Genomic DNA, 230,686 nt, shown 5'->3' on the forward strand with positions numbered 1-230,686 from the left:
CATTGCATTCTCCTGGAACTTAGTTAACAGTGCCAACATCATAGCGGACAGATGCCGTCTTGGAAAATGCCATACCGGCAAAAGTTTACGGAACCTTCTTGGCAAGTTACGTTCCTATCACTTGTGTTTCGTCAGGGCTGGCATTACCATTGGAGCCCCAATTTAGGACTTGGAGAATGTATGCTTAAGGGCAGTATTGTCGCTTTAGTTACCCCTTTTACAAAATATGGCAATGTTGATTACAGTGAACTTGAGTTTCTGGTCAACAAACATTGCGAAGCGGGTACCGACGCTATTGTAGCGGTTGGCACGACAGGGGAGTCAACAACCTTAACGCATGAAGAACATATCGCTGTCGTTAATGCCATGGTCGAACTCAGTGCCGGGCGCATCGATATTATTGCTGGAAACGGTTCAAACTCGACCAGCGAAGCCGTGCAACTGACAGAAAAAATGACCCAGGCGGGTGTAAGTGGCTTTTTAAATGTTACGCCATATTACAATAAACCTTCTTTAGCAGGCTTAATTGCACATTATCAGGCCTGTGCCGATGCTACGGATAAACCCCAAATTCTATATAATGTTCCGGGGCGTACCAGTCTTGATATGACACCGGACATGGTCGAACAGCTGGCAAAAATTGATAACGTTATTGGTATAAAAGAAGCTACCGGCGACGTGAGTCGGGTTCAGGAACTTAAAGAGCGCTGCGGCGATGACTTTATCTTATTAAGCGGTGATGACCCTACTGCACGCGAATTTATGTTTGCGGGTGGTCATGGTGTTATCAGTGTTACCGCTAATATTGTTCCGGCAAAAATGAAAGAACTGGTAACGGCGGCACTTGCTGGTGATAAAGAAAGTGCGAATCAGATCGATGCTGAGCTGGCACCTTTGCATAATATGTTATTTGTTGAATCCAACCCCATTCCGGTAAAATGGTCGCTCGCTTTAATGGGTTGGGTCAGCGCAAATTATCGTCTGCCACTGACACCTCCGGAAGAGAGTAATCAACAATTGATTGAGTCAGTGTTACAGAAAGCAAACCTACTGAATATTCAGGAGTCGTAATGAAATTGTCTCGCCTTGCGTGGATGGGCGTAGCTGCCGTAGTTGTAACAGGTTGTTCGTCGGTAGAGAAAGAACGTGCCAGCGGCGGGTTTGAATACGTGAACATTCAACCTACTGCCTCACTGAATATTCCGGATGGTCTGGAGAAGCCGGAAAAAGGAACGCAGTATCAAATTCCGGACACGAACATAGCACCGGCTCCTGTTGGTTATAAAGTCAATATAATGGCTCCGCAGCAGGTTCGTCCTATTGGACTGGGCAGCCGGGTGTTAGAAACTGAAACCGAAACCCGGGTGTACTTTGATATTGTCGATGGCATGGGAGACTCAGTAACCGAGTTTGTTCGTCAGGCGGCATTTGATGTACTGGAAAGACGCGACATTCAATGGGAAAACGTGGGTGATAACCGTTGGCTTACCGAGCAAATGACGGTACAGCAAACCATTGAGGGCGACAGCGGCTTTTTCGGATTTGGCGGAGAGAGCGACAGTGATCTGGAAAGAACTTTCCGCTATGAACTAACTCAGGAAACCGAATCGCATCAGCGCAGCACCGCACTACGAGTCGATGTTAACGACTTTACTCAGGTGATTGGTGGTGAAGAGCAAGAGGTTGCTCCTTTGGTTGTTCGTAATTTGGAAGCTGATTTACTTAATGCGATTATTTCTGAAGTTAACCGGAAACAACAACTGGCTGTAGCTCGTGAAAAAGCGGCCGGTATTGAAACTAGCTTGTCAAAAGCCGCAGAAGGGCATTCAGTTTTCATTGTTGAAGACAATTTTGAGCAAGCATGGCCATTAGTTAATTTGGCTCTTCAGAATATTGGTTTTGAGGTTGAAGATTTAAACCGCGAGACAGGAACCTATTTTGTTGAGTACAGCGAACCCGGCAGCGGCTTCCTGTTCATTGGTGGCGATGACTACGAAGACCTGGGCATAGCCGAAGGTGAGTACGAATTCCGATTACTGGAAGACGGTGAAAATACCTCGGTTACGGTTTACCAGGGTGAGGAAATTGTTTCCGACGAATGGATTAATCAAGTATTTGAAGCCTTTAAAAACGCTGTTAAACAGCAAAGCCAACTTTAACTTAAGCGCGAGTGGAAAGATTCATGGAAAAACGCAGTGAACTGTATCGGGGAAAAGCAAAGACGGTCTATCATACCGACGATCCTAACCGCCTAGTGCTGGAGTTTCGTAATGACACTTCGGCGTTCGACGGCGAGAAGGTCGAGCAGCTTGATGACAAAGGCATGGTGAATAATAAGTTTAACCATTTTATTATGTCGAAGCTGGAAGAAGCGGGTATTCCGACGCAGTTAGATGAGCGTTTGAGCGATACCGAGTCTTTGGTTAAAAAGCTGGATATGATACCGGTAGAATGTGTTGTTCGTAACGTGGCAGCAGGTTCTCTGGTGCGCCGTTTAGGCGTTGAAGAAGGTAAAGAGCTTAACCCTCCGACATTCGAGTTTTTCTTAAAGAACGATGCGCTGCACGACCCTATGGTTAACGAGTATCATATTCAGGCCTTTGGATGGGCAACAGCAGAGCAAATTGAGAAAATGAAAGAACTCACCTTTAAAGTGAACGACGTTTTAAAAGCTTTGTTTGCTGATGCCGGTCTGTTGTTAGTGGATTACAAGCTTGAGTTTGGTGTGTTTGACGGCGAAATTATGCTGGGTGATGAGTTTACTCCAGATGGCTGCCGTCTTTGGGACGCAGAGACTCGCGAGAAACTCGATAAAGACCGCTTTCGCCAGGGCTTAGGTGGTGTTGTTGAAGCCTACCGTGAAGTTGCTAAGCGCCTTGGCGTAACGCTGGATTAATCTTTATTTTTAGTGTCCTGGTCGGAGTCATCTTCAGTTTTAGATGATTTCGTACCAGGCCATTTAAACTTAGCGGTATACTTCAGTACCATGAGATTACTCACGACCACACCTACTACCAGTAATATTATTAGCCACACCAAATAGTTGTCCATCCGTCATCCTCCGTTATCGTATCAATGTACTGATTTTTTATTTGAGCCAGGTTATCCAGAATAATGGGTTTTCCCTCTATGGCTAATGAGTCTATGGTTTCGGCTAGCAGCTCAAGATTCAATTGCTTATGGCATGGCTGTGAAACGGCGCGGAAGCTCAAGTGCCAGGGCTCCTGTGCAACACCGCCCTGATAGCGTGCATAAGGAAAGAAAAAGCCACTTTCATGGGCATGCCGAGTCAGCCATTGCCACAGTTCATGACAGGGGCCGGATTGGTCAATATACTCGCCGGGCACTAATTGCAATTTTAGTTCACTGTCCTGAAAAGGGCGGGGGTCGTAAATATCGAAATCACTTCCCCAGTGGTGACGGCTACTTCCCGGTAACGCAGACCAATGCAAAATTGCGTGCATTTTCTCAACGTCGCTTAAGTTTGATGCATCCAGTAGCTCACCCTCTTTGGAGCGAAGGGGCAGCTTTCCTCGCCATTTTCTATTCCAGATAGACAGTTGCCTGTCCAGTGAGCGGAAACCACTGGCTATGGCCAGTTCAATACCCTCAGCCGCTGCTGCTTTTTGCATGGCGAGATAAGCTTCTGCTGCATCAGGATGCAGTTTATGCCCATCTACTGACGTTAAGTGTGTTTCGCAGGCACCTGTCAGTTCTGTGCTGCTTAACATAAAAGCTTCTCCAGACAGCGGTAATAAACATCACTGAGTTTATCCAAATCACTGACTTTAACGCATTCGTTCACTTTGTGAATGGTAGCATTTACGGGTCCCAGCTCAATGACCTGAGCACCGGTTGGTGCAATAAAGCGCCCGTCGGATGTGCCGCCCGCGGTAGAGAGGGTAGTTGAAAACCCACATTCGTGTTCAATGGCCGCCTGAACGGCTTCAACTAATGCGCCTGATTCAGTTAAAAAAGGCGGTCCGTTAAGCTTCCATTGCAAGTGGTATTTTAGCGAGTGCTTATCGAGAATGGCCTCAACTCGTTGCTTAATTTTCTCGGCTGTGAGTTCTGTCGAGAAGCGGAAGTTAAACTGGGTATTAATACGCCCGGGTATCACATTGCCGGCACCAGTTCCTGCCTGAATGTTAGATACCTGAAACGTGGTTGGCGGAAAACTGGCGTTGCCTTGGTCCCATTCTTCGTTAATTAGCTCGCTGAGGGCTGGTGCAAGATCATGTACCGGGTTTTTTGCTAAATGTGGATAAGCAACGTGACCCTGTATACCCAGTACGGTCAAGTCTCCGGTTAAGCTGCCTCTGCGCCCGTTTTTAACGATGTCCCCCAGGGTATCAGTACTGGATGGCTCCCCGACAATACACCAGTCTATGTTTTCGTTACGCTCCTGCAGTGTTTCAATGACACGTTTGGTGCCATTAATAAAGGGGCCTTCTTCGTCACTGGTTATAAGAAAGCCAATGTCAGTATCCACATTCGGGTAGTCTTTAAGAAACCGCTCCGTCGCGGTTATCATCGCTGCCAGGCTGCCTTTCATATCAGCGGCTCCGCGCCCGTATAGATACCCTTCGTGCGTTGTAGGTTCAAATGGCGGGAACTGCCAATCGTTGATGTCACCGGGCGGAACAACGTCGGTATGGCCGGCAAAGCAAAACAATTTACGGCCTTGCCCGCGTCGCGCCCATAAGTTGGTGGTATCTTCAAATATCATAGACTCAAGGTTGAAACCCTGAGCCGCAAGCCGTTCACCTATGAGTTGCTGACAACCTTCGTCTTCCGGCGTAATGGACGGGCGGGAAATGAGCTCACGGGCAAGCTTTAATGTCTCTGAACTCATAAGTAGCGTTCACTCCAGAGTTTCTCATTAAAACCGCAATGAACAGCCTGGCCGGACTCAACTAACGGACGCTTAAACAATGTTGGTTGTTCGGCAACTAATTCAGCTATGGCGTTGGCGTCTACAACAGATTTTTGCTCATCTGACAGGTTGCGCCAGCTGGTGCTGCGCTTGTTCAATAAAGATTCCGCCGGCAGTTTTTGTAACCAGCCGCTAACGGTTTCTTTTTGTAGTGGTTGCTGGCGAACATCAATAAATTCGTAGGCGACTTCGTTTTTATCTAACCATTTAAGTGATTTTTTAACGGTGTCGCAGTTTTTAATGCCATAAACGCGCAACATAGGTACAGCTCCTGAAGGTGTTAATAAGTAATAAGTGGACTGTCTTTCGCAGTAATAAGCCCCGGGTTTAGCCATTCGGGCGATTCGCTATCGTGCCCGGAATTCAATGAACAAAGCAAAACAGCAAGACGCTGCTGCGAGGGTTTAAGGCTGCGCAGTAATGACTGGTTAATCTTAACCAGAGGATCACCACACTTAACCTCTGTCTGTTCGCGACAAAGCACAGTTAAAGCGTCGTGGTTGCCGAACGCATCGCCGGAACCTATGACTAATTGTAAGGAATAGGTGTCGTTTAAGCGTAACGACAAGTAATCGCCACTACTGCTGATATGGCTCAGTGAGCCATCAGCCGGGGCGTATAGCGTACTGCCGGTCATTTCTATGACAATGCCTTTGCCAAGCAGGCCATGCTGGCATACTGCGGCCGAAGGTTGTGCTGCTATGATGCGACCGGTAACCGGCGCATAAAGAGAAGGAAGCTGACTTGTTGTCACTGCTGACACCATGCGACTGACTAATTCAGGTAGTATAGTGGCAAAGCTAAAGCTCCGGTGCAACTGTATCCACATTAACTGTGGATATCTTTGTGAACTACACGGTTGTAACAGTGTAACTTTATGAAAAATAAAGATAATATTAAAAGTGCGAATATCGTACAATAGCTCAGTAATCGATTATAATTACAGCAGGTTTGTCTAAGAGGTCACCATGAGTCGTTCATTTTTTGCGGTTTTAAGAGATGGAAAGAGGTATGCCGATAAATGGCCTCATCATTCAGTTGTTGCCGCTATGGCAGAGTCGCGAATTATCCCTATAACTCGCAAAGCCATTAGCTGGACTCCGGGAATAGCAGTACTCAATGCTGCGCTGACCTGGCAGTTTATGCCGCAGGAGCAGTTAGCCCCGGGGCTGATGTTGTCACTTATTATGTTGAGCTTACCCTTGCAGGGTTTGTACTGGCTCGGCTGGCGTTCCAGACAACCTTTAAAGCCAATGTTACGGAACTGGTATAAAGAGCTGAGAGATAAGCTGAGAAAGCAGGGCGTTGAGTGTCAGCCACAGGGTGAGAAAGGCCCTGAATACATGGATTTGGCGATTATTTTGCGTAAAGCACTGGAAACATTGCCGCCGGAAGAGCACTAAGGCCAACCGACGGCAAAATGACTATCAGTCTTTAAATGTAGACCAGACGGGGGCATGATCCGAAGGTTTTTCTATGCCTCTGAGCTCATAGTCTATACCGCTGTCTTCGCATTGCTTGGCGAGAGCTTTAGTGGCAAGGATAAGGTCGATGCGTAAACCTCTGTTGTCATCAAAGCCACGTGAGCGGTAATCAAACCAGCTGAACTGGTTATCCACATCCGGGTTTAGCTGACGATAAGTGTCAGTAAAACCCCAGTCCATTAATCTTTGTATCCATTCCCGTTCTTCCGGAAGGAAGCTGCATTTCCCGGTTTTAAGCCAGCGTTTGGCGTTGTTTTCGCCAATACCAATATCTAAATCGATACGGGATATATTTACATCGCCCATAACAATCACTGGCTGTTCCGGCGAAAGATCGTTATCCAGATAGCTCATTAAGTCCTGATAAAACTTTTCTTTAGCTGGAAATTTCGTAGGGTGGTCACGACTTTCGCCCTGCGGGAAGTAGCCATTTAGAATACGTACATGGCCACCATCTGCCAGTGGATAATCACCCATTATCATGCGGCGCTGTGCTTCATCATCGTCAGTAGGGAAGCCAAACTGCGGGTTTTCCAGTGGCTTTTTACTGAGCATGGCCACGCCGTAATGACCTTTCTGGCCGTGGTAAATAACGTGATAACCCATGGCTTCCACGTCTTTTAGCGGAAACTGGTCGTCGTGCACTTTGGTTTCCTGCAGACCGATAACATCGGGCTGATGTTTATCAATTACTGCCTGTAACTGATGCAGTCGCGCTCGTATACCATTGATATTGAATGAAATGATTTTCATGGAATGTCCTGTAAATAAGCTTCTTTATGAGCTTAGGATAACACAGCAAAGCGTAAACTTGGGATGCGAAAACGACAGAAAATTCGTATACTCGGACGATGCTTTTCAGAGGGGTACTAGCGTGCAGAATGTGTTGAATAATTTGGGCATGATGATCCGCCCACATTTTTATGAACTGGCTATGGCTATCATTGCCACACTATTGGTGATTTATGGCGCAGAAGTGAACCGCATGGTGCAAAGGCAAGTGGCGCACTGGCATTTTGTATTCAGGACTTTGGTCTTCATCGTGGTTTGTGCATTTGGTTACGGTTGGCTGACCGTCTGGTTTACGCCAGTTTTAGCCGGCTGGTTAAGCCTTATTCCTTTGCACTTGCTGGCAGTCAGTACCATTGGAATATTGTTTTTCTTAGGTTTTCTCGCAGAAAGAAAACGGCAACTGTAAAACAGGGAAGTTGTATGACGGATTGGATTAACATAAAAGCAGGCTCGTCGGCTTATCAACATATTCAGGAGCAGGGACTGAAAGCCGATGATATCGGTTTGCTGCTAGGTGCTTCAGGCGGGCCGAAGTGGTTTGTGCTTCAGGGGCTTGATAAATGGATGTTCGGTGAATTCTTTAAAGACAAGAAAGCGCCGCTGAATACCCTGGGGACTTCCGCAGGTGCCTGGCGTTTCGCAGCATTGGGGCAGCAAGACCCTGTTGCCGCCAGTGATTTATTTTGTCGTTTATACAGAACCCAGACTTACAGCGCGAAACCCGACCGGAATGAAATTACCAGTGAAGCTAAAGCCTTGCTGGCCAAGTACGTTCCTGATCAGGCGGTAACAGAAATACTGGGACAGTCGGCGGTTCGACATCATTTTATTGTTGCACGTTGCCGGGGCTGGACAGCAGCTGAAACGAAAAAGCAGATGCTGGGATTGTTAAGTTCGGCTTTTGCTAACAGTATGAACCGTCGCTGGCTGGGCCGGTTTTATGAGCGCGTTATCTTTCATCATCCACAGTCCGACTTAAGCTTTGCAAAAGGCTGGAACGACTTACCGACACATCATGTTGAATTAACTCAAAATAACTTTCAGCAGGCGTTACTGGCGACTGGTTCAATTCCTTTAGTACTGGATGGCGTGGTTGATATTCCCGGAGCACCTAAAGGCATTTATCGTGATGGCGGTGTTACCGACTATCACTTTGACCTGGACTTCTCTGACGTGAATGGCTTGGTGCTTTACCCTCACTTTCATAAAGAAGCGATTCCGGGCTGGTTTGACAAGCGTTTGAGTTGGCGCAGAACTACCGGTAAGAAATGGCCAGGCGTGGTATTTATTACGCCGTCGGAAGACTTTATTCAATCACTGCCTTACGGGAAAATTCCTGATCGCACTGACTTCGCCAAGCTGGACGCTGCGACTCGTATTGATTACTGGGAAAAAGCGGTGGATGCAGGAAAACGTATGGCGGATCAGCTTCAGGATTGGGTTGCTACAGGAAAAATAAGAGAAAAAACAAAGCTGTGGTTACCTTAAACTACAAACCATGAACATCGAAACTGGCATCACAAATTTGTTCAAAGCGCTCGGCGGCAAGCTGACGGGCGCTGTTTAATTGCCTTGCCGTAAGCTGGTGTAGAAAACCATCAATGATTTTAGCCGCTTCGCTTTCACCGGCGCGATCCGCTAGCGTTAGCCAGCAACAAGCGTGAAATATACTTTCTGGTAAATCCTTGCCTTGCAAAAACATTTGTCCTAAATACAACATGGCCTTGCTGTGGCCAAATAACGCGGCGCGCCGAAAGTGCTTGGCGGCTTCAAACCCTTGCCCGGTTTTAAGTAAGTCTGCGGCTCGCACATAATGATGTTTTGCAAAACGTTGCCAGTATTCAGGCCCCCGGATAGTTGGCTTCTGTCGACCAGGCAAACGGGTTTGCGCCAACTCTATGAGTTGATCAACTTGTGTCAGTAGAGCTGTTTGCCATTCATTGACGTTTGCCTGGGTCATCCGGATGTCGTTGTTTTTATGTTATTGTTTTTGCCAGTGTACACCAAGTTGCTACTGCGGCAAACTGGTTGCAAGAAAGCCTTTAAAGTGAGTCCGAATAAATGCCAACACGTATTTCCAATGAAAACCTCGCAGCTCTGCTGAATGTGGGAAGTCATTTAAGTCTGTTTATTTGGGAGGATGCTCCGGGGTGGCCAGTACGTTTTGTTTCAGACAACATACAAGACCTTTTAGGCTATAAAAAAACGCGCTTAGAAAGCCATGAAATTCAGTACCGGGATCTCATTAATCAGGACGATTTGCCCCGTGTCATGAAGGAGGTCAATTCACTTCTTAGCAAGGAATCCGGATCTTCATTGACTCATCAGGATTATCGGGTAAAGCATGCTAAAGGACACGATGTATGGGTATCTGATACAACGGTACTATTACGATACGAAGATGGTAAGAACCATCTTTATGGTTACTTGATTGATGTGACTGAACGTAAACAGTTGCAAATTGCGCTCGAGATGGAGCGCAATCGATTACAGCTTATTTTAGATGCGACCCGTTTAGGTACCTGGGAATGGAACCCGCAAACCGGCGTTACCATTTTTAACCAACGCTGGGCTAGTATGTTTGGCTGGGACGTCTGCGAGTTGGAAACGAATGTAGAAAGCTGGTCTAGTCGTTTGCACCCTGAAGATTACGACGACGTATGGCAGGCGATTAAGAATCACCTGGACGGAGTGACTCCTTTCTATGAAAGCCTTCATCGCATAAGGCATCGTGACGGTCATTGGGTTTATGTACTGGACAGAGGAAAGATTATAGAGCGGGACAACCAAGGCCGGGCCATTCGCTACACCGGAACGGTTACCGATGTCACAGAACAGAAAAAAGCCGAGTTGAATGCGTTAAAAGCCGCTCATGCAAAAAATGTGTTTCTGGCGAATATGTCACACGAAATCCGAACCCCTCTACACGGTATACTGGGTATCGCCTCTGTGTTGGAGTCAACAGACCTCAATCCATATCAGCAGCAATTACTGGGTACAATAAAGAACAGCGGCGACTATCTGCTGACAACGTTGAATGATGTGCTCGATTTAACCCAGGCCGAAGAAGGGCAGCTAAAAGTCAAAAGAGGTGTTCACTCGCCGGCAAAAGTGTTGGGCCATGTTATTCAGCTGTTTGAACAGCCTGTAAAAGATAAAGGTCTGGAATTTATTATCGATATTGATGCTGATATCCCGGAGCGAACATTAATGGATCGGGCTCGTATTGCCCAGGTGATCAGTAATTTAGTCAGTAACGCTTTAAAGTTTACCGAGCGAGGCTCTATAGCGATTAAAGCAAACTGGGAAGTTGATAGCGAAAAACAAAGCGAAGGCGACCTTATCGTAAAAGTACAGGATACCGGAGTTGGTATTTATGATACTCAGCGTATTTGGCAACTTTTTGAGCAAGAGCAGGATGGGTTAAACCGTCCGGAAGGCGGCAGCGGACTGGGGCTTGCCATAGTACGTAACCTGGTGCAGTTATTAAGCGGTACTATTCAGGTGGATAGCGAACCTGAACAGGGTTCCTGCTTCACGCTTTGCATACCAATGAGCGTTCAGTCTGAAAGCGTACACCAACCGGAGCAAAATGTTCTGCCTAAGCTATCGAAAAAACAGGTTCTGGTCGTTGATGATAATAAAATCAACCAATTGATAATAAAAGAAATGCTGCTGTCTCTTAACCAATATGTTGATTTGGTAAGTGATGCCCATAATGCATTAAAAATGATGCAGGCCAGAGACTACGACGTACTCTTTATGGATCTTCATATGCCGCATATGGATGGTATGGAGGCAACTAGGGCGCTGCGGGATATGCACATTCACCAACCTTATGTGATTGCGCTTACCGCGGACGCTTACCCTGAGACACGCACTCAGGCGTTGCGTTCCGGCATGGACGATTACGTGACAAAACCTTTTGTCAAAGCCGATATAGCCAGAGTGCTTGAGCGTTTTGATATGCTGTTATCCAGAAAGCCCACTGATTAGCACCGCCAGAGTGTCTGTTGTACCATAGGCTCAGTTTTAAGCTTAATGTAAGGGATATGGAATGGATTTTAGCAGTAGCTCTCAGTATGTCGTGTCGCAAGAACTGGCGACAGCCGTTAACGCCGCCGTAACACTGGAGAAACCTTTATTACTAAAAGGTGAGCCGGGCACGGGTAAAACTCGTCTTGCCGAGGAACTGGCAAATGCTTTAGATACCGAGTTGCTGCAATGGTCAATTAAATCCACTACGAAAGCGCAGCAGGGTTTGTATGAGTACGATGCAGTCTCTCGTTTACGTGATAGTCAGCTGGGCAGTGAAAAAGTACACGATATTAGTAATTACATTCGGCCCGGTAAATTGTGGCAGGCGTTTACCGCGGAAAAACGTCCTGTTCTGCTCATTGATGAAATTGATAAAGCGGATGTTGAGTTTCCGAATGACTTATTGCACGAGCTGGATCAAATGGCGTTTCACGTTTATGAAACCGGTGAGCAGATTAAAGCCGAGCAGCGTCCCATTGTGCTGATTACCTCGAACAATGAAAAAGCCTTGCCCGATGCGTTTTTACGCCGCTGCTTTTTCCACTACATTCAGTTTCCTGACAGCGACACATTAAAAGCCATTGTCGATGTACACTTCCCTGATTTACATCGTGATTTACTGGATACCGCGCTAGCGTTGTTTTTTGAGTTGAGAGATGTGCCCGGGCTGAAGAAAAAACCATCGACATCGGAGTTACTGGACTGGTTACGCTTGTTATTGGTCGAAGATATTGATGCCAATGAATTGCGTAAAAGCCGTGAACAGGGCGGTTTGCTGCCTTTATCAGGTGCTTTACTCAAGCACGAACAAGATGTGGAGCGCTTAGCTGAATACGCTCGCATTCAACGGCGCTAGTTTTCGCATTATGTTTATAGATTTTTTTCAAACCCTGCGACGGCATGGGCTAAAAACCAGTATTACCGAATGGCTGGATTTACTTAGTGCCATGAAAGCCAACTTAGCGTTTGCCGATGTCGAGCAATTTTATTATTTATCGCGGCTTATTCTGGTAAAAGATGAGTCCCAGTATGACAAGTTCGACCGTGCCTTCAGCGAATATGTGGATAAAGTTGCTAAAGTTGATGTGACTGAGAAAATTCCGCATGACTGGTTAGAGAATGCTTTGAAGCGCAACTTGAGCGATGAAGAAAAAAGCAAAGTTCAGCAGTTGGGCAGTCTGGATGAGCTCATGAAAACTTTTCAGGAGCGCTTAAAAGAACAGCAAAAGCGTCATCAGGGGGGCTCGAAGTGGATAGGCACAGGTGGAACTTCGCCTTTTGGAGCGTATGGTTATCACCCCGGTGGTATCCGCATTGGGCAGGACGGTAACCGTAATCGCAGTGCGGCGAAAGTATGGGACAAGCGCGAATTCCGTGATCTGGATGACAATGCCCGGCTTGAGCAGCGCGGTTTTCAGGTGGCGCTCAGAAAGCTACGTCAGTTCGCCCGCACCGGTGCCGCGACTGAACTTGATTTAAACAGCACCATTGAAGCCACTTCAAAAAAAGGTGGTCTACTTGATTTGAAGTGGCAGTCCGAGCGTCATAATGCGGTTAAAATTATTCTACTGTTAGACGTTGGCGGTTCAATGGACGACTATGTTTACCAGTGCGAGCAATTGTTCACCGCGTTAAAAAACGAGTTCAAGCATCTGGAGTTGTTTTACTTTCATAACTGCGTATATGAAGGCGTGTGGCGGGAGAATTCACGCCGGCGCGAGGAGCAAATTCCGACTAAACAGTTAATCCAGACTTACGGCGAGGACTATAAGCTGTTGTTTGTCGGCGATGCTACTATGGGGCCGTACGAGATAGCGTATCCGGGGGGCAGTGTAGAACACTGGAATGAAGAGCCCGGCGAAGCCTGGATGAACCGTTTAACCCGTCACTTTGACAAAGTGGCCTGGCTTAACCCGCAGCCAGAAAAACATTGGCGTTATTATATGTCGGTTAGAATGATACATGACTTAGTGGATGGAAGAATGTACCCATTGACTCTCGAAGGGCTTGAAAGGGCGATGAGTGGATTGCGATGACACCTTTACTGCCCGCGTGCCCGGACAATCAGTTTCAATTGCTGGAAAATGCTCACCGGGCGTTGATTGAACGGGTGAGGTTAATACGTCAGGCCAGGCATCATATTGCGTTACAATACTATTTGTGGCGCCCCGACAGCAGTGGCCTTACCCTGCTTAAGGAATTACTGGATGCCGTCGAGCGTGGCGTGCGGGTCGACCTTCTGCTGGATGATTTGCACAGCAAACCTTTAGAACCTTTATTGCGAGATTTATCCTCCCGCGCTAATTTCAATATTAGGCTTTTTAATCCTTTTAAGCACAGACGCTGGCGCTGGCTAAACTGGTTAACCGACTTTAAGCGCATGAATCGACGAATGCATAATAAATCGATGCTGGTCGATGCGGAAGTGGGGATTGTCGGTGGGCGAAATGTTGGTAATGAGTATTTTGGTACACATGCCGGACAACTGTTTTCCGATCTTGATGTAATAGCGAAAGGCAAAATCGTTAAGACGTTACTTGATGACTGGCGGCAATACTGGAACTGCACTTTATCGGTTGCGGTTAACGCAATAAGCTCGTCGGATAAACCGAGATTGTTTAACGATATTTGGAAAGGTTATCAAAAACAACCGGAACTTCGAGATTTACACCAGTTTGTTCTTTCTGACGAACACTTGACAGACACTCCCCAGAGCGACGCTGAAACCTGGTATCAGGCAACCGCAACGGTTGTCAGTGATGATCCTTTAAAGGCTCTGCCTGATAGTAAGCCGAGCCGGTTGGTGACGCAGCAGTTAACGCAAACTCTTGGCTTGGCAAAGCAATCTATTGTTTTGGTTTCTCCTTATTTTGTGCCGACGCCTACAGGTGTTAAAGAGCTGGAGAATTTGTCGGAGCAGGGAGTAAAAGTTCGCGTGCTGACTAATTCACTGGCAGTGACAGATGTCCCGGCCGTACATGCGGGCTACCAGCGACACCGACGAAGGCTGTTGTTGTCAGGTGTAAAACTGTTTGAGCTGAAACGAACCGAGGAAAAGCCTTTACGTAAAGATGTGCGTCCTTATTTCAGACGCTCGGCGTCTAGCCTGCATGCTAAAACCGTGACAGTGGACAGTGAGAAAGTCTTTGTTGGATCATTTAATTTTGACCCGCGTTCTGCGCAAATTAACACAGAGTCGGGGCTTTTAATTGAGTCAGCGGAGATGGCGGAGAGAATTAACGCGATGTTTGAGCACGAACTACCGCTGCGATCGTATGAGGCTCGACTCAACCGTTTTTATAAACTGTATTGGCTGGATAAAAGTAAAATACCGGCGTTACGGCTCTACAAAGAGCCGGGAGCCGGTATTTGGCGACGGTTGGCGGTTTGGTTAACCGCCAGGTTGCCGGTTGATCATTTGTTGTAGATCTTCAACTCATTATAAGCGATTCAGTGGAACCTTCAGATAAACAGTGCCGTTATCTTCTGCCGGTGGAAGCTGTCCGGCGCGAATGTTTACCTGAATTGACGGGATAATGAGTCGGGGCATATTTAGCGTCGCGTCACGTTCTTCACGCCATTTCACAAACTGTTCTTCAGTGGCTTTGCCGCCGACATGAATGTTATTTTGCTTTTGATCCGCTATCGACGTTTTACATTGATGCTGACGTTCTTCCGGCGGGTAGTCGTGGCAAATATACACTTCGGTGGTGTCTTCCAGTTCAAATAATTTCTGAATAGAACGATAGAGGGTATTAGCACTGCCACCCGGAAAATCACATCGGGCAGTGCCAACATCGGGGTTAAAAAGTGTGTCGCCGACAAACACTTTGTTTTCATTAATTACGTAGGCGATATCTGCGGGTGTGTGTCCCGGTGTATGTATCACCCGAATTGTCATTGACCCAAGGTGAAAGGTTTCACCGTCTTGCAGAAGTTTGTCAAAATGCTCGCCGTTAGGGAGAAACTCTTTATCCAGGTTATAAACCTGCTTAAACGTTTTCTGTACTTCTGTAATGTGTTCACCAATAGCAATAGGTGCCTGAAGATGTTCTTTTAAATAAGGCGCCGAGCTTAAGTGATCAGCATGAGCGTGAGTTTCTAATAACCAAGCAACATTAAGCTTATTGTTTTTTACAAACTCGATAATACGGTTAGCACCTTCGGTATAGGTTTTCCCGGAGGCATAGTCAAAGTCGAGTACTGGATCAATAACAATGGCGTCTTTACTTTCTGAATCGTAAACTACATAGCTGAAAGTTTCGCTGTCGTTATCTAAAAACGCCTTAACCTGAATTTTCTCTACTTCTTCACTCATGGTTTTGACTCCACACGGTTGCGGCCTTCACTCTTGGCCTGGTACAGAGCTTTATCTGCAGCAACTAGTAAACTTGAATGGTCAGCATAGTCGTAGCTGCTGGCTACGCCAATACTAACGGTAATCTTCATATCTTCAACCAAGTCATCAAAGAGGGTTGTAGCAATGCGTTCGCGCATTCTCTCACTGGCTTCTCTGGCAATTTCCAGTTCAGAGTTGGTAATGAGAACCGCAAATTCTTCGCCACCCCAGCGGGCAACGTAGTCTATGTCGCGTATTTCATCATTTAAAATTTCGGCCAGACGAATAAGCACTTTATCACCGATAGTATGCAAATAGCGGTCATTAACCTCTTTAAAATAATCGACATCAATAATAACCAGGCTTAAATAGGTTCCGTCGCGGCGACAACGATTAAGTTCATGCTGCAACCGCTCATCAAAGGCTCGGCGGTTCCCCAGGTTAGTTAAGGGATCTTGTCGAGCCATGGTTTCCAGGTCGGCGGTTTTCTCTTTGACCATTTGTTCGAGTTGCAAACGGGTTCTGTTGTATTGATTAAGGCGCGCTCGAACGACAACCAGAACCAGCAGGGCAGTGATTAAAGAGGCAATAATCCAGAACCAGGGTTGCATCCAAAAATGAGCGGACTGCCGAAATGAAAAATAGTCGGGCTGACTCCACTGGCCTCCGGGGTATCTTGCCCTTACCTGAAAAACATAGTCTTTGGCCGGCAAAGTCGTGTATTCAACTGAATTGAATGAGTTTTTATCGACCCAGTCTTCGTCAAAACCTTCTAAGCGTACCTGATAATCAATGTGTTCAGCCATAAGGTAACCGGGAGCAACAAACTCAAATACAATACGATCAGTATCTGCGCTCAACTCTTCGCCAAAAATGACCGGTTCATTGTCTGCTTTTACCGATTCAATATTGACTTCCGGAGGGAGGTTACCAATTTCGGTGATGGTATTTGGATCGACGACCGAAATACCTTTGCTTGTCGCCAGCCAGATGCGTCCATCGGAACTTTCGAGAATTGAAGGGCCGCCCGTATTAATTTGAGCACTTTCAAGACCATCAACTTCGGTATAGCGCTGAAAGTCGAGCGTGTCTGCTTGCCCGTTTAAAACCTCTGTAAATGAGTCGTGTTCCACCATGATAGGCCCCCGGCTTGAACCAAGCCAAAGGTTCCCATCGCCGTCAAAAGCAACGGACATAAAATTATCGAAAGGAAGCCCTGTGTCACGATTAAAAATTTGCCAACTATTCTTATTGATATTGTGAACAATAAGTCCACGGTCGGTTGCAAGCCAGAGGTAGTCGCCCCGTTCCGTAATATGAAAAGCGAGTTGCGCATTATTAAGGTGAGTTAAGTCAATGGGGGTTATTTGATAATTAAAACCCTCTTCTTTGGCGACAATTTCTATTTGAGCGACACCGGCGCCGGAGCTGACCCAAAGTTTTTCGTTCTTATCCAAATACAGTGCCATGACAAAGTCATTAGACAGTACATCTTCTAAAGGGATATGCTGCGATACCCAAGTGCTTTGCGTATTTTGATACAAATGGGTGACGCCATTTGGTGTGGCTAGAAAAATTCCGAGTTGCTCATCGACTGCAATTTGCCGCACTTCATTTGATTGGAGCAAGCCATCACTAGTGAAATGTCTGGTAATGTTTTCCCCATCCCAGATATAAAGACCGTCGGTGTAACTGCCAATGTAGAGTTTTTGCTCATCGTCATAAGCCAGAGACAATACGGACAAATTGCTTAATAGGGTGTCTGCAGCCAGCGGAGAGATATCGAATTCATCAATAACAGATACTCCAACACTGGAGCCTACAATAATTGCGCCATCCTTATTTTCAGCTATTGCTCTGACGTAGTCTCCTGTAAGGCCATTTTTAGTCGTATAAGAGGCAAATAAGGAGTCTCTGAACTGCACTAGACCGCCGTGTGTTGCTACCCAAAAGCTGCCTTCTTTGTCTTGAATAATGTCGAGTACGTGGTTATTAGGTAAGCCCTGTTTAGTGCTAAGTCTTTCGATACCCGATTGATTTATTCTTAGCAGTCCATCCTGATAGGTTCCTAACCAAATTTGGTCGTCGGCAGTCTGGAAAATAGTGCTTATTCTGCTGTCAATTTCAGGTTTAAAAGGTTCAAACTCGGTATCATTAACCTGTTTATAAAGGCCTTTCTCTGTACCGACGAGTAAACGGTTATCGTTTAGCTCGAATAAAGTGATGATAACGTCCTCTGGAATCGTTGTTATATCGATAAACCTCGATTTACCCGCCTTTTTAACCTGCAAACCTTTATTCGTTGCGGCCCATAGGTTTCCATCGGAATCAACAAAAGAGTCAAAAATGAACATAGAATCTAAACCATGTTCGGTGGTGAACTGAGCAATACGTTCATTATTTTTATAAACAAGTATGCCAAGCGTTGAGGTGGAGACCCAGAGATTACAGTTTCTATCAATGGCTAAATCGTTGACAAAAGGAGGAGCTGACTGAAGCGTTTGCCAGTGGCCATCATAAAAACGGGCAATACCGCCGCGGTTACCGGCAACATAAACGCTGCCATCGCAAGGGCTATAGGCTAAGGTGTACATACCTATATCGGGTAATCCGGTCTCGCGTAAATTATCATAGATGTCAAAACGACGGCCGTTAAAGCGGGTCGGCCCCTGCCAGGTAGCAAACCATAAATAGCCTTTATCATCTTGAATAATTTCGTTGATAGAGTTGTGAGGCAAACCATCGCGGGTTTCCCAGTGTCGAATCAAATAGTCGCTCAGTGGACGTATTTCATTTTCTGCACTATTTTCATCAACAAAAGCTGCCGCCACTGATACCTTCAGAGACAGAAACAGGGTAACCAGCAGTAAGGAAAATTGATACTTCATAGGTCTTCAATTATTGAACAGCATTTTTGAATGGTATGTTGTCCCTGACTGGGTTGCAATAACTCAAAAGGACTACAATCTAAAAAATGAATTGATGAGTACATTAGTGTGATAAATCAAATGAAAGGAGCAACAAATGACCAAAGCCTATGCCGCACAATCGGAAACTTCTGAGTTAGCGCCTCACCCAATAGAACGTCGTGAGTTGCGTAGCGACGATGTTGCTATTGATATCACTTACTGTGGCGTATGCCATACCGATATTCATTATGCAGAGAACGACTGGGGTGGAACCATTTACCCGGTTGTGCCGGGGCACGAGATTATCGGCAAAGTCACGGCTGTCGGTGACAACGTGAAGGGGTTTAAAGTAGGAGACTCGGTTGGGGTTGGTTGCATGGTTGACTCTTGTCGCGAGTGCTCTTCATGTGAGCAGGGGCTGGAGCAGTACTGTCTGAATGGAATGGTTCCAACCTACAACGGTGAAGATCTACATGATAAAAGCGTAACTTACGGCGGCTACTCAGAAAAAATAGTGGTCAGTGACCGTTTTGTTGTGCGAGTGCCGGAAAAACTCGATCCGGCAAAAGCGGCACCGTTATTGTGTGCGGGCATTACCACTTACTCTCCACTGCGTCACTTTGGTGTAAAAGAAGGGCATAAAGTGGGCGTTATTGGCATGGGTGGCCTGGGTCACATGGGCGTCAAGTTCGCCAAAGCCATGGGTGCCGAAGTCACTATCTTCACCCGTTCGGAAAGCAAAGTTGCTGAAGCAAAACGGCAGGGCGCAGACAATGTCATCATCTCAACCGACGATGAGCAAATGGAAGCGGCCGCTGAGACTTTTGATTTCTTGTTGGATACCGTACCGGTGCAACATGATTTAAACCCTTATATTAACTGTCTTAAAGTTGATGGCACTCATATTCTGGTCGGTTTACTGGAACCTGTAGACCCAGCGTTGCAAGCAGGAGCTCTGGTCATGAAACGCCGGGTGTTGGCAGGATCTTTAATTGGCGGTATTCCTGAAACTCAGGAAATGCTGGATTTTTGTGCGGAGCACAACATTCACTGTGACGTGGAAATGCTTGATATCCAGAATATTAATGAAGCCTTTGTGCGGATGAAAAAAGGTGATGTTAAATACCGTTTCGTTATTGATATGGACACGTTAAAACAGTCTTAAATCGCAAATGAATTGACCACGCTTTATTGGGCGTGGTCTAATTCAGGCCGAGAAGAGGTGCGTACATCAGGGACTTTTGAGCTTAGGCCGCCAAAGCCAGAGTTAAGTCGAAAGAGAGGGGATGTGACGCCGAGGTAATATTGTCATTTTGGCGCAATGTTGCCGGTTGCAGGGTTTGAACACCCGCAACTGTCACCTTTAAGGTGGAGAGCTTCTGGTGTTTGCATCCCCTTTAGTGGCTAAATCCAGCTACTGTTATTTTTTTTCTGCAAAGCCTAAGTTCTCCGAACACTTTTGTTGTCTTGTTCGGGAGAAAACTGTGACTTTTACCGTTGCAAAGTTCGGAGGTACAAGTGTCGCTGATTACGCTTCAATGCTCCGTTGTGCTGAAATTATTCAAAGTAATTCATCTATCCGTCTGGTAGTTGTTAGTGCCTGTGCGGGGGTGACTAATCGATTAGTCGCGATAGCAGACCTGCAGGGAAGGCAGATAGAAAAGCTATTAAATGAGATATACGAGATTCATTTCGCTATTCAGAAAAGGCTCAAAAATGCCAGCCAGGTGCAAAAATCATTAGAGCAACTGCACCATAAACTCGCGCTTCATTGCCAAAAAATTACAGAAGACCAAGCTTCATGGCGAGATGAGTTGCTGAGCTTCGGTGAACGATGCTCCAGTCTGCTATTTTCCTCATTACTTGTTGAGCAGGGGCTGTGTTCCAGTACTCTTGATGCCCGGCAGCTACTTAAAACCAACAGTGATTTTGGTCGTGCTCAGCCAGATGAAGTGACTACAAAATCTCATTGTCTGGAGCAGAAACAAAAGCTTGAGTCCGGATGTGTGCGGGTAACTCAGGGATTTATTGGTTCTGATGAAAATAACCAGACAACGACTCTGGGCCGCGGTGGAAGTGACTACAGTGCGGCGCTTTTAGCGGCAGGCTTTAATGCAACGGATTTACAAATTTGGACCGATGTTGCGGGCATTTATACTACCGATCCCCGAATCTGCCCCAGTGCACGTGCTATAGCGGAAATGAGCTTTTCTGAAGCAGCGGAGCTGGCCACCTTTGGGGCAAAAATATTGCACCCATCAAGCCTGGCTCCGGCAATAAAAAACGACATTCGCGTATTTATCGGTAACAGTCAGGATGCGCTTTCTGGTGGGACCTATATTTCTGCCAGTCCGACAAGCCGGCCCGATGTTCGCGCTATTGCGCTGCGCCGTGACCAGACTTTAGTGACTGTTCATAGCCTGAATATGTTGCATGCAAGCGGCTTCCTCGCAAGGCTTTTTGAAATACTGGCTCGGTATAACGTGAGTGTTGATTTGGTTACCACCTCAGAAGTTAGCATTGCGTTAACTCTGGATGAAGGCGGCAGTGCAGCGAATGGGCAGGCTTTATTACCGGCAGCAGCCCTGGAAGAACTGGAGCAATTTTGTCGGGTTGAAGTGGAAACAGGTCTATCTCTTGTTGCTATTATTGGTAACGGTATTGGGCGAGATGCACACATTAGTCAGCTGACTTTTAACACCGTTAATGATTATGCGGTGAGGCTAATATGTCAGGGAGCCAGCGAACATAACTTATGCTTTCTTGTCGCAGACAATGAAGGCGAGAATGTGATTCGCACTTTGCACGACAGAATATTGCGTTAATAATGTGTAAATAATTGTCTATTTATTGTAAATATAAACTACAGTTAAAGAGATTCTGGCAACCAAATTCAGGTGACTATTATGAAACAACTGACATCGAAAACTCTGGCAATTACATCGGCTCTTTCCGTCGCTTCAGCAATGAGTATAGGGGCTGCTCAGGCAAATCCCTTTGAAGCCACCGAACTGTCGTCTGGCTACGAAATGTCTCAACCACAGGAAATGAAGTGCGGCGAAGGCAAATGTGGCGAGGAGAAGAAAGAAAAATCTGAAGAGATGAAAGATAAAAGAGATATGAAAGACAAAGCTAAGGAAGGCAAGTGTGGAGAAGGCAAATGCGGCGAAGGAAAGCGTGGTGACGAAATGAAACATGAAAAGTCTGAGAAAAAAGGTGAAAAGTCAGAAGAAGGTAAATGTGGCGCCTAATCGCTTAATGTTACTTTCGTTCTAAGGACGAAACTGACTATAATGCTCGCTTTCTATTTGAGCAGAATGAAGGCGAGCTTTTTTAATGGATTTCTTACAATCGATCATCCTGGGTATTATCCAGGGAATAACCGAATTTCTTCCAATATCCAGCTCTGCTCACTTAATTTTAATGCCTATACTTACCGGCTGGGACGATCAGGGTGTCGGCTTTGATCTTGCGGTTCACGTCGGTACTTTACTCGCCGTAATTCTGTATTTTCGCAAAGATGTCAGTGAACTCTTTGTCGACGGGCTTCGTTCGATTGTTGCACGCCAGCATGTTGGACAAAGCCGATTGGGCTGGGCCGTTGTTGTCGGAACTATACCTGCCTGCATTGCCGGAATACTGTTGCTGGATTACATAGATACTGCGCTAAGGGCTGTAGGAGTTATCATAACCACTACGGTTGTGTTTGCTCTACTTTTGGCCGTTGCAGATAGATTCGCCCGGGGCAGCAGAACTTTGCAGGATATTGGTTTCAAAGACGCTATTATTGTTGGTCTTGCTCAGGCTGTAGCGCTTATTCCGGGAACCTCTCGCTCTGGAGCAACCATAACCGCAGGGTTGTTTTTAGGTCTAAATCGGGAATCAGCTTCAAAGTTTTCATTTTTTATGGCCATTCCAATTACGGCGGCGGCGGCTTTGGTAAAGTTATTAACCATAGCTTCAGAGTCTATAGCCGTAGATTGGTTAGGTTTTTTAGTTGGCGGTATTGTGTCTTTTTTAACCGCGATTACGGCTATTCACTTTTTCCTTAAGTGGCTTAATGCGTTTGGTATGTGGCCTTATGTTATCTACCGGCTGGTGCTGGCGGTTGTGTTGTATTTTCTATTTTTCTGAGTCGATAATTTATGTACGAAAACCTCAAAAAGCAGTTATTTCGGCTTAAAAGCAACAAAACATTTGAAGCGTTAGTGGTCGCCGTAATCATTATATCGGCGTTGGAAATTGGAGCAAAAACCTACGAATTACCGGCTTTTGCTAATAGCCTGACGTACGGTTTAGATCTCTTTATCACGCTGTTCTTCTTAATTGAGATTAGCATTCGCTTCATCGCTGAAGACAATAAGAAAGCGTTTTTCAAAGACGGTTGGAATGTGTTTGATACTCTGGTTGTAATCATGAGTCTCATACCTATAAATGATTCTGAACTGGCTCTGCTGGCGCGATTGGTTCGGATATTCCGGGTACTGAGGATGATATCAATTATTCCGGAGCTGCGAACCTTAATAAACTCCTTGCTCAAAGCGCTTCCGCAGATGGGATATGTCGTCCTGCTGATGTTTATTATCTTTTATATCTATGCGGCTGTTGGCAGTTACTTATTCGCCGATATCAATCCGTTCTTATGGGACAACATCGCCACTTCAATGCTCACGCTGTTCAGGGTGATGACTTTTGAGGACTGGACAGACATTCAGTACGAAACCATGGAAGTGTACGGCTGGAGCTGGATTTACTATATGACCTTTATTTTCCTGACCGCTTTTGCGTTCTTGAATATGGTTATTGGTATTGTGATTAACGTCATGGATAAAGAGAGCCGGAAAATTGAACTTACTGAGGACGGCTTGGGTGAGGGCTTCGTGGACAAAGAACCTACTATAAGCGATCTGCAACAGGAAATTCGCGAATTGAAACAACTGATCGTGGCTCAGCAAGATGTCGAAAGAAAGTAAAAGCTTATACAGCGCAAAACTTCTTATTAACGATATTCCTGTTACGGTTAAAAGTAAGCGCATAAAAAATATGTATTTAAGGGTGCGTGCGCCTTCAGGCGATGTTGAAGTCTCAGCTCCTAAGCAGTGCTCGCTAAATGAAATTGAACGCTGGCTGTTTGAACGCCATGACTGGCTGATAAAGCAACGCCAACGAATTGCTAAACAACCAAGCCGGCCAGAACTTCAGTTTGTATCAGGAGAGGAACACAAGCTTTGGGGTAAAAGTCACACACTGGATGTTGCAGTTAAAAAGCGCGGAGCCTCAGTGAAATGTGAGGGTGAGCAGTTACAACTGGTTTCTCTGCCACATTACAATGCTGATAAACGTAAAAAGATTATGGATCGCTGGTATCGTGAGCAAATTACCCGGGAAGTTGAAGCTTTACTGGATATCTGGCAACCGCGAATGGGAGCATATAGTAATAGCTTTGGCATCAGGGCAATGAAAACCCGTTGGGGTAGCTGCAACATACGCAGCAAAAAAATATGGCTAAATTTAGAACTGGTTAAAAAACCGGTCGAATGCCTGGAATACGTGCTAGTTCACGAACTTACACACCTGTTTGAGCGTTATCACAACGCGCGCTTCTACGCCTTGATGGATGAATTTCTCCCGGACTGGCGTGACCGAAAGAAGCTGACCAACCAGTTTATCTAAGCTCTTCACCTATTTGATAGTTATGAACCATTGCAGGTGTCTTAGCCGTACTGTGAAGGGATAGATGAGCGTGGTGCAAAAGCTCTAATTGAAAAAATAGGAGATTAGCGGTGCAATATTTACATACGATGGTACGTGTACATGATTTGGAACAATCTTTAAATTTCTATTGTGATTTACTCGGCTTGCAGGAAGTCAGCCGCAAGGACGTGGAAAAAGGGCGTTTCACCCTGGTTTTTTTAGCAGCACCAGACGATATTGAAAGAGCGAAGAAAGATCAGGCTCCCATGCTGGAACTTACCTATAACTGGGATCCGCAAACTTACCGCGGTGGTCGTAACTTTGGCCATTTAGCCTTTCGGGTTGAGAATATTTACGAGCTTTGCCAAAAGCTGATGGATAACGGTGTCATTATCAACCGGCCACCGCGAGACGGTCATATGGCGTTTGTACGTTCACCGGACAATATCTCCATTGAGCTATTACAGAAGGGTGATAGCTTGCCGCCGGAAGAGCCGTGGACATCCATGGAAAACATTGGCGAATGGTAATTAAAGGGCAGATCCTCTATAATCTGCGCCACAAAACTATGTAAGTAAATGAAGCAATTTTTACTTTGGTCCAATAAATAGGAATGACTATGTCGACTGATAAAGCAAAGATTATTTATACTGAAACGGACGAGGCCCCGCGCCTTGCTACCTATTCGTTTCTGCCTTTTATTGAAGCATTTACTAAAGCTGCAGGTGTTTCAGTTGAGACTCGTGATATTTCTTTGGCTGGTCGTATTATTTCGCAGTTTCCAGAGTACCTGACCGAAGAACAACGTCAGTCAGATGCTTTAGCTGAACTGGGCGAAATGGCGAAAACCGCAGAAGCCAATATTATTAAGCTGCCAAACATCAGCGCGTCTATTCCGCAAATGACAGCCTGTATTAAAGAACTGCAAAAACAGGGCTATAAACTGCCGGATTACCCGTTTGACCCGCAAACCGACGAAGAGAAAGACGTTCGTTCACGTTACGACAAAGTGAAAGGCAGTGCGGTTAACCCGGTATTACGTGAAGGTAACTCTGATCGTCGCGCACCAAGCGCTGTAAAAAATTACGCGAAGAAGCACCCGCACCGTATGGGTGAGTGGTCTAAGGACTCCAAATCACACGTTGCTCACATGAATGAAGGTGATTTTTACGGTAGCGAAAAGTCTGTGACGTCTGCCAGCGAAGATACCTTCAAGATTGTTTTTGAAAGTAATGGTGAGCAAAAAGTACTGAAAGAATCTGTACCAGTATTGGCTGGTGAAGTAGTTGACGCGGCGACTATGAGCAAAAAGCAACTACAGGCCTTCTTTGAAAAAGAAACGGTAGCGGCAAAAGAGCAGGGCGTATTGCTGTCATTGCATTTGAAAGCCACCATGATGAAAGTTTCTGATCCAATCATGTTTGGTCATGCGGTACGTGTTTTTTATAAAGATGTTTTAGAAAAACACGCCGATTTAATGAAAGAGATTGAGTTTGACCCAAGCAACGGTATTGGTGACCTTTATGGCAAGCTGGACAAACTGACAGCAGAGCAGCGCGATGCTATTGAAGCAGACATGAACGCGGTTTACGCTAAGCAGCCTGAACTGGCTATGGTCAACTCGCATAAAGGCATCACTAACCTGCACGTTCCAAGCGACATTATTATCGACGCATCTATGCCGGCGATGATCCGTGACTCTGGTAAAATGTGGGATACCAACGATAGCCAGCAAGACGCAAAAGCAATGATCCCGGATCGTAGCTACGCTGGCGTTTATCAGGAAACCATCGACTTCTGTCGTGAAAACGGTGCCTTTGATCCGGCAACTATGGGCACAGTGCCTAACGTTGGCTTAATGGCGCAAAAAGCAGAAGAGTATGGTTCGCACGATAAGACCTTTGAAATTCCAGCCGACGGAGTCGTGAAAGTTTTCAATAAAGCCGGTGATGTCGTTTTCGAACACAAAGTAGAAGAAGGTGATATCTGGCGCATGTGTCAGGTGAAAGACGCACCTATCCGCGACTGGGTTAAGCTGGCGGTTAACCGTTCACGCTTAAGCGGTATGCCGGCGGTATTCTGGTTAGACAGCAACCGTGCTCACGATGCTCAATTGATTAAGAAAGTGGAAGAGTACTTAAAAGAGCACGACACTGACGGTCTGGACATTCAGATTATGGCACCGGTTGAAGCGACTCGCCACACGTTACAGCGTGTGAAAGAAGGCAAAGACACCATTTCTGTTACCGGTAACGTATTGCGTGACTACCTGACTGACTTGTTCCCAATTCTGGAACTGGGCACCTCAGCGAAAATGCTGTCAATTGTTCCGTTAATGAACGGCGGTGGTTTGTTTGAAACCGGTGCCGGCGGTTCAGCGCCTAAACACGTACAGCAGTTTGTTGAAGAGAACCACTTACGCTGGGACTCTTTAGGTGAATTTTTGGCGTTAGCGGCTTCTCTCGAGCACTTAAGCCGTACTTTTGATAACAAACGTGCTTTAGTGTTGGCCGACAGCTTAGATCTGGCAACAGCTAAGTTCCTGGAAGAAAACAAATCGCCATCGCGTAAAGTTGGCGAAATTGATAACCGTGGTTCACACTTCTACCTGGCTATGTACTGGGCAGAAGCACTGGCTAACCAGAACGAAGATGCCGAGCTGAAAGAACGTTTCAGTAAGTTGTTTGAAAAACTGTCTGGTAACGAGCAGGCGATTATCAATGAGCTGAACGAAATTCAGGGCGTTAAAGTGGACATTGGTGGTTACTATCAGCCAAACACAGATAAAGTATCTGCAGCAATGCGTCCATGTTCAGTACTAAATGAAACACTTAGCAGCTTATAATTTACATAGTGTAAGCTAAGCTCTAACTATAAGAAGCAGGCTGCGGCCTGCTTTTTTTATATCTGTATTTTTTGTCTGTACATTAGTACATTCTGAAACAAGGTTTTTATTAACAAAGGTCTGGAGTAACGATTTTGGCAACTGGCAACTACCTAATTAATTTATACGAACGCTGCTTAAAACTGCCTTTTGGGCGTAAGATTTTCTCTGCAATGTTTGCCCGAAAAGCTCCTTACTTTAAAACAATTAAGCCGCTTATTACCGAATTAAAACCGAACTTCTGCCAGCTGACGTTTAAGAAGCGAAAGGCTGTACAGAACCACATTGGCACTGTGCACGCTATTGCTGTGTGCAACGGCATGGAAATGGCGATGGGGGCATTAGCCGAGGCGTCGATTCCTAAACATCTGCGTTGGTTACCGAAAGGCATGAATGTGCAGTATCTGGCGAAAACTGACAGCGATGTGACCATAGAAGCAGTCAGCTCAGAGTCAACCTGGCAACCGGGCGATCAGCCTATATCCGTAGAAGCCAAGCGTAGCGACGGCACGGTTGTAGCCGCCGGGCACATTACTATTTATGTTTCAGAAAAGCCTAATCGATAAGATGAAAGGACTGTTGTCTGCCGTTTAAGTAGCTAACTCCGTCACCATCAAAAAATGCATCCTCTTCCAGCATGATGGTGACGGCTTTATCCTTGAATGTGGTTTTGTTATTTAGTTCTATAGAATAAGCCGTATTAGAAAATAACGGGTATTCTCCTCCACCTGGTATTGCGTGCTGTTTGTCCCACATACCAATGGTTGGCCCTGATCCATGGCCGTAATAACCAATAGGGTGAGTATAAATCATGGGCTCCAGACCTTCGCTTCTCGCTTCTTCTAATGCGGCGAGCAAAATGTCATTGCCTGAACGTGTCTCTTCAAACTGTTTGGTCAAAATATCCTGTAGCTGATTAGCATTGATTAGTGCTTGTTTTAGGGCTTCAGGAGCGTCTGACTCACCTTCTTTTAAAACATAGGCATGTTGCTGAGTATCGGTATTTAAGCGCAGGTAGGTAATGCCAAAGTCCACGTGCAATAAGTCGCCCGGTTGTATGACGATTCCGGTTGAACGCGGATGCCCGGGTTGAGGGTCATCGATACGCTGCACACTCACGGAAGGATGGAACCAAACGGGCAGGTTCTCTTGTGCAGCACGCTCACGGAACCACCATTGAAGGTCTTCTGTGGTGGTCTCACCAACCGAGATTACTTTGTTTGAAAACCCCTCGGCGATAATCTGGTGCGCAAGCTTAACGGCATTACGATAATAGGGCAGTTCTGCTTCTATCCGTTTTTCAAGCCAGGAGACGGCGAGCGGTTCAGCACTGACAATTTTATTTTTTAAATTGTCGGGTAAAGCGGCCATGAAAAGCTCTTTATCCGTTGCTGTAATCCCGTCGGCCTGAGCGAAGTCTTTCGATTGACTAATTGCAATAGAACCGGGGTTACGCTCGGTAATGACTTCCGTCAGGCGTTGCCATTGATTAGGTTGTTGCTCTGGGTTCCAGGCGCTTTTAAACACCTCACCAACGTTATAACGAGCTATTGCTAAGGTTTCCAGATTCTCACCATTGCCCGGGTTATGGATAACTAAGATGGTTCTTCGTCTTGCAGATAACCAGTCGCTGGGCAGAAAGGTTTTAAGAATTGGATCTTCGTTGTACTCGCGACTTATTAATACCCACATATCAATGTCAGCTTGTCGCATCAGATCCGGAAGCAGTTGCTGCACACGTTGCTGAAGAAGGTCATCAACAACTGCTGCACGTTGTTTAAGAGGTAGGGGGCTTATATTTTTTGCAAGCACGTTAGCGGAAAAGATAGTGCTGCAAGTTAGGCTGGTCAGGAGGATGATTTGTTTTAGCATAAGTGCTACCGATATTAAAAAAGGGACCCGAAGGTCCCTTTCTAGCAGTTTTTCACAAAGAAGTGAATTATGGTTTTCCGACAGGCTCGTTAGCGTCGATTACGGCACCCGGGTGCTCGTCTTCACCATCGTCCGGAGCCAGTTTCTCCCATTTACGAGTAAACAGAGCCAGCACGAACACAACCGCACCAACGCTGATACCAAATAAGAAAATGGTCCAGTAAAGCTCAGGCATGGCCTGTGGGTCGTCTGGGTTAAGACCACCCGCGATTCGGCCTGCAACAACGTTACCGATTGAGTAGGTCAATACGAAGATACCCATCATTTGGCCTGCCATACGTTTTGGCGACAATTTACTGACCGCACTTAGTGCGACCGGGCTTAAGCAAAGCTCACCTACAGTATGGATAAAGTAAACCGCAACTAACCAGTATGGAGCTACTTTCATGCCACTTGCCGCTGCTTGCGACGCAAAGAACATGACAATAAAACCTGTTGCCATAATGATAAGACCAATCGCACTTTTGAAGCCATAGGATGGATTAATCATGCGCTTGCTAAGATTAATCCAAAGTGCTGCGAAGAAGGGTGACAAGGCAACCAAAAAGAAAGAGTTTAGTGACTGAAACCAGGTAGTTGGAATTTGAAAGTCGCCAACCATACGGTCAGTTAGGTCTCGCGCAAACAAGTTGAATGAAGAACCTGCTTGTTCGAAGCCTGCCCAGAACATGGTTGAGGCAATACAGACTAAGAATAAGGCGCCCAGCCGTTTCATTTCATCCCGGGTTAACTTACCGAAAAGGAAAACCGATAGGTAAAATAGGAAAAAGATGACGGTGAAGATAATGGAAACGCTTTCAGCAGCAGCGACCGGATTAATACTGACATCGCCATTTAGCGCCAGAAAAGTGTAAACAGCCAAACTTGCCAGTAAAAGCCAGATGATTCCCCAACTGCGCTTTGCCGCTTTCGGGCCTAAAGGCTTCGGTGGTTTTTCACCAACGCCCTTCAGTTTAGGTAGAGTTAGTCTGTACTGAATAAGACCAAATGCCATACCAACAGCCGCTGCGCCGAAGCCCCAGTGGTAACCAGCATTTTCCATAAGATAACCAGTAACGATGTAACCGATGATCGAACCGATGTTAATACCCATATAATAAAGGGTATAACCACCGTCGCGACGGTCATCGTCGGAGCTATATAACTGGCCAACCATGGCGGTGATGTTTGGCTTTAATAAACCTGTGCCAAGTACCACCAAAATCATACCAATGAAGAAACCAGCTTTACTTGGTATGGCTAAGACTATGTGGCCAAGCATAATAATGATGCCGCCGTACCAGGTGGCGCGCTGTCCGCCTAATAATCGGTCAGCTATCCAACCGCCAGGTAGACCCATAAAGTATACGGCACCGGTGTACAAACCGTAGATGGCTGTTGCAGAGGCGACGGTGAATGCTATACCGCCTTCTTGTAAGCTTGCGGTCATAAAAAGAACCAGCAATGCGCGCATACCGTAGTAACTCATGCGCTCCCACATTTCGGTAAAAAACAGGGTTTGTAAGCCCCCTGGTTGTCCGAAAAAACTTGCGTCTTTGTCGACTATTTTTGTTGGATCCATTGTTATTATCCGTTTAGTTATTGAAACTTTGGTCCTGTTCGACTTTGGTATAAGTCAAAAAAAGTGGCGTTACTTTACTAGCGACCGCCGTGAAATAAAACCGAAAACGATGAAATACTCAATTTTTAGGATGTTTATCTCCGGGTATACCCTTGCGCAACTCCACTGGTTCCGGCTTTTTGCGGTTAGATCGTATTTTAAGATTGAGCATTTCAACTGCAAGAGAGAACGCCATAGCGAAATAGACATAGCCTTTAGGTACGTGAAATCCGAATCCTTCGCCAACTAAGGTCATGCCTATTAAAATTAAAAAGCTAAGAGCCAACATTTTAATGGTCGGGTGTTTGTCGACAAAATCGCTGACCGATTTTGCTGCCACCAACATGACACCTACCGAAATAATTACGGCAATGACCATAACACTTAACTGTTCAGCCAGGCCAACAGCTGTAATGACTGAATCCAGCGAAAAAACAACATCCAGAATGGCTATCTGTATAAGAATGCCGATAAAAGAAGCGGCGACAGGGGATTTTTCTGTTTGCGAATCACCTTCCAGTGCATGGTGAATTTCTAAAGTGCTTTTTCCAAGAAGAAATAAACCACCTAACAGCAAGATTAGATCGCGCCCTGAAATTTCCTCTGCAAAGATACTGAATAGCGGATCGGTAAGAGTCATTACCCAGGTTAGAGAAAAGAGCAGGAGTAACCGCGTGCCCATAGCCAGACCTAAGCCTATGGTGCGGGCTTTGTCTCGTTGATGCTCAGGTAGGCGCCCAACTAAAATGGAAATAAAAATGATGTTATCAATACCCAGCACAATTTCTAACGCGGTTAAGGTTGCCAGCGCAATCCAGGCTTCTGGCATGGTAATCCATTCGAACATGTTGATCTCTGTAGTCCTGACAAAGTGATAGTTGCTATATTGAAAGGTATTAGTGATAAAAACAATCGATTTTAGATTGTCGACAATTTAATTTAGTCCGCCTTGCAAATATCGGTTTTTTCGTGGAAAATAGCTAAATCAATAATTACTGTCGACAATTAATGCAAATAGTCAGCCCTTTAGAACGTTCCGCCATTACTTCATCAGATCGCGTTTTGTTTGAAATACAGCGCGCTATTGTCGAAGGAGATATTGCGGCGGGTTGCAAAATTAGCGAACCGGAGCTTGCCCGGCGTTTCAATGTCAGCAGAGCGCCATTGCGTGAAGCTTTAGCCAGACTTGAGCGTTGCCATCTTATTGAACGAATTCCGAATGCGGGTGCCAGAGTGGTTACCCTGTCTCTGGAAGGATTAATTTCGTTATATCAAATACGGGAAGAGCTTGAAGGCCTGGCCTGTCGTTTAGCGGCAGAGCAAATGCCCGACAATGAAATTGACGAGTTAAGGCAGCTTTTAGATAAGCATCTGCAAACTCAGCGGGTTCGTGAAGGTGAGAGTTACTATCAGGAAGCCGGTGATTTAGATTTTCACTATCGCATTATACTCGGCAGTAAAAATCAGTATTTAATTAATATGCTTTGCGACGAACTCTACTATCTTGTCCGTATGTATCGAGTACAGATGGGTATGAATGGCCCGAGAGTTTCGCGCGCCTTCGATGAACATAAAGCCATTATTAATGCTATTGCTAATCGCGATGGTGAATTGGCCGATCTGCTAATGCGCCGCCATATTGGCGCGTCTCGTAAAAACATTGAATTACGGTTACAAACAGAAAAGGAAACATCATGACTCATATGACAAGCCCGGGTGCTAAGTTGCGCCAAGCTATTGCCGACGAAAATCCTTTACAGATTGTTGGCACCATTAACGCCTACACAGCAATGATGGCAGAAAAGGTTGGGCACAAAGCGCTATACCTGTCTGGTGCTGGGGTAGCGAATGCGTCTTTCGGTTTACCTGACTTAGGCATGACCTCGTTAAATGATGTTTGTGAAGACATTCGCCGTATTACCGCAGCAACCGATCTCCCTCTGTTAGTTGATGCTGACACAGGCTGGGGCGGCGCTTTTAATATTGCCCGTACCGTTCAGGAAATGACACGTGCCGGTGCAGCCGGAATGCATATTGAAGACCAGGTGGCTCAAAAGCGCTGTGGCCACCGCCCAAATAAAGAAATTGTGACGCAAGAAGAGATGGTTGACCGAGTGAAAGCAGCCGTAGATGCACGTATTGACGACCAGTTCCTTATTATGGCGCGTACTGATGCACTACAACAACAAGGTCTGGAGGCCGCTATTGAACGTGCACAGGCTTGTGTGGATGCCGGCGCTGATGCCATTTTTGCAGAAGCTGTTCATACGCTTGATCAATATAAAGCCTTCACCGAAGCCTTGAATGTACCGGTTCTGGCCAATATCACTGAATTTGGCGCTACGCCATTGTTTAATAAACAGGAATTAGCTGACGTTGGGGTGGAAATTGTTCTTTACCCTTTAAGTGCTTTCCGGGCAATGAACAAAGCCGCACTTAACGTCTACAATAGTATTTTAGAGAACGGCGATCAGAAAGCCGTCATTGATGACATGCAGACTCGCGCAGAGTTGTATGACTTTTTGAACTATCACGATTTTGAAGAAAAACTCGATCAATTATTTAAAAAGTAGCCTGACATTTATGTCAGGTGAGATATCGTTCCTGACGTAAACGTCAGGCTACGAGCGATGGCAGATATCAAATACAAAAATTAAGAAGGGAACAACATTATGGCAGAGAAGAAACTAAGTGGCGCAGGTTTGCGCGGACAGTCAGCCGGCGAGACGGCACTATGTACTGTTGGTAAAAGCGGTTCAGGTTTAACCTACCGTGGCTATGACATTTCTGAACTGGCGGAAAAAGTCAGTTTTGAAGAAGTGGCTTACCTTTTAGCGAAAGGCGAGTTGCCGAATAAGCAACAGCTAACAGACTACAAAAAGCGCTTGAAGTCACTGCGTACTTTACCTCAGGAAGTTAAAGACGTACTTGAGCGTATTCCAAAATCAGCGCATCCAATGGATGTTATGCGTACCGGTTGTTCTATGCTGGGTAACCTGGAAACGGAAGAAAGCTTTGATGAAGCTGACGATCACATCGAACGTCTGCTGGCGACTTTCCCGGGTATCGTACTGTACTGGTACCGCTATACTCACGACGGCGTGCGTATTGATACCGATTCTGAAGAAGAGTCTATCGGTGCACACTTCCTGCGCTTGTTACACGACAAAGCACCTTCAGAGCTGCACGCAGCAGTAATGAACACTTCGTTAATTCTGTATGCTGAGCATGAGTTTAACGCATCAACCTTTACGGCTCGTGTTTGTGCTTCAACCTTGTCAGATATTCACTCTTGTGTGACCGGTGCCATTGGTTCATTACGCGGGCCACTTCATGGTGGTGCAAACGAAGCGGCAATGGAGCTGATTGAGGGCATGAAAGACGCTGACGATGCCGAGCAGAAACTGAAAGGCATGCTGGAACGCAAAGAGAAAATCATGGGTTTTGGTCATGCCATTTACCGTGATTTTGATCCGCGTAACGACGTGATTAAAGCCTGGTCTAAGAAGCTATCTGAAGAAGTGGGTGATAGCCGCTTGTACGACGTGTCTGTGCGTTGTGAAAAAGTCATGTGGGACGAGAAGAAATTGTTCCCGAATGCGGATTTCTTCCATGCATCGGCTTATCACTACATGGGTATTCCAACCAAATTGTTTACACCAATCTTTGTTATGTCGCGTGTGACCGGCTGGACCGCTCATGTGAAAGAGCAGCGTGCAAACAACCGTATTATCCGCCCAAGTGCCGATTATACAGGCCCAGAGCCGCGTAAAGTTCCGGCTTTAGAAGAGCGTTAATCTGTTCTTCGACTGATAAATAGTACAGGAGCAGTCATCTACTGCTCCTTTTTTCGTTTAACCATGACGATAAGTGGTAACTCATGACTTCATACCGTAAAAAACTCGCTGGTACTACGCTCGAGTACTTTGATACTCAAGCCGCTGTAGATGCGATTGAACCGGGTGCCTATGCGCGCCTGCCTTATACTTCCCGTGTATTAGCTGAAAACTTAGTCCGTCGCTGCCCGGCGGATATTCTGACGCAATCGTTAGAACAGTTGATTTACCGCAAAAAAGAACACGATTTCCCATGGTTCCCGGCACGCGTTGTCTGTCATGATATTTTAGGTCAGACAGCCTTAGTGGATTTAGCCGGATTGCGTGACGCCATTGCTGAAAAAGGCGGGGACCCCGCCAAAGTGAACCCTGTGGTACCAACCCAGTTGATTGTTGATCATTCACTGGCCGTTGAGCATGCAGGTTTTGATAAAGACGCTTTTGAAAAAAACCGGGCTATTGAAGACCGTCGTAACGATGACCGTTTTCACTTTATTAACTGGACCAAAACGGCGTTTAAAAACGTTGATGTCATTCCTCCCGGCAACGGCATTATGCACCAGATCAACCTGGAGAAAATGTCCCCGGTAGTTCAGGTACGCGACAATGTCGCTTTTGTCGATACCTGTGTAGGTACTGACAGCCATACGCCAATGGTTGATGCCTTAGGTGTTATCTCTGTCGGTGTTGGTGGCCTGGAAGCGGAAAGCGTTATGCTGGGGCGTGCATCTTATATGCGCTTGCCTGACATTATTGGCGTTGAGCTGAGCGGTAAACTGCAACCGGGTATTACCAGCACGGATTTAGTGTTGGAAATGACCGAGTTCTTGCGTAAAGAGCGTGTCGTTGGCGCCTACCTGGAGTTTTACGGCGAAGGTGCAGAAGCCCTAACCGTTGGCGACCGTGCAACCATTTCTAATATGACACCGGAATACGGCGCGACTGCGGCCATGTTCTATATTGATGATCAAACTATTGATTACCTGAAACTGACCGGTCGTGACGATGACCAGGTAGAATTGGTTGAGCATTTTGCCAAAGAAACCGGATTGTGGGCCGACAGCTTAAAGTCTGCCGAATATGGCCGAGTACTTAAGTTCGATTTATCGAAAGTTAAGCGTAACCTGGCCGGGCCTTCGAACCCGCATTCGCTGCTACCGGCATCGGAACTGTCGGAGCGTGGTGTTGCGAAGCACATTGAGAACCCGGAAGAGGGCAAAATGCCTGACGGAGCGGTGATTATTGCGGCTATTACCAGCTGTACTAATACCAGTAACCCACGCAATATGATTGCGGCTGGCCTTATTGCCCGTAACGCGAACAAGTTGGGGTTAACCCGTAAGCCATGGGTGAAATCATCGCTGGCACCGGGATCTAAGACGGTCAAAATGTATCTGGAAGAAGCTGAATTGTTGCCTGAGTTGGAAGATTTAGGCTTTGGCGTGGTGGCGTTTGCCTGTACCACCTGTAACGGCATGAGTGGTTCGTTGGATCCGAAGATACAGCAGGAAATCATTGACCGCGACTTGTTCTCTACGGCGGTATTGTCTGGTAACCGTAACTTTGACGGTCGTATTCACCCTTATGCTAAGCAGGCGTTCCTGGCGTCTCCACCATTGGTCGTAGCCTACGCCATAGCGGGTACCATTCGCTTTGATATTGAGAAAGACGTATTGGGCATTGACCCGGACGGTAATCCGGTAACGCTGAAAGACATTTGGCCAAGCGACGAAGAAATTGATGCCATTGTGAAACAGAGTGTTAAGCCTGAGCAATTCCGTAAGGTGTATGACCCGATGTTTGACCTGTCGGTGGATTACGGCGAGAAAAACAATCCGCTATATGACTGGCGCCCGCAAACCACTTATATTCGTCGTCCGCCATATTGGGAAGGCGCATTAGCTGCAGAACGTACCATGAAGGGCATGCGCCCGTTAGCCGTGCTGGGTGATAACATCACCACCGACCATTTGTCACCGTCAAACGCCATTATGGCTGACAGTGCGGCGGGTGAGTATCTGGCGAAAATGGGGGTTCCGGAAGAGGACTTTAACTCTTACGCAACGCACCGTGGTGATCATTTAACTGCGCAGCGCGCGACCTTTGCTAACCCGAAACTGTTTAATGAAATGGTGAAAGGCGAAGACGGTAAAGTCATTCAGGGCTCGCTGGCACGCATTGAGCCGGAAGGTAAAACCGTGCGCATGTGGGAAGCCATTGAACACTATATGGAAAACAAACAGCCGCTGATTATTGTCGCTGGTGCAGACTACGGTCAGGGCTCGTCACGCGACTGGGCGGCAAAAGGTGTGCGCTTAGCGGGTGTTGAAGTCATTGTTGCCGAAGGTTTTGAGCGTATTCACCGTACCAACTTAATTGGTATGGGCGTATTGCCGCTGCAGTTTGAAGAGGGCACTACACGTAAAACGCTGAATATTGACGGCACTGAAACCTTTGATGTGAAAGGTACACCTGAGGCCGGGTCTAAGCTAACGCTGGTGATTCATCGTGCCAATGGTGACAGTGAAGAAGTGCCGGTACAGTGCCGCTTAGACACCAAAGAAGAAGTGTCAATTTATGAAGCCGGCGGTGTGCTGCAACGTTTTGCTCAGGACTTTTTAGAAGCAGAAGCAAGCTAAGGAGTTCTAATAATGAAGCAGAAACCACAAATTAAAATTCCCGCCACCTATATGCGTGGCGGGACCTCGAAAGGCGTATTTTTCCGTTTGCAGGACTTACCCGAACCGGCACAACAGCCGGGTGCTGTGCGTGATGCCATGCTGATGCGTGTAATCGGCAGCCCGGATCCTTATGCCAAGCATACCGACGGTATGGGAGGTGCGACCTCGAGTACCAGCAAAACGGTTATCGTCTCTAAAAGTGAGCAACCAGGCCATGACGTAGACTACCTGTTCGGTCAGGTGTCTATTGATAAGCCTTTTGTCGACTGGAGCGGAAACTGCGGGAATTTATCTTCGGCAGTAGGACCATTTGCTATTGCTAACGGTCTTGTCGATGCTGAGCGTTTACCTGAAAACGGTGTGTGCGAAGTGCGCATCTGGCAAGCCAATATTGGCAAAACCATTGTCAATAAAGTGCCTATGGTTAATGGCGAAGTGCAGGAAACCGGTGACTTTATTCTGGACGGTGTCACCTTCCCGGCGGCTGAAGTTCCGGTGGAGTTTATGGACCCGTCTGCCGACGGCGAATCCATGTTTCCGACCGGTAACTTAATCGATGATTTAGAGGTTCCTGGCATTGGTACATTAAAAGCTACGATGATTAATGCGGGCATCCCGACCATTTTCCTCAATGCGGAGGAAATTGGATACGACGGTACTGAGTTGCAGGAAGTCATTAACGGCAGTCCGGAAGCTCTGGAGCGCTTTGAAACCATACGTGCCTATGGCGCGGTGAAGATGGGCTTGATTGATGATATTGCCGAAGCGGCTAACCGTCAGCACACCCCAAAAGTGGCTTTTGTGGCAACGCCAAAAGACTACACCGCATCCAGTGGCAAGGTCATTAAGGCCAACGGCATTGACTTGCTGGTAAGGGCGATGTCGATGGGAAAATTGCATCACGCCATGATGGGCACTGCTGCTGTTGCTATCGGCACTGCTGCAGCTATTCCAGGTACAACCGTTAATTTAGCCGCGGGCGGTAAAGACCGTACTATGGTGAATTTTGGCCATCCTTCAGGTACCTTGCAAGTAGGCGCTGAATGTAAACAGGTGAATGGTCAATGGACAGCCATTAAAGCCATTATGAGTCGCAGTGCCCGAGTGTTAATGGAAGGGCAGGTGCGTATTCCGGGGGACGTTCTTTAAGTGGAAAAAGCTACGCAAGTCAAGTTACTTAAAATTGCCATGGTCACCGGCATTACCCTAATTTTGTTAGGGCATGTTGTGCTGGCTGTGACTATTGGCAACGATGATATTGATTTTCGTGGTTACATTTTGGGGGCGGCGATGAATGCTGTTGGCGTTATTCTGTCGCTGCCCACCAAAATTTATCTCACTCTGGTGCTAATGGAAAAGGAAGAAAAAAGTAATAAAAATACGCACTGGAGCGATATTAATTAGTTTTACTCGGTAAACCTTAGTCCGCGTATCCCCATGGAGTAGCTGGTGTTTCAACCGGCTCCGTTAAGTCAAAGTCCACCCGAAACTCGCGACCTTCTCTAACCAAACGATAAGTAAAGGTTTCGTCGTGAATGTACATTTCCCAGGTGTTGGTATTTGATTGCGGGACGCCAAGTTCAATAAATAACTCTTTAGAATAGGCATCAACAGGAAAGGATTGTGCGGTTGCATAACCTTTGTCTGTTGTGTGTCCGCCATACATAGTTAACGGGTCATAGTTGCCGTCAGGCTTACGGTGATCGTGTTTTAGGCTAATACCTGAGCCTGTTTGCGTTAGTATCCAGGTGCGAGAGTGGTTGTCTCCAACATGAAAAGGGATTTCGATTCGTTGCTCACCACACTTACGAACGTGCATTACTAAGTCACCTTCGAACCCTTCTGACTTTGGTGTATCGACTGTTACCTCGCCTGCATAAGAATTACCGCAAAGCTTGTTTATAGCAGCAAAAAATTCAGCCTGAGCCTGAGTTGAAACCCTGGGAGCCGGTTTAATAACTTGATCCTGAGCGATCGATGTATGAGATAATGCTGTTCCTAAAAGTAAAGTAAGAATGGAAAGCCTGATTTTCATTGTTGTTACCTTTTTGCTTTTTATAAAACCAATTTCTGATGCGGTTCTTCCTGAAACTAATAGAACAAGGGTGATATTAATTGGTGCCAGAGTCCAGACTTTTTACTTAACTTCACACCTATGGAGTGAAGCACGAAGCGATTCGAATGCTCTTTGTTGTGGGCGACTGAGAAAAGAAGGCCTGACAATATGAAAGTCAGACCTTATAGTCGCTAAGATCGTAATTAAGCTGTTTTAAACTCCATCGCTAAATCTTGTAATTCCCGAGCGGATTTAGCCTGTTCCTCGGTTACACTCTTAATTTCCTGCGAGCCAGTCAGAATAAGAAGCGACGCTTCATTAACTGACTCCATATTGTTGGCAATATCTTTTGCTACAGCAACTTGCTCTTCTGATGCAGTCGCTATTTGAGTCGACATTTCGGAGATACTATTTATGTCCTCAGATATGACTGCAAAAGCCTGTTCTAGCTCTCTGGCTTGCTCCTCTGTTGCTGTGGCTATAGATTTACTCTCATTCACATCTTTATAGGCGGCATCTGATAGCTGCTGAAAACCGGTCAGCATTTCAGAAATTTCATTGGTTGAATTATGAGTCTGGCTTGCTAATTTTCGCACCTCGTCAGCCACAACTGAAAACCCACGACCATGTTCGCCTGCGCGAGCGGCTTCGATTGCAGCATTTAGCGCAAGTAAATTAGTCTGGTCGGCGACATTTTGAATAACGTCAATAACGCGATTAATGTTAACGCTGCGTTCCTGCAATTGACTAATTACTTCGCCTACATTTCCTATCGCAGAAGCTAAGGCTCTGACACTGTTGATACTTTCGCGAACAGCGGCTTCACCTTTGTTTTTGCTGTTGATGGAACTATCGGCAGCATCGGCAACGCGTTGAATATTCTCGCTAATTTCTGATGCGGTAGCGCTCATTTCTTCAGTGGCAGTAGCGACCTGTTCGGTTTGTTTTTGCTGACGGGTTATTTGCTCCGAGTTTTGCGAAGCAGTAGAGCTTGTTTCTTCGGTTGCCGTGGCAAGCTGAACACTCATTTGATCAATTTTATTCAAAGAAGCGTTAAACTTCTCCAGCAACTGGTTAAAAGCCGAACCAATATTCCCCAGTTCATCCGTTGTTTTACTTGAAACTTTCCGGCGTAAATCTTTGTTTTTCATTACAAAGTCTATGCCTTCGAGGAGCTCTCTTACCTGGCTGTATATTCCTTTCAGAATAAAGAACGTGAGTACTACAATCGCCAGGATAAAAGCAGAAATCAGAATAACTAACAGCCACAACTGGCTTAACGTTTCGCTTGCTGTTGCTATAGAGGATTCACTAACGACTTCGAGCACCGCCTGATTCGCTTTATTGATTCTGGCGATATACTGAGTACTGAGTTGGAACCATTCCATACCACTCAGTTGAGAAAAAACATCGCTTTCCAGAAGCTGCTCGCGTGTGGCTTTTACTTTAGCCAACTGAGACGAATTTATCAGTTCTTCTATCAGCGGTTTTAACGACTTATTCGCGGCATAGAAGGCGTTATCCAATAGCGCATGCTGTTGTCCGGACAAACTTTGCAGTTTAGCCAGTTCTTTCGTATTGGCTTGTCCGGAGGCTAAATAAGCAGCGACAGACGCTCGTTCTTTTCCTGCCGCTTCGGCTGTATTTGCCATTAAAGAATAGGTGCTGAGTTCCCGCGTAATTTGCGAATTTGAGGACTCAGCAATGACATCGTCGACAACACTAAGTAATGAGCTTATGGCTTGAGTATAAAGGTTCACCATTTGCTGGCGATCCATTTGGCGGCTGTCTATTTTACCGCGCCACTCATCCAGTTTATTGTTTTGTACAGCTTCAATTTTCTGCTGAATTTTCTTTGAAAAAGTTATTTCAGCTGCAATATTTTGTGTTTTAGTTAAGAACTGGTTAATAAATTGATCCAGCTCATCGCGCTGCCGCTGTAAATTGTCTACATTATTCTGACTGAAGCCAGAGGCCATAGTCAGTGCTGAAAGACCACGTTCACGTTGTAAGGCCCCAACCACGGGAGCACTGGCAACGGTTAAATCAGTTAATAATTCAATATGGTGTGCTTCTGAGTAACGCTGATATGTCGAAACTAAGTTCGTTACCGCAAGAAATATCATCATAAATAAGGGGGGAAGCACCAACAACAGTAGTTTGTTGCGCATTGATAAATTGCCCAGCCAGTTCATATTTGCCCTCGATTCGCCTAAGCCGAAATTGACTATTATATTTGTCATCGGCGCGACAATCGCTCACCTTTAAGGCGTACCTCCCAACGAGTAGATCAAGGCAGCCAAATCTCACCAAGTGGGGTATCTGGCTCAAAGTGATAGGCTATCTGAGCCTGCAGAAGTTCCGCACATGCCAGTGCGTCAGTTAACGCATTATGCGGCGGATAAAAAGGTAGGTTATAGCGGGTACGACTGTCCGCAAGGCGAATTGATTCCGGTTTTTTTCCAAGTAGTTTTTGCCAGAAGGATAACGGTTTACGGTGGAATCGAGCTTCAATTTCCATTGTATCAATAAGCGGAAACTGGATGTTTTCGTGCAGGCGTTCTTTAATTCCCCGTTGCAGGAAAGGGCGTTCAATGCCGTGGTAATGAACAACCCAGACTTTTCCGGCGACAAGCTCCAGTAGCTCATCAATAATACTTTCTAAATCGGGGGCGTGTTCAATTTCGCTATGAGTAATACCATGTATAACGACGGATTCATCCGTAAGACTGCGTCGTGGTTTAACAACCCAGCTTTTTGCCTCTGAAAATAAAATCCGCTCTGTGGTCATAGGTATTGCGGCGATGCTGACTATGCCATGCTGTTCAGGATCTAAGCCCGTGGTTTCAAAGTCGACGGCAACCATGGGCGTTTTATTAATGGGCGTATCCGGCGAACTGATGCCCTGACTGTAATACCGTTTAAGCGCCTGAGAGTGGCTCAGCTGTTCTAAGGTTTCAAATTGTTTGGGCCAGTCAATGTTCTTAGATTTTCTGGGCTTTTGTTTTTGTTTGTTTTCCGGAGCAAGATAAAGCATTGCCTAGCCTCCCGAGTAACGGTAACGCAAATATTTTTGTGCGTTACTTAGAATTTGAAAGGCGTCTTTTAAGTTTTTACGCTCAAAATGAGATAAGTCTTCCGGAGCAACGTTATTGTCAGGCACTTCACCCGCCGAAATGGCTAACGCCTGATGTCGAATTCTCACCATAGAAATTAATTCCAGAGCATCACGTAAATCTGGTCCGCGACCTTGTGGCAAAATTTGTGAATCAATAATGTCTTCAAGACGAGTAAAGGAATTGCGCTGTGATGAACCAATGGCCAGAGCATGAACACGGATCAAATCTGCAACAGGGCCGGTGCCGCGACGTTTGGTATTGATGCTGTCACGGTGTTTGCCATCTTTTTCCATGACAAAGTCTTTAAAAAAGCCCAGAGGGGGCGTGCGGTTTAGCGCATTACGTGCCATAGAGCCTAAAAACCGTTTATTGCCTTTGGCTTTTTTTCGTATCAGTGAATTGAGCTCATCGGCGAATTTTTGTTGCCCCCAGACACCGTCCAAATCAAAAAATATGGAGGAGTGCAGCAGCTTTTCCGGTGACGGGTTTTCAATCCAGTCGGTAAAGTAGTTTTTCCACACTTTTAACGGTTGTCGCCAGGCATCGGTGGTGGCCATAATGCCGCCCGTACAATAGGTATAGCCGCAGGCATTTAAGCCGTCGGCCACAAAGCCCGCTAACTCTTTAAAGTAGGCATCGTGCTGTTTGGGATCAAAATCGTCGTGTAAAACCATAGCGTTGTCCTGATCCGTGACAATACTTTGCTCGTCACGTGCCATTGAACCCAAAGCCAGGAAACAGTAGGGCACCGGCGGCGGTCCGAATTTCTCCTCGCCAAGCTCTAAAAGCCGCTGTTTGAACGAACGACCAATGGTAGCCATTGCCGAACCTATCATCCGCGAGTTTGCATCTTCGTTAACCATGCGGACAAAACTGGCGCGGACACTTTCTGCAAGTTCGGTTAGCTCTTCAATAGAGTTTTGCTTAAAAATACCACTGACAATAAACAGAGTACTTTTTGACTCATGCTGTGCCACATCCGATAAAGCTATGACGCCTACAACCTGACCTTTTTTCAGTACCGGCAAATGGTGAAGGTTGGTTCGCATCATTATCAACAAAGCTTCGAACACGCGGTTATTATGCTGAACAAATGTCAGGTTCTCGGTCATTATAGAAGAAACGGGGTGGGTACTGGACCGGTTTACCGCCAGAACACGCTTGCGTAGGTCTTTGTCCGTTATAATACCCACAGGAAGATGCTGTGTTTCATCGATAATAAGTAATGATGATACTTTTTCATCTGTCATTTTTGCGGCAGCATCGTGAATACTGGCGTTTAAATCAATAGAAACCGGCTCGCGCGTAATGATTGTATCAACGGTCGCAGAAAGCGATTCATTACGGTTTTCCTGCTTTTTTACGGCTTGATTTACGCGCCTGTGCCCTTCGACTTCCACTGCGTCGGCAAAGCTGTCGTATTCATCGAACAAGCGATTAAACAAACTGCCGGGAATAAAGTAGATAAGCGTATCTTCTAATGCTTTGACAGGGTAACGAACCTTGCCTTTACGCAGTAGACCCGCTTCACCAAAAAAACCACCTTCGCTTAAACGATTAAACAGGTCGCCGTTACGGTTGTAGGTTTCTACTGAACCGTTCCTAATGACGTATAAATCAGAAATTGACTCATTATATTCAAGTACTTGAGAGCCGGCTTTGAAATAGCTGATTGCAGTGTTTTTGGCAAGCTCAACAAGTTCGTCTTCAGGTAACTCATTGAAAGGAGGGAAACGACGTAAAAAATTCAGAATTTCCAGATGTTCGGCTTCCATAATTGTACCTGTTATAGCAAAAGCGGCGCTTCAGCGCCGCTTTTAAATGGGTAAGGAGCTTTCGCTAATAGCTACTTAGCAGGTTTACCAACTCTTGGCTCGGAACGCAATCCCTGAACGACTGCAAAACAGGAAGCCAATAAAACAATGGTAAACGGTAAGCCTAAAGATAAGGACATTGCCTGCAGGGCAACGAGACCACCGCCAAGTATCAGCGCAATTGCGACTAACCCTTCAAACGTACACCAGAATATACGCTGAGGTACCGGTGCTTCAACTTTACCGCCAGCGCTTATGGTATCGATAACCAGCGAGCCTGAGTCAGACGAGGTAATGAAAAATACCATAACCAGAATAATACCCACAAACGAGGTTACTTCTGTCCAGGGCAAGCCTCCCAGCATAATAAACAGTTTGAGTGAAAGCTTTTCACTGGCTATTTGTTCGGCTCCCGCAACGAATTGCTCTATTGCAGCGGTACCGAATACTGTCATCCAGAATACGCAGGCCAGAGAAGGTATCAATAGTACCGAAATTAAGAATTCACGTACGGTACGGCCTCTTGAAACGCGGGCAATAAACATACCTACAAAAGGTGACCATGCAATCCACCATGCCCAGTAAAACGATGTCCAGCCTTGAGAGTAACCCAGGTCTTCTCGTCCAACCGGATTTGACAGGGCTGGGAGGTTAACAATGTAATTGTAAAGGTTTTCCGCGAAACCGGTGAAAATAGCTACCGTCGGGCCGACAATAATGACAAACAGCATCAGAATAGCCGCCAGTGACATATTCACTTGCGATAGTCGCTGTACACCTTTTTCCAGGCCTGCAAGAACTGAAATTAATGCGATAGCGGTTATCCCCATAACCAGCAGCACATCGGTGGTATCACCTTCAGCCCAGCCGAATAGAAAGTTTAGTCCTGCTGCCGCCTGAGAAGCACCCAGTCCAAGTGATGTTGCAAGACCGAATAAGGTTGCCAGTATTGCGATAATATCAATGATATGTCCTGGCCAGCCCCATACGCGCTCGCCCAGAATTGGGTAAAAAATAGAGCGTATTGTTAATGGTAAGCCTTTGTTGAAAGAAAATAAGGCTAAACCTAAAGCAAGAACGGCGTAAATAGCCCATGGGTGCAGAGCCCAGTGAAAAATGGTTGCAGCCATGCCTAATTTTATTGCCGCAGCCTGGTCACCGCCAGCACCCCCAAGAGGTGCTGAGTCGGTACGAATACCATCCGCGTTAAACTCAGTTCCACCAAATGCAGCACTAAAATGAGTAATCGGCTCAGAGACACCGTAAAACATGAGTCCAATACCCATGCCTGCGGCAAACAGCATTGAAAACCAGCCCAGGTAAGAAAAGTCCGGGCTTGCTTCAGTGCCGCCTAAACGCACGTTCCCTAATGGTGAAACAATTAAGAATAGACACAGAAGCACAAAAATATTAGCTGCACCAATAAAGAACCAGTCTAAATTAGCCGTTAACCAATTTTTTGTACTTGTGAATACCGGCTCCGCCTGATTCTGGAACATTAAAGTAATAACCACAAAGGCGACGATCGCAAGTCCGGAGATAGCGAATACGCGGTTATGGAAATCCAGACCAAAAGGTCCTACTTTCATAACAACGTTATCTTGTCCTACTTGGTAATCCGTATCGATTGGGTTGACTTCACCGTCAGGAATCATTGGGTCGTCGGCTTTGCGCTCGCGCTCGAGGTCTTTGTCCCCGCGGAGCACTTCCTCTTCTTTTTTATTCATTTGCTCTCCCCTGTATAAAAATAGGTGTTTTTACGCTTTGAATTTAAGCGTTTATTCTAAATTTACTAATAGAGTATAGAGAGCTACGGACGTTTCTTAAAGTTAGATCGGTTTTTTGCAGTAAAAATAATGAATTAGAGAGGTTAGAAATGTTGTAGAGGTGTGCTGACGTGTCTCTATATAAGGTGACACGCCAGCGTTTAAGCATTCAGGCTAAGAGTTAGAAACTGTACCGAACTGTTGCGGCGACAGTATCGACGTCCTGATCGATTTCGTCTAAATCGTAGAGTTTATAACCAACACCTAGAGAAAGGTTGTTAGTTAAATGAAAGAAAGCTGAAGCGTCATAACGAATACCATTTTCGTCATCAATGTCCAGATAATCAGCTTTCACCGATAGCTCAAAAAAGTCGGTGATCATTGAACGAATGCCAACGCCTGCTCCGTATCCTGATTCATCGAAAGACTCTGAACCAAGGTCGTCTACTGAGCCAACAAGTTCAAGCTTTTCATAAGTAACTGTAGCGAAAACGTCAGTTGACTCTGTGATACCGTGATTAAAGCCGATACCTGCGTTAAGTGAGTCTAAATCAACGTCACCGAAATCCGATTCGTCACCAACGGAGTCGAAATTGGCCAGCACAAAAATTGAGTCAGTTAGTGAAAGCGAGCCGGCTACGGCATAACCATCCATTGTAATATCATCGTCGATAGGTGTTTCAATATCGGTTTCTATGTAGGACGCCTGAATTTTATCCCAGTTAGGAGAGTCGGCAAAGGCGCTAGTTGAAGTTCCAATCAATGCAATTGCAATTAATGTTTTCTTCATAATTCTTCCTTAAGTTGAGAGTAACTATTCAAAAGTAACCAAGCGGTTATCTCTATTTAAAGCTAGCTACACCCGTGGCAGTCAGCAATGCCCTTTACGAAACCTTTAATCTAAGCGGTTAATTAAAGAGATGAGGGCGGCTTCCGCAACTTTTTTAATGTTATTGCGTTCTTCGTTGTCACTTACTTCATAGGTCACGGCGTGCGCGGCAAATTCATCAGCGATGAACTGCTTAAAAACACCACTTTCAGGATGAGCTCCAGGCTGATAATCAAGTTCTACTGAACCGACAAGTTCTTCAATTTCCTCAATCCAGTTGTAGACTCTTTGAGGGTTTCTCAAAGGCACGCCGCTGAGGGGTTCGTAGTCTTTAGGCATGGTGTAAAAGACATTTTTTCGGGTAGAATGGAAGTCAATTGCAAATTCAATTTCCCCGCCGTCTTTAACCAGCTTTTTAAGATAATTAGCCATGGCCTGAGTTTCCGGTAGGGTCAGATTTTTCCAGTCTCTGTTCATATCGATGCCTGCCGCGGTTAAGCGCCAGTTCCCATGGTAGACCCCATCTGGATTCATATTGGGCACCAATAGAATGTTGTACTTTTGTCGAAATTTAACGACGTAAGGCTCGTCGCTAAACAGCAACTCACCAAAATGTAGTAGTGCTAACGCGCCGGTAACTTCGGGAGGGTGTTGACGGCCAATTAAAATTATCCATTTATCGCTGGACTCAACTCTATGCTCCAGAGCCGCCAGGTTACGTCCTTCACTGGAGACTCCGAGAGAAATAACTTCGGTCTGTTGCGGCTCTTTAATAAGACTACTGAGCCACTCAATGTAATGAACGTTGTCAATAATCTCCTGTCCGGCAATATACTCTTTGGTTTGGCCTGAAAGGGTTAATTCAAACTGAAGCGTGCCGTCGCCTTCAGAAAATGGAATTGCGTGCCAAATATCATCGCCTTCGCTGCGTTTGGGTTTATATCGCGAAACCCCTTCACTGGCGACCAAAGTAATATCGATTGTTTGGCTTGTTTCAGCTTTATTTTTTACCGCAAAAGCATACCAGGGACTTGGGTTAATTTTCTCTCGTTCAGGCTCCAGAAAAAGCCTGTATTGATTATCACCTGTTTTCTCACAATGGTTCAGGCGTCCCACAGCAAAATTGATAGTGAACTCGATCTGCTCAAAAGAGCAGTCCTTCGGTTTTTTATCCGTCTCTTCAGGCTGCTGAAGTGCTAACTGGCTTAATAACGCAACATTAGCTAGTGTGAGCATTTATACTCCTAAAATGCCCACGACAAAGTGGCGTATGTATAACGTCCACGGTTTGAGTGAACATCGGAAAAGTAACCGAAGCTTTCATCTGCAATGGGCGGTTTTTTATCAGCCAGATTGCGGGCACCTATTCGCAGACTTAAGCCGTCGAGTGACTCCTGACTAAAGTAGTAGTCGAGATAGATATCGGTTGTGATCCAGCTATCAATTGGCATCATGTCTCCATCAGACGTTGTTACGCTAGTTTCGTAAAAGTCATCAACATAGTTGACTCGTATACCAGCGCCCCAGTTCCCGAGATCCCAGTCTAGACGAGCAAACGAACGCCATTTAGGGTTCCCGTCCATTTGCCGTAAATCACCTGCGCCAACCACCGGAATGTCAATAGGGACAGCGGGGTTACCATTTTCCTGAGCTTCCAGAACAATGGCACTTATAGGGTCCGGGGTTTGCATAAATTTACGCAAGTGAGCTGCGTTGATCGAAAAGTTGAATAAACCAAAGGCTTCACTGTTAACTTCATAATTAATACTGATATCGGTACCGGAAATTTCACGAACTTCAAGGTTGTCGTATTGATTATTTACGTAAACAACCTCCAGATCATCGTTACGTATAACGGCAGGATTTGAGCTGCCTTGTGAGCGTAGCAGTGAATCATAAAGTAAGTGGGTTTGGCTGTTTAAAATTCCGACTACGTTTTCCTGCTCAATTGTCCAGCGGTCGACAGTAATAAGAAAGTTTTCAAAAGGGGTAATGGCAAAACCAACGTTATAAATTTCGTCGTCTTCTGGTGTGAGTTTGCTATTGCCGCCTCTGATCTCGGTTATGCTGTAACGATCATCAATAACAGGATCGGTTCTGGAATTGGTCCGGGAAACACTTTCCTCAACCACCTGAGGTAAGTTAGGTGCGCGGAAACCGCCGGAGTACGATGCTCTTAATTGCAGCCAGTCAACCGGTAACCAGCTCAGGGCGACTTTCGGCTTGGTTACGCTGCCGACGTCACTGAATCTTTCGTAACGAAGCGCCAGTTGCATATCAATGGTTTGGTGCAGCGGTACCAGGAGCTCAGTATAAGCGGAAAAAACATTGCGACTGCCTTCTGAGTCAGGTGTAAAGCTGCTTCCTAAAACATCGGAGTTGGTCATCAGTTCGCCAGTGACTTGATCGTAGAAAGGGGTAGAGCCATCCAGCAAATAATGTCGGTCATCGGCGTAGGCTTCGTAACGATACTCGACCCCCGCGGCAATACCAATGTCGCCTGCGTACCAGTTTGCCAATGCCGGGTTGGATAGTTTGAAATCCCATTGCGCCAGCTCACTAGTGCTATCCCGGGTTATGTCTTCAGTCAGTCCGGCTATAACAGCGGCTGAGTTATAGACAGATGTTCCGTTATTTACGTTCTCCGGGTTACCGCCAATAAATGGGTTATAAGCTTCTTCAATATTGGTTGAGTTAATCGCCTGTTGCAGCGCACTTACGCGGATGCGGTTATAGCCTGTATCCAGCGTGTCAGCTCTGGAATAGAGTAGGGCGGATTCCCATTCCCACTGTTTTGAATAACCTTTTATGCCTCCCAGTAGACGGTAACTGGAGTCTTCAACTTCTATTCTTCTTGGGCCGACATCCATTGGCCGTATGTTGCGTAATGTTACGGTTTCGCCAAATGGGTTGTAAGCGGCATCCTCGCTAATAGTGAAGCGCTGCGCAGTAAGATTGGCATTTTGTTCGCGACGACGCTTAGATAGCGCCTCGTAGTACAAGGCCTCGCCAAAAAGCTCTAAGTTAGGCGCAAGAGAATGTGTGTAATAAGCAAATAGGTTTACCCGGTCTATTGCCGACGTCATGCTCTGATCCTGAGCTGAGTCGTAACGCATATCTCTGGGAATGGAACCTTCGGCAGCACAGACTCCATCAGACAAAGTTTGAAAGCAATCACCCATAGATTCTGGGCGAATATGGAAACGGCCAATATTTTCACCATCGTATATTGCCCAGGGGCTGGATAACGAACGGTTGTCTAATTGGGTATCACCAACAAAAGCCTCTGGTATTCTGTCGTTAAAACGACGGTCTTCGCTGGCTGAATATGAGCGCTCATTGGCGCCGATTTCATCACGGGTGTAATAAGCGAAAGACAGACTTAAATGGCTTTTATTGTCGTTAAAAAATACGCCGGTTGAACCGCTGGCAAGGTACTGTTGCATTGAAGTTCCTTCAGCGTTGCCGGCGCTCAGGTTTAACTGAGTTTGAGTGACTTCTTTTTTCAGAACATAGTTAACGACACCAGCTACGGCATCGGTTCCATAAAGTGCTGAGGCACCATCACGAAGTACTTCAAGCCGTCTTAAGCCGGTTACCGGAAGCGTGTTTGAGTTTACCGTGGTAACAGGAACAAAGTTCTCGGTCTGGGTTCCCGGGTGCAGAACCAAACGACGACCGTTCAGCAGAGTTAAGGTATTGCCTGTGCCGATACCTCTTAAGTTAATGGAAGCGACATCGCCACGAGCATCATTAACGCCACCAATAGATCGCTCGTTGTTAAAACTGATATCGCCCACTTGAGGAATTGAGCGAAGCAGTTCATCTCCAGTAACAGCGCCTGTATTAATGATGTCATCTGAGTCGAGGATAGTCACCGGGAGTCGTCCGGCAGCCTGCGCCTCTCTAATATTACTGCCTACCACAGTAATTTTTTCCATTGCCTCTTCATCATCTTCACTGCGATCTTGCTGCATAGCAAGTGCCTGAGGGGGGAGAGTAAATGAACTTAAAGCGGCAAGAGTACAGAGTGACAAGTAGCTTTTTCTGTGTTTATTCATAATAAAACCTACACTGTTTTAACAATTAACTTAGTTGTAGGTATATACCCAGATCGTTATTTTTACCTCAATTTTTAAACATTCTTAACATATTTATGACTCAAATTTTTTGGTCAAGACAGACAATCCGATTATGGCAATCTATTTTTCGAGCCTATCTGAGCCCCCTAAAACACTGCGTTTGTTTTATATTACTGACGCACTTATTGTGTCTAACGAAAAGGGTAATTAATCATGTTTAAGAAAACAGTACCTTTACTTTCTGCTGTAGCGATTGCGATATCGTTTTCAGCCGGAACTGGTGTTGCAAGTGCTCAGGAAAACTCATCTTATGAGGTGAATTCTCCAGAGCCTAAGTCGAACGATTTCTGGTGGCCAAATAAGCTCAATTTAGAGCCATTGCGTCAGCATAGTCCTGAATCAGACCCCTACGGCGACGATTTTGATTATGCTGAAGCCTTCAGTCAGCTTGACCTTGAGCAGGTTAAAAAAGACATTGAAGAGCTGATGACCTCGGATCAGGACTGGTGGCCAGCCGACTACGGTCATTATGGTCCATTCTTTATTCGTATGGCCTGGCACGGTGCAGGAACCTACCGGGTCCAAGACGGTCGCGGCGGTGCTGCTGGCGCTCAACAACGTTTTGAGCCACTAAATAGCTGGCCGGATAACGTCAGTCTGGATAAAGCGCGTCGACTGTTGTGGCCGGTTAAGCAAAAGTACGGCAGAGATATCTCATGGGCTGATTTGATGGTGCTAACCGGTAACGTTGCGCTTGAGTCTATGGGTTTTGAAACCTTTGGTTTTGCCGGCGGACGTGAAGATGCATGGGAACCTGATATTGTTTATTGGGGCCCTGAGAAAGAATGGTTAAAGGGTGACGAGCGCTACTCTGGTGATCGTGAACTTGAAAACCCTCTGGCCGCTGTTCAGATGGGTCTGATTTACGTTAACCCTGAGGGACCTAACGGCAAGCCTGATCCTTTATTGGCCGCGAAAGACATTCGTGACACCTTTGGCCGCATGGCAATGAACGACGAAGAAACCGTTGCTCTGATTGCCGGTGGACATACCTTTGGTAAGGCACATGGTGCGCACAAGCCAGAAGAATGTTTAGGCGCTGAACCGGCTGCTGCAGGTGTTGAAGAGCAAGGTCTGGGCTGGAAAAATAAATGTGGTAAAGGTAACGCCGAAGATACCATTACCAGTGGTTTAGAGGGGGCGTGGTCAGTGAACCCGACAGCCTGGACAACTCAGTATCTGGATAACCTGTTTGGTTTTGAGTGGGAACAGACTAAGAGTCCAGCCGGTGCTATTCAGTGGATCCCTGTTGACGGTCAGGCGTCTAATTTAGTTCCTGATGCTCACGTTGAAGGCAAGCGCCATGCTCCTATTATGTTTACGACGGATCTTTCGCTGAAAGAAGACCCTGAGTATCGCAAAATTGCTAAACGCTTCCATGAAGACCCTGAAGAGTTTGAACTGGCATTTGCAAAAGCCTGGTTCAAATTGACTCACCGCGATATGGGCCCTAAACAGCGTTATCTTGGTGATATGGCTCCGCAGGAAGATTTGCTTTGGCAGGATCCGATTCCCGAAGTTGATTTTGAATTGATTAACGGCAATGACGTTGAGCAGCTCAAGGTTGCTATTCTGGACTCAGGCCTTAGCGTGCCTCAGTTAGTTCGTACGGCCTGGGCTTCGGCATCAAGCTTCCGCGGTACTGACATGCGTGGCGGTGCTAACGGCGCTCGTATTGCATTAGAGCCTCAGATGAACTGGGAAGCGAACAACCCGGCTGAGCTTAAGAAAGTGCTGGATACGCTGAAAGGCGTTCAGGAAGACTTTAATGATGAGCTGTCCGGCGACAAGTACGTGTCTTTGGCTGATGTTATCGTTTTAGGCGGCGCTGCGGCTATTGAAAAAGCGGGGAAAGATGCCGGTTACGATGTGACGGTACCTTTTGAGCCGGGTCGTACTGATGCCTCTCAGGAAATGACGGACGTTAACTCGTTCTCGTTCCTTGAGCCTAAAGCTGACGCATTCCGCAACTACTATGCTGAAGGCAACCGTGTTTCACCAGCTCAGCATATGGTAGATAAAGCTGACCAGCTAACCTTAACGGTACCGGAAATGACGGTATTAGTGGGTGGCTTACGTTCGCTGGACGCTAATTATAATGACAGTGATCATGGTGTTTTCACAGACCAGCCGGGCACGTTGAATAATGACTTTTTCGTTAACCTGCTAAGCATGGATAACGAATGGAAAAAGTCATCGGACAACGAAGCGATATACGAAGGCTTTGATCGTAAAACTGGAGAACAGAAATATACTGCAACGACGGTTGATCTGATTTTCGGTTCAAACTCTGAATTGCGTGCTGTTGCAGAAGTGTATGCAATGAGTGATGCAGACCAGAAGTTTGTTAACGACTTTGTTCAGGCATGGACGAAAGTCATGCAGTTAGACCGCTTTGATCTGAAATAATAGTTAAGCGTGTGAGCGGTGGTATTCTCTTCAGAACCAAGAGAGTATCACCGCTTTTTATATTGTCATTTAAGAGCGCAGGCTGAGGCACCGCAAATTAAAGTACTTTCGCCCGAAACTTCTTACCTTTTATTTTATTGTTATTAATAAGCCCTAAAGCGTGCTTAGCCAAACGGGAGTTTACGGCAACAAAACCAAAGGTACTTTCCAGCTTTATCTTTCCAATGTCGTCAGCACTCAGCACCTTGTCCTTTGTGAGGGCGCCAACAATGTCACCCGGTCTCAACTTGTCCTTTTTCCCGCCACTGACTTGTATGGTCGACATATTAGCTTTCAGCGGTGTGCTGTTAGACAGCGCTGGCGCAGGCTTTACCTGAATGGGTTCTGCGAAAGTATCCTCAAGCAAACGCATTTTATAATCATCTTTTTCAGCAATTAAGGTTATTGCGACGCCTTCTTTGCCCGCGCGGCCAGTACGACCTATGCGGTGGGTATGGGTGTCTAAATCATGAGCCATATTAACGCTAATCACTAAATCAAGTTCAGCAATATCCAACCCACGGGAAGCGACATCGGTTGCAATGAGTACGCGAGCACTGCCATTACTAAATTGTATAATCGCCTGATCTCTATCTTTCTGTTCGAGCTCACCATGCAAAGCCAATACGCTGAATTTATTGGCATGAAGTGTGTTAAAAATGTCTTTTACTTCGTTCTTGGTATTGCAGAAAACCAGACAGTTTTCAGGTTGATGCTCGCCCAGTAAATTCATTACCAGCTGTGCGCTGTCTTCATTATTCATGGCATAAAAGAGCTGTTCGATTTGTGGCTTTGCCTGCTCTTGAATAGCCTCAATATTTTTTGCCTTAGTTGTCACCTGTTCTGCTAACGCGGCGATATTTTTAGGGTAGGTGGCACTGAATAATAGTGTCTGTCGTGTTTTTGGAATGTGTTTGACGATGGCGTTCAGGCTGTCCTGAAATCCCATTTCTAACATTCGGTCGGCTTCATCAAGAACCAGAGTCGTCAACATGGACAAATCAACATTGCGCTGCTCAAGATGATCAAGTACCCGCCCGGGTGTGCCAACTAAAACATGAGCGCCATGCTCAAGCGAGTTGGTCTGAATACGTGATGGCTCGCCACCGCACAGGGTCAGTATTTTGATATTAAGCATTGATTTAGCCAGCTTACGAACCTCGTCAGCAACCTGATGGGCGAGTTCACGAGTAGGGCACAATACCAACGCCTGTGGCGAAAAGCTTTTTGCCTCCAGCTTTGCCAGCAAAGTCAGCGCAAAAGCGGTGGTTTTTCCTGAACCGGTATCAGCGCGAACAACGGCGTCGGTGTTATTTAAAATGACCGGCAAGCTTAAGGACTGCACCGGTGTCATTTGTTGGTAACCAATTTCATCAAGCCGTGTCAGTAAAGCTGGCGGCAGGTTAAGTTGATTAAAGTGAAGGAGTTCAGGTGAAGTCTCAGAAGTGTTATCCGAGATATTTTCAGGCGTATTTATAGGCATTAAAGGGGCCACTTTCTGTGTCAGGTTTCTGTGGTTATTGTAACAGGGTTCTGGACAAATATGCTGAGGTAATCTGAGCAAAAGCTTACTGTTTGCTGGAATAAACACCCAGGGCAGTGACCGTAGCCAGTATTATCAGCATTCCGAGTACCTGCGTGTAAGCCAGTACCTCACCTAAAATAATCACGCCGAATAGCGCAGCCGTAACGGGTTCTATTGTCGCCACTATGGACGCCAGCGCTGGCAACGTTCTTCTCAGGCCAATAATATAAAGAATAAAGGATGCGCCGCCACCCAGTACTCCGAGAATAGCAAAGAGCGGCCAGTCCACGGAGTTGACGACTCTTCCTGCTTCCTCTATATCGATTAATGTGCCCAGAACCAGTGTCAGGGTAGAAAACGCGATTGCAAGAACGGCCTGAGGACTGCCTTGCCTGGCTGCGTATTTAAAACCAAAAATAAAAAGCGCCAGTGACATACCTGAAAGAAGTCCGGCTATGACGCCTATAGAAGTAATACCACCGCTGTCGACTTGATACACACGGGTGAGTAATACGACACCAACCATTACCAGCAGTATTGCGGCACATTTGGTTAATGTAGGACGTTCAATTTTAATGGCGAAAGAAATTAGGTAAACAAATATGGGGGCGCAATACATGAGTGTCGCTGCAACGGCAACGCTGCTCTCAGAAATACTGAAGAAATAAAAAGCGAAATTCCCGGAGACTCCAAGCCCGGCGATGATAGACCACAACCATAACTTACTGTTAGTGAGCCCACTATTACGTGGTCTTAAAACCAACCACATCAGCACAAATATAAGCCCGACAGCACCCCGGCAAAAAGATACTAAAACGGCATTCCAATCGTCGTTGATTAGAATGCCGGCTATTCCGCCGGACAGTCCCCAGAACAGCGCCGCTGACGCCACCAGTATGATGCCTGAATTCGCCATTGCTTCGGTCAACTTCTGTTGGAATGCTGAATGAACTAAAGTATTGAATTTAGAAGACAGGAAGGAGATTTTCAAATGGTGCTTAGCTACTAAACTGCCACTTTGACAGTCATTGCTCTGAAAGCGCGAGCAGTGACTGTCTATTGAAGAATAATGCTAATGATTAAAATGACAGTGCAAAACCGATACTGAAAGCTTCGTTTTTAATGCTTTGGTTCATGTGGTTTTCTGCTTCTAGCGCCGACACTTCAGCCGAAACCGTAAAAATTTCCCATAAGGTGTGATAAACGGCAGCGCTGACTTTTGTTTGTTGTTTGACTTGCTCTAAGCTGTCTACGCCAGCTAAGTCCACTTTTGACGTGCCATAATTCAGGCCAACTTTGGTTGCACCAAATTGATGGGTTAGCTGTGTAAACCAGCCTGAGCTGTCGCGTGGACTGCCGTTGATGTCAGCAGCATCAATTAATAAGCCATAATAGCCCAGGCCTGACGCATCAAAAGCTGAGAGTGATAACCGAGTGTCATCAAGCTGAATGGCGGCAGTGATATCGATTCCTTTTGCATTGTAATCATCAAGTGAGGTACTGACCTTTTGATTATAGAAAGTTGTTGAAACAAACCCGTAATCGTAGTTATAGCGAAGCCGTCCATGAAGTCCCGGGCGCTCAGAACCTGAATCGCCAACATAACCATTGCCACCAAAACTGACTGAATCTAATGGTTGAAAAATGCCGATATCAGCGTGGAAGTTTTCTCCTAGTTCACGACTGTATGTAATTTGAGAAAGTCGGTCGGCAAAAATATAGCCATAGCCTGCGGCACCCAACGAGGTATTTAATGGACTGCGAATTGAGGCCGGCGCACCGACACCACTCAATGCCATATCCTCTAAAACAACATCAATGCCGAATACTCCATAGCCGCGTCCGACTTTTAACGTTCCGACATCGTCATTTCCTACTGTAAAATACGCTCGGTAAGCCCGATTGTCTCCGTTGCCGTTAAAGGCACTGTTATCGGTAGATCCTGGCTCAATTGCTAAAAATGCTTTTATATCGAAATCATGTGTCTGAGTTGTTGCTGAGAATTGAAAGCTGGACGGGCTGTATCCATTTGATACTGACGTAGCGTCTTCACCAATACATAGCAGTGCGTTTCCTGCGACGGTGTTATTAGAGTCGTCACAGCTTGCGTATACCGCATGTGCATTGATGTAGCCGTTAAAGTTGAAATCCCAGTCCGGAGTTGTCTGCGCTGCTGAGCTTCCACTGATTAACATTCCTGCAATACCTAGCGACCGGTAAATAGTGTATTTGTTATTCATTTTTATAATCCCTGGTTTTTTATTATGTGACTAATGTCAGCGGTTTGAGTAGCAATGCTTGTGCCAAACGGTGGGCTTCGAGTAACTCTATGTTTTTTATGATTTTTTAATGTATTTACATTTAACTATTTGATGAAATAGATCATCAAGTCTGGCTATATTGATGATTTAATTCATCAATATATTTTAATTTCAGCAGGTGAAGTTACGTAAAGTAATTTAAAAACAAAGGGTTATATAATTTTGTTGTGAGTGGTACGGGTTTTGCTACAGTTTATTGACATAACTTGAAGGTATAGATGAAGGAAATCTATGACAGCTAATAGCGTACAGGTTTTTAAAACGGCGGGACGATTGCTTACCGGCTCAGGAGCAAGTAACCAGCTATTTTCCGAGATGTGCAGGCTTAACTTGAGGCATCCCTTAATTGTAACGGATAAAGGCGTACTTGATGCCGGGCTAATCCAACCTATTGTTGCCGAACTTAAAAGTCAGGGCATTACGGGTATTGTTATTTACTCTGAGATATCAGCGGAGCCAGAAACCCATGTCGTTGAGTCGTGCCGTGACGTTTTCATTAATGAAAGCTGTGATGGGATTATTGGAATTGGTGGCGGCAGTGCAATGGATACCGCAAAAGCCGTTGCGGTATATCAAAGTGAGAAGAGAGCTTTGAACGAACTGTTTGGTGAGAACAACTGTGCGCGGCGAACCGTACCTTTAGTTTGTTTACCGACCACCGCAGGAACAGGCTCCGAAGTCACTAATATATCCATCCTGTCAGACGTAGAGGCACAACTGAAAAAGGGGATTGTCAGCGACGAACTGCTGCCGGATGTGGCGATTGTTGCACCGGAATTGACGCAGAGTTGCCCGCCATCTGTAACGGCAGCAAGTGGCATTGATGCATTGGTGCACGCCGTAGAAAGTTATATTTCTAATTTTGCTTCAGATATCACCCGGGCGTTATCAGTAGGCGCCATAAAAATGATTGTCAACGCCTTGCCCGATGCTTATCGACGTCCTGATGATCTCGACGCAAGAGAGCGTATGGCTACCGGTAGCTTAATGGCTGGGTTGGCATTCGGAAATGCAGGAGTTGGTGCAGTACATGCCTTGGCTTATCCCCTGGGCGGGCGTTATCACTTGTCGCATGGGGTTAGTAATGCACTGATGTTCACTCACGTCATGCGCTGGAATCTATCATCCTGCCCAAATGATTTTCTCAATATCGCGCTGGCGATGGGGGCCGAGGCAACGATTAGCGAAGCCGACGCAGGAGACTTCGTTATTGAGAAACTTGAATCCCTCTGCCGGGCTGTCGAAATTCCCGGCGGATTAAGAGAATTTGGTATTGAGCATAGTGATCTGCGTTCACTAGCTGAAGCGGCGAGTGGTGTGACTCGTTTATTGAGAAATAACCCTCGTGAACTTAGCGTCGATGATATCGAAGCAATTTATCAGGCCGCTTACTAAAAGGACTCATTATGTCGTTATGGAAACAACGAAAAGACGGGGCGGAAGCACCTTTCTGGCCTATGGGACCATTCAAGGTCAGATTGCCATTTCTGCACTATCGCTTTGAGTGGCCAGACTATCTGCAGGGACTATTAATGTGCGCCGTCGATTTGGCGGCAATATCGTTAATGACCGAATTACTGGGAATGCCATTTGAAGCGGCATTAGCGGTTGTTTTGATTAATGGCGCGTTTTATTTGTTGCACCATTTATTGGGCGACCCTGTTGTTCCAGGATGGATAACGCCCGCTATTCCTTTATTGATGATGTACGTATCGACCTTTCCGGAGGGGGAAGCGAGAGTGCATGCTTTGATAGCGTTTCAGATGATGCTGGGACTTTTTGCTATTGGGCTGGGAGCATCCGGTGTTGCAAAACGGGTAGTACAACTTATTCCCAGTGCTATAAAAGCTGGAATCATCATGGGCTCCGGATTAGCTGCGGTAGCGGTAGTATTTGAGGAGGGAGGCCGTTTCGAATCCTATCCGTTTACTATCTCAATTGCGGTCGGCATTGCTTTTTATCTTATTTTTTCACGTCATTTCGCGACGGTTCAGAATAAACACTGGGTTCTTCGTGTACTGGGTAAGCTCGGCATTTTTCCCATTATCGCTTTGGCTATTGTGATTGCACCACTGGCTTCAGAAGCTCCATGGCCAGATATCGAATGGGGCATAACATCACCTGACTTCGCAACCTTATTCGCGCATTACACCGTTTTTGGTGTCGGGCTACCGCCTCTTAGTATGTTTTTAACTGCCATACCAACGGTGCTGGCAGCTTATATTGTGCTGTTCGGCGATGTGTTACAGAGCAAAGCTATTCTGGCGGAAGCAGATGAGATGCGTCAGGACGAAAAAATTGATTACAACGCCGATCGCGCGCATCTCATTTTTGGTGCCCGCAACTTTGGTATGAGTATTATTGGCCCTGATGTTGCGATGTGCGGACCGTTATGGGCGGCAATGCATGTGGTAATTGTTGAGCGCTTTAAAAAAGGGCGGAAAGCTATGGACTCCATTTTTGGAGGCGCGGGTTCTTTTCGCTGGGGAACCAATACCGGCCTTTTACTTCTGCCGGTGGTTAGCTTAGTTCAACCGATTCTGGGAATTGCTTTAGCTCTGACTTTGCTTATACAAGGCTACGTCAGCGTTCGTATTGGCATTCAGGAAGCAAAAACGGAACGCGACTTGGGCATAGCTGGAATTATCGGGGCAATTCTTGTAGTTAAAGGAGCAACTTGGGCTTTCGCTGCAGGGCTGCTGTTATGTTTTTTGCTATATGGCTGGCGTTTGCGCGCACCTAAAAAGGAGCAGACGGATGTTCGGTAGCGATAGGTTACAACGTGTATTAGATGCGATGAGCGACGGCGTTTATGTCACCGATGGTAACGGTATTACGATAACGGTCAATACGGCTTATGAGCGTATTACCGGTATTCCGAAGGAAAAGCTTCGGGGGTTACATATGTCCGAAGTTGTGAAGCGTGGTTATATTTCGCGCTCGGTATCTTTGGAGGTTTTGAAAGAAAGAAGACCGGTTACTTTGACGCAGGACGTAAGTAAAGAGCACCAAATTTTAGTTTCTGGTACACCGATGTTCGACTCCGACGGGCGTATTGAATACATCGTTACCACGGTTCGGGATGTCACTGAGCTGCTAAAAGCCAAAAGAGCGCAGGAAAAGCTGGAACAATTACTGAGCTTACGTGAGCAATATGGTGCTTCTGTTTCAACCGATGGTCATAAAGAGCCTTTTGTCATTAGTCGGCAAATGAGAGCTTGCTATGATCTCGCAAAACGAGTGGCAAGCTCCTCTGCAAAAGTATTGCTACAGGGAGAAACGGGTACCGGGAAAACACTGCTTGCACGGACTATTCATAGTTACAGCAATGTCGCTAACGGGCCTTTTATTGAATTAAATTGTGCCGCGATGCCAGAGTCTCTGCTTGAGTCTGAGTTATTTGGTTACGCTTCCGGGGCGTTCACCGGAGCCTCCGAGAAAGGCAAGACAGGGTTACTTGAGGCGGCTAATAATGGCACTTTGTTTCTTGATGAAATTGGTGATTTGCCGCTAACTCTTCAGGCCAAGTTACTTAAAGTTATTGATGAGAAGCGGTTTTTACCAGTTGGCGCGACATCGTTTAAGCAAACGAACTTTCGGTTAATTTCAGCAACACATCATGACTTAAAGAAACTGGTTGCCGAAAGTCATTTTCGGGAAGACTTGTTATACCGATTAAGTGTGGTACCAATTGAACTGCCTCCCCTGCGAGAAAGGATCGAAGAAATTCCCGTACTGCTTGAACATTATCTCAACCATTTCAATGAAAACTATGAGTTGGACTGTCGTTGGCATGCTGATGTGATTGCTCGTCTTAAACAATATGAATGGCCGGGCAATATTCGCGAGCTGATTAATCTGACAGAACGATTAATGGTGACTTCTGAACAGTCGCTGATCACAACGGCTCAGTTACCTATAGAAATAGCAACTGACAGGCCGTTAGGGCGTGACGGGTGCTCGCTAAAAGAACAGGTAGAGATGCTTGAGAAGAGAGTAATTGAAGAGGCGTTATTGATGCACGGTACCACGCGGGCGGCAGCCAGCGCTCTGGGCGTTGATCAGTCGACCTTAGTTAAAAAACAAAAACGCTGGCGCATAGAACAAAAAAGGGACTTACCGAACGATGAATAATGAACAAGTTTTACAGCCCGATAATGTGGAGTTAATGAAAAACAGCCCGGTTGGCCCGTCAACAAACAGGTCAATAGCTGTTGATGATCCTGCAACTGGGAATGTGATAGGTCACGTACCCGATTTAACACCGAAGCAAATTAGCCGCTCTATAGAGTCTGCGGAAGCCGCTTTTTACAAGTGGAGAGACGTTCCTCTCAGAGAGCGATGCGAGAAGCTTTTTCGCTGGTATCAACTCATGCTTGAAAAGGAAGAGGAGCTTGCTGGCATTTTGACCAGTGAGCAGGGTAAACCATTATCTGAGTCACGAGGCGAGATACGTTACGCAGCAAGTTACATTCAATGGTATGCGCAGCCAGGCCTGCAAGACCAGGGGAGCATTCTGCCGTACTCGTCAACCGATGAATCAATGATGGTTATTACCGAGCCGGTAGGTGTTTGTGCTGCGATAACACCCTGGAATTTTCCTGCGGCGATGATCACGCGCAAAGTTGCACCTGCACTGGCGGCTGGTTGCACAATGTTGGTGAAACCCGCTCTTGAAACCCCGCTGACAGCAATTGCAATTGCTGAGTTAGCGATACAGGCGGGGATTCCCGAAGGCGTTTTAAGCATTGTAACCGGCGACGGGGAGGCTATTGGTAAAATATTCAGTGAAAGCGCCGTAGTCAGAAAGTTAAGTTTTACCGGCTCAACTCGAGTCGGGCGTTTACTCATGGCTTCATCAGCTTCAACGATTAAGCGACTCTCACTTGAACTCGGCGGAAATGCGCCTTTTATTGTTTGTGAAACCGCAGATGTCGAGCGTGCAGTGCAAGGAGCTATCCAATCAAAATTTCGCAATGCGGGGCAGACCTGCGTATGTGCCAATGCCTTTTACATTCATACCAAAGTTTATGATGAGTTTACTGAGAAGTTCATCGCCCGCGTGAATCAACTCATGTTGGGTAACGGCAAAAATGAGTCCGTCGATATTGGTCCATTGATTAATGAAAATGCACTCGAAAAAGTGGAGCAGATAGTCGCAGATGCAGTAAAAAAAGGTGCCGTAATCGCCTGCGGCGGAGAGCGGTGGGTAAACTCAGAGCGTTGGTATTACCCGACTGTGTTACTCAATGCTGATAGCTCTATGCGTTGTGTGAATGAAGAAATTTTCGGGCCTGTTGCACCTATTGTTCGATACGACGATGAGACAGCTTTATTAGAAGAACTCAGACAGCAACAAACCGGATTAGCTGCTTATTTTTACAGCCAGAACTTAGGACAGGTTAACCGTCTTTCGAGAGCTCTTGAAGTTGGAATGATTGGTGTTAATAGCGGCGTTATATCTGACGCGGCAGTGCCTTTTGGTGGCGTTAAGTCGTCGGGGATTGGCCGTGAGGGCGGGCGCCATGGAATTGAAGAATATTTAGAAACTAAGTACATCAAACTTAGTTATTAATATAAGCGTTAGAACAACAAAAAAGGAAGAACAATGAAAACAATAAAATCAGTACTATCAATGGCTTTAGCTACCGCACTTATGAGTGCCTCCGGAGTTTCGTTGGCTCAGACCAGCGATATTGAAAACCTTCAAAAAGATATGCCCAAAAACTGGGGGAAATGGGGCGATGACGATCAACTTGGCGCCCTTAACTACCTTGATGAAAAACAGGCCTTACGTGGTATAAAAGCCGTTCGTTCAGGGGAAACTTTTACGCTGCAACTACCGATTACTCATGGCGTCGGGCCTGTGTTCCCGGGTCGCGTTCCGGCTATGCATTTCATGACGCAGGACGAGAGTATGTACAGTGTAAACAAGCTGGATGAACTGGCCGGTGGTGTTAAGTACTCAGACGATGCCGTTTTCATGTACTTGCAGGGCACGACACACATGGATGCTCTAGGCCACGCATGGTATGGCGATAAAGTATATGGCGGGGTATCGGCTGATAGCACAGTGCATGGGCATGATCATGTTGATGTTGGTGTCTTAGCTGAACACGGTATTGTTGGCCGCGGCGTACTGCTGGATGTCGGGCATTTGAAAGGTGGTGACATAGGACGGTTGGCACCGGGTTCATGTATTACTTTACAAGACCTCAAGGACACGGCGGAAGCGCAGGATGTAACCGTTGAAAAACGCGATATTTTGTTAATAAGAACAGGATCTGTAGGACGTTTTTATCAAGAGGAACCAGATGCTGAGTGGAGCGCAACAACAGAGCCCGGCTTGTGTTATAGCAAAGACCTGATTAAATGGATTGATAACATGGAGATACCCGTGATTGCGGCTGATAATCTGGCAGTTGAACTTGTACCGCAAAAGATTGAAGGTAAAGATTATGTGATCCCGCTACATGGTGCGCTCATTCGGGACTTAGGTGTGGTGTTGAGTGAGCTTTACTGGCTGGACGATTTGGCGGCAGATAGCCGTGAAGATGGTCAATACACCTTTATGTTTACTGCTGCGCCTCTAAAGATGGAGCGAGGCTCGGGTTCTCCTATTAATCCTATCGTTATTAAGTAGCTTTTCACTCGAGAGTATGCAGGTATATCTACCTTCATACTCTCTTTGCTTTTTGTCGTAAAAAATGTCGATAATCATATGATAATCAACCAAAAAACAACAAAAAGTATAAGTTTATTTCGTTATTATTACGCACATTGCTTCGCTGAATGAAGCAGTGCTGCCTGGCAGCTTGGAAGTAGTAAGTGCGGGACACGCACGACATAACGGAGTATTAAAGAATGAAAAAAGCAGTATTAGCTACACTTATCGGCGCCGCGTTATTCAGTGGTGCAACTTTAGCAGCAGACCAGGGTTCTGACTTTGATCGCGTAGAAGCTCGTTTTATCGACTTCGGTGATGATGTTGATGGTTTTGGCCTTGATGGTCGTGTAATGCTGAGTGAATCTATTTATTTCACTGCAGATTACTCTCAGCTTAGCGAAGGCGATGCGGATTTTGACCAAATCTTCGCTGGTATCGGTTACAAGCATGACTTCAGCGAAAAATTCGCTGGCTTCGCTGATGTTAATCTTTATTATGCAGATATTGACGGTATCGACGATGATACTGGTTATGCAGTGCAGGTTGGTGGTGTTTATCGTTTAAACCCTGCCGTTGAGTTCTCAGGTCTGGTACGTCACGTTGATAACGATATTTTCGTAGACTCTGAGCAAGAATATGAATTGTCTGCTCGTTGGTACATCAACAACCAATTCAGCTTAAGTGCAACTTATGTTGATGGTTTTGATAGTGACTGGTTTGATGGCTACTCTATTGGCGCTGCTTGGCACTTCTAAGCAATCCAGTTAAGCCTGCCGCCTGTCATTTCAGACGGGCGGCAATTTACCCTAAAAACTTTCCTTACCTTCTTAAAGCCCGCGCTAGTTAAACTTCGATACAAACAATGTTTCATTTCCATTAAGAAAACCACAGACAGAACCCGTTCAGGCTTTAACCGTTGTGTTTCCATTAAAGTCAAAGTAAATGAATAAAGCTTGAGGGATACTTCAATTAACCGAGTAAAGGTATTTTTCTATGGGGTAAACCGGGCACTTAGAATGGTGCGTCCGAGTAGACTCGAACTACCGACCTCTGCCATGTCAAGGCAGCGCTCTAACCAACTGAGCTACGGACGCACTTTATGGGGAATGTCGTTAACGACGGGCGGTATATTAGTGATTTGCGCTCACAGGTGCAAGCGATTTTTTACTAAATCCATTTGTTTGTCGAAATTCTATTCAGCTTTGAATAACTACGCTTACTTTCTTAAGAAGGCTTTTGCTAGAATGTTCACTATACTCAGTTTTTACTGACGGAAAAGAGGTGGTTAAATGTTTATTTTTTTACGAGTAATACGTGCAGTTGCAGGGCTTCTTTTTTTGATGACTATCGTCGGCATTATTGCACAGCTTACTTTTAATATATTACATGTCGATATTTTGATGCGCTCTTCCGTCATTGTTATTATGGCGGGGGCTTTACATGCCGCGTTCTGGCTTTGGGTCTTTATTGGTTTACGGTACGTTATCAATGAAATTCATCAAAAAGAGCAGGGTGCGCCACACCCAGGCCTAACTAAGCACTGGCATCTTTAAGCGAAGCTCTAATCGAGCCCTGGTGTAAAGTCACAGGCGCTGTAGAACTTTTGCCATGGGCGCACAAAATACACTGACGCATCGGTTAGTTTTTTACTGAGTGTACCGAGTTCTGCAATGTAGGATTTTAGCTCCGGTTGAGGTGCTATACCTGCGAGGTTGTCCAGAGTCATGAGTAAGCGCTGATGTTGTTCAATCAATTCTGCTATGTCACCTTGCATTTCTTTGAGGTAAATGGCGTTAAAAGCTTCTTTTAGCGCTAATGCGTCATCTGGCACTTTTCCATTTTGACAATAAACTGACTTAGGAACTTCAGGCAGCAGCTCGGTCATTTTCTCCAGTTTATAAGAGTAATCTAGCATAGTACGGAACAAGTCAGGAAGGTAGTCGCTGCGTTCTAAACGACCGAGCATCTCTATTAGCTCATCGGGGGCATCTGCTTCTTTTGTGTAGTTCCAACGCTCTAAAATGCGGGTAAATCGCTCCAGCGCATTCACAGCGTAGTTGTACTCCGTCACATGTATTTTAGGTAAAGAGTTATTACCTATAGAAAGAGCTTTTCTCAACCCGTCGTCACGGGCAAAGGCATTTGCCAGGCTGTTCTGCAGTTGTGATTTCTTATGCACTAATGCTTCTTTCAATTTGTCTTTAACATTGGCTGAGTCAGGATGCTCAATGCATTTCTTCAGTGCCTGAATCATGCTGAGGTCAGCATGATAGCGGCTAAACCCATCTTTTAGCTTTCCCAGTGAACTGTTGTTTTCAGCTATTAGCTGGCCTAACTGGCAATGATTAAGCCTAAGGCTTTCCAGTAAGCCCATGCTTGTTCTTTCAATATTTCGGGTTAGTGCGCGCTTGGCCGGATACTGGAGTTGAGGTTTAGGGGCATCTATTGAGTTATTGGGGAGTTTGAGTGTACTTTGGACTCGGTTATGCAGTTCATTTGCGTATTCCGTTAGACCCTGATCATCTGAGCAGGCCGATAACCCTAAAACGACTAACGCATAGCCAAAAGAACGGAAAATCAGTACACTTCGCTTCATTGTATTATTCCTTGCAACAAGGTTCTTATCGATGTTTACAGGTATTGTTCAAACCCAAGCTACGATATTTTCAGTCTCCGACCAAGTAGTTTCTGATCACAAGACATTTCGACACCTGGTTATTAAAACTGAACCCCAATTTCTACAAAACCTGGCTATTGGTGCAAGTATTGCCATAAATGGTTGCTGTTTAACCGTGGTCGAATTCAGCGATACTGAGGTGCACTTTGACGTCATTGATGAAACCCTGCGGCTAACAAATTTGGGGCTGTTAGGTGAGGGGGACAAAGTTAATTTGGAGCGGTCACTAAAAGTGGGCGATGAAATTGGCGGACATGCGGTTTCAGGTCATATTCACTGCCAGGGCAAAGTGACTAAAATTGATACCTCTGAGAATAACGTTGCTATGTGGATAGAACTACCAGAGCAATACACCCCATACTTGTTTGCCAAAGGGTTTATTGCGGTTAACGGTGCCAGTTTGACGGTAGGTCAGGTTGAAGCTAATTGCTTTAGTCTGCATTTAATTCCGGAAACTTTGCGCCTGACCAATTTGGAATCAACGCAGGTGGGTGACAGTCTGAATATCGAACTTGATCAGCAAACCATCACTATTGTTGAAACAGTTGAGCGTGTGCTGGCTAAACGTCAGTAAAACTGCTCATCGTTCCCGTCGACCTTCACTCGCGCCTGCTGGTTAACTTCATCAACTTGTAACTGAACATGAATGAGATCACCGCAGGCAGCACATTCTTCCTGGTAGTCCTGATTTCCCTCCGAGGCATCAATATCTAGAAAGGTATTGTGCCCACAATGCGGGCATTTCACCGGCACACTTTGTAAATTTTCTTCGTTCATAATTCACTCGTTCCTATCAAGTCTTGCTTGTAACTATAGAAATAAAATATTGACTCCGCCCAATGAGATTAACGCTCCGGTTATAGAACGTGGGGTAATTCGTTGTTTTTTCAGTAAAGATATCGGTATTAAAAAGAGTGGAGCGGTGGAGAGTAAAGTCTGGGTTAGGCCCGGGTTGATATTGGCGATAGATATTTGCTGTAACCAAATAGCCAGGAACGTACCGAATACAATGGCGCCGAGTAGCGGCAAAGGGTTAATAGAGCGAACTTGTTTTATGATTGCGTTGTACGCGCCTCGTTTCGAAAGTCCGACAATTATGGCGAGTAAAAAAGAGCCGGCGGCAAGACGCACAAATGCCGCATCAATAGCGTTTACGCGGGATTGCATGAGCACCGCAAAAGCCATGACTAAACCGGTAGCCTGACAGAGCGCGGCGCCGCAGCCGAAGAATATACCTGATAATGAAAGCGCAGGCTGTTTGTCCGGAGCTTTTTCAGTAACGACCCACAGAACACCGCTTAAGGTTATGACCGCACCGGTAATTTCAATGGTGGATAAACCGTCACTTAAAAACACCCAGGCCATGAATGCAGCCAGTGGTGGTGCGAGATACTCCAACAACATAGCGTGCCAGGGGCCTAAACGACGCAGCGCGGCAAAATGACAACTGTCGCCAATGGTAATACCTATAATGCCGCTTAACGCGAGTAACCACAGGCCTGAGCTTAGCTCTAACGAGTTACCCAGCAACAAACTCATAGTCAAAAGCAGGGGAGTCGCAACAACGCCTTTAACTAAGTTCATTTGTAAGGGCGAGAAGTGGCTACCGGCGCGGTGGTACAACACGGTGGCGACAGCCCAGAAGGCAGCGGCTAATAAAGCGGCAAGTTGTCCGGTTAACTCTCCGGTAATGTCTGATGTCAAAACAGGCTCGGCGGTTGCTCAAATGTAAGCGGTCGATTATAGTAGCGTCTCGCGTTCGATGGTACCGAACGCAAAAATTTCGTAGGTTTTTTCTATAAAGCAGATAAAACCAAAATAGAGCACGTGGCACTTGGTAGGTGTCACCACTGGTTGGAAAGGAAGTTTCATGCCTGTAATTACTCTCCCTGACGGAAGTCAACGCGAATTCGATAAACCTGTAAGCATTATGGAAGTTGCCGCCGATATTGGTGCTGGCCTTGCGAAAGCAACAGTTGCTGGCCGTATTGACGGTGAGCTGGTTGATGCCTGTGAACTCATTGAACATGATGCCCGCATTGAAATTGTGACACCAAAAGATGACGACGGCGTGCATATTATTCGTCACTCTTGTGCTCATTTAATGGGGCATGCTGTTAAACAGATGTGGCCAGACGCAAAAATGGCAATAGGCCCGGTCATCGATAACGGTTTTTACTACGATATTGACGTTGATCACACTTTCACTCAGGAAGACCTTGAGAAGATTGAAAAGCGGATGAAAGAACTGGCTAAAACGGAATATGCCGTTATAAAGAAAAAAGCCAGCTGGAAAGAAGCCCGTGAAACTTTCGTAGAGCGCCATGAACCTTATAAAATAGAAATTCTGGACGAAGACATCCCAACCGATGCAACGCCTGGGCTCTATCACCACGAAGAATATATCGACATGTGTCGTGGTCCGCATGTACCCAACATGAAGTTTTGTCAGCATTTCAAAATTATGAAAATGGCCGGAGCATACTGGCGTGGTGACTCTGACAACAAAATGTTGCAGCGTATATACGGTACGGCCTGGGCAGATAAAAAACAGTTAAAAGCCTATTTACAGCGTTTAGAAGAAGCGGAAAAGCGCGACCACCGTAAAATTGCTAAAGCTCAGGATTTATTCCACTGGCAGGAAGAAGCGCCGGGTATGGTGTTCTGGCATCACAATGGCTGGACCATTTTCCGTGAATTAGAAACTTACATTCGCGAAAAAATGCGCGAGTACGAATATCAGGAAGTCAAAGGTCCGATGATGATGGACCGGGTATTGTGGGAAAAGTCGGGGCACTGGGAGAAATTCTCAGAACTGATGTTTACCACGTCATCGGAAAATCGCGAGTATGCTGTTAAGCCGATGAATTGCCCGGGACATGTTCAAATCTTTAATCAGGGCTTAAAGTCATACCGCGACTTACCGTTACGCATGGCGGAATTTGGCAGTTGTCACCGTAATGAACCTTCAGGTGCGTTGCATGGTCTGATGCGTGTTCGTGGTTTCACACAAGACGATGCACACATTTTCTGTACCGAACAGCAGGTTCAGGAAGAAGTCGCGGGTTGCATCAGAATGGTGTACGAAACTTACAAAACCTTTGGTTTTGAGAACATCGATGTGAAGCTTTCAACCCGCCCTGAAAAACGCTTAGGCGACGATGCCACATGGGACCGCTCGGAGACTGCACTAGCTCAGGCTTTGAAAAATAATGACATCGATTTTTCTTATTTACCGGGTGAAGGTGCATTTTATGGCCCGAAAATAGAATTTACTTTGTTCGATTGTCTGGGCAGAGCGTGGCAATGTGGTACAATACAGCTTGATTTTGCGTTGCCAGGGCGTTTAGGTGCCACATACGTAGGCGAAGATAACGAGCGACACACGCCAGTTATGATTCACCGCGCTATTTTGGGATCACTTGAACGTTTCATGGGTATTCTTATTGAAGAGTATGCAGGGAACTTCCCGTTGTGGTTGTCGCCAACGCAAGTTGTGTTAATGAATATCACGGATAATCAAAGCGATTATGTACGAAAAGTTGTCAAAACCCTGAACGAAAAGGGAATTCGTGCATCAGCCGACTTGAGAAATGAGAAGATAGGCTTTAAAATCCGTGAACACACATTAAAACGTGTTCCATATTTACTGGTTGTCGGCGACAAAGAAGTCGAAGCTGGTGAGGTTGCGGTACGTACACGTGGTGGTGAAGACTTGGGCAAATTCCCGTTAGAAGACTTCATTACTCGTGTAGAGGACGAAGTCCGTACTCGCAAAATTGATTAATTGTTTGGAGGAATAAACCATTAAAGGCGGAAAAAGAACTCAGAAAGCTGCAGATAAAAACCGTATCAACGAACAAATTACAGGCGTTGATGAAGTTCGCTTAATCGGAACCGATGGTGAACAAGCTGGTGTCGTCAGTATTAACGAGGCTCTTGATGCAGCAGCGGAAGCTGGTGTTGATTTGGTGGAGATGAGCCCTAACGCAGAACCACCAGTCTGCCGCTTGATGGATTACGGCAAGTTCCTCTTTGAAAAGAGTAAAGAACAGAAAGAGCAGAAGAAAAAACAGAAACAGATTCAGGTCAAGGAAGTTAAGTTCCGACCTGGTACTGATGAGGGCGACTACCAGGTAAAACTGCGCAACCTGCGTCGTTTCCTCGAGGGAGGTGACAAAACTAAAGTCACTATCCGTTTCCGTGGCCGGGAAATGGCACACCAAGAGTTGGGCATTGAATTGCTGAATCGCGTTAAAAACGATTTAGAAGAAATCTCAATTGTTGAGTCGTTCCCAAGACGTGCCGAAGGGCGCCAGATGATTATGGTCTTGGCACCCAACAAGAAGTGATCGTGGTTTACAAGTAGTCTGATTGTCAGGCTCACCCTTTCACACTTTTATCAACAATGCGGAGTTTAATTTCATGCCAAAAATGAAATCGAACAAGGGCGCTTCCAAGCGCTTTAAAAAGACTGCTTCTGGTGGTTTTAAGTGCAAGCAATCTCACTTGCGTCACATTCTGACTAAGAAGAGCCCTAAGCGTAAGCGTCAGCTTCGCGCTAAGAGCATGGTCCATGAGGCCGACGTTAAATTAGTCGTTCGCATGTTACCGTACGCATAAGGAGAGATAGCAAATGGCACGAGTAAAACGTGGTGTAATCGCGAGAGCGCGTCACAAAAAAGTCCTGAAGCAGGCGAAAGGTTATTATGGTGCCCGTAGTCGCGTTTATCGCGTAGCGGTCCAGGCAGTAACTAAAGCAGGTCAATATGCATACCGTGACCGTCGCAACAAAAAACGTCAATTCCGTCAATTGTGGATTGTTCGTATCAATGCTGCGGCTCGTCAAAACGGTCTGTCTTACAGCCGCTTTATCAATGGTCTGAAAAAAGCATCTATTGAAATCGATCGTAAAATCTTAGCCGATATCGCTGTTCATGATCAAAACGGTTTTGCCGCTTTGGTTGAGAAAGCAAAAGGCGCACTGTAATTATTCAAAACCTTTATGGGTTCGAATAAACAGATTTAGAAGGGAGCCAATTGGCTCCCTTTTTCATTGAAAATTCGCTATCATAGCGCCTTTATTATTTATCTTGTGTTGTTGAGGGATACGATGCAGCTAGAGCAAATTGTTGAGCAGGCTGAATCGGCCATTGCGGCCGCAGATTCACCGACTGCGTTAGACGAAGTCCGCGTCGAGTATATGGGCAAGAAAGGGCAGCTCACTGAGCTTTTAAAAGGCTTAGGTAAGTTAGATCCGTCTGAGCGCCGGGAAGCCGGACAAAAAATTAATGAAGCCAAGCAACAAGTTCAGACCAGTATCAATGCTCGTAAAGAGCTATTGAAAGCGGCTGAATTAGCGCAAAAGCTGGAAGCGGAACGCATAGACGTTACTTTACCCGGACGGCATTCAGCGGTAGGCGGAGTGCATCCGGTAACTCAGACCATTCGCCGTATTGAACAGTTTTTCGGTGATTTAGGCTTTAGCGTAAAAGAAGGCCCGGAAGTAGAAGACGGTTTTCATAACTTTGATGCGTTGAATATTCCGGCGAATCATCCGGCACGAGCCGACCACGATACGTTTTATTTTACCCCCTCAACAATGCTGCGTACGCAAACTTCTGGTGTACAAATTCGTACTATGGAAAATGAAAAACCGCCACTGCGGATCATTTCTCCAGGAAGGGTTTACCGGAATGACTACGACCAGACCCACACACCGATGTTTCATCAGGTTGAAGGGTTAATGGTTGATACCGACGTCAGCTTTACCCAATTAAAAGGAATTTTAGAAGACTTCCTGAATCACTTTTTCGAAGAGTCGCTGACGGTGCGTTTCAGACCTTCGTACTTCCCATTTACCGAACCTTCGGCAGAAGTTGATGTGATGGGTAAAGATGGTAAATGGCTAGAAGTTTTAGGTTGCGGCATGGTGCACCCAAACGTGTTGAAGGCGGTAGGCATTGATTCGGAAAAGTACACCGGCTTTGCGTTTGGTATGGGCGTTGAACGTCTTACCATGTTGCGCTACGGCGTGAATGACTTACGTGCGTTCTTCGAGAACGATTTGCGTTTCCTCAAACAATTTAACTAACGGGCAGTAAGCAATGAAATTCAGTGAACAATGGTTAAGGGAATGGGTTAACCCCGACATCAGCAGTCATGAATTGAGTGAACAGCTCAGCATGGCAGGTCTTGAAGTAGATGCTGTTGAGCCGGTTGCCGATGAATTCCATACTGTCGTGGTTGGTGAAGTGATTGAATGTGGTCCTCACCCGGACGCAGATAAACTGCAAGTGACCAAAGTTAACGTTGGTGAAGACGAGCCGGTGGATATTGTTTGCGGAGCGTCCAATTGCCGCTTAGGCATTAAGGTCGCGGTTGCTAAAGTTGGGGCGGTATTGCCCGGCGATTTTAAAATTAAGAAAGCGAAGCTTCGCGGTCAGCCGTCAAACGGTATGCTGTGCTCGTTTAAAGAGCTGGGCCTTATTGATGAGCATGATGGTATTATTGAGCTTCCGACTGATGCTCCGGTTGGAGAAGATTACCGTAAATACCTGCAACTTGACGACAACAGCATCGATATCGACTTAACTCCGAATCGTGGTGACTGTCTGAGTATTCGTGGTATTGCACGCGAAGTGGGTGTGTTGAACCGTCTGGATGTTAAAGTACCAGAGAGCAACAAAGTAGCGGCCAGTATTGAAGATACGCTAAGCATTACTTTGTCTGCTACTGAGCAGTGTCCGCGTTATTTAGGCCGCGTTATCAAAGGTGTCGATTTAACTCGCCCAACGCCGGTATGGATGACAGAAAAATTAAGACGCAGCGGTATTCGTAGCATTGACCCGGTAGTTGACGTCACTAACTACGTGTTGCTTGAACTGGGTCACCCCATGCATGCATTTGACCTCGATTCACTTGAAGGGGACATCGATGTTCGCTTAGCCAAGCCTAAAGAAAAGCTTACTTTGCTTGATGATCAAGAGGTTGAGCTGGACGACGATACTCTGGTTATTGCTGATGAGAAAAAAGCACTAGCCATGGCGGGTGTCTACGGTGGTAAAAATAGTGGTGTAACAGAAAACAGCAAAAATATTTTTCTGGAAAGCGCGTTCTTTGCGCCAGATGCCATCTTAGGGAAAGCACGCCGTTACGGTCTACATACAGATGCGTCACATCGTTATGAGCGCGGCGTAGACCCTCAGTTGCAACGTACGGCAATGGAAAGAGCGACAGAATTATTGTTGGCGATTTGCGGTGGTGATGCAGGACCGGTAACCGAAGCGGTTGCAGAAGCATTTTTGCCTAAGCGTGACGGCATTACGTTAAGAGCGAACCGATTGGCTAAAGTACTGGGTGTCAGCATTGCTAATGACAATGTCACTGAAATTCTTGAGCGTTTAGGCTTCGATGTTTCATTTGACGGTGAACAGTGGCAGGTGGGCATTCCGTCATACCGTTTTGACTTGAGCATTGAAGAAGACTTAATTGAAGAAGTTGCCCGGGTTTACGGTTACAACTCAATTCATGCTGCACCGCCGGCAGCGCAACTGCGTATGACCGAGCGCAAAGAAAGCCAGCTTAGTACCCATCAACTGGTGGATGCTATGGTCAGCCGTGGTTATCAGGAAGCGATAACCTACAGCTTTGTTGATCCAAAACATCAGGCACTGATGTTTGATGAAACCGCAGCGCTAACTTTGCCACACCCAATTTCGGTTGATATGTCTTCTATGCGTGTAAGCTTATGGCCGGGATTAGTCGGCGCGGTTGCTCATAATCAGAAGCGTCAGCAGTCTGTGCTGGCTTTCGTAGAAACGGGTTTGCGTTTTATTCCAGACGAGTCAGCTGAAAACGGTGTTCGTCAGGAAGCGGTTATCAGCGGTATACGTTCTGGTAAAGCGCATTCAGAGCATTGGTCGGAAGGTGACCGTCCGGTTGATTTTTACGATGTAAAAGGTGATGTTGAAGCTTTGTTGGCTCAAACAGGCAATGCTGCGGCCTTCCGTTTTGTTGCATCGCAAAATCCGGCACTGCACCCGGGGCAATCAGCGGCAATTTACCGCGGCTCTGAAAAAGTCGGTGATATCGGCGCTTTGCATCCCAAGTTTGATAAGGCTTTAGGGCTTAACCAGCGCACCTTTGTGTTTGAACTGGCGTTATCAGTCGTGACTGAGCGACCTTTACCGCAAGCTAAGCCGGTATCTCGTTATCCATCTATTCGTCGCGATCTTGCTGTTGTGGTTGATAAGGACCTTGCGGCAGGTGAGCTGATAGCTGCGATGGAAAATGTTGGCGTAAAACAGTTAGTTGACCTAAACTTGTTTGACGTTTACATCGGTGATGGTGTGGCAGAAGGTAAACAAAGCTTGGCTCTATCCGTTACTTTGCAAGACAGCGACAAAACTTTGGAAGAAGCGGAAGTCACTGAGCTTATGACTAAATTTATTGAGACATTAAAGAGTGAGTTTAATGCAACATTGAGGGATTAAACTATGGCGCTGACCAAAGCAGAACTGGCAGAAGTGCTGTTCGACAAATACGGTGTTAGTAAACAAGATGCCAAAGTGTTAGTTGAAGATTTTTTTGAAGAAATCAGAGTTGCTTTGGAAAGAGGCGAGCAGGTGAAGTTGTCAGGTTTTGGCAATTTTGAACTGCGAACTAAAAATCAGCGCCCTGGGCGTAACCCGAAAACGGGCGAGGAAATTCCTATTTCAGCGCGTCGGGTTGTCACCTTCAAACCTGGTCAGAAATTTAAAAGTCGAGTCGAAAACGCAGAACCCGAGGATTAACCTCGGGTTCTTTTTTATTTGAGTCTGTACTTAGGCGCCGGAAATTAACGAAAGAAGAGCTGGCTAAAGGGATTCAGTAACCGGCTGATGCCTGAAGTAAAATGCAAGGGCGCGTCCAGCGTAGCCAGAGTTAAGCAGTCTTCATCCTGAGTTTCCGGAGTATGGGTACGACTGGGGTCTAACAAAATAAAATCACCGTCCCGGTACTCGCTCTGCTCGTCATTAAAAACACCATCAATAACCAGCGTCGCTTCTTTTCCTTTATGCGTATGCTCAGGGAGTTTTGCGCCTGGTGCCATGTAAATCAAGTTCGTCTGATTTCCATTGTCCAGAGTTAATGGTGCGCGCCAGAGTTTACCGACCAGTTTCGACCACTCACCAATGCGGTGACTATTGTGCGCCAGGGTACGAGGCAGTGTAAAACGACGACCTTCCAGAGAGAGCATCTCATTCGGTTGGTGTGCTTGTTTGTTACATGCAGAAGACGCGAAAATGGCTTCCAGCATTTGGTCACACTGAGACTTGCTCATTGTTGTACTGGCAACACTAACCAATGTATCCAAATTTTCTTCACACAGCTTCTGCTCAATCTCACACACGGTTTGACGACAGGCTTTACACATATCGATGTGTGTGCCGACAACTAACGTCATTGCCGCGCTAAGATCGCCAGAGGCGTATTGATATAAAAGGCCTTCGCCTGGGTGTGATTTAATCATCATCGACTATCAACTCTTTCAATTTTTTTAATGCTAGACGAGTTCGGGACTTAATTGTCCCTAAAGGTACTCCCAGAGCGTCAGAGACTTCCTGCTGAGATTTACCTTCAATATAAATCTTCTCAATAACAACCCGTTGTGCATCGGGCAATTGAGCGTAATAAAAAGAAATTTCCTGCATCAGAACATCGTGATCCAATGCGTAACCGTCATCGAGGCTATCGTTCTGCTCGGAGAGAATCGGCCAGAGTTCATCAGCACTGATATCATCTTTGCGTTTTTTGTTCTTACGAAGCAAATCGAAGCGGATGTTACGAGCTATGGTAAATATCCAAGTAGAAGGAGAGCCACGGTCAGGCTTGAACAAGTGAGCTTTATGCCAGACGTTAGTCATGGTTTCCTGGACGAGATCCATAGCCGTTTGTTCATTACCAAATTGTCTTGTAGCGTAAGATTGTAGTTTTGGTGCAAATAACCTAAAGAGTTCACTAAAGGCAGCGCGATTTCTATTTTCTGCAATCTTTGCCAGCAGTTCCGCTGCTTTCTCGGCAGCGTCTGTCTGGGTGGTAGCCATAGACCCCCGTTTCGATGTTCTTTCTGACACCATTTGCATAATTAGACCTGCTTCTTTTCACACAATGTTCTAACTATTACGGGGTGTTGAGAAAATGGATCACCCAGATGGCAGAATGTTTACTCAATTAACGAATTAAGTCTAACAGATATTCTTTTGCTTTTAGACAACTTTCGCATCTTATCAGCTCTTGTTTTGTATAGACGTCCAGAGGCAGTATTTCAAGCCACCTTGAACAAACCCAGTCAAGCTTCTCGTAGCCGAGATCAGGTAACAACTCGGAAAGTTCCGGGTAGGTCTCAAAAGCTTCCTGTAATCGAGTCTTGAGTTTATCGGCTGCGTTATCCAGAGAAAGTTCAGGCCAGTTTTCGAGGTACTCTATTTTCCCAAACCTTAATTTATCGCTTTCAGACCAATGCTCGTCAATACGAACCCGACTTTTCCCTTCAACGGTTATACCGAGTAAGCCATCATCTCTTGGTTCAAAATCAATAATTTTCACGGTGGTGGCGTAAGGAAGAAGGTAATCGCTTGATGTCGTTGCATGTTCGTTGTTAAACATGGCCACCACAAACTCACTGTTATTTTGCAGACACTCTTTTACCAGCCTGGTGTAGCGCGGCTCGAACACCTTCAATTTCATGCGTCCGCCCGGCATTATATGCGAGGTAAGCGGGAATAGCGGTAACTGCTGATACTGCTGCATATAACCTCATTTGGCTAGTAGTTTGAACAATTAAGAAACATTACGTTGAGGTGGGTCTGGTTGGATCTTTTTTATCGAATAAATGCCAAACTATTTTTATCGATATACCGTACATTATCATCAGTGAAATTCAACAGGGGTTAAAATGGTAAAGTTAAAAGTGGGTATTAGTTCCTGTTTAATGGGCGACGAGGTCCGGTTTGACGGGGGACACAAGAAGTCCGCATTCTGTGTTGATGAATTAAGTCGACACATTGAACTGGTACGGTTTTGCCCGGAAGTTGGTATTGGAATGCCGGTGCCAAGACCGACTATTCGCCTTGAGCAACATGACGATGTACAGGCGGTAGTGCCCAAAACCGGTGAAAATGTTACGTCACAGCTAGCTGCCTTTGCCGATAAGGTTCAGGTGAAAGTAGAACAGTTAAGTGGCTATATTCTATGCGCGAAATCTCCCAGCTGCGGTATGGAGCGGGTCAAGTTATATGATCCGGAAACAGGGCATGCTCAAAATGCAGGAATGGGAATTTTTGCCGCGCGTCTAAAAGAGAAGAATCCCGCTTTGCCGTTGGAGGAAGATGGTCGGCTCAATGACCCGCATTTACGTGAAAACTTTGTGATGCGGGTTTATGTGTTTAGTCAATGGAAAGAAATGACACAAAAACTTTCCAAACATCAGCTTTTGCAGTTTCACCAGCGCTGCAAGCTACTTTTGTTAGCTCATAATCAGCAGCGGTACCGCGAGTTGGGTAAACGCCTGGGGGAACAGGAAAGCATCGACAGTGCCTTCGCAGAGCAATATATCATTGATGTGATGGATGCTTTATCAAAACCGGCGTCGCGCAAGAACCACACCAACGTGCTCCAACATATTCAGGGGTATTTTAAAGCGGATCTTGCTCATGAAAGACGAGAAGAGCTGAGCGATATCATTCTGCAGTATCACGATGGCATTCTCCCTCTGATGTCTCCTCTAACGTTAATACGGCATTATTTGCGCGAGTTTCCGAAAGAGTACTTAGAAGGGCAATGGTATCTGACTCCGTATCCCGATGATTTAAAATTACGTTATGGGCTTTAGTGATGCGAGAAGCAATTTGGTTTCGTAGTGATTTAAGAATATTAGATAACCCGGCCGTGTTTTCTGCATGCCAGGGCGATGAGCCACCGTTGGCGATATTTTTTGTTTGCCCTGAAACCTGGAAAAGCCATGACTGGGCACCGATAAAAGTAGATTTTGTTTGGCGAAACTTAGACTGTCTGCAGCAGGAACTAGCCGAAAAGGGTATTGAACTGCAAGTGCAAGTAGTATCCAAATTCAGTCAGGTTCCGGGAGCTTTACGAGCCTTCTGCCGGGAAAATAGAATTGGCCGGGTACATATTAATGCGGAATATGCGCTGGATGAAAAGCGTAGAGACGCAGCTACCAATGCGGTACTAAGCAATGATGATATCGAATTGGTTTCGCATCATGGCAACTTGTTGGTGGCGCCCGGAGAGGTTAGAACACAACAAGGTGACTACTACAAAAAGTTCACGCCTTTTAACCGGCGTTGGCGACAAGTATTAAGCGAAAAAGCCTACAGCGAACCGCTGCAAATTAAATCTTTTTCTCCGGTAGCCACAAAAGGGCTCCCTGAATGCCCGCTGGAGAGAAAAGACTCATCTGACTGGAATGCCGGCGAGCAACAAGTTCTGGGGAAATTAGGGCAATTCGTCGGCCACAGTGTTGATGATTATCAACAAGCCAGAGACTTGCCGGCTGAAAACGGAACCTCACAACTTTCCGCTTATTTGGCGCAGGGGGTTATCGGGCAGCAGACCGCTGCTCGGGCATTACACAAGTTTTCGCCGGAGTTTCCGTTTGGACTTGCTTCCGGTGCCGATACCTGGCTAACCGAGCTGGCCTGGAGAGAGTTCTATCAGCATCTAATGTACTTTGTGCCGCGTTTATCAAAAGGGGAAAGCTTTCAGATTGAAACTGACAGCATTCAGTGGTTAGAGGACGATGATGCTTTTCAACGTTGGTGTGATGGTCGTACCGGGTATCCAATAGTTGACGCCGGAATGCGTCAGTTGACATCAACCGGGTGGATGCACAACCGCTTAAGAATGATCACAGCCAATTTTCTGGTAAAAGATCTATTAGTGGATTGGCGAAAAGGTGAAGCCTTTTTCATGCAGCATTTAATTGACGGTAGCTTTCCGGCAAACAACGGTGGCTGGCAATGGAGTGCTTCGGTCGGAACTGACGCCGTTCCGTATTTTCGTGTTTTTAATCCGGTTAAGCAAAGTGAGAAATTTGATCCTGACGGGCAGTACATTCGTAAATGGGTAGACGAGCTTAAGGAAGTACCAACAAAGTATATTCACTGGCCTCATAGTTGGCTTCAGCAACAAAGCAGTAATAACTATTGCGAACCCATGGTCGAGCACAAATTTGCTCGTGAACGATTCTTAACAACGTTTAAGCAGGTGAAAAATGGATAACAGTGAATTAGTCGAAAAACTCAAAGAATTCTACGATGAGCTGAAAACCGAAAACCTTGATGACCTGGATGAGTTATACCATGACGAAATTTCGTTTACTGATCCAATACAACATGTTGTCGGGCTGGATGATTTTCGCAAGTATCTAAAACACACAATGGAAAACGTTGAGTATTGTCACTTTGCTTTTGACGATGAATGCGTCGGAGAAGAACAGGCGTTTCTAACTTGGCAGATGCGCTACGCACACCCCAAGCTTGCCAATGGCATGGAAATTATTCTGCCGGGAGTTTCATATTTAACCTTTGAAGACGGCAAAATCAGAGAACAAAGAGATTATTACGACCTTGGCGCAATGCTTTATGAACACGTACCGCTAGTCGGTTATGTCATTGATAAAATTAAAAATAGGCTAACAGACGAATGAAAGTCTTAATTACTGGAGCTTCATCAGGTATTGGGCGTCAGCTGGCTCTGGATTACGCAGCCGATGGCAATGACGTTGTTGTGTGTGGAAGGAATAACGACGCACTGTCAGAGGTACAAAAACAATACCCTGAAAAAATAACCTGCAGCGCCTTTGATATTACCGACAAAGAGTCGGCAAAAAATGCGTTAGCGCAAATTAACGATATTGATGTCGCCATACTGTGCGCGGGGGTGTGTGAATACCTCGACGTTAAAGCGTTCGATGCGGACATGTTCGAGCGGGTGTTTAAAGTGAATGTGTTCGGCACAATGAATTGCGTGGAAGCTTTACTTCCTCAGTTCAATGACCAAGCGCGCCTGGTCATTGTTGACAGTCTGGCGAGACTTCTCCCGTTTACCCGGGCTCAGGCTTATGGTGGCTCAAAAGCAGCAATGCACTATATTGCCCGGGGTCTGGAAGTTGATTTGAAACCTCAGGGAATCAAAGTTCAAACCGTATCGCCTGGGTTTGTGAAAACACCGATGACTGATGCCAATGATTTTGAAATGCCAATGCGCGTTGACGTTGAATTTGCGTCTAAGGCAATAATAAAAGGTATTGATAAGAACAAAAGGGACATCGCATTTCCGTGGCTATTTAGTAGCCTTCTGAAGTTAATGTCTATTTTGCCGGAAGGCTTACAAGTGGAATTATCAGAACAAATGGCAAGGAAGCAGTCGTCATGAAGATAGCCGTTATTGGAAGTGGTATTGCGGGCCTTACCAGTGCTTATTATTTAAGTCGTGAACATCAAGTCAGTGTATTTGAAAAAAATGACTATATTGGCGGGCATACCTGTACCAGTGATGTGAAAATTAATGGCAGTATGTATGCTGTGGACACAGGCTTTATTGTTTTTAATGATAAAACGTACCCACGCTTTAAACGCCTGTTAACAGAGCTGAATGTGGCCTGGCGCGACACTGAAATGAGCTTTAGTGTACGTGATCCTAAGTCGGGACTGGAGTTTAACGGACATAACCTTAATACACTTTTTGCGCAGCGAAAAAACTTGTTTAGCTTGTCTTTTTACCGTTTGTTACAGGGTATTTTGAAGTTTAATGCTGCCGCGAAAAATGCGTTAGAAGAGGATGTCAGCGAGGCGGACAATGTCACCTTGGCAGAATTCCTCACTCGACACAATATTCCGGAATCGGTTTCGCATTACTACTTATTACCAATGGTTTCGGCTATATGGTCTGCAAGTCTGGCCGATGCTAAGGACTTTCCTCTGGGCTTTTTCTTACGTTTCTTTGATAACCATGGGTTATTGAATGTTAGCGACCGTCCTCAGTGGCACACGCTGGTTGGTGGTTCTCACGCGTACATTCCTATGCTGACCGAACCGTTTAAAGAACGGCTTGAGCTAAACAGTGACATTGTTGCGGTTAAGCGCCAACAGGAACAGGTTGTTCTTGTTTTTAGTAATGGCGAGGAACGGTATTTTGATGAAGTGGTTTTCGCCTGTCACAGTGACCAGGCGCTTGCTTTACTTGACGATGCCAGCCCCGACGAAAAACGTATTCTTGGTGAGATAAAATATTGCCCGAATGAGGTTGTTCTGCATACAGACGAGAATTTGTTACCCAGAAACCGACGTGCCTGGGCAAGTTGGAACTACCTGTTAAGAGAAGATAATGCAGCAGAAGAACAACCCAGTTCAGTGACTTATAATATGAATATTCTGCAAGGGTTGCAGTGTGATAAAACCGTATGCGTTACATTGAACAATACAGCTGCCATTGATTCTGATGAGATTATTAAAACCTTTACCTATGAACACCCGCATTATTCCGTTCAGTCTTTAAAAGCCAGAGCAGAACGAAATGCAATTTGTGGCAAAAATAGTACTCATTTTGTTGGCGCTTATTGGTATAACGGTTTTCATGAAGACGGCGTAAGAAGTGCCATTGATGTTGTTAACCGTTTGAATACTGCTGCGATTGATAACTCATGAAGAGCGCCATTTATTGGGGCGATGTTTTTCATGTAAGACATCGACCCAAACATCACGCTTTTAATTACCGTTTTCAACAATGGTGTATCGATTTATCTGAACTCGACCAAGTCAACTCTATAAGTCGCTGGTTATCCTGTAACAATTTTGCTCCCCTTTGGTTTCGTCGAAAAGACTATCTGAAAGATGAAGAGGGCAGTTTACAGCAGGCGGCACTGAAGAAAATGTCCTCCCTTACCGGAAAAGATTTAGCCGGTCAGGTTTTGTTTGTCGGTAACTTACGCACCTTTGGAATTTTTTTTAGCCCCATTAATTTGTATTTTCTTCGGCAGGAGAACGACGAATATACGTACATGCTAGCTGAAGTCAGCAATACGCCCTGGCTGCAACGCCATTATTACTTGGTCGACTTGTCAGAAGAGTCTCCGGAAACTGTCAAACAATTCCACGTTTCTCCGTTTAACCCTATGGATATGACCTACCACTGGCAGATAGAGCCACCCACCGAGAGTTTAAAAATCACTCTAAGCGCCCACCAGCAAGAGAAAGATTTTGTTGCTGGCATGAAATTAAATAGACAACCGCTAAACCGTAGTGAAGTTTACCGCGTATTAAGAACAACACCTGTTATGGCTCTGAAAATTATTGGGGGCATTTATTGGCAGGCGTTAAAGCTTTTTATCAAGCGGGTTCCATTTTACGGAAACCCTGGTAACTAAAATAATTAGAAGGCAGTTTGTATGTCCAGTGGTGAAACAACTATGGTAGCGCCTATTCAGTATGGTGTGTTGGATAAGCTTTTCCGTACTATCGCTTTTAAGCTACTAGCTCATTTGCAGTATGGGCAGTTGACGATAAAAGAGAAAGGCACGTTCATTGAAACTTTCGGGCATCCCGATAAAGACCTGAACGCTGAAATTGACGTGAAGGATTCGTCTTTTTACCGTCGCCTGGTTACTGGTGGCAGTATTGGTGCAGCCGAGTTGTATATTGATAAGCATTGGGATACTCCCGATTTAACCTCGGTTATTCGTATTTTTGCCCGTAACTTACCGGCCTTAGATAAACTAGAAACGCGACTGGCCTGGTTAACTTTTCCCTTTAACAAATACCAGCACTGGAGTAATCGTAACCATAAAGGACAGGCAAAAAAGAATATATCAGCCCACTATGACCTGGGTAACGAGCTTTATACCCGTTTTCTTGATAGCGCAATGCAGTATTCCAGTGGCTTATTTAAAGAGTCCACAGATTCACTGGAGCAAGCTCAGTGCAATAAAATGCAGCGCTTATGCGATGCGCTTGATTTAAAAGCGCAAGACCACTTGCTGGAAATAGGCACAGGTTGGGGCGGTCTGGCCATTTATGCGGCAAAAAATTATGGTTGCCGGGTAACAACGACGACAATTTCAGATGAGCAATTTCAGTACGCTAAGCAGCAAGTTGAAGCGGCGGGCTTGTCCGACAGAATTGAACTGTTGAAGCGTGACTACCGTGACTTAGAAGGGCAGTACGACAAGTTGGTCTCGGTTGAAATGATAGAAGCGGTAGGAAAGGAGTACTTACCGACCTTCTTCAAAACCTGCAACAAACTGTTAAAAGAAGACGGAAGAATGTCGTTACAGGCTATCACCATTGCCGACCAACGAGCGAAATCCTATGCTCGCTCTGTAGATTTTATTCAAAAGCATATTTTTCCCGGTGGTTTCCTTCCGTCTTTAAGCCAGATGACGCAACTGTTTACACGCTACACCGACTTGGTTGTACGTGACGTGCACGACTTTGGTCTGAGTTACGCAAAAACCCTGAGACAGTGGGAAGAACGGTTTAACGCCCACGAAAGCGAGCTCGAAAAGCTTGGCTACGATGAACGCTTTTCCAGACTTTGGAATTACTATTTCAGCTATTGTGAAGGCGGCTTTCTGGAACAACGGGTATCGGTTGTTCAGGTTACCGCCAGCAAATCGCAGGCCTACTAATGACTTCTATTCAGCATAAAATTGTCAGTTTTGTTCTGTTCAATGCGCTTTGGTTAAGTGCTGTTTCCGGCCGCGAGAACTATATTGTGCTTAGCGGTGTTTTATTAGCCTGGGCGTTATCGATTTTGCCGGAGGATACTTTCCTTTGTGGCTGGTCATGCTGTGGCTGGGTTTTTCATCTATGGCGCCGGTAGCACTGGACTGGCTTGCACCTAAACCCATAGTTGCGATCCTGCTCGGTGCCGTTTCAGGCCCCTTAAGCTATGTTGCAGGAATAAAGCTTAATGCAGCAACCGTTGACTCAATGCCCATTGTTATTGCCTGTTATGCCGCCGTATGGGGACTAATGATGGCGTATTTTGTTTTTTCCATGTCACCTAAGAAAGAACAGGGAGTGTAGAGTATGAGATTCATTTTATGCGGAATTATTGCGCTTTTCAGCCTTAGTTCCTATGCCACTGAATGCACCGATTCCGTACCCGATGACTTTTCTAAAGTTGGGCAAACTCGGCTCAGTGTGTATTTCTGGGACGTTTATGACGCCACTTTATATAGCCCTTCAGGTAAGTATCAACAGGACGAACGACAAGCTCTGTTACTGGAGTACCTGCGTGATATTAAGGCGAAAGATCTTATAGAAACAACGGAAGAAGAATGGCAGAAGCTGGAGCTGAATAGCGATAAACATGAGCAATGGCTGGAAAAACTGGACTCCATCTGGCCTGACATTAAAGAGGGCGACTGCCTGCTCTTAGTTGAAAAGAAAGATGGAACAGCAGAATTTTACCAAGGCGATAAGTTGCTGGGTGAAATTGAAGATAAAGATTTTACCGAGCAGTTTTTAGCTATTTGGCTGTCGGAAAATAGCCGCTTTGAATCTGAGCGCAATGAACTCATTGGGGAGAAATAAAATGAAGGCTTTAAAGGTTTTAGGTTTTACTGTTTTACTCAGTTTACTTGCGGCGTGCTCAACCGGCATTGATGCCTATAAATCAGCAGAGCCGAAGTTAAAGCTTGAAGAGTTCTTTAACGGTGAACTGGTTGCTTACGGTATGGTTCAGGACTACAGCGGTGAAGTAATTCAGCGTTTCGAGGTAACCATGACAGGTACCTGGGAAGGTAACGAAGGCGTTCTTGATGAACATTTTACTTATGCCGATGGTCGTGAGCAGCAACGCGTCTGGCACATAACGAAAACTGGCCCGAATAGTTATGAAGGGCGTGCAGACGATGTTGAAGGTGTTGCTAAAGGTACAACAGCAGGCAATGTTCTTAACTGGGAGTATCAACTGGAAGTTGTGGTAGACGGCGAGCCACTGGTATTGACGCTGGATGACTGGCTGTATCTTATTGATGAGAACAATATAATCAATCGTACCGACATGTCTAAATGGGGCTTCCCTGTTGGTGAGATAACGCTCTATATTGGTAAGAAATAAATATCAAGAATCTCTGTCGGTGACCGATAATAGGAGTATAATCCTGATATTGATATAGCCTTATAAGGTTTAGGGAAACGGCAGTGGCAATTAATTATCCGACATTTTCTTATAACAACCCCCGCATACAAGGGCAGACGATTTTTATTAAGCGTGGACCGCATCAGGGGAAGTTAGGAATTATAGCAAAAACACTGGATAACGACCGCTTCCTGGTGTCTCAGGCTGACTTTGGTTCTGAAAAAGTCATTTTCAAACGTAGCGACTTTTTAGTGCATCGTTATCGTAAAATTAGAGTTCCAATAGACCGCGTTGCCGGCAAAAATCCGGACGTCCTATAACGAAAAAAGCGACCATGAAGGTCGCTTTTTTTACTTCTAGCGGTGGCTTACGCACTGCCTCGGGGTAAACGACAATCACTGTCTTTAGCTTCTAACTTTTGCTTCCACAGTTCTTTTGCGGTTAAGCCGCCAGAGCTGGATTTTTTCGCTGGAGATTGCTTAGCTGAAGATTTCTTCGCAGCAGGCTTTTTAGCTGCTGGCTTGTTAGTCTCAGTTTTTTTAGCCGCAGGCTTTTTGGCTTCTGCTTTTTTAGGCTCCGTTTTCTTCGACTCCGACTTTTTAGGCGCAGCCTTTTTCTCTTTACCAAGCGCTTTTGCGTCGTCAGCTAATTGACTCAGGCGTACATTTTTGCCTCCATCAACGCTATACCAGCCGTTACTGCTTTCAATTTTAGGCTTTTTACCGTGAGCTTTTTGATAAGCTTCCGTATATTCAGCGATTACCTTATCTTTGTCCAGGTTGCTCATTCAAGTGTTCCTTTATTCAAGGTTTGGTTTAAAAGTATTGTATAAAAATGCTTCGCTATTCGTTTATACCGTTTTTTCGGATTATTGTCTAATTTCGGGTAAACTGAGGCCATTCAGCAAAGCAATTTGGTTTTTAGATATGCCGATAAATAGAAATGAATTACAGAATTATCTTAATGAGCTATTAAACAGTGAGCAGATTAAAGATTACTGTCCCAATGGACTGCAAGTAGAGGGTAAATCTGAGATCCGCAAAGTAGTCAGCGGGGTAACCGCTTGCCAGGCGTTGGTTGACAGAGCAGTCGACGAGAACGCCGATGCGATTTTGGTTCATCACGGCTATTTTTGGAAGGGCGAACCGGCGGAAGTTGTCGGAATGAAAAAGCGGCGCTTACAGCAGTTGTTGAAGCATGATATCAATTTATTTGCCTATCACTTACCACTCGATGTTCATCCTGAACTGGGAAACAATGCGCAGTTGGCCAAACTGATGAATTGGCAATTCGATGGGCCGGTGGATCCTTCTGATCCGGCATGCCCGCTGGTAACCGGTCAGTTAGCTAAAGCCGTTTCATGCGATGAATTTGCCAGTGAATTAGAGCAACGGTTAGAGCGGCCGCTGGTTTGTCGCGTGAATAGCTTAAACAAAATTAAGAAAGTTGCCTGGTGCACCGGTGGCGGGCAAGGTTTTATTGACCGGGCGGCCCTGCTTGGTGTCGACGCCTTTATTACCGGTGAAGTCTCAGAGCCGACTATTCACAGTGCCCGCGAGCAGGGTATCGCATTTTTTGCTGCCGGGCATCACGCCACCGAGCGTTACGGCGCAAAAGCGCTGGGCGAGCACTTAGCAAATCAGTTTGAACTGGATGTTAAGTTTATTGACATTGACAGTCCCGCCTGATGAAAAGAAGCCTTTAATGAATAAAAAGAAACAAGAACGTGGCGATTTTAGCGGCATTAGCCAAAAGTTCTCTAAATCCATTTATGACACCACTAAAGGGCAACTCAGGGTTGAGGTGCTCAAGCGCGATTTAGCGCCGCTGTTAGCGACTGAGCCATGTTTAGTGCTTGATGTAGGAGCCGGCCTTGGTCAGGTAAACCAGTGGTTTCAGGAAAAAGGCTTTGCGGTCGTGCATTCTGATCTTTCAACCGAAATGGTTGAAGAAGCTGAGCGCCATCACAAAGCGGCAGGCCTGGGGCATAAGTGCAAATATGTTTCAGCCAGCTTAACGGAGCTTGCTAATCAGCAGCCGCTAAGTCAATACGATATTATTCTCTGCCATGCCGTGCTGGAATGGCTGCCAGATACCGAGCTCGCCATTCATCAATTGGCTTCATTATTAAAGCCTGGCGGCAAGCTTTCGCTAATGTTCTATAACTACCATGCCAAGCTTTTTGCCAATGCCATTTACGGCAACTTTGATTATATTGAGCGCGGACTGAAGGTGAAGAAAACCGTACGCTTAAGCCCGCAAAACCCGGCGGTACCGGAACAGGTTGATGGTTGGCTAAAGGCCGAGGGCTTAAAGGTACAGCAAAAGACCGGTGTTCGTTGTTTTCATGACTACTTACGCGACCTAACTCATCAGCAACGGTTTGATGAGTTGCTGGCACTGGAGATGAAATATAATCAAATGTCCCCTTATCGTGAGCTGGGGCGTTATCAACACTGGCTTATAGAAAAACCGAATTGTCAGGAGGAATGACTATGTCAAAGCAATGTGCATTTATTGGATTAGGCGTTATGGGTTACCCAATGGCCGGTCACTTACAAAAAGCGGATCATAAGGTAACGGTTTATAACCGCACTCAGGCTAAAGCCGAAAAATGGGCAAAGGAATACTCCGGACGCTGCGAACCAACGCCGGCTGAAGCGGTTAAAGAAGCTGACTTTGTTATGGTTTGTGTTGGTAACGATGACGATGTACGCAGTGTATTTTATGGTGATGACGGCATCTTGGCGAATTTAAAACCCGGAGCTGTTGTTGTTGACCACACTACGGCCTCTGCTGAATTGGCACGAGAGCTGGAACAAGCCGTAAATGAAAAGCAGGGCAGTTTTTTAGATGCGCCGGTTTCAGGCGGCCAGGCCGGAGCAGAAAACGGTGTTCTAACGGCGATGGTGGGTGGTGAACAACACACTTTTGAAGCTGCGGACGAGCTTTTCCAATGCTATGCCAAAACTCGTCAGCTGATGGGGCCTGCCGGTAGTGGACAATTAGCAAAAATGGTCAATCAGATTTGTATTGCCGGCGTTTTGCAAGGCTTGTCTGAAGGGCTTCAACTGGCACGTAAAGTCGGCTTAGATCCTGATAAGCTTATTGCGGCTATTAGTCAGGGCGCTGCAGGCTCCTGGCAGATGGAAAATCGCTATAAAACCATGTGGGATAACCACTACGAGCATGGCTTTGCTGTAGACTGGATGCGTAAAGATCTAAAAATAGCCTTGGCTGAGGCCGACCGTCAGGGCTTGTCGCTGCCGGCGACTGCATTAGTTGACCAATTCTATGCTGACGTTCAGAAAATGGGTGGCAGTCGCTGGGATACATCGAGTCTTCTGGCTCGTCTGGAAAAGTAGCCTGATGCTATTGCATCAGGTGAGGTGATCCGTAACAACCGCGATGCTGCTGCCTTCTTACGTAATAACGTCAAGCTACATAGAACTCACCAGGCTACGGACATTAAAAAAGGAGACTCAAATGAGTCTCCTTTTTCCGTTTTAGCAGTATTGGCTTATCTGAAGCCTTTACGGCGTAATGCGTTAGTACTGAAGTCTTCACGGTTTGGAGAAATATCCCATTCCATGTAAGTACTCTCTTCATTACCCAGACCCAGAGAAATATAACGTCCAGAGTCTAAGTCATATAACGCTTCTGCAGCCATCCACGGAACGTCCTGGTTATAGAACTGAGTATTCAGAGCTTCACCAACACGCCATAGTTCACCGCGTCCGTCGTAGTGATCAACTAGTGACGCTGTCCAGGTATCTTCATCAAGGTACATTGTACGCTTAGAGTAGATATGGCGTTCACCGTCTTTAAGACTACCTTCAACCACCCAAACACGGTGTTTTTCATAACGGATCAAGTCCTGATTCATATGACCAGCTTTAATGATTTCGTCATAACTCAGTTCAGGATCCATGATCTTGAAGTTGTTGTAAGGAATATAAACTTCTTTCTTACCTTTTAATTCCCAGTTGTATTTATCTGGTGCACCGTTGTACATATCCAGGTTATCAGAAGTACGTAGGTCATCTGCTGCAGTGCCTGGTCCGTCATAAGCAACGTTAGGTGCACGACGAACGCGACGCTGACCGGCATTATAAATCCATGCGCGACGTCCTTCTTTTACCTGGTTAATGGTTTCATGAACCAGCAAAACCGTACCGGTTAAGCGAGAAGGAGCTTCAACTTCCTGCATAAAATAAAACAGAACGTTGTCGTCAGCTTCCTGGCGACCGGTTTCTAAGTACTCAGGGAATACCAGGGTTTCCTTAAGTTCTACTGTGGTGTAGTTACCATTAGACAGAACCGGGAACTGCGCTACGTTACGAGTAACTGCACCGCCACGGTAACGAGTAATATGGTTCCATACAGCCTCTAACCCATTTTCCGGGATAGGGAACGGAATGGTGGTATCAAAGTTTTCGACTCCGTTACCACCGGCAACCATTTCTGCATTTTCTGCGTTGGATTTAATTTTAGGCCAAAGTTCGTCCGGATAGGTTGCCGAACGACGGGTTGGATACACAATCATTTTATAGTCTGAGTACTTATCGAACATCGCGATTTGGCCTTCGCTCAGATGTTCTTTGTGCTCATCCAGGTTATCGTGAGTGATGGTAAACAAAGGTTTATCATCAGCATACGGGTCATTACCGCGAACAACTTCAACCGCGTGATCGGAGTAACCACCATCCCAGGCGGGGATAGAGCCGTCGGCATTTGCCGCTTTTTCAGCACCAATAGGGGTTAGGTCCTGACCAAGCCGTGCGGCTTCTTCTGGTGATACTTTAGCCGCAACGCTCGCGGAAATCACCGATATGGCAAAAACGCCAGCTTTTAGCATCAGTTTATTCATTATAATTTTCCTTGTTGTTCTACTTTCCAACATCACTTTGCCAGAGGACTGACCTCTCAAGCAATACTTTAACGAAAAAAAGCACGAATTTAACGAAAAAAGGTTTTCAAATTATCTTGAGCTTATACAATCCTATGACATTTTTAGTACCCGGGAGGTTCCATGCGCTTGTCTTTAACCCCAATAGGGGTGTTGTTGGGAGCTATTTTTAGCACCACAGTGCTCGCACAGGATAGCGACACAACAACAATTACTGATTATGACGTGATCAGTGCACCAGCATTGTCATCAGACAGAATTAAAAGCGAAGTGCTTATTGAAGTCACGACTGTTGGGGCGCGGCTTGTAGCCGTCGGCGCGCATGGAAATATTATCTGGAAAGAGAGCGATAACTGGGAACAGGCTAAGGTAGATACCAGTGTTCTTCTAACGAGCGTCGCTTTTGCCGACGAAGACAACGGATGGGCGACTGGGCATCATGGTGTCATTATTAAAACCGAAGACGGTGGTAAAACCTGGAAACGGCAGTTAGATGGTTTTGAACTAATGACGTTAGAAAAACGTTATTTTGAACAGCGTATTGAAAAACTGAAAGAAGAACTTGAATCAACTGACGATGAAGACGTGATAGGTGAGCTTGAATGGCAGCTTGAAGAACTTCAGTTTCAGATCAGTAATATAGAAGTTGCTCAGGAGGAAGGACCCAGCAAGCCCTTTTTAGACCTTTATGCTAAAGACAATCAAACGGTATTTGCGATTGGCGCTTATGGTACTTTCCTGAAAACCGAAAATGGCGGTGAAAACTGGCAGGTTATCTCGAGTCGTTTGGAAAACCCGGGCGGTTATCATTTAAATACTATTTTTGGTCAGGGTGATGATTTATATATTGTCGGCGAAGCCGGGTTAGCCTTCGCTAGCCACGACGGTGGTGAGAGTTGGGAGACCCTTGACTCGCCTTATCGCGGCTCGCTTTTTGGCGGACACATTGATGCCGGGGGGCGTGTATGGATTTACGGTTTGCGTGGCAATGCTTTTGTCTCAGACGATAAAGGACAAAGCTTTACAACCGTTGATACAGGCACCAGAGTGAATCTTTCTGCGGGAATAAACACTGAAAATGGTACTCAGCTAATTGTCGGGCATTCAGGAACCATTCTTGAAGTTGACGAGAACTTCAAGGTTAAAAAGAGAACTCACCCGAGCGGTTCGGTTATGACTGATATTATTGAACTAACCGACGGTGAATGGATTATGACTGGGCGTAGTGGTTTGTTGCACTGGCCGGCCAAAATCACTGAAGCAGAAGCCATGGCAACAGCAACGCAGCAAGGAGCGAAGTAATGGATAATCCGAGTGCGAATAAACCGGCAGGAGTGCTGGAGAAGTTATTGTTCACGGTGCGTGCTCCCTGGCTAATCGTCTTTTTGTTACTGACCTTATTCCTGGGCTATCACGCGTCGCAGGTTCGCCCTGACGCCAGCCTGAGCAAAATGATCCCGACTAACCATCCATTTATTCAAAACTATTTTGATTATCAGGACGACTTAGCCAGCCTGGGGAATGTTGTTAGGGTGGCAGTTGAAAATAAAGACGGTGATATTTTTGAGGCCGATTTTCAACAAGAGCTGCAAAAAATAACCGACGAAATCTTTTTTATTCCGGGCGTCAACCGCTCAGGGCTTCGCAGTTTATGGACACCCAATGTTCGTTGGATGGAAGTAACGGAAGAAGGTTTTGTTGGTGGTCCGGTTATTCCTGATGGTTATGACGGTAGTGAAGAATCATTAGATCAATTAAGAACTAATGTTCTGCGTTCGGGGGAAGTCGGGAACCTGGTTGCAAATAACTTTGAATCAACCATTGTCTATATTCCGCTGGATGAAGTTAACCCTGAAACTGGTGAGAAACTGGATTATCAAGAGTTCTCTGAAAAGCTGGAGACTCTGGTTCGCGATAAATACCAAAGTGAAGATATTGAAATTCACATTACTGGTTTTGCGAAACTGATAGGCGATCTGATAGAAGGTGCTGAGCAGGTGGGGCTGTTCTTCCTGTTGGCCATAGCTATTACCCTGGTCATGCTTTATTTTTACAGCCGCTGTTGGCGCAGCACTTTTATGGTCCTTAGCTGCTCAATTATTGCGGTTATCTGGCAGCTTGGCATTATTGAATTGATAGGCAGTGGTATTAATCCGTACTCGATGTTGGTGCCATTTTTGGTCTTTGCCATTGGTGTCTCGCATGGCGTACAGATTATAAATGCAATTGGTACTAACCGGGTTGCCGGACTTGATAAAGTCGCTGCAGCTCGCACAGCGTTCCGCGGTCTGTATATTGCAGGGTTAACGGCTCTGGCAAGTGACGCCATTGGCTTTACGACCTTGATGGTTATCGATATTGAAGTCATAAAAGAATTGGCTATAGCAGCCAGTATTGGTGTCGCCGTGGTGGTGCTGACCAATCTGGGGTTACTGCCTATTTTGATGTCCTACCTGGGAACCTCGGACAACGGCGTTGCTTATCAGAAGAAAATAAAAGGCGAGCGTCATCCTTTATTTGATTTCTTCGCTAAGTTTACTCAGCCTAAATGGGCCTATTCGGCACTAGTTGTTGCTCTTATTATGCTGACCTGGGGCCTGGTGAACAGTCAAAACATGGCAATTGGGGATCTCGATAAAGGCGCGCCGGAGCTTCGCCCGGACAGTCGCTACAATCAGGACAATGCCTTTATTGTTGAAAACTACAGCTCCAGTACCGATATTTTTGTGGTGATGGCGGCTTCCGCGCCTGAGCAATGTATTGCCTACGATAACCTTGAGATTATGGAACGTTTTAGCTGGCATATGGAAAATACCAGCGGTGTTCAGGACGTTAAGTCTGTCGTCTACGTTTCTAAAATGGGCATGTTCGGCATAAACGAGGGTAACCTTAAGTGGTTTAGCTTAAACCGTAATAAATACGTTACCAACGCCTCGTTAAGCCGTATTCCGGATGGCTTGATCAATAACGATTGTTCAATGGCGCCGGTCATTATTTACCTGGACGACCATAAAGCGGAAACATTAAAGAATGTGGTTGGTTCGGTTAACGAGTTTAATCAGAACTATCAGCAGGAAGGTTTAGAGCTGTTGATGGCGGCAGGCAACTCCGGCATTGAAGCGGCAACCAACTCAGTTATAGAAGCAGCCCAGAACAAGATGCTGCTGTGGGTGTACGGCGTCGTTATCGTGCTGTGCTTTATTACCTTCCGAAGCGTTCGCACGGTAGCCTGTATTGTACTACCACTGGCCTTTACTACTGTTATGAGTCAGGGACTTATGGCGGTGTTAGGCATAGGCATTAAAGTGGCTACCTTGCCGGTTATTGCCTTAGGGGTTGGTATTGGTGTCGATTACGGCATTTATATTTACAGTAAAGTGAAAGAGGGCTTGCAGCAGGGCATGTCGTTGCAGGAAACCTACAAGTACTCGCTGGATAACACCGGCAAGGCCGTCGGCTTTACTGGCTTAACGCTGGCTATAGGCGTCGCTACCTGGATATTCTCACCCATTAAATTCCAGGCTGATATGGGTATATTGCTAACCTTTATGTTCCTGTGGAATATGCTGGGTGCGCTTATCTTAATTCCGGCACTGGCAAGGTTATTCAGAGTAGGGAATAAAAAAGCTTAGCTCTTACCTTATAACTTGAGTTAGTGAATTAAGGCGTCGGCTTTTATTAAGTCGGCGCCTTTTTCAGCTATAGCGATAGTAGGAGCGTTGGTGTTACCACTGATAACGGTAGGCATAATGGATGCATCTATTACTCTGAGTTTCTCAACACCTATTACTTTTAATTCAGGATCTACAACAGCCCCTGTATCGTTTTTAGGCCCCATCTTGCAAGTCCCCGCAGGATGATAAATAAGCCCAGTTTTGGATTTTATCTGCTCCAGAAGTTCGGCGTCGCTTAAGCAGGGATTGGGAAACATGATCCCACCATTATGTTTTGCCAGAGCCGGTTGCTTCAGTATCTTTAATGCTTTTCTTATACCGTTGAGTAAGGCCTTCTGGTCACTCTTTTCGCTTAAAAAGCCATAAGTAATTTGCGGTTTAGCCATTGAGTTTTCCGGGTTTAGGCGCACTGCACCACGTGATTCTGGGCGTAACAAGCAGACATGACAGGTGAATCCGTGTTTTAAAGTAGGATTCCAGTCGTAGCCGCTGTCATTAAACATGACAGGCAACAAATGAGCCTGAATGTCCGGTTCTTTAACTTCATTCGATGAGCGGTAAAAAGCTCCGACTTCAGCAAGTGAGTGTGCCAGCTGGCCTTTGCTAGAGAGTATATATTGAATAAAAGGTACTGAGAGCTTGATTAACCCCAGAGGACTCAGTGTCAGGCCGTCTCTCATTTTGTTTTTACATTGTATGCTAACGTCCACGTGCTCCTGCAAGTTCTTACCGACAGCCGGGTTGTCATAAACGCTTTCTATTCCAAATTTTGCAAGCTCTGATGCAGAGCCTACACCGGAGCGCATGAGAATTTGGGGGGAGTTAAAGGCCCCCGCACAAAGGATAACCTCTTTCCTTGCGCTGGCTATGTATCGGCGACCATTCTGCTGATAACAGACTCCGGTCGCTTTTATCCCTGAAAAAGCCACTCGCTCGGTCAGGCATCCGGATATTACCGTCAAGTTGTTTCGTTTCAGTGCTGGCTTCAGGTAGGCATGGTAAGCACTGCAACGCTTCCCATCTTTCATTGTGAACTGGTATGAATTGTGTCCTTCCAAGTGTACGCCGTTAAAGTCGGGGTTAGGCGGCAAACCAAATTCGCTGCAGGCTTCTAAGAAACATTTTGATACCGGGTAAAAGGGGGATACATCGGATACGGTTAAGGGGCCGCTGTTTCCATGGTAGTTTGAGGCACCGCGACTATTATTTTCACTTTTTATAAAATAAGGCAATAAATCGTTGTAACTCCAGCCGTCGTTACCTTTAGCTGCCCAAGAATTGTAGTCACTGGAGAGCCCCCGAGTATAAATCATGGCGTTAATGCCACTGCTGCCACCCAGCATTTTCCCTCGCGGTGTATAACAACCTTTGGGGCTAGTCAGTTGCGGCTCTTTATGGCTTCGGTAAAGCCAGTTAAATTTGCGGCTATGCATAAAGCGGGCAAAGCCTGAGGGCATGTCAGAAAATAGTCCACCATGTGATGATCCGGCTTCTAGTAACAACACCCGAAACTTGCCGCATTCTGTGAGTCTGTTGGCAAGGGTGCAACCGGCAGAGCCGGCTCCGACAATAATGTAATCGAACGACGCGCTAGCGTCAGAGAGATGCGGCGTAGTCATACAGTGATTTCAGCAACCGCAGTTTATGCGCATCTTCCTGATGCTGGTTCGCCAAGTCTTCTAGTTTCAGGGCAAAGTCTTCTGCGGACAATAAGCCTTCTGGCGGCTCTATTAAGCGCTGTTGACAAAACAGACGCCACTTATTTAGTTCTTTGTCGCTAAGAGTCGACGGGTAGTTTCGCGCCCGGTAACGAAACAGCAGTGCAGGCATACGCTTGTCCTGAAAATCCAGTTCCAGACCGGCCAGTTGGTGTGGCTCTGACGAACGGATAATCTCCATATGCTTTTTATCCTGAGGAGAGAAAAAGCCGTCGTATATCTGGTGGTCAACGTCGGTTCTGGGGGCAAATTCTTTGGTCTGCTCAAACACCTGCATGAGTTTGTCGCGAAAGTCGCTGTTTTCCTGTAACCATTTGGCGTTTGTCTCCAGGGCGGCTGTATCTAATGCGGCACTATCAGCAGCTTCAGCAGAAATAGTTTTAATAGGCGCTAAGAAAGGACAGCGACCGAGGTGAATATTTTGTATGCCGCTCTTTTGTAAGCCTTGCTCTTCCAGTTCCCTACGACTGGTGTAGGTTAACTCCGTTAATTCTTCTACCGATTTATCGGCAAAATCCATGGGCGGAACGCGCAGGTCCCAGGCAACAACGTTGCTATTTTGCTTAGGGTGAAAACCCAGCGGCAATATAGCCGACAAATAGCGGTTAGCCGTACCGTAAAAACCACTGACATGCGCCAGCGGCTCCGGTGCCTGCCAGTTAAACAGGTTCAGTAGCTTTTGTTTACGGCGAATACTGTAAGCCCACTGCCACAATTTCGGCTGTTTTTCGCTAATGAGCTTTGCCAGACCAATGGTCGCATAAACGTCCGACATAGCATCGTGCGCCTGACCATGCTCAATGTTATTGGCAACACTCAAATGCTCCAGTTTTAGACTGGGTTGTCCGTCAGAGTTCTCCGGCCAGTTAATACCGTCAGGGCGCAGCGCAAAACAGGCTCGCACGACATCAATTAAATCCCAGCGTGAATTGCCGTTTTGCCAGCTGTATTCGTAAGGGTCATAAAAGTTGCGATAGAACAGCAAACGGGTGACTTCGTCATCAAAACGGATGTTGTTGTAGCCAATAATGGTGGTATTGGGCTTTTGAAATTCGTTTGCTATGGCTTTGCTGAACTCCGCTTCACCGACTCCTTGCTTCGCAGCAAGCTGCGGCGTAATACCCGTAATTAAGGTGGCTTCCGGGTTAGGCAGAAAGTCTGGTGTGGGCTGAGCGTAAAGCGTTAGCGGGCGACCGATAACATTAAAATCAGTATCTGTGCGCAAGCCGGCAAACTGTGCGGGGCGATCCACTAACGGGTTAGCGCCCCATGTCTCATAATCGTGCCAGTAAAAGGTTTCTTGTTCGTTTTGTGCCATAAGCCTAACTGCTCAGCGGAAAAGGAAAACTATAGCACGAGCCCGCAGATAAATTCAGCCACTCACTCTCTTTCAATCTTGTTCACTTGCACGTCGTAAGCTTTGTCGAGCTTTTGCTCTAATGTGCGGTCGTCTTCGTGGCGAAAAGCAAGTTCAGCGTGCGGCAGAATGCGGTCGGCTAAACGCTGTGCAACGGCGTCTCTGAACTTTTGTTCGTTATCTAATGCTTCATTATCTACTTCCAGCGTAATTTGCTGTCTGTCGCCTAAGTGTGTGTACTCAACGCGATAAGTCGGCATCTGAATATCTCCTCGTTGTCAGTTCGTTGCTTTCCTGCGACTATGTTATGACTAACAATCTAGCCTATAACAATAAAATCGAGGTCAGGATGAAAAAGCTCTACTTATCTGCAGTACTTGCCACCGCTGCGTTTGGATCGCTATTACCAGCCGTACAGGCGGATGATCATGATGTTGAATACGCAATGGCCATTCATGGTGGAGCGGGTACGATTACTCGCGCGAATTTAACCGCTGAACAAGAGCAAGCCTACAAAGATAAACTGACGGAAGCTTTAGAGGCTGGGCGTAAAGTATTGAAAGAAGGTGGTGACAGCACCACAGCAGTTATTGCGGCTATTCAGGTAATGGAAGCGTCGCCGCTGTTTAACTCTGGCAAAGGCGCGGTTTATACCTGGGATGGAGAACATGAGCTGGATGCTTCGTTAATGGAAGGTCTGAACGGCAATGCCGGGGCTGTTGCTGGCGTGAAAACGGTAAAAAGCCCAATAGAACTGGCGCGTGAAGTAATGGAAGAGTCGGTACACGTCATGCTAAGTGGTGAAGGCGCAGAGCTGTTTTCCCGGCAACAAGGGCTGGAGCAGGTCGAGAACAGCTACTTTAATACTGAGCACCGTTATCAGCAGCTACAAAACGCCAAGGAAACCATTAAGAAAAGTGAACAGCCAGAGCAACAAGCCTGGGAGTATCTGGATTTAGACTACAAATACGGTACCGTTGGCGCTGTGGCTGTTGATAAAAACGGGTTATTGAGCGCTGGTACTTCAACCGGCGGCATGACAGCTAAACGTTATGGTAGAATAGGGGATTCCCCCATTATTGGCGCCGGCACTTGGGCGGATAACGACAGCTGTGCAGTGTCTGCTACTGGACACGGGGAATATTTTATTCGCTTCCACGTGGCGGCTGATATCTGCTCGCGGGTTAAGTATAAAGGGCTTTCGGTCAGTGAGGCCGGCGATGAAGTCATTCACGGGGTGCTGGAACAAGCGGGTGGTACCGGAGGCGTTATTATTATTGACGCAGAAGGCAATATTGCTATGCCGTTTAATACCGAAGGTATGTATCGTGGCTATATTAAGGGCGAAGGTGATGCCCATATTGCTATTTATAACGAGGATGAATAAGTTCGGAGTCTATGAGTCGTCAAAAATCGCAGGATAAATCACAAAGTCAGCCTTTTGTTGATAAATTTCAGACACAATTAGAGCAATGTACAACACAACAGGCCGCGCTTTTGCGCGGTCGTTTGCGTGGTCTGAGTAAAATTAAAAACGAGCAACGACAGCAGCAGGTGCTGGAGCGGATAGCTGCGGACATTGAAATTGCCGAGTTGGCATATTTAGAGCGTCAGCAGCAAAAGTTTCATATTAGTTATCCCGAAGAATTGCCGGTTGCCCAGCAGCGTGATGACATTAAAAAAGCCATTGAGCAGAATCAGGTGGTGGTCATTGCCGGTGAGACCGGTTCGGGTAAAACCACTCAGCTACCGAAAATGTTGCTGGAACTGGGTTACGGTCGCAAGGGTACCATTGGTCATACTCAACCACGACGTCTGGCAGCTCGCAGTGTTGCCGCCCGTATTGGTGACGAGCTGCAGGATCACGCGAAAAAGCAGGTGGGTTATAAAATCCGCTTTCAGGATGAAACCGCACCGACTACGGCAATAAAACTAATGACCGACGGTATGCTGTTATCCGAACTGCAGCAAGACCCTCTGCTACTGCAATACGACGCCATTATTATTGATGAAGCGCATGAGCGCAGTCTGAACATCGACTTCTTGCTGGGTGTTCTGCATACGCTGCTGCCCAAACGCCGTGATCTTAAAGTTGTTATTACCTCAGCGACTATTGAAACCGAACGTTTCTCCAAACACTTTCACGATGCACCGGTATTGACGGTAACCGGGCGAACCTATCCGGTTGAAGTCCGGTATCGTCCGCCTAAAGAAGATGGCAAAGCTGCTGATGCCGATGTTCTTCAGGGGGTTTGTGAGGCGGTGGAAGAGCTGCAACGTGAAAGTGAAGGCGATATTCTTATTTTTGCCAGCGGTGAGCGCGAAATCCGCGATTACGCAGATGCTATCGGTGAGCTGCAGCTGCGCAATACCGAAGTTTTGCCGCTTTATGCGCGTTTGTCGTCGCACGAGCAGAACCGTGTGTTTCAGTCGCACAGTCAACGGCGGGTGGTTATTGCCACCAACGTAGCAGAAACCTCATTAACCGTGCCGGGCATACGCTTTGTAATTGACCCGGGCACAGTGCGCATGAGCCGTTACAGTTACCGCACTAAAGTGCAGCGCTTACCTATTGAGCCAATTTCACAGGCCAGCGCCAACCAGCGTAAGGGGCGTTGTGGCCGTATTGGTCCGGGTATTTGTATTCGCTTATACAGTGAAGAGGACTTTTTGCAGCGTCCGGAATATACCGACCCGGAAATTCTCCGTACCAATTTGGCGGCGGTGATACTGCAAATGTCGTCGTTGCGTCTGGGTGATATTCGTCAGTTTCCTTTCGTACAAAAGCCCGACGAACGCTTTGTTAAAGACGGTTTGAACTTATTGGAAGAGCTGCATGCCATTAAACCCGGGCGTAAAAATGAACAACCGAAATTAACAGATACAGGACGGCAGCTGTCACGGCTGCCGCTGGATCCGCGACTGGCCAGAATGGTCATAGCCGGGCAGCAATATGGTTGTGTCCGTGAAATGCTGATAATTACCGCGGCTCTGAGTATTCAGGACCCGCGTGAACGGCCACACGATGCGCAGCAAAAAGCCGATGAATGGCACCAGCGTTTTCGTGACAAAAGCTCTGACTTTATGGCGTTTCTCAATTTATGGAACTACGTCAAAGAGCAGCAGAAGGCCTTGTCAGGGAATCAGTTCCGTAAGCAAATGGGTCGTGAGTTTATTCATTTTATGCGCTTGCGTGAGTGGCAGGATATTTACACGCAGAGCCGACAAACGGTTCGGGAAATGGGGTTATCCATTAATGAAGAACCTGCCACTTTCGAGCAAGTACACCGGGCTTTAATTACTGGCTTATTGTCTCAGGTGGGCTTTAAAGAAGACCGACACGAATATCAGGGAACACGGCAAACGCGTTTTCATATTTTCCCTGGCTCAGGTTTGTTTGGTAAACCGCCCAAGTGGGTTGTTACTGCTGAACTGGCGGAAACTTCAAAATTGTATGCGCGTATTAATGCCGATATTGACCCGCTGTGGATAGAAGAAGCCGCGCCACACTTAGTTAAAAAACAATACCTTGAGCCTCATTTTGAGAAGAAGCAAGGCAGTGTTATTGCCGATGAGCAGGTCACGTTACTGGGACTTATTCTGGTACCCAGAAGACGTGTCCAGTTTGGTCCGGTGGCACCGGTTAAAGCCCGTGAAATATTCATTCGCGAAGGGCTGGTTAATTCACAGCTAACGCGCAAGCTGCCGTTTATTCAACACAACTTAAAGTTGATAGAAGATGTTCAGGCGCTGGAGGCGAAGTCACGGCGGCGCGATATTCTGGTGGATGAAGAGGTGCTGTTCGAGGCTTATGACCGCGCCATACCCGAAGGCATCTATAACGAAAAGTTGCTGGCAGGCTGGTGGCATAAGGCGGCCAAAAAAGAGCCTAAACTGCTGTTTTTTGAGCGCGACGATCTTATTGCTGGCGAAACCGAACACATTACCGAAAATGAGTACCCGGAGTTTTGGCGACAAGACAACTTGCGATTGCCGTTAAGTTACCATTTTGAGCCTAACGCTGAAGACGACGGTGTCAGTGTGAATATTCAGCTGGGTATTCTGAATCAGGTGAAGCCCGAAGGTTTCGACTGGCATATTCCTGCATTACGCGAGGAACGTATTGCTCACTTAATTAAGTCGCTGCCAAAAACCTTACGCCGTAATTTTGTACCGGCGCCTAACTTCGCTGGCGCGATTATAGCCGATATTGAACCTCTGCAAGGGCGCTTAACCGAGGCTATGGCGACTAAGTTGCGGCGTATGACCGGCGTGACAGTTCCGGAGGAAAACTGGGATGAGTCCTCGCTACCGGCTCATTTACGCATGAACTTTAAGATTCTTGACGGCAAAAAGTTGGTTAGCCAGGGGCGCGATCTGCAAAGCCTTCAACAGCAATTGTCGGGTAAAGTGCAGCAGCGGCTGGAGAAAACCGCCGGTGACGATATTAGTCGTGAGCGCGTCGATAGCTGGGACTTCGATGATTTACCTGAAGTGATCACCGAACGTCAGCAAGGTTTTGAGCTTAAGGCGTATCCGGGCTTAATTAATAAAGGCAAAGGACAGGTTGCGCTGCAGTTATTCGATAACCCGGAGCAGGCTAAGAAGCATCATAAAGCCGGTGTACGGGAATTGTTATTGCAGCACATACCGTCACCTATTAAGCATTTACAGAAGTCACTGTCGAATAAAGCCAAGTTGACTATGTACTTTAACCCCTGGGGTAAAGTGGATGCGTTAATAGCCGACTGTATAGCAGCGGCGGTAGACGGCCTCATTCAGGAACAGATTGAGCAGGGCAATGAGCTCCGTGAACAAAAGGGCTTTGAGCAATTAAAAGATATTGTTCGTGCTAATTTGAATGATCGTGTTGAACAAATAGCACTGGAAGTTGAACAGTGCCTGCTATTGTCACAACAGGTTAGAAAGTCTCTTAAAGGTAAAATTCCACTGGATCAAATCCAGTCCCGGGGCGATATTCAGGACCAACTGGATAACTTAGTGTTCGCCGGATTTGTCTCTGCTTTTGGTGGGGAGCGTTTGAGTGACATTGTGCGTTATTTAAAAGCTATTCAACGTCGGCTAGAAAAACTGCCGGTTGACCCGAATAAAGACAGGTTAATGACACTGACTCTGACAAATCTGGAAGAGCAGTATAAAGCAGCGGTGAAAGCGTATGAAAATAAAGGCTCGGTGGTTCCGGATGACGTTGCTGAAATTCGCTGGATGATTGAGGAGCTGCGAGTGTCATTCTTCGCGCAGACGCTGGGAACGAAGTATCCGGTGTCAGAAAAGCGGGTTAAACAAGCAATAGAGGCGGCTAAATAGCCGCCTCTACGATAGGGTTACATTACTTACACAAAGTTATGCAGTGTAAAGCCCTAAGTTTTCTTTTGCGTAGGCTTCAAATTCTGTGAAGCCGCCAACGTGTTGTTCGTCGACAAAAATTTGAGGAACCGTTTGTACCGGTTTGCCTACCGTTTTTTCCAGGTCAGCTTTGCTGATGCCTTCAGCGTGAATGTCGACATAGCGATAATCAAAATCTTCCATATCGGCTTTTAATTTATCCGCAACTTCTACGGCACGAACACAAAAAGGACAACCCGGACGTCCAAAAATGACTGTAAACATGAAATACCTCTCTCACAAAAATTTATGGTGCCATTATCCAGATTTTATTGCTGGTTAACAATTGTTCTGCACGATGGGCACAATCGATTTAATGAATAATACTTAGTGGTCAATGTCCAGATCTGACTCCGGGACACAACAGCAGGGCAGAATGTCGCCTTTTCTGACATAAGCCAGAGGTTCTGTTGTATAACGGACTTTACCGGACTTTAGGGTGCTACGGCAGGCACCACAAAAACCACTGCGGCAGTGGTAGTGCATTTCTAACTGATGCTTTTCTAAGGCCTCGAGTAAGGTGCCTTCAGTCGCGTCAACGGCAAGTTCGGGCCCACCGTTGACAGTGACTTTAAAGGTGTTAGCCATAGCTTAGAGATCAAAGTCCCCAAGGTCGGAAGCATTAACTTCGCTGTCTATCTGACCAACAAGGTAAGAGGTAATTTCTGATTCCTGCGGCGCTACCTGAACGTTGTCTGAAACCAGGTATTTGTTCATCCACGGTAGTGGATTAGAACGCTGGTTCTCAAACGGTGCGTCAAAGCCAATGGCCTGCATACGTAAGTTCGCAATATATTCGACGTACTGACAGAGCATGCTCTCGTTCAGGCCAATCATTGAGCCGTCTTTAAACAAGTAGTGCGCCCACTGTTTTTCCTGCTTCACAGCAGTCATGAAAATTTCATAGGCATCGTCACGCAGTTCTTCGGCAATTTCTTTCATTTCCGGGTCGTCTTCGCCGTATTGCCACAAATTAAGAATGTGCTGTGTCGATGTCAGGTGAACGTTTTCGTCGCGGGCAATCAATTTAATAATTTTTGCGTTGCCTTCCATTAACTCACGTTCTGCAAAAGCGAACGTGCAGGCGAAACTGACATAGAAACGAATAGCTTCCAGCGCGTTAACCGAGTTAATGCATAAGAATAGTTTCTTCTTAATTTCCCGCTGGGTCACGGTGTGGGTTTTGCCTTCAACAACGACATCGCCTTCACCGTGCGTCTGCAACAGCTGAGTATAGAAAATAAGATCATCGTAGTATTTGGAGATGTCATTCGCGCGAATTTTAATTTGCTCATTAATGACGATATCTTCAAAGACTTCGCTGGGGTCACTAAACAGGTTACGCAGAATATGTGTGTACGAGCGCGAATGTATGGTCTCAAAGAATGACCAGGTTTCAATCCAGGTTTCCAGTTCCGGAAGAGAAACAATAGGCAGTAACGCGATATTCGGCGAACGCCCCTGAATTGAATCTAACAGTGTTTGATACTTCAGGTTAGAAATAAACACATGCTTTTCACTGGCTGTTAGCTTGTTAAAGTCGATGCGGTCGCGGCTGACATCGATTTCTTCAGGTCGCCAGAAAAAGCTGATTTGTTTTTCAATCAGCTTTTCAAAAATGCTGTGTTTTTGCTGGTCGTAGCGAGCAACGTTAACGGAGTTGCCTAAAAACATAGGCTCCGTTAACGGGTTATTCTGCTCTTGATTAAAGGTTGAGTACGACATTCGCTAAAATCCTTCTTATTAAATTTTGCAGGCGCCGCCGGCACAGTCATCATCTTCTTCAATGATCACTTCTGTCGGCTGAGCTTGAGACGCAGCAGCACCTTTACGTGCAGCAATGTCGGATTGATTATCCGCAGCACCGTCACGGGTGTTGTGATAGTAAAGCGTCTTAACACCAAGCTTATAGGCCGTTAATAAGTCCTGCAGAAGCTGCTTCATTGGTACTTTACCGGCTTGGAATTTACTTGGGTCGTAATTGGTGTTCGCAGAAATTGTCTGGTCGACAAACTTTTGCATAATACCAACCAGCTCAAGGTATCCCTTGTTGTTCGGGATTTGCCATAACAGCTCGTACTTGTCTTTTAAGTTTTCGTAATCAGGAACTACCTGTTTGGTGACACCGTCTTTTGACGACTTAATGCTGACAAAACCACGAGGCGGTTCAATACCGTTAGTCGCGTTAGAAATCTGCGACGATGTCTCAGAAGGCATTAACGCTGATAACGTGGAGTTACGCATGCCGTGTTGTTTGATGTCGGCACGAAGCTTGTCCCAGTCCAGATGCAGAGGTTCATCGCAAACCTTATCCAGGTCTTTCTTGTAGGTATCGGTTGGCATAATGCCCTGAGAGTAGGTGGTCTCATTAAATTTAGGGCACGCACCTCTTTCTTTAGCCAGATTCATTGACGCCTGCATCAGATAATACTGTATTGCCTCAAAGGTCTGGTGAACCAGGCCATTTGCAGAACCGTCTGAATATTTAACGCCGTGCTTAGCTAAGTAGTAAGCAAAGTTAATCACACCAATGCCCAGAGTACGACGGTTCATTGTTGCATTATAAGCGGCCGGAACAGGGTATTCCTGATAGTCCAGCAGGCTATCCAGTGCGCGAACGGCTAAGTCGGCTAAGTTTTCAAACTCGCCCAGGTTTTCAATTTTGCCTAAGTTAAAGGCCGACAGCGTACAAAGGGCAATTTCACCTTCTTCGTCGTTCACATGACTTAGAGGCTTAGTTGGTAACGCAATTTCAAGACACAGGTTGCTCTGACGAATAGGAGCAACTTTAGAATCGAACGGGCTGTGCGTGTTGCAGTGGTCAACGTTTTGTACGTAGATACGGCCAGTACTGGCGCGTTCCTGCATAAACAAACCAAACAACTCAATGGCTTTAATACGTTTTTTGCGGATGCTTTCATCCTGCTCGTACTGAAGGTACAAACGCTCAAATTCGTCCTGATCTTCAAAGAATGCGTCGTAAAGGCCTGGCACATCCGACGGGCTGAACAAGGTAATGTAATCGTCTTTAATCAGACGCTGGTACATGGTGCGGTTAAACTGCACACCGTAATCCAGATGGCGAACCCGGTTTTCTTCAACACCGCGGTTGTTTTTCAGTACCAATAAGCTTTCAACTTCCAGATGCCAAAGCGGGTAGAACAGGGTAGCGGCGCCACCACGAACACCACCTTGCGAACAGCTTTTTACCGCTGTCTGGAAATATTTATAGAACGGAATACAACCTGTGTGGAAGGCTTCACCGTTACGGATCGGGCTGCCCAGAGCGCGAATACGCCCTGCGTTAATGCCAATACCGGCACGCTGCGATACGTATTTTACGATGGCGCTTGAAGTGGCATTAATAGAATCGAGACTATCGCCGGCTTCAATCAGAACGCAGGAGCTGAACTGACGCGTAGGCGTGCGCACACCCGACATAATAGGTGTTGGTAGCGAGATTTTGAATTCAGAAGCGGCGTCGTAGAAACGTTTAACGTAGTCCATACGAGTGCTTTTCGGGTAGTTGGCAAACAAACAAGCCGCTACCAGAATGTATAAGAACTGAGCGCTTTCATAGATGTCGCCGGTAACCCGGTTTTGAACCAGATATTTGTTCTCTAGCTGTTTAACGGCCGCGTACGAGAAGTTCATGTCACGCCAGTGATCCAGAATTTCGTCCATCTGGTCAAATTCTGCTTCAGTATAGTCTTCCAGCAGGTGCTCATCGTAGCGATGCTCTGCAACCATCTTTTTGACCTGGTCGTAAAGACGCGGTGGCTCAAACTTACCGTAGGCCCGTTTGCGCAAGTGAAAAATAGCCAGACGCGCAGCCATATATTGATAGTCGGGCGCTTCTTCTGAAATTAAATCAGCTGCAGCTTTGATGATGGTCTCGTGGATATCTTCGGTTTTAATACCGTCGTAAAACTGAATGTGAGACTTGATTTCGACCTGAGAAGCTGAAACATTGTTAAGACCTTCAGCGGCCCACATGATAACCCGGTGAATTTTATCGAGGTTTAGCGGTTCGCGTTCGCCGCTGCGTTTAGTGACATAAAGTTGCTCGTTCATTTTGCGCCGACTCTTAGCTTTTTGTTATATGTTTGTAGCCACAAGATATTGTGCTTATTAGTTGTACAGGGCGATATTTACACAATATCTAGTGTCTTGGGAATGAAGAGTATGCTAGGTCTAACTGCCACTTCGATCAAGTAAATTTACGGGCAAAAACAGGAATAATTTTGATTTAGAAATCTTGATTTTTTGTCAGCCTTTGTTTGGCGTGAGTTTGCGCTGGTAATCTTGCTATATATTTTTTTGATCTTTTAAAAGATGTTTATAGATCAAGAATTATCAATAGCTAGTAACTTCAGTAACTCCAGTGGTGAGGCGATATGATAGTCGGCTTGCCAGCGTTGCGGCTGATCCTCATTGCTAATATAACCATATTCAGCAAGCACAGTAACCATGCCGGCATTGCGACCAGCTTCGATATCCCGTTCCGCATCTCCGACATAAAGACAGTCGGCAGGTTCTATTCCCAGCTTTTCAGCCGCATAGAATAAAGGTTCCGGCGAAGGCTTTGCTACGCTTAAGGTATCACCGCTTACGACCACACGAATAGCTTCAAACTCCGGGAAGTGAGGCAATAATTGTTGGGTTAGGCGCTCTGGCTTATTGGTGACTATAGCAACTTGAATAGATTCACGCTGCAGCACGGCAAGTAGCTCCAAAACCCCAGGGTAGGGTTGCGTATGAGTGGCTATATTTTGTTTATAAGCACTGAGAAAAGCGTGCCTGAGTTCGGCTTCCATGTCGCTGTACTCATTGGCAAAAGCTAGCTGCAGCATACCTCTGGAGCCATGCGACGCGACTGGCGTAAACACCTCAGCCGTAATAGCAGGGCGTTCGTATTGTTCGCATACAGCGTTCAGTGCAGCACCCAGATCTGGGGCTGTATCAAGCAGCGTGCCGTCTAAATCGAACAATACCGCCTTTACAGGAGAATTCCTGTCTGATGAGGCCATTTATGACTCCGGCTTCTTTAAAGCGATAATGTAATTCACATCAACATCTTTTTCTGAAAGAACAAAGCCTTTCAGTGGATTAAAGATAAGACCATTAATGGCGATATCTTCTAACGCGGCGGCATCTGTCATACGCAGTAGCTCTGATGGTTTGATAAAACGTTGATGCTGATGAGTTCCTTTGGGAACCCAGCCTAAAACATGCTCAGCGGCAACAATACCTAATAGCCAAGACTTTACATTCCGGTTTAGCGTGGAAAAAAAGATCTTCCCGCCAGGTTTTAGTGCTTTAGCACAGGCTTTTACAATAGCCTCAGGGTCAGGTACATGCTCCAGCATCTCCAGACAAGTCACCACATCAAAGCTTGCTGGCTGCTGATCCGCCAGAGTTTCAATAGCAATGCATTGGTAGTCGATTTGACGGCCGCTTTCTAAGGCGTGCAAACGCGCCACTTTTAACGACTGTTCGGCTAAATCAACCCCTGTAACCTGAGCGCCTCGTTCAGCCATAGCTTCACTGAGTAATCCACCGCCGCAACCAACATCCAGTACCTTTTTACCGAACAGGCCTTCAGCATGGTTTTCAATAAAACCCAGTCGAACAGGGTTTATTTTATGTAAGGGTTTGAATTCTCCATCGGGATCCCACCAGCGCGAGGCCAGGGCTGAAAATTTTGCGATCTCTTCCGGATCGACGTTTTTTTGTTCACTTTTAGAGCGACTGGTGGTCATAGATTATGCGTCTTTAAGAGATGGATAACGCGGCTAGTCTACCTCAGGCAAAGAATAAGAAAAAGAGGGTGCGAGACGCGTTTGGGATGGGTACAATGATTGGATCAAAATAACAATGAATATGCGGATCTATATTTAGGGAATAAACTATGAGCGATCTAGGCAGAGAAGTGTCACCGGTAAATATCGAAGACGAACTAAAGAGCTCGTACCTCGATTATGCTATGAGCGTCATTGTTGGGCGTGCTTTACCAGATGTTCGTGACGGCCTGAAGCCAGTACACAGACGAGTCTTGTTCGCAATGAACGAATTGCGCAACGACTTTAATAAACCTTATAAAAAGTCAGCTCGTGTCGTTGGTGACGTTATTGGTAAATATCACCCGCACGGTGATAGTGCTGTTTACGACACTATTGTACGTATGGCACAGAACTTCTCCTTGCGTTATATGCTGGTCGACGGCCAGGGTAACTTTGGTTCGGTTGACGGCGACTCTGCCGCCGCGATGCGTTATACCGAAATTCGCATGGCGAAAATTGCGCATCAGTTACTTGCCGATTTAGATAAAGAAACGGTTGATTTTGTAGACAACTATGATGGTACCGAGCGTATTCCTGACGTTCTGCCTACCCGTGTACCTAACCTGTTAGTTAATGGTTCTTCTGGTATTGCCGTTGGTATGGCAACGAACATCCCTCCTCATAATCTGACCGAAGTTGTCGATGGTGCACTCGCCATGATTGATAACCCGGACATTGATGTTGAAGGGCTAATGGAATACATCCCGGGGCCGGACTTCCCGACAGCGGCAACAATTTCTGGGCGTAGCGGTATTGTCGAAGCTTATAAAACCGGTCGTGGCCGTATTCATTTGCGCGCTCAGGCAGAAATTGAAGTTGACGAGAAAACGGGTAAAGAAACCATCATTGTTACGGAAATTCCGTATCAGGTGAATAAAGCTCGCTTAATTGAAAAAATTGCTGAGTTGGTTAAAGAAAAACGCGTTGAAGGTATAAGTGCCTTGCGCGATGAGTCTGATAAAGACGGTATGCGTATCGTTATTGAGATCCGTCGTGGCGATGTTGGCGAAGTTGTTCTTAACCATTTGTACGCTAATACCCAGTTACAGGTTGTGTTTGGTATCAACATGGTTGCTCTGGATAAAGGCCAGCCGCGTTTGTTTAACCTGCGCGATATGCTGGATTGTTTTGTCCGTCATCGTCGTGAAGTGGTCACGCGCCGCTCAGTCTACGAATTACGTAAAGCTCGTGAACGTGCCCATATTTTGGAAGGCCTGGCGATATCGCTGGCCAATATTGACGAAATTATTGAGCTTATCCGTCGCTCGCCAACGCCTGCTGAAGCTAAAGCTGGTCTAATTGCCCGCGCATGGCAGCTGGGCGATGTTGCTGCAATGCTGGAAACTGCCGGCGTTGATGCTGCGCGTCCTGATCATCTGCCAGAAGAATACGGCATTCGCGATGGCAACTATCACCTGACCGAAGAACAAGCTCAGGCTATTCTCGATTTACGCCTGCACAAACTGACCGGTTTAGAACACGAAAAAATTCTGGATGAATATAAAGGCCTGTTAGAACAGATTGCTGAACTGCTGCATATTCTGAACAGTTCAGAGCGCCTGATGGAAGTGATTCGTGAAGAACTAGTAGAAATACGTAACAACTTCGGCGATGAGCGTAAAACGGATATTACTGCTGCTGCTCACGACATCAGCATGGAAGATTTAATCAACGAAGAAGACGTGGTTCTGACCCTTTCTCACGAAGGCTATGTGAAGTATCAGCCATTGACTGAATACGAAGCACAACGTCGTGGTGGTAAAGGTAAAGCCGCTACTAAGATGAAAGACGAAGACTTTATAGAAAGACTGTGGGTAGCGAACACGCATGACACCATTTTGTGCTTCTCAACCCGTGGCCGTATTTACTGGATGAAAGTTTACCAGTTGCCGCTGGCTAGCCGTGCGTCTCGTGGTAAACCAATAGTGAACTTGTTGCCGCTTGAAGCTGATGAGCGTATTACCGCTATTTTGCCAACACGGGACTATCCGGAAGATAAGTTCGTTGTTATGGCAACACGCAAAGGAACCATCAAGAAAACGCCATTACCAGAGTACTCACGTCCTCGTAACGGCGGCATCATTGCACTGAACCTGGTTGATGACGACGAGCTGATTGGTGTTGATATCACTGACGGGACCGGCGAAATTATGCTGTTCTCTGACGCAGGCAAAGTGGTGCGCTTCGCTGAAGAGCAAGTGCGCTCAATGGGTCGTACCGCAACCGGTGTTCGTGGTATTCGCTTAGAAGAAGGGCAGCGTGTTGTATCACTGATTGTTCCTCGTGAATACGAAGAGGAAGAAGCGAATGTATTAACCGTGACTGAAAACGGTTACGGCAAACGTACGCCGCTAAGTGAATACCCAGCTAAGAGCCGCGCTACCAAAGGTGTGGTCTCTATTAAGGTCAGCGAGCGCAATGGTTCCGTTGTCGGCGCCATGGAAGTTATTGATGGCAATGAGATCATGCTTATCAGCAATAAAGGCACTCTGGTAAGAACTCGCGTCAACGAGGTTTCTACTGTTGGTCGTAACACTCAGGGCGTGCGCTTAATTCGCACCGCTGATGATGAAAAAGTGGTTGGCTTGCAGCGTATTGACGAAATTGATGAAGATGAAGTGTTAATTGACGGCGAGGTTGTTGCTGAAGAAGGTGAAACCGCAGCTGAAGACAATACTGAAAATCAAGAAGGTTCCGACGAGTCATGAGTCAGTTGTTTAACTTTTCTGCTGGACCGGCAATGTTGCCGGTCGACGTTTTGAAACAAGCTCAGGAAGAGTTACTGAACTGGAATGGACAGGGCGTATCGGTGATGGAAATTTCTCACCGCGACCCTGTTTATGTCCACATGGCACGTGAAGCTGAGCAAGACCTGCGCGACCTGTTAAATGTGCCGGACGATTACGAAGTACTCTTTTTACAAGGCGGAGGGCGAGGCCAGTTTTCTGCGGTTCCGCAAAATATAGCGTCACCGGATGCCTCTGTAGATTATCTGGATACAGGAATTTGGTCTGGTTTTGCTATCAGGGAAGCCGAAAAGTTTGTTTCTAAAGTGAATGTTGCCGGGCAAGTTCAGGAAGGCGCTAAAGGCAAAGAAATTCAGTCTCCAGAAAACTGGAAGTTGTCTGAGAATGCCGCCTATTTTCATTATTGTCCTAATGAAACCGTCGATGGTATTGCGCTGCATGAGATTCCTGACGTAAAAGCGCCAATTGTTGCTGATATGTCATCGAATATTCTTTCTGAACCACTGGATGTCTCAAAGTTTGGCGTCATATACGCTGGAGCTCAAAAGAATATTGGCCCTTCCGGTTTTGCCATTGCGATTGTTAAAAAGTCTCTATTAGGTCATCCGCAGAAGCAGGTGTCATCTATTATGGATTACCAGCTTCAGGCTAAAGACGGGTCTATGTACAACACGCCCAACACTTTTGCCTGGTACCTGGCCGGGTTGGTATTCAAGTGGCTAAAAGCTCAGGGCGGATTAACCGCTATGGGCGAACGCAACCGGCATAAAGCACAGCTTTTATATGATTTTGTCGATAAGTCCGATTTTTACAGAAATGATATTAATCCGGCTTACCGTTCAATTATGAACATTCCTTTCCAATTGGCCGACGACAAGCTTGATGCAGAATTTTTGCAAGGCGCTAAAAACCAAGGTTTATTGGGGCTAAAAGGGCATCGCTTTGTTGGTGGCATGAGAGCCAGTATTTATAACGCAATGCCAGTGGAAGGCGTAGAAGCATTGTTAAGTTATATGGCTGATTTCGAGCGCAAGCTTGGCTAAATAAATAGAATAAAAAAGGTAGTGAATCGCTATGGCAGAATTTAATGCATTAGAACTGGTTAATCCCGGAGTAAAGCAATTACGTCCGTATCAGGCAGGTAAGCCTACGTCTGAATTACAGCGTGAGTTAGGTCTGCAGCACGTGGTTAAGCTGGCTTCAAATGAGAACCCTCTGGGTTTGAGTGAAAAAGTAAAAACCGCGCTGGAAGCTGAGTTAACCGATTTAGTGCGTTACCCCGATGCTAACGGTTACTACCTTAAAAGTCGTCTGGCAGAACTCAACGAGGTCGGTACGCAACAAATTACTCTGGGTAACGGCTCTAACGATGTTTTAGAGATTTTAGCTCGTACCTTTGTGTCAGATAAAGACGAAGTTATTTTCTCTCAGCATGCGTTTGTGGTGTATCCGCTGGTTACTCAGGCTATTGGCGCAAAACCCGTTGCCGTTCCTGCGGTAGATTATGGCCATGATCTTGATGGTATGGCTAAAGCCGTTACCGATAAAACCAAGATGATTTTTATTGCTAACCCCAATAATCCAACGGGCACATTTTTATCAACCTCAGCACTGAAAAGCTTTCTGGACAAAATACCGCAGCATATTATTGTGGTTCTGGATGAAGCCTATTACGAGTATGTGCCGGAAGACCAGTGTGCGCCATCGGTAGAGTGGATAAAAGAATATCCTAATCTTGTGGTTAGCCGGACGTTTTCTAAAGCTTATGGCTTAGCGGGTTTGCGCGCAGGTTATGCGGTAAGTCATGAGAGCGTTGCCGATGTGCTTAACCGCATTCGCCAGCCATTCAACATGAATTCGTTATCGCTGAAAGCTGCTGAAGTCGTATTAGATGATCACGCTTATTTGCAAAAAGCCGTTGAACTAAACGCTCAGGGTATGCAGCTATTAACTGAGTTTTGTGAAGAGTCCGGACTTAACTACATTCCATCTTACGGTAACTTTTTAACCATAGAAGTTGGGCTCGGTGCTGAGAAGCTTTATGACGAACTTCTGCATGAGGGCGTTATTGTACGTCCTGTTGGCGGCTATGAGTTGCCTAATCATTTACGTGTCAGCATTGGCCTGCCTGAAGAAAACCAGGCCTTTATTAAGGCAATGAAAAAGCTGCGTGGTTAATTCTATTCATTTAGAGCCGCGACAGCATTGTCGCGGTACTGTCACCTTACCCGGTTCAAAAAGCATTGCTAACCGGGCATTGCTTATGGCTGCTTTATGCCAGACTCCCGTCATCTTACATAATTTACTGGTTAGCGATGACACCAGCCGCATGCGTGAAGCTCTTAATGCACTGGGAGTGAGCTTTGAAGATGACAAACTCACTACCCGGGTGCATGGGTTAGGAGGGCATTGGAATAAACCGGCTTCTGAGCTCTATCTGGGAAACGCCGGCACGGCAATGCGGCCGCTCATAGCTGTGTTAGCGGCAACATTAAAAAGCGAACACCAAGCGGTAGTGTTAAAAGGTGATGCCCGAATGCATGAGCGACCTGTAAAGCACTTAATTGATGCTATACAGCCTCGTGGGGCAGGAGTTAATTATCTGGGGGAGACAGGGTTCCCTCCGTTAGAAATGACTTCTGGTTTAAAGCCGGGTCACTTTGAAATTGATGGTTCGGTATCCAGCCAGTTTATCTCGGCCTTACTGATGGCACTGCCGTTACTGCCCGGTGACTCAACCCTGACATTAAAAGGGAATGTGGTTTCACGACCTTACATTGAACTGACGCTGCAAATGCTGTCCGACTTTGGCATTTCGATAAAAGAAGACGCTCCTCAGTGCTACGCTATTACTGGCGGGCAATGCTACCAGTCGCCAGGCGAATACTGGGTCGAAGGCGATGCCAGTGCTGCGTCTTATTGGATGGCTGCCGCGCTGTTAGGTAAAGGTCCGGTTGAGATTATCGGTGTTGGTAAAAACTCGATTCAGGGCGACAAACGCTTCGCCGAAGTCATTGAAGCCATGGGCGCGTCAGTGAGCTACCATAAAAACAGCATGACCGTATCCGGCACAGGAAGTGTACAGGGCATTGACCAGGACTTTAATGATATTCCCGATGCGGCAATGACAGTCGCGCCACTGGCTTTATTCGCAAATAAGCCGACGACAATTCGTAATGTCGCAAACTGGCGGGTTAAAGAAACCGACCGCCTTCATGCTATGGCAACTGAGCTGCGAAAGCTCGGTGCCACAGTCGATGAGGGCGAGGACTTTCTCCGCATTGAACCGCTGAAACACTGGCGACATATTGCAATTGATACTTATGACGATCACCGCATGGCAATGTGCTTTTCGTTAGTAGCATTTTCCTCCGCTGGAGTGACAATCAATGATCCCGGTTGTTGTGCAAAGACCTATCCCGACTATTTTTCCGAGTTTTCACGGCTCTGTCACAGTTAACTCTTAGACTCGCTGACTTTGATTAATGCAATTTTTTTACAAATGCGTATAATTGCGCGGCTAAATGCTGCGTAATGCAGAGCAATTAGAGGATTTTATGACAACTCATATTCCAGTCATTACGATTGACGGGCCGAGTGGGGCAGGAAAAGGAACTATCAGTCGATTATTGGCTGAAAAGCTAGGATGGCACTTGCTGGACAGTGGCGCAATTTATCGCGTACTGGCATTAGCGGCTTTGCACCATGATTTTACGCCGGAAGATGAAGAAAGCCTGGTGGCTTTGGCGGCGCACCTGGATGTGAAGTTTGAAGCAGAAGAGGAACGCTCATTGACACATATTATTCTTGAAGGCGAGGATGTGACCATGACCATCCGTACCGAGCAAGTGGGTAATATGGCGTCAAAAATAGCGGCTTTACCACGAGTCAGAGAAGCTCTACTGCGCCGCCAGCGTGGGTTTAAAGAGCTTCCGGGTCTGGTGGCCGACGGCCGTGATATGGGAACTGTTGTTTTCACTGATGCCGATGCCAAAATCTTTTTAACGGCTTCTGCCGAAGAGCGCGCAAGACGACGCTTTGGGCAATTGAAGGAAAAAGGTTTTGATGCTAATATTGATCAATTAGTGAACGAAATTAAAGAAAGAGATGATCGTGATACGAATCGCTCGGTGGCACCTCTTAAGCCAGCTGAGGATGCGTTGTATCTGGATTCCACTGATACGTCCATAGAGGACGTGTTGGAACAAGTATTGACGTTTGCGCACAGCAAACTCTCAAAGACTAGCTAGGGTCAGGTGACCTTAATTAGGCGTCTGTTGTAAGGAAGCGAACAGACTATTTTAATAACCCCGCTGTATACGGAAGTTCAGTGGACGTCTTATTTATAAGCGAAGTTAATTACTATGTCAGAAAATTTTGCAGAATTATTTGAAGAAAGCCTAAAGGAAGTTGAAACACGCCCGGGCTCCATTGTTAAAGGTACTATCGTTGCTATCGAAAAAGATTTGATCCTGGTTGATGCCGGCCTTAAATCAGAAAGCGCGATTCCAGCAGAACAATTCCGTAATGCAGAAGGTGAATTAGAAGTCAGCGTCGGCGACGTAGTTGACGTAGCCCTTGATGCAGTTGAAGACGGCTTTGGCGAAACCATTCTGTCTCGCGAAAAAGCGAAGCGTTATGAAGCATGGCTGCAACTGGAAAAAGCACACGAAGACAATGCAACCGTTATCGGTATTATCTCTGGTAAGGTTAAGGGTGGCTTTACAGTAGACTTAGGCGGCGTTCGCGCGTTCTTGCCTGGTTCACTGGTTGATGTACGTCCAGTACGTGAAACAACGCACCTGGAAAACAAAGATTTAGAATTCAAAGTTATCAAGCTTGATCAAAAACGTAACAACGTTGTTGTTTCTCGCCGTGCTGTTATCGAGAAAGAAAACAGTGCAGAGCGTGAAGAGCTGCTTGAAAACTTGCAAGAAGGCCAGGAAGTTCAGGGTATCGTTAAGAACCTGACTGACTACGGCGCGTTCGTTGACTTAGGCGGCGTAGATGGCTTATTGCACATTACCGATATGGCTTGGAAACGCGTTAAGCACCCAAGTGAAATCGTAAACGTTGGCGATGAAATCACTGTTAAAGTATTGAAGTTTGACCGTGAACGCACTCGTGTATCTCTTGGCCTTAAGCAGTTAGGCGAAGATCCATGGGCTGATATCGCAAACCGCTACCCAGAAGGGCATCGTTTAACTGGTCGTGTTACGAACTTGACTGATTACGGTTGCTTCGTCGAAATCGAAGAGGGTGTTGAAGGTCTTGTTCACGTATCAGAAATGGACTGGACTAACAAAAACGTTCATCCTTCTAAAGTGGTTAACCTGGACGACACTGTTGAAGTTATGGTTCTGGAAATTGACGAAGAACGTCGTCGCATTTCACTAGGCCTTAAACAGTGCAAGCCTAACCCATGGGAAGAGTTTGCGAAGAACCATAATAAAGGCGAGCAAGTTACTGGTAAGATCAAGTCAATCACTGACTTTGGTATCTTCATCGGTCTTGACGGCGGTATTGATGGTTTGGTTCACTTGTCAGATATTAGCTGGAACGCTACTGGCGAAGAAGCTGTTCGTGATTACAAAAAAGGTGAAGAAGTTACCGCTGTAGTCATGCAGGTTGATGCTGAACGTGAGCGTATTTCACTGGGTATCAAACAGCTTGAAGAAGACCCATTCAATAACTACCTGGCGGCCAATAAAAAAGGTGCTATTGTTACAGGTACAGTTACTGAAGTAGACGCTAAAGGCGCTAAAGTTGAATTAGCTGAAAGCGTTGAAGGTTATGTTCGTGCTGCAGACATTTCACGCGACCGCGTTGAAGATGCAAGCACTGAACTGAGCGTTGGTGATTCTATTGAAGCTCGCTTCATGGGCGTTGACCGTAAAAACCGTACTCTGAGCTTGTCTATCCGTGCGAAAGACGAAGTTGAAGAGAAAGAAGCGGTTGAAAGCGTTAATAAGCAACAGGACAGTGGTTCTGGTCTTAACAGCGCAATGGCAGAAGCCTTTAAAGCTGCAAAAACTGACGACGAATAATTTACTGCACTGTTGCAGTTAATTTGAAGGAGGTAATGATGACTAAATCAGAGCTGATTGAAAGGTTAACTTTGAAGCACGAGTTACCTCCTAAGCAGGTTGAAGCTTCGGTAAAAGAGATACTCGAACAGATGGTGCAATCCTTATCGCAAGGTAAGCGCGTTGAAATTCGGGGCTTTGGAAGCTTCTCTCTGCATTATCGGGCTCCTCGTGTTGGCCGTAATCCTAAAACAGGTGATCCTGTTGAATTAGACGGAAAATATGTACCGCATTTTAAAGCGGGCAAAGAGCTTCGCGAGAGGGTCGATACATTAAGTTAGTTTTTACGCTCGATTGATAAAAACGGCATGCTATACTGGCATGCCGTTTTTTTATAACTAACAGGTAAGCAATTATGCTTAAAAAGCTGCTTATTCTCATTCCTGTATTAATCATATTTCTTTTAGCAATGGCTTTTGGTGCGCAGAACCCGCAAACCGTGGTTGTTAATCTACTGGTGCTGCAAACAGAGATGGCTGTTGCGTCGCTGCTTGCTATCTTTTTTGGTAGCGGTTTTCTGGTTGGTATTTTATTACTTTGCTTATCGAGTTTATCCTGGCGCTATCGGTATAACCGTTTAGTTAAGCGTTTAAATAAACTGGACAAGGAGAGTTAACGGCTCATGTTGGAGCTTCTCTTTCTGCTTCTACCAATTGCTGCTGCCTATGGCTGGTTCATGGGGCGTAATAGTGTTCGCACCGAAGAGCGAAAAGAGCAGAAACGTTTCTCCAAACAGTATGCGACTGGTATAAATCTGTTGCTTTCAGATCAACCCGACAAGGCGGTTGATCTATTTGTTGAGCTGTTGGATGTCGACAGCGAAACCATTGAAACTCACTGGACCTTAGGCAAGTTATTTCGCCGCAGAGGCGAAGTTGACCGCGCAATAAAAATTCATAAAAACCTGACGTCACTTCCCAATCTGTCTGAGCACGATCGCTTAACGGCTATGTACGAGTTGGGTAAAGACTACCTTTCTGCCGGAATCTATGACCGCGCTGAACAAATGTTTGCAGGCTTACAGAGTTACAAGTTATTCCGGGAAAAAAGCCAAAAGCACCTTCTTGAGCTTTATGAGTCCACGCACGAATGGGACAAAGCCATTAAAATAGCTTTGCGTCTGGCGAAGCAAAGCAGCCACGCGCGAGTCGTTCTTGCTCAGTTATATTGTGAGCTTGCCGAACTAGACGACAATATTCCGAGTAAAATAAAGCATTACAGCAAAGCGCTTAAACACGATAGTAATTGCGTTAGAGCGGTTCTCTCCCTGGGAAAAATCCATATGAAAGAAGGGGAGTATGGGGAGTCTATTAGTTACTTAACCCGGGTGTTCGAGCAGGACAAATCCTTTGTTTGCGAAACCATTCCTTTGCTAGAGGAAGCTTACGAGAAAACATCGGATACTCATACTTTTGTCGAATTTCTACACAGTTGCGTTGAGCACAATGCGGGTATAACAGCCGCTATTACATTGTCAGAAAAAATCTGTGAATCACAAAGTATTGAAGACGCAGAACACTTTATGACCCATGTTTTAGAGCAGCACCCGACTATGCGCGGATTCCATCATTTAATGGGGTTACACATTCGAGCCGCTGATGTGGGCAATGCACGTGACAGCCTTCGGAGGCTGCGTAAGATGGTTCACGAGCATATAGTGCAGCGCCCCAATTATAAGTGCCGTCACTGTGGTTTCTCCGGACATACTTTATATTGGCGTTGTCCATCGTGTAAGAGCTGGGCAACAACAAAACCTATTTTTGGATTAGATGGTGAATAACAACATGGCGTTACCGAAAATTTATGTTGCATTAGATTGCCAGACACAGGAAGCCGCTGACAATTTAGTGAGTCAATTACCAGCTGGAAAAGTTGGTCTTAAAGTGGGTAAGGAATTGTTTACTGCTATTGGACCCGACTGGGTGAAAAAGCAGGTTGAGCAAGGTTTTTCAGTATTTTTAGACTTAAAGTTTCATGATATTCCAAATACAGTGGCTAAGGCGGTAACCTCAGCAGCTAAAATGGGTGTTGATATAGTGAACGTGCACGCCAGCGGCGGTACCGAAATGATGAGCGCGGCAAGGGATGCATTAAAGCAATTTGATAAACCACCTTTATTAATAGCCGTGACTGTACTCACCAGCATGAGTGATTCTGACCTAAACGAAATAGGAATTCAGGCAACTGCGGAACAGCAAGTACTTAAACTGGCAAAACTAGCGCAGCAGGCTGGCTTGAACGGCGTGGTTTGTTCTGCTCAGGAAGCTCGTATGCTGAAACGTGATTTGGGTACGTCATTTAAGCTTGTAACGCCGGGTATCCGACCTGCCAACAGCGCCACTGGTGACCAAAAGCGGGTTATGACACCAGAAGCCGCAATAGAGGCTGGAGTCGATTACATGGTTATTGGGCGACCCATTACGCAGGCAACTGACCCAACCGCCAGCGTTGCGGAGATATTAACCTCTATAGGAGAATAACTCACTTACGCCTTCGCAATGTCGTAATCTTCTAATAGGGCTAAAAACTTCGGCTATAGTGTCTTTACTGCAGTGACGCAGTGATTTTTCAATAGGGAATGACACTATGAAGCTAAAATTAATTTCCATACTTGTTGCCTCATCGCTGTTTTTAGCAGCAGGGGCGCAAGCCACTCCATTATCCGCCTTACCAAACTTATCTCCAGTAGCACAGGCTGAAGAGGTTAAAACCGTCAATATCAATACGGGTTCAGCACAAGAGATATCGGCTGTTCTGGTTGGTGTCGGTGAGAAACGGGCTGAGCAGATCATCGAGTTAAGAGAGCAACTGGGTGGTTTTACCGAAGTAGAGCAGTTACTTGATGTAAAAGGTATTGGTGCTAAAACCTTAGAGAAAAACCGAGCCTTTATTACTATTAAGCCGTGACGGCAAGTAAACTCCAGAGATAAAAAAAGGCCGGTAGTTTGTTGCTACCGGCCTTCCTATTTCCTTACTAAACTTTCGTTTAGCTCAATTTAGTCACACTTTGCCATTTCGGCATAAGAAGTCGAACGCGCCTGAGAAATACTGGCGATACGACTGTCTTTAACAAACTGAGGGCGATTATCTGATGAAGCTACAGGCAGAGCCTTAAAGGCTTCTTTGCGTTCTTCAGCTGTTGCCTTTGTCATTGCAGAAAATGATGAACCACTTAATGAACGGTTAGGTATAACCGCTTCGGTTTTCATTTGCTTGCGTTTTTGCCCCGCAGCCCGTTGATGACGAGGAGAGCGGCGAGAGCGATCTCTGCTTTTCTTCTCTTCAGCCTTAGGCTCTGGCTTTTCTTCAACAGTGTCTTCTGTCTCAGTTGGCTTTGCAGGCTCTTCAGCGGTTTCAGAGCTATTACTTTGCTCTTCTTTAGCTGGTTCTGGCACGGCTTCACTGGCTTGCTCAACTGATGTTTCTGCTTTGTCATCAGATGCCACTTCTGGCTGAGCTTCAGGTTTAGTTGTGTCCGGCGTTTGCACTGTTTCGTCTGTACTGGTTTCAGTTTGTTGAGTTGCTTGAGTGTCCGCTTGAGGTGCTTTCTCTTCGCTACTCTCATCAACACTCTTCTCTACGCTCTTCTCTTCGCTCTGTTCTGCCGGAGTTGCAGATTGAGTCTGATTTTGTACCAACTCAGCAGCTGCCTGCATACGCGGATCCAGCACCTTATCAGAAATTGCTTTATTCTCGCTCTTGTCAGAACCCGATTGCTTTGCAGGTTTCTCTTTAGCCTGGGTTGGCTTTTGAGTATCTGCACCATCAGTCGACGCATCAGCAGACTTTTGAGCTGGCTGCGTTGGTTCTTTAGCTTCTACTGAATCGCCAGTCGATGAAACGCGAACGGATTTTTCAATCGGCTTACGTTGACGACGAGGTTTATCCTGAACAGCTTTAGCCTCTTTTGGCTTTTCTGCTTCAGCCGGGCTATCAACTTGCTCGTTCTTAGCCGCTTCTGGTTTTGGCTGCTGCTGATTTTTATTGCTGCGGCCACGACGTCTGCGATCGTTACGGTTGCGACTATTACGGTTACCTGCGTCATCGCGAGATTCCGTTGATTTATCTTCTGTAGCTGCAGAGGGGTTTTCTTTACTGGCTTCCTTGTCCTTACCCGCTGACTGGTTGCGGCCTCGCTGCTGGCGGTTTCCTGAGCGGCGATTACGGCCACGACGTTGCTGATTCCGCTGGTTCTGAGCATTGCGTTCTTTTTCTTTCTCAGCTTCAGCCTGTTTCTGTGCTTCATCTGAACCAAATAAGCCAGAGAACCAAGTCGCTAAACGACTCAACAAGGATGGTTGAGCTGCTTTTTTCTCTTCAACTTTAGGAGCCGGTGCTGGCGTAGGAGCTGCACTCGGTGCCTGAAGGCCTTTTAATGCAGGCTCTTCAAATTTAGCTTTATCCTGAGTCAAAGTAATAGAAACCGTAGATTCAGTTTGCTCCGGTTTTTGCACCAACTCAAAACTGGCCGATTCCGGAACTTCGTCATCACGAATACGTAACACTTCAAAGTGAGGTGTTTCCATATGGTGATTCGGGATAATAACGATTTTCACGTTATGACGCTTTTCAATATGATTTACGGATTGACGCTTTTCATTGAGCAAATAAGTTGCGACATCGACCGGAACCTGAGCATGCACCTGAATGGTGTTGTCTTTTATGGCTTCTTCTTCAATCAAGCGCAAGATCGACAGAGCTAAAGAATCGCTCGAACGTATAGTTCCCTGACCATTACAACGAGGGCAAACATTGTTTGCTGATTCGCCCAGCGAAGGACGTAAACGCTGACGAGACATTTCCATCAAGCCAAAGCGCGAAATGCGGGCTACCTGAATACGCGCTCTGTCCTGAGATAAGCTATCGCGTAAACGATTTTCAACATCACGTTGATGGCGGGCAGGGGTCATATCAATAAAGTCGATAACCACTAAGCCGCCAACGTCGCGTAAACGCAACTGACGTGCTATTTCTTCGGCTGCTTCAAGGTTGGTCTGCAATGCCGTTTCTTCGATATCGCCACCTTTAGTTGCACGTGACGAGTTAATATCGATGGATGTCAGTGCTTCGGTTGGGTCGATAACAATTGAACCACCTGACGGAAGGCGGACTTCGCGCTGGAATGCAGATTCAATTTGGCTTTCAATCTGGTAGTGACTGAAAAGCGGAACATCGCCTTCGTATTGTTTTACGCGTTGTAAAAAATCCGGACGAATAAGCTGTATATGACTACGGACTTGCTCGTAAACTTTCGGGCTATCGATGAGAACTTCACCGATGTCTCGGCGCAGGTAATCGCGTAAGGCGCGGAAAATAACGTTGCTTTCCTGATGAATAAGGAAAGGAGCAGGGCGCTCGTCTGCAGCTTTGCTAATGGCTTCCCAATGGTTAAGCAGAACATTCAAGTCCCACTCGAGCTCTTCTTTTGACTTGCCTACACCGGCGGTACGGACGATCAGTCCCATTTCTTTCGGAACATTGAGGTCAGATAGCGCCTCTTTTAGTGCTGAACGTTCATCGCCCTCAATACGGCGAGATATACCACCGGCTCGGGGGTTGTTCGGCATGAGCACCAAATAGCTGCCAGCCAGGGAAACAAAGGTAGTCAAAGCGGCGCCTTTTTGGCCTCGCTCTTCTTTGTCTATTTGAACAATAACTTCCTGGCCTTCTTTAACCACATCTTTGATGTTGGGGCGACCCTGGAAGGTATAACCTTGTGGAAAATAGGTTTTAGCTATTTCTTTAAGAGGAAGGAAGCCGTGGCGTTCTGCGCCATAATCGACAAAGGCAGCTTCGAGACTTGGCTCTATGCGTGTGATTTTGCCTTTATATATGTTTGCTTTTTTCTGTTCGTGACCAGGGCTTTCAATATCTAAATCGTAAAGGCGCTGGCCGTCAACCAGCGCAACACGCAACTCTTCTAATTGCGTGGCATTAATTAGCATTCTTTTCATTACTGTGACTCAATTCTTTGGGCCACAATATGACACGCCCCAATGGCGATCGTGCAATTATCGAATTCGTCTGTCGCTGCAAGCCCTTTGGGACCTGCGTTACCCGTCATCTACAACGTGTAACTAAAATGAGTTTGACTGTGCCGATAACACCAACTGTTCGGTGTCATATTGTCGCTAAATTTTACGTCTGCAATCGATTATGAAACAAAGCGTATTCAATGTGCTGTGTTCTTCTCCGTGCCATCAACATCTCGGCTAGTCACTTCATTAGACTTTAAAACCGTACGCTGATGTGGATAATGCGTCGCTCTGCTATTTCGATTGCGCGAAATATATTCTTCGTCTGCCATCTTCGATGGACTTTGACACTTAATTATTCCATGAAAACCACTGAAAATACAAGCAACAATTTCGCTGTTGAATCTTGTAGATGATGGTAAAATAGCGGCATGAAAACAATTCAACAAGAAGTACGCTGGCATACTGTCTCTGCAGAAGAGTCAGGGCAGCGAATAGATAACTTTCTCATTGCGCAATTACGCGGTGTACCTAAGTCTTTGGTGTACCGAATTGTTCGTAAAGGTGAAGTGCGGGCGAATAAAAAGCGGATAAAACCGGACTATAAGTTAAAGGAAGGTGACCTCATTCGCATTCCTCCGGTAAAAGTGAGCGAAAGGCCTGACCTTCCGTCTGCTAATTTAGAGCAGGTTGCAGCTCTGGAGCACGCGATCCTCTATGAAGATGACGCTTTGATGTTAATTAATAAACCATCAGGAGTCGCCGTACATGGCGGCTCTGGGTTGCAGTTCGGTCTTATTGAAGGCTTAAGAGCGCTGCGGCCAAAAGAGAAAAGCTTAGAGCTGGTTCACCGAATAGACCGCGACACCAGTGGCTTGTTGCTGGTTGCTAAAAAACGTTCAGTGCTGAGAAGTTTGCATGAACAGTTGCGTAACAAAGAAATGAATAAGCAATATCTGGCGTTGGTTCGCGGTCAATGGCAAAAACGGGTTCGCAGTGTTGAGGCGCCGTTAAAAAAGAACACCTTAAAATCCGGCGAGAGAATTGTACGCGTTGATGCAGAAGGCAAAGCCTCTTTGACGCGTTTCAGAATTCAGCAAAGGTATAAGGAAGGGACATTAGTTGAAGCGTCGCCAGTTACCGGCCGCACCCATCAAATTCGTGTTCACGCGTTACATGCGGGTCATCCTATAGCGAAAGATCCTAAGTACGGTGATACAGATTTCGACAACGCAATGTCCGGGCTTGGGTTAAACCGACTGTTTTTGCACGCTTGGCAGCTGCGTTTTCTGCATCCTGTTACAGGAAAAGAAGTGGCTTTTGAAGCCCCTCTGGATGACAACTTACGGCAAACGTTAAAGCAGCTGACGGCACAATAATAAGGACAGCTTATAATGATGTACGATAAGCGACTTGTGGTGTTTGACTGGGACGGCACTTTAATGGACTCCATTGGCCGAATTGTGTCATCTATGCAAAATACAGCGCAGCATACGGGGTTACCCGTTCCGACCGAGATTTCAGTCAGAGATATTATTGGTTTAAGCCTTGAACCCGCAATAGAGAAACTGTTTGGCGTGCTTAACGCGGCACAACTGAATAGTTTTTTGACTCAGTATCGTGATGAATATGTCGACTTGAATACAACGCCGTCGCCATTATTTCACGATGCAAAAGCGGTGCTTTCTCAGTTATCCCATGCCGGTTATCGTTTGGCCGTTGCGACGGGCAAGGCTCGGCGTGGATTACAACGAGTCTGGGCGGAAAGTGAAACCGAACATTACTTTGATACTTCGCGGTGCGCCAGTGAAACTAAAGGTAAGCCTGACCCCCAGATGCTTTATGAAATTATGAATGAACTTAAAACTCAGCCTGAACACACCCTAATGGTTGGAGACTCTGTTCACGATATGAAAATGGCGGTTGCCGCTGGTGTACAGGCAATTGGTGTAAGCTTTGGCGTGCATGACGCTGAACGTTTACGCGAAGCCGGTGCTACAATAGTGGTCGATTCGCTTTCAGAACTCAGCAATAAACTTGTCAGGGAGACATTATGACGTTGCCATTAATTCTGGGATCAGGTTCTAAGTACCGTCGCGAAATTTTAGATAGACTGCACTTGAACTACGATGTTGTGAAGCCGGACATAGATGAGAGTGCGATTAGCTCAGAAAGCCCACAACAGTTAGTGGGGCGTTTAGCAGAAGCAAAAGCCCGGGCAGTTGAAAAGAGAATGACTTACGATAACGCTATTATTATTGGTTCCGACCAGGTTGCTGTTTGTGATGGCAATATTCTAGGTAAACCCGGCAACCATGAAAATGCGGTGCGACAATTGTCCAGCTTTATTGGCAAAACGGTAACCTTTTATACTGGGCTGGCTGTTTTTAATACAGAGGCTCAACAATGCGAAGTAAGAGTAGAGCCGTTTGAAGTTGAGTTTCGTCAATTGACTGCCGAAGAAATAGAACGTTACGTTGAACTTGAAAATCCCTTTGATTGTGCCGGCAGCTTCAAAAGCGAAGGGCTGGGAATCAGTTTGTTTAGTGGTTTAAAAGGCAACGACCCCAATACACTCATCGGGTTACCAGCTATCGCTTTACTGGATATGTTGAGAACTCACGGAATTAACCCTCTAAATAAGGATTAACGACAGATTTCCCTTGTCAGTAAAGCGGAACTTCGTTAACATTCGCGCGCTATGCAAAAAGTTCGTATTCCCGTAACAGTAGACCCAGTCAAAAGTGCCAACAAGAAAGTGGCATATGATGGGGTTGTGCCTGGAAAAACATTAACAAGACTTCAGGAAAGTTTGGTAGAACCTTGCCCCGATCCTGAGGCCAGTGTTGAGTTTGGAATTGATGAGCAGGGCATTAGTTATTTTACAGGGAAAGCAAAAGTTGCTGTAAAAGTACTTTGTGAACGCTGTAATACGCCCCTGGATGTTGATATTCTCGCGCAATTTGCGTATGCTCCTGTCACTAAGCGACAGGTGGCAGATGACTTTCCCGATAGCTACGAAGCTATTGAGGTAAACGACTTTGGAGAAGTTAACCTGCATGGGCTTGTTGAAGACGAATTAATTCTGGCTATGCCAATAGTTCCTAAGCACGACGCTAAGGCATGTCAGGTGGATCGTGATGCGATGACGTGGGGCGAAATTGACGAATCAGCTGCTGAAGAGTCTGAGAACCCGTTTGCCGTATTGCAAGAATTGAAGCGTAAATAATCAGGAGATAGCGTAAATGGCTGTTCAAAAAAGTAAGAAAAGTCGTTCAAGACGCGACATGCGTCGTTCACACGATGCAATAGACGGCCCAACACTGTCGGTTGACTCAACTACGGGTGAGACGCATCGTCGTCACCACGTAACAGCCGACGGTTATTACAAGGGTCGTAAGGTCGTTAACAAGTAAGACAGGCCATGCCTGAACTGAACATAGCGATTGATGCAATGGGGGGCGATAACGGCCCCTCTATTGTTATAGAAGCCCTGGAAAAAGCGGTTCATCGGTATCCCGATGTTAAATTCACCGTTGTCGGGCATGAGCAACAACTCACCCCGTTACTCGATAAATTCAATTTAAGCTCGCATCCTTCCATAAATCTTGTTCATGCAGAACAAGTTATCGAAATGGATGATAAACCGGGCCAGTCTCTGCGTAGTAAACCTGAGTCCTCCATGCGCGTTGCGCTGCAAAGCCTAACCGACGGTAATTGTCAGGCAATGGTAAGCGGTGGCAATACTGGCGCGTTGATGACTAATGCTTACTTTACACTTAAAACGCTTCCTGGCGTGTTGCGCCCGGCGTTGATGACGGCTTTGCCGAATCAAACCGGCGGAAAATCTTATTTGCTTGATTTAGGTGCTAATGCCAGCTGTGATTCAGAAACCTTGTTTCAGTTTGGTGTTATGGGTGCTGTGGCCGCTGAATATTTATCGGGTGTACCAGCTCCTAAAATTAGCCTGTTAAATATGGGTGAAGAAGACATCAAAGGTAATGATGTTGTGCGCAATGCAGCGGCCAGACTCGCTCAATGTGAGCAGCTAAACTACATTGGTTTTATTGAAGGTAATCATTTATTTAGTGGCAGAGCTGATGTTGTGGTTTGTGATGGTTTTGTCGGTAATGTAGCACTTAAAAGCTGCGAAGGTCTGGCAACATTCATTATCGATCAAATGCGGGACACACTAAATTCGCACTGGCTTTATCGTTTTTTCTTTCGTTTTTTACAAAAACGGACGCACAAGTCCTGGGATAGGCTGAAGCCCGACCACTACAATGGTGCGAGTCTGATAGGATTGCGCCATGTCGTGATAAAAAGTCACGGTAGCGCTAGCGCCGGCGCTTTTTATAGTGCAATTCAACAAGCCGTCGCAGAAGCGCATGAACAGCTTCCTGAGCGAATTAAACATCGTGTCGAAGCAGTCTTATCAGAACAGCTGTAATCAGTTAAGTAGCGCTATGACTTATGCAAAAATTGTTGGTACCGGGCACTATCTGCCCGAGCAACGGCTTACTAATGAAGAACTCTCCCAGCGGGTTGACACGTCTGACGAATGGATAACAGAAAGAACCGGTATTAAAGAACGGCGCATTGCGGCACCTAATGAAACCGCAGCGACTGTAGGTTATGAAGCGGCAAAAGAAGCACTGGCTGCCGCCGGTTTAAGCCCCCGCGATATCGATATGATTGTGGTGGCGACCACATCGGCCGAGCACGCTTTTCCTAGTGCGGCCTGTGAAATTCAACGAATGCTGGGCGTCACATCTATTCCGGCTTTCGACGTTGGAGCAGCATGCTCTGGCTTTATTTATGCGCTTTCTGTCGCTGACCAGTTTATTAAAAGCGGACAACATCAACGTATTCTGGTTATTGGTACTGATGTATTGGCGCGTTTATGTGACCCTAATGATCGCAATACCGTGGTGCTTTTTGGTGATGGTGGCGGAGCCGTTGTCCTGGAACAAAGTGACACTCCCGGAATTATCTCCACTCATCTATTTAGTGCAGGCGAATACAGTCACTTATTAGGGGCCAAACAAGCCTCCAGAGCGTCAGACCGCGGTACAGAGAACGCCTGGATGTACATGAAAGGTAACGAAGTTTTTAAAGTTGCGGTTTCAAAACTCAGTAGTTTAGTGACCGAAACTTTAGCGGAAAATCAATTACAGGCGCATGATTTAGACTGGTTGATTCCGCATCAGGCAAATTTACGTATTATTAATGCAACAGCGAAAAAATTACAGATGCCGATGGAGCGCGTGGTAATTACTCTGGACGCAACAGGGAATACTTCTGCGGCATCGGTACCAATTGCACTTGATTGGGCGGTTAAGGACGGACGTATTAAGCGTGGTCAGAAACTCTTGCTAGAGGCTTTTGGCGGCGGTTTTGCATGGGGTTCGGCGCTCGTTCAATATTAAGAGGATGATTATGACTAAAACGGCATTGTTATTTCCGGGGCAAGGCTCTCAAAGCGTTGGCATGTTAAGTGAATTGTCGAATGATTTTGCATTAGTGAAAGAAACATTCGCAGAGGCCAGCAGTGTTTTGGATTATGACCTTTGGCAGTTGGTACAACAGGGACCTGAGCAGCAGTTGAATGAAACGCAACGGACACAGCCTGCGTTATTAACTGCCAGCGTTGCACTATACCGTGTAGCTAAAGAGAAAGGGTTGGCCGACGTTACCGTTATGGCCGGGCATAGTCTGGGTGAGTATTCAGCGCTAGTATGTGCCGGAGCATTAGAATTTACTGACGCGGTTAAACTTGTAGCCCTGCGCGGCGAGTTTATGCAGCAAGCCGTAGCCGAAGGTGAAGGCGCTATGGCCGCGGTTATTGGCCTGGAAGATGCCGAAATTGAAAAAATTTGTTTAGAGCAGGCAGGAGAACAAATAGTAACTCCGGTTAATTATAATTCGCCGGGGCAGGTGGTTATAGCAGGACATGCAGACGCCGTAGCTCGCGCTGCAGAAGCTTTAAAGGAAGCCGGAGCTAAACGGGTTTTGCCATTACCTGTTAGCGTGCCGTCACACTGTGCTTTGATGCAGCCAGCAGCCAGTCAATTGGCCGACGCGTTAAAGTCGATAAAGTTGAAACAGCCACACACCCCGGTCATTAATAATGTGGACGTTGCAATAGCTGATAGCGAAGATGCCATTAAAGATGCCTTGGTGCGTCAGCTCTATCGCCCTGTTCGCTGGACTGAAACGATTGAACAGATTGCGAAATTGGATGTCGAAACAGCCTATGAAGTTGGTCCGGGAAAAGTACTGACTGGATTAAACAAGCGTATTACTAAGGCTTTTGGTTGTAGTGCGTTGAATACGCTAGACTCTTTGAACTCACTTTAATAAAAAGGTTATTTACGTGCAAAACTTTGAAAATAAAGTCGCATTAGTTACAGGCGCAAGCCGGGGAATAGGAAAAGCAATAGCTGAACTGCTTGCTAGTCAGGGAGCGAAAGTTATTGGTACAGCGACCTCTGATAAAGGTGCAGCTGCAATCTCCGAATATCTTGGTTCAAAAGGCAAGGGCCTGGCGTTGGATGTAACCGATTCTGATAGTCTGCAGCAGGTTATTAAAGAGATTGAATCAGAGTACGGTTCTATTGATATTCTGGTGAATAACGCCGGCATTACCCGCGATAACCTGATGATGCGAATGAAAGACGACGAATGGGATGCTGTCTTAAACACGAACTTGTCAGCCGTATTTAAAGTTTGTAAGGCGGTTGTACGCGGCATGATGAAGCGCCGTAATGGCCGTATTATTAATATCAGTTCAGTTGTTGGCACAACAGGAAACCCGGGGCAGGTTAACTATTGTGCGGCGAAAGCCGGACTGGTTGGTTTCAGTAAGGCAATGGCTAAAGAAGTTGCAGCGCGCGGCATTACCGTGAACTGTGTTGCGCCTGGCTTTATTGATACAGATATGACAAAAGCTCTGAATGATGAGCAAAAACAGGCTATTTTTGATAATATTCCGGCAGCACGTTTAGGCGAGCCAAAGGAAATTGCTGCTGCGGTAGCATTTTTAGCATCAGAAGGTGCAGCTTATATCACTGGTGAAACCATTCACGTTAATGGTGGTATGGCGATGGTTTAAGAGGTTAGCGGTACGACCTCTTAACTTTATGCTATTTTTTACTTTATTAATGAGGCTGGTTTCACTACACTACAGCCAATTTTCACTCTCGCGATGACTATTGAGGGATTTTATAATCATGAGTACTATTGAAGAACGCGTTAAAAAAATCATTGTTGAACAATTAGGTGTTAAAGAAGAAGAAGTTAAGCCTGAAGCGTCATTTGAAAATGACCTGGGTGCTGATTCTTTAGACACAGTTGAACTGGTAATGGCTTTGGAAGAAGAATTTGAAACTGAAATTCCAGACGAAGAAGCTGAAAAAATTAAAACAGTTCAATCAGCTATCGATTACGTAAATAATCATTCTAACGACTAATTTGTCGTAGAACGTGATATAAAAGGCGGAGCCATTGGTTCCGCCTTTTTTGTTATGACAATAAGAAAAATACTACTTAATAATACGCCTTTCCATTGTTCTGAAATAGACAGAGGGCTGCAGTTCGGTGACGGGCACTTTACAACCATACGAGTTGTTCAAGGTGTGCCTTTGCATATAGAGCGACATTTGAACCGACTGTCTGAAGCTAATACCCGTTTATTTATAAACCATCCAAACTTTAACTTTTTGCATCAGCGTATCCTTAACGCTTGTGATGGCATTGAAAACGGTGTGTGTAAAGTTATTGTCACTAGAGGTTATGGTGGCCGAGGGTATGGCTTTTCAGACGGCGCAGTGGCGAATGAATATATTCAGGTAAGTGATGCTCCGGGTAACCTTAAATCGGTTAGTCTTGGTGTTGCTGAATTGAACTTAGCCAGACAACCTAAGCTGGCCGGTTTAAAAACATTAAATAGGCTGGAGCAGGTTCTGTTGACTCAGGAGCGCAGCGTTTCTGAATATGACGATTTACTGGTCTGCGACTCGGAAGGTAATGTTGTCGAAGCCATACAAGGAAATGTTTTTTGGTACAAACAAGGGCAATGGTACACCCCCGATCTGAGTTTTTCCGGTGTACAAGGAATTATTCGCCAGTTGATTATTGATGAAGACATGCTTGCGCCTTTGCGTATCGGTCATTTTTCATTGAATGAGTTAGCTGACGTTGAGCAGATTATCCTCAGCAACAGTGTCAGAGGCGCTGTTACGGTCACTCAGTTTAATGGTAAAGTATTGGATAAGAGCAAATTGCCGGCGGTGTTAGAGCAGCTTATATTATGAAAAAACGTCTTATTTTAGCGCTGCTTGTTGCAGCTTTTGTGGTTTCGGTCGTGGCTGTCTTTGTATCCGGTCGCTGGTATTTATCTCAGCCAATACAAAGTGACGCTAGTACGCCTCTATTTTTAGATTTTAGAGGAGGAGCAACTGCCCGTAGCGTAACCATTCAAGTAACAGAGCACTTTGAGAAGGGGAACTCTGCATTAATTTATCGCCTGAGCCAGGTTTTTGACGATGTCGACCATTTGCAAGCTGGCCTTTATGAAATTAACGGACGACAAAGCTGGTTTGATGTCTGGAGTATGTTGAGTCAAGGGCGGGAAAAAACCTTTACTGTGACTCTGGTTGAAGGATTGACTCTCGAGCAGTGGAGAGCTCAACTAAAACAGCTACCTTACCTAAAAGATGAGTCTTCTGAATTGGATCCGGCGGAACTCAGGCAAAAGCTGGGCGTTACAGAAACCTCTATTGAAGGTGTTTTATTACCTGAAACCTACAGTTACAGAGCTTACACAACGGATATTGCTATTCTGAAGCAAGCGTACCAATCTATGCAGCAGGTGCTGGAAAATGCCTGGCAAGAGCGTTCAGACAGATGCCCTGTAAACTCACCTTACGAATTGCTGATACTGGCTTCTATTATTGAGAAAGAAACCGGTTTGGCCGATGAACGTCCGCTGGTTGCAAGCGTATTTGCCAATCGTTTAGCTGTCGGCATGCGGTTGCAGTCTGATCCGACGACAATCTATGGTATTGAAAATTTTGACGGCAATCTGACTCGTACTCATTTGCGCGAGAAAACAGAATACAATACTTATCGAATTAACGGATTACCGCCAACACCAATTGCGATGCCCGGCAAAGCCTCAATTAAAGCAGCAGCAAATCCGGCACGTTCTCCGTACTATTATTTTGTTGCGGATAAATCAGGTGGCCATGTTTTCTCGGAAACACTGGAAGAACATCAACAGGCTGTACGCCGATATCAACTGAATCAAGAGTGATTATGTCAGGAAAGTTTATTGTTATTGAAGGACTCGAAGGAGCCGGTAAAAGTTCGGCTATCGCAAGTGTTGTCACGCATCTTCAGGCGAAAGGAATTCAGGTTGAAACAGTTCGTGAACCAGGCGGTACACCGTTAGCGGAATCGCTGCGGGATCTGGTAAAAAAGAAGTGGGAAGAAAAAGTCAGCCCCACGACAGAGCTTTTACTTATGTATGCCAGCCGGGTTCAGCTGGTGGATAATATTATAAAACCCGCGTTATCCAAAAACCGTTGGGTTATTGGTGATCGCCATGATTTATCTTCCAGAGCCTACCAAGGGGGAGGGCGCGAACTCGGTGATGAATTGTTGCAAAAGATCCGGAAAATCACTTTAGGGAATTTCACCCCCGATTTAACACTACTACTTGATATTGAAGAAAAGAAAGGTCTTGAGCGAGCGCGTGAGCGAGGTGAGCTGGATCGTATTGAAGAAGAAGATTTAGCCTTTTTTCAACGTACCCGGCAACGCTATTTAAATATTGCAGCTAAAGATCCGAGCATTATTGTCATTGATGCGAACCAGTCGATGCTGGATGTACATCAGTCAATATTGAGAGCAATTGAGGAGTATCTGTTTTAATGGCTTTTCCCTGGCTGCGAGAACCCTGGTTAAGATTAGTAGCGAGTGCTGAAGCCGGACGTCTGGCTCATGCTTACTACTTACAGCATAATGTTGATGGCGGTTCGACCGAGTTTATTCAGCGCCTGAATCAATTTCTGTTGTGTAAGCAACCAGGCAAAAGTGCCTGCGGGAAATGTAAATCCTGTTTACTTTACCTATCGGGTAATCATCCGGATACCTGGACTATTGATGGTGCACAAGTTAATCGAATAGGTGTTGATACGGTACGCGAATTGCAACAAAACGTAACGCAGACAGCGAACCAGAACGGATTAAAAGTCGCTGTCATACTCGAAGCGGAAAAAATGACAGAACAGGCTGGCAACGCACTGCTGAAAGTTCTGGAAGAACCTCCGGCCGATACACATTGGCTGGTTTCAACTAAAGATGCCGAGCGCTTACTGCCCACCTTAAGAAGCCGTATGCAGTGGTTGAGCATTGCCTATCCGACAACCGCACAAAGCGACGAGCAGGTGACTTTTGCAAAGCAGCTGCTGGCCGGACTACGGGGACAGCAGGAATTACCCCTGTTAAAAGATAAAGATGGCGCATTAAGCTGGCTGGATGTTTCCGAGAACTTATTAATGGATTGGTTGTTGATTAGCCAACGAGCTGCGGCTACGCGTTTGCGTTATCAGCAATTGGCGGACGAATTACAACACATCAGCAACTATGAGTGGGTCAATGTCGCGCAGCTGAGTGAATGGGTATCCGAATGCCGACAGCTACGTCAGCGATATCAGGGCTCAACGGGGATCAATTTGCCGTTATTATTAAGTTTTGCCTGGAGTCGCTGGTCAAATACTCTTTCAGCGTAGCGACTCCGTAAAACGGAGTTGTCATGCTGACGCTAAAATTAAGCCCACAATCCGCAACAGAGCTTGCTGCTCATGTTGTTCCTGAATTTCAGTCCCTTACTTTGCTGATCAACAGCGAAACAACCGATATTGCGGTAGATGACAGAGCCAGATTAGAGTTCCAATGCCCGGACATAGAAGGTAAACCTCTATGTTTAGAGGTGAGCGTGGTTTTTCGTTTTGAGGCTGGAGAACTAAAGAACTGGTTGGCTGTCGCTGTTCTGCCTTCACAGCAAGCCTTGATTCATCATCTTCGTTACCTTTGCCGCCATCATACAAACGAATATGGTAAACTCTTCCACCAACTGGTTAACGACTTTTGTCACTCAAATCAACGCTAAGTGGAGCTATCTATGTTCGTCGACTCACACTGTCATTTGGATAAAATCAACCCTGAAAAAGCGGGTGCCGATTTAAAAGAAATTGTTGCAGCGGCACGTGCGAATAAGGTTGAACACATGCTGTGTGTTTGCGTTACCCTCGAAGACTTTCCGGCCATGCAGGCCGCTGTCGCCGAATTCGATGATGTTTCGGTTTCGTGCGGTGTGCATCCTTTGTATGTGAAAGACAGTAAGACTCCAATAGCTGAGTTAGGTGCTAAATTGCGTGAGCTAACAGCACTGAATAGCGTTGTTGCGGTAGGAGAGACCGGGCTCGATTACTTTTACCATCCTGAATCAAAAGTATTACAGCAGGAGAATTTCGAGCAACATATTGAAATAGCCAACGACGTTAACAAACCACTGATTATTCATACGCGCGATGCTCAGCAGGACACCTTGTCATTATTAAGAAATGGCCATGCTGAAAAGCCTGGTGGTGTCTTGCATTGTTTTACCGAGTCTCTTGAGATGGCAAAAAAAGCCATTGATGATCTCGATTTCTTTATTTCTATTTCTGGTATCGCGTCGTTCCGGAACGCTCAGGAGCTGCGTGACACAATCAAAGCATTGCCACTGGAGAAACTCCTGATTGAGACCGACAGTCCCTGGTTAGCGCCGGTTCCTCATCGTGGTAAAGAGAACCAGCCAGCCTACGTAGTCGACGTTGCAAAATGCGTAGCTGACGTAAAAGGCATTACCTTAGAAGAGGTGGCTAAGACCACGACAGCTAACTATTATAAACTGTTCGCTAACTCTTAATTAGCTGTGTATAACCTGTGTTCTTTTTAGTTAAAGTTTTTCAAAAACAGTAAGATAAAAAATTTCTTAAAAATATTAGACATCCCTTTGATATTGTCTACACTGAAGTTTACTGAACGAATTTTATGCGACTTAATGCAGTGTTTTTGTCATGAGTTAGCGCACGGCTCAACCTTTGAGCCATTCCCCTATACCCGGAACAATCTGGATTGGTTCCGGGTTTTTTTTATCCTTTTCTTCCTGTTTCTTAACAGTTCATGGCGATCAAAAAGGCACTTTTCAGGGTACATATAGACAAACGAGTAGCACGTTCTGATAATAAAATTAACTAAGGAGTCAGTGATGAGTACAACCGTTGAAAGTAATGAACGTCCCGACTACGACGAAGTCATTCAAACCATTGCAGACTATGTTATCGATTACAAAGTAGACAGTGAGGAAGCGTGGAATACGGCTCGTAACTGCTTGATGGATACCCTGGGGTGTGGCTTACTAGCGCTGCGTTTTCCTGAATGCAGTAAACATTTAGGTCCTCTGGTTGAAGGAACCACGGTTCCAAACGGCGCTCGGGTACCGGGTACCCAGTTCCGTATGGACCCTGCTAAAGCAGCCTGGGATATAGGTTGTATTATTCGTTGGCTGGACTTTAACGACACCTGGCTGGCAGCCGAGTGGGGGCATCCTTCTGATAATTTAGGCGGCATACTGGCAACCGCTGACTATATTTCGCAAAAACGAGTGTCTAAAGGTGAGAAGCCTTTAACCATGAAAACCGTTTTAGAAGCGATGATTAAAGCTCATGAAATTCAGGGTAATTTAGCCATAGAAAACAGTTTTAACCGGGTTGGTCTGGACCATGTTGTGTTGGTGAAGGTGGCTTCTACAGCTGTGGTTACCTGGTTAATGGACGGCTCGAGAGAGCAGATTATGGCCGCTGTCTCGCAAGGCTGGGTTGATGGTCAGTCGTTGAGAACCTATCGGCACGCACCTAATGCCGGTTCGCGTAAATCCTGGGCTGCCGGCGATGCCACATCAAGAGCTGTACGTTTGGCTGACATAACCATGCGCGGTGAAATGGGAATTCCAGGGGCATTAACGGCTCCGCAGTGGGGCTTTTACGATGTGCTGTTTAATAAGACCAATAAAGACCAGCAGTTGAAACCGAAAGAGGATTGGAAATTTAAGTTTCAGCGTGACTACGGCAGTTACGTAATGGAAAATATTTTATTTAAATTGTCTTTCCCGGCGGAGTTTCATGCTCAGACTGCCTGTGAAGCTGCGGTGACATTGCAGTCAGAAGTTAAAGGCAGAATTGATGATATTGAGAAAGTTGAGATAACGACTCATGAGTCGGCTATTAGAATCATTTCAAAACAGGGGAAGCTGGCTAATCCGGCGGACAGAGATCATTGTTTGCAATACATGACTGCGGTACCGCTAATTTTCGGCGAGTTAACAGCTGATCACTACGAGAATAGTTTTCATGAAAATAACCCGGTTATTGATAGCATACGTGAAAAAATTGAAGTGCTTGAAGATAAGCAATTTAGCCAGGATTATCACGACCCGGAAAAGCGTTCTATAGCCAATGCGTTACAGGTATTCTTCAAAGATGGAACTCATACTGAAAAAGTTGTGGTGGAATATCCGATAGGCCACAGACGGCGTCGGGAAGAGGGCTTTCCTGTGCTAGAAAGCAAGTTTAAAGCGAATTTAGCGACTCGTTTCCCTGAGCCCCGGGTTAAATCGATTTTTGACCAATGCAGTCAGCAGCAATCTTTTGAAAATATTGCGGTTAACGAATTTATGGATATGTTTGTTATCTAATTGGCTTATAGAAAAAAGGCTCTTCAACTTATTGAAGAGCCTTTGCAACGGTTATTAACCGCGCCAGATAACTAGCAGAATCAGTATCGGACAAATGAACTTTACGTACCACGGCCATATCTTCCAGAATAAGCTTTTATCAATGTCTGGTGAGCCTTGTTTTAACGCTTTTAATAAATAATTTTGACGTAATACCCAGGTCAGCATAACACCGAACACTAAAGCCATTATTGGCTGCATATAAACCGTGCTAAAGGTAATAACGGCGCCAAAAAGTAACTCAAAATTATAGATTATCGTCGTGGAAATAGCGGTTACGATAAGCGCAATGATCCAGACGCCACTACTACGGTCGCAGTTTGCTTCTTCGCGTAATGCATTGACCGGTGCTTCCAGCATAGAAATAGATGAGGTAATAGCGGCAATAACCATTAGCAGGAAAAAGCCAAAAGACATAAATAGTCCAGCGTAACCTAGTGCATCAAACATCGCAGGTAATACGGTGAAAACTAAAGTATCCGCCGAAAGCAGAGTACCATCGTCTGCATAAATGGTGACGCCATTAGATTGTGCTACGAACATCGCTGGTAGAATGAGCAGGCCAGCTAAAAACGCAACGCTGGTATCAATGCCTGCTACCCAGGCTGCTGTTTTGGGTATGTTCTCGGAGTTTGAAAGGTACGCACCGTACGTCATCATGACACAAACACCGAGCGACAAAGAGAAGAATGCCTGCCCCATGGCCCGAATAATCAGGTTCGGATCGGTAATTGTTGAGAAGTCGGGAAGCAGATACATTTTCAGGCCCTGTATCGCACCGTCCTGCGTTAAAATGTAAGCGGACATGCCAATCAACAATATGAACAATAATGGCATTAATCGTCTGGACCAGCGTTCTATGCCGTTGTTTACACCAGAACGTACAACGTAAACGGTTAACAGCATAAAAAATATCATGGTAGTTATATTTCGGGAAACCGAAAACTCTGTAAACCATAGAGCAGTTTCAGGCTGACCGATTAAAACCATCAGTGGTGCCAGCATATAAGAAACAAGCCACCCCGATACAATGGCGTAAAAACTCAATATTAAGCTTAAGACAATAAGGCCGATGACCCCGGCGATAGCACCTGAGCCTCTTAAAAAGGGTCTACTGGATAAGTTACGTAATGCTTCTATTGGGTTCTGACGTCGTATACGGCCAATGGTTATTTCGGCTACCAGCATAGGATATGCCAGTAAAACAATCATAATCAGATAGACCAATAGAAAAGCACCGCCGCCATTACTGGCGGCCTGGGTAGGGAAGCCCCAAATATTACCAACGCCAACCGCTGAGCCAGCGGCAGCTAATATAAACCCTAATCGTGTTGCGAACGCAGGTGATGAATTTGCCATAATTTTTCTTATTATTATTTAAGCTGCGTCAAATTATGGCGGAGTTAATTCGCCACGTAAATTCTTCTGTAACAATTTCTGCATTTTACTCAGGCTCAAATCTTGTGACAGCAGATAATGCAATTTAGTCAGTGCCGCCTCAATGGTCATATCTGCCCCGGACACGATACCTATTTCAGCCAGAGCATTGCCGGTCGCATAGCCGTCCATATTAACCCGGCCGCGAAAGCATTGAGTACAGTTTAGAATGGTAATCCCCTGGTTAATTCCTTCTTTCAGGCTAGTCAGCAGTGCATCGTCTTGTGGTGCATTGCCGACACCGTAGCTTTGTAGAATCATGGCTTTTACCGGTTGTTGCAGTTGGTTTTTTATAATTTCAGCGGATATTCCCGGATAAAGCATGACCACACCGATTGGCTGAGGGGTCATTTCAATGACTTTTAATGGCTGGTTTGAGGGCTCTGAGAGCTCTCCTGCGTTTAACTGAATCTGGATTCCTGCTTCAAGTAAGGAAGGGTAGTTAGGGGAGGCAAAAGCATTAAATCCGTTGGCGTCTGCTTTGGTCGAGCGATTTCCCCGGTAAAGCGTATTATTAAAGAACAAACCAACTTCAGGAATAGGGTAGTTCGCAGCCACATAGAGCGAATTGAGCAGGTTGGTCTGGCCATCAGAACGCAGGGCGGCTAAAGGTATCTGTGAACCAGTTACAATAACGGGTTTACTCAAATTTTGTAGCATAAAGGACAAAGCCGACGCCGTATAAGCCATGGTATCGGTACCGTGCAAAATGACGAAACCATCGTAATCGTCGTAGTTCCTTTCTATATCACGAGCAATGGTCACCCAGTCAGACGGCGCCATATTTGATGAGTCCATTAATGGTGAATATTCATTAATGGTAAATTCGGGCATTTCTTCCCGGAAAAACTCCGGCATGTTTTCAACGCACCGGCTCAGGTGTCCCGCAACCGGAACATAACCCTGAGCTGATTTTTTCATACCTATGGTGCCGCCAGTGTATGCGACATAAATCTTTTTACGAGGCAAAGTTCACTCCTGTGCTCTGCGAAATAACCGCGATAATTCTATCGCGGTTGAAGGCAGAGTGCACAGTAAGAGTAAACATTTTTAGGATCATTAAAGTTTTGTAAAACCGCAGTTTCAGATTTCACTTTATTAAGTGTACCCATTAACCAGTGTTGAGCCTCACCACCAACAGTTGGAACAGGGAGGTACTCTGAAGAGCTGTTAAACATGTTGGCAAAAAATTGCTCTTTCGATGACAACTCTTGTTGAACAATTTTTACATCGTAATCATCAATGGCAGCCAGCTCAGCGGCCGCAGCTACTGAGTCGTCAAAGTCTCCAAGTTGGTCAACTAATCCACGCTCCATTGCTTGTTTACCCGTCCAGATGCGGCCCTGAGCAACTTCATGCACGTCGTCGCGGGACATGTTGCGAGCCTTGCTGACAATAGTCAAAAAGTCTTCATAGGTGGCTTCAACCGAGCTTTGCACCAATTTCTTTTGGTACTCAGTCATTTCTTCCAGTGGATTTAAACCTTGTATCTCAGTCGTACTGACAGTATCGCTATGAACGCCAATAGCCGCCAAACTGTCTTCTAAAGTCATTAACAGGCCAAAGACACCAATTGAACCGGTAATGGTAGTTGGTGCTGCCACAATTTTATCGGCATCTGCTGCTATCCAATAACCACCAGATGCTGCCACGGTGCTCATTGATGCCACAACCGGAATACCGGCTTCTTTTGCCTGGAGGATTTCCTGACGGATAATTTCAGAGGCAAAGGCACTTCCGCCGGGGCTGTCTATGCGCAGCACAATCGCTTTCGTCTGCTTGTTATTGCGTGCTTCACGAATCAGTTTTGCGGTGCTGTCACCACCAATCATACCGGCTTTTTGCGAACCGTTAACGATTTGCCCACGAGCAACAACAACCGCGATCTGGCTACGATCTGTCGGTTGCAGACTTTCCGGGACTTCCATTTCAGTCGCCAGATAGTTGTCGTAGGTAATATGACGGAAGGTATCTTCTTCTTTGTCGTACCCGGCTAAATTGATGAGCTCGTTACGAACTTCGGTACGTGTACGCAGCGCATCAACCATGTTTGTTTCTAGCGCCATTTTGGCCATATCGCCATTGGCACTGTTAAAGGCCGACATGTAATCATCAACTTTACCACTGGTAACCAACGGATTAATGTTACGGGCCGCTGTCACATCGGTGCGGAAGCTATCCCACAAAGCTGAATAAAGAAACTCATTGGCTTCACGTGCTTCATCAGACATGTCGTTACGAATAAAAGGTTCAACAGCCGCTTTAAATTTACCGACCTTAAAGACTTGAGGCTGAACTTTAAGCTTGTCGAGTAAGTCCTTAAAGTAAAGTTGAGTGTAATCAAGCCCTTCAAATACAACTCCGCCCATTGGGTTTAGGTAAAGCTGATCTGCATGCGCTGCAAGATAATACTGATGCTGATCATAGTAATCAGCATTACTGATAATGGGTTTACCAGAGGTACGGAAATCGTCAAGAGCCTCGGCAACTGCCTGTAACTTATTGAGTCCGCTTGGGTACAAGTTTTGTAAGTTTAAATACAGTGCGCCTATACGTTCGTCTGTTTTGGCTTTCTCAATTGAGTCGACCACATCAGATAACAGAACTTCGGGGATATCATCACTGCTTCCCATAGCTTCATTCAGGAATTGACTAAAAGGATCAACCCAAGTCTTCTCTTCAACCAGCATGCCATTAGGGTTAAGAACCAGAATGCCATTCTCCGGTACTTCGATAGGATCCTCTCCGCTAAATAGACTAACGAGAAAAACCGCGAGGATTAAAAAGAATACAAGGTTCAAAATGACCTTGCGCGTACCGTTGATTATTTTCCATAAATAACTGAAGATTGAGCGCATAGTTAAATTCTCATTAGCTAATAAAAACAGGCCTTAGCATATCGAATGTGCGAGTAACAGACCAGTCAGAGAATGTAACTAACCATTACACATTGAATAAGGTGAAGTATGAATGCCGAAGAGTTATTAACCAGCCGTTCCTCCATGCCGCGTTTGAGTGAACCCGGTCCTACTATAGAGCAACTGGAGTTAATTAAGGCCGCAGCTGTTCGTGCGCCTGATCATATGGGACTAACGCCATATCAGTTTATTCAGTTTCAGGGAAAAGAGAGGCAGGTTCTGGCGGATATCTACCAGCAGGCTGCGCGTCTTAACGACTTTTCAGAAACGGTCATAGAGCAGGCTGGGCAGCTGCCATTTCGGGCCCCAATGATCATTGTTTCTTGTCTGCGTTTTCAGGAGCACCCGAAAGTCCCCCGTGATGAGCAACTGTGTACGGTTGCCTGTGCCACTCACGGCATGCAGCAAGCGGCCTTTGCACAAGGTATAGGTGCTATTTGGCGTACCGGATGGATGGCCGAGGACGACTTTATCAAGGAGCAGTTGGGATTGTCTGTGGACGACGCCATTGTCGGCTTTCTGTACGTAGGGACACCTGCAGTCCCTACGCCAATAAAGCCTCAGAAAGATTCATCACCGTTTTTTATGAACGGTAATGACTTAGTGCTGGATTAAAATTCGGCACTTTTCGGAGCCCGTGGGAAAGGTATAACGTCACGAATATTTTGTACGCCGGTGACATAAGCCACTAAGCGCTCAAAACCCAGGCCAAAACCGGCGTGAGGAACGGTACCGTAACGACGCAAATCGCGGTAGAAGCCGTATTCTTCTTTTGGCAGGTTCATTTCGTCAATTCGCTGGTCAAGAATGTCTAAACGTTCTTCACGGGCGGAACCACCGATAATTTCCCCAATACCCGGCGCTAAAACGTCCATAGCGGCAACGGTTTTGCCATCTTCGTTCTGGCGCATGTAAAAGGCTTTAATATCGCGCGGATAGTTTTTCAGAATAATTGGTGCGCCGACATGTTCTTCAGCTAAATAACGCTCGTGCTCTGATTGTAAATCCACACCCCATTCAACCGCGTATTCGAATTTTCTATCGCAGTTCTTCAGTATCTCAATGGCGTCGGTGTAATCCATGTGCACAAAGTCATTATTTACAATGGCTTCTAAACGGCTGATAGCGTCAGAGTTAATGCGTTCGGCAAAGAACGCCATGTCGTCCGGGCGCTCTTCCAGAACGGCTTTAAACACATACTTAAGCATGGCTTCGGCTAAGCCGGCAACATCATCTAAAGTGGCAAACGCCAGCTCGGGTTCTACCATCCAGAATTCAGACAAGTGACGGCTGGTGTTCGAGTTTTCAGCACGGAAGGTTGGGCCGAATGTGTAAACTTTAGATAAAGAGCAAGCGTAAGACTCTACGTTCAGCTGACCCGACACCGTTAAAAACGCTTCTTTGCCGAAAAAGTCTTCAGAGTAGTCGACTTCGCCTTTATCTGTTTTCGGGATATTCAGCATGTCCAGTGTTGAAACACGGAACATCTCACCGGCACCTTCACAATCGGAAGTCGTGATGATTGGTGTACTCACCCACAAATAACCTTCCTCATGGAAGAAGCGATGAATAGCCTGAGATAACGCATTACGAACACGCATGACCGCACCGGTAATGTTGGTACGCGGACGCAAATGCGCGTATTCACGTAAGTATTCCATGCTATGACGTTTAGGAGCCATAGGGTAGGTATCGGGATCTTCCACCCAGCCATATACATGAACTTTGGTTGCCTGCAGTTCAAATGACTGACCTTTGCCCTGAGAAGGGACAACAACACCGGTAATAGCTACAGAACAACCGGTCGTCAGTTTCTGCACTTCATTACTGTAATTGGGAAGTTCTGCCGGAACCACGGCCTGAATGGCATCAAAGCATGAGCCATCGTGCAAGTTAATAAATGAAATACCGGCTTTCGAGTCACGGCGGGTGCGTACCCAGCCCCGGACTGTGACGGTCTCATCGACAGCGACTTTTCCCGTCAGAACATCCACTACAGAAGCATACGACATGAGTTGGTTTTCTCCGAAATTTACACTATTTTGCTATAGAAAGGTTGCTATGTTACCGCGCTTTGGCGCAGACTCAAGTATAACCCCTGATAACCGAGAGAAAAATTATGAAAAGGGGATCCTTAGCGGATTTAAAGCAGGTACCATTTTGGTCCCGTGTTCTGGGATGGCTGTCTATTTTCGGCTGGTTTATCTTTGTCGTTGCCGCTATCGTTTTCAATTATGCAAAACCTGAGCGCGATACCATTTTGACTGAAATTTTTGGTATTCCTGTTCGCGAAGACTGGCTCATCACATTAGGTGACTTATTCGTTATTCTTTTAGTTATTGGCCTTTGTGTGAGTCTGCTCAGCTTTGTTCTTAATTATGTTCTTTTCCGCAAGGACAAACAGCATTTGTGGATCAATATCCTGATACTGATCATGAGTTGTTTGGGTGGCTTGTCGGTTTATTTCTTTGGTTATTAAGCCTTAATAGAGCTCTGAGTTTCAACGTAGTCTTTCATGGCAACGGTTAAACGGCTGAGCTCGTTCGTAGAAATAACATAAGGCGGCATAATATAAAGTAAGCGTCCGAACGGGCGTATCCATACCCCTAATTCAACAAAACGCTTCTGCGCAATGGCAACATCAATGGGGTGGTGCATTTCTAATACGCCAATAGCCCCAAAAACTCGTGCGTCTTTTACTGCATCACATTCAGCCAGGGGAAGAAGTTGCTGCTTTAACTGAGCTTCAATTTCAGCAACCTGTTGCTGCCACTTACCCTCAGCAATAATCGCCAGTGACTCAGCTGCAACCGCGCAGGCTAAAGGATTCCCCATAAAAGTAGGGCCGTGCATTAATGCGCCTCCGCCGGGGCCGTGACCAATGGTTTCTGCTACCTGTTTCGTGGTTAGCGTGGCTGCCAGCGTCATGTAACCACCGGTCAGAGCTTTACCAACGCAGAGAACATCAGGCGTAATTCCAGCGTGTTCACAGGCGAATAACTTGCCGGTACGACCAAACCCTGTTGCAATTTCATCCGCTATCAGTAATACGTCAAAATCGTCGCAAAGCTGGCGTATTAGCCTTAGGTATTCAGGGTGATAAAAACGCATACCACCGGCTCCCTGAACAACAGGTTCAAGAATAACCGCCGCCAACTCATGGTGGTGTTGCTCGAACCAGTGTCTGAGTTCGTCACCAGCAGTCTCTGCCCAGTCATCGTCAGGGGTTAGCCTGGGGGCTTCAGCAAAAAGCTGGGAGTTAATAGCTCTGTTAAAAAGATGGTGCATGCCGTTGACCGGGTCGCAAACCGACATCGCTTTAAACGTATCGCCGTGGTAGCCGCCTTTTATGGTTAGTAGTCGGTGCTTCTCCGGACGTTCTTGCGCCAGCCAGAACTGCAAGGCCATTTTTATGGCAACTTCAACGCTGACAGAGCCTGAATCGGCAATAAATACTCGTTGTAGAGGCTCAGGAGTCAGTTCAATAAGACGTCGAGCAAGATCAATCGCGGGTTGATGCGTGATACCGCCAAACATAACGTGGCTCATTTTATCTATCTGACGGTGAGCAACGGCATCTAAGCGTGGATTGCGGTATCCGTGAATAACAGCCCACCAGGAAGACATGCCATCAACCACCTCATGGCCGGTATCCAGAGTTAATCTGCAACCTTTTGCTGACTCAACTTTATAAGCAGGTAATGGGTTCAGCATAGAGGTATATGGGTGCCAAATGTGCTGTCGATCAAACTCAATATCGCTTTTGCTCATAAATTAAACTATTGTAAAGTATTAAACTGAAAGTATATTGACAGTGTATCGAGCTGGATTATTCTAGTCGACCATAATTTGCCAAGCACACGAGATTTACCATGCCACAAATTCGTAACGACTGGACCATTGAAGAAGTTCAGAATCTTTTGCAGATGCCGTTGAACGATTTAGTTTTCGAAGCACAAACAGTGCATCGCCAGCACTTTAACCCGAACGAAGTTCAGGTCAGTACCTTGTTGTCGATTAAAACCGGTGCCTGCCCCGAAGACTGTAAGTATTGCCCGCAGAGCGCCCATTATCACACCGGGTTGGATCGCGAGCGCCTGATGGCAGTTGAAAGTGTGCTGGCTGAAGCACAGGCAGCGAAAGAGAAGGGCGCGAGCCGTTTTTGCATGGGCGCCGCCTGGCGTAATCCGAAAGACCGCGATATGCCTTACGTCATTGAAATGATCAAAGGCGTGAAAGCATTGGGTTTGGAAAGCTGTATGACACTTGGCATGTTAAGTAATGAACAGGCAAAAATGCTGCAGCAGGCCGGTCTTGATTATTACAACCACAACCTCGATACCTCTCCGGAGTTCTATGGTGACATCATTACCACCCGAACTTATCAGGATCGCCTTAATACGCTGAATAATGTGCGAGACGCAGGTATGAAAGTCTGTGCCGGAGGCATTGTTGGTATGGGCGAGAGCGTCACCGACCGAGCCTCTTTATTAGTGCAGTTGGCGAATTTGCCTAAGCACCCGGAAAGCGTACCGATTAATATGCTGGTTAAAGTAGAAGGCACGCCTTTTGCCAAACTGGAAGACTTAGATAACTTTGAATTTGTGCGTACCGTTGCCGTAGCCCGTATTTTAATGCCAGCTTCGCATGTACGTTTGTCCGCCGGCCGTGAAGACATGAACGATGAAATGCAGGCGTTGTGCTTTCTCGCCGGTGCTAACTCAATCTTCTATGGTGAAAAACTGCTGACCACAGCGAACCCTGAAGCAGATGCCGATTTACGTTTATTCGAGCGTCTGGGCATTAAGCCTGAACAGCGCGACGGCTATGATGATGAAGTTCACACCGCGGTTATTGAAGATGCGATTAAAGAACAGCAAAACCCTGTTCGATACTACGACGCGTCTTAGTAGAGAATAGGCAGAGAATAGAGAGTGGAGAAAATCGTGTTGGGGTATGAGCAGCGGCTTAATGAGCGTAAAGACTCTTCGCTGTTTCGCTCGCGAAAGGTACGTAGCTCCGACGCTCATTGGCAATTGGATTTCAGTACCAATGATTACCTCGGCTTAAGCCAGCATCCGGATATAAAGCGTGCATTTAAGCAAGCTATTGATATCTGGGGTGTTGGCAGTACTGGCTCACCGTTACTCAGCGGTTACAGTAAAGTTCATCAGGAACTGGAAGAGTTGCTGGCCGAGTGGATGAATAAACCCAGGGCTTTGCTGTTTAATTCAGGTTTCGCAGCAAACCACGGTGTGCTGACAACCCTGATCGATAAACAACAAAAGCTGTTCGCCGACAAATTGGTTCATGCCTCAATTATTGACGGTATGCAGCACGGTGAAGGGCGTTTTAAGCGGTTTCCACATAACCAACCTGAACCAGTTGTTAGCAAAGCCAGTCCGTGCGACTGGCTGGTGACCGAAGGTGTTTTTAGCATGGACGGAGACGCCTGTGATTTAAACCTGTTGGCTTATTTAAAGCGCAAGTATGATCTGAAAATTATGCTTGACGATGCGCATGGAATAGCCGCGTATGGCGCTGAGGGGAAAGGCTCATTAGTTGCGGACTCCGCTGTTGCCGATGTGATAACCGGCACCTTTGGTAAAGCGTTGGGCGTCGGTGGAGCCTTTGTTTGTGCCGATGATGATGAAATTGAAAGTTTAATTCAGTTTTGCCGTGATTATATTTATTCCACTGCGATGCCGCCGGCTCAGGCCGCTGCAATAAAAGCCTCTGTAGAAATTGTACGCAGCGCAGAAGGCGATGACCGCCGCGGAAGACTTGCTGAGCGCATTCAGTATTTTCGGGAACAGCTGAAACAGCGCGGTTTAAAAACGATAGAATCAAACTCGGCCATACAAACATGGTTATTTAACTCCGATGATGACGCGCTAAACATGGCAACAGAACTACAGGCTCAGGGGTATTTATGCAGCGTTATTCGTCCGCCAACAGTACCTGCGGGAAGCTCCCGTATCCGTTTTAGTTTAACGTCAGAAATGTCGACGCCCGAACTTGCTCAATTTTGGAGTCGGGTAGATAGGATTCTTAGCCAGTTATGAAGTCTCCGTTATGAAATCTAAGTTATGAAACCTCCGTTATGAAAATAATGAATTTTCAACAGGCTGTTGCGCGGCAGTTCAATAAGGCGGCGAAATACTACCACCAGCACGCGAGTATTCAGCGCTTAACAGCCAGCCGGCTATTAAGCCTCGGGCCGGCTAATGTGAATCAGGTGCTTGACGTTGGCTGTGGTCCCGCGTCAACGACAGCAGACCTCTTACTCCGGGCAAATCATTATCTTGGTGTTGATATTGCTCCGGCTATGTTGTCTAAAGCTGCCGCTGATTATCCGGAACTGAGTTGGCTTAATGGCGAGTGGGAAGCTTTGCCAGTAGCTGATAATTCAGTCGACTGGCTTTTCGCTAATTTGTCTATGCAATGGGTCGATAATTTGCAAAATGCGATGAGTGAAGCTTATCGAGTTTTAAAGCCGGGTGGGGTTGTAACCGTTAATACCGTTATTGAGGGCACTTTCAACTCTTTCACAAAAAGCTGGAATGCAGTGGACGATTTGCAACATACGCACCGCTTTAAATCTGCAGAGAGGGTGCAGAATGAAGTCGACTCAGTTAACTGGCGTCATTCAGAATTCGTGACAGAAGAATACACCCAGTATTTTGCCAGTGTCCGTGAACTTATAGGCAGTATTAAGGGAGTTGGTGCCAACTATGTGAGGCGAACTGATAACGCCGGACTGATGACGCGCAACCGCTTACAGCAGTTGGAAAATGCCTTCGAAAATCATAGAACTTTGCAGGGATTGCCACTTGAATGGTCAATTCTTAATATTAAATTAGTTAAGTAGCATTGAGTTTAAGTTGATATGAACACTTATTTTATTACCGGAACGGACACTGATGCAGGAAAAACCGTTGCAGCATGTGCTTTTGTTCAATACTTAGTAAAGCAGTCGCAACAAGTTGCGGTAATGAAGCCAGTTGCATCCGGTTGTCATTGGCAAAACGGGCAGTTGGTGAATGAAGATGCACTGAATTTAATGCGTCAGTCTAATACTTCCTTTGATTACGATAGAGTTAATCCTTATACCTTTGAAGCCGCAATTGCGCCTCATATTGCGGCAGCAGACAGTGGCGTGGTCATAGACAAAGAACGCCTGTTGAAAGCGGTAGACTGGTTTCATGAGCGGCCAATAGACAGTTTAGTGATTGAAGGTGCCGGTGGCTGGCAGTTACCTCTGGCTTCCGGACTGCGTATGCCGCAAGTGGTAAAGGAGGTTAATGCGAAAGTTGTGCTGGTGGTCGGGTTAAAACTGGGTTGCCTGAACCATGCGTTGCTTAGCCTGCAATCAATAAAGCAGGAAGGTTGCGATGTTGCAGGTTGGATTGCCGTGCAAACGGGGCCGGAGCCGATGCCGCGACAGGCCGAGAATCTGGAGTCGCTACGTGAGTTGATGGGCGAAAAAGAGCTCGCTAGTATTCCTTATTTGCCAGGCTGGACAGAGGAAGATTTGAGCATTTATTTCCATAAGTAAGATTGAAATACGACTAAATACCCCCACATAACTTAGCAGACTAAGTTCCCCGGAGTACGAGCAATGAAGAGAATTTTGCTGTTTTTAGCGACTAACATGGCCATTCTGCTGGTTGTTAGCGTGGTCTTTAATATTGTGATGGCGGTAACCGGCATTGATGCACAAGGGTCAGTGGGTTTACTGGTGTTCTGTGCGCTGTTTGGTTTTGGTGGTGCGTTTGTATCGCTCTGGATATCACGCTGGATGGCAATTCGTTCAACCGGAGCCAGAGTCATAGAAAAACCACAGAACCAGTCTGAAGAATGGTTGTTCCGTACCGTTCAGCAACAGGCGCAAAAAGCAGGGGTTCCTATGCCTCAGGTCGCGGTTTATCAATCGCCGGAGCCTAACGCTTTTGCTACCGGGCGCAGTAAAAATGCTTCATTGGTTGCGGTCAGTACCGGACTATTACAAAGCATGAATGCTGACGAAGTTGAGGCGGTTCTTGCACATGAAATGAGTCATATTGCTAATGGCGATATGGTGACGCTGACCTTAATCCAGGGCGTGATAAATACGTTTGTCATGTTTTTTGCGCGGATCATTGCCAGCGCGATAATGCGGGGCGGTGATAACCAGCGGGGCGGTGGGTTCGCCTATTATGGTGTCGTGATGTTGCTGGAAATCGTATTTGGCGTCTTAGCCAGTACCATTGTCATGTGGTTCTCTCGTCAGCGTGAGTTCAGAGCAGATGCCGGGTCCGCAGATTTAGTTGGTAAACAAAAAATGATTGCTGCTTTACGTCGCTTACAGCAAGGCAAAGAGTCGGAACTCGATGGCACTATGCTGGCGTTTGGTATTAAAGGAAAACGCTCAACTATGTCGAAATTGTTTATGAGTCACCCGCCTTTAGAAGAACGAATTCATGCTCTTGAGCAACGGCGTTAGTCGTTGCTTTTCAAGGGATACAGAGGTACATTCTTAACTCTTACTCACCGATAAAGCGGATAAATTTTTGTTATGGCCCAATGGAGTGCGCGCAGTTGGCGCGATAAGCCAATAGAACAACAACCGAAGTATTCCGATCCGTCGCAGTTGCAGGCAGTAGAACAGCAACTGAGTCAGTTCCCGCCACTGGTGTTCGCAGAAGAGATACGAGCGTTAAGAAACCAGTTAAAGAATGTCTGCGTAGGAGAGGGTTTCCTGCTGCAGGGCGGCGATTGTGCAGAGTCGTTTAGTGACTTCAACGCACCGAAAATTCGTGACACTTTTAAGGTCATTCTGCAGATGGCCATTGTCATGACGTTTGCAGGCTCCTGTCCGGTGACAAAAGTTGCACGCATGGCCGGGCAGTATGCGAAGCCGCGCTCTAGTGACTTTGAAACCATTGGCGACCTCAGTCTGCCCAGTTACCGTGGCGACATCATTAATGGCTCAGAGTTTGAGGAAATGGCTCGTCAACCTGACCCTGAACGCATGATTAAAGCTTATCATCACTCCGCAGCGACCATGAACTTGTTGCGAGCATTTGCGCAGGGCGGTCTGGCCAACTTGCACAAGGTGCATAAATGGAACTTAAGTTTTATTGCCTCTAATCCGTTAAAAGAGCGTTACCAGAAAATAGCTGAAGAAATTCAGTCGGCGCTGCGCTTTATGGAAGTATTGGGCATTAACTCAGAGAATAACGCGGCCATTCACGAGACTTCGCTATTCACCTCGCATGAGGCATTGTTATTGCCTTATGAACAAGCTTTAACCCGCACTGACACATTAACCGGTTTGCCGTATGACTGCTCAGCGCATATGGTCTGGATTGGTGAACGTACTCGTAAGTTAGATCAAGCTCATGTCGAGTTTATGCGCGGCATTCATAACCCAGTTGGAGTAAAAGTGGGCCCAACCATGCCAGGGGATGAGCTCATTCAGTTAATTGACGCATTGAACCCTGACAACGAACCCGGACGTTTAACATTAATTACTCGTATGGGCGCCGATAATCTGGCTAATAAATTGCCCGAGTTAGTGCGCCGTGTAAAACAGGAAGGTCGCAACGTGGTCTGGTCAAGTGACCCCATGCATGGCAATACGATTAAGGCTGATAATGGCTTGAAAACCCGGAATTTTGACGCCATACATAAAGAATTAAGACATTTCTTTGCGATCCATCAAGCTGAAGGCACTTACCCTGGGGGCATCCATCTGGAAATGACAGGTGAAGATGTTACAGAATGTACCGGCGGTGCCTACCGTATAAGTGAAGCAGATTTGTCCAGTCGTTACCGGACTCAATGCGATCCACGACTGAATGCCGATCAAGTGCTAGAATTAGCGTTTTTAGTCGCAGAATCATTAAAAGCAGCTCGCAACGGCGCGGGTTGATCATCCCCTTTAACCGAATATTTAAGAGGTAATTTTTTATATGTCGCAACAGGTAGAAGTGTTATTTGAAAACTTGTGGCAAGATTATTTATCGCGTACACCTTCAGCAAAAAAGGTGCATCAAATTTTAGGCGAAGGGCATCCGATCGTTAATGATCATGTTGCTTTTCGGACTTTTGATATCAGTCCTGTTGGTCTGGAAGTACTGGCACAACATTTTCTGGACTTAGGTTACAAAGAGGGTGGTGACTACCACTTTGAAGCGAAAAAACTGCGTGCAAAACATTTTGAGCATGAAGACCCTGAATTGCCAAAAGTATTTATCAGCGAATTAATGACGGCTGAATTTTCTGATGAACTGCAGAGCAAAGTCAAAGAGATGGTGGCTCAGATTTCGGCTGAAGACACTAAAAAGCCGGACTTTCTTTATTCGGGTACGCACTGGAAAGTCAGTTATGCCGATTACCAGTCATTGCTCGAAGAAAGTGAGTACGCTGCGTGGATGGCTGCATTTGGCTATTGCGCTAACCACTTTACGGTCAGCGTTAACCAGTTACCGGGCTATAAAACGCTTGAGCAGGTAAACCAGAAGTTAAAAGACAATGGTTTCAAACTGAATACGTCTGGCGGCGAAATCAAAGGGTCTCCGGACGTTTATCTGGAACAATCATCAACTATGGCTGACCGTCACCCAGTTGAGTTTTCTGATAAGACTGTTGAGATCCCCAGTTGCTTCTATGAGTTTGCTAAGCGCTACGAAATTGAAGACGGCAAACTGTATACTGGCTTTGTTGCAGCGTCGGCGGACAAAATTTTTGAAAGCACCAACGCGAAGTAAAGTGTAGCTTCTCAGAATATTAGGGCGGCATTAATAACGGTGCCGCTCTAAGTTTGTTTTAGCCAAAATTTTTGCGGCTATTTCTTCTACTGAATAATGGGTTGAGTTGATAAAAGGTACTGCCTCCCGGCTATAGAGCCTTTCAACTTCCGCTAGCTCAAACCGACACTGCGCCATAGAAGCGTATTGGCTGCCTTCCCGTCTTTGACTTCTAATTTCATGTAAACGCTGTGACGACAAGGTCAATCCAAATAGCTTATGACGATATTGCTTAAGTTCTTTAGGCAATTGCAATCGTTCAAAGTCGTCATCGTCGGTCAGAGGGTAGTTGGCAACTTTAATTCCGTATTGCATGGCCAGGTATAAGCTGGTCGGCGTTTTCCCTGTACGCGACACTCCAATTAAAATCAGGTCAGCTTTATCCAGTTGATTCAGGCGCTTCCCGTCATCGTTATCCAGAGCATAATTAATCGCATCTATTCGAAAGTTGTAGTTTTTATGTACACCATGAGTACGGTGTGTTTTCGGTTCCGCCTTAACACCCAGCTCTTTTTCCACCGGAGCAATAAAGTGGTCTAAAAAGTCGTAACAAATGCCTCCACAGTCGGTAATTTTTGCTTTTAGCTTCTCGTTAACGAAAGTATGGAAGATTAAAGGCGGCTCACCACTGTCGGAAACGGCTTTTTTTATTGTTTTACACACCTCATTTGCTTTTTCCTGATTATCGATAAAAGGTAATGTTTTGTGCTCAAAATTGACCGGGAACATGGACAAAAGCGCGTGGCCAAAGGCCTCGGCGGTTAATGCTGTACCATCTGAAATGTAAAATGCATAGCGCACTGGCAAATCTCTTTTTAACCGATTGTAGGTTCGATATTAACTTGTTGGGCCACAGCGTGTAAAATAGATGCCACTTCCATGCCGAAAAATCAATTAAGGATTGTGACGTGCAAGAATACGTAGTTTGGTACCAACATCTGGGAATGCAGGACGTAAACCGAGTGGGTGGCAAAAATGCCTCGCTGGGTGAGATGATCAGTAACTTAGCCGGAGCAGGAGTTGAAGTGCCCGGTGGTTTTGCAACAACGGCTGATGCCTATAACCAGTTTCTGGAGCAAAGTGGTTTAAACGATCGTATTCACGATTTGCTCGACACGCTTGATGTTGACGACGTACAGGCCTTGGCTCAGGCTGGCAAAAAAATCCGCCAATGGATTATTGATACGCCTTTTCAACCAGAATTTGAAGCAGCTATTAAAGACGCTTTTGCTGAGTTAAGTGAAAACAACGACGAATTTAGCTTTGCGGTACGCAGTTCAGCGACGGCAGAAGATATGCCGGATGCTTCATTTGCCGGCCAGCAGGAAACCTTCCTGAATGTACGTGGCTTAAGTAGTGTAATGGAAGCCATTAAACACGTGTTTGCTTCATTATTTAACGACCGCGCTATTTCCTATCGCGTTCACCAGGGCTACGACCACCGCGGTGTTGCGTTGTCGGCTGGTATACAACGTATGGTACGTAGTGACATTGCCTCTTCCGGGGTTATGTTCAGCATTGATACAGAGTCAGGTTTTGATGACGTGGTTTTCATTACCTCATCTTACGGTCTTGGTGAGATGGTCGTGCAGGGGGCGGTTAACCCAGATGAATTCTACGTACATAAACCAACCTTAAAAGCAGGGCGCCCTTCAGTATTGCGCAGAACTCTGGGCAGCAAGAAAATTCAAATGATTTTCTCTGACGACAGAGAACATGGAAAACAGACATTAATAGAAGACATAGAAAAGTCGAAGAGCCTGACCTTCTCGGTAACTGACGAAGAAGTCGAAACACTGGCTAAGCAAGCTCTTATCATTGAAGAGCATTATGGTCGTCCAATGGACATTGAGTGGGCAAAAGATGGCGTCGACGGCAAGCTGTATATTGTCCAGGCACGTCCTGAAACGGTTCAGTCAAACCAAAAAGGGCAAGCCATTGAGCGTTTTGCGTTAAAAACTAAAAGCGACGTTGTCTGCACAGGGCGCGCTATTGGCCAGCGTATTGGTCGTGGTGTTGCTCGTGTTCTGAATGACATTAGCGAAATGGATAAAGTGCAGCCGGGCGATGTATTAGTTACCGACATGACCGACCCTGACTGGGAACCAATTATGAAACGTGCGGCGGCCATTGTTACTAACCGCGGTGGTCGTACTTGCCACGCAGCGATTATTGCACGCGAACTGGGCATTCCGGCGGTTGTTGGTTGCGGTGACGCAACTGACCATATCAGTAATGGTCAGGCCGTTACGGTTTCTTGTGCCGAAGGCGACACCGGTTATATCTACCAGGGTGAACTGGACTTTGATATTACCGAATCACAAATTGATGCCATGCCGGATCTACCGTTAAAAATTATGATGAACGTGGGTAACCCGGACCGAGCCTTCGATTTCGCCAGCTTACCTCATGCCGGTATTGGTCTGGCTCGTCTGGAGTTTATTATCAACCGGATGATAGGGGTTCACCCTAAAGCCTTGCTTAATTACGACCAGCAAAGCGACGAATTGAAGCAGACGATTGATAGCATGATGGCCGGCTACAGCAGCCCTCGCGAATATTACGTAGCGCGTTTAGCCGAAGGAATTTCTACCTTGGGAGCCGCATTCTCTCCAGAACGCGTCATTGTGCGCATGTCTGACTTTAAGTCGAACGAATACGCGAATCTTATTGGCGGAAAACAGTATGAGCCGGGTGAAGAGAACCCTATGCTGGGCTTCCGGGGCGCGTCGCGTTATATCTCAGAAGAGTTCCGGGACTGCTTTGCATTAGAGTGTGAAGCAATTAAACGCGTTCGTAACGATATGGGTCTGACCAATATCGAAATCATGATCCCGTTTGTCAGAACTCTTGAAGAAGGGCGTAAAGTAATTGAACTTCTGGCCGAGCAGGGGCTGGTTCAGGGCGAAAATGGCCTGCGCGTTATTATGATGTGTGAACTGCCTTCTAATGCTCTGCTGGCCGATGAATTCCTCGATATCTTCGACGGTTTCTCTATTGGCTCTAATGATTTAACCCAGTTAACTTTAGGTTTGGATCGTGATTCCGGTGTTATCGCGCACTTATTTGATGAGCGTGACGAAGCTGTGAAGAAACTGCTGGCAATGGCCATTCAAACGGCGAAGAAACGCGGTAAGTACGTTGGTATTTGTGGTCAGGGCCCGTCGGATCATCCTGATTTTGCAGCCTGGTTGGTTGATCAGGGCATTGATTCGGTATCGCTGAACCCGGACACCGTTATTGAAACCTGGATGTACCTGGCGGAAAACCTATAAGTATGACTGTATTACCTGAGATTGCTGCTGAGAATGCGTTACCAGATGACTACCGGCACTTTATTGAGCAGGTAAGAAGCTCAGAGTTTGCAGGTGAAATTGACGTGAGTTATTCGGGCCGTTTAATCGCGGCCACGGATAACAGCGTTTACCAAAACCTGCCTCAGGCCGTTTTGTATCCTCTTAATCAAACCGACCTTGTATTGCTGATGAAGCTGGCAGGTCAGGAAAACAATAGCAGTGTGCAGTTCTCTCCCCGTGGAGGTGGCACCGGTACCAATGGCCAGTCTTTAACTTCTGGTATTGTGGTGGACTTAAGTCGCCACATGAATAAAGTGCTGGAAGTTAACCCTAAAGAGGGCTGGGTGCGAGTGCAGGCCGGGGTGGTAAAAGATCAGCTAAACGATATTTTGCGCCCTCATGGCTATTTCTTTTCACCTGACTTATCGACCAGTAACCGTGCGACTCTTGGCGGGATGATCAATACCGACGCGTCCGGTCAGGGCTCCTTAGTTTATGGTAAAACCAGCGACCATATTCTTGGTTTAAAGACTGTACTGCTTGACGGTTCTGTACTTGATAGCGGACCGGTTTCGCTTGAACAGGCCGAAACTGTTGCACAGCAGGATAATCGCATTGCCCGAATTTACAGACAGATTATTGATACCTGTGTCGGTGAAGCTGAGAGTATTCATGATAAATTTCCGCCGCTGAATCGGTTTTTAACCGGTTATGACTTGAAACATGCCTATAACGCCGAGCAGCAAAAGATAGATGTTTCGCGAATAATTGCGGGCTCAGAAGGAACCTTAGGGTTTGTCAGTGAAGCCCGGCTGAATATTACTCCTATTCCCAAACACCGGGTGTTGGTGAACGTAAAGTATTCAAATTTCCAGGCTGCTTTAGAGAACTCGCCTTTTTTAGTTGATGCCAAAGCAACCTCAGTAGAGACAGTTGACAGTACCGTACTGAATCTTGCACGTCAGGATATAATCTGGAAGTCGGTTGAACCACTATTGTCTGATGTTGAAGGTCAGCGAATGGATGGCATCAACATGGTTGAGTTCACGGGGGTAAATCAGGAAGAAATAGACAGCAAAGTTAACTCTTTAACCCAACGCCTGGACAAGCTGATTAAAAGCAAAGACAGCAAAGGTGTGATTGGCTATCAAGTCTGTGATGATTTACCCAGTATCCAGTTGATTTATGCGATGCGGAAAAAATCGGTAGGCTTGCTGGGCGCAACTAAAGGACGGCGTAAACCCGTAGCTTTTGCTGAAGACACCGCTGTACCGCCCGAGAAACTGGCTGATTTTATTAACGAGTTTCGTGCTCTTTTAGACGCTAACGGCCTGCATTACGGCATGTTTGGGCATGCAGATGCCGGAGTTTTGCATGTGCGCCCGGCACTGGATTTGTGTGAGCCGGAAGATGAGGTCATGCTCAGACAAATCAGTGATAAAGTTGCCGAGCTGACACAAAAGTACGGTGGACTCATGTGGGGCGAACACGGTAAAGGCTATCGCTCAGAGTACGTACCGGCATTTTTTGGTGAGCATCTCTATACCGAATTGCAAAAAATTAAGGCCAGCTTTGACCCCTTTAACCAGCTAAACCCGGGGAAAATCTGTACGCCGTTTAACACCAATGCCGAGCTTATTTCTGTCGATGCCGTTAAGCGCGGCTTCTTTGATCGTCAAATACCGGTGGCTACACGCGACAGCTATAAAAACGCGATGGACTGTAACGGTAATGGCTTGTGCTTTAATTACGATCCTAAGTCCGCTATGTGCCCCTCTTATAAGATAACGCGGGACCGTCGTTATTCGCCCAAAGGGCGGGCTGGGCTTTTACGTGAATGGTTACGGTTAACTCACAACGCCGGCTATAACGCGGCTGAAAAGCCAGAATCATTGGGCTTTGCCAAACGCCAGCTTAACCGGTTTGCCGGAAAAAATGACTTCAGCCACGAAGTGAAAGAGTCCATGGACAAATGCCTGGCTTGTAAGGCGTGTACCAACCAATGCCCAGTCAGTGTCGATGTGCCGACGTTCCGCGCTCGTTTTTATGATCATTACTACAGTAAATACGCTCGTCCGTTAAAGGACTATCTGGTCAAAGGTATTGAAAAGACCGCGCCGATAGCGAGTAAGTTTCCCCGGTTGAGCAATTTACTGATTAATAATCCGTTAAGCCGGTTTGTGCTCAAATATGGTATTGGCTATGTCGATACGCCGTTATTCTCAACGCCCAACTTAAGAACCGCCTGGCGTCGAAACGGGCTTATTGAGTTAACCACAGAGCAGATAATGAGTTTGACCGAGGATGAGAAGTCAAACTCGGTGGTTATTGCGCAGGACCCGTTCACAACCTTCTACGAGGCCGATCTGGTTCTAAAATTGGGTCTGCTTATCAAAAAGTTAGGTTACACACCGATTTTACTGCCGTTCTTAGGACATGGTAAAGCGCAGCACGTAAAAGGCTTTATCAGCGACTTTGAGAAAACAGCCGCAAAGGTGACCGAGCAGTTAAAACCTATTTCTGATGCTGGTATTCCATTAATTGGGCCCGACAGCTCTACAGCATTGATACTCCGGGACGAGTATCGCAAGGCGAGCGATGGTCAACTACCAGAAGTTAACGTAATGACGGTTGTAGAATGGCTTAATACCTTGAACTTTGACAATATCAGTTCATTCAGCACCAGTCGCTACGGTCTAATGCTGCACTGTACCGAACAGAGTTTCGTACCTGAGTCAGCTAAACAATGGCAAGCCTTATTCCAAAATCTGGGGCTAAAACTGGATGTTGTTAATGTGGGTTGCTGCGGCATGGCCGGTACATTTGGTCATGAAAAACAGAATCAGGAAGACAGCAGGGGACTTTATCAAATGGGCTGGCAACAAGCGGTTCAGGAGTATGGAAGCAGCGGAGTACTGGTTACTGGATTCTCTTGTCGCTCACAAATAAAACGGATAGAAAAAAAGCGGGTGAGACACCCGCTTGAGATAATCTTACAAAGCCTGAGTTAACTCAGGCTTTTTATTTGCAGTGACGTTTACTGCTTACCTTTAGCGATGATTTCGCGAGCCATTTCATCAGCGACAGTTCCGGTAGGGCGGTCTTCGTCCTGTGCACGGGCAAAAAGCTGATCTAAGGTATCGTATATACCGCGCACACGTTTTTCTGTTTCTTCTACAGTAAAGTTGGCGGCTTCTGAACAAATATGAATAACGCCACCGGCATTAATCACGTAGTCCGGAGCGTATAAAATCCCAATATCTTTAACCGCTTTATCGTGTTTAGGGTTGGCTAACTGATTATTCGCGCTGCCGGCAATAATTTTGACTTTAAGTTGCTTCAAAGTCTCGTCATTGATGGTGGCACCTAAAGCGCATGGTGCATAAACGTCAGCGTCTACGCCATAGATTTCGTCCAGACCAACAGCTTTCGCGCCCAGTTCTTTAACAGCACGCTCAATGGCTTCTTCGTTAATATCGGTAACAATAAGTTCAGCGCCGTCTTCTGCACAATATTTAGCGAAATCGTAGCCAACAGCGCCCAGACCCTGAATGGCAATTTTAACACCTTTAAGATCTTCGCTACCTAATTTGTGTTTTGCTGCCGCTTTAAGACCAAGGTAAGTACCCAGTGCTGTATGAGGTGAAGGGTCGCCGGCTTTATCTGCCGTGCCTGCAACGTAGCTGGTCTCTTTTGCGACCATACCGATGTCTTCAGTACGAATGTTGACGTCTTCAGCGGTAATGTAACGACCACTTAAAGACTCGATGAAGCGACCATAAGCGCGGAAGAGTTCTTCGCTTTTGATCTTTTTCGCGTCGCCGATGATAACCGCTTTACCGCCACCTAAAGGCAGACCTGCCATTGCACTTTTATAAGTCATACCACGAGACAAACGCAGTACATCGGTGACCGCTTCGGCAGAAGAAGCGTAATTCCATAAACGAGTACCACCAAGGCTTGGACCTAGAGTTGTATCGTGGATGGCAATAATGGCTTTTAAGCCTGATTCCTGATCATGACAAAACACCACTTGCTCGTGGTGATCAAATTCGGGATGCTCGTATAGAGACATGAGTTTCACTTCCTCATTGCTTCAAAAATTGCGCGAACATTACCATTTAGATAAGGCTCGCGCTACTTTAAGATGTGAATAAATTTAGGTATTTAAACGGGCGTTTATCAACTCTTGTTTACACAGAATCACTCAGGATTCGTCAATGTATAAGTAGATGATTCCCTGGTTAATTGTTTCGGCAATTAGCTCGCACCCGGCAACAGATTTTGCCAATTTAGCTAATTCTTCAGTAGCCTCAGAACCTTGCAGTTGCGCCAGCCATTCCGCGGTAGGTAAAGCCTCTTGTATAACGTGAAAGGCTTCGCCATTACCGTAAAACTGCGTGTCGCTGAGTTTTAAGAAACGTGCGCCCGAGGTCTTTTCTATAAATGCATTTTGCTGCGCGAGCAGAGTCGGAATTTGCTCAGCGGTGGTTGGCAGCTCTGGCTCGGGAAGAGGGCGTTTAGACTGGGAGATGATTTTTGCTAATAATGCGCCGGTTTCATCGCTTTCTAAAGCGTCTTTTAAAAACTGCTTTAATGCACTTAGCTGCGTTTTTTCAATAACCCATGAAACGTCTTCGCTGCTTAGAGCCGGGTCTTGATAACGCTCCTGCAATGACTCCTGTTGCATCGCAATATCACCTAACTGCAGCAGTAGCTCGGCTTTCGATGGAGCACGAAAACCAACAGAGTAGTTTAAAGACGGTTCCAGCGAGATACCGTCATGAGGACAGCCAGCTGGAATATACAAAACGTCACCAGCAGTCAGGTGCTCATTAATAACAGCGTTAAATTCGCCTTTTATCTGGCATAGGTCTTCCGCGGGCTGATACTCCTGCATGGCTTGTCGTTCACCCACCCGCCAATGTCGGGAGCCTGCGCCCTGAATAATAAAAACATCGTACTGATCCAGGTGAGGGCCAACACCGCCGTTTTCGCAGGAAAAACTGACCATTACGTCATCAATGCGCCAGTCGGGCAAAAAGCGGAAAGGGGTTATCAATTCACCTACGTCTGGTAGCCATTCGTTTACTGACTGCACCAGCAAAGTCCAGTCAGTTTCTCCGAACTTTTCGTAGTCCTCAAATGGGCCATGAGTCACTAGCCAACCCGATTCCGTGTCTGCCTTTGACTCAATAACTCGCGAGTCAGCGCCTTCTTCCATCGCCAGTCCAGCCAGAATTTCAGGGCTGACAGGGTCGGTAAAATCGGCAAAGCCCTGTCGAATAAGACAAGGCTTTTTCTGCCAGTAGTTCGTTAAAAAATCGTCTTTATCAAACACTAATTTCATAGGAGATCATCAACAAACTGAGTGGCGCGGCCAATATAATTTGCCGGAGTCAGTGCTTTCATTTCGTCTTTAGCGGCATCGGGCACGTCTAAAGAGTCAATAAATTTCGCCAGATCATCGCTGGTAATGCGCTTACCACGAGTTAGGGTCTTTAGCTTCTCGTATGGCTTTTCAACACCGTAGCGGCGCATAACGGTTTGTACTGGTTCAGCCATCAGCTCCCAGTTTTCATCCAGCTCAGCCGCTAAACGGGCTTCGTTAACTTCCAGTTTACTCAAACCTTTTAAGGTAGCCTGGAATGCGATAACAGTATGGGCAACACCCACGCCTAAATTACGTAAAACGGTTGAGTCAGTCAGGTCGCGCTGCCAGCGTGAAATAGGCAGTTTCTGAGCTAAATGCTGCATAACAGCGTTTGCAATACCCAGGTTACCTTCTGAGTTTTCAAAGTCGATAGGGTTTACTTTATGAGGCATGGTTGATGAGCCAACTTCGCCTTCAACAGTACGCTGTTTGAAGTGGTTCAATGCAATATAGCCCCATACGTCACGATCAAAATCAATGAGTACGGTATTAAAACGAGCTAATGCATCAAAGTATTCAGCAACATAGTCATGCGGCTCAATTTGCGTTGTGTAAGCGTTCCAGCTCAAGCCTAATGAAGTAACAAATTGCTCTGAAATGTGGTGCCAGTCCACGTTAGGGTAGGCTGCCAGGTGAGCGTTGTAGTTACCGACAGCACCATTTATTTTACCCATAACGTCTACAGCTTTAAGCTGTTCCAGCTGACGTTGTAAACGCACGGCAACGTTTGCAAATTCTTTGCCCATTGTGGTTGGCGTTGCCGGTTGCCCGTGTGTACGGGCCATCATAGGAACGGTTTTGTGTTCTTTCGCCAGTTCTTTAACCCGGTCGACCAACTCCTGCATCATAGGCAGTAGTACTTCATCGCGAGCCGTGTTCAACATTAAACCGTGAGAAAGGTTGTTGATGTCTTCGGACGTACAGGCAAAGTGGATGAACTCGGAAACTTTATTCAGCTCTTCGTTATCTGCCACTTTCTCTTTCAGAAAGTACTCGACCGCTTTCACGTCGTGGTTGGTGGTACTCTCGATAGCTTTTATGCGTTCAGCGTCGTCGACCGAGAAATTCTCAACAATGGAGTTCAGTATCTGTGTTGCTTCTTTACTCAGCGCAGGTACTTCTTTAATACCGTCAACGTCTGCTAATAATTGTAACCAACGAACCTCAACAGTCACTCGAAATTTAATCAATCCGTACTCACTGAAAATAGGGCGTAGCATTTCTGCTTTTGAGGCGTATCGTCCATCAACAGGTGACACCGCCGTCAAGGAGGAAAAGGGCAACATAAACTGGCTCTCCGAGGGTTAATTAAATCGTTAATTGTTACTTGTTACTGGTTATGCGACATGCAGCAGTTGCTGCGCTGTATCTAACATTTTCTTTCTAGAAAACACGAAATGACGACGCTTGCCGCCTACTTGCTGCCAAAGCACGGCACTGCGAATGCCAGCTAGCAACAAGGTTCTAATATGGTGTTGATTTGAGTCGCGTTTTAAAAACTCCGGGTTACCATTAATGCGAATGGGTTGTCCCAGGGGACTTATCAGTTCGCGATAAATTCCAGCCAAACTTTGCTGAATGCGGTAGTTTTCAAACTCAAACTCTTCTTTTTGACGTTTTACCTGGGTAATACGCTCGCCCAGTAAATTGAGTATATCTGGTTGCTTTAAGAGCCTTCTGGATAAATGAATGAGGCCTATCAGATAGCGGGTAACCTCAATGTCCTTATTTTTATTGCTGCCGGCCTGGCGAATAAACGCCTGGATACCGGGTTTAATGTTGTCCAGTCCGCCGTAAATATCTTCGATATTGTCCGGGTTTTGCTGTAAAAGGCTGTGCACTAAGGTATTGCTAATAGATTCCGGGTAAAGCTCTCCGCTGCGAGCCAGCTTCTGCACAGCCATAGCACTTAACGACATGCCAGCTAAGGCAATTACCCGTTGCTGCCATTCATTCATAGCTTAACCTCAAAATCGGTAATTCGCTGCTCTATTATGCCACCGCCTAAACAAACATCATCGCTGTAGAATACCGCAGACTGTCCCGGAGTAACTGCTGCGACCGGTTCTTTAAATTGAACCTGAAAGTCACCGTTACTAAGCGGCGTAACCCGGCAGGGAATGTCCTGCTGGCGGTAGCGCGTTTTCACCGTGCAATCGAAGGCCTCCGATGGGGCGCTTCGACTAACCCAGTGCAGTTGTCCGGCAATAAGGCCTTGAGAGTATAGACGCGGATGTTTCTTCCCCTGCGCTACAATTAAAACGTTACGTTCGACATCTTTGTCGACAACATACCAGGGTTCGCCAGAATTATCGGCCATGCCACCTATATGCAGACCTTTACGCTGACCCAACGTGTGGTACATCAGGCCTTCGTGTTCGCCTAAGGCTTCACCTTCAACCGACTCAATGGGCCCGGGTTTAGCAGGCAGGTACTGCTGCAAAAAGTCCTTAAACTTGCGCTCGCCAATAAAGCAAATGCCGGTTGAGTCTTTTTTGTCGGCCGTTACCAGACCTTGTTCTTCAGCAATTCGACGAACTTCTGGTTTCTCCAGTTCTCCGACCGGGAACAGAGTTTGTGCAATGTGCTCGTGGCTCAAGGTATACAAAAAGTAGCTTTGATCTTTATTACTGTCTAAGCCGCGCAGCATTTCCCATTTGCCATCACGCTGTTGACGACGCACATAATGTCCGGTCGCAATATAATCGGCATCTAATGCTTCAGCGGCAAACTCAAGAAAGGCCTTAAATTTAATCTCTTTGTTGCACATAATATCGGGATTAGGCGTGCGACCCGCCTTGTATTCTTCCAGAAAATACTCGAATACATTGTCCCAATATTCTGCAGCGAAATTGATTGTGTGCAGCTCAATACCCAGCGTTTCACACACTTTTTCAGCGTCAGCTAAATCGTCGGAAGCAGCGCAGTATTCGTCAGTATCGTCTTCTTCCCAGTTCTTCATAAACAGGCCTTCTACCTGATAGCCCTGTTGCATAAGAAGGTAAGCTGAAACCGAGGAGTCGACGCCCCCGGACATTCCGACAATGACTTTTTTACTGGCATTTGACATAGGTTGACCCTAACTGACTATAGCTCCTGAATTGGCTGCGCATTCTATCATTTTAGCGCGCACGAGGGTAGCTCAGGAAGTTACCAAACTGGTGGTTCTGAACGCCATTCGCCGGGCTGCATTGTTTTTAACTGAAAAGGACCCACAGCGGCCCGTATCAGGCGAAGGGTAGGTAACCCAACATGCGCTGTCATACGGCGAACCTGGCGGTTTTTGCCTTCGCGAATTTTAAGGCAAAGCCAGCTGTCAGGAACGCTTTTGCGCTCACGAACGGGAGGGTTTCGTGGCCATAAATTCATTGGTTCAGGCATAACGAAGGCTTCAGCTGGGCGGGTCATTCCGTCGTTTAACTCGACACCGTTCCTTAATTGCTCTAACTGCTCTTCGCTTGGGTCACCTTCTACCTGCACCCAATAGGTTTTCCAGACTTTGTACTTAGGGTTAGCAAGGCGAGCCTGATAAACGCCGTCATTGGTTAGCAACAACAACCCTTCGCTGTCTTTATCAAGACGTCCGGCGGGGTATACGTCGTTATGGGGAATGAACGGCTTTAAAGTCTGGTCGCCTTCTTCTCCGGTAAACTGAGATAAAACGCCGTAAGGCTTGTTTAGTAAAACCAACTTGGGGTTTGCCGGTCGTTTTGTCTGCGATTTCATGACTGCCTCAGATTGTTCTGTCGATTTAAATTGGATCGTACCAGAGGATACTCTAGTATATCGGGCGCTAGTTTATCTTACTGATCAAAAAAGTGTGGGAATTTCTGTGGATGATAACAAAGTAATAATTGGTGGTTCATTAGTTGAATCGCTTAAAGGAAACTATCAGCTGTCGTTGCGGCAAGTTTTTGAACAGGCTTTTAACATTACCAAATCAAACTTGACCCCGTTAATTGGTGGCTTTTTGGTTTTACTGGGTATTAATGTGGTAATGGTACTCATTTTGATGAACGTGTTTTCGATTGAGAGCCTGCAAACATCAATAAAACTTCAGTACTTTTCCAGCATTATACAAGCTGTAATCAGCGCTCCTTTATTAGGTGGCTTGATGTTAATGGGTATCAAGCACAGCGTCGGTATTGGCACAAAAAGCGCAGATGTTTTTAACGGTTTCAATGTGATGTTCCCTTTAATTGCTGTCGCTCTAATAAGTACTTTGTTAAGCATTGTAGCCAGTCAATTATTTGGGTTGATTCATCCAAATATTTCTATTTTGGCGCAACTTTATATTACGGTTATTTTGACCCTCGCCATGCCATTAGTTATTGAGCGAGGAGTTGGCCCGTTAAACGCCTTGTACTATTCAATAAAAATTATTCATTTCAAGCTGCCTAAATTTATTTTGTTATTTTTGGTTATGTTCGGTTTACTGCTGTTGGCTTTTATTCCTCTTGGATTAGGTCTTATTTGGATGTTACCAATGATTTATAACCTTATTGGAGTGGTCTATAGAGAAGTCATTGGCGTAACAGTTATTGAGAAACCCAAAAAAGACAGTTCGTCTGAGAATATTTCGGCTTGAGGACTACATGCGATTATTAACCATATTACTATTTATTGTATTGAGCGTAGCGGCATTACTTTTACCCTGGCTTATTAAAGATACCGAGGTAGAAACACCTGAACAGTCAGTCACGGCTCATTTACCGGCAATTCCTGAAGTGCCGGTTCAAAGAGACTTACCAGATTTTATGTCGATGACCGATGTTACAGAAAAGAAAGAAGAATTCTTTCGCTTTTTACTGCCTTTGGTGGAGGCCGAAAATATACGAATATTGCATGACAGAGCATACCTCAAGGCAATTCACGAACGATTTAAAAGCAATGAACTGACCGAAGCGGATAAAAAACGAATAGCAGATTGGATAGAGTATTATCGACTGGAAGACGATATTGCGATTGATGAAAATTTATTTGGTTTGTTGAAGCGCCGTATTGATATTATTCCAGAAATGATGGTGCTGGTTCAGGCTGCAAATGAGTCAGGCTGGGGAACTTCCAGATTCTCACGTCAAGGTCTGAACTTATTTGGCCAGTGGTGTTACTCCAAAGGTTGCGGCTTAGTTCCTAACCAAAGAGATGACGATGGGCGCCATGAAGTTGCGCAGTTTGATTCTGTTAACGCTTCCGTAAAAAGCTATATGCGCAATATTAATACTCATGGCGCTTATCTCGATTTACGTTTGCTGCGAGAGCAAAAACGCCTGGATAACGAGGACATACTGGCAAGAGATTTAATTACCGGCTTATCAAGCTACTCTGAACGAGGAGAAGAGTATATTGATGAATTACGCGCGATGATTCGTATCAATCGACCCATTGTGAAACGAGTCAGCGAGGAATTGAATACGCCGGAAGTTCCGCAGCCAGAGTAAGGTTTAAGCGAAATTATATTGGCATAAACATAAGAGAGGCTCAATTCAGAGCCTCTTTTTGTATCTGGTTTAGGCCAAATGTTTGATGGGAATATTGCTGGCAAAAACAGGACTCTCTTCAGTTTCAAAGTTTGTAGTAAAGCTGTCAGTATCAAAAGCTTTATCGCCATTTTCATCAGCAACGCCGTCTGCGGTAACGGCCTTAAAATCAAACAGGGCACTGTCGGCCAAATGTGAGGGTACAACGTTTTGCATTGCCGTAAATAAGCTTTCAATTCTGCCCGGAAATTGTTTGTCCCACCCGTTAAGCATTTGCTTTATTTGTTTTCTTTGCAGGTTTTCCTGAGAGCCGCATAAGTTACAAGGGATAATAGGAAACTCCATTGCAGCTGAGTATTGTTCTATATCCTTTTCACGGGCATAAGCCAAAGGGCGAATAACTACATGCTCACCATTGTCACTGGCCAATTTTGGCGGCATAGACTTTAACTTGCCACCGTGAAACATATTCAGAAAAAGGGTTTCAATCATGTCATCGCGATGATGGCCCAGAGCTATTTTAGTCGCTTTTAACTCTTTCGCTGTGCGATACAAAATGCCTCGTCTAAGACGGGAACATAACGAACAGGTTGTTTTTCCTTCGGGAATTTTGTCTTTTACGATGCTGTAGGTGTCTTCTTCAACAATTTTGTAGTCAACACCAAGCTTATCCAGATAGGCCGGAAGCACATGCTCCGGAAACCCGGGTTGCTTTTGATCCAGGTTGACCGCAACCAGAGAAAAGCGAACAGGAGCAACTTTTTGCAGATAGAGAAGGGTGTCCAGCAAAGTGTAACTGTCTTTGCCGCCTGACAGACACACCATAATATGATCGCCGTCTTCAATCATGCCGAAATCTTGTATGGCTTTTCCCGCATCGCGACGAATACGTTTCTGTAGCTTGTTGAAACTGTATTTATTTTCACTGGCCATAGTGGCTCCTGCAACCTGTGTCATCTGGAAGTTCTGAGGAGCCGGATTATACCTGAGGCATTAAACTCAAGCGAGGGGACTGACAAAGTCTTCTGGTTTAATTGCCAGCACGTCACAATTTAACTGGTCCAGTACGTGTTCAGCTGTGTTACCTAATAAGGCGGCGCTTAACCCCGTGCGGCCAATGGTGCCTAATACCACCAATTCCGCATCGAGTTGTTTTGCTGCTTCGGGAATAACCTGTTCCGGCAAACCTTGCGACAAATGCTGGTAGTGGCTGGAAATGCCGTAATCACGTCCCAGCGCGGCCATACGGTTCACGTGGTGCTGCTCGAGTGCATCGCTGTATTCGCTGACATCAAATTCAGGAATCTCCACCGCTACGTTAACCGGAGCGCTGGGGTAAGCATTGACCAGGTGCACACTTGCATTCAGTACTTTGCTCATGGACTGCGCGTGTTCAATAATACGTTTATTTAACTGTTGGTGATGTTCTTCTTCAGAACCGGTATGAACGGCAGCAATGATCTGCCCGTGGCTTGGCCACTCATGTTCTTTAACCAGCAAAACCGGGCAGGGGGCTTTTCGTAACAAGTGCCAGTCAGTTGGTGTGAAAATTAAATTCTGGAAGCTGGCACTGACCTGAGTACCTTTTATTATAAGGTCGTGCTTGTGTTTTATTGCTTCTTTAATAATGGCTTCAAAAGGTCGGTTATGCCAGACCACATCAATATCAATGCGAACCGAATCGGTATCAAATTCGCTCAATACGTCGGTTAACCAGGCTCTTCTGTCCGCTATAAGATTTGAACGCATAACGTCGCGTTCCTCACTGGATAGCATGGTTGTCATTTCGTAAGAAAAGTCATAAATAGACAAAAACAGCGTTAATCTGGCATCGCTCAATCTAGCCATATGTAAAGCGCGTTTTAATGCTTTGTGCTGCTCATCTGCAGCGTCTATAACAACTAAAATATGACGGAATGCGTCCATACTGACCTCGTAGTTAATCTATGTTCATTGTTAAGATTAGACGAAAGCAGAACGCTTTGCAGGCTTTATTAGAAAAAAGGTTTGATTAAGGTCAACATGCTCCATAAAGCATAGATTATTAGCAAAACACCCATAGCTGTACGCACGCCCTGGGCGCGTAAAAAGCGGTGCAGGAATTGACTGAAATGTCCGGCGGCTATCATCGCCGGCAAGGTTCCCAGACCAAAAGCAGCCATGGTTAGCGCTCCACCGCTAGCTGAGCCACTTAAAGCTGCCCAGCTGAGGGCACTATAGACCATGCCGCAGGGTAACCAGCCCCATAAAGTCCCGGCAAAGAAGGTGGCAAAAATACCAGGCTTGTTTCTGAGTTTTGCGGCCAGAGGCTGTATTTTCTGCCAAATTGGACGTGCTGACTTTTCCAGATACACCAATCCTGAAAACCATCCGGTAAAATACAGTCCGAGCAAGAGGAGAAAAGCAACAGCTAACCAGCGAAGAATGATTGTTGTATAACCACCTTCCGGAGCAAACAAGCCAATAGCTCCCCCGACCAAAGCTCCAATAAGCATGTAAGAACAAACCCGGCCTAAGTTATACAGCCAGACATGGTAGGGGCGGGTATTAATGCCCATGGCACTGGCAATGCCCCCGCACATCATTAAGCAATGCCCGGCACCGGCCAGCCCCATCAGCAAGGCTGTAACTAAATCAGCGCTTGGATTTATCGGATTCATCATCAGCGTTATTGGTGTTATCTTCGTCGTCCATCAGAATATTGAGTCCCTGACGTTCAATGTCCTCAAACTGGTCGGAACGTACCGCCCAGAAAAAGACCGCAACAGCGATAATAACGAAAATTATAGCGATGGGAATTAATGCGTAAATTACACTCATTTTCGATACAACCTTAGAGAGTTTCCTATTACCAGAAGAGAACTAAGCGACATACCAAGTGCTGCTGCCCAGGGAGCAATCATACCGATAGCAGCTACAGGTAATACAGAAACATTATACACCAATGCCCAAATGAAATTCTGTTTCATAATCTGGCGTGTTTTGAGAGCGCTTTCTATTACCACTTTAATTTGATTCAGAGATTCAGACATAAACACAACATCGGCTGCCGTTTGCGCTAAATCAGATGCTTGAGAAAACGTCATTGAAAGGTCGGCCTTTGCCAGAACCGGGCTGTCATTAATGCCGTCGCCAACCATCCAGACCGTATGCCCGGCTTCTTGTTGAGCTGTGACAAAAGCAAGCTTTTCTGCTGGTTTCAAGGCACTGTGATATTCAGGTATACCCAGTTCATGAGCCAGAGACTGAACTCTTGATTCGCTATCTCCGCTTAGAATAATGGGTTGATAACCGTTACTTTTTAACCAGTTAATGGTTTCAGCGGCATCTTCTCTTATTTGATCTTCCACTCTGAACTCGGCCAGGATGCGTTCTTTACTCGCAATGACGACCTGGTGCTTGTTAGTCGATTTAAACTCCGGATGCCACTGCTGAATGTAAGTTTCACTACCTGCGCGATATGACTGACCGTTGAATTCTCCTTGCAGGCCAAAACCCATCTCGTTAGTGACATCCTGAAATGACGCCGGGGTGTCCGACAGCTGGCTTAAAGGAACCGAAAGAGGGTGTTCGGAAAAAAGCTCCAGTCCGCTAATCAGTTCATCAACGGTGTTAGAGTCTATGTAGTCATTTCGCTCAACCAGCCGAAACTTTCCCTCCGTTAGGGTACCGGTTTTATCCAGACACACTTTATTCAGTTGTTTAACGGACTCAAGGACATCCGAGCCTTTTAATAAAATACCATCTCTGTTTAGTCGATGAATGATGCCAGTTAATGCTGTCGGTGCCGCGAGAGACAAAGCGCAAGGGCAGGTGGCAACTAAAACAGCCAAAGTAACCCACAAAGCATGATCTGGCTGGATCCACCACCAGCTAAAATAGGTAATAACTGCAACGGTTAAAATTGCAGCAATGAAATAGCCCGCCAGTTTATCGATAACTTGCTGTGCCTTGGGTTTAACCGCTAAAGCAGAATCCTGCATTGCGATAATGCCGGCCAAAACTGTTTGCTGAGCAGTTGCTGTTACTTTTATCCGTATTGGAGAGTGTTGATTAATACTGCCGGCAATAACCGCGTCTCCAAGTTTTTTTGATCTGGGCAGGCTTTCTCCGGTCAACAAGCTTTCATCAACCTGAGCTTGTTTATTCAGTAATTCACCGTCTGCAGGAATAGTCTCACCAGCTTTCACACGAATAATGTCACCGGTTTCCAGCAATTTAATAGCAACGGATTCATAGCCTTCGGGAGTTTCACGGTTAGCCAGCTTAGGCAGTAAGGTCAGACGGTTAGTGGCAAATTTCAATGCTCGTTCTTTTGCCAGTAACTCCAAAAAACGGCCTGTCAACAAGAAGAAAGTAAACATGGATATGGATTCGAAATAAACCTCACCCGTATTGGTTATTGTCGCGTACACACTGGCACTGTAGGCGCCTAATAAGGCGATACTGACGGGAATATCCATGTTCAAACGCGATGCCTGTAAAGCTCTTAGGGCACCTGCATAAAAAGGTTGTGCGCTATAAAGAATAACAGGGGTCGCGAAAACCAGACTGACGCTCCAGAGAAAGCGTTGTAAGTCAGGTGATAAGTCGCTGACAACGCCGAAATACAGCCCAAAGGCAATCATCATAACCTGCATAGTAGCAATGCCCGCTACGCCTAATCGACGGATATAACTCTTTCGCTGCCTTGCATATTGTTGCTCGGCTTCATTGGGCTGGAATGGCAGAGCCTTGTATCCAATATTGGCTAAAACTCTTAAAATATCGCTTAGTTTTAATTGAGCAGGAGACCAGCTAACCTGAACCCGGCGGCTGGTAACATTAACCACCGCTTTTTGTATACCTTTAAGGCGCAATAGCTCACGTTCAATTAGCCAGCCACAGGCGCCACAGGTAATGTTCTCTACGGTGAGAGTTGCCAGCTCGGTGTCGGCTCCCTCATGCCTTACAAACTCTTTTTGTAAGTCAGGGTTGTCGTAGAGATTTAAATCATTTAATTCTTCAGGAAGAACGGGAGAGTCCTGTAATTGAGATGTGTCTCTGTGTTCGTAATAAGCGTGCAGGTTGTGCTGAATGATGGTTTGTGCCACAGCTTGACATCCAGCACAACAGACCGGTTTCTCAGAACCTTTGTACTCAACAGCAAGATTAACCCCTTTGGGAACCGGCTGCAGGCAATGAAAACATTCCATTCAATCAAACTCCGTATAATAACGGACGAAGTTTAGTCAACTCGGATTTTGGTAGTTGATATTTTTCGCTTACTTTCCAGACTTCATTAAAAGGCTCAACGGTTATGGTCCATTTGCCCTCTATCTCTTCAGGAATATCTGCTCGATAGGTACCATCTGAAGCAACCGTCAACATGCGGGTAAAGTCTTTTTCATCTTGTGTAGCGTGAATAAAAAACACTCGTAGAGCAGACAGTTCTTCCGGCTGGCCAGAAGCATATTTAAGAGTAAACAGGCCTTTATCAGCAGTAAACTCAAAAGAGATATTACGGCGTTGTGCTTCTTCAACATGCTCGATAATTGCGTTGATGGTTTTGCCGCGTTTGTAGTAGTCATCAACCACCATGGAAACGCCGCCCTGAGATACGGACAGATAAATAATAACGCCACAGACGATCATGACAGTAACGGGGAGGGAAATAAGAAACCATGGCCAGAACTGCTTATACCAGGGTTGAATCATAATGAGACCTCATACAAAAAGCCCCGCCGTAGCGGGGCTGTGTTTACTAGGTTTTATTCGTCGTTAGATAAGCTGTAGACATAAGCTGAAATAACGTGAATTTTATCTTCACCCAGAATGTTTTTCCACTTGGGCATAACACCGTTACGACCATGCTTCAGAGTTTCTTCAATTTTATTAATTGAACCACCGTAAAGCCAGACATCGTCAGTTAAGTTTGGCGCGCCAAGCTGCTGGTTACCTTTACCATCCGCTCCGTGACACGCACTACAAACTGCGAAGTTTGCTTTGCCGGCTTCGACTAAATCGGCATCACGTTCACGACCACTTAAGCTGGCGACATAGTTTGCTAGTTCATTAATTTCTTTATCGCTGAACTGCTCACCAAATGCCGGCATATTGCCCTGGCGTCCTTCACGCAAGGTGGTTTTTATATTGCTTGGTTCACCACCATATAGCCAGTCGTCGTCAGTCAGGTTAGGGAAACCTTGACCACCCATCGCGTTCGAGCCATGACATTGCGCACAGTTTTGCAGGAACAAACGTTGACCAACATCTAGCGCATCTTCATTTTTAGCCAGCTCTTCAATTGGCTGCTCTGCAAATGCGGCAAAAATAGGGCCATACTTTTCTTCCGCCGCACGAACGGCACGGTCATACTCAACAATCATCCCTTTTTCATGGGCTTCTTCCATTGCCTGGCGAGACTCTTCTAAGGATTGAACATCCTGGTTTGAGCTTTTCCAGTCTAGCAAGCCGTTGAAGTTCCCAAGCCCGGGGTATAGAGCCAGATATATAAAGCCCCATACAAAGCAGGCCCAGAACAAATAGGTCCACCATTTAGGAAGAGGGTTGTTTAACTCTACAATCCCATCGAATTCGTGGTCCATTTCCTGACCTTCTTCGATGTGAGTGTAATTTTTCATGTTCCAGCGCAGTAGCCAAATTAATACCACTAAGGTGGCCAGCGTTAAAACAATTATCCATGCACTCCAGAAGCTACTCATCTTTCTTCGACTCCGGTTTGTCGCTGTTATCTATTGATGATTCGTCCTCAAATATAGAATTAGCCGCATCATCAAATTGTTTTTTTGTACGGCGACTGAACGCCCAGGCCACGATGGCAATAAAAATTGCCAGTATGATCAGGCTGAACACGCCGCGCCAAGTTCCGTAATCCATTACTTATCAGCCTGCTGTAGCGTTGTGCCAAGAGATTGTAAGTAAGCGATAAGCGCCTCCATTTCAGTCTTACCCTGAACGGCTTCTTTTGCACCGGCGATGTCCTTGTCTTCGTAAGGAACGCCCAATGTCCGCATAACTTCCATCTTCTTAGCTGTGTATTCACCCGTTAGCTTGTTTTCTGCAAGCCAAGGGAACGCTGGCATATTAGATTCAGGAACCACATTACGAGGGTTCATTAAATGAACGTGATGCCATTCATCGCTGTAACGGTCACCCACACGAGCCAAATCTGGACCCGTGCGCTTAGAACCCCAAAGGTGAGGGAATTCCCAAACGTGCTCACCAGCTAATGAATAGTGTCCGTAACGCTCCGTTTCTGCACGGAAAGGACGAATCATCTGGCTGTGGCAGTTGTTACAACCTTCGCGCATATAAATATCGCGACCTTCAAGCTCTAACGCGGTGTATGGCTGCAAACCTTTTATGGGTTCATTGGTCTGGTTTTGAAACAGTAGGGGAGTAATTTCTACTAACCCACCGATAGAAACCGCAATGATCATTAAAATTGACAGCCAACCTAAGTTTTTTTCAACAAATTCGTGTTTAAAACGACTCATTATTCTCTCCCTCAGGCAGTTTGTACGACGTTGCCTGCAGCTGTCTCACGACGGCCGGCACGAATTGTCTGATAACAGTTATAAGCCATCAGCAACATACCAATTACAATGAAAACACCACCGATAAAACGGCCTGTCCAGAATGGGTATGATGCCTGAACACTCTCTACAAAACTGTAAGTTAAGGTTCCGTCAGAGTTTGTCGCACGCCACATAAGACCTTGCATCACACCTGAAATCCACATTGAGACGATGTAGAAAACAACGCCAATAGTGTGCAGCCAGAAATGAACGTTCACCAGCTTAATGCTGTGAATTTCTTTCTGGTTAAACAGACGAGGTACCAGGTAGTACATGGAACCGATAGTGATCATAGCAACCCAGCCTAAAGCCCCTGAGTGTACGTGACCCACAGTCCAGTCTGTATAGTGAGAAAGTGCGTTCACTGATTTGATTGCCATCATCGGGCCTTCGAAAGTCGACATGCCGTAGAATGACAGAGAAACAATTAAGAAACGCAGAATTGGGTCGGTTCGCAGCTTATGCCATGCACCAGATAACGTCATGATACCGTTAATCATGCCGCCCCATGAAGGCACGAACAGGATAACAGACATGACCATACCGACCGACTGAGTCCAGTCTGGTAACGCGGTATAGTGTAAGTGGTGAGGTCCGGCCCATATGTATAAGGAAATAAGTGCCCAGAAGTGAACAACCGACAAGCGGTAAGAGTAAACAGGGCGCTCAGCTTGCTTCGGTACAAAGTAATACATCATACCCAGGAAGCCAGCGGTCAGTAGGAAACCTACCGCGTTATGCCCGTACCACCATTGAACCATGGCATCGACAGCACCTGAATAGATTGAATAAGACTTCATAAACGACACTGGTAAAGCAAAACTGTTCACAATGTGCAGCATGGCGATAACAATAATGAAACCACCGTAGAACCAGTTAGCCACATAAATGTGCGATGTTTTACGAATAGCCAGCGTGCCGAAGAAGACGATTAAGTAAGCAACCCAGACGACTGTAATTAAAATGTCGATAGGCCACTCAAGTTCAGCGTATTCTTTCGTACTAGTAAGACCCATAGGCAGAGTGATAACGGCTGCGACTATAACGGCCTGCCACCCCCAGAAAGTGAAAGCTGCCAACTTGTCTGAGAACAAGCTCACTCTACACGTTTTCTGAACAACATAGTAAGAAGTGGCAAAAAGAGCGCTGGTACCAAACGCGAAAATAACAGCGTTTGTATGTAGCGGGCGAAGACGGGAGTAGGTTAGCCAGGGAGTATTGAAGTTAAGCTCTGGCCAGACAAGCTGGGCAGCTATCAATACGCCTACAGACATACCGACGATACCCCAAATAATCGTCATGACAGTAAACTGCCGGACGACTTTCATATTATATTCGATCGGTTGTTGTGGAATTGTTTGACTCATCTTTTAAATCCGCAGTGATGTAAGATCAGGAAAAAGGTGACTTTTACCAGACAGACACAATCCATGTAAAAGTGCATTTATTTTACGTCTTGTGAGTTGAAAGGTACAGGGGAGATTACCAGTATCCCCTGTATTTTTAAGGTTATTTTGTCTTAAACCGACTGACAAGTTGACTCAAATCAATACTGTTTTTACTCAAATCCCGACTGACTTCAGCAACGCGTGTATTAGCGTCCTGATTGGCTTGAGAAAGGTCGGAAATGCCGGTGATATTCTCGTTCAGATCTTTAGTTACCCGACTCTGCTCGTCGGTCGCAGAAGCAATTTGTATATTCATGCTCGATATATTCGCAACGGCTTCCTGAATCTGACTTATCGCTTGCTCGGCTTTCAGAGCCTCCTCGTTTGTAGAGGACGAGCGACGTTCAACATCGCTGATGATCTGGCTCACATCTTTAATCGCACCCTGGATACTTTCCACAATTGAAGAAATTTCATCCGTTGAATGCTGAGTTCTGGTTGCCAGCGTTCGAACTTCATCGGCAACGACCGCAAACCCTCGTCCGGCATCGCCAGCGCGAGCAGCCTCAATAGCCGCATTTAACGCCAGTAAGTTGGTTTGTTCTGCTATAGCAACAATGACGCCGAGTATGTTTCCTATTTTGTCAGAGCCGTTTTGCAGTAAGCGGGCTTTTTCGCCTGCTTTACCCAGCTCAGAAGTCAGTGCTTCGATGTTATTAACAGATTCTCGTACGATAATAGCTGAGCGTCCAGCTTCTTCGTCTGCCGTATTAGCCGAGTCGGCCGCCTGACGGGCGTGATCAGCAACCTCTGAAGCTGAGGAAGACAATTCGGTAATGGCTGTCGCCACAGAACTTGTTTGTGAGCTAAGCTCATCACTTTGACGGCTGCTGGTACCTGATAATTCAGTCAATTGACTTGCAGCTTCGCTCTCATTCCTTGCACTTTCCTGAACACTTTGAACAAGTTGCTGAATTTTGTGAACAAAGGTGTTGAATGATTTTGCTAGTCGCGCAAGCTCATCAGACCCCGATTCATTCAATCGTCTAGTCAGGTCTCCTTCGCCTTCGGCGATATCAAACATAGCACTATTAATGGTTTTTAAAGGGCTGGTGATACTGCGTATGATGACAACAAATAACAAAAGTAGGGGGACGGATAAAACAACGGCTAAACCAGCTAACTTAAAAAACTCCTGCCATAGAATAGCGGTAATATTGTCGCTGTACTGTCCTGTGCCAAGGATAATATTCCATGGTTCAAAAACGCGTATCCGGCTGACTTTCGCGACGAGATTATTGGCGTCACTACCTTTTTGCCAAACGTATTCTACTGTGGCTTCGTTGGCCGAACGTGCTTTGCGAACCATCTCCTGGAAAAGACGAGTTCCTTCAGGGTCCTCATAACTCATGACATCCTTACCAACTAACTGTTTAGTAAAAGGATGCTGAACCAGAATTCCATCACGATTAAGTGTAAAAATGTACTCGCTGCCTTCGTATCGAATTCCGTCAAGGCTGGTGTAAGCTTTAGCTTTTGCTTCTTCCTCGGTCAAATTACCATCCTGGTATTGCTGGTGGTAATGACTGACCACACTGTGAGCAGTATCAAGAACGGAATCGAGCTTACGTTTTTCTTCCTTAACCAACAGGTTATTCAGTAAGAACATCATAAAGGCTACCATCAGGGCGGTTCCCAGAGCGGCGATACCCAATAGTGATATAAGTCTCTGTGTGATACTTAACTGCTGTACGATTTTCATTAATAATCCTTATTCAACAACCGTCGGAAAGCTTTCGTAATAGGCTATCGGCAGCTTACAAAATCTTTACAGCAGAAAAGTAGCTTAATAATGCTTATTTTTCTAGGAGTTGATCTTTCTTCCTTTAAGTACCAAAGCTGGCAAAGTAAACACGGTAACTAATGCTGCACCGATTAAGCCAAACATCACAATAGCCCCAACGCCCCGGTACAATTCCGTGCCGGCCCCGGGGATAAAAACCAGAGGTGCAATACCGCATAGGGTGGTTAAGGTTGTAATGGTTATGGGGCGCACGCGCGACAGCAAACCTTCCTGAACAGCTTCTTTAATTGAGTAGTTCTCTTTATCGCGAAGATAAATAGCCCGTTCAACCACCAGAATAGGGTTATTAATGACAGTCCCCATAAGAATGAGAAAGCCAAGCATGGTAATCATATCGAAAGGCTGACTCAGCGGCTGTAACCCAATGGCGGGTAACAGCTGGCCGACGCCGTTCATAAGAGCTAACCCGGCAATACCCGCACTTATTCCCATGGGTATGGTTGCCATGATCAGTAACGGATAACCCCAGTGGGCAAAAATTGCGACCATCAACAGGTAAATAATAGCGATGGAAATAATGTAGTTTTCACTCAGTGCGGCCTGGGTTTCCGCAAGCTGATCGGCCGCACCGGACAACTGAGTCGAAATATCAGCAGCTATATCACCTTGATCCCGTAAGTGCTTTAACACTTCTGAACGGACCATCTCAACGCCGGACTCAAGCGCAACTGACTCTGGAGGTATTATGTTTAAGGTTACCGTACGCCTGCTGTCGACGCGACGTACGGTACTGGTATCGACAATTTCGCGCACCTCGCTAATTGCATTTAATGCCACGGAGCGGCCGTTGACATTAAGTAATGGCAAGTCATCGAGCATTTCCGGCGTTACTTCCGTACCTTTGTCGCTGTACAGGTACATATCAATTTTGTCGTCACCCTGAAAGTACTCACCAACAAAAGCCCCGTCAGTTAGCGCGGAAACAGCATAACCAAAACTGTCCGCATCCAGACCTAATTCACTCATCCGCTCCCAGTCAGGACGCACCTCTAATAACGGTTGGGCAAGAGTAAGAGAGTTCGGTGTAGATTGAATTCTGGGGTCATCGAAAACCTCTTGCGAGCGATCATAAATGGCTCGTGCTGCCGCATAGACCTCGTTGAGCTCTTGTCCGCCAACATCGACATTGATACTGCGGGTACCACCATCGTTACTGCTTATAATAGAGCCTTTAGCTGCAAAGGCCCGCATGCCGGGGTAGCGTTCGTAAACTTGAGTAATAACTTCCATTAGCTCATCAATCCGGCTTGTATCGCGGGTTTCAGCAATAATGCGGATATTCGAAGGGGCAACACTCAAACTCATCGTTTTAAGTGCGGGAATAGTGACTCCTGAACGGGTAACCTCATTATTTTCCGTCATTAATGCCGGGTCGAAAATATCACGTATTTCATCTCCAATAGAAGACATGGTTTGCAAGTTATAGCCGGGTGGGGCGCTCATAGTGGCAAAAGTTTTAGCTTCTTCCCCTTCAGGCAAATATTCTGCGGGTGGCATCAAAAGCCACCAAATGGCCACCACAGCAACAAAGGTCACTCCAACAGTACTGAGTTTTGATTTTCTAGAACGTAAAAGTCGACTACTGATAGCTTCAATTCGGTTGGTCAGTTTGTCTGTCACTTTGGTTTTAGCCTGCGCAGGAAAATAAGCGGCGAGTAAAGGCACTAAGGTCACAGAAACAAACATCGAAGCAATAATGGATGCCGAAATGGCAATAGCGATATCGGAGTACAATTGTCCGGCTTCCTGAACAATAAAGAGAATTGGCAGGAAAACCATGACGGTGGTCAGGGTAGAGGTGAGCACCGCGGTCCAGACTCGTTTCACACCTTCAATTGCCGCATCTTTAGGGTTCAGTCCTTTACGTCGTTCAAGTTCAATACTTTCTAACACCACAATGGTGTTGTCCAAAGTCATACCAATGGCAAATGCTATGCCAGCTAATGAAATGACGTTGATGGTTCTGTCCAGTAGCAACAGCCCCAGAAAACCAGCCAGAGTACAAATTGGAATACCGATAACCGCAATTAACGTCGCGCGGCTTGAACGCATCAAACCATACATAACCAGAGTTGCGAACAGAGCGCCTAACAGTAAGTTCACCAGTACATTCTGAACTGAACTTTCGACATAGCGAACATCATCGGAATTTAGCGTAATTTCCATACCGGCCGGGCGCAGCAACTCCTCGTTAATGCGCTCAACTTCGTCCAGCATGGCGTATTTTATGTCAATGACATTAAACCCAGCTCACGCTGAACCTGAAGGCTTAGCACCTGCTGGCCTTTAAACCAGGACTCACTGTTCAGTTCAAAGTGATTAAAGTCGATATCGGCGACATCTTTTAATCGAACCAGACTGTCACCGGTTCTGCGAATAATGGTATTCTCTATTTCCTCAAGCGAATCAAAACGACCCACCGTGCGCAGCAGGAAACGGCGTTTTCCTTGCTCAAGCTCTCCGGCAGAGGTATCTCTGTTACGGCCGCTTATTGATGTTCTTACGTCAGCAACCGATACGTTGTACTGAATCAGTGCATCTTTATCCATCAGAATACGAACTTGTCTTTGTGCACCGCCACTGACATTCACTTGTGATACGCCCGCGACCGAAGACATTCTTGGACGAACGTTGTCTTCTATGTAATCGCGCATCATGATCATGTTGATGTTTTTAGGATTATCCTTAATTGGCGCTACCCGAAAGTACATAAACGCATTACTTGAGAAGGAAGCCGAGAAAATACGAGGCTCATCGACGTTCTCGGGGTAATCCGGAACCTGACTTAACGCATTGTTAACCAGAATTAATGTTTCGGTAACATCAACCCCGAAAGGAAAGTCCAGTTCTATGCTTGCTTCGCCATTACTGGCACTGCTTTCCATACGTTGTAAGTTGGGGACAGTGCGAAGAAACTCTTCCTGTTCAATTAGTATCTCTTTTTCGATATCCTGCGGTGTGGCACCCGGCCATTGAGTCTGTACAGAAATCGTTCTGACTTCTAAATCAGGTATCATTTGTACCGGAATACGTAATGCTGCCGTTATGCCCAGTAAACAAAGTATTAAAATGGCGACGATGGTGACATGTTTATGCTTTATTACGGCTTCAATCATAGTCAGCAGACTCCGTAAGCTTTAGTGCCTGACCATCAGTTAGAGCTTCATTACCGCGTACTATGACTCTCTCGCCTTCACTTACACCGCTTTCCACCTCGACATAGCCATTAAAGCGTAAGCCGAGCTCAACGGACAGTTCCTTAGCTTGCCATTCACCATTTTCGTTCACCGCTATCCAGACAGAGGTTCTGCCATCACTGTAACGAACAACCGCATCCTGAGGCACAGAGGCCTGAACCCGTCCGGTGTCTATCTCAAATGAGGCTTCTAATGGAATGCCAACAATCCAGTTATCAGGGTAATCCCCAGTCAGGCGAACCTGAAAAGAACGATCATTTCCATCCACAAAAGGCACTATGCGACTTAAACGAGCATCAATAGTTGTATCTTTGTAGCTAAGCGATGCTTGAGTATCAGAGTTTATAGAGGAATAGTAAGACTGCGAAAGAAACACATCAGCATGCTGATTGTCACTGCCGACCAACTGAAAAACGATCTGATCGGCACTTAGCCATTCGCCTAAATCCGCAGTGCGACTAGCAATAACGCCGTCGAAAGGTGCTGTAAGTTGATGATAATTTTGATTAACTTCGGTTTCGTTTAGCAATGCTTTTGTTTCTGCAAGCTGTGCCTGTGCAACCTGAACCCGGGTACGTGAGCGCCTTAAATCGCTAGTGGGAACAAAATCGGTTTCAGCTAACTCTTCCAGTTCACTTAGCTGCTGTTTTTCGTCGGCAAGACTGGCTTTAGCGCTGTCGACCTGAGCCTGTAAAGATTCTATAGTCGAATTAATTTGACGCGCGTCTAACCGTGCAAGCAAATCTCCTTTGCTCACTCTGTCACCTATATCCTTGTTCAGGCTCAATAACTTTCCTTCGACAGCAAAACTGAGTTGAGAGTTATTCAAAGCGGATAGGGTGGTCGGTAAGTCAACGCTATTAATTATCGGCTGCTTTTTAGCTTCAACGTACTCGACCGGCGCCTGAGCACGGGCTTGATCGCTAATTACTGCAGAGATAAAGACTAACGGAATTAAGAAAACAGACTGCCTGAACCATGATGGCATCATTCGTACTCAGCTATTTTGTTAAAAGGAAGTTGTCTATATGTTACGCAAATTGAGTCAGATTCGATTACTATTGTAGATTACAGAGACAATTAAGGGGCTTGTATGAGCTTAACGGATCCGAAAACATTCGAATGTCCTTATTGTATGGCAATAAATGACATTGAAATTGATTGGATAAATGATATTGGCCAACATCAGATTGTCGATTGTCAGATCTGTTGTCAGCCAATAGAGATCGAAATTCTGCAACTCGGGGATGATGTGCAAATTAAAGCGCACCGTGATGATGAATAAGGTGCGCTTTTAAAAAGTTATATTGTTTCAATTTCCTGTTCAGCTTCTTTGAAGCCTTGTTGGCGTGGTTCGTCACCCATGTTCATGCCCTCGGCGCGGATGATGGTCACGTCGGTAATACCGATAAAAGCAAGTACCTGTTTTAAGTAGCTTTCCTGATGATCCATAGCCTGTGCTTCACCTTGAGAGTAAATACCACCCCGACCAGACGCGATATAAACTTTTTTGCCGTTTACCAGGCCTTGAGGGCCTTGCTCTGTATACTTAAAAGTGACACCAGCTTGCAATACACGGTCAAACCAAGCTTTTAGCTGAGTTGGAATAGTGAAGTTATACATTGGCGCACCAATGACAATGGTGTCTGCATCGAGCAGCTCTTTAACCAATTCATCAATTAGCGGCTTTTCTTCGGCTAATAACTCATCAGCTGCCAGGTGAGGAACAGGGGTTGCAACCAGATCTCGGTGAACAAGAGTAATATCTTGTTTTTCTTTAAGTTTATTAACAATGTTCTGACTAACCTGACGGCTAACAGATTGTTCTAAAAAGATACCTGAATCCAAATGTAAAACTTTCATAGAAACCTCTTCGTTTTTTTAATTGATGCAAGGAGTATAATTCGTTCCAATTAATCTAATAAGTGGTTAAAATGGAAACTATCGTTCCAAATTCGGAACCGTAGAGGTTTTCTCAATGTCCTTTCCTGATGTCACAAACTACTACCTATTCGCTCAGGTTATGGCCTGCGGCAGTATCAGCGCAGCCTCACGGGAGCTCGGTTTGCCCAAATCCACCATAAGCCGAAAAATTGCTTTACTTGAACAAGAGCAGGGCACCCGGCTGTTTCACAGAAGCCGATCAGGACTTAAACTAACCGACGTTGGACGTGAGTTTCTGGTGCACTGCGAGCGACTTGTCAGCGCGGCTGAATCGGCTCAGCAAGTGACACAACGTTTACTCGATAAACCCCGGGGGAAAGTTGAAATAAGCGCGCCCTATGCTTTAAGTCAAAGCTTGTTAGTACAGGTGTTACCTGAATTTATGAGCTTGTATCCGGAAGTTGAAATTCAGCTTGTTGTGACAAACCGGCCAGTTAACTTAATAGAAGAGGGCATCGACATTGCTTTGCGCGTACGAAAAAATATAGAAGACTCAAGTTTAATAGCCAGACCCATAAGTCAGGCTCCTCAAACCCTTTATATCTCTCCCGATTTAATAAATCAGAACTCAATAACTGAGCCTGAGGACTTATTAACGTTCGAACATTTGAGTATGCATTACACCAACGGACGATATGGTTATGAATTGATCCATAGTTCAGGCCAGCAAAAAAACATCAGAATAAAACCCCGGCTTATCACCGACGACATGATTGTCTTACGAGAAGCTGCAATAAAAAAACTTGGTATTGTCGCTTTGCCAAATTACCTCTGTAACGATGCAGTGAATAGCGGAGAACTCGTCCCCGTTTTAACCGACTGGCATCTACCCATCGGGATCATGCATATGACGTACTCGCACCGACGCGGAATATTGCCGGCAGTGCGTGTCCTTATCGATTTCCTCGCTGAAAAGCTTCCGCATCTTGCACAGCAGCAGTTTTAAAAAGTAAGTGCTTCGTACTGGCGTTGTACATATATAGTTATCATTTAACATAATATACATTATACGCAATTATATATTTAAGAGAAAACAGCCGCAAATTGAAGTCCTTACCACTAGCATCCCTTTAAGGTCGCGGATTACCGAAGTTCAGCTTTAAACTATGAAAACTCAATACCGAAATTGAAGCCAAATGGAAGTTTCTCTCCAGTGACAAAATGGCAAAGATCCCGCAGAGAATCGTTATTTCCCACAGCAAAACTCTCTCAATTCAGCATTTCTGTTATCATGTCGTTATTGCTAGTTAAGAGAAGAACAATTAAATGAAATTAGACTGTCTGGCGCTACAGCCACAAACCGGCGAGTGGCTCAAAGAGCTGCCTGCGGAACTTAAAGAAGATGCCTTAGTTGGACAAAAACGTGCGGTTACAGCCTTAAACAACGCGTTACGTCAGCATGGTACATACTCTAATATTTATGCTTTATTTCCTGGTGGCCTTTTAAAGCGGGACATCCTGGATGCCTACTTTACGGATAATCGTTGGGAATTCACTAATTGGTATGACTGGCTGTATCTGGCGAATCCGTCCGATCCTCTGCGTCCTCTATGCGTTAACTTGCCGTCAGGAACAGCTGACGCAGCAATTAAAGCGATATGGGGCTTTCTGCAGCGACCGCTGGATCAGCGCGAAGAAGCTTACAATACAATTATTGAGCAATTCGACACGCACAAGCTGCGTGACTACATGCAACAAATACGAGATAAGAAGGCTGAGGACATCCAGGGAGAGAGCCTGGCTTCTGTTTTAGTGGGGCATCAGCACCCTGCCCCTTACTACTATTGCGACCGTGTTACTGAGGAACGTCTCTTTGGTCACATTGGTGTGCAATCGGTTGAAGGAACGGTCAGTTCAGAGCTGCATTTGATTGAGGCCGGCCTTTTGCATAAAGCAAACGGAGGCATTCTTGCTATTGAGGTTGCTCAGTTGCTCGAAAACATCACGCTCTGGAAGCGCCTGAAAGATGTTATCGAAGGCGGAGAATTTGAGTGGCCGCGTCAGTCACCGACTTCAGGTGCAGCTTTCTTTTACCGACCCGAGTCTGTGCCCATTAATATTAAGATTATTTTACTGGGTTCACGTAACGAATACGCACAGCTGCGCGAGTACGACGAAGACTTTGATAACTTCTTCCCATTTTTGGCTGACTTTCATGGTCATTATGCAACTCAGAATGAGCCGGTAGCGCCCTACTTCAATTACTTACAGTATGTGTGGCAACTCGCCGATGTGCTGCCGTTAAGTACAGATGGTTACTCAGCCTTACTGCGGGTTTGTGCCCTATACACGGATTATCAGCAGGAACTTACGTTAAACACAATACAGTTACTGCAATTGCTTCGCGAAGCCAACGACTGCGCGCTGCGGAATCAACACGCAAAAATAGATAAAGCGGCAATCGATTTAGCGCTGCAGCAACAACGGGATCGTGAAGGTAATCTGGCTGAACTGAGCCGCCGCAGCATACTCGAACAGCAGGTTCGAATTGACACTCATGGTTCTGCAGTTGGCCAGCTAAATGGCCTGACGGTAGTGACTATGGGCGGCAGTGAGTTCGGTGAGCCATCCCGAATTACTGCGACCATTCACTATGGTGATGGCGATATTATTGATATTGAACGTAAATCAGACCTCTCCGGCAATATTCACACGAAAGGGGTTATGATTTTAAGCGCCTATTTGGCCAACCAATTTGCCCGCCACGAACCGCTATCAGTATCAGCAACTGTGGTATTCGAGCAGTCTTACTATGAGGTGGATGGCGACAGCGCATCACTTGGCGAGCTTTGCTGCTTGATTTCAGCTCTGGCTGAGCAGCCGTTGAAACAGTCGCTGGCTATTACTGGCGCGATAGATCAGTTTGGTAACGTTCAGTCTATTGGTGCAGTGAATGAAAAAATTGAAGGTTATTATGCTCTTTGTGCTCACAGGGGCTTAAGTGGTGAGCAAGGTGTCATTATTCCTCAGTCGAATAGACATCAGCTTAACCTTAATGACGATATCATTGACGCTGTTAAAGCCGGTAAATTTCATGTTTACACGGTAGAGCATGTTGAGGAAGCATTAGAATTACTGACAGACACTCCGGTTAAAGAACTTTTTCAGAAAGTTCGGGAACGAACACTGGATAGTTCTGATAATGATCAACCCCGGGGTTTCTGGCGACGCCTTTTTAGCTGAGAAGTCACTTGTCGGATTTGTCTAGCGTACAGTTGTACGCTAGACTGCTGCCTAGTTTTTTCGAACAATTAATTAGGGTATTTATGAATCAATCGAGCTTTACTCGCGAAGAACTTCTCGCCTGCAGTCGCGGGGAAATGTTTGGTCCTGGTAACAGTAAGTTGCCTGCACCTAATATGTTAATGATGGATCGCATCATTGAAATTAACGAAGACGGCGGATCGGCCGGAAAGGGTTTTATCCATGCCGAGCTCGATATTAACCCAGATCTTTGGTTCTTTGACTGTCACTTTAAAGGTGACCCGGTAATGCCTGGCTGTTTGGGGCTTGATGCTATGTGGCAGCTGCTTGGCTTTCACCTGGCATGGTCTGGTGGCCCAGGGCGCGGTCGTGCATTAGGTGTTGGTGAAGTTAAATTTACCGGGCAAATTCTGCCGGAACATAAAAAAGTTAGTTACTTTATTGATATGACACGAGTTATTAAACGTAAACTATTTATGGGCGTTGGTAATGGTCGTGTTGAAGTTGATGGTCGCGAAATTTACACAGCCAAAGACTTAAAAGTTGGCTTGTTTACCGACACTTCTACTTTTTAGTCCCTCTTTGAGTTGAAAAAAACGCCGATGCTTTCGCTATCGGCGTTTCGTCTAACCTTTAATGTCTCTGACAATCAGCGGAATAAGCCGGTATTTCGGGCTTCCATTGCATCTCGCCAACCTCCCAGCCAGTGGGAACGAAAATCATCCTGAGTCTGATAAGGACAGTTGTCTTTTGAGCGACCATGCAAACCAGCTTTAAAGCCTTGAGTATGTGCTCTTTCAAAGCGATCGCGCTTTTGTCTTTTCATAAATCTATCCCTCGCCTGTTATTCACAGATTATTATTTAGAGAGTTGAGACATTTTTGCTGCCTCATTACTATTGATAGACTTATTTGGTGAGAGTTCAATTGTAAAAGCAGCACAGTATCCATTGACTTTTTTTAACGGATTGAAACTGTGCTACTTTTTATTTTAAGACCTATTATGATTTTTTGGTCTTAAGGAAGGTTCTTCTTCTTATTCCGGTAATAAGTAAACCTAAGGCGCCAAATCCAAGTAGCGAGCCAAGCCCGACAGCTGCGCCCTGACGCTCTACAGGTTCTTCATTGTCAGTACAGTTATTAAGTTCGCCTTCAATAGGATCGAGCTTTATATTGACAAGAATTTCACGAGTCCGGGTTTCCCCTTCTTCGTCTGTATACTCTTCAGTTTTGAGCGCTGTAGCAATAATCTCACCGTTTTCGGTAATGTCATTGGCATCAACAATATTGTATTCGCTGTCACAGCTAATCGTATTGTTCAGGTTGATAATTTGTGGGGCTTCTGCACTCATATCGTAGTAAAAACCAGCGCGTGCACGAACCTGAGAAAGTGTTGGGTCAACCTCTGCTGTACCGACCATCTCGCCATTGTCGTTGATACTGCGGACCACGGTCGATGCGCCATTAAAGAAACTGTCAAGAATCGTCAATTCACTCGCATCAACATCGTAATAGAAGCCGTAGCTTCGCAACGTTCCTGCGGGACGTTTGGTTAAATGTCCGACAGCAATATTCGAGTCATTGATGTCTGTTGCTGAGCCCCACAAATAAACTGGGTCTTCAGTTACAGGCAGCGCCTCTTGATTCTGGAAAATTGCCGGCATGCGAATAGCACCGCGATCAGGATGATAAGTCCAGCTTTGCCCTACTGCAATATCATTGTTATTAACGGCGTAAGCGTAGCTTGAAAAGTCATTTTCATCGTCACTTCTTCTTTCTACCAAAGTTGGTAATTCAACTGCGTCAATGACCTCACCACTAGCATCAAACTGCCATAACTTTCCGCGAATGTCATAGATAGAACGGCCCGCATTGTAACCTGAACGCGGACGACTATAGCGATAACGGCTATTATTAAAGGCCGCGATATTCGACGCATCGGCATTTTGCAAGCCTCTCCAAATACCCCATACACAAACCTCCAGGGGCTGTGATGCACTGGCAACTTCAGGGTCTTCGCAGCTTTCTTCAATTCGGGTCGTTGCGGCAGGACTTAAAGCAACGCTTTCATAACCGGCAGCAAGTCCACTATCGTTGATATCAAAAATGGCACTTTCGCCCCCCAAGTAATCCTGAGCTTGAGGTTCAACGACACTGGATTCGCCGTTGTTGTACCACATTCCGCGACTTAAAAAGTCTGATACAAAGTACTCTGCAGTCGCAGTTTCGTCGTCGGCATTGGTATATTGATGTTCAATAAGCTCAAACGGTGCACTAGTAACACCAACCGCTGTATTGGCATTATTGATAGAGTATAAGAAGCTGTCGACGCTATTAGCGAGTTGATCCGCAGTTGCTGATACCGCGTTAACTTCACTGCTAGTCCCGTTATAAATAAAAGCCTGGTTCAATCCAATACGCTGAGTCTGAAGGCTGCTATTTGCATAGTTTCCCAAGTTTTCTACAATTGCCTGATACTGAGCAATAGTCAGTTCTTCATCTTCTTCGGGATCAAAACCTATCTGCGCGAGTAGTCGCGAAGGAACTTTAGAAAAATCAATTTCCACATTTTCGGGAAAACGTGCAACACCAACAATTTGCCCACTTGCGTTAATACTTTGCGGGATACTGCTTCGATAATTATTCAAAGTTTCAATTGTTTCAATATTATAAGTGTCTGCTGCAGATGCAAAAGATACTGTTGAAACAATTGCTACGGTAAGTGACTTCAACGTAAATGATTTCATTAACTAACTACTCTGTTCTGATAAGTTTTCCAGTTCTTCCCAGCGCTCCAGATCCTGCATCAGTTGCCCTTCAATTTCTGCAATTTGAGTCATTACTGGTTCGGTTTTTTCTAATGGCTGTTCGAAGAACCCCGGTTCATTCATTAACTGTTGTAATTCTTCAAGTTTTGCTTCTTTTTCTGCAATAACCTTGGGTAACTGCTCTAGTTCGCGTTGCAGTTTATAGGATAACTTCTTCCGCGGTTTGTCTGAACCTTTGTCTGCGGTTTTTCCTTTATTTTGCGAACTTTTGTTGCTGTCAGACTCTTTAGCTGCCGCTTTGGTTCCGTTGCTATGAAATGAATTTTCCGCTTTTGCCGCTAGATAGTGGTTTAGCTCGGTAAAACCACCAATAATTTCCGTAATAACGCCCTCACCTTCAAAGTACAGTACACTGGTCGCCGTATTATCGACAAATTCCCTGTCGTGGCTAACCAATAAAACCGTGCCTTGATAATTCGCAACAATTTGCTCGAGCAGTTCTAAGGTTTCAATATCGAGATCGTTGGTTGGCTCATCGAGTACCAGAATATTACTGGGCTTAAGTAATATTTTTGCTAGCAACGCCCGGTTCCTTTCCCCACCGGAAAGTGCCCGAACCGGGGTTCGTGACTGTTTAGGTGAAAACAGGAAGTCCTGCAAATAACTTAAAATATGGCGGCTGCGGCCCTGAAACTCTATGTCCTGCTTGCCGTCACCAACGTTATCCATCACCGTTTGCTCAGGGTCAAGCTGCGCCCGGTGTTGATCAAAGTAAGCGACTTCCAGATTAGTGCCCAGCTGAACCTTACCGCTGTCTACTTCCTGCATACCGAGAATAACTTTAATCAGTGTACTCTTACCGCAACCATTAGGCCCGACAAAGGCCACTTTGTCGCCGCGCATCAACAAGAGATCGAGGTCATTAATAATAGGCTTCTCGCCGAAGCGCAAAGCCATATTTTCGCCTTCAAACACCTTTTTACCGGAACGTGATGACTCGTTCACTGCCAGATTTGCCTTACCCTGAAGCTCGCGTCTTTGCTGACGTTGCTTCCGCAAGTCCTGAAGCGCACGAACCCGTCCTTCGTTACGAGTGCGGCGCGCTTTAACGCCCTGGCGTATCCATGTTTCTTCAGCTGCTAGCTTTTTATCAAACTCAGCGTTGTGGCTTGCTTCAACTTCCAGTGCTTCCTGCTTTTTCTGCAGGTAGGTATCGTAGCTGCCCGGGTAACTGGTTAAATGTCCGCGGTCTAAATCAATAATTCGTGTGGCCAAACGGCGGATGAATGCCCTGTCGTGACTAATAAATAACACGGCGCCGGAAAAGTTAACGATTTGCTCTTCCAGCCAACGCACCATTTCAATATCCAAGTGGTTGGTCGGTTCATCTAACAGTAAAATGTCCGGATCAACCACCAAGGCACGAGCCAGCGCCACGCGACGCAACCAACCACCGGAAAGTGCTGCCATGGTTTCATCTGCGGGTAATTGCAGCTGAGTTAAAACCTGCTCAATACGAGTATTCACTTGCCAGCCGTTAACGGCATCCAGCTGATTCTGCAGCTTGTCCATTTCATCAAGAGTTGCACTGCTGGGCGAGTCGGTAAGACTGGCAGACAATTCATGATAACGAGCCAACGCCTTGCCCGATTCAGCAAGAGCTTCTGCTACGTAGTCAAATACTCTCTGCTCGGACTGCTGAGGTGGGTCTTGCGGCAAACGGGTCACTTTAGTATCGCCCACCCACTGTATTTGGCCTGAATCTAAGACCACTTCGTTATCTATTGCTTTTAAAAAGGTAGATTTACCGGCACCGTTACGACCAACCAAACAAACTCGTTCACCGGCTTCAATGGTGAAATCAACACCGTCTAAAATGGCGTCAGCGCCAAAGGCCAGGTGTGCATCCTGTACACGTAATAAACTCATTGCTCTACAAACTCCAGCAATTGATTAGCATCGAAAGGCCAACGCAGCTCGGCGTCGTCTTTTCCCCGAATAAATACTGGTACTAACCAGCCATACTCTTCTTGCAGCTCCTGCTGTTCGGCAATGTCGACTACTCCAAGTTCAACCGGCTCTTCCAGGTCAAGCGAGTGCAGTAGCTGAATAGCCTGAGTACAAAGCGGACAGTTTGGTTTCGTAAGCAAATACAACGCAGACATTAATTAAGCCCGTGAAATAATATAATAATGATGAATACCTTTATGGCGTTTGAAGTCCTCGGGTATTGAGGCTTGAGTCTGATCATTCACCTCAAGGCCAGCTTTATCCAGGCCTTCGGTGTCGATGCGGAATTTCTTTCTATTGTTAGAGAACAGAATCACGCCATCCTCTTTCAGCATGCCCGTGGCGGTTTTTATCAGGCCAACGTGGTCACGCTGTATGTCTAAAGTTCCGCTCATCCGTTTTGAGTTACTAAAAGTTGGCGGATCAAGAAAAATAACGTCAAACAGTTGCTTGCCACGTTGTTCCCGCATCCAGCTAAAGCAGTCAGCCTGAATAAACTGGTAGTCGCCTCGTAAGCGGTTTAAGGCAAAGTTACGCTCGCCCCACTTCAGGTAAGTTTTCGACATATCGACGGAAACCACGCGTGCGGCTCCGGCTCTGGCGGCCTGTACAGATGCGGTGCAGGTATAGGCGAATAAATTCAGTACATCCAATTCTTCGCACTTATCCAGCAATTCCTTACGCACCAGTCTATGGTCCATAAATAAGCCGGTATCAAGGTAATCGGTTAAGTTCACTTCAAACTTGGCGCCGTACTCATTAATCGTTAACACCGTGCTGTCCTGCGATTGTCTTTCGTACTGCTGTTTACCGCTTTGGCGCTGGCGACGTTTCAAAATAATTTTGTCTTCAGATACAGGCAAGGCTGAACTCAAGGACTCGAGCATGAACCACAAGCGGTCATTAGCCACTCCTTCCGGGATGTCTTTCGGCGCTGCATATTCCTGAACAACTACGTAATCCTGATAAATATCGATAGCCGCGTTGTACTCAGGAATGTCGGCATCATAAACACGCCAGCAATCCAGTCCTTCCTTCTCTGCCCATTTACTTAATTTCGCGTAATTCTTTTTAACTCTATTAACCAGGTCATCAGCTTGACTCTCTGCGAAGTCAGGTTGCTCTTTAGTTAAGTCGTAAAGAGCCAAATTAACCGGAATTGCACCGTTTAATAGCGGGTATTTCTTATGGCTGCGCAGTTTCAGACGTTTAAGTAACTGTTCGTCTCCTGCCAGTACCGCTATATGCCAATTCTGGAAAGTGTCTTTTAGTTGACGGCCAAAACGGCGGTACAACAATAAGGTTTCGACGGCCTCACCCAGACGTTCACCGTAGGGAGGATTACAGACTAACAGGCCACTTTCTGCCGGTGCTTCACAGTTTGTTGCATCCGCAACTTCAAACTCTATCACTTCATGCAATAGCACACGCTTGGCGTTATCTTTAGCTTTAGCGACCAAATGAGGGTTGTTGTCAGAGCCTTTTAAATGGCCTTTAAAGTTCTTCTTACCTTCTTTAAAGCGCTGCTCAGCCTGCTCTAGCACGTCGTGCCACAGTTGCGGCGAATGTTCATGCCAAAACAAGAAGCCCCAATGCGCGCGGCTCAAACCTGGTGCGTGGTCCATTGCCATCATAGCGGCTTCAATGACTAAGGTACCCGAGCCACAAAAGGGGTCAAAAATAACGGGCTCGTCTTTTTCCAATTCGTTTTTGATGCCAGCGCGGACCAATATAGCGGCAGCTAAGGTTTCCCGCAGCGGAGCTTCACCCTGCTGCAAGCGATATCCCCTTTTGTGCATACCGTCACCGGTAAAGTCTAAAGACCAGGTCAGCTTGTCTTTATGCACCCGCACGGCAATACGAATGTCCGGGTCTTGCTTATCGATACTGGGGCGTTCAAATCCGCTATTACGAAAGTTGTCGACAATACAGTCTTTTACTAACTGTGCGCCAAACTGGGTATGGCGGATGTCGTCATTACCGCCGGAAAAATCAACCACAAAGGTTCTGTTCGCATCGAAAACCTTGCTCCACGAGAATTGAGTCAATGCCAGTTTAATCTCATCCAGGCTGGAAACGTCCTTTTCACCCAGTTGTAATAGCATACGGCTTGCTAACCTGGACCACATAGCCACGGTATAAGCCTGCTGCAAATCAGCCTCGATATAGCAGCCCGCAAGGGTTTGCTTAACATGACTTAAATTGAACTCTTGCAACTCATCAAACAAAAGTCCTTCAAGACCTTTGGAGCACGCAATAAAAAAACGATACATAGAAACTTCGCCTAAAAAATTAAGGAGACAATTATAACGGAGAGCTCAGTGGCTGTCTGTAATTCCAGCTGAAATAAGGGAATTACAAAGAGAATGACTAATAAAACAGCAGTTAAACCGTATTTGTATAAATACTATGCGGTTGGTTTAAATAAAGCTTGCGCGGCACGAATTATGACTATACTATGCGCTCTCAATCGGACGCGGGGTGGAGCAGTCTGGTAGCTCGTCGGGCTCATAACCCGAAGGTCGTAGGTTCAAATCCTGCCCCCGCAACCAACGTCCGGAATTAGAATTCAGTAATACCTTCCTGCTAAATACTCTTTCTTTGAATAAATTCCCAAGTAAGCCTGAAAATAGACTTAAGGCGCAAGCTTTATATTTAAAGGCACTACGCCAACTGTTGTCCCCAGTTAGACTGAGCTGACAAAGCTAAATCGACGGTTGCTGGTAACAAGCGGTTTAAGGTGACTTTAATGACATGGTACTGACGCAGCGATTTAATCGCAGAAAGCTGCATGCCCTCACTCAATAGTAAGCAAGTCGCAAATTCATCATCGGTATCAAGAATTAAGAACAGCCCCTGATCAAAACCTGAGTTCAATTCGCATAAACGCCGCTCTAACGGCCATTCGCTAATATCAGATTTTTGAAAATGCCAACTCTGTGGCATTTGAGGACGACCAAAGCGACACCACGCTGTTGCATTAAGAGCTGCATTTTGCGGTGCGCAAGGCATTTTATCAGCTGGGTAAGCTTCTAATGTTTCACTAACGGTTTGGAAGGTTGTCGCGTCTTCAATATCCATCATTTGTTCATTAAAGTGAATATTGACTAGCTGACTCGGTTTGTAAGGCGTATCAAATACGTCGGAATCACTTAGCTTAACGCTAAGCTTGCCGCTTTCTGTATTGAATAACCATAACCAATGGGATTCCGATTCCACGATGTTAGCCTTTATTATTAGAGGAATTTAAGCTTTGCGATAAGATACTAAAGTCACTTAACCATTACAAGTGACTAACAATTGAGCGAATTAGCCTTGGGCCTTGATAGATAAACCCAGTGTAAACTTGCACCAGGCTCGCTCCAGCCTTGAGTTTGGCCTCTGCTGACTCAACTGAATCAATACCACCAACGCCTATAACCGGCATTTTTCTTTGCAAAGTTTTACATAACAGCTCTATCACTCGAGTACTTTTATCCTGAAGTGGTTTACCGCTTAGGCCCCCTGCTTCACCGGCCTGACTGCTTTGCAATCCGTCACGCGACAAAGTTGTGTTGGTTGCTATTACGCCGTCCATTTCATTCTTTAACAATGACTGCGCCATGACTTCAACTTCATGATCTTCAAGATCCGGAGCTATTTTAACAACCAGCGGCACGTAGCGATCATGCTCTTTTGCCAAAGTCAGCTGAGCCGTTTTAAGGCTGGACAATAAACCATCAAGACTGGAGCCGTGCTGAAGGTTTCTTAAACCCGGAGTATTAGGAGATGAAATGTTAATCGTGACATAGTCTGCGTAAGGATAAACCTTATTCAGACACGCAAGGTAGTCATCAATGGCCTGCTCTTCCGGCGTGTTTTTGTTTTTACCGATATTAATGCCTAACACGCCTTTATAAGAAGACGCTTTGACATTCTTAACAAGCTCATCAACCCCATCGTTGTTGAAACCCATGCGGTTAATAATTGCTTCGTCTTCGGTCAAGCGGAATAAACGAGGTTTATCATTACCCGGCTGAGCTACAGGTGTCACTGTACCAACTTCGATAAAACCAAAACCCATTTGAGAAAATGCGTCTATACACTCGGCGTTTTTATCAAGACCAGCCGCTAGACCGACTGGGTTAGGGAAATCAATTCCCATAACCCGAACCGGTTTGCTGGCTACGTTTTGCTTCCAGAACAGCGACAACGGTGTGCGATGCCATTTACTCAGGATCCCGAGCATTAACTCGTGCGTTTTCTCGGGATCCTGGCGGAACAACAATGGCTTTATAAGGTTGTACATTAACTGATCACTTTAGGTGCACAGTTGTGGCTCAACAGCATAAGCTCGCGCAAAGCGACCGAGAATTTAGCAAACTCGTGGCTCTTCGTTGTACGGAAGTCTGACAGCATTTGCTGCCAACGAGATAACAACACTTCGTTTTGCTCTATCCACTCGCTGATCATCTTTTCCGGGTCGCTTACGTCTGGTGTTGAACGTAGTACAACTTGAGTTAACGAACGTTGCTGCCAATCGAGCTCTTCACGGAATGCCGCTCTTGCCAGGGCTTGCCAGTGGTTCGCCACAGGTTGGTTATTAATTTGTATTAAGAACCAATGTAAGTTTATTTCCGCACCCAGGCGGAAGTAAAGCGTACCAACCGTCTTGAACGACTGTCCTGTTTCATTGGCAACTTCAGCAAGATCCATGGCAGAAAATACTGTGCTCAGGCTCGCAATTTGTTTTGCCAACTTGGCAGGGAAGCCATGCTCTTTATACTTCTCAATCGTTTCTTGAATGAGTTTAGCTTCGTCTTCAACCATATACTTGAGGCTGTTCTCGCGTAAGTCGTCAAATGCACCCATGTAGAAATCTAAGTGCTCCTGAATGCCACTCAGAGCTGGATTACGATGACGCAAGAACCAACGAGTTGCGCGGCGAACCATACGACGAAGCTGGAATAAAACTTCATTCTGAACTTCGGCAGGCACTTTATTATTCAGTGCCTCAATTTGTTCCCACAGCTCTTCAACTTTAAAACACTCGCGGGCAACGACATAAGCAGAAGCTATTTCAGCAACTGTCGAGCCGGTTGCCTCCTGCTTGCGGAAAACAAAGTTTGGTCCCATATCGTTAACGATATTATTGGCGAGCTTAGTGGCAATAATCTGACCTTTCAGCGGATGAGATACCATGCTGTCAGCAAAACGCTCACGTAAAGCCTCCGGGAAGGAGTCAAAAAGTTCACGCATGTGGTACGGATCTTCTGTGATTTCATCCGTTATCAACTGCTCTTTAAGAACCATTTTTCCGTAAGCCGTAATAATAGACAGCTCCGGACGTGTTAAGCCCTGGTTCGTTGCTTGACGCTCAACTAACTCATCATCATCAGGTAAAAACTCAAGCTGACGATTCAACGAATGCTCGCGCTCAAGGTGATGAATAAACCGCGTGTATTCTTTAACTTGATCGGTGCCACGCAATGCTGTTACCGAAATTGACTGTGTTTGTCTGTTACAGTCATCAAGAACAATTTTCGCGACATCGTCGGTCATATCGTAAAGCAGTTTATCGCGTTGCTTCTTCGTCAGATCGCCACTGTTAACTAAACCGTTAAGTAAGATTTTAATATTAACTTCGTTATCTGAGCAGTCCACGCCACCCACGTTATCGACAAAGTCGGTATTAACTCGTCCACCGTTTTGTGCAAATTCAATACGGCCTAACTGGGTAAAGCCTAAGTTGCCGCCCTCACCGATAATTTTCGCGTTCAGCTCGCGACCGTTAACGCGCAACGCATCGTTAGCGCGGTCACCAACATCGCTGTCGGTTTCGGCTTTGCCTTTAACGTAAGTACCGATACCACCATTCCAGATAAGATCAACTTCCATCGTTAAGCAGGCTTTGATCAAATCATTCGGTGTCATTGATTTTTTCTGGGTACCCAGCATTTTCTTAATTTCAGGCGTTAGCTCAATCGCTTTAGCACTTCTGTTGAAGATGCCACCACCTTTTGAAATCAATTCGCGGTTGTAATCATCCCAGCTTGAACGCGGCATTTTGAATAAACGGTCACGCTCTTCCCAGGATTTCGCAGCGTCTGGCTCCGGATCAATAAAGATGTGCAAGTGGTTAAATGCCGCTTGTAAGCGCGTATGCTTGGACAGCAACATGCCGTTACCAAATACATCGCCACCCATGTCACCAATGGCAACACAGGTAAAGTCTGTGGTTTGGCAATCGATACCCATTTCGCGGAAATGGCGTTTAACTGATTCCCAGGCACCACGAGCGGTAATACCCATTTTCTTGTGGTCATAGCCAACTGAGCCGCCTGATGCAAAGGCATCACCCAACCAGAAGTTATATTCAGCTGAAATACCGTTAGCGATATCAGAGAAAGTTGCAGTACCTTTATCTGCGGCAACAACCAGGTATGGGTCGTCTTCGTCACGGCGAACAACACTTTTCGGAGGAACAATTTCTCCTTCAACGATGTTATCGGTAATGTCCAGTAACGCACGGATAAAGGTTTTATAGCACTCTTTACCCTCGGCCATCATGCCTTCTCTGTCTTCCGGTAAAGCTTTACAAATAAAGCCGCCTTTTGCACCCACAGGTACAATAACGGTGTTCTTCACTTGCTGAGCTTTTACCAGACCAAGTACTTCGGTGCGGAAGTCTTCACGACGGTCTGACCAGCGCAAGCCACCACGAGCTACTTTACCGCCACGAAGATGCACACCTTCGACTTTCGGCGAGTAAACAAAAATTTCAAACTTAGGTAACGGTAACGGCATTTCCGGTACCAGCTCAGGCAAGAACTTAACTGAAATATAAGGTTTGTCGTTGCCCTGCTCGTCTTTCTGGAAGAAGTTGGTACGCAAAGCTGCATCAATCAGTTCGACATAGCGACGAATAATACGGTCATCGTCAAGGTTGGCAACGTTGTCCAACTCGGTATTAATACGGGTATGAAGTGCTTCAAGCTTTTTCTCAACACCTTTTGTACCCGGTTCAAACTTGCTGTAAAACATCTTCACAACCAGCTTGGCCAGCAGAGGATACTTACTGAACGTACTCTCTATGTAGCTTTGGCTGAATGTGGTGCCAATTTGACGCATGTATTTCGCAAACATACGCAAAATAGTGGCCTGACGGCCATTCATGCCGGCACCTAGTACCAAGCGGTTAAAGCCGTCGTCTTCTAATTTACCGTTCCAGACTAACGCAAAGGCTTCCTGGAAGGTTTCACGACTCTCTTCCAGATTCAACGAGCCTGCAGTGTGAAGCATGTGGAAATCAAGAACCCAGTACACATCACCGTCGCCCGTTTTAATCTGGTAAGGGCTTTCGCCAATAACCCGTAACCCGAAGTTCTCGAGCATCGGCAGTACGTCCGACAGATGAATCGGTTCGTCTTTATGGAACAGCTTCAAGTGCAGATGTTTACTGTCGTCTTTTTCTTCCTGAGCACGGTATAACACCATACCCAGTTTATGTTCGTCATTTAACGATTCCAGTTGTTTTATGTCTGAAATTGCTACCGACGGTAAAACGTCTTCTTTATACGCACGGGGAAATGCCGTAGCGTATCGTTTGTTTAAACGGGTAGCATTTGCTTCCCCGAAAGTGGACTGCAAAATACGTTCGAAGTTGTCTTCCCACGTGCGGGCCGCTTCAATTAAGTTCTGTTCTAATTCTTTCACGTTCACATCCTGATGGTCTTCGCTCAAACGCACGGTATAATGTGTTCTTGCTAACGAAGACTCTGAAAAATAAGTGGTAAAGTCGACGTCGTATTCGGTTTTCAATGTACGCGCCAACACACTTTGAGTTCGTTGACGTAACAAGGTGTTATAGCGCTCTTTTGGCACATAAACCATGCACGACATAAAGCGGCCGAAAATATCGCGGCGCAGAAAAACGCGGGTCATGTCGCGCTCTTGCATTTGCAACACGCCCAGACCGACAGTTAGTAAGTCATCTTCTTCTGCCTGCACAATTTCGTCACGAGGATAAGTCTCTAAAATATTCAACAGTGCTTTAGCCGCGTGAGACTGCGGAGCAAAGCCTGACATGTCTAATACGCGAGATATTTTCTCACTCACCAACGGGATATCACGTGCACTGTTGTTATAGAAGTTGGCCGAATACAAACCAATAAAGCGGTCTTCACCTATGACTTCGCCGTCTTCATTAAAGCGTTTAACACCAATGTAGTCTGAGTATGCTGGACGATGAACCCGTGATTTCGAGTTGGTTTTGGTCAACAGTAACAGGCGTTCGTTGTGCGTTATTTCGCGCGCATCCTCCGGTAAGCTGGAAACCAAACGTCCTTTTTCACTAACGGAGTTTTTCATTAACCCCAGACTGGAGTCTTTAACCTGTTTGAGTTCGTAGTCGCCTTTCACCGGAGTTAGCTCATAGGAACGGTAACCGGTTAACGTGAAGTTATCATTCGCCAGCCATTGTAAGAACTCTTTAATTTCTTTCTTTTCTTTTTTTGAGCCCGGATAGTATTCATGATCCAGTTGCTCCGAAACCGTCTGTAGACGCTTACGCATAGCCTGCCAGTCTTCAACAGCAAGACTGATTTCTTCCATTACCGACACCAGCTCACTTTTTAACGTTTTTATTTCTTCCTTGCTGGTTTGGCGGTCTATTTCAATAAGAAAAACCGTGTCGACATAGTTATCATCGCTACGGGTACCCGGTTTCTGTAATTCAGTAACCTGGCTATTTTTGTCCCGTTTATGGCTCAACGGCATATGCAGTAATAAATGCGATGTAATGCCCAGACGAGCCAGCGCCATGCGCACTGAGTCGACCATAAATGGCATATCATTTTGAATAATTTCAATAATGGTATGAGGAGACTCCCAGCCGTCCGTCGGGACTTCAGGGTTATATACTTTTATCAGTGCTTTATCACCGGGTTTATACTCATTAAAGCTGTGCCATAAACCCAAAACCGCACCGTACATATCACTATCGTGGCGGTTCGTTAAATCATCACTGGCAATATTGCGATATAAGCGCTTGGCAAAATCTGCTACTAAGTGCGCTTGAGAGGCGGGAACTTTCTTTTTTATCAATTCAACGACTTTTTCCAGTAAAACCGGAGATTGACTATCGACCAACGACATAATTGCAGAGTCCTTGAGGTTGTTGGTGAAACGTCGTAGGCAAGCCCAAATGCGGCCCACGGCCAGAGAATATATGATTGATGTTATTGTCGAACATTTACGCTGGGGTTTCAACGCTTATTCGCGCTAAAAACAGGTGTTTAGACCAGATATGGCAAGTAAAATAATATAACTATTTAGTTTAAATGAATGGACTCTAAGTCAGCCGTTTTAATCCAACGAACTTTTGCTGCTCATCAACTTGTAAAAGGAAGCGTCCACGCACGCCCTGGTTATCGATAAAAGGAATTAAACGCCCCGCGGGTAGTGCTACCCGCGTGCCGTTAACGGTCGTTACTACAATTTGTTGATAACCCTTGCTGTAATAAACATCGCAAAACTCCTGATAGCTCATACTTAGGTTAAAAACATACTCAATGATCACCGTTGGTTAATACCTTTAAATAATTATTCAGTTAGACAACTTTCTATTTTTTCAAATAAGTCACTGGCCAGGTTTGGCAATTGACGTAAAGACTCAAGCTGATTGCGCATTAATTTCTGGCGATTCTCATCATACCGGCGCCAACTGACAAAAGCAGAGAGCAGTCTTGAGGCAACCTGAGGGTTGCTAGTATTCAGTTGTTGAATGACTGAGCCTATCAGTTCATACCCTGCCCCGTCAGTTTTATGAAACTGAGGTTGATTTTGAGTGAACGCGGCAAGCAGTGAATACACCCGGTTTGGATTTTTTATCGAGAAATCGGGGTGCGTCATTAAATCTTTAACGCGCTCCACCGTAGCTTCGTTATTAGCAAGAGCCTGAGTGCTGAACCACTTGTCCATTACCAGTTTTTCGCCACGCCATTGCTGCTCAAAATTATTAAGTAAAGACTCGGCTGCAGAATGATTAGCCCACACTCCGGCCTGCATTGCACCCAGTTGATCAGTCAGGTTATCGGCCTGGTCAAACTGTTCTGTCAACTTATCGGTCGCTGCGTCGCCTAATTCGGCTAAGTAGCTTAAACAAACCTGTTTCAGCTGACGTTTGGCTATTTCATCACCCACTAACTGGTAGGCTTTTTCTGACTTACAGGCACTCAGAAGCTGGCTAAAATCATCCTCCAGCGCAACTGCCAATTGTGTTTTTAGTGACTTCAACTGGGTATTAATTGCTTCTACCGGAATGGTTTCATAATTATCAGCAATCGTTGAGGCTGAAGGCAGTGTTAAGGCCAGAGCTTTTAGTGCTGGATCCGTATTTGCCTGAAGCAGGTTCCTGCATGCATCAATAGTTTGTGCTGATAATTCAATAGCGGAATGGTCATTAATTCCCTTTTCAATCATTCGGGTAAACAAAGACTGTGCCGCATCCCAACGACTAAAGTCATCTTTGCTATGAGCCAGCAGTACTCGTAGTTCGTCATCGCTTATGGTGCGTTTTACTTTAACTGGCGCAGAGAAATTATCGAATAAAGATAAAATGGGTTTCTCCGCAACATTATCAAAGGTAAAAGTCGTTTCATTTTCTTTTAAGTGCAATAAATTATTATCACTTAATGACAGTTCTGCGCCCTGCTCGCTATAGGCTGACCATTTAACCGGAATATGGAAAGGAGCCTTTTGCTCTTGTCCGGGAGTAGACGCAGTTTCCTGTTTGAGCACCAGGGTTAGTTGCTTCGCATCTTTATCGTAAGACTGTTCCGCGGTAACAACCGGCGTTCCTGCCTGCGAGTACCAATGACGGAAGCGACTGAAGTCTTCGCCGTTTGCATCTTCCATAGCCTGAACGAAATCTTCACAGGTTACAGCCTTACCATCGTGACGCTCAAAATAAAGCTTCATGCCTTTCTGAAAGCCGGACTCTCCCAATAAAGTATGGATCATTCGAATAACTTCGGCGCCTTTGTTATAGACCGTCACCGTATAAAAGTTATTCATTTGAACCACTTTATCCGGGCGAATCGGATGTGCCATGGGCCCTGCATCTTCAGCGAACTGGTGGCTACGAATAACCCGGACATCCTGAATGCGGTTGACGGCTCTGGAGCCAAGATCTGAACTGAACTCCTGATCGCGGAAAACAGTCAGTCCTTCTTTTAAGCTCAACTGAAACCAGTCACGGCACGTCACGCGGTTTCCAGTCCAGTTATGGAAGTATTCGTGACCAATAACGGACTCAACGTTGAGAAAGTCCTGATCGGTTGCCGTCGCGGGATTCGCTAAAACATACTTCGCATTGAAAACGTTCAGGCCTTTGTTTTCCATAGCTCCCATATTGAAGAAATCGACGGCTACAATCATATAAATATCCAGATCGTAGACCAGGTCGAAACGCTCCTCATCCCATTTCATCGCATTCTTAAGCGACAACATGGCGTGGTCAGCTCTATCCAGATTCCCTTTATCAACAAAGAGCTCTAAATCGACGGTACGCCCTTCCCTGGTAGTAAATTCGTCACGTAATACATCGAAATTACCCGCGACAAGAGCAAACAGATAACAAGGCTTAGGAAACGGATCCTGCCAGGTTGCCATATGTTTTCCGTTATCAAGATCCAGCTGCTTTATGCGGTTACCATTTGACAATAGATATGGAAACTCTGCTTTATCGGCAATAATTGTGGTTGTAAATTTTGCCAGAACATCAGGCCGATCGGGGTAATAAGTGATACGTCGGAAGCCTTCTGCTTCGCATTGCGTACAGAAGGTGTCTTCAGCCAGATACAGACCTTCAAGCGCCTCATTAGCCGTTGGGTTAATGCTATTTTCAATTTCGAGGGTAAACGACTTGAGCGACGTGTTGAGTGTCAGGCTGTGCTCGTTACATTGATATGCATCCTCAGCGACGTCTTCACCATCGACTTTCAAGCTCAATAAGGTGAGTTGTTCCCCGTCGAGTACCAAAGGCTTTGCATGATCGCCTTGCCGTACAACTTTTAAGACGCTCGTTACCCGAGTTTCTGTTGGATGAAGATTAAAGGTTAAATCGACATCCGTTATTGCGAATTCAGGTTCTTGATAATCTTTACGATATTTAGCCTTTGGTAATTGTGTCATAGCTTCCTTCTGTATTTAGTTCTCTAAGTAGCTTTCTTGCGCACGGCTGTTCGCTCTAATTAGGCTTCAGCCGTTTTATCTTTTGGATTCAAATACAAGATAGTCCAGCCGGTATAGGCAAGAATTATGGCGATTAGCGGGGTCAGGTAATTAAAGAACGCATAAATACCATATTCGAACGGACTAACGGCAAGTACTGAAAACATATAAGCTCCGCATGTGTTCCACGGAATGAGAGCCGATGTAATGGTACCACTGTCTTCCAGAGTACGGGAAAGCAATCTCGGATCCAGGTTGCGACGTTCATACTCTTCTTTAAACATACGGCCCGGCAGTACAATCGCCATATATTGGTCAGCGGTTAATACGTTCGCGCCAAAACAGGTAAAAATGGTTCCGGTAACCAGCGAGCCAACACTCTTAGCTGACTTCAACATGCCGCGGATAAAGCGTTCCAGCAGGCCAACTTTTTCCATAATAGCACCAAAGGTCATGGCACTTAAAATGAGCCAGACGGTATTTAACATTGACGACATACCACCGCCGCTTAACAATGAATCAAGATTGGCACTGCCTGTACTCACCGCTACGCCATCTGATAACGCCAACCAAACTACTTTTAACGAGGCAATCCAGCCCTCTTCTCCGGCTATTTGACTGACCATTTCAGGTTGAAAAATTAACGCCCACACGCCGCCGAGCAAGGCTCCGAAAAATACTGTGGGTAACGCCGGTTTGCGTGTTGCTGCCAGGTATAGCAACACAGCTAAAGGAACCAACATTTCCCAGCCAACGTTGAAGGTTGCGCTTAGTTGTTCCTGCATCAATTCCAGACGCTGTAAACTAACGTTGGTATCGGCGTTAAGACCAAGAATTAAGAACAAGGCTATCGAGATAATAAAAGCCGGCCCTGCGGTATACCCCATATAACGAATGTGAGCGAACAGCTCAGTGCCTGCGACGGCAGGAGCCAGGTTGGTGGTATCAGACAAAGGTGACATTTTATCGCCGAAGTATGCTCCTGAAACAATTGCACCGGCGGCGATACCAGGCTCTAACCCCATACCGGAAGCTACGCCCATTAATGCCACACCAATGGTTGCTGCAGTTGTCCACGAACTTCCGATAGACAGCGCTACCACGCCACAAATAATACAACTTGCCGCATAAAATAAGCTTGGGTTTAGCAGTTCCAGGCCAAAGTAAATTAATGTTGGAACCGTACCGGACAGTAACCAGGTACCGATTAATGAACCGACGGCAAGAATGATTAACATTGCGCCCAGGGCGACAGAAATCCCCTCGGTTATGCCCTCTTCTATTTGTTCCCAGCTAAAGCCATTTTTAAAACCTATGATGACAGCAATACCGGCCGCCACTAACAAGGCTATCTGGTTGGGTCCATAAGAAGAGTCTTCGCCAAATAAATAAACCGACGAGGACAGCATTGCAATTAGCGCAAGTAAAGGAATCAGCGCCTGTAATAAACTGGGTGCTTTTGTTTTATGACTCATTAATTATTCAACCTAAAGTTTTATAAAGCCTATTAGCTGTAAAAAAATAATAATGATAGCGACTGGAGAAATATATTTAACGCACAGCAGCCAGACATCGAAAATGCCTTTTTTTGTATCCAGTTCGTCTTTCGTGAACTCCGAACGCATGACCCAGCCCGCTAATAAAGCGAGCAGCAAGCCGCCTAGCGGTAACAGTAAGCTCGATGTTAAAACGTCAATAATATCAAAGAGTGACTCAATTGGCTTACCTAACCACTCGGAGTCTAATTGAGCCCAGCCGGAGCCGGCAAATGAATGGATGGTCAACTGTCCCAATAGCCATAGCACTCCGGCAGAAACTAAGGTTGCCGGCCAGCGGTTTAAGGAAAACTTTTCTGAAACAAAGGCAACCGATGATTCAATCATGGCAATAGCTGAAGTAAACGCCGCAATAACCAGCATAATGAAGAATACGGTTCCAACAAAGCCTCCGGCAGGCATTTCACTGAAAGCTAAAGGTAAGGTCGTAAAAATAAGGCCCGGGCCTTCGCTTGGCGTTAAGCCGTAACCGAAAACCAGAGGAAATATTGCCAGTCCCGCTAACAACGCGACAAAGGTATCAATAACAGCAATCCAGACACTGGTTTGTACTATAGAGGTTTCTCTTGGTAAGTAAGCGCCATACATAATCACAACACCGGAAGCCAACCCCAGAGTGAAAAAAGAATGGCCTAGCGCGACCATAACGCCGTTAACGCTCAACTTGCTGAAGTCTGGTTCGAACATAAAGCCAACGGCCGCAGAAAAGTCACCAATACTGCCGGAATAAAGAGCAATACAAACCAGCAACACAATCATGCACGGCAGAAGCAGTCTAACCGACCTTTCCAGACCATTCTTAACGCCGTTGCCAACCACTAAAATGGTCGCGACAACAATCAGGCTATGCCACATCATCAATTCGCCGGGCGACGCTTGCAGTGCATCAAAGGTTTTTCCTACTGCTTCGGCAGATGCATTGGTAAATACACCTTGTGCGGCTTTAAAGACATAAGCCAGCGCCCAGCCCGCTATAACCGCGTAGAAACTTAAAACCAGATAACCGGTCAACATTCCCAGCCAACCTGCAACTTGCCAGGCAGGATGCTTGCCTGACTCTAATGCTACCGACTTAGCTGCATAGCCTGGCGAGTGTCGGCCACGACGGCCAATAATCACTTCAGCCATCATAATTGGAATGCCAATGGCTAAAATACAAAGGAGGTAAACCAGAACGAAGGCACCGCCGCCGTTCTCGCCCATAACGTAGGGAAATTTCCAGATATTGCCTAAACCCACAGCGGCAGCTGAGGAGGCCAGTATAAAACTTAACCGACTTGACCATCGGCTTGATATCGCCTGATTATTTGTTGTCATTATTATTAATCGTTTGTGTTCATTAACGCGCTATATGACCACAAAACTGGGGTCTATGACAAGCGCACAAAAAAATACCGCCGTAAAGGCGGTATTTTTAAAAGGTTTATTTAATTTGAGGCGAGTTGATTTTTATCAATAAAATCAAATGCAACTAAAGCCGCTTGATCGAGCAAAGGGTCGATCTCGGTAAATTCTTCAGGAGCATCTTCAACGTCTTCTACAGGCTCTTTACCTGCACGTTTTAAACGTTCATTAACTCGTTTAAGTTGCTTGTTCTTTTGCTGCTCTTGTTTTTCTTCACGCTCAGCTAACACCAGACTGACCCAAGTCTTATCTTTTTCTTCTCTGAAGCGTTCTATTTCTTCAAATATATAAGAAAACTCAGGGTCTTCTTCAATTCTTTCGTTTAACTGTTGTTGCAGCTCTTTTACTTCGGCGCTGTTAATTTCATCAACAGGGCTATAGCTCGCTTTATCAATTTTATCCCAGGGTAAAGCGTTGTCTTCTTTGCTTTCACCCCAGTCTGAAGCTTCAACAAACGAAGGGAACACAACGTCTGGTTGAACGCCTCTTAACTGCGTACTACCACCATCTATGCGGTAGAACTTCGCAATTGTATATTGAACGCTGCCTAATGGCTTATCGTAGAAATCGAAGCGACGAGTCAATCCGCGATGTTGCTGTACAGTACCTTTACCAAAGGTGTTTTCGCCGATAATTAAGGCACGTTCGTAGTCCTGCATAGCGGCAGCAAAGATTTCTGATGCTGAAGCACTGTAACGGTCAACCATAACGAACAATGGTCCATCGTAGTATGTTTTACCGTCTTTATCTTCACTGACATCAATACGTCCGCGACCGTCGCTAACCTGAACCACCGGACCTTTATCAATGAATAAACCGCTTAAGTTAATGGCTTCGGTTAACGCACCACCACCATTACCGCGCAAATCTACCACCAGACCTTCTACTTCGTCGCTTTGTAAGTCTTCTATCAGCTTTTTCACGTCAGCGGTCAGGTTGTTGTAGAACCCGGGAATTTCGATAACACCAAGACGACGACCTTTATACGGCCCCTCTTCAAACTCTTTGACTTCAGCTTTTGCTGCACGGTCTTCTAGTTTGACTTTGTCACGAACAATTTCAACTTCACTAGGTGTGCCACCAGCGCCCTGACTGGCTTTTAAAACCTGCAAGCGAACCGTTGTGCCTTTAGGACCTTTAATTAACTCAACAACATCATCCAGACGCATACCGATGACATCGACGAATTCTTCTTCGTCTTCACCAGTCCCCTGACCTACAGCAATAATTTTATCTTCCGGAGAGAGCTCATCGGTTTTATCCGCCGGACCACCGGGTACTAAACTACGAATAATTGTGTAATCATATTCTGACTGAAGCACAGCGCCAATTCCTTCCAGTTCAAGATTCATATTTTGCTGGAATCGCTCTGAATTGGAAGGCGAAAGGTAACTTGTATGTGGTTCAACTGAACGGGCAAACGCGTTCATAACGGTTTGAAAAACATCTTCGCTTTTCGATTTTGTCAGTCGGTTTAATGCGCTGTTATAACGCTTACCAAGTGTCTCAACTATCTCAGGCCACTCTTTACCGGCCAGTTTCAAATTAAGCGCATCGTATTTAACGCGGCTTTGCCAAAGATCATTCAACTCATCTTTAGATTCTGCCCACTCAGCATCTTCGCGATCATAATAGTATTTGTCGCCCTCAACCGAAAAATCTATCGGTTTGTCTTCATCCAGTAAAGATAGAGCATATTCGTAACGCTGGAAACGACGCTCAAGACTTTTCTGATAAATGTCGTAAGCAACATCAAGTTCGCCCCGTTTCAGCATGTCATCAAATAAATGACGATACTCCTGTGCGGCTTCTACATCTTCTTTTAGCAGAAACATCTTGCTGTAATCCAGCAAGTCAAAGTAGCGCTCATGAATTTGCTCAGATAACTCATTATCCAGGGTCAGACTACTGAAATGATAACGGGTAAAGTAGGACGTAATACGCTCACTGGCTGTATCATGCTGAGCTTCCTGCTCTAACTCTGGTAATTCACTGATCTTGTGCTCTGGCGGTATCGCAACCGCAGCAGGAACAACACACATCAGTGCCAATGCACATTTCTTTACAGCCCAGTGTTTCATTGACTACTCCTAAGCGCGCAGAAAAATCTTATCTGCTTTAACTTTCATAATTAAACCGTTTTGCAACTGAACCTGAACGTCGTCCTTGTCCAGCTCTAAAACTGTTGCTGACATGGGGGTGTTCCCCGCTTTTACCTGAACCTGTTGACCAACAGAAAGCTTGTTGAGTTCCACATCAGCCAATTTAACTTTTGGTTTGGCCGGCTTTTTTGCGGTTTTCGGTTTAGCTTTTGCTGTATTTCCAGGTTTATCTTTAGCCGGAGCTTTTTTGGCGGCAGCCTTGTTGGTTGCTTTATTTTTCTCTGCAACTTTAGCTTTAGATTCTTTTAAAGTCTCTTGGGCATGCTGCTGATGTTCTTCCGTTACAGCTTCAACCTGCTCGCCATCTAGGTTCACTCGCTGAGCCCCCGTTTTAACACTGTACAGATACCGCCAGCTATTGGTGTAATGACGCAGAGCTGTTCTTAAACGTGTTTTACTTACTTTGTCATCGTCCTCAAGGCGTTTCGCCAAATCTTCAAAAATACCAATTTTTAAAGGTTTGGCATCGCCTTTAATAGTAAAACAGTCTGGAAACTGTTCGGCTAAATAGGCAATGACATCTTTACTTTTCGTCAGCTTTTCAGGTTCACTCATTCCATTCTTCTTCCTGTTCGCGGACAACTTTCATTAAGTTTCGAACATAGTCGTCCATTTCATCAAATGACAAATCTAGCAATGCAGGCTCTTCAATCCAGTCGTACAAAGTACGGCGAACCATTTCTTCAAGCTGCTCTGTTGTATCGTCATCCTCTCGTAATGCATTAATAAGATGCAGCATTTCATTTATTTTATCAGCGGCTTCTTCTTCATGCTCTTCAAAGAAAATAACATCTTGTTTGGTTACTAAATAACTGTGAATATCGAATTCAACAAACATACTATGATTGCAACCCTTGCCAATTCAGAGTTTGGCAGTAGTCAGCAATAGCCTGAATAGCTTTTGCGTCTTCTTCGCTAAAGCGCCCTACAGATGGGCTGTCAACATCCAGTACCGCAACGGTTTTGTCATTAACAACGATAGGTGCAACAACTTCACTGTTTGATGCTGAGTCACAAGCTATATGCCCGGCAAATTGGTGAACATCTTCAACTCTCTGGCAGGTTTGGGTTTCTGCAGCAACACCGCAAACGCCCTTTCCAAACGCAATACGAACACAAGCGACGCGACCCTGGAAAGGACCTAACACCAACTCGTTATCGGAACGAGTAAGGTAGAAACCTAACCAGTTAATGTCTTCAATGTGCTCATAGAGTAGCGCAGAGATATTCGCAAGATTTGCAATTAAATCAGGCTCACCTTCTGTTAAGGCCCGGCTTTGGGCTAATAAGTCAGAATACAGCTGAGAGCTCATAATTCGCCTTCTTGTTGATCGAGTTTGAAACGAGCAATTTGTTCGCCAGAGTCCGTTTTGAACTGCTCTTTTAATTGCCGTTTGGTTTTCGTAATTATTTCGCCGTTAGCACCTATAGTAAAAGCTTCCTCAGTGCTGGCGCATCGAGCCTGATAAGCCATAACCAATTGAATGGAGTTTTCACGTTGCTCATCAGTTAAACGATTACCATCCGGCCATTTACCGGTTTCAACCGCCTGAACCAGACGCTCGTATATGTCCTGATTCATACTTTTAATTAAGTCGTCGAATTGCATAGTTTACCGCTTCTTCTTTTTTAAAAAGACAAGCTGCACGCGGTTGATTATAAACCAAACTAATCCCCCGACCATTAAACCAACGGCAACGCTGTATTGCCACGTTTTAGGCATGGGTTGCTGAAGGAATAAATAAGTAAAAGCGGCAATCGATATCAGTAAGGCGAGCATTGAACGGGAAACCAACTTATCAGATTTTTCCTGCTTTATCCTTATGGCTTCACGCTCTATATCATCTTTAGACTGACCGGCCAGAACAAACTGGCAATGCGGGCACTCTTTTACTTTGCTTGAAATTCGCTTATTACACGAAGGACATTGTGTTAACGCCATAAACTACCTATCTCTTATGCAGTCCTTGCAATATAAGGCTTTTGCTCTCAATTTCAAGCATTGCGAGGGAATAAAAAATAAAACGGCCAACTTTGGGTTGACCGTTTTGCTTTAATTGACCGTTATTACGTTACTTTTTCTTGTCGGCATCGCCAAAGTCTTTCCAATAAGACTTAACCGTTGATTTCATTTCCTTATGAAGCAAAATCATACCCAGTAAGTTGGGCAATGTCATAAGGACAATAGCAACGGCGGAGGCTGTCCAGACTAGAGTGGTATCTGCAAATGACGCCCAGAAAAAGCCGGCGACATAGAGTATGCGGTAAGGCATAACTCCCTTTTGGCCGACCAGATAAACGACCGCCCTGTCACCGTAGTACGACCAGGCTATTGCGGTAGAAAAAGCAAACATTAGCAGAGTAATGGGAATAATGTACTGCCCGTAGTCTCCGAAATACCCATTAGCAAAAGCCAACGAGGTCAGAGCCGCGGAATGTACCAGTGATTTCCCAACAACTTCAATGTCCTCTTTAATCAGATTACCTTTTTCAATTCTAACCTGACCATTGTAAGCGTCTTCTCCTGCTATAATGAAACGCACGTCTTCAGCGACTGAGCGCGCATGCAAAATAGTAATTTCACCATTGGTCTGTGCTTTACCATCTACAACATCCAGCGTACCTGAAAAGCGTTTAATTTCAGTATCACCGATCCCGTTCAGGTATTTATACAACTCTTGACGGTCTTCACTATCTACGTCGTTGTATTCACCCACTACGAAATCGAGGTCACTTCTGGCGAAATTGTTCTCAAACTTCTCGGTCCATACCCCGGAAGACAAAATAACCAGACCGGTTAAGGTACAGATTAAGATGGTATCCAGGAAAGGTTCAAGAATTGAAACCAAACCTTCAGCAACCGGATCTTTCGCTTTTGCTGACGCGTGTGCGATTGGAGCTGAACCCTGCCCCGCTTCGTTAGAGAATAAGCCACGGTTTACGCCACGGTTAAACGCATAGGCGAAGCTGGCGCCAAGGAAGCCGCCTGCCGCTGCAGAACCGGTGAAAGCGTCAGTGAAAATAGAAGCGAAAGATGAGCCGATATTATCGATATTGAAGAAAATAACGCTCAAAGAACCGATAACATAAACAATTCCCATAATAGGAACGATTTTTGAGGTAACCGCTGCTATTCGCTTGATGCCACCAATAATAACCATTGCCAGCAAAATAGAGAGGATAGCCCCCGTCCAGACCGGATCAATTGAAAAAGTCTGCTCCATTGACTGAGCAATGTTATTAATTTGCGGCATATTTCCGGTGCCAAAGGAACTAACGATAGTCGCAATGGCAAAGATAACCGCTAACCATTTCATATTAAGTCGGCGGTCCATATAGTACATAGGGCCACCGGCCATGGTGCCGTCTTCGGTTTTGACACGGTATTTATGCGACAAGGTAACTTCGACAAACTTCGTGGTCATACCAAGGAATGCCGTCATCCACATCCAGAAGATAGCCGCCGGGCCTCCCAGAAATATTGCCAGCGCAACTCCACCAATGTTACCGGTGCCCACAGTGCCTGATAACGCGGTCGATAAGGCCTGGAAGTGGCTGGTATCACCTTGTGAGTCTTTTTTATCGAATTTCCCTGCCAGTACTCTCCAGGCATGTCTGAAATAGCGTACCTGAGGAAAACCAAGATACAGTGAGAAAAATAATCCCACACCGAGCAAAAGAAACGGGAAGTAGGCTGCAGAGCCTAGAAACCCGTCTATCCAAAGCAAAAAATTGTTGAGCGCTTCCAAGGAAGACCCCCTTTTGTTGTTATTATTTTGTGATCCAACTCTAGTTTTAACGCAATTTTGGTGAGACTGCCAATATTGCGGTTAAAACATCTTCTCCTAAACGCTGACAACGAGCTACTGACCAGCCGAAATCTTCGTCAGGTAAGTCTGCATTGTCTTTAAACGGCATTTCCAAGGTATAAGATAAACACTTGAAGCGCTCACCCACCGCAGAGTTTGCGACTGTCATATTCGCTTTACCGGGCTCATCCAGCTTATAACCATACTTCGTCTGGAACTCTGGAGTTGCGGCTAAAAAGGCTGATTTGAAAGTGTCTTCTAAGTCTTTATGGCGCTCGTCATATGAAGGAATACCTTCACAGCCTGCGACAAAGTTATAAGGCAAAGCTTCATCACCGTGCACATCAAGAAACATATCAACACCGGTTTCCTGCATGCGTTTTAGCACATAAAAAACTTCCGGGCTTTTTTCCAGGCTTGGTTCCGCCCATTCGCGGTTCAGGTTAGTACCAACAGCGTTAGTCCTAAGATGCCCACGAACGCTACCATCCGGGTTCATGTTTGGTACGACGTAAAAGACGTTTTCGTCTAACAGCTTACGGGCAACGCCATCTTCGTCGTCCAGTAAACGTGTAATTAAGCCTTCCATAAACCATTCAGCCATTGACTCACCCGGATGCTGGCGTGCAGTCACCCAAATGGTATTTTTGTGCTCAGCGGGTTCACCTATAACCAATAAGTTTAATTCACGGCCGTCTATCGTTTCGCCTAATAGCTCGTGATAACAGTCAATTGACTGTTGAGCTGATTGAACCAGATCCTGGTGACGCTCATACGAATAAGGGATGAAGTACGCATAATAAACGCTTTCTTGTTCTGGTGTATGACGAATAGTCAGCTCTTTGCCATTGTACTCCGTCGGAACCCGGAACCAGGTCTCACGGTCATATGAGGCAAGTGCCTGGTATTCTTTCCAACCGTCGGGGTAAGCAGAGTCAGATGCATTTTCAATCGTCATCACGTGCTCTTCGCCGGCTTCAGCAAACAGCTTAAAATGGAACCATTGGTAAAAATCAGACTGATGATCTTTTTTGATAGCTAAACGAATGTTATCGGCATTGTCTGAGCTGATAACTTGAATATTGCCACTGTCAAAGTTTGCAGTGATATGCATACTTCACCTTTATGTGTTGTTTCTGAGAAAGTGAGTAGAAAAAAAGCGCCCGCAGGCGCTTTTTCAATTATTTTGGTAAATTAGGAACCTTAAGTCCGGCCATAGCTTCAGCCACACGAATAACCTGGCAACTATAACCAAATTCGTTATCATACCAAACGTACAGCACGGCTCTGTCGTCTTCAACTATTGTTGCCTGAGAGTCAACTACACCAGCATGACGTGAACCCACTAAGTCTGAAGAAACGATTTCAGTCGAAGCAGTGTAATCAATTTGGTTAGCCAATTCTGAATGCAAAGAAACCTGACGCAGATAATCGTTTAATTCATCGCGACTTGTCGACTTTTCAAAGTTCAGATTCATTATTGCCATTGACACATTCGGGGTCGGTACGCGAATGGCATTACCTGTCAGTTTGCCCGCCATTTCAGGAAGCGCTTTAGCAACGGCTTTAGCCGCGCCGGTAGAGGTAATAACCATGTTCAGAGGCGCTGAGCGACCGCGACGTTCTGCAGTATGATAGTTATCAATCAGGTTCTGATCGTTAGTGTACGAGTGAACCGTTTCTACGTGACCATTACGAATACCAAACTGGTCATTTATTGCTTTGAGCACAGGAGTAATTGCATTGGTCGTGCAGCTTGCTGCAGAAACGATTTTATCACTATCTTCGATCATTTTATCGTTCACGCCAAACACGATATTCTTGATATCACCTTTTGACGGGGCCGTCAGAAGCACTTTATCAACACCTTTTGATTTCAGGTGCAGACCCAGGCCATCTTCATCTTTCCAGATACCGGTATTATCGATAACAATCGCCTTATTAATACCGTACTGGGTATAATCCACTTGGTCCGGCCCATTAGAGTAAATCACTTTAATACTGGTACCGTTAGCTTTTATGCTCTGGCTATCGTGATCAACGGTTATTGAACCATTGAATAAACCATGGATTGAGTCACGACGCAGTAAACTTGCCCGCTTTTCTAAATCACCATCGCGACCGCCACGAACAACAATGGCACGTAAGCGCATTTTATTGTTGCCACCATTACGTTCAATTAACTGACGAGCCAATAAGCGCCCTATCCGTCCAAAACCATATAAAACCACGTCGCGAGGTTCGATATTATCTTCTGAATCAATGATGTCCGCTAACTCACGTTTGACGTAATCTGTAACCGACAAACCATCAGCTTTATCTCCAAACAAGTAGCCATAGGCCAGTTTGCCCAGATCAACGCGAGCCGGGGACAGTTTCAGCTCTGCCATAGCCTGCAAGAACGGAAAGCTTTCGCGTAAACGAACTTTCTGCCCTTCGTGGCGAAGAATAAGACGGTGTGCCTTAATAATATTAATGGTCGATACGTTCAGTAATGAACGGCCATAAACCAAAATTTCAACACCGAAGTTCCGGTACAACTTCCCAAGCAAAGGTTGCATTTGCTCGGCGAATTCCTGACGTTCCTGCCAACTTGATAAGGTTGGATCTTGCTGGTTAGAGTTCATAGTGAGCCCTGTCCTCTATGGTAATGTCTGTGAGCTTATAAAGTGCTACGCTTAAAAACCGCGATATTGTACTGAAAAGCTTGGCATGAAGCCAATTTTACGGAACAATTGTGTTTCACAAAAAAAATGTTGATATCTATGCTAAAAAAAATTGTTATTACAAGTGCTGCTCTCGCTTTAACCGGATGTATGGAAGGAAAGCCGTCAGTCAGTAAAATCTGCGAGTCTACTCCTGGTATTTGTAGCGATTTAAATACCGATAACTGGTGCAACGTAGAACGTAGCGAACTTATTTACAGTCGTTATGAACGTAGTCTAAACGATACGAGCGAAAACCAGTATTTCGTCATGCGGGATCTGGAAAAGTACTCAAAATGTATCGAGCTGGCTGCAACACTTGAAATGACAAAATCAAAACAGAAGCAGTCGGATCGTTTAGAGGCCTTTATTAACTCACGAAAAAATATAGAGAAGCTGGCTGACGAGACCGCCGATTCCGAACACCCTCTATGGCTATACTGGCATTGGGCCAACCGAAGCGACCATGAAGCACTGGATAAGCTTCTCGCACTAGAGGGCAGCAAAAAAATGGAAACGCCTGAACTTAAACTAGCGTTAGCCACCTATTATACCAAGAAAGACTCGGAAAAAACCTTTGAGCTTCTTTACAGCGCGCTCCGGCTGTATCGTCCCGATGACAAAGTAAACCCTGAAATACCTTCAACTTTAGTTTCTATGTATTTAAAAGAAGGTAATGGTCCTGAAGCTTATGTCTGGTCCCAGGTTGCCTGGCAGTTCGGCCAGAAAAACCTGGATAAAAACAGTATGAAATCAATTGTTAATGCCAGCGAAGACCAATACGACGACTGGGATGATCGCGCTGAAGCGATTGTCGATAAAATTGAAGAGGGTAAATTCCGCGGTTACTACTCATCGTCTTCGTGACGCATCGCTAGTGAGTTAACGCAATAGCGTTGTCCAGTTTCTGTTGGGCCATCGTCAAATACGTGGCCCAAATGCCCACCACATTGACTGCAGAGTATTTCAGTACGAGTCATGCCATGGCTTGAATCTTTTACATAGTCAATTGAGCCTTTTATGGCTTCATCAAAACTTGGCCAGCCGCAATGTGCATCAAATTGATGTCCTGCTTCAAAAAGTTTCTGACCGCAACCGGCACAACGGTAAACGCCGTCTTTATCACAGCTTAAATACTTTCCGGAAAACGGCCGTTCAGTGCCCTTTTCTCTCAGTACATAATAAGCTTCATCGCCTAATATTTCGCGCCACTCCTGTTCACTTTTGTTACTCCAGTCGTGTTCACTCATATTTGCTTAACTCCTTTATCTTTCAATTAAATTTCGTACTACTGTAACAGTCCATGTGCTAAACTTAAGCTTAAATTCATGGGTAAATTTGCTGAGGTTTTGCATGCTTCGTCGTACCAAAATTGTAACTACTCTCGGGCCTGCCACTGACTCTGAGGAAACGCTCAGAGAGTTAATAAAAGCGGGTGCCAATGTTGTTCGTTTAAACTTTTCTCACGGCAATGGTGACGATCACAAGCAGCGCGCTTCCATGGTCAGAAAAATTGCCCGGGAATTAAACGCCCATATTGCCATTTTAGGCGACTTGCAGGGACCAAAAATTCGAGTTGCCCGCTTTCAACAAAAACAAATTACGTTGGCTGTCGGTGATAAGTTCATTTTAGACGCTGAGCTTGGAAAAGACAGCGGCGATCAGGAACGTGTCGGCCTCGATTATAAAGACTTGCCAAAAGATGTCAGCCCCGGCGATCTTCTCTTACTGGATGATGGTCGCATTCAATTAAAAGTTGAAGAGATTGATGGTAGCCAGGTTAAAACAGAAGTCACCGTTGGCGGTGTGCTTTCTAATAATAAAGGTATTAACCGTCAGGGTGGTGGTTTGTCAGCTGCCGCATTAACGGAAAAAGATTTAGCCGATATTAAGCTCGCAGCGGAAATCAATGTAGATTACCTGGCGGTTTCATTCCCTCGCTCTGGCGATGATATTAACCAGGCTCGGCACTTGCTCCGCGAAGCTGGTGGACAAGGCGTATTATGCGCTAAAATTGAACGCGCAGAAGCCGTTGCCAGCGAACATGCATTAGATGACATTATCAGAGCATCCGATGCCGTTATGGTTGCCCGTGGCGATTTAGGCGTCGAAATTGGTGATGCGCAATTGGTGGGTAAGCAAAAACAAATTATTTCGCGTGCACGCCAACTAAACCGTGTGGTTATTACCGCGACTCAAATGATGGAGTCGATGATTGAAAACCCAATGCCAACCCGCGCCGAAGTGATGGATGTTGCCAACGCCGTACTGGATGGTACAGATGCCGTAATGCTGTCGGCTGAGACGGCTGCCGGTAAACATCCAGTAGCAACCGTAAAAGCCATGGCTGAAATTTGCCTGGGTGCAGAAACACATCCAACCGCTCAGTTGCGCCACCAGGATCTGGAAGAAATGTTTTCCAGCATTACCGAGGCGACAGCCATGTCTGCCATGTACGCAGCCACCCACTTGAATGGGGTCAAGGCCATTATAGCGTTAACTGAATCCGGTTTTACTGCCAAGCTTATGTCGAGAATTACTTCCCATTTACCGATATTTGCATTATCCCGCCATCCGCAAAGTCGCGACAAATCAGCTTTATACCGTGGTGTTTACCCTATAGATTTCGATTCTACTAGTGTCAGTAATCCGATAACTGAAGCTATTGAGGTAGTGAAAAAAAGTGGACACATAAAAGCCGGTGATTTAATCATACTAACCCACGGCGATGTAATGGAAACCGTGGGCTCAAGTAATACCTGTAAGATGATAGAAGTTCGTTAATCGTTAAAATCATTAATTAAAGAATCAAGAAGGTCGATGTATTCATCGGCCTTTTCTATCACTTTTTTGCGTTGTTCCCCAGTCAGGCTCTGATACATATCCCACAAGAACTCTTTACGAAGCTGGCTATTTTTATCCGCTTTTTGCTGAAGCTCTTCGCTTCTTAATTGTTGTGGGTCAAGAATTAATGCTGATAATTGATTTTCATCTACAGGTTGCTTCAGCAACGCTTTCTCAAATTCACCTAACCAATTTGAGCGATAGCTTAACCATTGCTCACGTAATTCAGGAGAATCAGCCACCCAGCTGCGTAATAACTTATCCTGCTCTTTAGTTAGAGAACCAATGATATCTTCTAAGTCCTCTTCCACTTCCGAAATGCGGTCCAGCCTTCTTAGTATCGGGTTCTCTTCCTGGTCGTCCTGAAAGCGCTGATAACGCTCTTCCTGCGCTTCTTCTAATCGACGGATAAGTTGTTGCCGTTGTTTGAGTGAAAGAGTCGCTAATAAGCCCGCTTCGGCTTCTGTTCGTACTAAAACATTATCCCAGAACGTCCAGAGCTTATCTTCAAATTTGCTGATATCGTTTTTGCTCAGCGTCTGCTTATCGACCTTATCTCTCAGGTTTTTCAGTTCATCTCGATACAACGGGAGCTGAGTTTGTGCATGCCAAAGATGCATTTCATCAACTTTCTCTGCTAGCAGCTCTTCCTGCTCACCGGTTAAGTCAACGTAATCCTTTACTTTCCACTCAACCAGAGTGTCAGCAAACTTGTAGCCAAGGTTCGCCGTACACCCTGCTATCAGGATTAAAAAGGTTATTACTGCCAGCAGTCGATACATGATTAGCTCAGAATAAGTTGTTTAATACGGTCTTTATAACTACGACTTACTTTCAGTTTTTGACCATTTTTTAATTGTAAATGATATTCGCCATTTTGTTGGTTACAGAGCTTTTCAACCTGTTTAATGTTAACAATGGCGGAACGATGAACCCGCTGAAACAGCTTAGGGTTTAAGTCCTGCTCCAGTTCTTTCATTGTGCGTCGCAGAATGTGGGTATCGTCACCGGCATGTATACACATGTAATCTCCAGCGGCATCAATCCACTTAATGTCTTTGACGGCAACCCGGGTTATCTCACCGCTGTCCTTTATAGCGATATATTCCGGATATTGGTCTGCGGTAATACTTTCGCCTGAAGCCAGCTTCTCTAATAGAGTATGCGTATCTTGCCCGGTTACCTCCGCAACTAAACTGATCAGTTTTTCCTGGTGCTCGTCGTTAACCGTCTGATGCTCGCTTATAACGCGGTTAACGCATTCAGCCAAGCGGTCGTCATCAACGGGCTTCAACAAATAATCTAACGCCCTGACCTCAAAGGCTTTGATAGCGTAGGTGTCATAAGCTGTTACAAAAACAACGACTGGCAACTCATGTCCCTTCTCCTGCACAGCTTTTAATACTTCAAAGCCATTAAGCCCGGGCATTTGTATATCGAGAAAAATCAGATCAGGTTTATTTTCGATAATGATATCGACGGCTTCCCTGCTGCTTTTGCACTCGGGCATTAACTGCAGTTGCTCAAACGCCTGTAAACGAATAGCCAACCCCTTTCTGGCGAGGGGCTCATCGTCAATAACCAGGGTTTTCAATCGATTCATCTTTGACTCTCCAACATTTCCATCGGAATCGTAATACGAACACAAAGACCGCTCTCAGCACCCTTTAGCATTTCAAATCGATACTGCTTGCCATATAAGGATTTAAGCCTTTGACGAGTGTTATTAAGCCCGACACCGTCTTTGCGGAATAGCTTTTCCGGGTCTGTTTCTATCTTCGGCCCATTATCACACACCTCCAAAATCAGATTCTCTTTTTCTGACCAGGAACGAACTCTGATTTTCCCCACCCCTTCTACATTTGAAATGGCGTACTTAATTGAGTTCTCGATTAAAGGCTGACAAATTAAACTAGGAACCAGAGCATTCTTGGTTTCATCTGACAAATGAATATCAATTTCAAGCTGCTCGTCAAAACGTACTTTTTCAATATCCAGATACAAAAGCAAGGCATCCACTTCTTTTTCCAGAGTCACTTTTTTAATCGGTTCATTATCTAAAGAAAAACGAAGGAAGTGGCTTAGTTTATTCACCATCAAATTGGCTTTCTCATTCTCTTTTAGCAAAATAAGCGTAGAAATTGCGTTTAAGGTATTAAACAGAAAGTGCGGATTGAGCTGGTATCGCAGCATTTTCAACTGCGCCTGATGTGCCATAGACGAAGCCAGTAACGCTTTTTGCTTCTCTTCCTGCAGCATCTGATAATACTTAATACCAAAATAAAGTCCGCTCCAGCTAAGAATGATATAAAACTTGGCCAAACTGTTTTTCAAATAGAAAAAGGGACTGTCCGGACGAAAACCGAATTTATAAATTTCCCAGTAAGTTGCGTTATCAACAATGGCCCAGGCTACAGCGGTAACATAAGACACCACAATGGCAATTAAAACCATAAGCGCCGGGGGGAACTCCCATATACGCCGGTACAAATAGCGAAGCGGAATCGTACTCAAAAAGCCGGCATACGCCCCCAAAATAATAATGAGGGTGTAGATATCCCGCATTTCATGCATTAGTGACCCTATGTAGTTTACTAACGCATAACCTATCCAGCCTCCCGCCTGCAGCAACCAAAAGAACCGGTTACGGTTATCCATCAATAGTTGCCACTGCGTTTTTATCGGTTTCTCCATTATGTTGAGGACTCTAAACGCGACAACTCGTCAATATCCACAAGGCTTCCGGAGAAAAGAGAGTTAACCTCATCTTTCTGGTTCCCCATAAACTGCACACCTAACTCAAGCTGGTCATCCACTTGCTTTACCTGCCGGACTATAGCTTTAAGGGTTAAGTCGACGTTATTTTTCTGTTCTATTTTAAGAACAATTTTGCTGCCATTTTCCCAAAGCTCGTCTATTTTACCTTCAGGCTTTTCATGCTTTAGGCGACACCCACTTTCAGAGACATCCAGCACGTGTCCTCTGAAAGTATTCTCCTCGCCTTTTACCGACTGCCCTGAGACTGAAGCAGGTAAAAAGGCGTCAAATCGACGCCCTTTTCTAATAATCCGATGCTCAATCTGATTTGGCCACATAATAAAAAGCATTTTCGTCGGGTGTGAGATGACATAGCTTATTTCACTGCGAAACGCACAAATTTCACCACTTTCGTTTTCCAGAACAAAGCGGACAATAACCGGTGTTTTCTCCTGCAAAAGATCACGCATGTCATTGTATTTACGCGCGTCGGGCATATTAACGATGACCCAACGCTCATTAACCGCGCCAATAAACTCCGAATAAAACCGAGCCGGAACGTTCGAATTGGACAGTTGAACTTCTATTTTCTGACCTGTGACGAGCTGCGAAATTTTGCTTGGCATAGGGGTCTCTTTGCGATGAATCAATATGTTACTATGATCGCTAGTTGTCAGGCTGTGTCAAGCAAAGGAGAGTATCTTGATCGCTTACGATATAACACCCATCGATTTACATGGGCATTTATTTAATGTCTCTCTCACTATTGAACAAACGAACGATGAGCAGGAACTCTGGTTACCTAACTGGATTCCGGGCAGTTATTTAATACGGGATTTTAGTAAGCACATTATTGGTTTACACGCCGAGAGTAACGGCCTTTCCCTGCCGGTTAAGCAAATAAGTAAGAACCGCTGGCAACTGGCTCGTTCGAAGCATCCTGTTACTGTGCACTATCAGGTATACGCCTGGGACCTATCGGTTCGTTCGGCTTATCTGGACCAGTTTCAGGGTTTCTTTAATAATACCAGCCTGTGTCTTGCAGTTGAGGGACAAACCGACCTTCCCTGTGAACTGCACTTGCATGCGCCGCCAGAAGCCCCTCTGTGGAAGGTCGCGACCGGGATGCCCCGAAAAAGTGGGCAACCACATTCCTGGGGATGCTTCCGAGCCGATAATTATGATGCGCTAATTGACTATCCTTTTTTAATTGGAGACTTAACCATTGAGGAGTTTATTGCTCACGGCATTAAGCACTCTCTGGTCTTAAGCGGCCGCCATTATGCTGACACCTCGCGCATAACGGCAGATTTAGCCAAAATTTGCGAAACTCAGATTAGCCTGTTTGAAGAAGCACCTTTTCAGTCTTATACCTTCCTGACCATGGTGGTAGGATATGGTTTCGGCGGACTCGAACACAGAAATTCAACCGCACTACTTTGCAGCCGTAAAGATTTAATCAGTGCTCATCAATACGAAATGAATGACAACTATCAAACCTTTTTGAGCTTGTGTTGCCACGAATACTTCCACAGCTGGAATATTAAAACTCTGAAACCAAAGGCTTTTCTTCCTTATCAGTTGGAGAAAGAGTCGTACACTGAGCAACTCTGGTTCTACGAAGGTATGACATCCTACTTTGACGATTACCTTTTGCACACCAGCGGCATTATTGACGAAAAGCGTTATTTAAAGCTTTTGGGTGACACTCTATCGCGGGTTGAGCGTGGTGCCGGGCAATACCAACAAAGCGTAACAGAGTCGAGCTTTCTGGCCTGGACTAAGTTTTATCAGCAGAACGAGAATGCGCCGAACAGTATTGTCAGCTATTACGCGAAAGGTGCATTAATAGCACTTAGCCTCGATCTCATGTTGCGTCTGCAATCCGACCATAAACTGACGCTTGCAAGAGTCATGAAAGAGCTTTGGCATGAGTTTGGTAAAACATCTATTGGTACAGCCGACGACACAGTCATTAATTGGCTAAACCAGTATCCGGGCATTGATATTTCGGACTTCCTAAAAGACGCTTTATACAACAAAGAATCGCTGTCGCTTGTGGAGTTACTGCAAAACTTTGGCGTTATGGTTCAAAAACAGGTGCCCGTTGATGATAACAGCGTCGGTGGAAAAGCGTCAGAACAGCCTGCGCGTGTCAACTTTGGGGCTAAGTACAAAGCATCACCGCAGGGTTTGGACGTTCTTAATGTGTATCATGATGAAAGCGCTTATCACGCAGGTCTTTCTGCAGGCGACAAAATCATCGCAATTGATCATTTGCAGGCCACTGAGCAGTCGGTTAAACGAATTCTGGAGCGCTATATTCCCGGAGACACGGTGACAATTCATGCGTTTCGCCGGGACGAGCTAATGACACTGGAGCTTACCTGGCAAGAACCCGCTAAAAGCAGCTATGTCTTAAGCGTAGAACAACCAGATAAGCTGAAAGGCTGGTTAACCCCTTCCGGTTAATCCTGATAAAGCTGGGGAAGTAACGCAGGGTCTAACCGCTCATTTCCCCAGTTAACCCGCCAGTCCAGGTGAGGTCCCGTAGCACGGCCTGTGGCACCTATAGCACCAATTGAATCGCCCTGCTCTACTTTGTCACCAACCTCGACATGCAGTTCACTCAGGTGCAAATATGTTGTATTCACTTTATAGCCATGTTCAATAATGATGGTACCGCCTGAGTAAAATAAATCAGGTTCAGCCAGAACAACTTCGCCCGGCCACGGCGCTTTAACCGGAGTTCCTGTTGGCCCGGCTATATCTTGCCCATAGTGCGGGTTTCGGGGCTCGCCGTTAAAAATTCGCTGACTGCCGTAAACACCACTAATACGGCCTTCGGCGGGCTTAGTAATTGCAGTCAAAAAGTCCGTTCGTGTGGTTTCTTTTTGTCTGGCTACCCAAACTTTTTCCGCTTCTTTTCTGGCTCGTTTTACCTGCTCAGGGTCTGGTGTAACAGTTTTTTGCGGTACACCATCGACACGGTCAATCTTGTATTCACGAGGCTCCAGTTTGAGCTCTTTAGTAATAGTTTTATCGCCTTTACTAACAACTAAGGTGTTTTCTAATTCAGCCTTGCGCGGAAAACCAAAAACAATATACCCCTGCTCGGTTACCTGCAGAGCTTCGCCGTTCAGTGTTGCAGTAACACCTGGCTCAGATTTAGCCAGAATTAAAGCCCCCTGAGTCAAAGAGCCTTTTATTTCTAACGGCAAAGACTCATCGGCTGAGGCCACATTCGCCGAACACAGCGCTAAAGCAGCGGCAACAATCATTTTACGCATAGGCAATTGCTCCTTTTCCTACCCCTTCGAAGGCGCGAACTTCTACAGCCTGACCCGCATGCTTAGATTTAATTTCTGCAGCGAGAAAGTCTGCAATGCACTCAACTGTTGAGTCTGTCTCTATAACAAAGTTCTCTGCATTCGGAACAATAAGCTCAAACAGTCCCTGGTCGGCAACATAGCTGTAATAGGTATGAGTCGAGTCGCTGGTTGCAGACGTTGCAGCCTCGGACAGAGTCAGTTCTTTCTTTGAACGAACATCTTCGGTAGTGCCTAGATAGATGTCTTCCCACTTATCTGACCATTCTTTTTCCAACACAGGCTGGCGAATATTATCCAGTCGAATTTGAATTTTTGAACGATGACCATGAGCAATACGTTGGCAATTACCGTCGTGCTTTTTCAAACCATGTGTGTAGTGATAGTAAAAACCGTCGATATTTTCGGGTCTCAGAAGCAGCTGCAGACCTTCAACATTAACCGGTAACTCGCGCTTTATAACGGCTTTCAGGTAGTCCGTTACTGTCTCCATGGAAACAACATCTGCATCGATAAAGGCAAAGGCATCGGCAGGGCAAAACAGATGAATAGAACCTTGTTCCGGGCGCTGAAAATCGACCCAGTTAGCGCTGTCATCAGAGTTGTGCGTTACTTTTGTATACGAATGCTCTGCCGGTACAACCAATTTATGGTCAACCGAGTTATCGATAATGGCTTTAACCTGCTTTTTAACCCGACCAAAGTCCAGCACCATAGATTGCTCATTTAACGCGCCATCCAGCACGATATCAACAATCCAGCTCTCACCAACTATCCCCCTTTCCGGGCATAAGTAAGAGCAATCAATAACGGTCAAATCATTCACAAATAACTGCATAGTGAGCTTTTCTCATCTCTTCTTCGGTAACTGTAACTAGTATAACCTGAAACGCTTTATCAGATAAGCTCTATCAGGTTTGCCCATTCCCACAATAATTTTAACGACAATAAAATAAGAGCAGCTCCCATGGTACGGTCCACCCAATGGCTGTAATGCCAGAGTGTTTTAAAAATGCGCGGTTGAGTCAGCAACCAGGTGAGGAATAAAAACCACAGGCCCGTCGCAACAATTAGATAAATACCGTAACCAAACTGGATAGCAAAAGGCGTTTCCGGGGCAATAATAGTAGTAAATAAAGTTAAAAAGAAAATAGTCGCTTTTACATTTAAGCCATTAGTAATAAAACCGACAATAAACGCTTTCCGTTTACGCGGCTGGGTAGCAACCAATTCACTATCGGACATATCCTTTCTGGGTTTAGCTTTAATGGCCTGAGTTCCAATGAAGCCTAAATAAAGTGCACCGGCACAAAGTAAAGTCTGATAGAGCCAGTCGGTCTGGTGAATAATCAGCGCCACACCAATAAGTGAATAGGTAACATGAATAATGATTCCTGATGCCACACCTAAACTCACCCAATAACCTGCCTTACGACCAAAACTCAGGCTATAACGTGAAACCACCGCAAAATCAGGCCCCGGACTCGCGACCGCAAACAGGTGGATCAAAGCGATAGTTAAAAACTCACTCCAGTAAGACAACACAAACTCCTTATTGCGCAATTCAACTTTAGATGCCAGAATCAAAGTTACTTTTTATTAATTACAGATTACTATTAATCAACATGAAAAACACTAAACTCCCCTCACTAAATGCATTGAGAGTGTTTGATGTCGCCGCCCGAAGTGGCTCTTTTAAACAAGCCTCGCAAGAGCTTGGGGTAACTCAGTCTGCCGTCACCCGACAAATACAAACCCTGGAAGAACAGCTCGAAGTTCGTTTATTCCAGCGAGACAACCGGGTTCATTCGCTCACTCCTGTCGGCCTAGAACTAGCCCCTCAAATTGAGCAAATATTTGAGCAACTAGAGCGTACCATCGAGCGCACCCGAAATCTCAGTGACAATACAACAACCCAGTTAACCGTCGCAATCAGTTCTGAGCGACTGCGCTTTTGGTTAGCTGCAAAGCTTGCCGATTTTCATTCTCTGTATCCGCACATTCAACTTAGCTTCAGCCGTTGCAATGAGTACTTTATTAATGAAAGCGCCGCAGAAATGGCTTCAGCAATACAGCATCAAAGCTGGGATCTAGCCATTGGTTATGGAAAAATCACAGACAAGCACATTCAGTCCATTGCGCTAAAGAAAAATCATATGGTTCCGGTTTCAGCCATTAAAACCAATGACTCACCTTTCCTGCTGCCCTGGTTAATAAACCCTGAAAACCCTGATCATCAGGCAATGTTAAAGACCTACAGTCAACAATTGAAATCCACACGCATTATTCACTGCAATGATGTACAAATGTCACTGGACTTATCATCCGCTGAACAAGCCGTAGCATTAATTGACAGTAGTCTTATTACGCCCGGACTGTCTAATTTAAAAGTCTATAACGACTCCGCACAGCCCTGTCAGTATCCGCTAAGCATCTATTATCGAAAACGACAGAGGCAGCCAGTAGCCCTGGTAGCGTTCATAAAATGGCTGCAAATGATTATTTCTTGAATAAAGACTAAAAAACGCGCAGTCAGTTAGCCAAAGTTCATTTTCCAATTTACATACATTCATGTTTGTATGTAAAATATCACCCCTTTTTGGTTATTGGAGAGTGATATGTGGTTAAGAGCATCACTGGTTGTACTAATAATATCGAGTTTTTCATCTTTCGCTGACGAGATTCATGTTGCCGGCGCCTATTCTACAGATCAGCTACGAGGCGTAAGGGCTGGTTACCGGGTAACCGACTTACCCATTGAGTTGCCAAGTTGGATAGGTTCACCTGACGTTCATCTGGAAGCGGCCTTAAACCACTGGCAAGACTCAAATAATACAGCGGACAATATTACTGCGTTCACAATTAGCCCGATTCTTTCCTGGCATGTAGCAGGAGCTGAACGCCCGCTTTATATTGAAGCCGGCATTGGCGGCAGCTACTTTGACAAAACACGGATCGGTAATCGACGCTTATCAACCCAATTCCAGTTTGAAGATCGCGTATCGCTTTCGTGGCAATACAGCCAAAGTTCTGATGCTCGCATTGCTTTGGGATATACACACTACTCAAATGCTGACATTAAGCGCCCAAATGACGGGCTGGACTTTTTATGGATGAGCTGGGTTTTGCCATTTTAATATTTGATGAGCGTTAGCGTTATTCAGTTGGAGTTGCTACATTTGATTCTAAGTTTTAGTTAAAATGGAGGTCTTATGAAAAGCCAACTTATTAAATTATCTACAATTGCAGCCAGTGCTTTATTTGTCACCGCTTGCGGAGGCCCTGAATCAGGCACCACACAGTGCACTATGGAACCGAAGGAAAACTGGCTGGATCAAGAGCAGTTCCAACAGTCGTTGAAAGAACAAGGTTACGAGATTAATGAGTTTAAGGTAACTGACGGAAATTGCTACGAAATCTACGGTCAGGATAAAAGTAAACAGAAAGTGGAAATTTACTTTAATCCTGTAGATGGCAGTATCGTCAAGCAAGAAACCGAGTAACTCAGTAAGGAAGGCAGTACCAATGATCATTTGGGATAGATTTATCAGAACTTTTCATTGGTTGTTGGTGCTGTGTTTTTGTCTCAATTACTTTTGGCTTGAACCCGGAGGCAGTTTTCATCAGGCCGTGGGTTATACTGCCGCAACCTTAGTTATTATAAGGATCATCTGGGGTTTTACGGGGCCGCCAAATGCACGCTTCCATAATTTCCTCCCTTCTGTTGTCGGAATTAAAGAACACGTCGCAGAACTTCGCCACAGAAAAGTAAATCAGGGTCAGGGTCATAACCCACTCGGTGGGCTTATGGTGTTCTTTTTGTTGGCTTTATTCTTACTGCAAGCTATTACTGGCTTCCTCCGCGAAGAAATCAATGCACTCTATGGAGACAGTTTTCTAACCTCCGTTCATTTTGTTTCTGCCAACATCATTTTTGCTCTGGTTATTATTCATATCATAGCGGTAGTTGTTACCGCATATATTGGTAAAATAGAGCTTATTCGTCCTATGATCAGCGGCAAACGCCGAACCAAACACCATGACCGAGCAAAATAAAAAGCGAGAACGTGTTTATCAGGTCTCCAGTAACAGGGAGAAGTCCTCTCATAAGCTGCGTTACGTTGAGGCATCTGCGCCTCATGAAGATGACTGCCGTTTATGCGTAGGTTCCCTTGCAACGACAGATGCGCAGCCTTGCGATTTTACAGTAGCCAATACCAGCTATAACGACATTTCCAAAATTGCATTTTTAGAAAAACAGCTTTATTCAAATGACGCTTATTCTGCGGCCTTTTTCTATCAGGCATTAAGACAATGGCCACACACTTTTTTAACTCTAAAGGCGGGAGAAAAAACGGCAGGTTATAGTTTAATGGTTCCGGTTTCAGACTCTGATGTATCTCTTATGTCGTTATTGGTAGGGAAAATGTTCCAGGGCAAGGGACTGGGCAAGTTGCTATTAAGCGATTCCATAGCACTTGCGCGCAGCCTTGGTTATAAACAAATGGAGCTTAGTGTCGCGCCAGACAACGCCTCAGCAGTTTCGCTTTACCGGAGCTTTGGTTTTAACACCACCAAAACGGTGCGTGACTATTTAGGGCCAGGCCAGGACCGCTTGCTAATGACGCTTTCACTCTGGGAAAACTGATGTCGTCTCTTGACCTCTTTGCCAACGATGGTTCTGAACCATTAAGCACCGAAATAAGTGAGCAAGCTACCCTTTTTCACCAGTTTTTGCTGGCGGATGATGAAGCTTTGCTCAATGATATCCGTGGCGTTTTAAAGCAATCACCGCTGCGTCACTTAGCAACCCCTGCAGGCCATAAAATGTCGGTAAAAAGTAGCAGTTGCGGAAGTTACGGGTGGCTCAGCGATAAACACGGTTATCGCTATCAGAATATCGACCCTGTAACAGGTCAGCCATGGCCCGACATTCCCCAGAGTATTTTAGTAAAAGCAACGCAGGTCTCACGCTTAGCCGGTTTTCAGAATTTTCAGCCAGACTCTTGTCTCATCAACGTTTACACGCCAGGCGCAAAAATGGGGCTCCATCAGGATAAAAACGAAGCCGATTTCTCAAAGCCCATCGTCTCATTTTCTTTCGGGTTACCTATAACCTTTATGTGGGGCGGTTTTAAGCGTTCTGATAAGTATCAGAAGTTCAGTCTTCAGCATGCTGATGCGCTTGTCTGGGGAGGAAAAGATCGCTTGAGATATCACGGAGTTCAACAGCTTAAGGAGGCTATGCACCCGTTAACCGGACGCTGTAGAGTAAATTTGACTATACGTCAGGCTGGTTAACTCAATCAGCAGCTCCCCAACTTTTCCATGTAATTGAAAATATCGTACTCTTTTGCTTTTGCCATAAGTTCATTGCGCTTTTCACTACAGAGGCTCTCTGTCGCAACGTGAAACTCCTGAAATAGCTGAAAGCTTTGTTGCAGCAAAGCGCTATCGCGCTGGTTAAAAAAGCCGTGATGTTGACTGCCCCAATAATGAGCATGATGAAACAACTGCTCTGCTACCTTGGCAAAAACTAAAGGATTAAGTACCCGGTAATGGCGGTATTGCTGAAACAACTGATAATTGGCTTTACCCTGCTCTGTTAACAGATCCATAGGCTCCTCCATCAGCATATAATTGTATAAATAGTTATTATTGAATGATGCCAGACGTTGCCAGTATTCACGCTCATCATCGTTTTCGCAACTATCAATTCGAGCACTCAGTTCAGAGATATCATAGAACCTAAAGTTTTTTAATAAATGGCCACGCATAAACCGCACGAATGAGTCAGACTGCTGCACCGCAAAATTCTCAAAGGCTTCGAAAAGCTCCGGCGTAACATAGTTAAATTTCGGCTTTAATGCCTGGTACTTATTCGACAGACAACGAAACCGTGGGTGCTCTTTAAGACCATCGAGATCTTCATCATGTAAAAGGCTTTCCATGCCGGTGTAACGAAAATCTAAAGCAAGCTCAATACAGTCAAGGGCACTGTCCTGCTCTCCGGCTAACCAGTACACACACGCGGCGTTGTGCAAAATAGACGGGGTTAACCAACTGAATTGCGCCATGCTTAAGTAAACCTGAACTCCTGCATCCAGAAATGCCTGATCGGGCTTTTCTTTGTATGCATTACAGCAAAGAGCCAGATAGTATTGAATAAGATTATAGAACTCAGGGCTTTCCTGATAGGTTTCCCACTTCACATCGAAGTCTTCATTAAACCAACGCTCAATTAAAGCTAACGACTTTATAGGTGATAAATTTTCGGCTTTCGGAAGCGGTACACGTTCATCAACTTTATTGTCATTTGCGGCATTCACATTGGGTAATACACTGTGGGCTTTCTTAGCTTGTGCTGGTGAGCGAAAAAGCTTATCGCCAATGACGACATAGTGTTTATCAACCAGTCCAAAAGGCTTCACCGTAGCGGTTGCGACATCGAGCTCTGTAAAACAAGTGCAATGCCCAGTTGTATGATTATACGAATAGATAAAACAACCATTAAAAAAATAGCTAAACTGAACATCACTTTCCAGAGGTTTACTGCACCCCATAAACACCGGGGTATCCGGCGTCACATTGACTGCTGTATTGGTTATAGTGCTCACGGATAGCTCCTGTCGCAAGTTATTCAAAAGCCATTAATGGTGAATTAATAGACAGCGTTTAGACTATCTGCGTAACTCAGCGTATAAAAGAGGCTTTACAGAACTTTAACTTTCAAAGTGCAATTTCTGACTAGAAGCTAGAACCAATAATGACGAAATGCCTGCAGTCAGCGCTTTTTATAATTATGATAGTTATCATAATCGAAATTAAATGAAGGTAAAGCTTTTGTTTGTTTTTTAACCAGCTCAAGTGAAAAGCTTTTAAAGAGAGGCCGCGAAGTTGGTTTTGCCTTGAAGGGTTCATCCGTGCTAACTATAGTTATAAAACAGCAAGTTAAAGAGCATCGTTTATTAAAAGGACTAATATCTAAATGAAGCTATGGCGGTTAATATCACTCGGCAGCTCCATGCTTCTCACACTTCTGCTCATTGCATTTGCTATAGCATTGTTCGGCTACTTCTACTTAAATCAACAGCTGAAATCTGCTGGTGTCACTGACTGGGAAGTGGAATTTGACAAACTGACTGCCAGCCACATTGTTATTAAAAGGCTGGAAGCAACAATAGACTCCTTACCCGAATCGACCGGAACCAGTCCCGTCACAGCGATAAATCTCGCGCAGATATTCTCAATGGAAATGCCTGCATTACTACCAGAACGCATTGATATTGAGTCGTTACAGCTGAAAGGCAGCTTGTTGCCTGAAAGCGTCTCTGCAAGTCTTTCACTGATAAACAAGCATCCGTTGCGGTTAGAGCTCAATAGCCAGGAGCCATTTGTC

Annotated in this window: 212 protein-coding genes, 2 tRNA genes, 1 pseudogene and 1 riboswitch (2 of these 216 cut by a window edge); of the genes and pseudogenes, 116 read left to right on the forward strand and 99 right to left on the reverse strand. The window is 45.8% G+C overall.

Annotated features, from left to right (window positions below):
• Positions 1-3 carry the beginning of a thioredoxin-dependent thiol peroxidase gene (gene bcp / locus ACP7H9_RS00840; protein WP_439222064.1) on the reverse strand. The gene continues 468 nt to the left of window position 1, outside the view, so 3 of the gene's 471 nt are visible here — the first part of the coding sequence; it begins with the start codon at positions 1-3; its stop codon lies beyond the left edge, outside the window.
• 177 nt (positions 4-180) lie between these two features.
• Here bcp and dapA point away from each other — a divergent pair, with 177 nt between their 5' ends.
• The 3 genes from dapA to purC are packed head-to-tail and all read left to right on the forward strand — an operon-like array spanning position 181 to position 2,896.
• A complete protein-coding gene (gene dapA, locus ACP7H9_RS00845) occupies positions 181-1,071 on the forward strand; it encodes a 4-hydroxy-tetrahydrodipicolinate synthase (protein ID WP_011234706.1) in 891 nt (296 codons plus the stop codon).
• The gene (bamC, locus tag ACP7H9_RS00850) at positions 1,071-2,159 is read left to right on the forward strand and encodes an outer membrane protein assembly factor BamC (RefSeq protein WP_110013248.1); all 1,089 of its coding nucleotides are present in this window, start codon (positions 1,071-1,073) and stop codon (positions 2,157-2,159) included. Before dapA ends, bamC begins: the two co-directional genes overlap by 1 nt.
• A 23-nt stretch (positions 2,160-2,182) precedes the next feature.
• Positions 2,183-2,896, forward strand: a complete 714-nt coding sequence (gene purC / locus ACP7H9_RS00855; RefSeq protein ID WP_011234704.1) for a phosphoribosylaminoimidazolesuccinocarboxamide synthase — start codon at positions 2,183-2,185, stop codon at positions 2,894-2,896.
• On the opposite strand, the gene ACP7H9_RS00860 is transcribed toward purC, so the two are convergent.
• Genes ACP7H9_RS00860 through ACP7H9_RS00880 form a run of 5 tightly spaced genes read right to left on the reverse strand, consistent with a single transcriptional unit; the run spans position 2,893 to position 5,690 of the window.
• Entirely contained in the window at positions 2,893-3,051 is a 159-nt protein-coding gene (locus tag ACP7H9_RS00860) for a DUF2897 family protein (RefSeq protein WP_439222065.1), read from the reverse strand. The two genes, purC and ACP7H9_RS00860, sit on opposite strands and share 4 nt — an antisense overlap.
• Positions 3,027-3,731, reverse strand: coding sequence for a M15 family metallopeptidase (locus tag ACP7H9_RS00865; protein ID WP_110013246.1), 705 nt, complete (start codon positions 3,729-3,731; stop codon positions 3,027-3,029). The genes ACP7H9_RS00860 and ACP7H9_RS00865 overlap by 25 nt, the downstream gene beginning before the upstream one ends.
• Positions 3,725-4,855: a succinyl-diaminopimelate desuccinylase gene (gene dapE / locus ACP7H9_RS00870; RefSeq protein WP_439222066.1), complete on the reverse strand. Its 1,131-nt coding sequence runs from the start codon at positions 4,853-4,855 to the stop codon at positions 3,725-3,727. Before dapE ends, ACP7H9_RS00865 begins: the two co-directional genes overlap by 7 nt.
• Entirely contained in the window at positions 4,852-5,196 is a 345-nt protein-coding gene (locus tag ACP7H9_RS00875) for an arsenate reductase (protein WP_011234700.1), read from the reverse strand. Before ACP7H9_RS00875 ends, dapE begins: the two co-directional genes overlap by 4 nt.
• 20 nt (positions 5,197-5,216) lie before the next feature.
• Positions 5,217-5,690 (reverse strand): PTS glucose transporter subunit IIA, encoded by a 474-nt coding sequence (locus tag ACP7H9_RS00880; protein WP_258306343.1) that lies wholly within the window; start codon positions 5,688-5,690, stop codon positions 5,217-5,219.
• A gap of 214 nt (positions 5,691-5,904) precedes the next feature.
• Here ACP7H9_RS00880 and yfbV point away from each other — a divergent pair, with 214 nt between their 5' ends.
• A complete protein-coding gene (gene yfbV, locus ACP7H9_RS00885) occupies positions 5,905-6,339 on the forward strand; it encodes a terminus macrodomain insulation protein YfbV (RefSeq protein ID WP_011234698.1) in 435 nt (144 codons plus the stop codon).
• Positions 6,340-6,363: 24 nt separating this feature from the next.
• Here yfbV and xthA read toward each other — a convergent pair whose 3' ends face one another.
• Positions 6,364-7,173, reverse strand: a complete 810-nt coding sequence (gene xthA, locus ACP7H9_RS00890; RefSeq protein ID WP_011234697.1) for an exodeoxyribonuclease III — start codon at positions 7,171-7,173, stop codon at positions 6,364-6,366.
• Between the two features lie 121 nt (positions 7,174-7,294).
• Between xthA and ACP7H9_RS00895 the strand changes: the two genes are divergently transcribed.
• Both ACP7H9_RS00895 and ACP7H9_RS00900 read left to right on the forward strand, forming a co-directional pair.
• Positions 7,295-7,618: a DUF3392 domain-containing protein gene (locus tag ACP7H9_RS00895; RefSeq protein ID WP_011234696.1), complete on the forward strand. Its 324-nt coding sequence runs from the start codon at positions 7,295-7,297 to the stop codon at positions 7,616-7,618.
• Between the two features lie 14 nt (positions 7,619-7,632).
• On the forward strand, positions 7,633-8,700 hold the full coding sequence (locus ACP7H9_RS00900; RefSeq protein ID WP_034821206.1) for a hypothetical protein: 1,068 nt from the start codon (positions 7,633-7,635) through the stop codon (positions 8,698-8,700).
• A gap of 1 nt (position 8,701) precedes the next feature.
• On the opposite strand, the gene ACP7H9_RS00905 is transcribed toward ACP7H9_RS00900, so the two are convergent.
• Positions 8,702-9,172, reverse strand: a complete 471-nt coding sequence (locus ACP7H9_RS00905) for a hypothetical protein (RefSeq protein WP_011234694.1) — start codon at positions 9,170-9,172, stop codon at positions 8,702-8,704.
• Between the two features lie 101 nt (positions 9,173-9,273).
• Between ACP7H9_RS00905 and ACP7H9_RS00910 the strand changes: the two genes are divergently transcribed.
• The 4 genes from ACP7H9_RS00910 (at position 9,274) to ACP7H9_RS00925 (ending at position 14,677) form a co-directional block, all read left to right on the forward strand.
• Positions 9,274-11,208, forward strand: a complete 1,935-nt coding sequence (locus tag ACP7H9_RS00910) for a PAS domain-containing protein (protein WP_439222067.1) — start codon at positions 9,274-9,276, stop codon at positions 11,206-11,208.
• Between the two features lie 61 nt (positions 11,209-11,269).
• Positions 11,270-12,106 (forward strand): AAA family ATPase, encoded by an 837-nt coding sequence (locus ACP7H9_RS00915; protein WP_253620049.1) that lies wholly within the window; start codon positions 11,270-11,272, stop codon positions 12,104-12,106.
• Positions 12,107-12,116: 10 nt separating this feature from the next.
• Entirely contained in the window at positions 12,117-13,286 is a 1,170-nt protein-coding gene (locus ACP7H9_RS00920; RefSeq protein WP_286823440.1) for a vWA domain-containing protein, read from the forward strand.
• Complete coding sequence (locus ACP7H9_RS00925) at positions 13,283-14,677, forward strand: phospholipase D family protein (RefSeq protein WP_011234690.1); 1,395 nt, start codon at positions 13,283-13,285, stop codon at positions 14,675-14,677. The genes ACP7H9_RS00920 and ACP7H9_RS00925 overlap by 4 nt, the downstream gene beginning before the upstream one ends.
• Positions 14,678-14,689: 12 nt before the next feature.
• On the opposite strand, the gene ACP7H9_RS00930 is transcribed toward ACP7H9_RS00925, so the two are convergent.
• Positions 14,690-15,568 carry an MBL fold metallo-hydrolase gene (locus tag ACP7H9_RS00930; protein WP_286823437.1) on the reverse strand — a complete coding sequence of 293 codons (879 nt, stop codon included), beginning with the start codon at positions 15,566-15,568 and terminating at the stop codon, positions 14,690-14,692.
• Positions 15,565-18,477 (reverse strand): ligand-binding sensor domain-containing protein, encoded by a 2,913-nt coding sequence (locus ACP7H9_RS00935; RefSeq protein WP_439222068.1) that lies wholly within the window; start codon positions 18,475-18,477, stop codon positions 15,565-15,567. Before ACP7H9_RS00935 ends, ACP7H9_RS00930 begins: the two co-directional genes overlap by 4 nt.
• A 136-nt stretch (positions 18,478-18,613) precedes the next feature.
• On the opposite strand from ACP7H9_RS00935, the gene ACP7H9_RS00940 reads away from it, so the two are divergent.
• The 9 genes from ACP7H9_RS00940 to ACP7H9_RS00980 all read left to right on the forward strand — a co-directional run bounded on the left by ACP7H9_RS00940 (position 18,614) and on the right by ACP7H9_RS00980 (position 27,642).
• Positions 18,614-19,663 carry an NAD(P)-dependent alcohol dehydrogenase gene (locus ACP7H9_RS00940; protein WP_011234686.1) on the forward strand — a complete coding sequence of 350 codons (1,050 nt, stop codon included), beginning with the start codon at positions 18,614-18,616 and terminating at the stop codon, positions 19,661-19,663.
• A 44-nt stretch (positions 19,664-19,707) separates the two neighbouring features.
• A riboswitch (Lysine riboswitch) is annotated at positions 19,708-19,885 on the forward strand.
• Positions 19,886-19,982: 97 nt separating this feature from the next.
• Positions 19,983-21,323, forward strand: coding sequence for a lysine-sensitive aspartokinase 3 (gene lysC / locus ACP7H9_RS00945; RefSeq protein ID WP_439222069.1), 1,341 nt, complete (start codon positions 19,983-19,985; stop codon positions 21,321-21,323).
• A gap of 81 nt (positions 21,324-21,404) precedes the next feature.
• Positions 21,405-21,749 (forward strand): HvfA family oxazolone/thioamide-modified RiPP metallophore, encoded by a 345-nt coding sequence (locus ACP7H9_RS00950; RefSeq protein WP_110013236.1) that lies wholly within the window; start codon positions 21,405-21,407, stop codon positions 21,747-21,749.
• Positions 21,750-21,834: 85 nt separating this feature from the next.
• Positions 21,835-22,632 (forward strand): undecaprenyl-diphosphate phosphatase, encoded by a 798-nt coding sequence (locus ACP7H9_RS00955; protein WP_110013235.1) that lies wholly within the window; start codon positions 21,835-21,837, stop codon positions 22,630-22,632.
• A gap of 11 nt (positions 22,633-22,643) precedes the next feature.
• On the forward strand, positions 22,644-23,471 hold the full coding sequence (locus tag ACP7H9_RS00960; protein WP_110013234.1) for an ion transporter: 828 nt from the start codon (positions 22,644-22,646) through the stop codon (positions 23,469-23,471).
• Complete coding sequence (locus tag ACP7H9_RS00965) at positions 23,455-24,171, forward strand: M48 family metallopeptidase (RefSeq protein ID WP_110013233.1); 717 nt, start codon at positions 23,455-23,457, stop codon at positions 24,169-24,171. The genes ACP7H9_RS00960 and ACP7H9_RS00965 overlap by 17 nt, the downstream gene beginning before the upstream one ends.
• 110 nt (positions 24,172-24,281) lie before the next feature.
• Positions 24,282-24,722 (forward strand): VOC family protein, encoded by a 441-nt coding sequence (locus tag ACP7H9_RS00970; protein ID WP_110013232.1) that lies wholly within the window; start codon positions 24,282-24,284, stop codon positions 24,720-24,722.
• 89 nt (positions 24,723-24,811) lie between these two features.
• Positions 24,812-27,037 carry an NADP-dependent isocitrate dehydrogenase gene (locus tag ACP7H9_RS00975; protein ID WP_110013231.1) on the forward strand — a complete coding sequence of 742 codons (2,226 nt, stop codon included), beginning with the start codon at positions 24,812-24,814 and terminating at the stop codon, positions 27,035-27,037.
• Between the two features lie 134 nt (positions 27,038-27,171).
• Positions 27,172-27,642, forward strand: coding sequence for a hotdog fold domain-containing protein (locus ACP7H9_RS00980; RefSeq protein WP_110013230.1), 471 nt, complete (start codon positions 27,172-27,174; stop codon positions 27,640-27,642).
• Here the strand turns inward: ACP7H9_RS00980 and ACP7H9_RS00985 are convergent.
• From ACP7H9_RS00985 to ACP7H9_RS00995, 3 genes are all read right to left on the reverse strand, one after another.
• The gene (locus ACP7H9_RS00985) at positions 27,632-28,948 is read right to left on the reverse strand and encodes a M24 family metallopeptidase (protein WP_110013229.1); all 1,317 of its coding nucleotides are present in this window, start codon (positions 28,946-28,948) and stop codon (positions 27,632-27,634) included. The two genes, ACP7H9_RS00980 and ACP7H9_RS00985, sit on opposite strands and share 11 nt — an antisense overlap.
• Positions 28,949-29,015: 67 nt before the next feature.
• Positions 29,016-30,569, reverse strand: coding sequence for a peptide MFS transporter (locus tag ACP7H9_RS00990; protein WP_110013228.1), 1,554 nt, complete (start codon positions 30,567-30,569; stop codon positions 29,016-29,018).
• 118 nt (positions 30,570-30,687) lie between these two features.
• A complete protein-coding gene (locus ACP7H9_RS00995; protein WP_110013227.1) occupies positions 30,688-31,455 on the reverse strand; it encodes a TerC family protein in 768 nt (255 codons plus the stop codon).
• Positions 31,456-31,616: 161 nt separating this feature from the next.
• On the opposite strand from ACP7H9_RS00995, the gene ACP7H9_RS01000 reads away from it, so the two are divergent.
• From ACP7H9_RS01000 to ACP7H9_RS01025, 6 genes are all read left to right on the forward strand, one after another.
• Positions 31,617-32,306 (forward strand): GntR family transcriptional regulator, encoded by a 690-nt coding sequence (locus ACP7H9_RS01000; protein WP_011234674.1) that lies wholly within the window; start codon positions 31,617-31,619, stop codon positions 32,304-32,306.
• A complete protein-coding gene (gene prpB / locus ACP7H9_RS01005) occupies positions 32,303-33,181 on the forward strand; it encodes a methylisocitrate lyase (protein ID WP_011234673.1) in 879 nt (292 codons plus the stop codon). Before ACP7H9_RS01000 ends, prpB begins: the two co-directional genes overlap by 4 nt.
• Before the next feature lie 99 nt (positions 33,182-33,280).
• On the forward strand, positions 33,281-34,405 hold the full coding sequence (gene prpC / locus ACP7H9_RS01010) for a bifunctional 2-methylcitrate synthase/citrate synthase (RefSeq protein ID WP_011234672.1): 1,125 nt from the start codon (positions 33,281-33,283) through the stop codon (positions 34,403-34,405).
• 83 nt (positions 34,406-34,488) lie between these two features.
• On the forward strand, positions 34,489-37,083 hold the full coding sequence (gene acnD, locus ACP7H9_RS01015) for a Fe/S-dependent 2-methylisocitrate dehydratase AcnD (protein WP_011234671.1): 2,595 nt from the start codon (positions 34,489-34,491) through the stop codon (positions 37,081-37,083).
• A gap of 12 nt (positions 37,084-37,095) precedes the next feature.
• Complete coding sequence (gene prpF, locus ACP7H9_RS01020; RefSeq protein WP_286823428.1) at positions 37,096-38,274, forward strand: 2-methylaconitate cis-trans isomerase PrpF; 1,179 nt, start codon at positions 37,096-37,098, stop codon at positions 38,272-38,274.
• On the forward strand, positions 38,275-38,529 hold the full coding sequence (locus ACP7H9_RS01025) for a hypothetical protein (RefSeq protein ID WP_110013224.1): 255 nt from the start codon (positions 38,275-38,277) through the stop codon (positions 38,527-38,529).
• A 16-nt stretch (positions 38,530-38,545) separates the two neighbouring features.
• Here ACP7H9_RS01025 and ACP7H9_RS01030 read toward each other — a convergent pair whose 3' ends face one another.
• The 8 genes from ACP7H9_RS01030 to ACP7H9_RS01065 form a co-directional block, all read right to left on the reverse strand.
• Positions 38,546-39,160 (reverse strand): hypothetical protein, encoded by a 615-nt coding sequence (locus tag ACP7H9_RS01030; protein ID WP_417440794.1) that lies wholly within the window; start codon positions 39,158-39,160, stop codon positions 38,546-38,548.
• Between the two features lie 224 nt (positions 39,161-39,384).
• Positions 39,385-41,352 (reverse strand): methyl-accepting chemotaxis protein, encoded by a 1,968-nt coding sequence (locus ACP7H9_RS01035; RefSeq protein WP_243734852.1) that lies wholly within the window; start codon positions 41,350-41,352, stop codon positions 39,385-39,387.
• Between the two features lie 119 nt (positions 41,353-41,471).
• Complete coding sequence (locus ACP7H9_RS01040) at positions 41,472-42,218, reverse strand: 3'-5' exonuclease (RefSeq protein WP_011234666.1); 747 nt, start codon at positions 42,216-42,218, stop codon at positions 41,472-41,474.
• Positions 42,219-42,221: 3 nt separating this feature from the next.
• Complete coding sequence (locus ACP7H9_RS01045) at positions 42,222-44,075, reverse strand: DUF294 nucleotidyltransferase-like domain-containing protein (RefSeq protein ID WP_110013221.1); 1,854 nt, start codon at positions 44,073-44,075, stop codon at positions 42,222-42,224.
• 71 nt (positions 44,076-44,146) lie between these two features.
• Positions 44,147-45,769, reverse strand: coding sequence for a BCCT family transporter (locus ACP7H9_RS01050; protein ID WP_181396966.1), 1,623 nt, complete (start codon positions 45,767-45,769; stop codon positions 44,147-44,149).
• Between the two features lie 292 nt (positions 45,770-46,061).
• Complete coding sequence (locus ACP7H9_RS01055; protein WP_110013219.1) at positions 46,062-46,670, reverse strand: outer membrane protein; 609 nt, start codon at positions 46,668-46,670, stop codon at positions 46,062-46,064.
• Between the two features lie 105 nt (positions 46,671-46,775).
• Complete coding sequence (locus tag ACP7H9_RS01060; protein ID WP_110013218.1) at positions 46,776-47,945, reverse strand: M14 family metallopeptidase; 1,170 nt, start codon at positions 47,943-47,945, stop codon at positions 46,776-46,778.
• Between the two features lie 8 nt (positions 47,946-47,953).
• Entirely contained in the window at positions 47,954-50,770 is a 2,817-nt protein-coding gene (locus ACP7H9_RS01065; protein ID WP_439222070.1) for a TonB-dependent receptor domain-containing protein, read from the reverse strand.
• Between the two features lie 234 nt (positions 50,771-51,004).
• On the opposite strand from ACP7H9_RS01065, the gene katG reads away from it, so the two are divergent.
• Positions 51,005-53,260: a catalase/peroxidase HPI gene (gene katG, locus ACP7H9_RS01070; protein WP_439222071.1), complete on the forward strand. Its 2,256-nt coding sequence runs from the start codon at positions 51,005-51,007 to the stop codon at positions 53,258-53,260.
• 97 nt (positions 53,261-53,357) lie between these two features.
• Here katG and dbpA read toward each other — a convergent pair whose 3' ends face one another.
• From dbpA to ACP7H9_RS01085, 3 genes are all read right to left on the reverse strand, one after another.
• Positions 53,358-54,782, reverse strand: coding sequence for an ATP-dependent RNA helicase DbpA (gene dbpA / locus ACP7H9_RS01075; RefSeq protein WP_439222072.1), 1,425 nt, complete (start codon positions 54,780-54,782; stop codon positions 53,358-53,360).
• An 85-nt stretch (positions 54,783-54,867) separates the two neighbouring features.
• Positions 54,868-55,740: a DMT family transporter gene (locus tag ACP7H9_RS01080; RefSeq protein WP_439222073.1), complete on the reverse strand. Its 873-nt coding sequence runs from the start codon at positions 55,738-55,740 to the stop codon at positions 54,868-54,870.
• A 163-nt stretch (positions 55,741-55,903) separates the two neighbouring features.
• Complete coding sequence (locus ACP7H9_RS01085) at positions 55,904-57,064, reverse strand: porin (protein ID WP_286823422.1); 1,161 nt, start codon at positions 57,062-57,064, stop codon at positions 55,904-55,906.
• Between the two features lie 312 nt (positions 57,065-57,376).
• Here ACP7H9_RS01085 and ACP7H9_RS01090 point away from each other — a divergent pair, with 312 nt between their 5' ends.
• From ACP7H9_RS01090 to ACP7H9_RS01115, 6 genes are all read left to right on the forward strand, one after another.
• On the forward strand, positions 57,377-58,540 hold the full coding sequence (locus ACP7H9_RS01090) for an iron-containing alcohol dehydrogenase (protein WP_439222074.1): 1,164 nt from the start codon (positions 57,377-57,379) through the stop codon (positions 58,538-58,540).
• A gap of 11 nt (positions 58,541-58,551) precedes the next feature.
• A complete protein-coding gene (locus tag ACP7H9_RS01095; RefSeq protein WP_439222075.1) occupies positions 58,552-59,913 on the forward strand; it encodes a hypothetical protein in 1,362 nt (453 codons plus the stop codon).
• Positions 59,903-61,279: a sigma-54 interaction domain-containing protein gene (locus ACP7H9_RS01100; RefSeq protein WP_110013210.1), complete on the forward strand. Its 1,377-nt coding sequence runs from the start codon at positions 59,903-59,905 to the stop codon at positions 61,277-61,279. Before ACP7H9_RS01095 ends, ACP7H9_RS01100 begins: the two co-directional genes overlap by 11 nt.
• Positions 61,272-62,720 (forward strand): NAD-dependent succinate-semialdehyde dehydrogenase, encoded by a 1,449-nt coding sequence (locus ACP7H9_RS01105; RefSeq protein ID WP_439222076.1) that lies wholly within the window; start codon positions 61,272-61,274, stop codon positions 62,718-62,720. Before ACP7H9_RS01100 ends, ACP7H9_RS01105 begins: the two co-directional genes overlap by 8 nt.
• Positions 62,721-62,753: 33 nt before the next feature.
• A complete protein-coding gene (locus tag ACP7H9_RS01110) occupies positions 62,754-63,788 on the forward strand; it encodes a cyclase family protein (protein WP_034821111.1) in 1,035 nt (344 codons plus the stop codon).
• Positions 63,789-64,009: 221 nt separating this feature from the next.
• Positions 64,010-64,567: a hypothetical protein gene (locus tag ACP7H9_RS01115; RefSeq protein WP_034821107.1), complete on the forward strand. Its 558-nt coding sequence runs from the start codon at positions 64,010-64,012 to the stop codon at positions 64,565-64,567.
• 262 nt (positions 64,568-64,829) lie between these two features.
• Here the strand turns inward: ACP7H9_RS01115 and ACP7H9_RS01120 are convergent.
• Positions 64,830-64,906: transfer RNA gene (locus ACP7H9_RS01120), tRNA-Val, on the reverse strand.
• 195 nt (positions 64,907-65,101) lie between these two features.
• Between ACP7H9_RS01120 and ACP7H9_RS01125 the strand changes: the two genes are divergently transcribed.
• The gene (locus ACP7H9_RS01125; protein WP_286823965.1) at positions 65,102-65,365 is read left to right on the forward strand and encodes a hypothetical protein; all 264 of its coding nucleotides are present in this window, start codon (positions 65,102-65,104) and stop codon (positions 65,363-65,365) included.
• 8 nt (positions 65,366-65,373) lie between these two features.
• On the opposite strand, the gene ACP7H9_RS01130 is transcribed toward ACP7H9_RS01125, so the two are convergent.
• Positions 65,374-66,408 carry a DUF3080 domain-containing protein gene (locus tag ACP7H9_RS01130; RefSeq protein WP_439222077.1) on the reverse strand — a complete coding sequence of 345 codons (1,035 nt, stop codon included), beginning with the start codon at positions 66,406-66,408 and terminating at the stop codon, positions 65,374-65,376.
• A 31-nt stretch (positions 66,409-66,439) separates the two neighbouring features.
• Between ACP7H9_RS01130 and ACP7H9_RS01135 the strand changes: the two genes are divergently transcribed.
• Complete coding sequence (locus tag ACP7H9_RS01135; RefSeq protein WP_439222078.1) at positions 66,440-67,063, forward strand: riboflavin synthase subunit alpha; 624 nt, start codon at positions 66,440-66,442, stop codon at positions 67,061-67,063.
• Here the strand turns inward: ACP7H9_RS01135 and ACP7H9_RS01140 are convergent.
• Both ACP7H9_RS01140 and ACP7H9_RS01145 read right to left on the reverse strand, forming a co-directional pair.
• Positions 67,057-67,266, reverse strand: coding sequence for a CPXCG motif-containing cysteine-rich protein (locus ACP7H9_RS01140; protein WP_011234647.1), 210 nt, complete (start codon positions 67,264-67,266; stop codon positions 67,057-67,059). The genes ACP7H9_RS01135 and ACP7H9_RS01140 overlap by 7 nt on opposite strands.
• A 33-nt stretch (positions 67,267-67,299) precedes the next feature.
• Positions 67,300-68,193 (reverse strand): DMT family transporter, encoded by an 894-nt coding sequence (locus ACP7H9_RS01145; RefSeq protein WP_439222079.1) that lies wholly within the window; start codon positions 68,191-68,193, stop codon positions 67,300-67,302.
• Positions 68,194-68,359: 166 nt separating this feature from the next.
• On the opposite strand from ACP7H9_RS01145, the gene thrS reads away from it, so the two are divergent.
• The 7 genes from thrS to ACP7H9_RS01180 all read left to right on the forward strand — a co-directional run bounded on the left by thrS (position 68,360) and on the right by ACP7H9_RS01180 (position 75,284).
• The gene (thrS, locus tag ACP7H9_RS01150; protein WP_439222080.1) at positions 68,360-70,276 is read left to right on the forward strand and encodes a threonine--tRNA ligase; all 1,917 of its coding nucleotides are present in this window, start codon (positions 68,360-68,362) and stop codon (positions 70,274-70,276) included.
• A 19-nt stretch (positions 70,277-70,295) separates the two neighbouring features.
• Positions 70,296-70,841 (forward strand): translation initiation factor IF-3, encoded by a 546-nt coding sequence (infC, locus tag ACP7H9_RS01155; RefSeq protein WP_011234644.1) that lies wholly within the window; start codon positions 70,296-70,298, stop codon positions 70,839-70,841.
• A 73-nt stretch (positions 70,842-70,914) separates the two neighbouring features.
• Positions 70,915-71,112 (forward strand): 50S ribosomal protein L35, encoded by a 198-nt coding sequence (rpmI, locus tag ACP7H9_RS01160; RefSeq protein ID WP_011234643.1) that lies wholly within the window; start codon positions 70,915-70,917, stop codon positions 71,110-71,112.
• 13 nt (positions 71,113-71,125) lie between these two features.
• Complete coding sequence (gene rplT, locus ACP7H9_RS01165) at positions 71,126-71,479, forward strand: 50S ribosomal protein L20 (protein WP_011234642.1); 354 nt, start codon at positions 71,126-71,128, stop codon at positions 71,477-71,479.
• Between the two features lie 123 nt (positions 71,480-71,602).
• On the forward strand, positions 71,603-72,583 hold the full coding sequence (pheS, locus tag ACP7H9_RS01170) for a phenylalanine--tRNA ligase subunit alpha (RefSeq protein ID WP_011234641.1): 981 nt from the start codon (positions 71,603-71,605) through the stop codon (positions 72,581-72,583).
• Positions 72,584-72,596: 13 nt separating this feature from the next.
• Positions 72,597-74,984 (forward strand): phenylalanine--tRNA ligase subunit beta, encoded by a 2,388-nt coding sequence (gene pheT / locus ACP7H9_RS01175; RefSeq protein WP_439222081.1) that lies wholly within the window; start codon positions 72,597-72,599, stop codon positions 74,982-74,984.
• 3 nt (positions 74,985-74,987) lie between these two features.
• Positions 74,988-75,284, forward strand: a complete 297-nt coding sequence (locus tag ACP7H9_RS01180; RefSeq protein ID WP_011234639.1) for an integration host factor subunit alpha — start codon at positions 74,988-74,990, stop codon at positions 75,282-75,284.
• 44 nt (positions 75,285-75,328) lie between these two features.
• Here ACP7H9_RS01180 and ACP7H9_RS01185 read toward each other — a convergent pair whose 3' ends face one another.
• From ACP7H9_RS01185 to ACP7H9_RS01195, 3 genes are all read right to left on the reverse strand, one after another.
• Positions 75,329-76,006, reverse strand: a complete 678-nt coding sequence (locus ACP7H9_RS01185) for a ChrR family anti-sigma-E factor (RefSeq protein ID WP_011234638.1) — start codon at positions 76,004-76,006, stop codon at positions 75,329-75,331.
• Positions 75,996-76,616, reverse strand: coding sequence for a sigma-70 family RNA polymerase sigma factor (locus ACP7H9_RS01190; protein ID WP_034821078.1), 621 nt, complete (start codon positions 76,614-76,616; stop codon positions 75,996-75,998). The genes ACP7H9_RS01185 and ACP7H9_RS01190 overlap by 11 nt, the downstream gene beginning before the upstream one ends.
• 88 nt (positions 76,617-76,704) lie before the next feature.
• Positions 76,705-77,283: an LON peptidase substrate-binding domain-containing protein gene (locus ACP7H9_RS01195; RefSeq protein WP_114981259.1), complete on the reverse strand. Its 579-nt coding sequence runs from the start codon at positions 77,281-77,283 to the stop codon at positions 76,705-76,707.
• A gap of 145 nt (positions 77,284-77,428) precedes the next feature.
• Between ACP7H9_RS01195 and ACP7H9_RS01200 the strand changes: the two genes are divergently transcribed.
• The 12 genes from ACP7H9_RS01200 to ACP7H9_RS01255 all read left to right on the forward strand — a co-directional run bounded on the left by ACP7H9_RS01200 (position 77,429) and on the right by ACP7H9_RS01255 (position 85,958).
• Positions 77,429-78,364, forward strand: coding sequence for a YbgA family protein (locus ACP7H9_RS01200; protein WP_439222082.1), 936 nt, complete (start codon positions 77,429-77,431; stop codon positions 78,362-78,364).
• 2 nt (positions 78,365-78,366) lie between these two features.
• Positions 78,367-79,773, forward strand: coding sequence for a deoxyribodipyrimidine photo-lyase (gene phrB / locus ACP7H9_RS01205; RefSeq protein WP_439222083.1), 1,407 nt, complete (start codon positions 78,367-78,369; stop codon positions 79,771-79,773).
• Positions 79,766-80,200, forward strand: a complete 435-nt coding sequence (locus tag ACP7H9_RS01210) for a nuclear transport factor 2 family protein (protein ID WP_011234633.1) — start codon at positions 79,766-79,768, stop codon at positions 80,198-80,200. The genes phrB and ACP7H9_RS01210 overlap by 8 nt, the downstream gene beginning before the upstream one ends.
• A complete protein-coding gene (locus tag ACP7H9_RS01215; RefSeq protein WP_439222084.1) occupies positions 80,197-80,928 on the forward strand; it encodes an SDR family NAD(P)-dependent oxidoreductase in 732 nt (243 codons plus the stop codon). The genes ACP7H9_RS01210 and ACP7H9_RS01215 overlap by 4 nt, the downstream gene beginning before the upstream one ends.
• Positions 80,925-82,199: an NAD(P)/FAD-dependent oxidoreductase gene (locus ACP7H9_RS01220; RefSeq protein ID WP_439222085.1), complete on the forward strand. Its 1,275-nt coding sequence runs from the start codon at positions 80,925-80,927 to the stop codon at positions 82,197-82,199. The genes ACP7H9_RS01215 and ACP7H9_RS01220 overlap by 4 nt, the downstream gene beginning before the upstream one ends.
• On the forward strand, positions 82,196-82,918 hold the full coding sequence (locus ACP7H9_RS01225; protein WP_286823945.1) for a DUF1365 domain-containing protein: 723 nt from the start codon (positions 82,196-82,198) through the stop codon (positions 82,916-82,918). Before ACP7H9_RS01220 ends, ACP7H9_RS01225 begins: the two co-directional genes overlap by 4 nt.
• A gap of 21 nt (positions 82,919-82,939) precedes the next feature.
• A complete protein-coding gene (locus ACP7H9_RS01230; protein WP_286823944.1) occupies positions 82,940-84,178 on the forward strand; it encodes an SAM-dependent methyltransferase in 1,239 nt (412 codons plus the stop codon).
• Positions 84,178-84,372, forward strand: a complete 195-nt coding sequence (locus tag ACP7H9_RS01235) for a hypothetical protein (protein ID WP_286824000.1) — start codon at positions 84,178-84,180, stop codon at positions 84,370-84,372. Before ACP7H9_RS01230 ends, ACP7H9_RS01235 begins: the two co-directional genes overlap by 1 nt.
• Positions 84,336-84,578: a DUF2878 family protein gene (locus tag ACP7H9_RS01240; RefSeq protein WP_286823998.1), complete on the forward strand. Its 243-nt coding sequence runs from the start codon at positions 84,336-84,338 to the stop codon at positions 84,576-84,578. Before ACP7H9_RS01235 ends, ACP7H9_RS01240 begins: the two co-directional genes overlap by 37 nt.
• A 3-nt stretch (positions 84,579-84,581) precedes the next feature.
• Positions 84,582-85,088 (forward strand): chalcone isomerase family protein, encoded by a 507-nt coding sequence (locus tag ACP7H9_RS01245; RefSeq protein WP_286830409.1) that lies wholly within the window; start codon positions 84,582-84,584, stop codon positions 85,086-85,088.
• Position 85,089: 1 nt separating this feature from the next.
• The gene (locus ACP7H9_RS01250; protein WP_439222086.1) at positions 85,090-85,617 is read left to right on the forward strand and encodes a DUF3833 domain-containing protein; all 528 of its coding nucleotides are present in this window, start codon (positions 85,090-85,092) and stop codon (positions 85,615-85,617) included.
• A gap of 83 nt (positions 85,618-85,700) precedes the next feature.
• Positions 85,701-85,958: a DUF3912 family protein gene (locus ACP7H9_RS01255; protein ID WP_011234625.1), complete on the forward strand. Its 258-nt coding sequence runs from the start codon at positions 85,701-85,703 to the stop codon at positions 85,956-85,958.
• A gap of 47 nt (positions 85,959-86,005) precedes the next feature.
• On the opposite strand, the gene ACP7H9_RS01260 is transcribed toward ACP7H9_RS01255, so the two are convergent.
• Entirely contained in the window at positions 86,006-86,425 is a 420-nt protein-coding gene (locus ACP7H9_RS01260; RefSeq protein ID WP_286823940.1) for a hypothetical protein, read from the reverse strand.
• Between the two features lie 139 nt (positions 86,426-86,564).
• On the opposite strand from ACP7H9_RS01260, the gene ACP7H9_RS01265 reads away from it, so the two are divergent.
• Genes ACP7H9_RS01265 through ACP7H9_RS01275 form a run of 3 tightly spaced genes read left to right on the forward strand, consistent with a single transcriptional unit; the run spans position 86,565 to position 89,003 of the window.
• Entirely contained in the window at positions 86,565-87,326 is a 762-nt protein-coding gene (locus ACP7H9_RS01265) for a Nif3-like dinuclear metal center hexameric protein (protein WP_286823939.1), read from the forward strand.
• 16 nt (positions 87,327-87,342) lie between these two features.
• Positions 87,343-88,131, forward strand: a complete 789-nt coding sequence (locus ACP7H9_RS01270; RefSeq protein ID WP_439222087.1) for a methyltransferase domain-containing protein — start codon at positions 87,343-87,345, stop codon at positions 88,129-88,131.
• 2 nt (positions 88,132-88,133) lie between these two features.
• The gene (locus tag ACP7H9_RS01275; RefSeq protein WP_286823937.1) at positions 88,134-89,003 is read left to right on the forward strand and encodes an NAD(P)-dependent oxidoreductase; all 870 of its coding nucleotides are present in this window, start codon (positions 88,134-88,136) and stop codon (positions 89,001-89,003) included.
• A gap of 155 nt (positions 89,004-89,158) precedes the next feature.
• On the opposite strand, the gene ACP7H9_RS01280 is transcribed toward ACP7H9_RS01275, so the two are convergent.
• Entirely contained in the window at positions 89,159-90,508 is a 1,350-nt protein-coding gene (locus tag ACP7H9_RS01280; protein WP_286823936.1) for a DUF1329 domain-containing protein, read from the reverse strand.
• Between the two features lie 162 nt (positions 90,509-90,670).
• Between ACP7H9_RS01280 and ACP7H9_RS01285 the strand changes: the two genes are divergently transcribed.
• Positions 90,671-91,849 (forward strand): WD40/YVTN/BNR-like repeat-containing protein, encoded by a 1,179-nt coding sequence (locus ACP7H9_RS01285; RefSeq protein ID WP_439222088.1) that lies wholly within the window; start codon positions 90,671-90,673, stop codon positions 91,847-91,849.
• Entirely contained in the window at positions 91,849-94,179 is a 2,331-nt protein-coding gene (locus ACP7H9_RS01290; RefSeq protein ID WP_439222089.1) for an efflux RND transporter permease subunit, read from the forward strand. The genes ACP7H9_RS01285 and ACP7H9_RS01290 overlap by 1 nt, the downstream gene beginning before the upstream one ends.
• 20 nt (positions 94,180-94,199) lie before the next feature.
• Here the strand turns inward: ACP7H9_RS01290 and ACP7H9_RS01295 are convergent, their stop codons facing one another.
• The 3 genes from ACP7H9_RS01295 to ACP7H9_RS01305 form a co-directional block, all read right to left on the reverse strand.
• Entirely contained in the window at positions 94,200-95,840 is a 1,641-nt protein-coding gene (locus ACP7H9_RS01295) for a GMC family oxidoreductase (protein WP_439222090.1), read from the reverse strand.
• On the reverse strand, positions 95,818-97,257 hold the full coding sequence (sbcB, locus tag ACP7H9_RS01300) for an exodeoxyribonuclease I (protein WP_110013180.1): 1,440 nt from the start codon (positions 97,255-97,257) through the stop codon (positions 95,818-95,820). Before sbcB ends, ACP7H9_RS01295 begins: the two co-directional genes overlap by 23 nt.
• A 62-nt stretch (positions 97,258-97,319) precedes the next feature.
• Positions 97,320-97,556: a hypothetical protein gene (locus tag ACP7H9_RS01305; RefSeq protein WP_011234615.1), complete on the reverse strand. Its 237-nt coding sequence runs from the start codon at positions 97,554-97,556 to the stop codon at positions 97,320-97,322.
• A gap of 89 nt (positions 97,557-97,645) precedes the next feature.
• Here ACP7H9_RS01305 and ACP7H9_RS01310 point away from each other — a divergent pair, with 89 nt between their 5' ends.
• Together ACP7H9_RS01310 and hrpA are read left to right on the forward strand one after the other, a co-directional pair.
• A complete protein-coding gene (locus ACP7H9_RS01310) occupies positions 97,646-98,683 on the forward strand; it encodes an isoaspartyl peptidase/L-asparaginase family protein (RefSeq protein ID WP_439222091.1) in 1,038 nt (345 codons plus the stop codon).
• 11 nt (positions 98,684-98,694) lie between these two features.
• Positions 98,695-102,624, forward strand: coding sequence for an ATP-dependent RNA helicase HrpA (hrpA, locus tag ACP7H9_RS01315; RefSeq protein WP_286822660.1), 3,930 nt, complete (start codon positions 98,695-98,697; stop codon positions 102,622-102,624).
• A gap of 36 nt (positions 102,625-102,660) precedes the next feature.
• Here hrpA and ACP7H9_RS01320 read toward each other — a convergent pair whose 3' ends face one another.
• The 6 genes from ACP7H9_RS01320 to ubiG all read right to left on the reverse strand — a co-directional run bounded on the left by ACP7H9_RS01320 (position 102,661) and on the right by ubiG (position 108,464).
• The gene (locus ACP7H9_RS01320; RefSeq protein WP_011234612.1) at positions 102,661-102,927 is read right to left on the reverse strand and encodes a GrxA family glutaredoxin; all 267 of its coding nucleotides are present in this window, start codon (positions 102,925-102,927) and stop codon (positions 102,661-102,663) included.
• A 102-nt stretch (positions 102,928-103,029) separates the two neighbouring features.
• A complete protein-coding gene (gene yfaE, locus ACP7H9_RS01325) occupies positions 103,030-103,290 on the reverse strand; it encodes a class I ribonucleotide reductase maintenance protein YfaE (protein WP_011234611.1) in 261 nt (86 codons plus the stop codon).
• Positions 103,291-103,293: 3 nt separating this feature from the next.
• Entirely contained in the window at positions 103,294-104,427 is a 1,134-nt protein-coding gene (gene nrdB, locus ACP7H9_RS01330) for a class Ia ribonucleoside-diphosphate reductase subunit beta (protein ID WP_011234610.1), read from the reverse strand.
• An 18-nt stretch (positions 104,428-104,445) separates the two neighbouring features.
• A complete protein-coding gene (gene nrdA / locus ACP7H9_RS01335; RefSeq protein WP_011234609.1) occupies positions 104,446-106,776 on the reverse strand; it encodes a class 1a ribonucleoside-diphosphate reductase subunit alpha in 2,331 nt (776 codons plus the stop codon).
• Between the two features lie 272 nt (positions 106,777-107,048).
• On the reverse strand, positions 107,049-107,732 hold the full coding sequence (locus ACP7H9_RS01340; protein WP_011234608.1) for an HAD family hydrolase: 684 nt from the start codon (positions 107,730-107,732) through the stop codon (positions 107,049-107,051).
• Positions 107,733-108,464 (reverse strand): bifunctional 2-polyprenyl-6-hydroxyphenol methylase/3-demethylubiquinol 3-O-methyltransferase UbiG, encoded by a 732-nt coding sequence (gene ubiG / locus ACP7H9_RS01345; protein WP_286822661.1) that lies wholly within the window; start codon positions 108,462-108,464, stop codon positions 107,733-107,735.
• A gap of 149 nt (positions 108,465-108,613) precedes the next feature.
• Between ubiG and gyrA the strand changes: the two genes are divergently transcribed.
• From gyrA to ACP7H9_RS01400, 11 genes are all read left to right on the forward strand, one after another.
• Positions 108,614-111,253, forward strand: a complete 2,640-nt coding sequence (gyrA, locus tag ACP7H9_RS01350) for a DNA gyrase subunit A (protein ID WP_286822662.1) — start codon at positions 108,614-108,616, stop codon at positions 111,251-111,253.
• Entirely contained in the window at positions 111,250-112,335 is a 1,086-nt protein-coding gene (gene serC / locus ACP7H9_RS01355) for a 3-phosphoserine/phosphohydroxythreonine transaminase (protein ID WP_286822663.1), read from the forward strand. Before gyrA ends, serC begins: the two co-directional genes overlap by 4 nt.
• A 31-nt stretch (positions 112,336-112,366) precedes the next feature.
• On the forward strand, positions 112,367-113,470 hold the full coding sequence (gene hisC / locus ACP7H9_RS01360; RefSeq protein ID WP_286822664.1) for a histidinol-phosphate transaminase: 1,104 nt from the start codon (positions 112,367-112,369) through the stop codon (positions 113,468-113,470).
• Positions 113,463-114,752: a 3-phosphoshikimate 1-carboxyvinyltransferase gene (gene aroA, locus ACP7H9_RS01365; RefSeq protein ID WP_286822665.1), complete on the forward strand. Its 1,290-nt coding sequence runs from the start codon at positions 113,463-113,465 to the stop codon at positions 114,750-114,752. The genes hisC and aroA overlap by 8 nt, the downstream gene beginning before the upstream one ends.
• A gap of 97 nt (positions 114,753-114,849) precedes the next feature.
• On the forward strand, positions 114,850-115,542 hold the full coding sequence (gene cmk, locus ACP7H9_RS01370; protein WP_016341331.1) for a (d)CMP kinase: 693 nt from the start codon (positions 114,850-114,852) through the stop codon (positions 115,540-115,542).
• 114 nt (positions 115,543-115,656) lie between these two features.
• Positions 115,657-117,339 carry a 30S ribosomal protein S1 gene (rpsA, locus tag ACP7H9_RS01375; RefSeq protein ID WP_011234601.1) on the forward strand — a complete coding sequence of 561 codons (1,683 nt, stop codon included), beginning with the start codon at positions 115,657-115,659 and terminating at the stop codon, positions 117,337-117,339.
• A 38-nt stretch (positions 117,340-117,377) separates the two neighbouring features.
• The gene (ihfB, locus tag ACP7H9_RS01380; RefSeq protein ID WP_011234600.1) at positions 117,378-117,659 is read left to right on the forward strand and encodes an integration host factor subunit beta; all 282 of its coding nucleotides are present in this window, start codon (positions 117,378-117,380) and stop codon (positions 117,657-117,659) included.
• A gap of 74 nt (positions 117,660-117,733) precedes the next feature.
• Positions 117,734-117,994 (forward strand): lipopolysaccharide assembly protein LapA domain-containing protein, encoded by a 261-nt coding sequence (locus ACP7H9_RS01385; RefSeq protein ID WP_011234599.1) that lies wholly within the window; start codon positions 117,734-117,736, stop codon positions 117,992-117,994.
• Between the two features lie 6 nt (positions 117,995-118,000).
• Entirely contained in the window at positions 118,001-119,158 is a 1,158-nt protein-coding gene (gene lapB / locus ACP7H9_RS01390) for a lipopolysaccharide assembly protein LapB (protein ID WP_286822667.1), read from the forward strand.
• Between the two features lie 4 nt (positions 119,159-119,162).
• Positions 119,163-119,858 carry an orotidine-5'-phosphate decarboxylase gene (gene pyrF, locus ACP7H9_RS01395; RefSeq protein ID WP_034823158.1) on the forward strand — a complete coding sequence of 232 codons (696 nt, stop codon included), beginning with the start codon at positions 119,163-119,165 and terminating at the stop codon, positions 119,856-119,858.
• A gap of 106 nt (positions 119,859-119,964) precedes the next feature.
• On the forward strand, positions 119,965-120,285 hold the full coding sequence (locus tag ACP7H9_RS01400) for a ComEA family DNA-binding protein (protein WP_034823110.1): 321 nt from the start codon (positions 119,965-119,967) through the stop codon (positions 120,283-120,285).
• Between the two features lie 89 nt (positions 120,286-120,374).
• Here the strand turns inward: ACP7H9_RS01400 and rne are convergent, their stop codons facing one another.
• Positions 120,375-123,332, reverse strand: a complete 2,958-nt coding sequence (gene rne, locus ACP7H9_RS01405) for a ribonuclease E (protein WP_114981289.1) — start codon at positions 123,330-123,332, stop codon at positions 120,375-120,377.
• A gap of 452 nt (positions 123,333-123,784) precedes the next feature.
• On the opposite strand from rne, the gene rluC reads away from it, so the two are divergent.
• The 17 genes from rluC (at position 123,785) to ACP7H9_RS01490 (ending at position 137,157) form a co-directional block, all read left to right on the forward strand.
• Positions 123,785-124,732 (forward strand): 23S rRNA pseudouridine(955/2504/2580) synthase RluC, encoded by a 948-nt coding sequence (gene rluC / locus ACP7H9_RS01410; RefSeq protein WP_114981290.1) that lies wholly within the window; start codon positions 123,785-123,787, stop codon positions 124,730-124,732.
• A gap of 15 nt (positions 124,733-124,747) precedes the next feature.
• Entirely contained in the window at positions 124,748-125,410 is a 663-nt protein-coding gene (locus ACP7H9_RS01415; protein ID WP_114981291.1) for an HAD-IA family hydrolase, read from the forward strand.
• On the forward strand, positions 125,407-126,003 hold the full coding sequence (locus ACP7H9_RS01420; RefSeq protein WP_034823118.1) for a Maf family protein: 597 nt from the start codon (positions 125,407-125,409) through the stop codon (positions 126,001-126,003). The genes ACP7H9_RS01415 and ACP7H9_RS01420 overlap by 4 nt, the downstream gene beginning before the upstream one ends.
• A 51-nt stretch (positions 126,004-126,054) precedes the next feature.
• Positions 126,055-126,582: a 23S rRNA accumulation protein YceD gene (yceD, locus tag ACP7H9_RS01425; protein ID WP_011234591.1), complete on the forward strand. Its 528-nt coding sequence runs from the start codon at positions 126,055-126,057 to the stop codon at positions 126,580-126,582.
• 16 nt (positions 126,583-126,598) lie between these two features.
• Positions 126,599-126,769, forward strand: coding sequence for a 50S ribosomal protein L32 (gene rpmF, locus ACP7H9_RS01430; protein ID WP_011234590.1), 171 nt, complete (start codon positions 126,599-126,601; stop codon positions 126,767-126,769).
• A gap of 8 nt (positions 126,770-126,777) precedes the next feature.
• Positions 126,778-127,803: a phosphate acyltransferase PlsX gene (gene plsX, locus ACP7H9_RS01435; protein WP_011234589.1), complete on the forward strand. Its 1,026-nt coding sequence runs from the start codon at positions 126,778-126,780 to the stop codon at positions 127,801-127,803.
• Between the two features lie 16 nt (positions 127,804-127,819).
• A complete protein-coding gene (locus tag ACP7H9_RS01440; protein WP_114981292.1) occupies positions 127,820-128,782 on the forward strand; it encodes a beta-ketoacyl-ACP synthase III in 963 nt (320 codons plus the stop codon).
• A gap of 10 nt (positions 128,783-128,792) precedes the next feature.
• Entirely contained in the window at positions 128,793-129,713 is a 921-nt protein-coding gene (gene fabD / locus ACP7H9_RS01445) for an ACP S-malonyltransferase (RefSeq protein ID WP_114981293.1), read from the forward strand.
• Positions 129,714-129,729: 16 nt separating this feature from the next.
• Entirely contained in the window at positions 129,730-130,467 is a 738-nt protein-coding gene (fabG, locus tag ACP7H9_RS01450; protein WP_011234586.1) for a 3-oxoacyl-ACP reductase FabG, read from the forward strand.
• 118 nt (positions 130,468-130,585) lie between these two features.
• Positions 130,586-130,825: an acyl carrier protein gene (gene acpP / locus ACP7H9_RS01455; RefSeq protein ID WP_011234585.1), complete on the forward strand. Its 240-nt coding sequence runs from the start codon at positions 130,586-130,588 to the stop codon at positions 130,823-130,825.
• 54 nt (positions 130,826-130,879) lie between these two features.
• The gene (pabC, locus tag ACP7H9_RS01460; RefSeq protein WP_081423218.1) at positions 130,880-131,668 is read left to right on the forward strand and encodes an aminodeoxychorismate lyase; all 789 of its coding nucleotides are present in this window, start codon (positions 130,880-130,882) and stop codon (positions 131,666-131,668) included.
• Entirely contained in the window at positions 131,665-132,669 is a 1,005-nt protein-coding gene (mltG, locus tag ACP7H9_RS01465) for an endolytic transglycosylase MltG (protein ID WP_272988901.1), read from the forward strand. The genes pabC and mltG overlap by 4 nt, the downstream gene beginning before the upstream one ends.
• 2 nt (positions 132,670-132,671) lie before the next feature.
• On the forward strand, positions 132,672-133,289 hold the full coding sequence (gene tmk / locus ACP7H9_RS01470) for a dTMP kinase (protein WP_272988900.1): 618 nt from the start codon (positions 132,672-132,674) through the stop codon (positions 133,287-133,289).
• Positions 133,289-134,149: a DNA polymerase III subunit delta' gene (locus ACP7H9_RS01475; protein WP_272988898.1), complete on the forward strand. Its 861-nt coding sequence runs from the start codon at positions 133,289-133,291 to the stop codon at positions 134,147-134,149. Before tmk ends, ACP7H9_RS01475 begins: the two co-directional genes overlap by 1 nt.
• A gap of 23 nt (positions 134,150-134,172) precedes the next feature.
• Complete coding sequence (locus ACP7H9_RS01480) at positions 134,173-134,529, forward strand: hypothetical protein (RefSeq protein WP_114981297.1); 357 nt, start codon at positions 134,173-134,175, stop codon at positions 134,527-134,529.
• 12 nt (positions 134,530-134,541) lie between these two features.
• Positions 134,542-135,330 carry a TatD family hydrolase gene (locus ACP7H9_RS01485; RefSeq protein WP_272988895.1) on the forward strand — a complete coding sequence of 263 codons (789 nt, stop codon included), beginning with the start codon at positions 134,542-134,544 and terminating at the stop codon, positions 135,328-135,330.
• A gap of 342 nt (positions 135,331-135,672) precedes the next feature.
• A complete protein-coding gene (locus ACP7H9_RS01490) occupies positions 135,673-137,157 on the forward strand; it encodes a bifunctional 2-methylcitrate dehydratase/aconitate hydratase (protein WP_272988893.1) in 1,485 nt (494 codons plus the stop codon).
• A 54-nt stretch (positions 137,158-137,211) separates the two neighbouring features.
• Here ACP7H9_RS01490 and ACP7H9_RS01495 read toward each other — a convergent pair whose 3' ends face one another.
• From ACP7H9_RS01495 to sppA, 3 genes are read right to left on the reverse strand one after another with little or no spacing between them, the layout of a single operon-like run.
• Positions 137,212-138,555 carry a sodium-dependent transporter gene (locus ACP7H9_RS01495; RefSeq protein WP_272988891.1) on the reverse strand — a complete coding sequence of 448 codons (1,344 nt, stop codon included), beginning with the start codon at positions 138,553-138,555 and terminating at the stop codon, positions 137,212-137,214.
• Between the two features lie 33 nt (positions 138,556-138,588).
• Positions 138,589-139,602: an asparaginase gene (gene ansA / locus ACP7H9_RS01500; protein WP_153849130.1), complete on the reverse strand. Its 1,014-nt coding sequence runs from the start codon at positions 139,600-139,602 to the stop codon at positions 138,589-138,591.
• Positions 139,603-139,640: 38 nt separating this feature from the next.
• The gene (sppA, locus tag ACP7H9_RS01505) at positions 139,641-141,491 is read right to left on the reverse strand and encodes a signal peptide peptidase SppA (protein WP_272988889.1); all 1,851 of its coding nucleotides are present in this window, start codon (positions 141,489-141,491) and stop codon (positions 139,641-139,643) included.
• Between the two features lie 108 nt (positions 141,492-141,599).
• On the opposite strand from sppA, the gene ACP7H9_RS01510 reads away from it, so the two are divergent.
• Complete coding sequence (locus tag ACP7H9_RS01510) at positions 141,600-142,166, forward strand: nitroreductase family protein (protein WP_286823318.1); 567 nt, start codon at positions 141,600-141,602, stop codon at positions 142,164-142,166.
• Here the strand turns inward: ACP7H9_RS01510 and asnS are convergent.
• Positions 142,163-143,563 (reverse strand): asparagine--tRNA ligase, encoded by a 1,401-nt coding sequence (gene asnS, locus ACP7H9_RS01515; protein WP_011234573.1) that lies wholly within the window; start codon positions 143,561-143,563, stop codon positions 142,163-142,165. The genes ACP7H9_RS01510 and asnS overlap by 4 nt on opposite strands.
• 107 nt (positions 143,564-143,670) lie before the next feature.
• On the opposite strand from asnS, the gene ACP7H9_RS01520 reads away from it, so the two are divergent.
• Positions 143,671-144,030 (forward strand): hypothetical protein, encoded by a 360-nt coding sequence (locus tag ACP7H9_RS01520; RefSeq protein ID WP_011234572.1) that lies wholly within the window; start codon positions 143,671-143,673, stop codon positions 144,028-144,030.
• Here the strand turns inward: ACP7H9_RS01520 and bioA are convergent.
• Positions 144,027-145,322 carry an adenosylmethionine--8-amino-7-oxononanoate transaminase gene (bioA, locus tag ACP7H9_RS01525; protein ID WP_011234571.1) on the reverse strand — a complete coding sequence of 432 codons (1,296 nt, stop codon included), beginning with the start codon at positions 145,320-145,322 and terminating at the stop codon, positions 144,027-144,029. The genes ACP7H9_RS01520 and bioA overlap by 4 nt on opposite strands.
• A gap of 101 nt (positions 145,323-145,423) precedes the next feature.
• Here bioA and bioB point away from each other — a divergent pair, with 101 nt between their 5' ends.
• The 7 genes from bioB (at position 145,424) to ACP7H9_RS01560 (ending at position 152,305) form a co-directional block, all read left to right on the forward strand.
• The gene (bioB, locus tag ACP7H9_RS01530) at positions 145,424-146,461 is read left to right on the forward strand and encodes a biotin synthase BioB (protein ID WP_011234570.1); all 1,038 of its coding nucleotides are present in this window, start codon (positions 145,424-145,426) and stop codon (positions 146,459-146,461) included.
• Positions 146,462-146,485: 24 nt separating this feature from the next.
• Positions 146,486-147,616 (forward strand): aminotransferase class I/II-fold pyridoxal phosphate-dependent enzyme, encoded by a 1,131-nt coding sequence (locus ACP7H9_RS01535; protein WP_243734856.1) that lies wholly within the window; start codon positions 146,486-146,488, stop codon positions 147,614-147,616.
• A 38-nt stretch (positions 147,617-147,654) separates the two neighbouring features.
• On the forward strand, positions 147,655-148,422 hold the full coding sequence (locus tag ACP7H9_RS01540) for a methyltransferase domain-containing protein (protein WP_286823317.1): 768 nt from the start codon (positions 147,655-147,657) through the stop codon (positions 148,420-148,422).
• A gap of 18 nt (positions 148,423-148,440) precedes the next feature.
• Positions 148,441-149,109, forward strand: coding sequence for a dethiobiotin synthase (bioD, locus tag ACP7H9_RS01545; protein ID WP_286823316.1), 669 nt, complete (start codon positions 148,441-148,443; stop codon positions 149,107-149,109).
• Between the two features lie 63 nt (positions 149,110-149,172).
• Positions 149,173-150,036 (forward strand): protease HtpX, encoded by an 864-nt coding sequence (htpX, locus tag ACP7H9_RS01550; RefSeq protein WP_034823144.1) that lies wholly within the window; start codon positions 149,173-149,175, stop codon positions 150,034-150,036.
• Between the two features lie 72 nt (positions 150,037-150,108).
• Positions 150,109-151,467, forward strand: a complete 1,359-nt coding sequence (locus tag ACP7H9_RS01555) for a class II 3-deoxy-7-phosphoheptulonate synthase (protein WP_110013140.1) — start codon at positions 150,109-150,111, stop codon at positions 151,465-151,467.
• Positions 151,468-151,507: 40 nt separating this feature from the next.
• Complete coding sequence (locus tag ACP7H9_RS01560) at positions 151,508-152,305, forward strand: DUF1338 domain-containing protein (RefSeq protein ID WP_286823315.1); 798 nt, start codon at positions 151,508-151,510, stop codon at positions 152,303-152,305.
• Between the two features lie 30 nt (positions 152,306-152,335).
• Here ACP7H9_RS01560 and ppsR read toward each other — a convergent pair whose 3' ends face one another.
• Positions 152,336-153,145 (reverse strand): posphoenolpyruvate synthetase regulatory kinase/phosphorylase PpsR, encoded by an 810-nt coding sequence (gene ppsR, locus ACP7H9_RS01565; RefSeq protein ID WP_011234563.1) that lies wholly within the window; start codon positions 153,143-153,145, stop codon positions 152,336-152,338.
• A 107-nt stretch (positions 153,146-153,252) separates the two neighbouring features.
• On the opposite strand from ppsR, the gene ppsA reads away from it, so the two are divergent.
• Positions 153,253-155,619 carry a phosphoenolpyruvate synthase gene (gene ppsA, locus ACP7H9_RS01570; protein WP_110013138.1) on the forward strand — a complete coding sequence of 789 codons (2,367 nt, stop codon included), beginning with the start codon at positions 153,253-153,255 and terminating at the stop codon, positions 155,617-155,619.
• Between the two features lie 2 nt (positions 155,620-155,621).
• On the forward strand, positions 155,622-158,651 hold the full coding sequence (gene ydiJ / locus ACP7H9_RS01575; protein ID WP_439222092.1) for a D-2-hydroxyglutarate dehydrogenase YdiJ: 3,030 nt from the start codon (positions 155,622-155,624) through the stop codon (positions 158,649-158,651).
• A 26-nt stretch (positions 158,652-158,677) separates the two neighbouring features.
• Here the strand turns inward: ydiJ and ACP7H9_RS01580 are convergent, their stop codons facing one another.
• From ACP7H9_RS01580 to ACP7H9_RS01605, 6 genes are all read right to left on the reverse strand, one after another.
• Complete coding sequence (locus tag ACP7H9_RS01580; RefSeq protein ID WP_110013136.1) at positions 158,678-159,715, reverse strand: Glu/Leu/Phe/Val dehydrogenase dimerization domain-containing protein; 1,038 nt, start codon at positions 159,713-159,715, stop codon at positions 158,678-158,680.
• Positions 159,716-159,847: 132 nt separating this feature from the next.
• The gene (locus tag ACP7H9_RS01585) at positions 159,848-160,990 is read right to left on the reverse strand and encodes a cupin domain-containing protein (protein ID WP_439222093.1); all 1,143 of its coding nucleotides are present in this window, start codon (positions 160,988-160,990) and stop codon (positions 159,848-159,850) included.
• Complete coding sequence (gene purB, locus ACP7H9_RS01590; RefSeq protein WP_439222207.1) at positions 160,987-162,357, reverse strand: adenylosuccinate lyase; 1,371 nt, start codon at positions 162,355-162,357, stop codon at positions 160,987-160,989. Before purB ends, ACP7H9_RS01585 begins: the two co-directional genes overlap by 4 nt.
• A gap of 54 nt (positions 162,358-162,411) precedes the next feature.
• Complete coding sequence (hflD, locus tag ACP7H9_RS01595) at positions 162,412-163,032, reverse strand: high frequency lysogenization protein HflD (RefSeq protein ID WP_011234557.1); 621 nt, start codon at positions 163,030-163,032, stop codon at positions 162,412-162,414.
• Positions 163,029-164,144: a tRNA 2-thiouridine(34) synthase MnmA gene (gene mnmA / locus ACP7H9_RS01600; protein ID WP_110013133.1), complete on the reverse strand. Its 1,116-nt coding sequence runs from the start codon at positions 164,142-164,144 to the stop codon at positions 163,029-163,031. The genes hflD and mnmA overlap by 4 nt, the downstream gene beginning before the upstream one ends.
• A gap of 80 nt (positions 164,145-164,224) precedes the next feature.
• A complete protein-coding gene (locus ACP7H9_RS01605; protein WP_011234555.1) occupies positions 164,225-164,800 on the reverse strand; it encodes a pseudouridine synthase in 576 nt (191 codons plus the stop codon).
• Positions 164,801-164,906: 106 nt separating this feature from the next.
• Here ACP7H9_RS01605 and ACP7H9_RS01610 point away from each other — a divergent pair, with 106 nt between their 5' ends.
• Both ACP7H9_RS01610 and ACP7H9_RS01615 read left to right on the forward strand, forming a co-directional pair.
• Positions 164,907-165,662 (forward strand): hypothetical protein, encoded by a 756-nt coding sequence (locus tag ACP7H9_RS01610; RefSeq protein WP_439222094.1) that lies wholly within the window; start codon positions 164,907-164,909, stop codon positions 165,660-165,662.
• Between the two features lie 7 nt (positions 165,663-165,669).
• A complete protein-coding gene (locus tag ACP7H9_RS01615) occupies positions 165,670-166,515 on the forward strand; it encodes a glucosaminidase domain-containing protein (protein WP_011234553.1) in 846 nt (281 codons plus the stop codon).
• Between the two features lie 69 nt (positions 166,516-166,584).
• Here the strand turns inward: ACP7H9_RS01615 and ttcA are convergent, their stop codons facing one another.
• The 13 genes and pseudogenes from ttcA to ACP7H9_RS01680 all read right to left on the reverse strand — a co-directional run bounded on the left by ttcA (position 166,585) and on the right by ACP7H9_RS01680 (position 181,574).
• Positions 166,585-167,487, reverse strand: a complete 903-nt coding sequence (gene ttcA, locus ACP7H9_RS01620) for a tRNA 2-thiocytidine(32) synthetase TtcA (RefSeq protein WP_439222095.1) — start codon at positions 167,485-167,487, stop codon at positions 166,585-166,587.
• 66 nt (positions 167,488-167,553) lie between these two features.
• Positions 167,554-168,480 (reverse strand): universal stress protein UspE, encoded by a 927-nt coding sequence (uspE, locus tag ACP7H9_RS01625; protein ID WP_011234551.1) that lies wholly within the window; start codon positions 168,478-168,480, stop codon positions 167,554-167,556.
• A gap of 68 nt (positions 168,481-168,548) precedes the next feature.
• Positions 168,549-169,217: a sulfite exporter TauE/SafE family protein gene (locus ACP7H9_RS01630; protein ID WP_286823313.1), complete on the reverse strand. Its 669-nt coding sequence runs from the start codon at positions 169,215-169,217 to the stop codon at positions 168,549-168,551.
• A complete protein-coding gene (gene ccoS / locus ACP7H9_RS01635) occupies positions 169,189-169,374 on the reverse strand; it encodes a cbb3-type cytochrome oxidase assembly protein CcoS (protein WP_011234549.1) in 186 nt (61 codons plus the stop codon). Before ccoS ends, ACP7H9_RS01630 begins: the two co-directional genes overlap by 29 nt.
• Positions 169,371-171,749: a heavy metal translocating P-type ATPase gene (locus tag ACP7H9_RS01640; RefSeq protein ID WP_439222096.1), complete on the reverse strand. Its 2,379-nt coding sequence runs from the start codon at positions 171,747-171,749 to the stop codon at positions 169,371-169,373. The genes ccoS and ACP7H9_RS01640 overlap by 4 nt, the downstream gene beginning before the upstream one ends.
• 4 nt (positions 171,750-171,753) lie before the next feature.
• The gene (locus ACP7H9_RS01645; RefSeq protein ID WP_011234547.1) at positions 171,754-172,251 is read right to left on the reverse strand and encodes a FixH family protein; all 498 of its coding nucleotides are present in this window, start codon (positions 172,249-172,251) and stop codon (positions 171,754-171,756) included.
• A 53-nt stretch (positions 172,252-172,304) separates the two neighbouring features.
• Complete coding sequence (gene ccoP / locus ACP7H9_RS01650) at positions 172,305-173,258, reverse strand: cytochrome-c oxidase, cbb3-type subunit III (RefSeq protein WP_011234546.1); 954 nt, start codon at positions 173,256-173,258, stop codon at positions 172,305-172,307.
• Positions 173,251-173,433 carry a cbb3-type cytochrome oxidase subunit 3 gene (locus ACP7H9_RS01655; RefSeq protein ID WP_011234545.1) on the reverse strand — a complete coding sequence of 61 codons (183 nt, stop codon included), beginning with the start codon at positions 173,431-173,433 and terminating at the stop codon, positions 173,251-173,253. The genes ccoP and ACP7H9_RS01655 overlap by 8 nt, the downstream gene beginning before the upstream one ends.
• Positions 173,433-174,053: a cytochrome-c oxidase, cbb3-type subunit II gene (gene ccoO / locus ACP7H9_RS01660; protein ID WP_011234544.1), complete on the reverse strand. Its 621-nt coding sequence runs from the start codon at positions 174,051-174,053 to the stop codon at positions 173,433-173,435. The genes ACP7H9_RS01655 and ccoO overlap by 1 nt, the downstream gene beginning before the upstream one ends.
• An 11-nt stretch (positions 174,054-174,064) precedes the next feature.
• Positions 174,065-175,501, reverse strand: a complete 1,437-nt coding sequence (gene ccoN / locus ACP7H9_RS01665; RefSeq protein WP_011234543.1) for a cytochrome-c oxidase, cbb3-type subunit I — start codon at positions 175,499-175,501, stop codon at positions 174,065-174,067.
• Positions 175,502-175,643: 142 nt separating this feature from the next.
• Positions 175,644-177,284 (reverse strand): methyl-accepting chemotaxis protein, encoded by a 1,641-nt coding sequence (locus tag ACP7H9_RS01670; protein ID WP_439222097.1) that lies wholly within the window; start codon positions 177,282-177,284, stop codon positions 175,644-175,646.
• Positions 177,285-177,386: 102 nt separating this feature from the next.
• Positions 177,387-180,502 (reverse strand): annotated as a pseudogene (locus ACP7H9_RS01675) (efflux RND transporter permease subunit).
• The gene (locus ACP7H9_RS01680; RefSeq protein ID WP_439222098.1) at positions 180,495-181,574 is read right to left on the reverse strand and encodes an efflux RND transporter periplasmic adaptor subunit; all 1,080 of its coding nucleotides are present in this window, start codon (positions 181,572-181,574) and stop codon (positions 180,495-180,497) included. Before ACP7H9_RS01680 ends, ACP7H9_RS01675 begins: the two are co-directional and overlap by 8 nt.
• Positions 181,575-181,676: 102 nt before the next feature.
• Here ACP7H9_RS01680 and ACP7H9_RS01685 point away from each other — a divergent pair, with 102 nt between their 5' ends.
• Complete coding sequence (locus tag ACP7H9_RS01685) at positions 181,677-181,868, forward strand: CPXCG motif-containing cysteine-rich protein (RefSeq protein WP_011234539.1); 192 nt, start codon at positions 181,677-181,679, stop codon at positions 181,866-181,868.
• Positions 181,869-181,885: 17 nt separating this feature from the next.
• On the opposite strand, the gene ACP7H9_RS01690 is transcribed toward ACP7H9_RS01685, so the two are convergent.
• The gene (locus ACP7H9_RS01690) at positions 181,886-182,446 is read right to left on the reverse strand and encodes an FMN-dependent NADH-azoreductase (protein WP_439222099.1); all 561 of its coding nucleotides are present in this window, start codon (positions 182,444-182,446) and stop codon (positions 181,886-181,888) included.
• Positions 182,447-182,561: 115 nt separating this feature from the next.
• Between ACP7H9_RS01690 and ACP7H9_RS01695 the strand changes: the two genes are divergently transcribed.
• From ACP7H9_RS01695 to fabA, 3 genes are all read left to right on the forward strand, one after another.
• On the forward strand, positions 182,562-183,473 hold the full coding sequence (locus ACP7H9_RS01695; RefSeq protein ID WP_110013121.1) for a LysR family transcriptional regulator: 912 nt from the start codon (positions 182,562-182,564) through the stop codon (positions 183,471-183,473).
• A gap of 320 nt (positions 183,474-183,793) precedes the next feature.
• Complete coding sequence (locus ACP7H9_RS01700; RefSeq protein WP_439222100.1) at positions 183,794-185,710, forward strand: AAA family ATPase; 1,917 nt, start codon at positions 183,794-183,796, stop codon at positions 185,708-185,710.
• Positions 185,711-185,793: 83 nt separating this feature from the next.
• Entirely contained in the window at positions 185,794-186,306 is a 513-nt protein-coding gene (gene fabA / locus ACP7H9_RS01705; protein ID WP_011234533.1) for a 3-hydroxyacyl-[acyl-carrier-protein] dehydratase FabA, read from the forward strand.
• 74 nt (positions 186,307-186,380) lie between these two features.
• On the opposite strand, the gene rmf is transcribed toward fabA, so the two are convergent.
• The 5 genes from rmf to rlmKL form a co-directional block, all read right to left on the reverse strand.
• On the reverse strand, positions 186,381-186,557 hold the full coding sequence (gene rmf / locus ACP7H9_RS01710; protein WP_011234532.1) for a ribosome modulation factor: 177 nt from the start codon (positions 186,555-186,557) through the stop codon (positions 186,381-186,383).
• A gap of 174 nt (positions 186,558-186,731) precedes the next feature.
• The gene (locus tag ACP7H9_RS01715) at positions 186,732-188,477 is read right to left on the reverse strand and encodes a DUF3466 family protein (protein WP_439222101.1); all 1,746 of its coding nucleotides are present in this window, start codon (positions 188,475-188,477) and stop codon (positions 186,732-186,734) included.
• A 3-nt stretch (positions 188,478-188,480) separates the two neighbouring features.
• Positions 188,481-190,427: an ATP-binding cassette ATPase Uup gene (gene uup, locus ACP7H9_RS01720; RefSeq protein ID WP_439222102.1), complete on the reverse strand. Its 1,947-nt coding sequence runs from the start codon at positions 190,425-190,427 to the stop codon at positions 188,481-188,483.
• Positions 190,424-190,663 (reverse strand): glutaredoxin family protein, encoded by a 240-nt coding sequence (locus ACP7H9_RS01725; RefSeq protein ID WP_439222103.1) that lies wholly within the window; start codon positions 190,661-190,663, stop codon positions 190,424-190,426. Before ACP7H9_RS01725 ends, uup begins: the two co-directional genes overlap by 4 nt.
• 3 nt (positions 190,664-190,666) lie before the next feature.
• Positions 190,667-192,781, reverse strand: a complete 2,115-nt coding sequence (gene rlmKL, locus ACP7H9_RS01730) for a bifunctional 23S rRNA (guanine(2069)-N(7))-methyltransferase RlmK/23S rRNA (guanine(2445)-N(2))-methyltransferase RlmL (protein WP_439222104.1) — start codon at positions 192,779-192,781, stop codon at positions 190,667-190,669.
• A 202-nt stretch (positions 192,782-192,983) separates the two neighbouring features.
• Here rlmKL and ACP7H9_RS01735 point away from each other — a divergent pair.
• Positions 192,984-193,060, forward strand: a tRNA-Met gene (locus ACP7H9_RS01735).
• A 112-nt stretch (positions 193,061-193,172) separates the two neighbouring features.
• Here the strand turns inward: ACP7H9_RS01735 and ACP7H9_RS01740 are convergent.
• From ACP7H9_RS01740 to ACP7H9_RS01815, 16 genes are all read right to left on the reverse strand, one after another.
• The gene (locus ACP7H9_RS01740; RefSeq protein WP_439222105.1) at positions 193,173-193,727 is read right to left on the reverse strand and encodes a cell division protein ZapC domain-containing protein; all 555 of its coding nucleotides are present in this window, start codon (positions 193,725-193,727) and stop codon (positions 193,173-193,175) included.
• Between the two features lie 64 nt (positions 193,728-193,791).
• Positions 193,792-194,796, reverse strand: a complete 1,005-nt coding sequence (pyrD, locus tag ACP7H9_RS01745) for a quinone-dependent dihydroorotate dehydrogenase (RefSeq protein WP_439222106.1) — start codon at positions 194,794-194,796, stop codon at positions 193,792-193,794.
• Entirely contained in the window at positions 194,796-199,643 is a 4,848-nt protein-coding gene (locus ACP7H9_RS01750) for an NAD-glutamate dehydrogenase (RefSeq protein ID WP_439222107.1), read from the reverse strand. The genes pyrD and ACP7H9_RS01750 overlap by 1 nt, the downstream gene beginning before the upstream one ends.
• A 196-nt stretch (positions 199,644-199,839) precedes the next feature.
• The gene (locus tag ACP7H9_RS01755) at positions 199,840-200,067 is read right to left on the reverse strand and encodes a DUF2835 domain-containing protein (RefSeq protein ID WP_011234524.1); all 228 of its coding nucleotides are present in this window, start codon (positions 200,065-200,067) and stop codon (positions 199,840-199,842) included.
• 23 nt (positions 200,068-200,090) lie between these two features.
• On the reverse strand, positions 200,091-202,682 hold the full coding sequence (pepN, locus tag ACP7H9_RS01760) for an aminopeptidase N (protein ID WP_439222108.1): 2,592 nt from the start codon (positions 202,680-202,682) through the stop codon (positions 200,091-200,093).
• Between the two features lie 59 nt (positions 202,683-202,741).
• Complete coding sequence (gene nhaC / locus ACP7H9_RS01765) at positions 202,742-204,196, reverse strand: Na+/H+ antiporter NhaC (RefSeq protein WP_110013111.1); 1,455 nt, start codon at positions 204,194-204,196, stop codon at positions 202,742-202,744.
• A gap of 12 nt (positions 204,197-204,208) precedes the next feature.
• A complete protein-coding gene (locus ACP7H9_RS01770) occupies positions 204,209-205,594 on the reverse strand; it encodes a sodium-dependent transporter (RefSeq protein WP_110013110.1) in 1,386 nt (461 codons plus the stop codon).
• Between the two features lie 110 nt (positions 205,595-205,704).
• Positions 205,705-207,762, reverse strand: a complete 2,058-nt coding sequence (prc, locus tag ACP7H9_RS01775; RefSeq protein WP_417440675.1) for a carboxy terminal-processing peptidase — start codon at positions 207,760-207,762, stop codon at positions 205,705-205,707.
• A 9-nt stretch (positions 207,763-207,771) separates the two neighbouring features.
• Entirely contained in the window at positions 207,772-208,398 is a 627-nt protein-coding gene (gene proQ / locus ACP7H9_RS01780) for an RNA chaperone ProQ (protein ID WP_439222109.1), read from the reverse strand.
• Positions 208,391-208,681, reverse strand: a complete 291-nt coding sequence (locus ACP7H9_RS01785) for a hypothetical protein (RefSeq protein ID WP_011234518.1) — start codon at positions 208,679-208,681, stop codon at positions 208,391-208,393. Before ACP7H9_RS01785 ends, proQ begins: the two co-directional genes overlap by 8 nt.
• Before the next feature lies 1 nt (position 208,682).
• Positions 208,683-209,156 (reverse strand): GAF domain-containing protein, encoded by a 474-nt coding sequence (locus tag ACP7H9_RS01790; RefSeq protein ID WP_439222110.1) that lies wholly within the window; start codon positions 209,154-209,156, stop codon positions 208,683-208,685.
• Positions 209,153-209,452 carry a YeaC family protein gene (locus ACP7H9_RS01795; RefSeq protein WP_417440673.1) on the reverse strand — a complete coding sequence of 100 codons (300 nt, stop codon included), beginning with the start codon at positions 209,450-209,452 and terminating at the stop codon, positions 209,153-209,155. The genes ACP7H9_RS01790 and ACP7H9_RS01795 overlap by 4 nt, the downstream gene beginning before the upstream one ends.
• A 3-nt stretch (positions 209,453-209,455) precedes the next feature.
• Entirely contained in the window at positions 209,456-209,785 is a 330-nt protein-coding gene (locus ACP7H9_RS01800) for a Zn-ribbon protein (RefSeq protein ID WP_011234515.1), read from the reverse strand.
• A gap of 130 nt (positions 209,786-209,915) precedes the next feature.
• Positions 209,916-211,592, reverse strand: coding sequence for an alanine/glycine:cation symporter family protein (locus tag ACP7H9_RS01805; protein WP_110013103.1), 1,677 nt, complete (start codon positions 211,590-211,592; stop codon positions 209,916-209,918).
• A gap of 46 nt (positions 211,593-211,638) precedes the next feature.
• The gene (locus tag ACP7H9_RS01810) at positions 211,639-212,766 is read right to left on the reverse strand and encodes a M14 family metallopeptidase (RefSeq protein WP_439222111.1); all 1,128 of its coding nucleotides are present in this window, start codon (positions 212,764-212,766) and stop codon (positions 211,639-211,641) included.
• A 67-nt stretch (positions 212,767-212,833) separates the two neighbouring features.
• Positions 212,834-214,279 carry a glyceraldehyde-3-phosphate dehydrogenase gene (locus ACP7H9_RS01815; RefSeq protein ID WP_439222112.1) on the reverse strand — a complete coding sequence of 482 codons (1,446 nt, stop codon included), beginning with the start codon at positions 214,277-214,279 and terminating at the stop codon, positions 212,834-212,836.
• A gap of 138 nt (positions 214,280-214,417) precedes the next feature.
• Here ACP7H9_RS01815 and ACP7H9_RS01820 point away from each other — a divergent pair, with 138 nt between their 5' ends.
• A complete protein-coding gene (locus tag ACP7H9_RS01820; RefSeq protein ID WP_439222113.1) occupies positions 214,418-215,224 on the forward strand; it encodes a DUF2989 domain-containing protein in 807 nt (268 codons plus the stop codon).
• Here ACP7H9_RS01820 and msrB read toward each other — a convergent pair.
• On the reverse strand, positions 215,206-215,607 hold the full coding sequence (msrB, locus tag ACP7H9_RS01825) for a peptide-methionine (R)-S-oxide reductase MsrB (protein ID WP_034820836.1): 402 nt from the start codon (positions 215,605-215,607) through the stop codon (positions 215,206-215,208). The two genes, ACP7H9_RS01820 and msrB, sit on opposite strands and share 19 nt — an antisense overlap.
• A 103-nt stretch (positions 215,608-215,710) precedes the next feature.
• On the opposite strand from msrB, the gene pyk reads away from it, so the two are divergent.
• The gene (gene pyk / locus ACP7H9_RS01830) at positions 215,711-217,141 is read left to right on the forward strand and encodes a pyruvate kinase (RefSeq protein WP_439222114.1); all 1,431 of its coding nucleotides are present in this window, start codon (positions 215,711-215,713) and stop codon (positions 217,139-217,141) included.
• On the opposite strand, the gene ACP7H9_RS01835 is transcribed toward pyk, so the two are convergent.
• Genes ACP7H9_RS01835 through ACP7H9_RS01850 form a run of 4 tightly spaced genes read right to left on the reverse strand, consistent with a single transcriptional unit; the run spans position 217,138 to position 220,584 of the window.
• Positions 217,138-217,983, reverse strand: a complete 846-nt coding sequence (locus ACP7H9_RS01835; RefSeq protein ID WP_439222115.1) for a DUF6279 family lipoprotein — start codon at positions 217,981-217,983, stop codon at positions 217,138-217,140. The two genes, pyk and ACP7H9_RS01835, sit on opposite strands and share 4 nt — an antisense overlap.
• 2 nt (positions 217,984-217,985) lie before the next feature.
• Positions 217,986-218,804, reverse strand: a complete 819-nt coding sequence (locus tag ACP7H9_RS01840; protein ID WP_153849091.1) for a LytR/AlgR family response regulator transcription factor — start codon at positions 218,802-218,804, stop codon at positions 217,986-217,988.
• On the reverse strand, positions 218,801-219,895 hold the full coding sequence (locus ACP7H9_RS01845) for a sensor histidine kinase (protein ID WP_011234506.1): 1,095 nt from the start codon (positions 219,893-219,895) through the stop codon (positions 218,801-218,803). Before ACP7H9_RS01845 ends, ACP7H9_RS01840 begins: the two co-directional genes overlap by 4 nt.
• On the reverse strand, positions 219,895-220,584 hold the full coding sequence (locus ACP7H9_RS01850; protein ID WP_439222116.1) for a flagellar brake protein: 690 nt from the start codon (positions 220,582-220,584) through the stop codon (positions 219,895-219,897). Before ACP7H9_RS01850 ends, ACP7H9_RS01845 begins: the two co-directional genes overlap by 1 nt.
• A 76-nt stretch (positions 220,585-220,660) precedes the next feature.
• Between ACP7H9_RS01850 and ACP7H9_RS01855 the strand changes: the two genes are divergently transcribed.
• Positions 220,661-222,430, forward strand: coding sequence for a M61 family metallopeptidase (locus ACP7H9_RS01855; RefSeq protein ID WP_439222117.1), 1,770 nt, complete (start codon positions 220,661-220,663; stop codon positions 222,428-222,430).
• Here ACP7H9_RS01855 and ACP7H9_RS01860 read toward each other — a convergent pair.
• Genes ACP7H9_RS01860 through ACP7H9_RS01870 form a run of 3 tightly spaced genes read right to left on the reverse strand, consistent with a single transcriptional unit; the run spans position 222,427 to position 224,832 of the window.
• A complete protein-coding gene (locus ACP7H9_RS01860) occupies positions 222,427-223,248 on the reverse strand; it encodes a M23 family metallopeptidase (protein ID WP_439222118.1) in 822 nt (273 codons plus the stop codon). The genes ACP7H9_RS01855 and ACP7H9_RS01860 overlap by 4 nt on opposite strands.
• The gene (locus ACP7H9_RS01865; protein ID WP_439222119.1) at positions 223,241-224,125 is read right to left on the reverse strand and encodes a 6-carboxytetrahydropterin synthase; all 885 of its coding nucleotides are present in this window, start codon (positions 224,123-224,125) and stop codon (positions 223,241-223,243) included. The genes ACP7H9_RS01860 and ACP7H9_RS01865 overlap by 8 nt, the downstream gene beginning before the upstream one ends.
• 59 nt (positions 224,126-224,184) lie before the next feature.
• On the reverse strand, positions 224,185-224,832 hold the full coding sequence (locus ACP7H9_RS01870; protein WP_243734867.1) for a LysE family translocator: 648 nt from the start codon (positions 224,830-224,832) through the stop codon (positions 224,185-224,187).
• A gap of 80 nt (positions 224,833-224,912) precedes the next feature.
• Here ACP7H9_RS01870 and ACP7H9_RS01875 point away from each other — a divergent pair, with 80 nt between their 5' ends.
• From ACP7H9_RS01875 to alkB, 6 genes are all read left to right on the forward strand, one after another.
• A complete protein-coding gene (locus ACP7H9_RS01875; RefSeq protein WP_439222120.1) occupies positions 224,913-225,797 on the forward strand; it encodes a LysR family transcriptional regulator in 885 nt (294 codons plus the stop codon).
• A gap of 108 nt (positions 225,798-225,905) precedes the next feature.
• Positions 225,906-226,424: an acyloxyacyl hydrolase gene (locus ACP7H9_RS01880; protein ID WP_439222121.1), complete on the forward strand. Its 519-nt coding sequence runs from the start codon at positions 225,906-225,908 to the stop codon at positions 226,422-226,424.
• A gap of 75 nt (positions 226,425-226,499) precedes the next feature.
• A complete protein-coding gene (locus ACP7H9_RS01885; RefSeq protein WP_011234498.1) occupies positions 226,500-226,790 on the forward strand; it encodes a PepSY domain-containing protein in 291 nt (96 codons plus the stop codon).
• A 22-nt stretch (positions 226,791-226,812) separates the two neighbouring features.
• Complete coding sequence (locus ACP7H9_RS01890) at positions 226,813-227,343, forward strand: cytochrome b/b6 domain-containing protein (protein WP_011234497.1); 531 nt, start codon at positions 226,813-226,815, stop codon at positions 227,341-227,343.
• A complete protein-coding gene (locus ACP7H9_RS01895) occupies positions 227,327-227,935 on the forward strand; it encodes a GNAT family N-acetyltransferase (RefSeq protein WP_011234496.1) in 609 nt (202 codons plus the stop codon). The genes ACP7H9_RS01890 and ACP7H9_RS01895 overlap by 17 nt, the downstream gene beginning before the upstream one ends.
• Positions 227,935-228,588 carry a DNA oxidative demethylase AlkB gene (alkB, locus tag ACP7H9_RS01900; RefSeq protein ID WP_011234495.1) on the forward strand — a complete coding sequence of 218 codons (654 nt, stop codon included), beginning with the start codon at positions 227,935-227,937 and terminating at the stop codon, positions 228,586-228,588. Before ACP7H9_RS01895 ends, alkB begins: the two co-directional genes overlap by 1 nt.
• Before the next feature lie 5 nt (positions 228,589-228,593).
• On the opposite strand, the gene ACP7H9_RS01905 is transcribed toward alkB, so the two are convergent.
• On the reverse strand, positions 228,594-229,904 hold the full coding sequence (locus tag ACP7H9_RS01905) for a TPR end-of-group domain-containing protein (RefSeq protein WP_439222122.1): 1,311 nt from the start codon (positions 229,902-229,904) through the stop codon (positions 228,594-228,596).
• A 407-nt stretch (positions 229,905-230,311) separates the two neighbouring features.
• Here ACP7H9_RS01905 and ACP7H9_RS01910 point away from each other — a divergent pair, with 407 nt between their 5' ends.
• Positions 230,312-230,686: the 5' portion of a YdbH domain-containing protein gene (locus ACP7H9_RS01910; protein ID WP_439222123.1), read on the forward strand. The gene runs 1,968 nt beyond the window's last position; 375 of the gene's 2,343 nt are visible here — the first part of the coding sequence; it begins with the start codon at positions 230,312-230,314; the stop codon falls past the right edge of the window.

Origin of the sequence: Idiomarina sp. ST20R2A10, assembly GCF_051842345.1 — a bacterium.
Lineage (GTDB): Bacteria > Pseudomonadota > Gammaproteobacteria > Enterobacterales > Alteromonadaceae > Idiomarina > Idiomarina loihiensis.

Excerpts from the sequence above, each read along its gene's own strand:
- ACP7H9_RS01320 (WP_011234612.1), bottom strand. The coding sequence starts at position 102,927 with ATGTTTACAGTCATTTTTGGACGTCCGGGTTGTCCTTTTTGTGTTCGT.
- ACP7H9_RS01195 (WP_114981259.1), bottom strand. The coding sequence starts at position 77,283 with ATGCAGCAGTATCAGCAGTTACCGCTATTCCCGCTTACCTCGCATATA.
- ACP7H9_RS01860 (WP_439222118.1), bottom strand. The coding sequence starts at position 223,248 with ATGCGTAAAATGATTGTTGCCGCTGCTTTAGCGCTGTGTTCGGCGAAT.
- ACP7H9_RS01275 (WP_286823937.1), top strand. The coding sequence starts at position 88,134 with ATGTCAAAGCAATGTGCATTTATTGGATTAGGCGTTATGGGTTACCCA.
- dapA (WP_011234706.1), top strand. The coding sequence starts at position 181 with ATGCTTAAGGGCAGTATTGTCGCTTTAGTTACCCCTTTTACAAAATAT.
- ACP7H9_RS01125 (WP_286823965.1), top strand. The coding sequence starts at position 65,102 with ATGTTTATTTTTTTACGAGTAATACGTGCAGTTGCAGGGCTTCTTTTT.
- ACP7H9_RS01715 (WP_439222101.1), bottom strand. The coding sequence starts at position 188,477 with ATGAAATCATTTACGTTGAAGTCACTTACCGTAGCAATTGTTTCAACA.
- ACP7H9_RS01820 (WP_439222113.1), top strand. The coding sequence starts at position 214,418 with ATGCTAAAAAAAATTGTTATTACAAGTGCTGCTCTCGCTTTAACCGGA.
- ACP7H9_RS01800 (WP_011234515.1), bottom strand. The coding sequence starts at position 209,785 with ATGGCGTTAACACAATGTCCTTCGTGTAATAAGCGAATTTCAAGCAAA.
- ACP7H9_RS01795 (WP_417440673.1), bottom strand. The coding sequence starts at position 209,452 with ATGCAATTCGACGACTTAATTAAAAGTATGAATCAGGACATATACGAG.
- ubiG (WP_286822661.1), bottom strand. The coding sequence starts at position 108,464 with ATGACCACCAGTCGCTCTAAAAGTGAACAAAAAAACGTCGATCCGGAA.
- ccoN (WP_011234543.1), bottom strand. The coding sequence starts at position 175,501 with ATGAGTCAAACAATTCCACAACAACCGATCGAATATAATATGAAAGTC.
- ACP7H9_RS01035 (WP_243734852.1), bottom strand. The coding sequence starts at position 41,352 with ATGCGCAACAAACTACTGTTGTTGGTGCTTCCCCCCTTATTTATGATG.
- ACP7H9_RS01685 (WP_011234539.1), top strand. The coding sequence starts at position 181,677 with ATGAGCTTAACGGATCCGAAAACATTCGAATGTCCTTATTGTATGGCA.
- thrS (WP_439222080.1), top strand. The coding sequence starts at position 68,360 with ATGCCTGTAATTACTCTCCCTGACGGAAGTCAACGCGAATTCGATAAA.
- ACP7H9_RS01560 (WP_286823315.1), top strand. The coding sequence starts at position 151,508 with ATGTCGCAACAGGTAGAAGTGTTATTTGAAAACTTGTGGCAAGATTAT.
- ACP7H9_RS01510 (WP_286823318.1), top strand. The coding sequence starts at position 141,600 with ATGAATGCCGAAGAGTTATTAACCAGCCGTTCCTCCATGCCGCGTTTG.
- ACP7H9_RS00975 (WP_110013231.1), top strand. The coding sequence starts at position 24,812 with ATGTCGACTGATAAAGCAAAGATTATTTATACTGAAACGGACGAGGCC.
- ACP7H9_RS01100 (WP_110013210.1), top strand. The coding sequence starts at position 59,903 with ATGTTCGGTAGCGATAGGTTACAACGTGTATTAGATGCGATGAGCGAC.
- ACP7H9_RS01065 (WP_439222070.1), bottom strand. The coding sequence starts at position 50,770 with ATGAATAAACACAGAAAAAGCTACTTGTCACTCTGTACTCTTGCCGCT.
- ACP7H9_RS01490 (WP_272988893.1), top strand. The coding sequence starts at position 135,673 with ATGAGTACAACCGTTGAAAGTAATGAACGTCCCGACTACGACGAAGTC.
- ACP7H9_RS01245 (WP_286830409.1), top strand. The coding sequence starts at position 84,582 with ATGAGATTCATTTTATGCGGAATTATTGCGCTTTTCAGCCTTAGTTCC.
- pyrD (WP_439222106.1), bottom strand. The coding sequence starts at position 194,796 with ATGTACAACCTTATAAAGCCATTGTTGTTCCGCCAGGATCCCGAGAAA.
- ACP7H9_RS01585 (WP_439222093.1), bottom strand. The coding sequence starts at position 160,990 with ATGAAATTAGTGTTTGATAAAGACGATTTTTTAACGAACTACTGGCAG.
- ACP7H9_RS01880 (WP_439222121.1), top strand. The coding sequence starts at position 225,906 with ATGTGGTTAAGAGCATCACTGGTTGTACTAATAATATCGAGTTTTTCA.
- mltG (WP_272988901.1), top strand. The coding sequence starts at position 131,665 with ATGAAAAAACGTCTTATTTTAGCGCTGCTTGTTGCAGCTTTTGTGGTT.
- ACP7H9_RS01520 (WP_011234572.1), top strand. The coding sequence starts at position 143,671 with ATGAAAAGGGGATCCTTAGCGGATTTAAAGCAGGTACCATTTTGGTCC.
- ACP7H9_RS00915 (WP_253620049.1), top strand. The coding sequence starts at position 11,270 with ATGGATTTTAGCAGTAGCTCTCAGTATGTCGTGTCGCAAGAACTGGCG.
- ACP7H9_RS01135 (WP_439222078.1), top strand. The coding sequence starts at position 66,440 with ATGTTTACAGGTATTGTTCAAACCCAAGCTACGATATTTTCAGTCTCC.
- ACP7H9_RS01615 (WP_011234553.1), top strand. The coding sequence starts at position 165,670 with ATGCGATTATTAACCATATTACTATTTATTGTATTGAGCGTAGCGGCA.
- ACP7H9_RS01055 (WP_110013219.1), bottom strand. The coding sequence starts at position 46,670 with ATGAAGAAAACATTAATTGCAATTGCATTGATTGGAACTTCAACTAGC.
- nhaC (WP_110013111.1), bottom strand. The coding sequence starts at position 204,196 with ATGAGTCATAAAACAAAAGCACCCAGTTTATTACAGGCGCTGATTCCT.
- ACP7H9_RS01670 (WP_439222097.1), bottom strand. The coding sequence starts at position 177,284 with ATGAAAATCGTACAGCAGTTAAGTATCACACAGAGACTTATATCACTA.
- ACP7H9_RS00950 (WP_110013236.1), top strand. The coding sequence starts at position 21,405 with ATGAAACAACTGACATCGAAAACTCTGGCAATTACATCGGCTCTTTCC.
- ACP7H9_RS01250 (WP_439222086.1), top strand. The coding sequence starts at position 85,090 with ATGAAGGCTTTAAAGGTTTTAGGTTTTACTGTTTTACTCAGTTTACTT.
- htpX (WP_034823144.1), top strand. The coding sequence starts at position 149,173 with ATGAAGAGAATTTTGCTGTTTTTAGCGACTAACATGGCCATTCTGCTG.
- ACP7H9_RS01475 (WP_272988898.1), top strand. The coding sequence starts at position 133,289 with ATGGCTTTTCCCTGGCTGCGAGAACCCTGGTTAAGATTAGTAGCGAGT.
- ACP7H9_RS00925 (WP_011234690.1), top strand. The coding sequence starts at position 13,283 with ATGACACCTTTACTGCCCGCGTGCCCGGACAATCAGTTTCAATTGCTG.
- ACP7H9_RS01285 (WP_439222088.1), top strand. The coding sequence starts at position 90,671 with ATGCGCTTGTCTTTAACCCCAATAGGGGTGTTGTTGGGAGCTATTTTT.
- ACP7H9_RS01415 (WP_114981291.1), top strand. The coding sequence starts at position 124,748 with ATGATGTACGATAAGCGACTTGTGGTGTTTGACTGGGACGGCACTTTA.
- rpsA (WP_011234601.1), top strand. The coding sequence starts at position 115,657 with ATGTCAGAAAATTTTGCAGAATTATTTGAAGAAAGCCTAAAGGAAGTT.
- ACP7H9_RS01290 (WP_439222089.1), top strand. The coding sequence starts at position 91,849 with ATGGATAATCCGAGTGCGAATAAACCGGCAGGAGTGCTGGAGAAGTTA.
- asnS (WP_011234573.1), bottom strand. The coding sequence starts at position 143,563 with ATGTCGTATGCTTCTGTAGTGGATGTTCTGACGGGAAAAGTCGCTGTC.
- ACP7H9_RS00860 (WP_439222065.1), bottom strand. The coding sequence starts at position 3,051 with ATGGACAACTATTTGGTGTGGCTAATAATATTACTGGTAGTAGGTGTG.
- sbcB (WP_110013180.1), bottom strand. The coding sequence starts at position 97,257 with ATGGCACAAAACGAACAAGAAACCTTTTACTGGCACGATTATGAGACA.
- ACP7H9_RS01555 (WP_110013140.1), top strand. The coding sequence starts at position 150,109 with ATGGCCCAATGGAGTGCGCGCAGTTGGCGCGATAAGCCAATAGAACAA.
- acpP (WP_011234585.1), top strand. The coding sequence starts at position 130,586 with ATGAGTACTATTGAAGAACGCGTTAAAAAAATCATTGTTGAACAATTA.
- bioD (WP_286823316.1), top strand. The coding sequence starts at position 148,441 with ATGAACACTTATTTTATTACCGGAACGGACACTGATGCAGGAAAAACC.
- ccoO (WP_011234544.1), bottom strand. The coding sequence starts at position 174,053 with ATGAGTCGTTTTAAACACGAATTTGTTGAAAAAAACTTAGGTTGGCTG.
- ACP7H9_RS01200 (WP_439222082.1), top strand. The coding sequence starts at position 77,429 with ATGGTAAAGTTAAAAGTGGGTATTAGTTCCTGTTTAATGGGCGACGAG.
- bamC (WP_110013248.1), top strand. The coding sequence starts at position 1,071 with ATGAAATTGTCTCGCCTTGCGTGGATGGGCGTAGCTGCCGTAGTTGTA.
- ACP7H9_RS01295 (WP_439222090.1), bottom strand. The coding sequence starts at position 95,840 with ATGACTACGCCGCATCTCTCTGACGCTAGCGCGTCGTTCGATTACATT.
- dapE (WP_439222066.1), bottom strand. The coding sequence starts at position 4,855 with ATGAGTTCAGAGACATTAAAGCTTGCCCGTGAGCTCATTTCCCGCCCG.
- ccoP (WP_011234546.1), bottom strand. The coding sequence starts at position 173,258 with ATGAGTAGCTTCTGGAGTGCATGGATAATTGTTTTAACGCTGGCCACC.
- nrdA (WP_011234609.1), bottom strand. The coding sequence starts at position 106,776 with ATGAACGAGCAACTTTATGTCACTAAACGCAGCGGCGAACGCGAACCG.
- ACP7H9_RS01850 (WP_439222116.1), bottom strand. The coding sequence starts at position 220,584 with ATGCCAAGCAAAATTTCGCAGCTCGTCACAGGTCAGAAAATAGAAGTT.
- yceD (WP_011234591.1), top strand. The coding sequence starts at position 126,055 with ATGCAAAAAGTTCGTATTCCCGTAACAGTAGACCCAGTCAAAAGTGCC.
- serC (WP_286822663.1), top strand. The coding sequence starts at position 111,250 with ATGAGTCAGTTGTTTAACTTTTCTGCTGGACCGGCAATGTTGCCGGTC.
- rne (WP_114981289.1), bottom strand. The coding sequence starts at position 123,332 with ATGAAAAGAATGCTAATTAATGCCACGCAATTAGAAGAGTTGCGTGTT.
- ACP7H9_RS01895 (WP_011234496.1), top strand. The coding sequence starts at position 227,327 with ATGACCGAGCAAAATAAAAAGCGAGAACGTGTTTATCAGGTCTCCAGT.
- ACP7H9_RS01890 (WP_011234497.1), top strand. The coding sequence starts at position 226,813 with ATGATCATTTGGGATAGATTTATCAGAACTTTTCATTGGTTGTTGGTG.
- ACP7H9_RS00985 (WP_110013229.1), bottom strand. The coding sequence starts at position 28,948 with ATGCTAAAACAAATCATCCTCCTGACCAGCCTAACTTGCAGCACTATC.
- ACP7H9_RS01750 (WP_439222107.1), bottom strand. The coding sequence starts at position 199,643 with ATGTCGTTGGTCGATAGTCAATCTCCGGTTTTACTGGAAAAAGTCGTT.
- pyk (WP_439222114.1), top strand. The coding sequence starts at position 215,711 with ATGCTTCGTCGTACCAAAATTGTAACTACTCTCGGGCCTGCCACTGAC.
- ACP7H9_RS00935 (WP_439222068.1), bottom strand. The coding sequence starts at position 18,477 with ATGAAGTATCAATTTTCCTTACTGCTGGTTACCCTGTTTCTGTCTCTG.
- uup (WP_439222102.1), bottom strand. The coding sequence starts at position 190,427 with ATGAGTTTATTACGTGTACAGGATGCACACCTGGCCTTTGGCGCTGAC.
- acnD (WP_011234671.1), top strand. The coding sequence starts at position 34,489 with ATGACTTCATACCGTAAAAAACTCGCTGGTACTACGCTCGAGTACTTT.
- ACP7H9_RS01045 (WP_110013221.1), bottom strand. The coding sequence starts at position 44,075 with ATGGAAGCCGAACATCTGGAAATTCTGAATTTTTTACGTCGTTTCCCT.
- prc (WP_417440675.1), bottom strand. The coding sequence starts at position 207,762 with ATGAAACACTGGGCTGTAAAGAAATGTGCATTGGCACTGATGTGTGTT.
- fabA (WP_011234533.1), top strand. The coding sequence starts at position 185,794 with ATGAATCAATCGAGCTTTACTCGCGAAGAACTTCTCGCCTGCAGTCGC.
- yfaE (WP_011234611.1), bottom strand. The coding sequence starts at position 103,290 with ATGGCTAACACCTTTAAAGTCACTGTCAACGGTGGGCCCGAACTTGCC.
- ACP7H9_RS01865 (WP_439222119.1), bottom strand. The coding sequence starts at position 224,125 with ATGCAGTTATTTGTGAATGATTTGACCGTTATTGATTGCTCTTACTTA.
- ACP7H9_RS00940 (WP_011234686.1), top strand. The coding sequence starts at position 18,614 with ATGACCAAAGCCTATGCCGCACAATCGGAAACTTCTGAGTTAGCGCCT.
- ACP7H9_RS01640 (WP_439222096.1), bottom strand. The coding sequence starts at position 171,749 with ATGGAATGTTTTCATTGCCTGCAGCCGGTTCCCAAAGGGGTTAATCTT.
- hflD (WP_011234557.1), bottom strand. The coding sequence starts at position 163,032 with ATGAATGAATGGCAGCAACGGGTAATTGCCTTAGCTGGCATGTCGTTA.
- ACP7H9_RS01000 (WP_011234674.1), top strand. The coding sequence starts at position 31,617 with ATGCAAATAGTCAGCCCTTTAGAACGTTCCGCCATTACTTCATCAGAT.
- ACP7H9_RS01270 (WP_439222087.1), top strand. The coding sequence starts at position 87,343 with ATGAATAAAAAGAAACAAGAACGTGGCGATTTTAGCGGCATTAGCCAA.
- ACP7H9_RS01815 (WP_439222112.1), bottom strand. The coding sequence starts at position 214,279 with ATGAACTCTAACCAGCAAGATCCAACCTTATCAAGTTGGCAGGAACGT.
- msrB (WP_034820836.1), bottom strand. The coding sequence starts at position 215,607 with ATGAGTGAACACGACTGGAGTAACAAAAGTGAACAGGAGTGGCGCGAA.
- proQ (WP_439222109.1), bottom strand. The coding sequence starts at position 208,398 with ATGAGTGAACCTGAAAAGCTGACGAAAAGTAAAGATGTCATTGCCTAT.
- ACP7H9_RS01115 (WP_034821107.1), top strand. The coding sequence starts at position 64,010 with ATGAAAAAAGCAGTATTAGCTACACTTATCGGCGCCGCGTTATTCAGT.
- ACP7H9_RS01495 (WP_272988891.1), bottom strand. The coding sequence starts at position 138,555 with ATGGCAAATTCATCACCTGCGTTCGCAACACGATTAGGGTTTATATTA.
- plsX (WP_011234589.1), top strand. The coding sequence starts at position 126,778 with ATGCCTGAACTGAACATAGCGATTGATGCAATGGGGGGCGATAACGGC.
- ACP7H9_RS01420 (WP_034823118.1), top strand. The coding sequence starts at position 125,407 with ATGACGTTGCCATTAATTCTGGGATCAGGTTCTAAGTACCGTCGCGAA.
- ACP7H9_RS01690 (WP_439222099.1), bottom strand. The coding sequence starts at position 182,446 with ATGAAAGTTTTACATTTGGATTCAGGTATCTTTTTAGAACAATCTGTT.
- ACP7H9_RS01050 (WP_181396966.1), bottom strand. The coding sequence starts at position 45,769 with ATGATTCCTGACGGTGAAGTCAACCCAATCGATACGGATTACCAAGTA.
- cmk (WP_016341331.1), top strand. The coding sequence starts at position 114,850 with ATGACAACTCATATTCCAGTCATTACGATTGACGGGCCGAGTGGGGCA.
- ACP7H9_RS01840 (WP_153849091.1), bottom strand. The coding sequence starts at position 218,804 with ATGAATCGATTGAAAACCCTGGTTATTGACGATGAGCCCCTCGCCAGA.
- ttcA (WP_439222095.1), bottom strand. The coding sequence starts at position 167,487 with ATGGCCAGTGAAAATAAATACAGTTTCAACAAGCTACAGAAACGTATT.
- ACP7H9_RS01875 (WP_439222120.1), top strand. The coding sequence starts at position 224,913 with ATGAAAAACACTAAACTCCCCTCACTAAATGCATTGAGAGTGTTTGAT.
- pheS (WP_011234641.1), top strand. The coding sequence starts at position 71,603 with ATGCAGCTAGAGCAAATTGTTGAGCAGGCTGAATCGGCCATTGCGGCC.
- alkB (WP_011234495.1), top strand. The coding sequence starts at position 227,935 with ATGTCGTCTCTTGACCTCTTTGCCAACGATGGTTCTGAACCATTAAGC.
- ACP7H9_RS01265 (WP_286823939.1), top strand. The coding sequence starts at position 86,565 with ATGCCGATAAATAGAAATGAATTACAGAATTATCTTAATGAGCTATTA.
- ihfB (WP_011234600.1), top strand. The coding sequence starts at position 117,378 with ATGACTAAATCAGAGCTGATTGAAAGGTTAACTTTGAAGCACGAGTTA.
- ACP7H9_RS01220 (WP_439222085.1), top strand. The coding sequence starts at position 80,925 with ATGAAGATAGCCGTTATTGGAAGTGGTATTGCGGGCCTTACCAGTGCT.
- rlmKL (WP_439222104.1), bottom strand. The coding sequence starts at position 192,781 with ATGTATCGTTTTTTTATTGCGTGCTCCAAAGGTCTTGAAGGACTTTTG.
- katG (WP_439222071.1), top strand. The coding sequence starts at position 51,005 with ATGTTTAAGAAAACAGTACCTTTACTTTCTGCTGTAGCGATTGCGATA.
- sppA (WP_272988889.1), bottom strand. The coding sequence starts at position 141,491 with ATGCGCTCAATCTTCAGTTATTTATGGAAAATAATCAACGGTACGCGC.
- hrpA (WP_286822660.1), top strand. The coding sequence starts at position 98,695 with ATGAGTCGTCAAAAATCGCAGGATAAATCACAAAGTCAGCCTTTTGTT.
- bioB (WP_011234570.1), top strand. The coding sequence starts at position 145,424 with ATGCCACAAATTCGTAACGACTGGACCATTGAAGAAGTTCAGAATCTT.
- ACP7H9_RS01540 (WP_286823317.1), top strand. The coding sequence starts at position 147,655 with ATGAAAATAATGAATTTTCAACAGGCTGTTGCGCGGCAGTTCAATAAG.
- ACP7H9_RS01695 (WP_110013121.1), top strand. The coding sequence starts at position 182,562 with ATGTCCTTTCCTGATGTCACAAACTACTACCTATTCGCTCAGGTTATG.
- ACP7H9_RS01095 (WP_439222075.1), top strand. The coding sequence starts at position 58,552 with ATGTCGTTATGGAAACAACGAAAAGACGGGGCGGAAGCACCTTTCTGG.
- ACP7H9_RS00900 (WP_034821206.1), top strand. The coding sequence starts at position 7,633 with ATGACGGATTGGATTAACATAAAAGCAGGCTCGTCGGCTTATCAACAT.
- prpF (WP_286823428.1), top strand. The coding sequence starts at position 37,096 with ATGAAGCAGAAACCACAAATTAAAATTCCCGCCACCTATATGCGTGGC.
- ACP7H9_RS01725 (WP_439222103.1), bottom strand. The coding sequence starts at position 190,663 with ATGTCTGCGTTGTATTTGCTTACGAAACCAAACTGTCCGCTTTGTACT.
- ACP7H9_RS00905 (WP_011234694.1), bottom strand. The coding sequence starts at position 9,172 with ATGACCCAGGCAAACGTCAATGAATGGCAAACAGCTCTACTGACACAA.
- ACP7H9_RS01085 (WP_286823422.1), bottom strand. The coding sequence starts at position 57,064 with ATGAATAACAAATACACTATTTACCGGTCGCTAGGTATTGCAGGAATG.
- rplT (WP_011234642.1), top strand. The coding sequence starts at position 71,126 with ATGGCACGAGTAAAACGTGGTGTAATCGCGAGAGCGCGTCACAAAAAA.
- pheT (WP_439222081.1), top strand. The coding sequence starts at position 72,597 with ATGAAATTCAGTGAACAATGGTTAAGGGAATGGGTTAACCCCGACATC.
- ACP7H9_RS01835 (WP_439222115.1), bottom strand. The coding sequence starts at position 217,983 with ATGTATCGACTGCTGGCAGTAATAACCTTTTTAATCCTGATAGCAGGG.
- ACP7H9_RS01090 (WP_439222074.1), top strand. The coding sequence starts at position 57,377 with ATGACAGCTAATAGCGTACAGGTTTTTAAAACGGCGGGACGATTGCTT.
- ACP7H9_RS01790 (WP_439222110.1), bottom strand. The coding sequence starts at position 209,156 with ATGAGCTCTCAGCTGTATTCTGACTTATTAGCCCAAAGCCGGGCCTTA.
- rluC (WP_114981290.1), top strand. The coding sequence starts at position 123,785 with ATGAAAACAATTCAACAAGAAGTACGCTGGCATACTGTCTCTGCAGAA.
- ACP7H9_RS01700 (WP_439222100.1), top strand. The coding sequence starts at position 183,794 with ATGAAATTAGACTGTCTGGCGCTACAGCCACAAACCGGCGAGTGGCTC.
- ACP7H9_RS01655 (WP_011234545.1), bottom strand. The coding sequence starts at position 173,433 with ATGGATTACGGAACTTGGCGCGGCGTGTTCAGCCTGATCATACTGGCA.
- lapB (WP_286822667.1), top strand. The coding sequence starts at position 118,001 with ATGTTGGAGCTTCTCTTTCTGCTTCTACCAATTGCTGCTGCCTATGGC.
- ACP7H9_RS01210 (WP_011234633.1), top strand. The coding sequence starts at position 79,766 with ATGGATAACAGTGAATTAGTCGAAAAACTCAAAGAATTCTACGATGAG.
- ACP7H9_RS00995 (WP_110013227.1), bottom strand. The coding sequence starts at position 31,455 with ATGTTCGAATGGATTACCATGCCAGAAGCCTGGATTGCGCTGGCAACC.
- pabC (WP_081423218.1), top strand. The coding sequence starts at position 130,880 with ATGACAATAAGAAAAATACTACTTAATAATACGCCTTTCCATTGTTCT.
- ACP7H9_RS01770 (WP_110013110.1), bottom strand. The coding sequence starts at position 205,594 with ATGACAACAAATAATCAGGCGATATCAAGCCGATGGTCAAGTCGGTTA.
- ACP7H9_RS00955 (WP_110013235.1), top strand. The coding sequence starts at position 21,835 with ATGGATTTCTTACAATCGATCATCCTGGGTATTATCCAGGGAATAACC.
- hisC (WP_286822664.1), top strand. The coding sequence starts at position 112,367 with ATGGCAGAATTTAATGCATTAGAACTGGTTAATCCCGGAGTAAAGCAA.
- ACP7H9_RS01810 (WP_439222111.1), bottom strand. The coding sequence starts at position 212,766 with ATGCATATCACTGCAAACTTTGACAGTGGCAATATTCAAGTTATCAGC.
- ACP7H9_RS00930 (WP_286823437.1), bottom strand. The coding sequence starts at position 15,568 with ATGAGTGAAGAAGTAGAGAAAATTCAGGTTAAGGCGTTTTTAGATAAC.
- prpC (WP_011234672.1), top strand. The coding sequence starts at position 33,281 with ATGGCAGAGAAGAAACTAAGTGGCGCAGGTTTGCGCGGACAGTCAGCC.
- ACP7H9_RS01230 (WP_286823944.1), top strand. The coding sequence starts at position 82,940 with ATGTCCAGTGGTGAAACAACTATGGTAGCGCCTATTCAGTATGGTGTG.
- pyrF (WP_034823158.1), top strand. The coding sequence starts at position 119,163 with ATGGCGTTACCGAAAATTTATGTTGCATTAGATTGCCAGACACAGGAA.
- ACP7H9_RS01180 (WP_011234639.1), top strand. The coding sequence starts at position 74,988 with ATGGCGCTGACCAAAGCAGAACTGGCAGAAGTGCTGTTCGACAAATAC.
- pepN (WP_439222108.1), bottom strand. The coding sequence starts at position 202,682 with ATGACACAATTACCAAAGGCTAAATATCGTAAAGATTATCAAGAACCT.
- phrB (WP_439222083.1), top strand. The coding sequence starts at position 78,367 with ATGCGAGAAGCAATTTGGTTTCGTAGTGATTTAAGAATATTAGATAAC.
- ACP7H9_RS01305 (WP_011234615.1), bottom strand. The coding sequence starts at position 97,556 with ATGCCGACTTATCGCGTTGAGTACACACACTTAGGCGACAGACAGCAA.
- ACP7H9_RS01645 (WP_011234547.1), bottom strand. The coding sequence starts at position 172,251 with ATGATTCAACCCTGGTATAAGCAGTTCTGGCCATGGTTTCTTATTTCC.
- ACP7H9_RS01130 (WP_439222077.1), bottom strand. The coding sequence starts at position 66,408 with ATGAAGCGAAGTGTACTGATTTTCCGTTCTTTTGGCTATGCGTTAGTC.
- ACP7H9_RS00965 (WP_110013233.1), top strand. The coding sequence starts at position 23,455 with ATGTCGAAAGAAAGTAAAAGCTTATACAGCGCAAAACTTCTTATTAAC.
- tmk (WP_272988900.1), top strand. The coding sequence starts at position 132,672 with ATGTCAGGAAAGTTTATTGTTATTGAAGGACTCGAAGGAGCCGGTAAA.
- ACP7H9_RS01060 (WP_110013218.1), bottom strand. The coding sequence starts at position 47,945 with ATGCTCACACTAGCTAATGTTGCGTTATTAAGCCAGTTAGCACTTCAG.
- ACP7H9_RS01030 (WP_417440794.1), bottom strand. The coding sequence starts at position 39,160 with ATGAAAATCAGGCTTTCCATTCTTACTTTACTTTTAGGAACAGCATTA.
- xthA (WP_011234697.1), bottom strand. The coding sequence starts at position 7,173 with ATGAAAATCATTTCATTCAATATCAATGGTATACGAGCGCGACTGCAT.
- bioA (WP_011234571.1), bottom strand. The coding sequence starts at position 145,322 with ATGAGCAAAAGCGATATTGAGTTTGATCGACAGCACATTTGGCACCCA.
- ydiJ (WP_439222092.1), top strand. The coding sequence starts at position 155,622 with ATGACTGTATTACCTGAGATTGCTGCTGAGAATGCGTTACCAGATGAC.
- ACP7H9_RS01105 (WP_439222076.1), top strand. The coding sequence starts at position 61,272 with ATGAATAATGAACAAGTTTTACAGCCCGATAATGTGGAGTTAATGAAA.
- dbpA (WP_439222072.1), bottom strand. The coding sequence starts at position 54,782 with ATGCCTATAAATACGCCTGAAAATATCTCGGATAACACTTCTGAGACT.
- ACP7H9_RS01385 (WP_011234599.1), top strand. The coding sequence starts at position 117,734 with ATGCTTAAAAAGCTGCTTATTCTCATTCCTGTATTAATCATATTTCTT.
- ACP7H9_RS00960 (WP_110013234.1), top strand. The coding sequence starts at position 22,644 with ATGTACGAAAACCTCAAAAAGCAGTTATTTCGGCTTAAAAGCAACAAA.
- ACP7H9_RS00910 (WP_439222067.1), top strand. The coding sequence starts at position 9,274 with ATGCCAACACGTATTTCCAATGAAAACCTCGCAGCTCTGCTGAATGTG.
- rmf (WP_011234532.1), bottom strand. The coding sequence starts at position 186,557 with ATGAAAAGACAAAAGCGCGATCGCTTTGAAAGAGCACATACTCAAGGC.
- fabD (WP_114981293.1), top strand. The coding sequence starts at position 128,793 with ATGACTAAAACGGCATTGTTATTTCCGGGGCAAGGCTCTCAAAGCGTT.
- ACP7H9_RS01440 (WP_114981292.1), top strand. The coding sequence starts at position 127,820 with ATGACTTATGCAAAAATTGTTGGTACCGGGCACTATCTGCCCGAGCAA.
- nrdB (WP_011234610.1), bottom strand. The coding sequence starts at position 104,427 with ATGTCGTACTCAACCTTTAATCAAGAGCAGAATAACCCGTTAACGGAG.
- ACP7H9_RS01605 (WP_011234555.1), bottom strand. The coding sequence starts at position 164,800 with ATGAAATCGCAGACAAAACGACCGGCAAACCCCAAGTTGGTTTTACTA.
- ACP7H9_RS01310 (WP_439222091.1), top strand. The coding sequence starts at position 97,646 with ATGAAAAAGCTCTACTTATCTGCAGTACTTGCCACCGCTGCGTTTGGA.
- ACP7H9_RS01185 (WP_011234638.1), bottom strand. The coding sequence starts at position 76,006 with ATGATGATTAAATCACACCCAGGCGAAGGCCTTTTATATCAATACGCC.
- ACP7H9_RS01280 (WP_286823936.1), bottom strand. The coding sequence starts at position 90,508 with ATGAATAAACTGATGCTAAAAGCTGGCGTTTTTGCCATATCGGTGATT.
- ACP7H9_RS01785 (WP_011234518.1), bottom strand. The coding sequence starts at position 208,681 with ATGTTTGTTGAATTCGATATTCACAGTTATTTAGTAACCAAACAAGAT.
- ACP7H9_RS01080 (WP_439222073.1), bottom strand. The coding sequence starts at position 55,740 with ATGGCGAATTCAGGCATCATACTGGTGGCGTCAGCGGCGCTGTTCTGG.
- ACP7H9_RS01630 (WP_286823313.1), bottom strand. The coding sequence starts at position 169,217 with ATGATGAATCCGATAAATCCAAGCGCTGATTTAGTTACAGCCTTGCTG.
- ACP7H9_RS01885 (WP_011234498.1), top strand. The coding sequence starts at position 226,500 with ATGAAAAGCCAACTTATTAAATTATCTACAATTGCAGCCAGTGCTTTA.
- rpmF (WP_011234590.1), top strand. The coding sequence starts at position 126,599 with ATGGCTGTTCAAAAAAGTAAGAAAAGTCGTTCAAGACGCGACATGCGT.
- ACP7H9_RS01480 (WP_114981297.1), top strand. The coding sequence starts at position 134,173 with ATGCTGACGCTAAAATTAAGCCCACAATCCGCAACAGAGCTTGCTGCT.
- ACP7H9_RS01260 (WP_286823940.1), bottom strand. The coding sequence starts at position 86,425 with ATGAGCAACCTGGACAAAGATAAGGTAATCGCTGAATATACGGAAGCT.
- ACP7H9_RS01140 (WP_011234647.1), bottom strand. The coding sequence starts at position 67,266 with ATGAACGAAGAAAATTTACAAAGTGTGCCGGTGAAATGCCCGCATTGT.
- ACP7H9_RS00865 (WP_110013246.1), bottom strand. The coding sequence starts at position 3,731 with ATGTTAAGCAGCACAGAACTGACAGGTGCCTGCGAAACACACTTAACG.
- ACP7H9_RS01190 (WP_034821078.1), bottom strand. The coding sequence starts at position 76,616 with ATGCAAATGGTGTCAGAAAGAACATCGAAACGGGGGTCTATGGCTACC.
- ACP7H9_RS01225 (WP_286823945.1), top strand. The coding sequence starts at position 82,196 with ATGAAGAGCGCCATTTATTGGGGCGATGTTTTTCATGTAAGACATCGA.
- ACP7H9_RS01240 (WP_286823998.1), top strand. The coding sequence starts at position 84,336 with ATGCTGTGGCTGGGTTTTTCATCTATGGCGCCGGTAGCACTGGACTGG.
- gyrA (WP_286822662.1), top strand. The coding sequence starts at position 108,614 with ATGAGCGATCTAGGCAGAGAAGTGTCACCGGTAAATATCGAAGACGAA.
- ACP7H9_RS01485 (WP_272988895.1), top strand. The coding sequence starts at position 134,542 with ATGTTCGTCGACTCACACTGTCATTTGGATAAAATCAACCCTGAAAAA.
- ACP7H9_RS00920 (WP_286823440.1), top strand. The coding sequence starts at position 12,117 with ATGTTTATAGATTTTTTTCAAACCCTGCGACGGCATGGGCTAAAAACC.
- prpB (WP_011234673.1), top strand. The coding sequence starts at position 32,303 with ATGACTCATATGACAAGCCCGGGTGCTAAGTTGCGCCAAGCTATTGCC.
- ACP7H9_RS01040 (WP_011234666.1), bottom strand. The coding sequence starts at position 42,218 with ATGCTTTATCTTGCTCCGGAAAACAAACAAAAACAAAAGCCCAGAAAA.
- ACP7H9_RS01680 (WP_439222098.1), bottom strand. The coding sequence starts at position 181,574 with ATGATGCCATCATGGTTCAGGCAGTCTGTTTTCTTAATTCCGTTAGTC.
- yfbV (WP_011234698.1), top strand. The coding sequence starts at position 5,905 with ATGAGTCGTTCATTTTTTGCGGTTTTAAGAGATGGAAAGAGGTATGCC.
- ACP7H9_RS01580 (WP_110013136.1), bottom strand. The coding sequence starts at position 159,715 with ATGTCTCTATACGAGCATCCCGAATTTGATCACCACGAGCAAGTGGTG.
- ACP7H9_RS01215 (WP_439222084.1), top strand. The coding sequence starts at position 80,197 with ATGAAAGTCTTAATTACTGGAGCTTCATCAGGTATTGGGCGTCAGCTG.
- ACP7H9_RS00990 (WP_110013228.1), bottom strand. The coding sequence starts at position 30,569 with ATGGATCCAACAAAAATAGTCGACAAAGACGCAAGTTTTTTCGGACAA.
- uspE (WP_011234551.1), bottom strand. The coding sequence starts at position 168,480 with ATGGACGCATTCCGTCATATTTTAGTTGTTATAGACGCTGCAGATGAG.
- ACP7H9_RS01235 (WP_286824000.1), top strand. The coding sequence starts at position 84,178 with ATGACTTCTATTCAGCATAAAATTGTCAGTTTTGTTCTGTTCAATGCG.
- ACP7H9_RS01845 (WP_011234506.1), bottom strand. The coding sequence starts at position 219,895 with ATGGAGAAACCGATAAAAACGCAGTGGCAACTATTGATGGATAACCGT.
- ACP7H9_RS00875 (WP_011234700.1), bottom strand. The coding sequence starts at position 5,196 with ATGTTGCGCGTTTATGGCATTAAAAACTGCGACACCGTTAAAAAATCA.
- ccoS (WP_011234549.1), bottom strand. The coding sequence starts at position 169,374 with ATGAGTGTAATTTACGCATTAATTCCCATCGCTATAATTTTCGTTATT.
- ACP7H9_RS01340 (WP_011234608.1), bottom strand. The coding sequence starts at position 107,732 with ATGGCCTCATCAGACAGGAATTCTCCTGTAAAGGCGGTATTGTTCGAT.
- rpmI (WP_011234643.1), top strand. The coding sequence starts at position 70,915 with ATGCCAAAAATGAAATCGAACAAGGGCGCTTCCAAGCGCTTTAAAAAG.
- purC (WP_011234704.1), top strand. The coding sequence starts at position 2,183 with ATGGAAAAACGCAGTGAACTGTATCGGGGAAAAGCAAAGACGGTCTAT.
- ACP7H9_RS01110 (WP_034821111.1), top strand. The coding sequence starts at position 62,754 with ATGAAAACAATAAAATCAGTACTATCAATGGCTTTAGCTACCGCACTT.
- ACP7H9_RS01400 (WP_034823110.1), top strand. The coding sequence starts at position 119,965 with ATGAAGCTAAAATTAATTTCCATACTTGTTGCCTCATCGCTGTTTTTA.
- mnmA (WP_110013133.1), bottom strand. The coding sequence starts at position 164,144 with ATGTCAAATGCCAGTAAAAAAGTCATTGTCGGAATGTCCGGGGGCGTC.